At 38.0% G+C, this 209517-nt stretch carries 174 protein-coding genes, 1 rRNA gene, 3 riboswitches and 1 other annotated feature; of the genes, 41 read left to right on the top strand and 134 right to left on the bottom strand.

The features are described 5' to 3' along the window. Positions 1 to 434: 434 nt before the first annotated feature. On the bottom strand, positions 435 to 1502 hold the full coding sequence (locus tag PI85_RS15485; RefSeq protein ID WP_008178880.1) for a glycosyltransferase family 4 protein: 1068 nt from the start codon (positions 1500 to 1502) through the stop codon (positions 435 to 437). 225 nt (positions 1503 to 1727) lie between these two features. Between PI85_RS15485 and secA2 the strand changes: the two genes are divergently transcribed. Next, positions 1728 to 4091 carry an accessory Sec system translocase SecA2 gene (gene secA2, locus PI85_RS15480; protein WP_036123150.1) on the top strand — a complete coding sequence of 788 codons (2364 nt, stop codon included), beginning with the start codon at positions 1728 to 1730 and terminating at the stop codon, positions 4089 to 4091. Beyond that, entirely contained in the window at positions 4091 to 4987 is an 897-nt protein-coding gene (locus tag PI85_RS15475) for an accessory Sec system S-layer assembly protein (RefSeq protein ID WP_036123147.1), read from the top strand. Before secA2 ends, PI85_RS15475 begins: the two co-directional genes overlap by 1 nt. Positions 4988 to 5071: 84 nt before the next feature. Here the strand turns inward: PI85_RS15475 and PI85_RS15470 are convergent, their stop codons facing one another. After that, on the bottom strand, positions 5072 to 5965 hold the full coding sequence (locus tag PI85_RS15470; protein WP_036123145.1) for a LysM peptidoglycan-binding domain-containing protein: 894 nt from the start codon (positions 5963 to 5965) through the stop codon (positions 5072 to 5074). 250 nt (positions 5966 to 6215) lie between these two features. On the opposite strand from PI85_RS15470, the gene brnQ reads away from it, so the two are divergent. Continuing rightward, positions 6216 to 7547, top strand: a complete 1332-nt coding sequence (gene brnQ / locus PI85_RS15465; protein ID WP_036123143.1) for a branched-chain amino acid transport system II carrier protein — start codon at positions 6216 to 6218, stop codon at positions 7545 to 7547. A gap of 191 nt (positions 7548 to 7738) precedes the next feature. Further along, a complete protein-coding gene (locus PI85_RS15460) occupies positions 7739 to 9112 on the top strand; it encodes a S41 family peptidase (RefSeq protein WP_036123141.1) in 1374 nt (457 codons plus the stop codon). A gap of 24 nt (positions 9113 to 9136) precedes the next feature. On the opposite strand, the gene PI85_RS15455 is transcribed toward PI85_RS15460, so the two are convergent. Continuing rightward, positions 9137 to 9757: a TetR/AcrR family transcriptional regulator gene (locus tag PI85_RS15455; protein WP_036123138.1), complete on the bottom strand. Its 621-nt coding sequence runs from the start codon at positions 9755 to 9757 to the stop codon at positions 9137 to 9139. A gap of 600 nt (positions 9758 to 10357) precedes the next feature. Here PI85_RS15455 and PI85_RS15450 point away from each other — a divergent pair. Further along, on the top strand, positions 10358 to 11332 hold the full coding sequence (locus PI85_RS15450) for a proline dehydrogenase family protein (RefSeq protein WP_036123135.1): 975 nt from the start codon (positions 10358 to 10360) through the stop codon (positions 11330 to 11332). Positions 11333 to 11435: 103 nt separating this feature from the next. Here the strand turns inward: PI85_RS15450 and PI85_RS15445 are convergent, their stop codons facing one another. Next, positions 11436 to 12773 carry a helix-turn-helix domain-containing protein gene (locus PI85_RS15445; protein ID WP_036123133.1) on the bottom strand — a complete coding sequence of 446 codons (1338 nt, stop codon included), beginning with the start codon at positions 12771 to 12773 and terminating at the stop codon, positions 11436 to 11438. Between the two features lie 179 nt (positions 12774 to 12952). Here PI85_RS15445 and pruA point away from each other — a divergent pair, with 179 nt between their 5' ends. Together pruA and PI85_RS15435 are read left to right on the top strand one after the other, a co-directional pair. Beyond that, positions 12953 to 14497 carry an L-glutamate gamma-semialdehyde dehydrogenase gene (gene pruA, locus PI85_RS15440; RefSeq protein WP_036123130.1) on the top strand — a complete coding sequence of 515 codons (1545 nt, stop codon included), beginning with the start codon at positions 12953 to 12955 and terminating at the stop codon, positions 14495 to 14497. A gap of 263 nt (positions 14498 to 14760) precedes the next feature. Beyond that, complete coding sequence (locus tag PI85_RS15435) at positions 14761 to 16737, top strand: S-layer homology domain-containing protein (protein WP_036123127.1); 1977 nt, start codon at positions 14761 to 14763, stop codon at positions 16735 to 16737. Positions 16738 to 16863: 126 nt separating this feature from the next. On the opposite strand, the gene PI85_RS15430 is transcribed toward PI85_RS15435, so the two are convergent. The 4 genes from PI85_RS15430 to PI85_RS15415 all read right to left on the bottom strand — a co-directional run bounded on the left by PI85_RS15430 (position 16864) and on the right by PI85_RS15415 (position 25436). Further along, positions 16864 to 18786: an N-acetylmuramoyl-L-alanine amidase gene (locus tag PI85_RS15430; protein WP_036123125.1), complete on the bottom strand. Its 1923-nt coding sequence runs from the start codon at positions 18784 to 18786 to the stop codon at positions 16864 to 16866. Positions 18787 to 19019: 233 nt separating this feature from the next. After that, on the bottom strand, positions 19020 to 19931 hold the full coding sequence (locus tag PI85_RS15425) for a C40 family peptidase (RefSeq protein WP_036123123.1): 912 nt from the start codon (positions 19929 to 19931) through the stop codon (positions 19020 to 19022). Between the two features lie 221 nt (positions 19932 to 20152). Continuing rightward, positions 20153 to 21220 carry an S-layer homology domain-containing protein gene (locus tag PI85_RS15420; RefSeq protein WP_036123119.1) on the bottom strand — a complete coding sequence of 356 codons (1068 nt, stop codon included), beginning with the start codon at positions 21218 to 21220 and terminating at the stop codon, positions 20153 to 20155. Between the two features lie 214 nt (positions 21221 to 21434). Next, the gene (locus PI85_RS15415) at positions 21435 to 25436 is read right to left on the bottom strand and encodes a cell wall-binding protein (protein WP_235318495.1); all 4002 of its coding nucleotides are present in this window, start codon (positions 25434 to 25436) and stop codon (positions 21435 to 21437) included. A gap of 609 nt (positions 25437 to 26045) precedes the next feature. Between PI85_RS15415 and PI85_RS15410 the strand changes: the two genes are divergently transcribed. After that, complete coding sequence (locus PI85_RS15410; RefSeq protein ID WP_008180873.1) at positions 26046 to 26723, top strand: hypothetical protein; 678 nt, start codon at positions 26046 to 26048, stop codon at positions 26721 to 26723. Beyond that, positions 26723 to 27976 carry an HlyD family secretion protein gene (locus PI85_RS15405; protein ID WP_036123116.1) on the top strand — a complete coding sequence of 418 codons (1254 nt, stop codon included), beginning with the start codon at positions 26723 to 26725 and terminating at the stop codon, positions 27974 to 27976. The genes PI85_RS15410 and PI85_RS15405 overlap by 1 nt, the downstream gene beginning before the upstream one ends. Positions 27977 to 28064: 88 nt before the next feature. On the opposite strand, the gene PI85_RS15400 is transcribed toward PI85_RS15405, so the two are convergent. From PI85_RS15400 to PI85_RS15375, 5 genes are all read right to left on the bottom strand, one after another. Next, positions 28065 to 30566: an S-layer homology domain-containing protein gene (locus tag PI85_RS15400; RefSeq protein WP_235318494.1), complete on the bottom strand. Its 2502-nt coding sequence runs from the start codon at positions 30564 to 30566 to the stop codon at positions 28065 to 28067. A gap of 59 nt (positions 30567 to 30625) precedes the next feature. Next, positions 30626 to 32518: a stalk domain-containing protein gene (locus PI85_RS15395; protein WP_036123110.1), complete on the bottom strand. Its 1893-nt coding sequence runs from the start codon at positions 32516 to 32518 to the stop codon at positions 30626 to 30628. A gap of 574 nt (positions 32519 to 33092) precedes the next feature. Next, complete coding sequence (locus PI85_RS15390) at positions 33093 to 37601, bottom strand: endonuclease (RefSeq protein WP_036123107.1); 4509 nt, start codon at positions 37599 to 37601, stop codon at positions 33093 to 33095. Between the two features lie 95 nt (positions 37602 to 37696). Then, positions 37697 to 39508 carry a 5'-nucleotidase C-terminal domain-containing protein gene (locus PI85_RS15385; RefSeq protein WP_052323529.1) on the bottom strand — a complete coding sequence of 604 codons (1812 nt, stop codon included), beginning with the start codon at positions 39506 to 39508 and terminating at the stop codon, positions 37697 to 37699. Positions 39509 to 41534: 2026 nt separating this feature from the next. Further along, positions 41535 to 44609: an Ig-like domain-containing protein gene (locus PI85_RS15375; protein WP_082011582.1), complete on the bottom strand. Its 3075-nt coding sequence runs from the start codon at positions 44607 to 44609 to the stop codon at positions 41535 to 41537. 631 nt (positions 44610 to 45240) lie between these two features. Here PI85_RS15375 and PI85_RS15370 point away from each other — a divergent pair. The 5 genes from PI85_RS15370 to csaB all read left to right on the top strand — a co-directional run bounded on the left by PI85_RS15370 (position 45241) and on the right by csaB (position 52722). Beyond that, the gene (locus tag PI85_RS15370; protein WP_036123101.1) at positions 45241 to 47091 is read left to right on the top strand and encodes an S-layer homology domain-containing protein; all 1851 of its coding nucleotides are present in this window, start codon (positions 45241 to 45243) and stop codon (positions 47089 to 47091) included. A 324-nt stretch (positions 47092 to 47415) separates the two neighbouring features. Further along, complete coding sequence (locus PI85_RS15365) at positions 47416 to 48156, top strand: WecB/TagA/CpsF family glycosyltransferase (protein WP_036127576.1); 741 nt, start codon at positions 47416 to 47418, stop codon at positions 48154 to 48156. Then, complete coding sequence (locus PI85_RS15360; RefSeq protein ID WP_036123098.1) at positions 48153 to 49709, top strand: polysaccharide biosynthesis protein; 1557 nt, start codon at positions 48153 to 48155, stop codon at positions 49707 to 49709. The genes PI85_RS15365 and PI85_RS15360 overlap by 4 nt, the downstream gene beginning before the upstream one ends. Before the next feature lie 20 nt (positions 49710 to 49729). After that, entirely contained in the window at positions 49730 to 51643 is a 1914-nt protein-coding gene (locus PI85_RS15355; protein WP_036123095.1) for a DUF5693 family protein, read from the top strand. Continuing rightward, complete coding sequence (gene csaB / locus PI85_RS15350; RefSeq protein WP_036123093.1) at positions 51643 to 52722, top strand: polysaccharide pyruvyl transferase CsaB; 1080 nt, start codon at positions 51643 to 51645, stop codon at positions 52720 to 52722. Before PI85_RS15355 ends, csaB begins: the two co-directional genes overlap by 1 nt. Before the next feature lie 39 nt (positions 52723 to 52761). Here the strand turns inward: csaB and PI85_RS15345 are convergent, their stop codons facing one another. Both PI85_RS15345 and PI85_RS15340 read right to left on the bottom strand, forming a co-directional pair. Beyond that, the gene (locus PI85_RS15345; RefSeq protein ID WP_008181370.1) at positions 52762 to 53592 is read right to left on the bottom strand and encodes a flagellin; all 831 of its coding nucleotides are present in this window, start codon (positions 53590 to 53592) and stop codon (positions 52762 to 52764) included. 200 nt (positions 53593 to 53792) lie between these two features. Continuing rightward, a complete protein-coding gene (locus PI85_RS15340; protein ID WP_036123090.1) occupies positions 53793 to 54269 on the bottom strand; it encodes a hypothetical protein in 477 nt (158 codons plus the stop codon). 205 nt (positions 54270 to 54474) lie between these two features. Between PI85_RS15340 and PI85_RS15335 the strand changes: the two genes are divergently transcribed. Both PI85_RS15335 and PI85_RS15330 read left to right on the top strand, forming a co-directional pair. After that, positions 54475 to 56049, top strand: coding sequence for a hypothetical protein (locus tag PI85_RS15335; RefSeq protein WP_036123087.1), 1575 nt, complete (start codon positions 54475 to 54477; stop codon positions 56047 to 56049). After that, positions 56046 to 58820, top strand: coding sequence for a DEAD/DEAH box helicase (locus PI85_RS15330; RefSeq protein ID WP_036123085.1), 2775 nt, complete (start codon positions 56046 to 56048; stop codon positions 58818 to 58820). The genes PI85_RS15335 and PI85_RS15330 overlap by 4 nt, the downstream gene beginning before the upstream one ends. Before the next feature lie 241 nt (positions 58821 to 59061). Here PI85_RS15330 and PI85_RS15325 read toward each other — a convergent pair whose 3' ends face one another. After that, positions 59062 to 59460: a single-stranded DNA-binding protein gene (locus PI85_RS15325; RefSeq protein ID WP_036123082.1), complete on the bottom strand. Its 399-nt coding sequence runs from the start codon at positions 59458 to 59460 to the stop codon at positions 59062 to 59064. Positions 59461 to 59757: 297 nt separating this feature from the next. Here PI85_RS15325 and PI85_RS15320 point away from each other — a divergent pair, with 297 nt between their 5' ends. Continuing rightward, positions 59758 to 60183, top strand: a complete 426-nt coding sequence (locus PI85_RS15320; RefSeq protein WP_025114753.1) for a YwpF family protein — start codon at positions 59758 to 59760, stop codon at positions 60181 to 60183. Positions 60184 to 60377: 194 nt separating this feature from the next. Here PI85_RS15320 and PI85_RS15315 read toward each other — a convergent pair whose 3' ends face one another. From PI85_RS15315 to PI85_RS15080, 48 genes are all read right to left on the bottom strand, one after another. Continuing rightward, complete coding sequence (locus tag PI85_RS15315; protein ID WP_036123080.1) at positions 60378 to 60770, bottom strand: hypothetical protein; 393 nt, start codon at positions 60768 to 60770, stop codon at positions 60378 to 60380. Positions 60771 to 60878: 108 nt separating this feature from the next. Then, positions 60879 to 61262, bottom strand: a complete 384-nt coding sequence (locus PI85_RS15310; protein ID WP_008181355.1) for a hypothetical protein — start codon at positions 61260 to 61262, stop codon at positions 60879 to 60881. 151 nt (positions 61263 to 61413) lie between these two features. After that, the gene (gene fabZ / locus PI85_RS15305) at positions 61414 to 61857 is read right to left on the bottom strand and encodes a 3-hydroxyacyl-ACP dehydratase FabZ (RefSeq protein ID WP_036123078.1); all 444 of its coding nucleotides are present in this window, start codon (positions 61855 to 61857) and stop codon (positions 61414 to 61416) included. 55 nt (positions 61858 to 61912) lie between these two features. Continuing rightward, positions 61913 to 62197, bottom strand: coding sequence for a DNA-directed RNA polymerase subunit beta (locus PI85_RS15300; protein WP_025114757.1), 285 nt, complete (start codon positions 62195 to 62197; stop codon positions 61913 to 61915). A 42-nt stretch (positions 62198 to 62239) separates the two neighbouring features. Then, a complete protein-coding gene (locus PI85_RS15295) occupies positions 62240 to 63079 on the bottom strand; it encodes a flagellar hook-basal body protein (RefSeq protein WP_036123074.1) in 840 nt (279 codons plus the stop codon). A 31-nt stretch (positions 63080 to 63110) separates the two neighbouring features. After that, positions 63111 to 63944 carry a flagellar hook-basal body protein gene (locus PI85_RS15290; RefSeq protein WP_036123071.1) on the bottom strand — a complete coding sequence of 278 codons (834 nt, stop codon included), beginning with the start codon at positions 63942 to 63944 and terminating at the stop codon, positions 63111 to 63113. 21 nt (positions 63945 to 63965) lie between these two features. After that, positions 63966 to 64961 (bottom strand): rod shape-determining protein, encoded by a 996-nt coding sequence (locus PI85_RS15285; protein WP_008180529.1) that lies wholly within the window; start codon positions 64959 to 64961, stop codon positions 63966 to 63968. Between the two features lie 210 nt (positions 64962 to 65171). Beyond that, positions 65172 to 65432, bottom strand: a complete 261-nt coding sequence (locus PI85_RS15280; protein WP_025114760.1) for a sporulation transcriptional regulator SpoIIID — start codon at positions 65430 to 65432, stop codon at positions 65172 to 65174. A gap of 156 nt (positions 65433 to 65588) precedes the next feature. Continuing rightward, a complete protein-coding gene (locus tag PI85_RS15275) occupies positions 65589 to 66266 on the bottom strand; it encodes a M23 family metallopeptidase (RefSeq protein ID WP_036123068.1) in 678 nt (225 codons plus the stop codon). 37 nt (positions 66267 to 66303) lie between these two features. Continuing rightward, a complete protein-coding gene (gene spoIID, locus PI85_RS15270) occupies positions 66304 to 67188 on the bottom strand; it encodes a stage II sporulation protein D (protein ID WP_235318493.1) in 885 nt (294 codons plus the stop codon). 138 nt (positions 67189 to 67326) lie between these two features. Next, positions 67327 to 68640 (bottom strand): UDP-N-acetylglucosamine 1-carboxyvinyltransferase, encoded by a 1314-nt coding sequence (gene murA, locus PI85_RS15265; RefSeq protein ID WP_036123063.1) that lies wholly within the window; start codon positions 68638 to 68640, stop codon positions 67327 to 67329. 366 nt (positions 68641 to 69006) lie between these two features. After that, complete coding sequence (locus PI85_RS15260) at positions 69007 to 69246, bottom strand: DUF1146 family protein (RefSeq protein WP_008180537.1); 240 nt, start codon at positions 69244 to 69246, stop codon at positions 69007 to 69009. 78 nt (positions 69247 to 69324) lie between these two features. Further along, positions 69325 to 69732 (bottom strand): F0F1 ATP synthase subunit epsilon, encoded by a 408-nt coding sequence (locus PI85_RS15255; protein ID WP_025114765.1) that lies wholly within the window; start codon positions 69730 to 69732, stop codon positions 69325 to 69327. 24 nt (positions 69733 to 69756) lie between these two features. Continuing rightward, positions 69757 to 71172: a F0F1 ATP synthase subunit beta gene (gene atpD / locus PI85_RS15250; protein ID WP_025114766.1), complete on the bottom strand. Its 1416-nt coding sequence runs from the start codon at positions 71170 to 71172 to the stop codon at positions 69757 to 69759. A gap of 48 nt (positions 71173 to 71220) precedes the next feature. Beyond that, positions 71221 to 72078 carry an ATP synthase F1 subunit gamma gene (gene atpG, locus PI85_RS15245; protein WP_008180542.1) on the bottom strand — a complete coding sequence of 286 codons (858 nt, stop codon included), beginning with the start codon at positions 72076 to 72078 and terminating at the stop codon, positions 71221 to 71223. 47 nt (positions 72079 to 72125) lie between these two features. Beyond that, positions 72126 to 73634 (bottom strand): F0F1 ATP synthase subunit alpha, encoded by a 1509-nt coding sequence (gene atpA, locus PI85_RS15240; RefSeq protein WP_008180544.1) that lies wholly within the window; start codon positions 73632 to 73634, stop codon positions 72126 to 72128. Positions 73635 to 73662: 28 nt separating this feature from the next. Continuing rightward, on the bottom strand, positions 73663 to 74199 hold the full coding sequence (locus tag PI85_RS15235) for a F0F1 ATP synthase subunit delta (RefSeq protein ID WP_008180546.1): 537 nt from the start codon (positions 74197 to 74199) through the stop codon (positions 73663 to 73665). Next, the gene (gene atpF, locus PI85_RS15230; RefSeq protein WP_008180548.1) at positions 74196 to 74717 is read right to left on the bottom strand and encodes a F0F1 ATP synthase subunit B; all 522 of its coding nucleotides are present in this window, start codon (positions 74715 to 74717) and stop codon (positions 74196 to 74198) included. Before atpF ends, PI85_RS15235 begins: the two co-directional genes overlap by 4 nt. A gap of 173 nt (positions 74718 to 74890) precedes the next feature. Beyond that, complete coding sequence (gene atpE, locus PI85_RS15225) at positions 74891 to 75115, bottom strand: F0F1 ATP synthase subunit C (RefSeq protein ID WP_004269474.1); 225 nt, start codon at positions 75113 to 75115, stop codon at positions 74891 to 74893. A 65-nt stretch (positions 75116 to 75180) separates the two neighbouring features. Next, positions 75181 to 75891 carry a F0F1 ATP synthase subunit A gene (gene atpB / locus PI85_RS15220; protein WP_036123061.1) on the bottom strand — a complete coding sequence of 237 codons (711 nt, stop codon included), beginning with the start codon at positions 75889 to 75891 and terminating at the stop codon, positions 75181 to 75183. A 36-nt stretch (positions 75892 to 75927) separates the two neighbouring features. Continuing rightward, positions 75928 to 76299: an ATP synthase subunit I gene (locus PI85_RS15215; protein ID WP_008180553.1), complete on the bottom strand. Its 372-nt coding sequence runs from the start codon at positions 76297 to 76299 to the stop codon at positions 75928 to 75930. Positions 76300 to 76835: 536 nt separating this feature from the next. Continuing rightward, positions 76836 to 77957 (bottom strand): non-hydrolyzing UDP-N-acetylglucosamine 2-epimerase, encoded by a 1122-nt coding sequence (gene wecB, locus PI85_RS15210; protein ID WP_036123058.1) that lies wholly within the window; start codon positions 77955 to 77957, stop codon positions 76836 to 76838. Between the two features lie 166 nt (positions 77958 to 78123). Next, complete coding sequence (gene upp / locus PI85_RS15205; protein ID WP_008180557.1) at positions 78124 to 78753, bottom strand: uracil phosphoribosyltransferase; 630 nt, start codon at positions 78751 to 78753, stop codon at positions 78124 to 78126. A 124-nt stretch (positions 78754 to 78877) separates the two neighbouring features. Further along, positions 78878 to 81034 (bottom strand): EAL domain-containing protein, encoded by a 2157-nt coding sequence (locus tag PI85_RS15200; RefSeq protein WP_036123054.1) that lies wholly within the window; start codon positions 81032 to 81034, stop codon positions 78878 to 78880. Positions 81035 to 81303: 269 nt separating this feature from the next. Then, positions 81304 to 82545 carry a serine hydroxymethyltransferase gene (gene glyA / locus PI85_RS15195; protein ID WP_036123051.1) on the bottom strand — a complete coding sequence of 414 codons (1242 nt, stop codon included), beginning with the start codon at positions 82543 to 82545 and terminating at the stop codon, positions 81304 to 81306. Positions 82546 to 82573: 28 nt separating this feature from the next. Beyond that, the gene (locus PI85_RS15190; protein ID WP_025114771.1) at positions 82574 to 83116 is read right to left on the bottom strand and encodes a TIGR01440 family protein; all 543 of its coding nucleotides are present in this window, start codon (positions 83114 to 83116) and stop codon (positions 82574 to 82576) included. Positions 83117 to 83201: 85 nt separating this feature from the next. Continuing rightward, complete coding sequence (rpiB, locus tag PI85_RS15185; RefSeq protein WP_036123047.1) at positions 83202 to 83639, bottom strand: ribose 5-phosphate isomerase B; 438 nt, start codon at positions 83637 to 83639, stop codon at positions 83202 to 83204. A 339-nt stretch (positions 83640 to 83978) separates the two neighbouring features. Continuing rightward, the gene (locus tag PI85_RS15180; protein WP_036123044.1) at positions 83979 to 85262 is read right to left on the bottom strand and encodes a methyl-accepting chemotaxis protein; all 1284 of its coding nucleotides are present in this window, start codon (positions 85260 to 85262) and stop codon (positions 83979 to 83981) included. A 14-nt stretch (positions 85263 to 85276) separates the two neighbouring features. After that, positions 85277 to 85711, bottom strand: coding sequence for a low molecular weight protein arginine phosphatase (locus PI85_RS15175; RefSeq protein WP_036123041.1), 435 nt, complete (start codon positions 85709 to 85711; stop codon positions 85277 to 85279). 27 nt (positions 85712 to 85738) lie between these two features. Then, the gene (locus PI85_RS15170) at positions 85739 to 86236 is read right to left on the bottom strand and encodes a manganese efflux pump (RefSeq protein WP_036123039.1); all 498 of its coding nucleotides are present in this window, start codon (positions 86234 to 86236) and stop codon (positions 85739 to 85741) included. 164 nt (positions 86237 to 86400) lie between these two features. Further along, on the bottom strand, positions 86401 to 87435 hold the full coding sequence (locus tag PI85_RS15165; protein ID WP_036123037.1) for an L-threonylcarbamoyladenylate synthase: 1035 nt from the start codon (positions 87433 to 87435) through the stop codon (positions 86401 to 86403). A 101-nt stretch (positions 87436 to 87536) separates the two neighbouring features. Next, positions 87537 to 88127 (bottom strand): stage II sporulation protein R, encoded by a 591-nt coding sequence (locus PI85_RS15160; RefSeq protein ID WP_036123034.1) that lies wholly within the window; start codon positions 88125 to 88127, stop codon positions 87537 to 87539. Positions 88128 to 88171: 44 nt separating this feature from the next. Continuing rightward, complete coding sequence (gene prmC / locus PI85_RS15155; RefSeq protein ID WP_036123032.1) at positions 88172 to 89032, bottom strand: peptide chain release factor N(5)-glutamine methyltransferase; 861 nt, start codon at positions 89030 to 89032, stop codon at positions 88172 to 88174. Continuing rightward, positions 89019 to 90095, bottom strand: a complete 1077-nt coding sequence (gene prfA / locus PI85_RS15150; protein ID WP_008180577.1) for a peptide chain release factor 1 — start codon at positions 90093 to 90095, stop codon at positions 89019 to 89021. Before prfA ends, prmC begins: the two co-directional genes overlap by 14 nt. 169 nt (positions 90096 to 90264) lie before the next feature. After that, positions 90265 to 90837, bottom strand: a complete 573-nt coding sequence (locus PI85_RS15145) for a thymidine kinase (RefSeq protein ID WP_025114779.1) — start codon at positions 90835 to 90837, stop codon at positions 90265 to 90267. 116 nt (positions 90838 to 90953) lie between these two features. Continuing rightward, positions 90954 to 91157, bottom strand: a complete 204-nt coding sequence (rpmE, locus tag PI85_RS15140) for a 50S ribosomal protein L31 (RefSeq protein ID WP_025114780.1) — start codon at positions 91155 to 91157, stop codon at positions 90954 to 90956. 182 nt (positions 91158 to 91339) lie between these two features. Then, complete coding sequence (locus PI85_RS15135; protein WP_036123029.1) at positions 91340 to 92389, bottom strand: NAD(P)/FAD-dependent oxidoreductase; 1050 nt, start codon at positions 92387 to 92389, stop codon at positions 91340 to 91342. Positions 92390 to 92481: 92 nt separating this feature from the next. Then, complete coding sequence (locus PI85_RS15130) at positions 92482 to 93516, bottom strand: iron ABC transporter permease (RefSeq protein ID WP_025114782.1); 1035 nt, start codon at positions 93514 to 93516, stop codon at positions 92482 to 92484. Next, positions 93513 to 94565 carry an iron ABC transporter permease gene (locus PI85_RS15125; protein WP_036123025.1) on the bottom strand — a complete coding sequence of 351 codons (1053 nt, stop codon included), beginning with the start codon at positions 94563 to 94565 and terminating at the stop codon, positions 93513 to 93515. The genes PI85_RS15130 and PI85_RS15125 overlap by 4 nt, the downstream gene beginning before the upstream one ends. 46 nt (positions 94566 to 94611) lie before the next feature. Further along, positions 94612 to 95406: an ABC transporter ATP-binding protein gene (locus PI85_RS15120; protein WP_036123022.1), complete on the bottom strand. Its 795-nt coding sequence runs from the start codon at positions 95404 to 95406 to the stop codon at positions 94612 to 94614. Between the two features lie 41 nt (positions 95407 to 95447). Next, positions 95448 to 97172: an ABC transporter ATP-binding protein gene (locus PI85_RS15115; RefSeq protein WP_036123019.1), complete on the bottom strand. Its 1725-nt coding sequence runs from the start codon at positions 97170 to 97172 to the stop codon at positions 95448 to 95450. A 44-nt stretch (positions 97173 to 97216) separates the two neighbouring features. Further along, on the bottom strand, positions 97217 to 99118 hold the full coding sequence (locus tag PI85_RS15110; RefSeq protein ID WP_036123016.1) for an AraC family transcriptional regulator: 1902 nt from the start codon (positions 99116 to 99118) through the stop codon (positions 97217 to 97219). A 135-nt stretch (positions 99119 to 99253) separates the two neighbouring features. Next, complete coding sequence (gene rho, locus PI85_RS15105) at positions 99254 to 100537, bottom strand: transcription termination factor Rho (protein ID WP_012292741.1); 1284 nt, start codon at positions 100535 to 100537, stop codon at positions 99254 to 99256. A 233-nt stretch (positions 100538 to 100770) separates the two neighbouring features. Next, positions 100771 to 101727 (bottom strand): class II fructose-bisphosphatase, encoded by a 957-nt coding sequence (gene glpX, locus PI85_RS15100; RefSeq protein ID WP_008179010.1) that lies wholly within the window; start codon positions 101725 to 101727, stop codon positions 100771 to 100773. A gap of 94 nt (positions 101728 to 101821) precedes the next feature. After that, positions 101822 to 103108, bottom strand: coding sequence for a UDP-N-acetylglucosamine 1-carboxyvinyltransferase (locus tag PI85_RS15095; protein WP_036123013.1), 1287 nt, complete (start codon positions 103106 to 103108; stop codon positions 101822 to 101824). A gap of 63 nt (positions 103109 to 103171) precedes the next feature. Further along, positions 103172 to 103822: a fructose-6-phosphate aldolase gene (gene fsa, locus PI85_RS15090; RefSeq protein WP_004269447.1), complete on the bottom strand. Its 651-nt coding sequence runs from the start codon at positions 103820 to 103822 to the stop codon at positions 103172 to 103174. A gap of 149 nt (positions 103823 to 103971) precedes the next feature. Further along, positions 103972 to 104826: a class II fructose-bisphosphate aldolase gene (locus PI85_RS15085; RefSeq protein ID WP_036123008.1), complete on the bottom strand. Its 855-nt coding sequence runs from the start codon at positions 104824 to 104826 to the stop codon at positions 103972 to 103974. 228 nt (positions 104827 to 105054) lie between these two features. After that, positions 105055 to 105414, bottom strand: coding sequence for a response regulator (locus PI85_RS15080; protein ID WP_008179021.1), 360 nt, complete (start codon positions 105412 to 105414; stop codon positions 105055 to 105057). 155 nt (positions 105415 to 105569) lie between these two features. On the opposite strand from PI85_RS15080, the gene PI85_RS15075 reads away from it, so the two are divergent. After that, positions 105570 to 106100, top strand: coding sequence for a DUF2529 family protein (locus PI85_RS15075; protein WP_036123005.1), 531 nt, complete (start codon positions 105570 to 105572; stop codon positions 106098 to 106100). Between the two features lie 49 nt (positions 106101 to 106149). On the opposite strand, the gene PI85_RS15070 is transcribed toward PI85_RS15075, so the two are convergent. The 21 genes from PI85_RS15070 to speB form a co-directional block, all read right to left on the bottom strand. Then, on the bottom strand, positions 106150 to 107742 hold the full coding sequence (locus tag PI85_RS15070; protein ID WP_008179025.1) for a CTP synthase: 1593 nt from the start codon (positions 107740 to 107742) through the stop codon (positions 106150 to 106152). Positions 107743 to 108184: 442 nt separating this feature from the next. Further along, entirely contained in the window at positions 108185 to 108736 is a 552-nt protein-coding gene (rpoE, locus tag PI85_RS15065) for a DNA-directed RNA polymerase subunit delta (protein WP_200886575.1), read from the bottom strand. Positions 108737 to 109200: 464 nt separating this feature from the next. After that, the gene (gene icmF, locus PI85_RS15060) at positions 109201 to 112449 is read right to left on the bottom strand and encodes a fused isobutyryl-CoA mutase/GTPase IcmF (RefSeq protein ID WP_036122997.1); all 3249 of its coding nucleotides are present in this window, start codon (positions 112447 to 112449) and stop codon (positions 109201 to 109203) included. Between the two features lie 92 nt (positions 112450 to 112541). Beyond that, positions 112542 to 113174 (bottom strand): TetR/AcrR family transcriptional regulator, encoded by a 633-nt coding sequence (locus tag PI85_RS15055; protein WP_025114794.1) that lies wholly within the window; start codon positions 113172 to 113174, stop codon positions 112542 to 112544. Between the two features lie 3 nt (positions 113175 to 113177). Next, positions 113178 to 114314: an acyl-CoA dehydrogenase gene (locus tag PI85_RS15050; RefSeq protein ID WP_036122994.1), complete on the bottom strand. Its 1137-nt coding sequence runs from the start codon at positions 114312 to 114314 to the stop codon at positions 113178 to 113180. A 156-nt stretch (positions 114315 to 114470) separates the two neighbouring features. After that, the gene (locus tag PI85_RS15045; protein ID WP_036122992.1) at positions 114471 to 115607 is read right to left on the bottom strand and encodes an acyl-CoA dehydrogenase; all 1137 of its coding nucleotides are present in this window, start codon (positions 115605 to 115607) and stop codon (positions 114471 to 114473) included. A gap of 59 nt (positions 115608 to 115666) precedes the next feature. Further along, the gene (locus tag PI85_RS15040) at positions 115667 to 116518 is read right to left on the bottom strand and encodes a 3-hydroxybutyryl-CoA dehydrogenase (RefSeq protein ID WP_036122989.1); all 852 of its coding nucleotides are present in this window, start codon (positions 116516 to 116518) and stop codon (positions 115667 to 115669) included. Further along, positions 116518 to 117723, bottom strand: a complete 1206-nt coding sequence (locus PI85_RS15035) for an acetyl-CoA C-acetyltransferase (protein ID WP_036122987.1) — start codon at positions 117721 to 117723, stop codon at positions 116518 to 116520. The genes PI85_RS15040 and PI85_RS15035 overlap by 1 nt, the downstream gene beginning before the upstream one ends. Before the next feature lie 197 nt (positions 117724 to 117920). Next, entirely contained in the window at positions 117921 to 120140 is a 2220-nt protein-coding gene (locus PI85_RS15030; protein WP_036122984.1) for a heterodisulfide reductase-related iron-sulfur binding cluster, read from the bottom strand. Positions 120141 to 120375: 235 nt separating this feature from the next. Further along, positions 120376 to 120939: a cob(I)yrinic acid a,c-diamide adenosyltransferase gene (locus PI85_RS15025; protein WP_036122981.1), complete on the bottom strand. Its 564-nt coding sequence runs from the start codon at positions 120937 to 120939 to the stop codon at positions 120376 to 120378. Positions 120940 to 120951: 12 nt separating this feature from the next. Further along, a complete protein-coding gene (locus PI85_RS15020; RefSeq protein ID WP_036122978.1) occupies positions 120952 to 122412 on the bottom strand; it encodes an adenosylcobinamide amidohydrolase in 1461 nt (486 codons plus the stop codon). Continuing rightward, positions 122409 to 123410, bottom strand: a complete 1002-nt coding sequence (locus tag PI85_RS15015; RefSeq protein WP_036122974.1) for an iron ABC transporter permease — start codon at positions 123408 to 123410, stop codon at positions 122409 to 122411. The genes PI85_RS15020 and PI85_RS15015 overlap by 4 nt, the downstream gene beginning before the upstream one ends. Next, on the bottom strand, positions 123407 to 124378 hold the full coding sequence (locus PI85_RS15010; RefSeq protein WP_036122970.1) for an ABC transporter substrate-binding protein: 972 nt from the start codon (positions 124376 to 124378) through the stop codon (positions 123407 to 123409). Before PI85_RS15010 ends, PI85_RS15015 begins: the two co-directional genes overlap by 4 nt. A 143-nt stretch (positions 124379 to 124521) precedes the next feature. After that, positions 124522 to 124703: riboswitch (cobalamin riboswitch) on the bottom strand. Between the two features lie 59 nt (positions 124704 to 124762). Further along, positions 124763 to 126430 (bottom strand): acyl-CoA dehydrogenase family protein, encoded by a 1668-nt coding sequence (locus PI85_RS15005; RefSeq protein ID WP_036122968.1) that lies wholly within the window; start codon positions 126428 to 126430, stop codon positions 124763 to 124765. A 1-nt stretch (position 126431) separates the two neighbouring features. Continuing rightward, positions 126432 to 127934, bottom strand: coding sequence for a class I adenylate-forming enzyme family protein (locus PI85_RS15000; protein WP_036122965.1), 1503 nt, complete (start codon positions 127932 to 127934; stop codon positions 126432 to 126434). Beyond that, a complete protein-coding gene (locus PI85_RS14995) occupies positions 127927 to 128316 on the bottom strand; it encodes a MerR family transcriptional regulator (protein ID WP_036122962.1) in 390 nt (129 codons plus the stop codon). Before PI85_RS14995 ends, PI85_RS15000 begins: the two co-directional genes overlap by 8 nt. A gap of 221 nt (positions 128317 to 128537) precedes the next feature. Then, on the bottom strand, positions 128538 to 130205 hold the full coding sequence (gene argS / locus PI85_RS14990; RefSeq protein ID WP_036122959.1) for an arginine--tRNA ligase: 1668 nt from the start codon (positions 130203 to 130205) through the stop codon (positions 128538 to 128540). After that, positions 130205 to 130636, bottom strand: coding sequence for a DUF1934 domain-containing protein (locus tag PI85_RS14985; RefSeq protein WP_036122956.1), 432 nt, complete (start codon positions 130634 to 130636; stop codon positions 130205 to 130207). Before PI85_RS14985 ends, argS begins: the two co-directional genes overlap by 1 nt. A gap of 156 nt (positions 130637 to 130792) precedes the next feature. Continuing rightward, entirely contained in the window at positions 130793 to 131425 is a 633-nt protein-coding gene (gene yidC, locus PI85_RS14980) for a membrane protein insertase YidC (RefSeq protein WP_036122952.1), read from the bottom strand. 24 nt (positions 131426 to 131449) lie between these two features. Next, positions 131450 to 131725, bottom strand: coding sequence for a hypothetical protein (locus PI85_RS14975; RefSeq protein ID WP_036122950.1), 276 nt, complete (start codon positions 131723 to 131725; stop codon positions 131450 to 131452). 141 nt (positions 131726 to 131866) lie between these two features. Further along, a complete protein-coding gene (speB, locus tag PI85_RS14970; protein ID WP_036122947.1) occupies positions 131867 to 132739 on the bottom strand; it encodes an agmatinase in 873 nt (290 codons plus the stop codon). Positions 132740 to 133059: 320 nt separating this feature from the next. On the opposite strand from speB, the gene PI85_RS14965 reads away from it, so the two are divergent. Then, positions 133060 to 135114: a transglycosylase domain-containing protein gene (locus PI85_RS14965; protein ID WP_036122944.1), complete on the top strand. Its 2055-nt coding sequence runs from the start codon at positions 133060 to 133062 to the stop codon at positions 135112 to 135114. 356 nt (positions 135115 to 135470) lie between these two features. On the opposite strand, the gene PI85_RS14960 is transcribed toward PI85_RS14965, so the two are convergent. After that, on the bottom strand, positions 135471 to 135989 hold the full coding sequence (locus tag PI85_RS14960; RefSeq protein WP_036122942.1) for a YwhD family protein: 519 nt from the start codon (positions 135987 to 135989) through the stop codon (positions 135471 to 135473). A 144-nt stretch (positions 135990 to 136133) separates the two neighbouring features. Here PI85_RS14960 and PI85_RS14955 point away from each other — a divergent pair, with 144 nt between their 5' ends. Continuing rightward, on the top strand, positions 136134 to 136319 hold the full coding sequence (locus PI85_RS14955; protein WP_012292709.1) for a 2-hydroxymuconate tautomerase: 186 nt from the start codon (positions 136134 to 136136) through the stop codon (positions 136317 to 136319). 143 nt (positions 136320 to 136462) lie between these two features. Further along, the gene (locus tag PI85_RS14950) at positions 136463 to 137071 is read left to right on the top strand and encodes a class A sortase (protein ID WP_235318492.1); all 609 of its coding nucleotides are present in this window, start codon (positions 136463 to 136465) and stop codon (positions 137069 to 137071) included. 43 nt (positions 137072 to 137114) lie between these two features. On the opposite strand, the gene PI85_RS14945 is transcribed toward PI85_RS14950, so the two are convergent. The 3 genes from PI85_RS14945 to PI85_RS14935 all read right to left on the bottom strand — a co-directional run bounded on the left by PI85_RS14945 (position 137115) and on the right by PI85_RS14935 (position 144372). Then, positions 137115 to 142283, bottom strand: coding sequence for a collagen binding domain-containing protein (locus PI85_RS14945; RefSeq protein ID WP_036122939.1), 5169 nt, complete (start codon positions 142281 to 142283; stop codon positions 137115 to 137117). Positions 142284 to 142654: 371 nt separating this feature from the next. Further along, positions 142655 to 143962, bottom strand: coding sequence for an HD domain-containing protein (locus PI85_RS14940; RefSeq protein ID WP_036122938.1), 1308 nt, complete (start codon positions 143960 to 143962; stop codon positions 142655 to 142657). 182 nt (positions 143963 to 144144) lie between these two features. Further along, the gene (locus PI85_RS14935) at positions 144145 to 144372 is read right to left on the bottom strand and encodes a DUF1450 domain-containing protein (RefSeq protein ID WP_008179127.1); all 228 of its coding nucleotides are present in this window, start codon (positions 144370 to 144372) and stop codon (positions 144145 to 144147) included. Between the two features lie 236 nt (positions 144373 to 144608). Here PI85_RS14935 and PI85_RS14930 point away from each other — a divergent pair, with 236 nt between their 5' ends. Further along, entirely contained in the window at positions 144609 to 145259 is a 651-nt protein-coding gene (locus PI85_RS14930) for an RsfA family transcriptional regulator (RefSeq protein WP_025115432.1), read from the top strand. A 37-nt stretch (positions 145260 to 145296) separates the two neighbouring features. Here the strand turns inward: PI85_RS14930 and PI85_RS14925 are convergent, their stop codons facing one another. Next, complete coding sequence (locus PI85_RS14925; protein WP_036122935.1) at positions 145297 to 146133, bottom strand: lipoate--protein ligase family protein; 837 nt, start codon at positions 146131 to 146133, stop codon at positions 145297 to 145299. A 155-nt stretch (positions 146134 to 146288) separates the two neighbouring features. On the opposite strand from PI85_RS14925, the gene hemQ reads away from it, so the two are divergent. Further along, entirely contained in the window at positions 146289 to 147038 is a 750-nt protein-coding gene (gene hemQ, locus PI85_RS14920) for a hydrogen peroxide-dependent heme synthase (RefSeq protein ID WP_031418454.1), read from the top strand. A gap of 43 nt (positions 147039 to 147081) precedes the next feature. Here hemQ and PI85_RS14915 read toward each other — a convergent pair whose 3' ends face one another. Beyond that, the gene (locus PI85_RS14915; RefSeq protein ID WP_008176013.1) at positions 147082 to 147264 is read right to left on the bottom strand and encodes a hypothetical protein; all 183 of its coding nucleotides are present in this window, start codon (positions 147262 to 147264) and stop codon (positions 147082 to 147084) included. A 159-nt stretch (positions 147265 to 147423) separates the two neighbouring features. Then, on the bottom strand, positions 147424 to 147594 hold the full coding sequence (locus PI85_RS24685) for a hypothetical protein (protein WP_008176015.1): 171 nt from the start codon (positions 147592 to 147594) through the stop codon (positions 147424 to 147426). 246 nt (positions 147595 to 147840) lie between these two features. On the opposite strand from PI85_RS24685, the gene PI85_RS14905 reads away from it, so the two are divergent. Both PI85_RS14905 and gerQ read left to right on the top strand, forming a co-directional pair. After that, the gene (locus PI85_RS14905; protein ID WP_036122931.1) at positions 147841 to 148266 is read left to right on the top strand and encodes a cell wall hydrolase; all 426 of its coding nucleotides are present in this window, start codon (positions 147841 to 147843) and stop codon (positions 148264 to 148266) included. A gap of 22 nt (positions 148267 to 148288) precedes the next feature. Beyond that, positions 148289 to 148624, top strand: a complete 336-nt coding sequence (gene gerQ / locus PI85_RS14900) for a spore coat protein GerQ (protein ID WP_008176019.1) — start codon at positions 148289 to 148291, stop codon at positions 148622 to 148624. Positions 148625 to 148707: 83 nt separating this feature from the next. Here the strand turns inward: gerQ and PI85_RS14895 are convergent, their stop codons facing one another. From PI85_RS14895 to PI85_RS14875, 5 genes are all read right to left on the bottom strand, one after another. After that, positions 148708 to 149883, bottom strand: coding sequence for an amidohydrolase (locus PI85_RS14895; RefSeq protein WP_036122928.1), 1176 nt, complete (start codon positions 149881 to 149883; stop codon positions 148708 to 148710). 155 nt (positions 149884 to 150038) lie between these two features. Continuing rightward, on the bottom strand, positions 150039 to 150419 hold the full coding sequence (locus PI85_RS14890; protein ID WP_008176022.1) for a DUF423 domain-containing protein: 381 nt from the start codon (positions 150417 to 150419) through the stop codon (positions 150039 to 150041). Between the two features lie 27 nt (positions 150420 to 150446). After that, positions 150447 to 150716, bottom strand: coding sequence for a YwdI family protein (locus tag PI85_RS14885; protein ID WP_008176024.1), 270 nt, complete (start codon positions 150714 to 150716; stop codon positions 150447 to 150449). Next, complete coding sequence (locus tag PI85_RS14880; protein ID WP_036122925.1) at positions 150713 to 150892, bottom strand: hypothetical protein; 180 nt, start codon at positions 150890 to 150892, stop codon at positions 150713 to 150715. Before PI85_RS14880 ends, PI85_RS14885 begins: the two co-directional genes overlap by 4 nt. Before the next feature lie 75 nt (positions 150893 to 150967). Then, positions 150968 to 151645, bottom strand: coding sequence for a uracil-DNA glycosylase (locus PI85_RS14875; RefSeq protein WP_008176027.1), 678 nt, complete (start codon positions 151643 to 151645; stop codon positions 150968 to 150970). A gap of 174 nt (positions 151646 to 151819) precedes the next feature. On the opposite strand from PI85_RS14875, the gene thiD reads away from it, so the two are divergent. The 4 genes from thiD to bshB2 all read left to right on the top strand — a co-directional run bounded on the left by thiD (position 151820) and on the right by bshB2 (position 154976). Then, positions 151820 to 152650 carry a bifunctional hydroxymethylpyrimidine kinase/phosphomethylpyrimidine kinase gene (thiD, locus tag PI85_RS14870; RefSeq protein WP_036122922.1) on the top strand — a complete coding sequence of 277 codons (831 nt, stop codon included), beginning with the start codon at positions 151820 to 151822 and terminating at the stop codon, positions 152648 to 152650. Positions 152651 to 153015: 365 nt separating this feature from the next. Continuing rightward, entirely contained in the window at positions 153016 to 153297 is a 282-nt protein-coding gene (locus tag PI85_RS14865) for a hypothetical protein (RefSeq protein ID WP_036122919.1), read from the top strand. 625 nt (positions 153298 to 153922) lie between these two features. Beyond that, positions 153923 to 154273 carry a YojF family protein gene (locus tag PI85_RS14860; RefSeq protein WP_008176033.1) on the top strand — a complete coding sequence of 117 codons (351 nt, stop codon included), beginning with the start codon at positions 153923 to 153925 and terminating at the stop codon, positions 154271 to 154273. A 13-nt stretch (positions 154274 to 154286) separates the two neighbouring features. Next, positions 154287 to 154976, top strand: a complete 690-nt coding sequence (gene bshB2 / locus PI85_RS14855; protein ID WP_008176035.1) for a bacillithiol biosynthesis deacetylase BshB2 — start codon at positions 154287 to 154289, stop codon at positions 154974 to 154976. A 47-nt stretch (positions 154977 to 155023) separates the two neighbouring features. Here the strand turns inward: bshB2 and PI85_RS14850 are convergent, their stop codons facing one another. Beyond that, positions 155024 to 155767 carry a TerC family protein gene (locus PI85_RS14850; RefSeq protein WP_025115444.1) on the bottom strand — a complete coding sequence of 248 codons (744 nt, stop codon included), beginning with the start codon at positions 155765 to 155767 and terminating at the stop codon, positions 155024 to 155026. 347 nt (positions 155768 to 156114) lie between these two features. On the opposite strand from PI85_RS14850, the gene ilvA reads away from it, so the two are divergent. Further along, positions 156115 to 157377, top strand: coding sequence for a threonine ammonia-lyase IlvA (ilvA, locus tag PI85_RS14845; RefSeq protein WP_036122916.1), 1263 nt, complete (start codon positions 156115 to 156117; stop codon positions 157375 to 157377). A 216-nt stretch (positions 157378 to 157593) separates the two neighbouring features. Here the strand turns inward: ilvA and PI85_RS14840 are convergent, their stop codons facing one another. From PI85_RS14840 to PI85_RS14830, 3 genes are all read right to left on the bottom strand, one after another. Further along, positions 157594 to 158388: an ABC transporter ATP-binding protein gene (locus PI85_RS14840; protein WP_008176041.1), complete on the bottom strand. Its 795-nt coding sequence runs from the start codon at positions 158386 to 158388 to the stop codon at positions 157594 to 157596. Next, positions 158381 to 159409, bottom strand: a complete 1029-nt coding sequence (locus PI85_RS14835) for an ABC transporter permease (RefSeq protein ID WP_036122914.1) — start codon at positions 159407 to 159409, stop codon at positions 158381 to 158383. Before PI85_RS14835 ends, PI85_RS14840 begins: the two co-directional genes overlap by 8 nt. A gap of 81 nt (positions 159410 to 159490) precedes the next feature. Further along, the gene (locus PI85_RS14830) at positions 159491 to 160513 is read right to left on the bottom strand and encodes an ABC transporter substrate-binding protein (protein ID WP_036122912.1); all 1023 of its coding nucleotides are present in this window, start codon (positions 160511 to 160513) and stop codon (positions 159491 to 159493) included. Positions 160514 to 160834: 321 nt separating this feature from the next. Next, a riboswitch (PreQ1 riboswitch) is annotated at positions 160835 to 160879 on the top strand. A gap of 6 nt (positions 160880 to 160885) precedes the next feature. Between PI85_RS14830 and PI85_RS14825 the strand changes: the two genes are divergently transcribed. Together PI85_RS14825 and trpB are read left to right on the top strand one after the other, a co-directional pair. Then, positions 160886 to 161371 (top strand): QueT transporter family protein, encoded by a 486-nt coding sequence (locus PI85_RS14825; RefSeq protein WP_025115449.1) that lies wholly within the window; start codon positions 160886 to 160888, stop codon positions 161369 to 161371. Positions 161372 to 161437: 66 nt separating this feature from the next. Continuing rightward, positions 161438 to 161638: a binding site (T-box leader), on the top strand. A gap of 58 nt (positions 161639 to 161696) precedes the next feature. Next, the gene (gene trpB / locus PI85_RS14820) at positions 161697 to 162860 is read left to right on the top strand and encodes a tryptophan synthase subunit beta (protein WP_036122907.1); all 1164 of its coding nucleotides are present in this window, start codon (positions 161697 to 161699) and stop codon (positions 162858 to 162860) included. 181 nt (positions 162861 to 163041) lie between these two features. Here trpB and PI85_RS14815 read toward each other — a convergent pair whose 3' ends face one another. Together PI85_RS14815 and PI85_RS14810 are read right to left on the bottom strand one after the other, a co-directional pair. Continuing rightward, positions 163042 to 163995, bottom strand: a complete 954-nt coding sequence (locus tag PI85_RS14815) for an L-threonine 3-dehydrogenase (RefSeq protein WP_036122905.1) — start codon at positions 163993 to 163995, stop codon at positions 163042 to 163044. Positions 163996 to 164343: 348 nt separating this feature from the next. Beyond that, the gene (locus PI85_RS14810; RefSeq protein ID WP_036122903.1) at positions 164344 to 166014 is read right to left on the bottom strand and encodes a methyl-accepting chemotaxis protein; all 1671 of its coding nucleotides are present in this window, start codon (positions 166012 to 166014) and stop codon (positions 164344 to 164346) included. A gap of 244 nt (positions 166015 to 166258) precedes the next feature. Between PI85_RS14810 and PI85_RS14805 the strand changes: the two genes are divergently transcribed. Next, on the top strand, positions 166259 to 167425 hold the full coding sequence (locus PI85_RS14805; RefSeq protein WP_036122900.1) for an FtsW/RodA/SpoVE family cell cycle protein: 1167 nt from the start codon (positions 166259 to 166261) through the stop codon (positions 167423 to 167425). 48 nt (positions 167426 to 167473) lie between these two features. Here PI85_RS14805 and PI85_RS14800 read toward each other — a convergent pair whose 3' ends face one another. From PI85_RS14800 to PI85_RS14735, 14 genes are all read right to left on the bottom strand, one after another. Next, entirely contained in the window at positions 167474 to 168451 is a 978-nt protein-coding gene (locus tag PI85_RS14800) for an N-acetylglucosamine kinase (protein WP_036122897.1), read from the bottom strand. A gap of 12 nt (positions 168452 to 168463) precedes the next feature. Beyond that, positions 168464 to 169465: an asparaginase gene (locus PI85_RS14795; RefSeq protein WP_036122894.1), complete on the bottom strand. Its 1002-nt coding sequence runs from the start codon at positions 169463 to 169465 to the stop codon at positions 168464 to 168466. 18 nt (positions 169466 to 169483) lie between these two features. Continuing rightward, on the bottom strand, positions 169484 to 170635 hold the full coding sequence (locus PI85_RS14790) for an ROK family transcriptional regulator (protein ID WP_036122890.1): 1152 nt from the start codon (positions 170633 to 170635) through the stop codon (positions 169484 to 169486). A gap of 14 nt (positions 170636 to 170649) precedes the next feature. After that, complete coding sequence (locus tag PI85_RS14785; RefSeq protein WP_036122887.1) at positions 170650 to 171531, bottom strand: sugar phosphate isomerase/epimerase; 882 nt, start codon at positions 171529 to 171531, stop codon at positions 170650 to 170652. A gap of 1 nt (position 171532) precedes the next feature. Next, positions 171533 to 172591: a Gfo/Idh/MocA family protein gene (locus tag PI85_RS14780; protein WP_036122884.1), complete on the bottom strand. Its 1059-nt coding sequence runs from the start codon at positions 172589 to 172591 to the stop codon at positions 171533 to 171535. Between the two features lie 12 nt (positions 172592 to 172603). Beyond that, positions 172604 to 173482 (bottom strand): sugar phosphate isomerase/epimerase, encoded by an 879-nt coding sequence (locus PI85_RS14775; protein WP_036122882.1) that lies wholly within the window; start codon positions 173480 to 173482, stop codon positions 172604 to 172606. Positions 173483 to 173500: 18 nt separating this feature from the next. Next, positions 173501 to 174466 (bottom strand): ABC transporter ATP-binding protein, encoded by a 966-nt coding sequence (locus tag PI85_RS14770; protein ID WP_036122879.1) that lies wholly within the window; start codon positions 174464 to 174466, stop codon positions 173501 to 173503. Then, positions 174459 to 175451 (bottom strand): ABC transporter ATP-binding protein, encoded by a 993-nt coding sequence (locus PI85_RS14765; protein ID WP_036122876.1) that lies wholly within the window; start codon positions 175449 to 175451, stop codon positions 174459 to 174461. The genes PI85_RS14770 and PI85_RS14765 overlap by 8 nt, the downstream gene beginning before the upstream one ends. Before the next feature lie 11 nt (positions 175452 to 175462). Next, positions 175463 to 176359: an ABC transporter permease gene (locus PI85_RS14760; RefSeq protein WP_008176071.1), complete on the bottom strand. Its 897-nt coding sequence runs from the start codon at positions 176357 to 176359 to the stop codon at positions 175463 to 175465. A 13-nt stretch (positions 176360 to 176372) separates the two neighbouring features. Further along, positions 176373 to 177296: a nickel ABC transporter permease gene (gene nikB / locus PI85_RS14755; RefSeq protein ID WP_036122873.1), complete on the bottom strand. Its 924-nt coding sequence runs from the start codon at positions 177294 to 177296 to the stop codon at positions 176373 to 176375. A gap of 68 nt (positions 177297 to 177364) precedes the next feature. Next, complete coding sequence (locus tag PI85_RS14750; protein WP_036122870.1) at positions 177365 to 178948, bottom strand: glutathione ABC transporter substrate-binding protein; 1584 nt, start codon at positions 178946 to 178948, stop codon at positions 177365 to 177367. A gap of 461 nt (positions 178949 to 179409) precedes the next feature. Next, positions 179410 to 180762, bottom strand: coding sequence for an aspartate aminotransferase family protein (locus PI85_RS14745; RefSeq protein WP_036122867.1), 1353 nt, complete (start codon positions 180760 to 180762; stop codon positions 179410 to 179412). A 33-nt stretch (positions 180763 to 180795) separates the two neighbouring features. Continuing rightward, positions 180796 to 182325: a CoA-acylating methylmalonate-semialdehyde dehydrogenase gene (locus PI85_RS14740; RefSeq protein ID WP_036127574.1), complete on the bottom strand. Its 1530-nt coding sequence runs from the start codon at positions 182323 to 182325 to the stop codon at positions 180796 to 180798. Positions 182326 to 182349: 24 nt separating this feature from the next. Further along, the gene (locus PI85_RS14735; RefSeq protein WP_036122864.1) at positions 182350 to 183762 is read right to left on the bottom strand and encodes an amino acid permease; all 1413 of its coding nucleotides are present in this window, start codon (positions 183760 to 183762) and stop codon (positions 182350 to 182352) included. A gap of 233 nt (positions 183763 to 183995) precedes the next feature. On the opposite strand from PI85_RS14735, the gene PI85_RS14730 reads away from it, so the two are divergent. Then, on the top strand, positions 183996 to 185564 hold the full coding sequence (locus tag PI85_RS14730) for a PucR family transcriptional regulator (RefSeq protein WP_036122862.1): 1569 nt from the start codon (positions 183996 to 183998) through the stop codon (positions 185562 to 185564). Between the two features lie 46 nt (positions 185565 to 185610). On the opposite strand, the gene PI85_RS14725 is transcribed toward PI85_RS14730, so the two are convergent. Further along, complete coding sequence (locus PI85_RS14725; RefSeq protein ID WP_036122859.1) at positions 185611 to 186405, bottom strand: carbon-nitrogen family hydrolase; 795 nt, start codon at positions 186403 to 186405, stop codon at positions 185611 to 185613. Between the two features lie 96 nt (positions 186406 to 186501). On the opposite strand from PI85_RS14725, the gene PI85_RS14715 reads away from it, so the two are divergent. Next, on the top strand, positions 186502 to 187665 hold the full coding sequence (locus PI85_RS14715) for a pyridoxal phosphate-dependent aminotransferase (RefSeq protein WP_036122856.1): 1164 nt from the start codon (positions 186502 to 186504) through the stop codon (positions 187663 to 187665). Between the two features lie 47 nt (positions 187666 to 187712). Here PI85_RS14715 and PI85_RS14710 read toward each other — a convergent pair whose 3' ends face one another. Further along, the gene (locus tag PI85_RS14710) at positions 187713 to 188216 is read right to left on the bottom strand and encodes a PPC domain-containing DNA-binding protein (protein ID WP_036122853.1); all 504 of its coding nucleotides are present in this window, start codon (positions 188214 to 188216) and stop codon (positions 187713 to 187715) included. A gap of 122 nt (positions 188217 to 188338) precedes the next feature. After that, a riboswitch (SAM riboswitch) is annotated at positions 188339 to 188444 on the top strand. A gap of 89 nt (positions 188445 to 188533) precedes the next feature. Here PI85_RS14710 and PI85_RS14705 point away from each other — a divergent pair. The 6 genes from PI85_RS14705 to PI85_RS14680 all read left to right on the top strand — a co-directional run bounded on the left by PI85_RS14705 (position 188534) and on the right by PI85_RS14680 (position 194300). Then, positions 188534 to 189364, top strand: a complete 831-nt coding sequence (locus tag PI85_RS14705) for a MetQ/NlpA family ABC transporter substrate-binding protein (protein ID WP_008176091.1) — start codon at positions 188534 to 188536, stop codon at positions 189362 to 189364. Between the two features lie 94 nt (positions 189365 to 189458). Continuing rightward, positions 189459 to 190484, top strand: a complete 1026-nt coding sequence (locus PI85_RS14700; RefSeq protein ID WP_036122847.1) for a methionine ABC transporter ATP-binding protein — start codon at positions 189459 to 189461, stop codon at positions 190482 to 190484. Then, positions 190477 to 191139, top strand: coding sequence for a methionine ABC transporter permease (locus PI85_RS14695; protein WP_036122845.1), 663 nt, complete (start codon positions 190477 to 190479; stop codon positions 191137 to 191139). Before PI85_RS14700 ends, PI85_RS14695 begins: the two co-directional genes overlap by 8 nt. A gap of 13 nt (positions 191140 to 191152) precedes the next feature. Then, positions 191153 to 191932 (top strand): enoyl-CoA hydratase/isomerase family protein, encoded by a 780-nt coding sequence (locus PI85_RS14690; RefSeq protein WP_036122842.1) that lies wholly within the window; start codon positions 191153 to 191155, stop codon positions 191930 to 191932. Positions 191933 to 191946: 14 nt separating this feature from the next. Next, positions 191947 to 193107, top strand: a complete 1161-nt coding sequence (locus PI85_RS14685; protein WP_036122839.1) for an alpha-hydroxy acid oxidase — start codon at positions 191947 to 191949, stop codon at positions 193105 to 193107. Continuing rightward, on the top strand, positions 193104 to 194300 hold the full coding sequence (locus tag PI85_RS14680; protein WP_036122836.1) for a CaiB/BaiF CoA-transferase family protein: 1197 nt from the start codon (positions 193104 to 193106) through the stop codon (positions 194298 to 194300). Before PI85_RS14685 ends, PI85_RS14680 begins: the two co-directional genes overlap by 4 nt. A gap of 158 nt (positions 194301 to 194458) precedes the next feature. Here the strand turns inward: PI85_RS14680 and PI85_RS14675 are convergent, their stop codons facing one another. From PI85_RS14675 to rrf, 15 genes are all read right to left on the bottom strand, one after another. Continuing rightward, positions 194459 to 195658: a glycine C-acetyltransferase gene (locus PI85_RS14675; RefSeq protein ID WP_191967796.1), complete on the bottom strand. Its 1200-nt coding sequence runs from the start codon at positions 195656 to 195658 to the stop codon at positions 194459 to 194461. A 58-nt stretch (positions 195659 to 195716) separates the two neighbouring features. Beyond that, positions 195717 to 196793, bottom strand: a complete 1077-nt coding sequence (locus tag PI85_RS14670) for a nucleotide kinase (RefSeq protein WP_036122830.1) — start codon at positions 196791 to 196793, stop codon at positions 195717 to 195719. Positions 196794 to 196894: 101 nt separating this feature from the next. Beyond that, a complete protein-coding gene (locus tag PI85_RS14665) occupies positions 196895 to 197530 on the bottom strand; it encodes a YitT family protein (RefSeq protein ID WP_036122828.1) in 636 nt (211 codons plus the stop codon). Between the two features lie 131 nt (positions 197531 to 197661). Next, complete coding sequence (ybaK, locus tag PI85_RS14660) at positions 197662 to 198153, bottom strand: Cys-tRNA(Pro) deacylase (protein WP_036122824.1); 492 nt, start codon at positions 198151 to 198153, stop codon at positions 197662 to 197664. Positions 198154 to 198177: 24 nt separating this feature from the next. Continuing rightward, positions 198178 to 198903, bottom strand: a complete 726-nt coding sequence (locus tag PI85_RS14655) for a hypothetical protein (protein ID WP_036122821.1) — start codon at positions 198901 to 198903, stop codon at positions 198178 to 198180. 325 nt (positions 198904 to 199228) lie between these two features. Beyond that, the gene (locus PI85_RS14650) at positions 199229 to 199795 is read right to left on the bottom strand and encodes a VanZ family protein (RefSeq protein ID WP_036127571.1); all 567 of its coding nucleotides are present in this window, start codon (positions 199793 to 199795) and stop codon (positions 199229 to 199231) included. A gap of 130 nt (positions 199796 to 199925) precedes the next feature. Further along, entirely contained in the window at positions 199926 to 201464 is a 1539-nt protein-coding gene (locus tag PI85_RS14645) for an acyl-CoA carboxylase subunit beta (RefSeq protein WP_036122817.1), read from the bottom strand. Between the two features lie 92 nt (positions 201465 to 201556). Beyond that, on the bottom strand, positions 201557 to 202339 hold the full coding sequence (locus PI85_RS14640; protein ID WP_036122814.1) for an enoyl-CoA hydratase: 783 nt from the start codon (positions 202337 to 202339) through the stop codon (positions 201557 to 201559). Continuing rightward, positions 202336 to 203253: a hydroxymethylglutaryl-CoA lyase gene (locus PI85_RS14635; RefSeq protein WP_036122812.1), complete on the bottom strand. Its 918-nt coding sequence runs from the start codon at positions 203251 to 203253 to the stop codon at positions 202336 to 202338. The genes PI85_RS14640 and PI85_RS14635 overlap by 4 nt, the downstream gene beginning before the upstream one ends. Positions 203254 to 203267: 14 nt before the next feature. Beyond that, positions 203268 to 203480, bottom strand: a complete 213-nt coding sequence (locus tag PI85_RS14630; protein WP_031418413.1) for an acetyl-CoA carboxylase biotin carboxyl carrier protein subunit — start codon at positions 203478 to 203480, stop codon at positions 203268 to 203270. A 71-nt stretch (positions 203481 to 203551) separates the two neighbouring features. Then, entirely contained in the window at positions 203552 to 204910 is a 1359-nt protein-coding gene (locus PI85_RS14625; protein ID WP_036122810.1) for an acetyl/propionyl/methylcrotonyl-CoA carboxylase subunit alpha, read from the bottom strand. A gap of 15 nt (positions 204911 to 204925) precedes the next feature. Continuing rightward, on the bottom strand, positions 204926 to 206560 hold the full coding sequence (locus tag PI85_RS14620; protein ID WP_036122808.1) for an AMP-binding protein: 1635 nt from the start codon (positions 206558 to 206560) through the stop codon (positions 204926 to 204928). A gap of 147 nt (positions 206561 to 206707) precedes the next feature. Further along, entirely contained in the window at positions 206708 to 207850 is a 1143-nt protein-coding gene (locus PI85_RS14615) for an acyl-CoA dehydrogenase (protein ID WP_036122805.1), read from the bottom strand. A gap of 120 nt (positions 207851 to 207970) precedes the next feature. Beyond that, on the bottom strand, positions 207971 to 208588 hold the full coding sequence (locus tag PI85_RS14610) for a TetR/AcrR family transcriptional regulator (RefSeq protein WP_036122802.1): 618 nt from the start codon (positions 208586 to 208588) through the stop codon (positions 207971 to 207973). A gap of 716 nt (positions 208589 to 209304) precedes the next feature. Then, positions 209305 to 209420: ribosomal RNA gene (rrf, locus tag PI85_RS14605) — 5S ribosomal RNA — on the bottom strand. Between the last annotated feature and the right edge of the window lie 97 nt (positions 209421 to 209517).

Below are 209517 nucleotides of genomic sequence, written 5' to 3'. Positions count from 1 at the left end.
ATAGGGAGCATATCAAAATTTTGTCTATGGTCTTTTTTTACTTCTAGCCACGGCCATTTTTAGTATAGCTCTTCTTCTCTTTTCCATACACCATAATGACCATACAAGCAGATTTATTGTTGCAGCTTCTTTTCCCTTTAATGCGCTACTTTAAACAACTCTCAGTTAGTGATAACAACCAGCTTACCTCCATAATAAGCATATGCATTACTAATCAACGATTTAGTTCCCTCGTCTCATTTATATGACTCCCTTATCAACTATCAACTTCAACCACCGTCTCATAGCTTCCTGCCATGCTCAAAGTCGAAATTCTAGGTTGAATGAAATGAGTGCAGTTCGACCTAAATCCGCCGTAGTGAAAATCAAAAAAAGACTAAAGACAAACTCAACTTTTTTGAGTGTGTCTTTAGTCTTTAGTATGTAACAAAGCTCTATTTACTAAAGCTTCGTACAAAATTCAACAATGGTTTGTAGTTTTTACCGGCAAGCCCGATAATTTCTACAAATATTTCAATGGCTGTTAGGATGACTGCGACAAGTAAAATTGCTCCCCATACTTTTGCCATTGAGAAAATTATAGCCGCTAGCCCAAACATCACGGCAATTCCATAAATAAGAAGTACCGTTTGACGATGTGTGAAGCCCATATCCAGTAATCGATGGTGTAAGTGGGATTTATCTGGATCAGACCATTTCTTCTTCATACGGACACGACGAACAATTGCAAAGAAAGTATCAGAAATCGGTACACCAAGAATAATAATTGGGATGATTAAAGAAACGAACGTAACATTTTTAAAACCAAGTAGCGCTAGCACAGAAATCATAAATCCAAGGAATAGTGCTCCTGTATCACCCATAAAGATTTTGGCTGGGTGGAAGTTATAAAATAAAAAGCCTAGTGAAGCTACAGCTAAAATGGCTGCTATCGCTAAAACAAACATATTACTCATAATAAATGCCATGACTGCTAATGTAATCAGCGCTATCGTGGAAACACCCGCCGCTAGACCATCTAAGCCATCAATTAAGTTTACTGCATTAGTTATCCCGACAATCCAAATGATTGTTAATGGAATACTTAATAAACCAAAATCTAATGTTCCTAAAAACGGTAAGTTTACCATATCGATTTGAATGCCACCTACAAAAACAATAATGAGTGCAGCTCCTAGCTGACCGACCATTTTTGCTTTAGCAGAAATCTCACGCATATCATCAACAACGCCTGTTGCAACTATAATACAAGCCCCAATAATAATCGCTATTAAATAATCGCTATTGCCATTTTTAGTATGAATTAAATACGAATATAAAATCGTTACACCAATTATAAATGCAAGGAAAATAGCCAAACCACCAAGTCTTGGCATAATTCGTGCATGTACTTTTCGATAGTTTGGTGCATCCACTGCACCTATTCTAAACGCTAAACGTTTCACTAATGGAGTTAACAAAATGGATGCAACGAATGCTGCTATTAAAGACACGTAAATCATGTCTCTCCTCCTCAAAAAAATAATCTACATTGAAATCCAAATTGATTATAGCACGAACAAGCATTGAAATATACTTTTTCTAAACATTTTCCACGATTTCACAAATATTTTGTACATTTTAGCATTAATAGATTCCTATATAGTCAATTGTAGTCACCATAAGTAAAATTTGATAGAATAATGGTGTGTCTAGCATTTAGACAACATTAAAGGAGCGTATATTTCATGTTCTCAATTTTCAAAAGTAACAAAGAGCAAACGAGTGCTCGTCAATTAAAACGCTACTACAAAATAGTAGATCAAATTAATAATCTTGAAGAAAAGTATGTTGATAAGTCAGATGCTGAATTACGAGAAATGACTTTTATTTTCAAAAATCAATTAGAACAAGGTGAGCCTATTACATCGATCATCCCAGACGCATTTGCTGTTGTACGCGAAGCCTCAAAGCGTGTATTAGGAATGCGTCATTTTGATGTGCAGCTTATCGGTGGTCTAGTGTTAACAGAAGGTAATATTGCTGAAATGCCTACAGGTGAAGGTAAAACATTAGTTGCATCTCTTCCCTCTTATGTACGTGCATTAGAAGGTAAAGGCGTGCATGTCATTACTGTCAATGATTACCTTGCAAAACGTGACTTTGAGCTTGTTGGTCAAATCCATCGTTTCCTTGGCCTAACTGTTGGTTTAAATATTCCGATGATGGAAGCTGCTGAGAAAAAAGAAGCCTATAATGCAGATATTACATATGGTGTTGGTACTGAATTTGGTTTCGACTATTTACGAGATAATATGTCCTATAGCTTAGCAGATAAAGTACAGCGTCCCTATCATTTCGCCATTATTGATGAAGTGGATAGTGTATTAATCGATGAAGCTAAAACACCACTAATTATCGCTGGTAAAATGCCTTCAAATGATGAATTACATCGCATCGCTGCTATGTTAGCTAAACGTTTCAAAAAAGATGAAGATTATGATTTCGATGATGAAACAAAAGCTACTTCCCTAACAGATAAAGGTATTGAAAAGATTGAGGCTGCTTTCAATGTTGAAAATCTGTATGATTTAGAACATCAAACACTTTTCCATTATGTCATCCAAGCGGTACGAGCTCATGTCATGTTTAAACGTGATGTAGATTACATTGTCAAAGATGATAAAATCGAGCTTGTCGATATGTTTACTGGCCGTATTTTAGAAGGTCGTTCACTTTCTGACGGTTTACATCAAGCAATTGAAGCCAAAGAAGGCGTCACGATTACGGATGAAAATAAATCACAAGCACAGATTACAATTCAGAACTATTTCCGTATGTATCCGAAGCTTTCTGGGATGACGGGTACAGCGAAAACACAGGAAAAAGAAATTCGAGAAGTATATGGCATGGAAGTTATACAAATTCCAACAAATCGTCCACGTCAACGTGTCGATCAGCCTGATATTATTTTTAGCACACAAGAGGCAAAATATAAGTATGTGGCAGCTGAAACTAAAAAGCGCCACGATAAAGGTCAGCCTATTTTAATTGGTACAACATCCATCTTACAGTCTGAAACAGTGGCAGACTACCTGAAAAAAGAAAAATTATCATTCCAATTACTGAATGCCAAAACCGTTGAGCAAGAGGTTGAGCTTATTTCACAGGCAGGTCAAAAAGGTCGTATTACTGTAGCGACAAATATGGCTGGCCGAGGTACGGATATCGTGCTAGGCGACGATGTTCACGAACTTGGTGGTTTATATGTCATTGGTACCGAAAAGCATGAAAGTCGCCGTGTAGATAATCAGCTTCGTGGCCGTTCTGGTCGTCAAGGTGACATAGGCGAAAGCTGCTTCATTCTCTCTATTGAAGATGATATGTTCCGACGCTACGCAAAAGAAGAAGTTGAAAAATTCTCTGCCAAAATGGTCGTTGATGAACAAGGCATTATTCAAAATAAAGAGGTTCAAGAGCTAATAGACCGTACACAGCGCATAGTCGAAGGATCTCAATATGGCATGCGTGAGTATAACCTAAAGTTAGACGATGTTATTAATGATCAACGTACTGTACTTTACGGACTACGAGACAAAATTTTAGCTGGTGGAGACTTAATGGGCGAGCTGAAAAAAATGCTCCATGAAACAATTGATTTCGCTGTGCTAGACGCTGCACCGGAGGATGTATCCACAATGGAATGGGATTATGATCGAATGGAGCATGCGCTTAACTCCCTATTTATCACACCTGTTACAATCGATCGCGAGGTAGGTAAAGTAAAACAAATTTTAGCTGATATTCAGCCTTCTGAACAAGAGCTACTCGATCATATGGAGAAATTTGCGGAAAATGAAAGAGTCATAGAGGTTCTGCCACAAATTATGCTTAGCTATATCGATAGTGGCTGGGTAAGACATTTAGAGGCAATGACCCATTTAAAAGAAGGGATCGGCTTACGTCATTATCAGCAAGAAGACCCAATGCGAATTTACCAACGAGAAGGACTTGAGTTATTCGGTAAAAATTTCCAAGAACTACGTCGTTCTATTATAATAGAAATTACAGGCTTCATGAAAACAGTTGAGGCACAACAGGAGGAACAATAATGGGTTTATTTTCATTTTTTAAAAAATCGGACAAGGTAGGTCAAGAAAATACGATTGACTCTAAAGACCTGCTAGGAAATGCTACAGCAAAGAAAGGTGATAACCGTGATGTTGTAACAAAACTGTCCTTTCATCCAGAATGGGATGTGCCACAGGAGCAAAAATATATCTTTAACTTCCTTGCTAATGAGCTAGAACCATTGAAACCGAATCAATTATCACTATCTTCTATTAGTATTGAAGAGGCTCGTGCTGGCAAATGGCTCGTTCGTGCATTTTTCCGCTCTTCCTTACCACAAGCAATTGAGCTAGGTGAAATTGAACTTTTCATTTTAGATAAAGATGAAGAGCTTATAGCATCTAAAAAATTCGATTTTAAAGCATTAGGAACAATTCCAGCAGAAAGTGCTCGTCCATGGGTATTTGAATTCGAAAAATCTACCATTAAAGTAGACGAAGTTCCTGAAGATGGCTGGAAAATTGCCTTTAACCTTGTATCTCTTCGTGGTCACCAATTAGAGCTTGACCCATCATGGGAAAAGCAATTACCAGCAGCTCAAAAAGAAGAGCTTGAGAAAATCGTTAAAACATTACCAGAGCTAGGTGAGACTGAGGTAAACTTTACAGGCTTACAGGCAAAACTAGCTGACAACGGTAATCTAAACGTATCCATCTTTATCCGCAATGGTCACAATAAAGCGATCAATCTAGAGCAATTACCTTTAGAAATTATTGATTCAACAGGTAAGCAAATTGCAAAGGGTTCTTTTAAAATGGATCCAATTTTAACTGTTCAACCGAACTCAACAAAGCCGTGGACATTTATCTTCCCAGCAAATCTTGTTGACGCAGAAGATGCTGATCTTTCTCGTTGGACAGCACGTGTAACACAATAACAAAAAGCCCCTCTCTCTAAAAAGAGGGGCTTTTCAATTATTCACTAAACAAGCGATTTCCGCCTTAGCAGAAATCGCTTGTTTTTATTTCACACTATCAAACCGTTTATAGGCTACTAGTTTAGAAGACCAGTATGGATACGTAACATCTGATATTTCAACGCCATCAGTACCCGCATGGACAAATTTATTATCACCAAGATAAATTCCCATATGAGAAATGCCTTCTTTATACGTGTTCTCAAAGAATACTAGATCGCCAGGCACTGGATTTTGTACAGATGTTGTATTGCCATTAAAATACCCTTCACTACTTGCTCTGCCTATTTTTAAACCGCCCTGATTAAAGGCATAGAAAATAAAGCCACTGCAGTCAAGGCCAACCGGAGTATTTCCTCCATATAAATATGGTGTACCTACCAATGTATGGGCTACTTCTACTGTTTTCTTATAAATAGCTTGTCCATTAGTTGTAGGATCATTTGATGTTACCTTTGATGGTGTACCCGCATCTGATGTCCCATTATTATGTATCGAATCGCCCTCGGGAATGACTGCGCCTGGAGACATTTTTAACACTTGTCCAATGTAAATTGTGTCTTTCTCAAGCTTATTCCAATTCATAATATCCTTAATTGTCACATTATATTGCTTAGCAATTTTCGATAATGTGTCACCTTTCGCTACCGTATGAGAAGTAGTTGTTGGCTTTGAGGATGTTGATGGGATTGAAGGCTTTTTACTATCACTCGTTGATTGCTTTTGAATGTCAAGCTGTTGAGCTACATAAATCGTATCTTTCGATAGATTATTCCATTTCATAATATCAGCAATCGTTACTTGATGATTTTGGGCGATTTTAGATAATGTATCGCCTTTTTGTACAGTATATGTTGCAGCCTCTGCAGTTTGTAGAGTTAAAAATGAAGTGGCTAAAGTGCTTAAAACAAGAATTCTCCATTTTTTTGTTTTTTGCATACCAAAGTGCCTCCGTTCGTGCTAGAATATTTCCTTGTGTGTCTATCATACTAGATAATTATAGTATGAAAAATCGGAAATACTGACTATTTTTCAAACATTTTATCAAACTTATAGAAAACGACGAAATCCGACTATATTACAATAATATATTCATTGCAAGATTTTGGTTCCTATGATAACATACACATCTGTATTTAAAATTTTTAGAAAGTTTTAGCTTTTCAATCTTAAAGGAGTTTTTATACTTATGAAAAACATCATGCATTTCATCAAAGGAAATTTAGCAGTAGGATTACTACTATTTGCCTTATTCTTGGGTGCTGGGAATATTATTTTTCCACCGTTATTAGGTCAGCAGGCAGGTGAAAATATCACAGTAGCTATGATTGGTTTCCTTATAACAGGTGTCGGTTTACCACTATTAGCTATCGTAGCTGTCGCCAAAGCAGGAGGCGATTTACAACTGCTCGCCAATCGTGTTAGTCCCGCTTTTGGTATACTCTTTACCTCTATTGTCTATCTAGCAATTGGACCATTCTTTGCCGTACCACGAACTGGATCAGTGTCCTATGAAATTGGCATTGCCCCTTTCCTTCCAGAAGTTATGAAGGACCATTGGGCACCGCTTTTCATTACATCTATTTTGTTTTTTACCTTAATTCTTTATTTATCCATTAACCCTTCGAAGCTTGTCGATCGTGTAGGAAAAATATTAACCCCTGCCCTGCTTCTTGTCATTTTATTGCTAGCAGTCAAAAGCTTTATTTCTCCAATGGGGGAGCCAGGGGAAGCAGCAGGAAACTATATTAGCTCCCCATTTGCTGAAGGATTTGTACAAGGTTACTTAACAATGGATGTTCTGAGCGCACTTGTTTTCGGTATCGTTATTTTACAAGCATTACGCGATATGGGAATGAAGGATAAAAAAAAGCAAGTGAATACAACTATATTTGCTGGTGTTGTTGCAGCCATTGGTTTATCTTTTGTCTATATCTCACTTGGTCATATCGGTAATACAAGTATTACTGCCATTGGTACTTCTGCTAATGGTGGAGATATTATTGCAAAATCAGCTGAAGTACTTTTTGGAAGTCTAGGAAGTATTATTTTGTCTGCGACTATTTTACTAGCTTGTATTTCAACAGCTGTTGGTTTACTAACTGCCAATGCACAATTTTTCCATAAGTTATTCCCAAAAATATCCTACAAAACATTCTTAATCGTATTTACTATTTTTAGTACTGCTATTACGAATGTGGGACTTTCAACAATTATTAATGCCTCTCTGCCTGTGCTGTTAATCATCTATCCAATAGCAATGGTATTGATGGTACTATCATTAGCGGATCATTTCTTTAAAGGTGGACAAATTGTTTACATTTTAGCGTTAATCCCTACTTTCCTTGTCAGCCTATATGATGGCTTAAAACAAATGAAGGTTGAAATCACTTCCTATGAAAATATTCTTCAAGCATTGCCATTGTATGACCAAAACTTAGGTTGGCTTGTACCTGCCATTGTCGGCGCATTCATCGGTTTTATTATTCACAAGCTTAAGAATAACCAAGCCTCAGCCTAATGGACATGACATCTTCAACGAGAATCTGCTTGCTATACAAGGCTAGCAGATTCTTTTTCTATTATTAAATTCATCCACTATTTCTATCGTTCATGTATAATAAAAACTAGATACTCAACTGTAAAATGTATCCATCCACTATCTAGAAGGACTATGCATTCCTACTTTGAGTGCTAGAAAAGAGGTGTCCAATGAAAAAATTAATATGGTCATTCGTATTTATACTAGGCTTCTTTCTCCTACCGGTAACGTCTTCTCAGGCATCTAGTCAGGATCAATCGTTAGTAAGAGAAATAAAGGAAATAATTCAGAATACGTATGTAGGGACGATCAATGGAAACTTAGAAAAGGCCACATCCATCGCAGAAATTATTGATATGCTAGATCCTTACTCCACCTATTTTACAAAACAAGAATTCGAGGATTATATGAATAGCATCAATCTATCGACCATCGGCATAGGTGTTGTTATTGAAGAACACGAGGATGGTATTCATATTTTACAAGTAATTGAAGGCAGTGGAGCATTTGATGCAGGTTTACAGGCTGGAGATATCATCATTGCTGTAAATGATGAATCTATTATTGGCCGTTCCACACAGGAAACCTCTTCTCTCTTAACGGGGCATGAAGGTAGTCAGGTGAAAGTGACACTTAAACGTAAGAATGAAACGACGACTACGAAAACCATTACACGAAAAAAATTCACATTACCAAATGTACAATCTGAATTATTGTTTGGACATGTTGGCTATATTTCACTTGCTTCATTTTCAGAAGATGGTGCTCAGCTTGTCAAAAAAGCGCTGATTGACTTAAAAAAGCGCGGTGCCAAATCGTTTATCTTAGATTTACAAAATAATGGTGGCGGTTATGTTACAACAGCGGAAGAACTTACAGGGCTATTTCCATCAGCAAAAATTGCTTATCTATTAGAGGAAGCACATGCCTCTTATTCAATACCAGCTGTTAAGCAAAATACTAAATTTCCAGTTAATACACGTATTTTAGTCAATCGTTATAGCGCTAGTGCCTCTGAAATGCTTTCTGCATCACTAAAAGATCAGAAGTCCGCTATTTTATACGGTGAAACAACTTACGGAAAAGGTGCTATGCAAGGGTTTTATATGCTCCATGATGGAAGTTACTTAAAATTAACTGTAGGCAAATTTACAGGACCTGCGCAGCAGACTATTCATGAAGTAGGTGTCAAGCCTAATATTCAAACAACATCAGCTCCTATTTTCCAGGCACATTTTGATGCCATTAAGGAGCAATATCCTAAATATAAAAAGCTTTTAAATGGGAAAGCTGCCATTCAAACAGAAAAATTAACGGTGAAACTACCATCAACACTTATTTCACAAGTTGATAAGGGGCATACTCAGCTTATTGCTTTAGGATCAGACGAAGTAGTAGCAACTACTAAAATCGAAGGGCAAACATTAATTGTTACCCCAACAAGTCCTTTATCGATCAATCAGGAATATATGCTACTCATTCATCCGAATAAGCAAAGCAAAGTACAAAAAGGTTATTATCAGCATATTAAGTTTGAAAATTAAGAAAAATCATCTCATCGATCTACATTACGATTGATGAGATGATTTTTGTTTTATTTCTTCGGTTTTCCAAAAATATAATTGTACAATATCGTTCGCTAGTTCGGCAGGCAATCTTTTTTGCTCTAGTAGATTGGTTAATATCAGTCTCTCCATCGATCCAACTAAAGAATCTATTAAAATTTTAATATCCACACGATAACGTTGTAGGTCCTTGTCACAATCATGAAGATAAATAAGATGGATCAATTGTTGCGTTAACTGAGATTTTACTAAAAAAGCCTGCTTAGATTCTATAAAGCCAATTTTTGATAGCTTTGGATTTTCGATTATATAGAAAAATAAATTTGACAGTTTTTGTTCTAAAATCGAAATAAATGCTTCTAATCCATTCACCACACTATCAGAGGATTTACTATTCATCACTTCAAAAAAACCATTCTGAAATTGTATATTCAAATCATTATAAAGCGCATCCTTGCTTTTAAAGTATAAATAAAATGTAGGCTGTGTTACATTAGCAGCCTTCACAATATCACTAATTTTTGTATGGTGATATCCTTTATCTGAAAATAGCTCTATCGCTTTTTCAAGTAATAGTTGTTTGCTTCGTTCCCCATTCGAATTAAATTTTCTACCCCTTGCCATACTTTCCACCTTATCTTAGTTTATAGTCGCCCTAATTCCTTAGCATCATTAATAGACACACTATTCTTAATCAAAAGTAACTAAATTTCCATAACAAGTAAATATTTTATTCATGTTTATACTCCATTGTATTATAATACACCTTCTAAATATTTACTATAAATGATAGATTTATGATCACACTAAAAAAGTGTATATTTTATAACTAATTACCAAAAAACTACAAATACTCACTCTATAAAGTTATTTCAATATATTTTCAAAGGAGGCATTCCACTTGTTTCTTTTCTCTTTTAGATTGCTCTAAACATACACTCCATCATCCAATAACTTGCTAAAATTATATTAAAAAACTCCTTTTACTTCTGTTTTAAGACAAAAATTTTAACATAAAACAAAACTACTATTTTGAAAAGTCCTTTTTTTTGAAAAAATATTTTTTATGACTATTTCAAAATTTGAAAAGTCAATCGTGCCAATAGTTTCCCCCCTCAGTCTTCCGCGCAAAAAATTTTTTTCTAAAAATCATACCATTTTCCTTTTCGAAAAAAGTGTTATAATCGCCAAGAATTTAAAATTTTCAATTTTGGAGGCATATAAATGGTACTACGTGATTTTTTCATTTACTTATCAGAGAACAAAATATTAAATAGCGCTGCACAAAAATATGGTCTAAAGATGGGTGCTCAAAGTGTTGTGGCAGGCACTAGCTTACCAGAAGTTGTGCAATCTATTAGAGAATTAAACAAAGCTAATATTTCTTGTACAGTCGACAATCTGGGAGAGTTCGTTTATGAGAAATCAGAGGCGACTGCTGCAAAAAATAATATTTTAGCTGTTGTTCAAGCTATTCACGATGAGCAACTAGATGCTCATATTTCACTTAAACCTTCCCAATTAGGTTTAGACATTGATTACGCATTTTGCTATGAAAACTTAAAAGAAATCGTAGAGCTTGCCCATCAATACAATATTTTCGTGAACTTCGATATGGAAAATTACGAGCGTTTACACAGCTCTTTTGAATTACTAGAGGAATTACACAAAGAATTTGATAATGTGGGGACAGTTATTCAAGCTTACTTCTTCGAGTCAGAAGAAAATATTGAAAAGTACAAAAACTTCCGTTTACGTATTGTAAAAGGTGCCTACAAAGAACCAGAAAGTGTAGCCTACCAATCAAAAGGTGATATCGACCGTAACTATCTGAAGCTCATTGAACATCATTTACTACATGGTAAATTTACTTCTATCGCTACACATGATCATAATGTGATTAATCATGTGAAGCAATTCGTAAAACAACATAACGTTCCAAACGAAAAATTTGAATTCCAAATGCTATATGGTTTCCGTAAAGAAATGCAGTTAGATCTTGCACGTGAAGGCTATAATTTCTGCACATACCTACCATTTGGTAACGACTGGTACGGTTACTTTATGCGCCGTTTAGCAGAACGCCCACAAAATGTAGCACTTGTGACAAAGCAAGTGTTTAACAAAAAAACAAACCTAGCAATTGGCTTAGGCGCAGCAGCATTCGCCCTTGGTCGCCTTTCAAAAAAAGGAAAATAATAGTTGAGGCTAGTGAATACCCAGTAATTTGATAGTGCTCTCCATCAGTTTTGGTATTGTATCTGTCACTTTACCCAAGCTATCCAAAAAAGCGAAAACATTGTTAATCAATGTTTTCGCTTTTTTTATTGAGCCTATAGTTTTTTACGCGATATTGTAAACTTTGTCGACGTATTCCTAATGCAGCTGCGGTTTTAGAAATATTACCTTGGTGAAAATCTAGAGCCTTCGAAATATAATATTCCTCCACCTCTTTCATGTAGACATCTAATGGTCGAATATCTTGTTGATTTTTAATGACAAACAAATCACTTGTTGATACTTCATTTTCAGCTTCCTCACAGGTGCTTTGGATTTTCCATTTAAAATGAACTGGTAGCATATGGGATTCAACGATAGTTTCGTTGGTAATTAGCGAGGTGATCTCATCCAGTAGTACTTCTAATTCCTTTAAATTTCCTGGCCAATCATATTTCAAAAACGTCTCTTGCACTTCTTCCGAAAGACCTTGGATTGTTGAGCCAAAGCTCTCCCGATGTCTTTTAAAGTAATCATCAATAAATGGCATCATATCTTCTTTTCTTTCACGTAAAGGTGGTACATAAATCGTGATTCCAGAAAATAAGCGGTAAAGTTTTTTAGACAGCTCCTGCTTTTGAATTAAATCTATAGGGTCTTTGCCAACACTAGCAATTAAAACATGCTGATGATTTGGATGATTGTTGAAAAGCTCGACAATCTTTTCTTGGGCTTCGAGTGATAAATATTCGATGCGTTCAGCAAAAAAAGTAATTCTCTCTTTTTCAACAATGTATTTTTCAAATTGATTCAACACTGTTTGCTCATCTCGGCGGCAAATTAGAGCGATAAACATATCATTTTGCACCTTTAGATCATGATGAATACCCTCAGCAACCATATCGATACCGGTGCCTGATTCCCCAATTAACACAACAGGCATTCTGCTCAATGCAACAATTTTTGCCTTTTCGATGACATCCTTCATGACTGCGGAAACAGCCGTAATAATATCAAATGTTAGCGGTGCACCATATCTCCTTAATGGCTGATACATCATATATTCAAGCTGCGTAATATCTCGCGCGAATTCCACAGCCCCTATTAACACACCCTCATAGTGCAACGGATAAATATTGCTTATGTAGGTCACTTCTTGATTTTTTTTATTCCAATACGTTTTTTTGACGTGTAGAACTGGCGTTTCAGAACTTAGGACTTTAAAGATATCGCTCTTTTCGATTTCGAAATCAATGATTTCTATCGCTCGCCTCTCCTCATATTCGTCCTCATTTACGCCCTCCAGTTCTCGCATTTTTTTATTGTATATGAGCAACTTGCCTTCAGTATCGACAACGCAAATTCCCATATCACCTTTTTCGATGACGTATTTATAAATACTTAGTAGTACATTATTATCCATCTTGTCCTCCTGTATTCCATTAAGCTTATTCTAACACCAATACGAAAAACAGATGCAAAAATTAAAAAAGTTTTAAAATTTGAGTTGATTAATGCCAAATTATATTGCATTATATAATTAACAAAATCTTTAAAGGTGCATAATCATTTGGCACCCTTTATCCAGGGGAGGAAACAGATATGATTCCATACAAACACGAACCATTCACAGATTTTTCACAAGAGGCAAACTACAATGCTTATGTAGAAGCTATAAAAAAAGTTGAAGGTTATTTAGGTCAAGACTACCCACTTATTATCGGTGGTGAGCGTATTACAACTGAAGATAAAATCGTTTCGTATAACCCTGCAAAGAAAACAGAAGTTATTGGCCGTGTGTCAAAAGCGAGCAAAGATTTAGCTGAAAAAGCGATGCAAGCAGCAGATGAAACATTCAAAACTTGGAAAAAAGTTGATCCAGCTATTCGTGCTGATGTTCTTTTCAAAGCAGCCGCTATTATTCGTCGTCGTAAACACGAATTCTCAGCATTATTAACAAAAGAAGCAGGGAAACCATGGGCAGAGGCTGATGCAGACACAGCAGAAGCAATCGATTTCTTAGAATACTATGGTCGCCAAATGCTACGTATTAAAAACGGTCAACCAGTAGAAAGCCGTCCAGGTGAATACAACCGTTATGACTATATTCCACTAGGAATTGGTATCGTCATCTCACCTTGGAACTTCCCATTTGCGATCATGGCTGGTACAACAGTAGCTGCTTTAGTAACAGGTAATACAGTATTACTAAAACCAGCTTCTACAACACCAGTAGTGGCATATAAATTTATCGAAGTATTAGAAGAAGCAGGTCTTCCAGCAGGAGCTGTTAACTTTGTACCAGGTTCTGGTGCTGAAGTGGGCGATTATTTAGTTGATCATCCAAAAACTCGTTTCATCAGCTTCACAGGATCACGTGATGTTGGCTTACGTATTAACCAACGTGCCTCTGTCCTAAATGATGGTCAAATTTGGATCAAACGCGTAATCGCTGAAATGGGCGGTAAAGATACAATCGTTGTCGATAAAGAAGCAGATCTTGAATTAGCTGCACAATCGATCGTGAAATCAGCATTTGGTTTCTCTGGTCAAAAATGTTCAGCATGTTCTCGTGCTGTCATCGTAGAAGATGTGTATGACCAAGTGGTGAACCGTGTAGAAGAGTTAACAAATGCTTTAACAGTTGGAGATCCAACAGATTTCAGCAACTTCATGGCAACGGTTATTGACCAAGCCGCATTCAATAAAATTACGGAATACATCGAAATCGGTAAAGGCGAAGGTCGTCTAGTAGCTGGTGGTACAGCGGACGATTCAGTAGGTTATTTCGTACAACCAACTGTATTCGCTGACGTAGAGCCTTCTGCACGTATTATGAAAGAAGAAATCTTCGGACCAGTAGTGGCGATCGCAAAAGCAAAAGATTTCGATCAAGCGATTGAAATTGCTAACGATACAGAATACGGCTTAACAGGTGCTGTCATTACGACAAACCGCGTAAACTTAGAAAAAGCACGTGAAGAATTCCATGTTGGAAACCTTTACTTCAACCGTGGCTGTACAGGTGCGATTGTTGGCTACCAACCATTCGGTGGTTTCAACATGTCAGGTACAGACTCAAAAGCTGGTGGCCCGGACTACCTACAACTTCACATGCAAGCAAAAACAACTTCAGAAATGCTATAATATTTCCCATCATAAATGCCGTACATAGTTTCTTATGTACGGCATTTTTTTATCGTTTATCTCAAACGTCTATATAATAGAAGAAACTCATGTGAATATTGATTCACCTCCCTCATAGATTCCTCTTTTACTTTCTCTACATGAGCCAAAAGGATACTTTTCTCCTATAATACTCTGGTATATTTTATGGTATTTCTAACATTTGACCCTTAACTTGATTGTGTAACTTTGTTAAAATGATATCAGTTTAGGAGGGTAAAACTATGAAAAAACTATCAATTTTTATGTTACTCATGATGCTTGTTAGCGTAATCATTTCGCAACCTCAAAAGGCCTATGCTGATGAGCTATCAGGACATATGCATGAAAGTGGTATGCGTTATTTGATTTCCAAAGGAGCCTTGCTGAAAGATGCTACTGGCAGCTATCGTCCGAATGATACTGTTACACGCGGTGAATTCGCCACATACATAGCAAAGGCTTTAAACTTAGAGACAAAGGATAATAGTACGTTTACAGATGTCTCTGACACATATTTATTTGCCAATGAAATCAAGCTTGCCGCTACTGCTGGCATAATTACTGGCTACACAGATGGCACATTTAAGCCAGATGCACGTATTTCAAGAGAGCACATGGCCGTTATGTTAATTAGAGCGGTTGATTATTTAAAAATTCCAAAAGGTACTTCCTCTATTACATTCACAGATAATGCTACCATTTTCAAAGATTTCCGTCAGGACATTGCCATAGGTGCTCAATTAGGGCTTATTAAAGGAAGCTCTAACGGTATGTTTTTACCTAGGGACAATGCTACAATTGCTGAAGCATCAACATTTATACTTCGCTTAATTCTCCTTGCTGATACTGTTGAAAATAATAATGGGAATACTGATAACAACAACGGTAATAATGGTAATTCCAATAATAATGGGAACTCTGATAACGACAATAATTCAGGTAATAATAATGCCAATGCATTTATTGTTAAAGAAATCTCAAATGGTAATCTTGTAGACAAGCAATCTTATACTAGTTTTGAAGCTGCAGAAAAAGCGATGACAAACAGTTCTTTAGTGGTTACTCAAAATAATAAGATTATAAAAATGTCTTCCGGTATTATTGTCACAAATAATTATGTCGCGTTAAATTCCGAAACGATAAAGGATCAAATTGCCGTTGCTGCTAATACAGAAATGGAGTATCTGGGTAGTGATGCCACTCAAGTAAGGGTACGCTTAGCTGGACAAGTTGGTTCTTTAAAACAAGCAGACGTTACCTTAATCCCTTCTGCTTTAGTAAAGGGACGCGCTTATTATACAAATGAAAATGGTGAAATTAAACATACCTTATATGATTATAAAGCCAATAAGTACTCATCTAGTTACGTCTACGGCAAGGCTCCTAGCTTTATGAAGCAAGGTGAGAAATACTTTAGCTGGGATGGTATTACTTTTACGAATGGTAACGGCTCTTCAAAGGGAGAAGGCTATAATTACTATCAATTTTTACCTGCTCGTGCTACGACACAATATACAGCTGAAGAAATCGATCAATATATTATGCAAAAACTAGCTGAAGTGGAGAGCTCAGGTGCTTCTATTTACAAAGACGCTACGACAAAAAGTAAACTAATTGGCTTAGGTACCGTGTTAAAAGATGTCGAAGCAAATGCCCATATTAACGCCATGCTGATTTTAGCACTTGCACAACATGAGAGTGCCTACGGGATGAGTGATCATGCTCAAAATTTGAATAACCTATTTGGTTTATATGTATATGATACAAATCCATTAAACAAAAAATTTGATAGTGTTGGCGCAAACATTAATGAGCTTGTTGAAAAGTTCTTACAGCCTAATTACATTATGCCTGGAGGACGGTATACAAATGGTTCAGTCGTTGGCTCTAAAGCAATTGGATTTAACGTAAAATACGCCTCTGACCCTTTCTGGGGTGCCAAAATTGCTGGACACTACTATCGTGCCGAAAAAGCATTAGGCTATAAAGATGCTAGTAACCCGTATAAAATTGCACTAACAACAACAGCTGGTCTAAATGTTCGTGCTGATGCATCCACACAACAAAGTCCACTATTCACCTTTAATAAAAGTAATATGCCTGTTATCGTCACAGATACAGGTGCTAATGGTTGGTATCAAGTGATTTCAGATAGATCTCACTCAGAACCTGCTTATATTAGTAAGGATTATATTAAATTCATCCCTACTGTCAAGTAAAACTAAAAGGCTACCTCTCTAGTAATGGAGGTAGCCTTGTTTGTTTTTTCGGAATCTGGGTATTTATAAGTAAAGAGAAAAAACGACCCCAAAGCTAGTAATACTTTGGCATCGTCTCTTCTACTTTTATTGTTTTTTATAGTATTGCAAAATACCATTATAAATAGATTCTGCAAATAGATTCACGTATTGATCATTTGTCATTTTATTGTGATCCTCAGTATTTGTTAAGAAACCAAGCTCCACTAGAATAGATGGAATGACCATATTGCGAATTACGTAGTATTGTTCTTGTTTAACACCACGATTTTTCATATTTAAATTGTTAACAATTTGGTTATTTACAAATGTGGCTAAATCTATGTCTTCCTGATACATATCTCCTGTAGATATAGCATAATATGTTTCAGTACCTTGTGCTGACGAATTGGCAGCAGAATTGACATGGACACTAACAAAAATCTCACCGTAGTTTGCTTGTGTGAAATCTACTCGATCTTGTAATGATGGGTACGTATCGCCAGTACGCGTCATATACACTTTGGCACCAGCATTCTCTAGTAATTGCTTTACTTGCGTGCTGACCTTTAATGTAATGCTCTTTTCAGAAACAGAACCTTTTACTGTCCCTGGATCTTTACCACCGTGACCTGGGTCAAGGATGATAACGCGATTTTGTAAAGGTTTAGCTGACTGATTTAATAGTTTTAAATAAGATTTATGAACATAACCAGTTTGTCCATTGTAAGTGATTTCCGCCCAGTAACCGCTGATGCTATTAACTTGGACATACTCTCCTTTATTCAGCTTGAAAAGTACTGCTGACGTTGAATTACTTTGACTGCGCACATTTAAGTTAGCAACCGTTACTCTTCCTAGTACATCTCCTGAAGTAACAGGAGGTGTTCCTGGATCTGGATTAGGATTAGGCTTCTCTTCTTCAACCGTATCCGTTGTACTATTGGCTACCACATAACCTGGTAAACCATTCACTTGTGTTAAATAATAGCCGCCTACTGTTTTATAAACTGGTAATTTAACATTTGCTTTAATTGTAGAAATTACTTTTGCAGAAGAAGTTGGCTTCACATATAAGTTAACCGCATTTTTTGTCGTTACTTCTTTTTCGACTGCGCCTAACGCATTGCCATCTGCATCTAAAAATTCAGCATATTGTTTAAAAATATAAGCATAAGCACCTTTATAAGATACTTTTAACCAATTACCTTCAACTGCATATACTGATAATTTACCGCCTGTATTGACTTTACCTACAATGTTCGTAGTAGAAGTGCTATCCGTTGATTTACGAATATTTAGACCATCTGTCGTAACTTTTACTAAGCCAATAACCTGAGATGTATCAGGCACAGTTACTCCTTTTACAGGCAATTCTAAACGATATTTCTCACTTTTTGCACGTGCCACAAATAATGAGAATTGTGAACGTGTCACCGTGCTGTTAGGTAAATACGTTTTACCTGTTCCGTTAGTAATACCATTATAATAGATTGTATTGATGTACTTCACATATTCATGTGTGATCCCTACATCTGTAAATGGTGAATCGATTCCCTCATACTCACTTGTATCTAAATTAAATGCCTTTGTTAAGACATAACTCATTTCTCCACGAGATAGAGCTTTGTTTGGTAGGAATTCACCTTTTATATTTTTGTCAAAGAAACCTAATTGTACAGCACGTTCTATATAACCTGACATTTCAGTGCCTACTGTAACATCTGAAAAGCTAGATTTATTTACGACTAATGGTTTGTTTCCGGAGGCAACGACAACCATTTTGGCTGCTTGTCCTCTCGTTACATTGTTATTTGGGCCAAAAACTCTTTTACCATTCACAAAATAGCCTTGGATAACACCCAAACTTACTAAATAATTAATTTCTTCATAGGCTGGGTGATTTTTAGTGACATCTTCAAATGTAATATTTGAGTTGGTAGCTGCACTGACACTTGCACTATGTATCGTAAACATAGAAGCCGAAATGAATAAGACGCACAAGATAAGACTAATTTTTTTGATGTTCAATGTCTTATTTCCTCCCTTCTTGTTCTCTTAACGTGTCCATTTTAACAAAATTAGCTAAATAATGCATCATACAATAGAACTGTTAAATTATATTTTCCATATCACTTCCTCTCCTAAGTAGTTATCATAAAAATAGAAGAGTCTGCGATTGCAAACCCTTCTTCCATTATACGCTATTCAAAAGATCAATTCTTGCAATCTATGACAAAATTAACATGTAAAATTCAAGAAATTTATTGTTGAATTCTTTCAATGAAAACTTTAAGTTGTTTGATTTTTAATAATTCATCAGTGCCAAAACTTCCATCTCCATCGCCATTTGTAACACCATTAGAAGCAAGGATAGAAACATAATCACTAGCCCAGTTATTTTGAGGAACATCATTGAATGCTACTGTTTCTCCTTGGTTTTCAAGACCGAAAGCTAGTACTAAGACTTTAGCGATTTGTGCACGTGTAATTGGTGACGACGGGTTGAACTTACCGTTCGCATCGCCTTCAAAGATCCCCAATTTTTCAACAGCAGCAATAGCACCTGCATTTGCGTTTGTTGGTTTCACATCTACGAAATTAGTAGTTGTATTAGAAGTATCTAAGTTTAAAGCTTTTGCAATTTGTACAGCAACTTCTGCACGAGAAGCATATACTGAAAAGTCAATTGCAGCTTTTTTTACTTCAGCTTGTTGTTGCGAATCAAATGTTGCCACACGTTTAGCCCCTACATAACGAGAAGCCCAATAATATGGATCATTAACACTTGAGTAGCTAACGCCTTGACCTGTTTGAGAGTGGATCATATTACCATTACCTATGTATATACCCACATGTGAAATGCCACTACCACTTGTATTGAAAAATACTAAATCGCCAACTTGTAAATCACTCTTTGCTACTGCATTACCTTGTTGGTATTGAGAGCCTGATGTACGATTTAATTGAATGCCTAAGTCTGAAAATACTTTAGAAGTGAATCCAGAGCAATCAAAACCACTTGTTGTTGTACCACCGTATTTATATGGAATACCTAAATATTTAGAAGCTGTGTCAGTGACATCATCTTTTGTCGCTGCTTCAGCAGTATTTATATGAGTTGTTGAAAATAACATGAAAGATGCAAAAATTGGTAATAACCATTTCTTATTCATACTTTTGTTATACCCCTCTCAAAACTTTTTTGCCTATAAATAGACTATCATAAAAGAAGCTCTTGTTATTTTTCATTTGTGTAACGGTTTTAGACAGCAAAAAAACGCTGTAATACCAACGTTTGGTGGTATTTCCAGCGTTAAAAGAGGGATTTTTTTATCATTTTTTGAAGCTTTCGTAACATTACTGTAATATTAGAGCACCTTTGTTACACAACAACTTATTGACTAGAAAACATTTGAACCCAATAGTAATTTTCTTTGCTATCCTGCGCTATTGCAACACCTGTATTCGTATAATGTTCTTTCAAAATGTTATCGCGATGACTAGGTGAAGCCATCCAAGCTTTTACAGCAATCTCGGGTGTTTGAATATTTCTGGCGATATTTTCTCCAAAGCTCGTATAATCATAATCAAATAAAGTCGCTAAATCCCATGGGGCACCATAAAACGGTGAAACGTGTTCAAAATAATGGCGGTTCACCATATCCTGCGCTTTAATGATTGCGATTTGTGTCAATTTTGGATCATACACAACAGGTTCTAGCTTTTTCTTTTGTCTTTCAACATTAATTAACTGAATAACCTTTTTCGACCATTCGGTAGAAAGGTTGACTGTTGGAATATAATCCTTTGCCAAATAATCATAAGCCACTTCTAATTTGTTTATTTTTTGCTGAAAATAAATACTTCTTTCAACGAACACAGCAAATTGGGCGCGTGTCACTAACTGATCAGGTGCAAAGTGTTTAGCGTCTACCCCACTAATAATGCCGATATCAGCAAGCGATTCAATATAATTATGTGCCCAATGCGTCTGAGGAATATCTGCGAATTGGGTATTATTTTTGTTATCAACCTTAAATTGATACGCTAATGCTAGCATTTTTGCCACCTGCATTCGCTTTAAAGGCTCCTCAGGATGAAAGTCTTCCCCTTTTTGGATAACCCCCAGTTTAACAAGCTGACAAATCTCTTTGTAATAGGGATGACTAGCAGGGACATCCTTAAATTTTGTCGTATTTGCTATGTCTACATTGGTCTGAATAGATCGAGCAATGGCAGCAGCAGCCTCTGCCCTTGTAATTGCCTGCTCCGGTTTAAATTTGTTATCGCTATATGTAGTCATATATTGCTTTGTTAGCATATGTTGTATCGAAGCGTTTGCCCAATATGCATTCGAAACATCCACAACTTTGGCAGATGCCGCTTCTACCTGACTTAAATTTGTTAAACTTCCTACGGTTGCAGCTATTGAAAGGACGATGATACTCAGAATTTTTTTCAACAGGGCTACCTCCTCAATATGTCAAATATGTAGCAAACGGCGCTTTTTCATCACTGAAGTGGAGAAACGAAAATTCACCATACATACTATATGATACGAAATTCGAATAAGATAGTTTCACTTTTTTTGGAAAATAATACATTGATTCATCTATTTATCATTATAAAAGGAGTTTTCCCTTAATCTTCGTTGGGAAAACTCCTTTTTTCTCATACTATTGAATCATTTTAAGATATTCTTCTAAAATACGATAGTTATACACTAGTCCCTGTTGCTCTATCGACAATGAGCTGTAGTCTTTTTGAGCTGCTAATACTTTTTTCTCGAATGATGAGCTATCTGGATCGATATTGCCAATCGCTTGAACGACCTTGAGAACGGCAGCCACATCTTTTTCAGCCTGTTTGAGTAAGTCTTCATTGATGACTTGCCCCCGTACTTTAGAATCCAATGCCTGATAAGCAGCTACGGCATTGGCCACATCCTCTATATACGTTGGTGAACTTGGAGAAAGTCCTGCAATCATTTCAACGACCTTCTTGACATCGGCCATACTTTTCTCCGCCTCTAATAGAATTGAATAATTGGAGATACGCTGTTTATCTGTCGTATTCAAACTATCGTATTCTTTACGTACAGCTTCAACCATACCAAAGTAGAATTTATCCTTAGGATTTAATTTTGCAATGTTATTATAGACCTTTATCACGTTGTCTAAGGATAGTAACAATTGGTCGTTATACACATAGCGTCTTTGGTCAGCATTTAGCTTGTCGTAAGCTTTTAAAATCTTTTGATATTGACTATCCATATCCTTAGCAGTTAAGAGACGATCAATATCCTCCACAATACTTATAACGGGCTTAATCAGCTTTTCTTGGTCTTGTAATACTCTGTAGTTTTCCACAGCTCGTTGCTGATCCTTTGGTAAAGCATTATAAGCAGCACGAATTTCTTGAATACGTTTTACATACTGCTTCGGATCAACAGATGGTAAAGCATCAATCATTTGCATTACATTGCCAGCCCCTAGAATACTTGACTCAGCAGCCTGCAATAAATAGTAGTTTGTTACATATTGCTGCAAATCGGTAGGTAATGCATCATAAAGCGAACGAGCTCTTGCTGTATCTTGAAGGAATGTATTGCTTGAAGATTTTAGTTTACTAATCAATTCCACTACATTGGATACCGGCTCATATTTTAAGAGTACATCAATATTGTTGATGTATTTCTTTTGATCTTTCGATAGTTTGTCATATGCCTTACGGACAGAGTTAACGTTACTAACAAAGCTTTTCGATTCTGGATCTAGTTCATTAATTTGTACCATCACGCTTAAAATAGGCTTAACCTCTTTTTCACGCGTTGTTAAATCTTTAATATTCGTCACTAGTTTCTTTTGGTTCGATGACAGCTTATCATAGGCTACACGTGCATTCATTAGCTTTGTTAAATAGTCTGCATCCTGCACTTCTGTTAATTTGATTAGCTCAATTACGCCCTCAGCTAACCCCTGTTCATTTTCAGCTGCTACCAGTGCATCATAGTTGATAATGGCTTGCTTCTTCTCCTCAGATAATGCATCGTAAAGCTCACGTGCCGTTTTCATATCTTGGTAGAATGTTTTACTTGTTGGCTTTAACGAAGCAATCAGGCCAATTAATGAAGCCACATCCTCGACAGCTGTAAGATTCGTATAGTTCGTCACATGTTTTTTTGAAACTTCATCAAGGGCATTATAAGCCTTCCGTGCGGCAAGTACCTTTTTTGTATAATCCTTACTCGTTGGGTCCAATGCATTGATCAGTTGAATAACCTTGATAACGGCTTTATTGCTCTTTTCATAATTACTTAAAGTTTTTGCCTGCTCCACAAGCTTCTGCGCATTTTTATCTAATGCTTTATAGGCAGTAGTTAGCTCGGCTACCTTTTGGACAAATGTGTCCGGATTCTCATTCGCTAATGCAAGAACACGTTCATCGAATGCCTTTGCCATATCGATATAGGCTTGTGCTTTTATAAGATCAGGATAATTAATAACCTGGGCTTGATCTGTTAATGCTGTGTATGCATCTGTTGCTGCTTTCACATCATCCTTATACGTTTTTCTAGAAGGATTTAATGCATTAATTTTCACAATTACGTCTATTACAGGTACAACCTCTTTTAAATTCTTATAATTTTTGACATAGGTTTTATTTTTATCATCTAGCTTAGCGTAGGCTGTATAAGCTGATTTGGCTTTTGAAATATAGCTCTTAGAGGATGGATCAAGCTTTTCAAATTGTGAAATAACATTCACAACCGTTTTATATGATTTCTCTAAATCAGTTAAAACTTTAATATTCGTTACACGGCTTTTTGCCGAAGATGGGAGGCTATCATAGGCAGCTCGAGCAGCTAAAATCTCCGTGATTATATCATTTGATTGACTTAGCTTTGATATTTGCTGAATCACACCCGCTATTACTAAATCTTCATTTAAAAGATTGGATAATTTCTCTTCAAGTTTACTTTTCATTTCAGCCAATGGAGCCGCGTCATTACCATTCCCAGCATTTAACGCCGTCACCTTTGATTGCAGTTCCGTAATTTGGGTCTTGTAATCTGGCATTGTCGGTTTAAGGGCATTGACTTGTTTCGATAAAGTCGCATATTGGTATAAAAGATTTAAGCGATCTTTATTTTGCACAAATTCCTTTTCTTCCATAGCCAATTTGTCAAAGGCCGACTGAGCAGCAAATGTTTTGCTCTCAAATGTAGACGCTTTAGGATCAATACCGTCAATTAATTTGTCCACATTTAAAGATGCATTGTAAACCTTCTCCCACTTTGTTAGCTCAGCAAGATTATTGACAATTTTTTTGACATTTGCCGCGTTAATAGTAGTTCCAGTTGTTGCTGGTGGCACATCATAGGCAGTACGAGCAGCTTTGATAGCCTCCACTTTATTTGAGGCACTTGCAATTGCCAAAATAAGTCCTTCGATTTTTTCAGCAGAAGCAATATTTGCTACTGCTACATTTAGATCCGTTGTATTTTTTACAAGTTCTTTATCAATTGTTAATGAATCATACATCCCTTTAATGGAGTTTACTTCTGTACGATATGCCGCCTCATTGGATACACGCAGTGCTGAAATTTGCTTGGAAATATCAGCAGCCTTTTTATATTGTTCAAATGTAGAATAGTTTGCCACTAACTTTTGTGAAGCTTCATCTAAAGCGTTGTAGGATTTTTCAATAGCCGTTACAGCACTAATAAAGCTTGTTGCTGACGTAAAGTCTGCTGGTTTTTTAGCTATTAATTGAGTAATACTTAGTGAAACTTTATCTATGGCTGACAGACCCGTTAAAGCATCCTTATATTTTTTAAAAGGTGTTACTGTATCATTGTTTGGATTATAGGCCTCAGCCACTTTCTTTTGATCTGCCGTTAGTAGGTTATAAGCTGCTGTAACTTTATCTAATGCTGAAGAAATAGCTGGATAATCCGTTGGGCTTTGCTTTAATACATCCACTAAAGCGTCAAGCTCTGTTGCAGTAGTTTTGACTGCTGCTGCATCATCAACTAATTTTCCAAGTTTCGCAATATCTACTCCTTTGCCTTTAAAATAGTTATTGCGATCAGCTTCTTTATAGCCATATTGTAAGACTGTTCCTCGAACGGTATTAGTAATGCTGCTAGCACTATTGGCAAACGCTGCATCGACCGCTTTCTCAAATTGCTTTTGTACGAATAAATATGATTTGTCTGTCGTTTCATTACCTAAAAAACTTTCATATTCTGTTTCTACAGCATTTGCATCGTCTATAAATGTCTTACTAGTATTAGAGATTGCACTAATTTTCTTCCAAATTGCTTGTAGTTCATTTAATAGGCGACGTTGTTCCACTACATAGTCGTACTTTGCTTGAATCAGTGCCTTTTCATTGTTGTCAAATCCAAGGTCATTCGAATTTTGTACAACTTTAATATCACCATCTGCTATCACCATATCATTAGCAGTCGAATTCTCCGATAATTTACCGAATTGGGCAATGAGCTGTTCCTTTGTCGTAGCAGCTGCCACAGCGTTGACATAGGAAACTTGCTCCGTTTGTGCTGTGACACGAGATTGTGCATCATTTTCCTGTGCATTTGCTATAGCTGTAGGTGCTAATAAAAGACTTGTTATAACACCTGCTGTCAATTTTCGATTCAATCGAATCACCCTTTCATTTTTTATGTATAAGAAAATGAATATGTTCATTTTCATTTATCCTGAAATGGCATAGGATACCTCTTTTTAAGAGAGTGCGTAATCAAGATAAAGCATCCGAAGATCATTGAGATTTATTTCGAGCAAAATCGAAAAAATCTGGACATATATACGCAGAGACGTAAATAATTAATCATTACTTTAGTATCGGTGTAAATTACACGTTTTCAAGCCATTCTATTATATTTACAAAATAATGGGCGTCAAAAGTAGTTTTTCAAAATTACTAGCTAGAAAAACAGGAAGTTATTTCAATTATACTATACAATAGATTTATCTTGATTCTTCGGATTTCCAACGCCTATGGAATCATAAGAAGTCCTCTGGCAGATACTACAGATTTTTGAAAATGAGCTTTCGAGTAAATGTAAAAAAATGTGACACAAATCCGCCGAGGTGTAATTGATATTAGGATGTTTTTCATCCATCGACATGTAATGACGAAATACGTTTTTTCAACGAAATTATTGGAAAAAAACAGCTATTTTCATATGTCATAATGTCTTTACAAGGTGTATACTACATCTTTGATATCCTATTTTGGAAGAAAGGACGCTGTTTATGTTTTACCATTATAAGTTTTGGCATAGCTTAAAAAACCCTACCTACTTTACAAACATCGTAGAAAAAGGTGAGATCATCGGATATAAAAAACGTGCATTAACGGTGTTCATCCTTTTCATCCTATTGTTTGCTACTCGCGAATATTGGGGAATGGGGACAGAAAATTTAACGTCCTTATTTGCAATGGATTTACAAAATGAATACTATGTGGCACGCGTACTTTCCATGCTCGGTGCCATTTTATGGGCGATCATTTATTTTTGCTTCCATTATTACGGTGTTACCTATCTATTACATCTATTAACGGACATTCCTTATACTTGGATAAAAAAAGTCCAGCTTTACGTTGTTGCCTTTCTGCTCATTGAAAAAGCAATTCTCTTTGCTGTTTTTTATGGGGTGGGCTATACAACGATGTTTTCATTCTTTTCTTTGGCTCCTGCTGCCTTACAGGTCATTAAAACTGACTTCGTGTTATTTACAATCAATCAATTGACGGTAACGACCGTTTTAATCATTATTGTGCAGTATCTATTCCTGTCGAAATGGGAGGAAGAAGCTAGTAGAAAAATGTTAGTAGTCAAATTGATTGGCTTACAGCTATTTATGGCTTTATTTGTGGGCATGATTAGTGTGCTACCCATTAAAGAATGGATTGCTAGGGGGTTAGGATAATGGCATTTATCAAGGCAAGACCATGGACAAGTATAGGTATTGTGGTGGCGATGCTCATAATCGGTATAAATGCTTATTTTGTTTTCAAAGAAGATAGCACCGTGACACGATCCTACTTTATTGACGAATTTCAGAAAGCTTATATCGGTACGAATACGGAGCGTGTCAATAAGGATACCATTGTGGCACCCGCCGAGACATTTACCATTACAGCTGATGCAACAAAGTTATCCGCTGTCAATGTAAAACGTGGCCAGGAAGTGATGATGAATGATTTACTCGCTACCTTTAAAACAGATGAAGTAGACGAGGAGCTTACAAAGCTTGAATCGGAACGCACTGCCTATGAAACAGAATTAAATGATTTACAAAATGCACTTGATCAAATTGAAGACGAATACGACGATTCGAATCCAAAAAGCTCTATTAATACCGATCAAATCAATGATAGATTATCTGTTACATTGAAATTAGAGCTTGCTCAACAAAATTCGCTATCGACAGCAGTTGCCCTGTTAAATCGACATATTGCTGAAACAAATCGTCAAATTGCACTCATTGAAGCGCAAATTACACAAATAGAGTCTCGTCAAGGCATTGTCAGTCCTATAGATGGTGTAGTGTCAGCAGTGAAAGAAGAGGCTGGTGCTTTAACCTTCGAAATCTATTCGAATGAAAAAGCCATGTATGCTTATTTATCAGAAAAAGAATGGCAAAAAGTACAGGAGGGCCAAACAGTTGATTTTAAAGTGAAACATGTCAAAGATGCATTATCTGGTATCGTTTTAGACAAGCAAATGATTGCTACAGATGATGAAACATTTTGGGCAAATGAATTAGCTAAATCAACAAACCTTCCGCATCCAACAAATTATGAAGTAGTACTGCAACAGGATGCGCCAATAGAGGAAGTACCGTTTTCAACAACTGGTAAAGCCTCCATTATTGTCAATGAAGCGTTCGATTCTTATAAAGTCGATAAATCGTGGTTAGCGACAACAAAAAGAGGAAATAAAAAGCTCCATATCATTAATCAGGATGGAAAAATTCAATTGATAGATATTAATGTCCAATTTAATACGACTCAATCAGCTATTTTCTCAGACTATCTCGATGAAGGAACACCAATGCTCTCTAATGTGAAGCGCAATATGGAAGCCTACACCTTCCGTACTTTACCTATTGAGAAATTGCATTGGAAGCAGTTTAAAGAGTTAACTTGGAAGCAATATGTAAAATACATTGTTTTCTAAATGCAAAATCCGCCTCACTCTCTCTAGAGATGGGCGGATTTTTTTTACGAAAATACCCCTTGTAGCTATAACAGGGGGTATTTCATGTTTATTTTAGTGATAAGCATCTATTTAAGAAGCTTGCAAATTGAGCACGAGTAATTTGTGCATCTGGTCTAAATGTATTATCTGGGAAACCTCCTGTTAAATCATTTGCCACAAGTGCTTGGATATTGCTGTATGCCCAGTGTGTTGATTTAACATCTGTGAAGGAAACTTTACTTGTACCTGTTAATTTGTAGGCTCTTGTTAAAATCGCTGCCATCTCTGCACGTGAAAGCTGTCCGTTTGGATTGAACTTCCCTGCTTCTTGTCCTTTAATAATGCCAGCCTGCTCGACTGCTGCAATGGCACTATATGCATAATGACCGTTACTTACATCTTTAAAGCTAGAATCCTTCGTTGTTGATAGATTCAGTGCTCTGGCAATGATTGTAGCTGCCTCTGCACGTGTAATGGACGCTTCTGGCTTAAAAGTACCATTTGAGTAACCTTTAATTAGCGATTTATTGTATAAGCTTTGGATTTCTGAGAACGCCCAATGTCCTTTGTTCACATCCGTATAAACTAATTCTTCATGATTATCTTTGTAGACAGCCTGTAATTGATCGAAGTACAGCTGACCTTTCTTTTGAAGAGAAGCTGTTGGTTGAGCAACATATAAACGTTCGAATTTCAATGGTGTTGCTAGATTACTTGGAATATCAGCCGTTACGTATTTCCAGCCATTCCAGTCTAGGCCGCCCTGACTTGTGAAATCAATCGTGTGCTTAGTTCCTGATCCATCTACGACAACGCCTCTTAACCAATGCTTACCGGCATCGCCAAATACCCAAACACCGATATTTTTGGGCTGACCTGACATAGCAATAGGTGTTTTAGCAACCATATAGGCAGCCTTTGTTCCTGTGCCCGCTACTGTAAAATCATAGTTTAATTGCATGCTAGCTGTTCCCTGTCTCGCATACTCTTTTGAGTTTGCTAATGAAGCATTCGCCTTTGCTACTTCCGTTGTCCAAGAAGACACATTATCAAAGCTATCTAGCACAATAGGCTTTTCTGCTAAATCTATTACAGAAACAGCTATGGACGTACGAATACCTCCATATTCTCCAATAATTTTTCCTTCACCCTTTTGAGTAGCTGTAAAGGTTGCACCATCCATCTTGCCAATATTTCCTTCAACTGACCATTTCATACTTGTCGGATTGATGGTCATCGGATTTAAGTATTGATCATAAGCAGTCGCTACTTGCATATCTACAGATGAACCTTTCATGACTTGACCAACACTATTTAGCGTAATAGATTTTACATTCCCTGGTGGTGCTGTATTAACGACCTGTAAAATGGCCGAAACACGACGCTCACTGCCCTCAGATGGTTTGTTCACAAGATTGGCGAAATACCCTCCTGGATTGCGCGCAACCATCGCTGTAGAACCGCCACCATCTAGGTTAATAGCCGAAGTAGCCCCCATTGAAATTAAATGTGAAGCTAAATCTGATAAGTTAACACCATTACTATGACCACTTAAGCGACCATCAATTGTAATAAGTGACACCTTTGTACCTGTAGCATCTATCGCTACTGCTGTACGGGGACTGCGTGTCGAAGCAAAGCCAGAATTCGTTGGCATTGAAATATCAACTTGACCATTACGCACAAGCATTGGTCCTGCAGCTAAAATGAATTGAGCATCCATCCATTTTTGATCAATTGATAAGCTGACATCGATATTTGTACCTGCCGAAATATTGCTTAATTCAGCAGCTACTTCTTTATTTTGTACTGAAATAACAAAACCATCCGCTGGTACAGATGAGTTTCCTTCTGCACCATACGTCGTTACATGAGAAACTGTGCCTGAGAATTGATCACCGAAATGCAAAGTACTTGTATCTTGGCTAGCACCTGACACTACTAGTTCTAACCCCCATGCATTTGTACCAGTTGTCTTTTTTTCTGGCGTATATAAAACGTTTTTATTTGTTCCTCGTTCACTATTAATGAGATCAATAGGATATGTTTTTCCATTTACTTGAAAGGAGAGATTCGTTGTATAATAATCTGCTATCGCTTTCCCTGACTTAGATAAGCCAAATGCAACTGGCTTTTGAGTCGGGCTATCATACGTATCTCCCAAAATACCATAATTGACAATTTCATTCTTTTCCGCTAACAAATTCGCGGGCATACCATTTCCTAAAAAGTATGAAGCATTGACAGCTCCAACAACACGATGGCCATCATACGTGTTTTGCTTCGCCATAGCTGATGTCGTTTTTAGGGAATTAATAGGATTGGGCATCCCAATTTCTAGTTTTGTATATGTATTATTTAAATTTACATCTAAAACATTTACAAACTGACGGATAGAGCCTGAAGTATAGGTTTGCTGTAAGTGATTTACTTGTGGGGATATCTCTGTTTTCACTTCACTCACTTTATTGCCAAAACCGGCTGCTTGCCCATTGAGGGGGCTAACAGTTAACATAAGCACGAACATAACTACAACAATTGAGACTAATTTTCTTGCCAATTTCTTCACTCCGAATTAATCAAAGTATGGCACGATGTCATGTCGATTGACCCGTGCCAGTGACTTCTTTATTTTGTTTCTACATAGATAGCTACTGGAAGATTGACACCACCAGCATGCATTAGTTCTAATTCAATCGTGCCTGATGAACCTTTCATTTCGTAATCAGGCAATTCCACATATTCTTCTCCTACTCGTAAAGAAGGCACTAAATGAACCTTACCATTCACCTTAATTGCACCACTGTATAAGCCTCCGCGACCAGCAAGTTTCAGCTTAATCGTTTTTGTAGACCCAGTTGGATTTACAACAGGAATTGACACCTTGTAGTTCATACCGAAATGACCTGGATTTCCGACTGCTCCATTAATTTGTGAAAATGAATTTTCAGCTGTTTGTAGATGGTCAGTACGGCCATTCGAAATGTTATAGCCGACTTCCGGCGAATCTACCGTATAGGCAGGTAGCTCTGCTAGAATTGTAGCGCTTGGCCAAGCACCTCTTGGATGCTTTGCATACTCATCGATGGCAACCTGCTCCGATTGAATCGTTGTTAAATCACTATTATCTTTTGTAAGCACCGTGCGAATCATATACTCTGGTTTTCCACCATTGACCGCTTGAATATCTAAATCATGTAAAAAACCAATAATATAATCATGGTGTAGATCGTATGTTTCAATGACCTTTGTTTCTCCTGGTGCAATGACAATTCCGCTACTTTCTGATTTTTTAAGCTTGTTATTTAAGGTAGCATCAGCAATTGTCAAACCAATATCATGCCCTACCCAGCTATTACCTGTCTTTTGGTTAATACCTCTTGAATCTACAACTTTAATACTTTCTGTCGTAGACTTGTTTTGAACCGTAATCCCAATATTAACATCTGTGCCTAGTGTATTGTAATGCCACCCAAAGACACGGTGCTTATTCGTCACTGCCGTTGAGTTCACGTCATATTGGGCAAGCGTCACATTATTCTTTGGCACAAGCTTACGCGTTAACGTTTCAGGATTATCACTAATAAATAAATCACGATCTCCCTCTAAACGAGCAGAAGGAACAGTTGCTGGCGATGATGTAGAGCCATAAGATTTTTCAAGGAATGAACTTGTGTACATATAACGGTAAACGTAAATATACATTTCTTTTTTATCACTGATATAACGTAGATTACCACCTAGCGCATTTACAAGAAACGTAATAGGCACATACATTTTTCCTTTTTGAATAAACGGTTTTTCTGTTAATGTTACCGTTTCGTTATTCACAAGAACCTCATTACTATTATCTTTGAAAACAAAGCTCATCCCAGCAATTTGTAATTCAAAGGAATTGTCTGGGAGCCATGCACCCGCAGAATCATCTAAATAATCATAAATATAGTTAGCTGGTAAATAAGATCTTGAATCCTTCATAATAATAGGATCTTTCATCACGATACGTTTGTTATTGATATGTAAAATATAAGGATCTTCCTGAGGCGTTTCAGGCAGATCATCTGACATTGTAATATCTACCGATTGTTTTTCTGGGTCCCATTGAACATAGCCATCAAAATTTTCACTAACGAAACGCAATGGCATATAAGTACGATCTTTATACATAAACGGTGCGACATCCATCGCTACTTCTTGTCCATCTACTAAAGCCATCATCGAATCAATCTTTAAATCCACAATCTTCCCGTTACGAGTAGCTGACGCAGTCTGTGTTTCTTTATTCCAATCCACATTTGCACCAATCGCTTCATATAAAGCACGCATTGGTAATAGTAAGAAATCCGATTTATTTAAAATAGGGTCATAGACACTAATCGTCTCTCCATTAATTGTAATCGAAACATTGTTTTTTATCTGAATTCCATTGTTACTAATTGCTGATGCAGATGCTTGTCCAGGCAAAATTGTAGCCAAAGCAACCGCTGATACAATACATGTATTCCTTAGTTTCTTAAACATGCTATTCTCCTTTTTTTACATTCAAAATTGTCTTTATCATCTTAACATGAAAAAACCCCAAAATGTGGGATTCTTATCGAAAAAAGTAGAATTCGGTACTAGAGTTCTAACCTCTCTCCTTCAAAAGCTTCATATCAAGTAAATGTTATTCCAAAATGCCAGTATATTTTCTTGCAAACTGTTTTCTTCCTTACTAGATCCTTATATATACCCTCCCTTGAAGTAAATTTTAAAGCAATGATGTAGCTGCTTTCTATGCGATTCATACCGATATATAGATAGTATTTGATAGGTAACTAGATTGGCCGATATTATTAGAACAACTAGCAAACTATTTTATAAAGTAGACTCTTTTTATTTAAAAAAGTTACATAGCCTGGAGAAAATGGTGGATTATTCTCGTGTTTTGTATTAAAAAAAGCTTCATTCCTAAAATACGGAATAAAGCTTAACTGGGGTGGACGATGGCGATATAAGGAAAGCACCCTCAGCTGAGAGTGCTTATAATAGTTATTGATTTCATTGATTGCATGTTTTGACTTAAAACATAGAAAAATATATAGCATCATATGACTTATTTTGATTTCCATATCATTTCTACCCATTCCGGATGGTCGATAAATGGATTACGATTACCTTGGATTTCATAAATTCGATTGTTTCTTTGTCTTTCATAGTCGTCTACTGGATCATCCTTGTGCCACTGCAATAAGACAGAAAGTTTGCCGTGGTAAGGTGCCGAGCCATTATTTACTTTATCATTTAATTCAAGATCAACCTTATCTCCTGGCTCATAACGTGTAGCCATGTAAAACAGCATTCGAGCAACATCACCTTTTACACGTTTCGGCGGTTCGAACGAATCGGAATCCCTCAGACAACCCGTACAACCAGTAACTGGACTTCCTCCATTATCGAAGTCTAAATTTCCTCTCGAGCTATTAACCTGCACATCCGTTGGGCGTAAATGATGAATATCTGTTCCAGGTCCATTACTAGTTCCGAAATTACCATGGGATTTTGCCCAAGTATGCTCTCTATTCCAGTTCCCTACATTTCCACCGCTATTTGTTTTAGAGCTAGATTTTCCAGAGTAAAATAAGATGACATTACTCGAATTATTTGGGTCTTCATCTGTATATTTTATGGCGTTCCAAACATCATTATAAGAAAGTACTTTTTGCTTCGAAATGATGTCATGAAGCGCACTTTTTAATGCCTGTCCATCTTTATTCATTGCACCTGCATAATAATCATTGGCTGCAGATACTGTCACACTGAAATTTGTAGTCACACTTTTTTTGCCATCTGAAGCCGTCACCCCAACAATATGACTGCCCTCTGTTAAATGAAGCGTGAGTGTCTTTCCGTTTATAGAACCTTTCGTAGCAGTAAACGATAATTCATCACCATCTGGATCAGAGAAATGATCAGTTAATTGAATATTAATGACTTCTCCAACTGCTATCACTTTGTTTGTAATAGGCTTTTTAATAGTAGGTTGCTTATTTTCAGACGGTAAAGAAGGATCCACAATGGGATCCCCTTTTGAATTAGTAAATTTGATTTTCTCAGGAGCCGCACCATTTATATACTTTATTGATTGGATATCAATTTTGTCAGCCCCTCTAATTTCTTTCACATTCGAACCGTCAATCGTTATAGATTTCATAGCATTACCTTTTAGATCAATAATTGCTCCTGCTTTATCAGGAATTATGATTACATCCGTTGTCTTAAATCCTTCACCATGTAATTCAGCATAGTTGCCTTTTAAGAATATACCCTTTGTAATAACAGATTGAGCATCTAAATATACTGCCACACTCGGTTTCGTAATCGTCAATTTATCAGTTTTAAAGTTCTTAAAATTATAGATTGTTTCAGGCTGTATTGGTTCAACACTTGAACCATTTTTCAAATCAATTTGAACCATGACTGGATCATGATCACTTGCACGTCCTGCCATATCTGTAAAGTCTGCATTTATGTGCAAGATATCAATCTCAGTTTTATTAACTAAATTATTGGATACTAAAATATGGTCTAATACTTGTGAATTTCCTTGATATACATATGTGTAACGATCAGAGTCATCTACTTTATTAATCATATTGATCATTAATTGACCTTCATGAATTTTAAGAGCCTCTGCAAATTGATAGTCGTTAAAATCACCTAAAGAGACAATATTTGCATCCTTATTGTTTGTTTTAATGTCTTTGACAAAATCATAAACAATTTGTGCAATTTTTTTGCGTTGTACCTCACTACCATTTTGAGGTGGCTGTATTGCACCAAACAATGGTGTGTCACCTGATTTTGAATTCCAATGGTTTGCGATGACTACTACATCTTCTCCTTGGAATTCAAATTGAGCAGCTAATGGTTTACGGCTACTATTAAACGCTGTATTTGTTGGATCAATACGTCCTGGATTCAATGTTAATTTACCATCTTGATAGCCCACTGCTGTAGTAGCATTACCTGTTGGCATGCCCTCCTTCAGCTTCACACGATCTGGGTTATAAAGGAAGCCCACGCGTATATTTGCGTTAGGTGCGCCACCATCCTGATTGTTAATTGGATCGATATTAACATACTGATAGTCGACGCCACCTGCTGCTTTAATAGCGTCAATTAATCTTTTATAGCTTTGATCTGCCTTCGAATCACCTACAGTTGCCCCGTTATTATCTTGTACCTCTGTTACACCAACAATATCCGGGCTTTCCATATCAATCCCGATAGCTCTTGCTAGTTTTCTCGCCTTATCGTCAGTTGTGGACGATTTATTATTGGAGAAATTTTCTAGATTGTATGAAGCAATCGTTAGTTTATCATCAGCTTTTACAATTTTTGTTTTCTCTGGTGATGTAGATCCTTTTTGATGAGCTGCTTTCATTTCATCTAATGGAACATAAATTTTAAAGTTTTGATAGGAATAACCTACAATACCTGTAATAGGACCCTTAAAGGTATCACCTGTCGCTACTTCAAAGTCACGTGCAGTGCCATTAGGTTCTAGACGAAATTGTATTCTATTTGGATTTGCATTACCTTCTTCAAACCGAACACCACCATGGAGAGTATTTGTCTGCTCATCTTTTAGTACCGTTACTAAATCACCATGCTCTTGTGGTGCAACAGCTTTTACATCCCCTACTTCAACACGCATACCTTCAATACTTTCCCAAAAATCAATGGCGTCGATGGTTGGGTTGAACGTTTGCAACTGGTCGCTGTCAATGTTATTGAAAGACATTTTTAATGGATCGATTTTAATAGGTTCTGGTAAGGCAACACTAGTTTTTATAACGTCTACTTTTCCACCCTGATCGTCCCGAACATTAATTTGTGTTGTTTTTAAATCTGTTTGCTGCCTATCATCGTATCCATCATAAGCATACTCACTTACTTGTCCTTTCACAGAAACTAAGTTACCGACGCTGAGTGGTAATTTCTTGTTTCCGCTATATAGAAGAATTCCCTCCGATGTATTCGGGTCATCATCTATCCATTCATCAGGAGTTTGAATTGTATAATAATTGTTTCCTCCTAACGCAAAGGAGTAGGTTACGATTCCCTCAATTCCTTCAACAGTTTTACCATAGAACGAAGAGGTATGACTAGCACCTTGAATATCATGAATTTGTAATTTATCAGTAAGCGTATATTCATAAGTAGCCACTTCACTTAAAGTACCATCTTTCGCTTTGACCACTGCTTTTAATATAGTAGTTTCAGTAATATCAATCGGTGCCTCATATTTTTGACTTTCAACAGTTGGATCAGAACCATCTACTGTGAAATAAATTTCCGCTTCTGCCGTAGTTGTAGTCAACGTAACGCTAGTTTTTCCAATAAATGTCCCGCTTCCAGGTGATGCGATAGCAGGTTTTAAAGTAGAGCTATCAGCGACGATATCCGCTTTTGATCTTGGAATCACTTGATAAGCTTTATCGAACTCTTGAACAATCCCCGTTATGGATTCATAGATAGTATCTTTAGTCAATCCAAGAGTATTTGTTTCATCACGCACAATAAAATTAGTACCATCACTTGCCGTAAAATTAGCATAGCCTGGTTGTTGATTCACATCTGTTAGCGTTACATTTTTAACTGTTACTAGCTGTGATTCATTCTCTTCACTCACTTGAGCACCTGTTACTAGTTTAGGGATAGGGGCACCAGTATTTTCAACCTTTTCAATAATTGTAGCACTATCTAATTGTAATAACCCTCTATAGTCCGCTAATTTACCTGTAAGCGTTACTTCGTCCCCAACTGTCATAGCTAGACTGGTAGGTCGAACAGCAATACCACCGGTTTCATCTTGAACAGAGATTGTATTTTTCAAGGTCGCTGCTACTTTACCTTTAATCGTTACTGTTTCCCCAATCCCTTTCGCTCTTGCCTCACCAATCGACAGAGTAACCGGTACTTCAGGGTCCGTTGGGTCGACTGGCCCTGGATTTTCGGGGTCAACATTTGTATCCATTGTATGCTGTCCTAAATTTGAAAAATCATTATTGGGGAATGTCGTCCATTCTGAACCTGAATTAAACGTGTCAGAGATATTCGTATCGCCAAAAAGGACTGAGCTTTTTCTTACTAATGTGACGTCCTTTGCAAAATCTGCTGAAGAGCCAGCCTGTCCAATTGAGTCAATTATTTCCGAGGACTTCTTTAAGACGATTGGATCATTGCCATTAAAGTTGATAACAATCGAATTTTCAAGATTCCCTTTTGCTTTTATAGCAGCATCAGCATCTTTATGATAGACAACATACGTTGCTCCATTATCTAAAACACCTGATAGATTCATTGTTTTATCAGCGGCCACTGCACCATTTGTATGAAGCTCTAATGTATAATTACTTAAATCCACTGGTGAGCCCGTACCATTGTATATTTCAATTGCCTTATTAAATGAACTTCCCTCGATATACTCTGAAATAATTAAATCCTTTGCAAATGTTTCAGCTTTAACTGTAAGTGGTGCTACTGGTGCGACAACGCCTGCTACTAGTGTGGTTGCTAAAAAGGCATTTACGGGTTTTTTCCAATTCTTCTTGGACATCAAGTCAATTCTCCTTTCAATTTTAGGAAGGTTTTTTTTTGTAAAAATTAATTGCAAAGCCTCTACTCTCTGAATAGAAGGCTTTGCAATTAAACTTATAGAATTGTTTCTCCATTCACTGTGATTCCATCGAAATCCACTTTATCAACATCTATTTTGGAAAGATCTAGATTTCCTTCTACTTTTACATTTACAAATGATAATTCATTTGTGACAGTACCTGTTATGATTAAATGACCCTTCACTACAGCATTTTCTAAGATTGAAATATTGTTAATATCAACTGTTACATTGCCTTCATATACTTTAGGGGTAGTAACTGTGCCGGAGAATTCAGTTTCAGCAATAGTTTCGTCAGGTACTTGACTGTTGGAAACGTCTACAACTCTTCCCTCAACTTTTGGATTGACTGTGCCAAGAGACGTAATATGCTCAGCAAGGTTTTCCCAATCTGATAAACCTAAATCGGTCACACGGCCCTCTTCGTATGCTTTTTTGAAGACATCATAGCCATCTCCACCTTTAGCTGTAAACGCATTTGTAGCTATTGTATACGTGACATTATCCTGAATCTCTACATATTTCCCTTGTCCATCCATATATGAAACTTTAACAATTCGTTGACCCTTTGCTTTAGATGAATCGAACTCAACCTTTGCACCCGAAACATGTAAGAAACCACCATTTTCAGCTGGGTATTGTCCAACACTTACTTCTAAAGCTTCTTTTAATTCTTTGCCAGTTAGGCTCATCGTCGCTAAAGTATTACCAAAAGGAAGTACCGTTATGACTTCCCCCACTGTAATGGGCCCCTGATTAATACCAGCTCGAATACCCCCACCATTTTGAAGTGCCATAATGACATCATTGTTATACTGTTTAGCCTTCTTTAGCATTCCATCTGTAATTAAATTGCCTAACGGAGTTTCATTTTTTCGAACACTTGGTTTTGTATTATCTCCACCTGTTCGAGGATTATCTAAGGCAATACTTGCGGATGCCCCAGTCTCTGTATTAGAAAGCTCTTCAACTTTATCTTTAAATGGTTTTAATGTTGCAAGCGCCTGCGCATCCTCTGCATAATCAGCTACTTTTAACAAAGCCCCATTATGCGCAACGACAACCCCTTTGTTATTAAAGGTAACATCTAAAGTTCCTAAATAATCATTGTACTGATAGGCTTGAACAATCAATGTAGCAGCCTTTGCTTGTCCAGCAATATTTTTATCTACCACAACTGGTTTATCTAGCTGGGTATGACTATGCCCACCTACAATCACATCAATTCCTTCAACAGATTTTGCTAAAATTTGATCGTTATCATACGCTGGATTATCATCAAAACCAATATGCGTTAAGGCAATAATTTTATTAACACCTTTATCTTCAAAGGCTTTGACTGCTTTTTTGGCTTCTGTAATATAATCTTCAAACGCAATACTGCCTGGAGACGATATATCTTTCGTTTCAGCCGTTGTTAATCCGAAAATACCTACTTTCTCTCCATTCACTTCTTTAATTATTCCATTGTAGATTTTTCCGTTTTGAGGCTCACTAGAGATAAAATCCGTAAATAAACCTGTGAACTTTGTGTCCTTTGAAAAATCAACGTTAGAAGAAACGAATGGGAATTGCGAGCCTTTAATGAAATCAACTAAGGCTTGATGTCCCTCAGGAGTAGCGCCTAAATCAAATTCATGGTTCCCGAAAGTCATGACATCATACTTCATTAAATTCATAAACGCTAAATCAGCTTGTCCTTTAAATTCGTTAAAATATAAAGTTCCCGAGAAAACATCACCTGCATCTAATAATAATGCGTTCGGTTTTTTAGCTCTAACCTCCTTCACAGCGGTTACCTTTCTAGCGATATTCGCTAAATTAGCATGCGTGTCGTTCGAATGCATTAACGACAAAGTAAACTGCTCATTGCCATTCCCACCTTATACCACATCTCTCTATCTGGGCTTTCGGTTTGGGCCTACACCGTACAGGCGACTTTCATCGCATACGGCGTGCCATCAATAGTCTAAATATTCAAAACTTATTTCCCCACTACAATATATATGTAAACATAGTAATGTTAATGCACTATTTTTATAGTATCTATAGTATGTAAATAAATTGTAATATTAGTAATGTAATAGCTATCATAGAAAATTTGATAAATTTTAAAAAATATTATCAATAGATTTACAGTTCCAACATGCTGCCGGCAAAATAGATCAATAAAAAGAAGAACCTCCTAAATGAAAGCAGTTTAGGAGGTTCTTCTTTGGATGGGGAATAAATATAGTTTCTAAATAAACGTAAAAAGAATCACACAGGAAAGTGATAGAAAAAAGAAAAGGACTCACCCGAAGGTAAGTCCTTTCTTATGAATTGCTCTACTGAAAAAGAAAGTAAGCAAAAATAGGTTTATTCTTTTAGTGTGAAAAAGATGTATAAACAATACAAATTAACCCTCAAGAACGCTCTCAAATGAATGTTTGGAAACACACTTAAAAACCACAAAATGAAGTTTAGTTATTCCATTAAAGGGCGCGATTTTGGAGCAACACAGGTAGAAATAATCAAACTTATAAAACCTAACTTAAACTTAAAACTGCTACAGAAGAATCCCTTTTGATCAATCTTTTTTCAAAAAGGATTCTTCTTATTTAACGCAAAATAAAGGATTGCAAGGCATTTTTGTTCAAATTACATTTCAAAGCAACACACTTTCTTTACAGAGCTTCTAATATAAACTTCTCGATTAAATATTGATAAACAGCCTATCAGTCATTTGATAAGCTGTTTATTATAGTCAATCCACTTTTCCATTTCCCTCTCAACAGCTCTATTTTGCCATTCAAACCAAATCCCAGAACATTCACTACAATGACTGTCTACCCCGTTCTTTCTATACGTATCTCTATAAGTAAATATAGTTTTTTTACGACAACTGTAGCAAAAGATTTCTTTTTCTTTATAAAATTCCATATTTAACCTACCTAATGATTTTTACTTATTCATCGCCTTTTTTCATTAAAGTTATTCAAGCATTAAATACTTAGAAGTTAAACTTTTAAGAGTTTGGTATTGCTTTATTAAGAGAAGCTTTGTATTAAAAATCAGATTACATTGGTTAAGAAATATAATAAACATACATGGAATCTCTCTATATTAACTTGAATGAGCATTCTTCTATCCAAAGTTTACTTTCTTTCATTGAGTAAATACAAAATAAAAAAAGAGGCAATCATATAATATGATTGCCTCTGAATTTAACTTTTAAAGAAACAAATTTGGGGAAATAAGTTTCTTATAGATCTACCACTGACTGGGTTTCTTCGCTCCTGCTAGTTTTACCCTTCTCATATGTTACCATACAAGTCCAAACGGCTAGCAATCCACACTACTACAAACCCGCTGCCATCTTATTAGCCTCACTGGTGCTGACACACCTCTTCTAATAAGACTTCAAACGTTCCACTACTTCCATCCCTTATTTTGATTTCCTTAGGTTTCCACTATCCAGGAGTAAGAACGACCGGTTTAACAGTCAATTCATCGATCGCCACTATAGTATTTCGACTATAGGGATGTACAGTGAACTCCTAGCTTTATTTCGCACCGTACATTAGCTTACCCTGCCTACATGGATTCGTCTGCCTAACCATAGAAATCTTTTAAAGAACCCCGCCCCGTGTCACCGGGTACGACTTCACCTGACTTCATCCCTTTTGTGTCATTCAGCACAGCACTGGATGCAGGAGGATTAGGTACTTGTAGACTGACTGTTTTACAAGAACAGGACTTTCACCTGCTAATTGGAAGTAACAGTTAGAAAGAAAACCCTATATTAATTGCATAATGCAAGACATAGGGTTTTCTGTTCCACTCATTTCACTGAATGAATCAGCTTATAGAGTAACGTTTCGTTTAATTTTATTAAAGAGTTGTAAATGTAGCAGTTGAAACTAAAGATTTATTTCCAGCAGCATCAACAACTACTACGTATGCTTTATAAGCAGTTCCTGTTGTTAATGTAGTTAAATTTACTGTATTTGCAGCAGCAGTTGCAGCACCAGTTCCTTTAGCTACAGCAGTACCTTGAGCAATAACTTGATCAGCAGTTGGTGCCGGATCAGCATCAGCAAGTACTAAATAAGAATAAGTACCAGCTTCATTAGAAGTGAATTCTAAAACCCCACCAGTAGCTGTAGGTGTTGGTACACCAACAGCAGTTAAAGTTGGAGCAGTAGTATCTGCTACAATAGGTAATTCAACTGTTTTAGGTTCAATGTTTACAATTGTATTGCCCGCACCATCTTTGATGTAACGAACATCTTTAGCAGTTGAAATTGTTGCTACTGCAACTGGAGTTGCTAAAGTAACAGTTACTTCGTTACCTGTAGAACTAACAGAAGAAACTTCTACAGTTTTATCTTGAGCATCTTTAACGATAAAGTCTGATTTTGCTTCTGGCGTAGCAGTAACAGCTTCGTTAAATGTGAATTTAATTTGAGTACCAGTAGTACCTACTGCAACAGGTTCACCTTTAACAGTAGCTTTAATTTCATCTTCTACATTTTTACCAACTGTGATGTCAGCAATTTTTTCACCTAAAATATCAACTGTTTGAGCATTATTGATAGTAAGTTGTACACGAGCGTTATTTACTTTAACATCTTCGTTTAACTCAGTTTGTAATGTGAAAGTAGCTTTCTTTCCATTAGCAGATAGTTCAGAGTAATCTACTTTATAGTCACCGAATTTAAAGTCGCCTGCATTTAAAGATTGGATCGCAGTATCAAACTCTACTTCGATTTTCTTTTTATCAACTGCAGTTACAGTTGTTACAGCTGTTTTAGCAGCTACAATATCAGTTTTAGTAGCTTTTAAATCTTTTAGATAGTTATCAGCTAAGTCTTTAACTAACTGAATAGTAACTTCATTTTTACCAACTACTTGAGAAAGACCTTCGTTAAATGTAATAATAACACCTTTTGAATCACTAGTTACATTAAATGATGCAGGAGTAAGTGTTTTATTAGTCTCTAAGTTTTTAATAGTGTATTTAGAAGAATCTACTACTGATCCATCACCACTTGTAGACATTGCTTCACTGAACTGAACATAAAGTTGAGTGCTGTTTAAACGCGTAACTTTTTCTACTGTTGGTGGTGTAACATCTTTAACTGATAAAGTTGTTGTGTATGGAAGCATAACATTTTTCAATGTAGTATTATCACTTACACCATTAATAGCTAAAGTGTAATCAGTATTATCTTTTAAAGAATTTAAAAGTTTGATAGTAACTTCTTTATCTTTTACATTAACTGTACTTGAGATAGGTTGAACTTTACCATCTTTATCTTTAATTACATAGTTAGCAGCTTTTCCAGCTGTTTCTGAATCTAAAGTTTTAGTGAACTTGATTAAGATTTCTTTGTTATCTTTGTCTTTAACAAACGTAGAACTGATAACTTCTGGACGTGTTTGATCGATTACAGGAGTTACTTGAACTTTAGTATCTTTATCAATTACGTTACCAGAGTAGTCTTTCACATTAGTAACATATAAATCTGTTGTGTAAACAAGTTTATTGTCAGAATTAAATGTGAATTCAAACGTATCATCAGTAAGTTGTTTTACAGTTGAAGCTGTTTTTTTAGCTCCTCCTTGCATCCAGTAAACGTTAGAAGCAAATACTTGCTCTACAGGCTCAGAGAATTTAAGAACTACTTTCTCAAATGAAGCACTTACAACAGAAGTTACAGTTGGAGCAGTTTTATCTTCAACAACGTTGAATTTAGTATCAGCTTTCACTGTTTTGAAGTTGTTGTAATCTTGAGTACCTTCAGCAGTTAGAGTGTGTTCTCCATCTGTTAGAGTAGAAGATAATTTAATGATAACAGTGTTTAAGTTAGTTTGGATTGAACCAACAACTGTTTTACCATCAATTTGGAATTGTGATGTTTGAGCAGGTTTCACTGGCTCGCTGAATTGTACACGGATAGTTTTGTTACCTAAAGCTTCTACTTTAGCAACAGTTGGTACCGTATTGTCAAGTGGTTTGAATTTTAAATCTTTAACATTTAAAACTTTATCGCCAGCTTTAATGTTGTTAAGAGCTAATTTGTATTCTGATTGATTTTCAAGGTGGTCAACAACATTTAAAGTTACTGATTTACCATCTTCTGCAACAATTACTGAATCAACCACAGGATTTTTAGCACCAGAAAGAGTATAGTTATCTTTTTCAGAAGCTGTAGATGGATCAACTTTACCGTCGAACTCTACTACTACTTGTTTAAGGTTAGTTGCAGATACAGATTTAACTGCAGTAGCTGTAGTTACAACATAAGTAACTTTAGCTTTGTATTCAACATCCTTAATTTTGAAAGTAACTTCTGTTTCTTTATTAGGCTCTAAAGCTTTTTCTAAAGTAACAGTTTCTTTAGTACCATCAGATAAAGTAACGTTTAAAGTTTTAGCGTCAACTACTTCGATTTTGTCAACTTTTGGAGTAGCATCTACGTTTTCAACAGTACGTGAGAATACAACTGCGAAGTCTTGGCGAGTAATTGGAGCATTTGGGTTTAAGTTTGTTTTACCATTTGCTTCAGAACGAGTTAATTGTTTGTTTGGTGCGAATTCAGTAGCACTTACACCTTCAAAAATTCCGTTTTCTACAGTTGCTGCGATAGCATCGTAGTACCAAGCATCTGCTTTAACGTCTTTGAAGTCTACAGCGCCTTCTGCTTCTAATTCTAAAGCATTAGTGAAGATTGTAGCAGCTTCTGCACGTGAGATAGTTTTAAGTGGGTTGAAGTTGCCGTTAGCATCCCCTTGGATTACACCAGCGTCTACTAAAGATTGTACTGCTTCTTTAGCGTAGCCAGAGATTTTGTTGAAGTCGTTTAATTGTGCAGCAGATGCTACAGGTACGATTGCTGATGCAACTAATGCAGCTGTTGCTGATGCCGCGAAGAACTTACGGCCTTTGTTTTGCTTTGCCATTAATTTATTCCTCCCTAATATTCCTAAAAATTGATATTATTCCGATGAAAACTATAGTATCACCATAATTAGTTGCCTAAATTTATGTATTATAGCTTTCTCGAATAATTCAAAACTAAAGCAAATTTTCTTAGTAAAGTTACTAGAAAAAGAGTAGTAGAATACCATTCTAGTAAGCTTATTCACTTTCTACAATAATATAACATTATCTTTTCCGAAATTCAAGCACTGGGACATAAATTTAGATATAGAAGATTTTTTTACCATGGTACTTACTAGATGGCTACTTTCTTCCAACTAATTTTACCCTCAATTGTATTGGTAACATATAGTTCCATTTCCTATTATACCTGACTCTCCATAATAACCAAGCATTTTCTGGAATGGTTACTAAATTGTCAAAAATTAAAGATTCCCGTAATATTTTAGTTATATTTGTAAAGAAACAGAAACATAGGTAGAGTTTTTTAGCGAATTCCACCTCTTTCCTTCTCTTTTTAAGAGTTTCTTCATTATTAAATGCTAGCTAAATCTATCTGTCCCTATGTTGTAATAATAGATTACCTTTTTTTGTGTTACACTTTTGGTAGTTTGATAGAACAATTATCAGCTATTGAAGGGAGCTTGAAACATGAAACGAAAATTTCCTCTTTACGGGGCAGTGCTTGCAGGTATGCTCTATCTTGCGCCTACTACCGCTTCAGCAGAAGATATTTCGAAGCACTGGGCCTATCATGAAATGAACTATCTTATTACGAACGATTTAATGAAGGGTGACGAGTTTGGCAATTATCGTCCAAACGATGCTGTTACTCGAGCTGAATTCGCAGCATTTCTAGTCAGAACGCTTAACTTGCCAGCTGCTTCTAGTCAAGCAACCTTCTCAGATGTAAAGAAAGGCGACTGGTACTACGGAGTAATCGAGCAAGCGAGCTATCATGGTCTGATTAAAGGTGACGAGCAGGGAAAATTCAACCCGAACGCACATATTAATCGTCAGGAAATGGCGGCTATGTTAAAAAGAGCTCTTAATTATCAAAACATCCTTACATCTTCCTCCCCTATTAACTTTAGTGACAATGCTCGTATCGCAAAATGGGCCTATGCTGATGTACAAGCTGTCGTAACATCAGGGCTACTTGTAGGGAAGCCAAGTAATCAATTTGCACCACTTGCACAAACAACTCGTGCTGAAGCAGCGACCGTTCTCTATCGTTTAATTCATTTAGACGCACCAGAAACTGGTGGAAAGGAATATATAACGACGAATTACTCATTTGACTATTCCTCGGTGGTTAATAAACAAACTGCCAATAATCCAAAGGTCGACGGTGCTGGCATTTTTACTGCTAGCGACGCACTAGTGTCATACTATGTACACCCAAAGAGCGTTATGCAGGAAAGCCCATCTTTTTATCAATTTTTAAAATTATCCACTGTGGTCAATAATCTGAATGCCAAGGAACTAAATGACAAGGTACTTGCTAATAAAGGAAGCTTAGCAGGTATGGCTGATGCCTTTATTAAGGCGGGTGTCGATAATAATGTAAATGCTATCTATCTGGTATCACATGCTTTACATGAAACAGCTAATGGTGCCTCTGCGCTTATGAATGGCATTGAGGTAGGCTTAGATACGGGTGGAAAGCCAGTGATGGTCACTCCTGAAAATAGAGACAGTTTAACCGCTATTAAGAAAACGTATAATGCTTATGGTATTGGTGCTATTGATGCAGATGCTAATAAATTTGGTGCTGAGCGTGCTTATACAAATGGTTGGTTTACCGTGCAGGATGCGATTATCGGTGGAGCTCAATTTGTCAAAGATCAGTATATTAGTAAAGGACAAGACACGTTATATAAAATGCGCTGGAACCCTGATAATCCAACCGTCCATCAATATGCTACACATGTAATGTGGGCAGTCATTCAGGCGAAAAAGATTTATGATATTTATGAATTAGTTGGTGCACATACGACAACGAATATAGTGTTTGATGTTCCAGCTTATCAGGGTCAGCCTTCCGCTCCATCTTTACCAAGCCCTACGAAGCAATATGCTTTAGATTCCTATATAGCTGGGGCAATCGGAAAGGCTACTACTAATCTCAATATGAGAACGTATCCTAATACTGCAGATGCTGCATCCATAATGACGAATTTACCTAAAGATACATCCTTCAAAGTACTTGGAGAAAATGGTGGTTGGTTCAAAATAAGTGTCAATGGACAAGAGGGCTGGGTGTTTGATGATTATGTTCAGCTAGAAAATGGTTTACAGATTGTTAACATGAACATCACGCTCAATGTTCGAAGCGAACCGTCAACAACAGCTGCTATACTAGGTACAGTTAGACCAAATGGCTTTATTATCGGTGCAGTAGATGATAAAGGCGAATTCATAAAAAATGGTGCCTGGTATCAGGTTATCTATAATGGCAAAACCGGCTGGGTGCACGGCGATTATATTGTGAAAAAATGATTTTCCACGATCATCTAAAAAAGAGTGCGATATTGTTTCGCACTCTTTTTGTTGTCTTCATGACACGAATATAAAACACTATATAATAGAAGAAACTCAAATCGCCCTTTTAGGATCAATACCTTTCCCTCCTAAAAATTAGTGCATTTTTTAGTTTCATTTTCTTGTATTGTGCAAGGGGATTACCCTTTTTATAACGATGAATCCCCTTTTATGCAGCCTCTATCAATAGGTGAACTATTATCGAAAATTTCCTGTCAATATTGCTTTTATGGTATGATAGATTGCAGTGAAAAAGGAATTACAGAAAGGTTTGAACACTATATGAGGCATGTAACGATTATGGGCGTACCCTTTTTACATATTAGTCAGCAGGGGTTTGTAGATCTACTTGTTAATCGTATTGAACAGCAAGAAAAAACTTTCGTTGTGACAGCCAATCCTGAAGTTGTCATGCAGGCAAATGAAAATCCTACTGTGAAGGGATATTTAAATCAGGCAACCTACATTTGTGCGGATGGCATCGGTGTGGTTAAGGCTGCTCAAATCCTTGGAGATTCACTTCCAGAGCGTGTGACAGGCTATGATACCATGGTGAAACTGTTGGAGGTTGGTCAACAAAAGCGCTTTAAAATTTATTTATTGGGTGCACAAAAAGAAACAATTGAAAAGACCATTGCCAATATTCATAAGAATTATCCAAATGTTGAAGTTGTTGGCTATCATGATGGCTTCTTTGATTGGAATAACAATCACATTGCCGATGATATCGCAGCCTTACAACCTGATTTGGTGTTTGTTGCTTTAGGAGTACCGAGACAGGAAAAATGGATTACTGAAAATCTGGACAAGTTTTCAAAGGGCGTATTTATTGGTGTAGGTGGCTCCTTCGATGTCATCGCTGGCACCGTGAAGCGTGCACCAGTCATCTGGCAAAAGTTAAATCTTGAGTGGCTTTATCGATTACTTCGCCAGCCAAGTCGATTTATAAGAATGCTTGTTCTTCCACGTTTTGCTTTAAAGGTTTTCTCATTAAAGCTTAGAGGGCAGGGCACAGCAAAATGAGTCAATCAACATTTGTCAAAAGTACACTCGTCTTAACCATCGCGACATTACTTTCTAAGGTAATCGGAAGCATTTTCCGTATACCCCTTCAAAATATTGCTGGTGACGAAGTACTGGGTATTTTCAGTCTTGTCTATCCTGTCTATATGGTAGCTTTGTATTTATCTGTTGCGGGTATCCCTATTGCTATTTCTAAATTGATTGCGGAGGCCAACTCAAGTAAGGATACTGCCAAAATAAAGAAAATTTATGTAACCGCAAGAATCCTTGCCCTATCATTTGGCGTCATTAGTTTTACAATCATTTACGGTTTTTCAGCACAGATAGCGAATGCACTTGGTGGACCATCAACAGAAATTGCGTTAATTATTGTGGCACTGACATTACTTGTGGCTCCTTATATGGCCGTCTATCGTGGCTTTTTCCAAGGCTTTGGAGATATGCGACCTACTGCTATCTCTCAAGTAATTGAACAGTTAGTTCGAGTTGCATTAATTCTAATTGTTGCGTATTTCCTAGTTGCGATGGATTATTCAAATGATATTGTAGCTGGTGGAATTATGGCTGGTTCTGTCCTTGGGGCAATCGGTTCACTTGTTTATTTACTCTATAAATATTTCCGTTCTTCGGTAAAAGTAACGAACAAGGAAAAATATTCTAGCAAGGATTTCTCCACATATAGTAAGACTATTTTAAAGATCTCCATTCCAATTGCAATTGGTTCTGTTACAATGGCACTTTTTAACTTTGTAGATTCATTTACAGTCACATATGGCTTGAGAAATGCAGGCGCTGACGCAAGTGAAATTAGCTTCCTTTACGGAATATATGGTCGCGGGCTGACATTAGTTCAAATTACGACTGTATTTGCGTCTTCGATTATTTTACCGCTTGTGCCACTCATTACTACTAAGATTGCCGAACGTAAAATGGATGAAACACGCAGTATTATTGAGCGAACACACCGTATGACTCATCTAATATCATGGCCGGCTGCTATTGGACTGCTAGCCTTAACCTTGCCTTTAAATCTAGCCCTTTTCAAGGACTTAGAGGGAAGCTTAATGTTAGCCATGATTAACCTTAGCTCGGTCTTTACATCTCTGACTCTTCTCGGAACTGGTGTTTTACAGGGAATGAATGCTGCTAAAACAGGCGCTCTTATTATTTTAAGTGGCGTTGTTCTGAAGGTGTTTGCGAACATCTTCTTCATTCAAGCATTTGGTCTAGATGGTGCTGCCTATGCAACTTTATTGGTGTACTTTGTGTTATTTATTGTGAATACTGTCTTTATATATCGTATGATTCGCTTTACTGTTCTTGGAAAAGATACGGTGAAAATGATTGTGTCTTCGATCGTAATGGGAGCAGCCGTTGGTTTACCAACGCTTTGGCTTGATTTTACACATTGGTCTCGTATGTGGGCAATGGGCTATCTGACTATTGCCATCATCGTTGGAGGAGCTATATACTTCCTTTTACTTTGGGTAATGAAAGCTATTCATAAGCAAGATTTAAAGAAAATCCCTGTTATCGGAAAAAGATTTTCATAAATAAGAAAGGTAGGACACTTATGTCGAAACAGAAATGGCTTTGGGGAATTATTGTTCTTTTACTCGTCGTTTCCTCCACAGGTATTATGATGAGGTGGAATGCGGAGCAATCGAATGATTCTTATGAAATTGTGATTCCCTTTGATGAAATACAAACTGCAGATAAAAACAGTGATTTAACAATGGATGAAATCCTTTCTTCCTTAAAGGAAGCTGGACTGACAACTGTTAGTCTAGAGCCTTTAACGTTAAAGGAAATGGAAAAACAAAATTTAATTACTGTTTATAAAGAAAACGACCTAGCAGCACAATTATTATTTACACCTTATAAAGATGCTGTTGATCGTTCAAAGAGTGGTTACTATATTCGAGTACCTGAAAATGCTGACTACCAAAAACTCATCAAAAATAGCGTAGAGCCAGAGGAAGTTCAAATAGGAGAAGAGGCTTTTTATTTCCTCCCTACTTCTAACCATAACTTTGACTTAAAAACACCAATTGGCTACGATCAACCTGCTATGGATGTCATTAGTAAGCATGGATTAGGCTATGTCTTTAAAGTGGAAAATGCCGATAATGAAGTGGCTAACGATAAATTGGTGAATCAATTACTAGCTTTAAAAGATGGTTCATCAGGTCGCTTGCTTGGTCAAGGCGATGAAGCGATTGGCTTTGGACAAGAAGACGGCCATCAATTAGTAGAAAAATTAAGTGATGCTGGCTATTACTTCTATACAATTGAAAGTAATCCATTGAAGGGCGAAAGTAAAATCGCCCAAAAGACCGATTACAAGATGATTCGTTTGCATAGTATTAACATCAACAGACAAACGAAATTAAAGTTAAATGAAAGTATTGACCGTACAACAAGAGCTGTAAAAGAGCGTAATATCCGCTCTATCTTCTACCATATTAAAACAACTGGTAATGCCAAGGAAAATGTGGAGCAAACAATTGACTACTTAAATGGAGTACACGATGCAATGCCAGATCATTTCCAACCTGGCGAGCCAAAGCTGTTTGATAAGGTAGCTGTACCAGCCTGGGTCACAGCGGCTGTATTATTAGCAGGTATTTTATTTACCTTTATCGTTTCAGAATTAGTCAAATGGTTGCCTCTACGCTTTGCGGCAGCTGGATTTATGACAGTACTAGCTATTGCATACTTTATCCTGAAAAGTACTCTATTCTTACAGGCATTTGCATTAATTATTGCAGTCCTTGCACCTACCTATGCCGTAATTAAATCGGCTCAAGGTTCTACGAAAATGTCTAAAATTCTTGTGCAATACTTGAAGGCAGTAGCGATTAGCCTTATCGGGATTGTTATTGTCATTGGCTTATTAAATGGCAATGCCTTTATGACAGGCTTTGCTACGTTCAAAGGCGTGAAGTTAGTTTATCTGATTCCAATTATGGGCGTCCTCCTATTTACATTAATTGAGATCAACCGACTAGCTGATCAAAATATTAAAAAATCTTTATCAAATACGGTAACATTGTTAAACAAAGAATTAAAATATTGGCATGTACTTCTACTAATTGTGGTGGCGGGTATCGGTTTATTCTACATTAGCCGAACTGGTAACTCTGGCTCAGTTAGCGATTTAGAATTAGCGTTTAGACAATGGCTAGAAAATACCTTATATGTACGACCAAGAACGAAGGAATTCTTAATTGGTTTCCCATTCTTTGTTTTAGCATTATACGTAATGGGCATTAATCGCAAATGGGGTAGTATCTTACTCGTACCAGGTGTGATCGGGTTCTTATCAATCGTTAACACCTTTACACATTTACACATTCCAGTAGCTGTTTCTGTATTGCGTACACTATACAGTGTGTCTCTTGGTTTTGTTATAGGACTGGTCTTTATCCTAATTTTCAAAGTAGGTTATCGTTGGGTTTCTAAGGCAATCGCGAGGTGGTCATAATGCACATTGTTTTATCTGGCTATTATGGTTTCGATAATGTCGGAGATGATGCTATTCTGTTGTCCATTATTCAAGGCTTGAAGAAATGGCAACATGATATAGAAATCACTGTATTGTCGAATAACCCTTCTGCTACAGAGCAAACGTATGGCGTGAAAGCCGTGAATCGTTGGAAAATGAAAGAAATCCACCAATTGCTTAAAACAGCTGATGGACTTATTAGTGGCGGCGGCAGTTTAATGCAGGATCAAACTGGCATGAAAACTATTCCTTACTATGCGGGCGTTATTCAAATTGCAAAATGGCTGAAAAAGCCAGTATTTGTTTACGCCCAAGGTATGGGCCCAATCAACCACACTCTTAGTAAATTTATCGTGCGTAAAACCTTTAACAAGGTTGATCAAATTACCATTAGAGATAAAGCTTCCCAAACTCTTTTAACAGAGATTGGTGTACGTAAAGAGGCTAAAATCGTGCCGGATCCTGTTATGGGGCTAAACGGTGGCGACTTTCATTGTGAATGGTTAGAATATGAATCTCTAACAGCCGAAAGCTATATATCAGTTAGTGTTCGTGACTGGCCATCTACAATAGCGTATAAAGAAAAAATAGCACATAGCCTAGACCAATTAGTGCGTCAGGGTGAGCAAATTGTTTTCTTACCCATGCATGGTGAGCATGATTTTAAAACTTCTCAGGAAGTGGCAGCACTCATGCAGGAAAAAAGCTTAATTGCTCCTTCCGATTTATCCATTGAGGAAAAAATCGCGGTTATTGGACAATCTCAATTATTAATTGGGATGCGATTACATTCCCTAATTTTTTCTGCCATTTATGCTACACCGTTTATCGCCATTTCGTATGATCCGAAAATTGATGCATTTGCTGATATTGTTGATCAACCGGTAATTGGGCATGTCGAGAAGGATGATTGGAACGGTGTCACATTGTTCGAACGAGCGATCGCCATTCTAGAATCGTATACGACCGTTCAAGAAAATATGCGTCAGGCTGTGCTGCCATTACAGCACGAAGCTACAGCAACGGCTAAATTAGCGATTGAGACTTTTTCTAAATAAACATTAAAAATGATGAATTTCAATATTAATTGAAATTCATCATTTTTTTCCGACCTCTAATAATTTTAAAACGGACTGTGCCTGCTGCATATGCATCGCCAAAACATATTGACTAGCCTGCATTAAAATCTGGGCTTTTACCATATTCATCATCTCTTTTGCAATATCAGCGTCTCGAATTCGTGACTCTGCTGCTTGTAAATTCTCTGCGGTATTCACATTGGCATTATAGGCATGTTCCAAACGGTTTTGATAGGCACCAAGACGAGAACGTTCATTGGATACTCGTTTTAAAGCGTCTTCCATAGAAGATATAGCCTTATCTGCCTCATCCCTCGTAGCAATCGAAACATCTTTCAAACCTAGTGCTTCTGAACCGACACCATTGATCAACAATTCAATGCTCTGCCCTGCATTGGCACCTGCCTGTATTTTAATCCCATTTGTTTCATAATCGCCGTTCAGTAATGTTTTTGTATTAAATTCAGTATCGGTTGATATACGTTGAATTTCCTTCTTCAGCTCTTGGAACTCCAAATCCAGTTGTTTCCGGTCTTCATCCGTCAATGTATCATTGGCTGCCTCCACTGCCAGTTCTCGCATACGCTGAATCATCGCATGTGTCTCATTTAATGCGCCCTCTGCTGTCTGCACTAATGAGATGCCATCCTGTATATTCTTTGCCCCCATATTCAATCCGCGAATTTGAGCACGCATTTTTTCAGATATGGCAAGACCGGCTGGATCATCTGCTGCACTATTAATTCGGTAACCTGTAGAAATTCGTAGCATTGCTTTACTCATAGCACCGTAATGTCGATTCATATTATTCAAGATCGACATCCCCGTAGCCGACCAATTACCTAACATTTACTCACCACCTTCTGTCACTTATATCGGTCTATCCTCCATTTTTTTAATATTTAGTTCGGGAATAGTTTCCAATATATCGGGATTTATTAACTATTTGCAGAAAAATTATTCTTTCCGCTAAACTTTTGACCTATCCTGGATAATAAAAGCACCCCTTTTTTCTAGTAAGAAAAGTGGGTGCTTAATGGGCATACCATCTATTCAATTTTGAAACCCCCAAGGTGATGGTTCTTTTGCTGTAATAGATTAAAAAAGAGTGATTTATTGTTCTCTAATAATGCTTGATCGATTAAGTTATCTAGATTTTTATTTTCAATCTCTGCAATAAGTTGATCAATTTCGCCTACAGTCACAGTCGATACAAGCGGAAGTTGTTGCTTTGGTGTTGCGCTTTCGAGTATAGGTGCCAGATGATCATGGACGTTCGTAATAAGGAGTAGCTGATAAAGTGGTAATCGAATAAATCGATTGCCCTTTTGGAATACAAACACCTCAGATAAATTTTCAATTTGTTGTGTCTTCATGTTGATAATCATCTCTTTACCTTCTATGGGAATGAAATGGAAAATCTCATTCTCTTTTAAAATAGAGAAATATTGATAAGCAAATACGAGACGTAATTTGTCTCCAGTAATTTTTGTATAAAACGGCTTCATGTATTGAACTTGCATCATCCTTCATCCCTCCCGATTATCTGATTATTCAGATTTTAACACAAATCAAAAGTCTTGTTAACTATCTTTGAATCAATTTCTTTCTTTCTGATCATTCAGCTTATCATTGCCTCATTTTAATCGTATAATGGAAGGACAGTCTTTTTTCCTTTACTACAATTAATCCATATTCAACATAGCCATATATGAAGAAAGGAGTGAGGTGATGGCATTGTCAATATCGCAATTGGCTAAAGAGCATCAAGAATTCGTGTTAACTAAATTAAAAGAAGCTGAACATGATTTACATCCTTCCTCTACGGAAGATGAAGAACTAGTCCGTCGTGCTGTCTTTTCGGTTAGAAATAAGTCAATTATTTTTGACCGTTTTAATGGAGCCAGTTCTATATTATATGCAACTGTCCAGGATGTCAGACCCGCTTCTGTTGAAATTGATTTCACCAAGGAAGAGCTACGCTGTAGCTGTCCTCACCCAAAATGGTGTCGACATCAGGTAGGTACTTTACTTGCTCTCTACCAGTACTTTGATTCAGTTCAAAATTGGTCGAGTGCTTGGCGTGCTCAAAAATCTGTCCAGTTAAAATCATTAGCTGATGAACGTAGCCCACAAAGTTGGTCCATGATGGTTGAGGAAGTAATGAAACGACTATTGCCACCAGGTCGCGTTTTAGAAGGCTATGGCCTTTCTGCTATAAGGACTGATGCCTTGGAGCGTCTTCGTCGACATATGCCTTTTGAGCGTGAATGGCAACCTCTTTATAAACTGTATATGGAGTTAGCTATTTTCAATACGATTTGGCGACATTTAAATGAAACACCTGGTCATTCATTGGATTCACCTTATATGAAATACTTTATTGATCAAAGCAGTCAATCGTTTGAGAGCATACTTACAGAGCTGACTAATCGGTCTCGACTTTTCGCGACTGATCCGTTTTATGATGCTCTTCAAGAGGAAGTACGGACGTTTTTATTAGAACGACATGGACTATTTCCAAATCGACTTCGCCTGTACATGCTACTTTGGGCGGTGCTTTTTTATGAAAAGCCTCGACGTGAGCAGGAATTAGATTATATAAATAATCTTGAAAACCTTTCAGCAGAAATATCATTAGAATCATTAAGGTTATTATTTTATGTACTCTTACAAAAAGAGGACTTACTGCTTGAAAGTTTGACACATATTAAATTGCAACATATACAAGATCTATTTGAACTCGCTACATTTGCTCAACGTGCTGGCGAATCACATGCGATGGCTATTATTTTACGAGCAATACTGCCAATGACAGAAGCCTTTTTACAGGAAGTCGTTCCAGTGGTACAACGCGCTCACTATGTTCGTCAATTTCAGCTTTTATTTGATGAAATACAGCTTACCGAGGAAGAGGAAGCCATTCTATACAGCGCCTTTGGAGTCTACGGCCTTCAACCATTCTCTTCGTTCTTAATTAAAAAAGGACGTTATCGAGATTGGGCAGCTCTTCATCAATTAAATCCTTCTTCACTATCTTATTTAGAGATGTGTGGATTAAAGGATGTGTTACAAGTTGAACCCGCTACGGTTTTACCTTTATATCACGTATATGCCATGGCGGAAATTGCCCAAAAATCACGCATGAATTATAAGCAGGCAGTGCGCATTTGGAAAAGTATGCGTAGTGCCGCAAAACGGGCTGGTAAAATGGCTTATTTTGAAACGTATATACAAACAATTCGTTCAGAATATAAGCGACTCCGTGCGTTACAGGAAGAAATCGAGAAAGGAAACTTAGTATGATGACAATAAATGCCAATGCTCCTTCCCCTTTTTCTAAAACTCAACAGCTTCGTATTGATGTAGCTCGGGAAGGATATTTTACGTTGCGGGGCTTTACTGCAAATGGTACAACAATCGACGTAGAAACATTCAAATCTTCATTGTTCTTTACGTATGAGGCAAATATCTACGGCTTACTAACCAATCAGGCTGATTTAACAATCGAGGTGTCCACTGCTGAGCTTCTTGATATTTTTTCATTAAGCTATCAACATCCCTTTATCAGCTGGGTTGGTGTAAATGAAGATAGTAAAGAATGGCTCGGTAAAGTATTGGCGTTACAAGCTTATTGGCAGGAGCCCTCTCTTTGGTCACATGCTGTCATTGCAAAGGATTTTTCTTCACTATCCTTTCCTATAGAGAATATAGATTCTGCATTATTAGAAATGGCGGTACAGCAAAAACTTTCACAAGTTGGCCTAATACTTTCTGATTTACCAAAGCTATTGCCCTTTTTCTTGCGAGGTGGCTGGCCATTAGATCAAACTCGCCAAGTTGGTGCGATTACAGTGTCTTTACGATTAAGTGAGCCAGAAGAAGATTCAGATGTTTGGCTATTAGAAACGGTCCTTAGTACCCCTACAACAAAAAATTACTGGACACCTGCCATTCGTAAGCAGTCATTACTTATCGAAGATGCTCTACCTACAAAATGGCAAATGTTTGCAACTGAAATTGAGCAGCAACAACAACAAATAGCCGATCTACTATCTAAAGATGCGATCAGTAGCGAAACCTTTATTCGTGTGACACTTGAAGACATGGAGGTACGATCTTTTTTACGTGAGGATCTTGCCAGATTACAGGCACTTGGCTTTGATGTGGTACTTCCTGCATGGCTAAAGGATTTAAAACAATCCAAATTCCGTGTCCGTGTCACAACTAGCAATGCATCCACAAAAAAAGTCGCTGGATTAGATGATATTTTAACGTTCAAGTGGCAATTTTCAATGAATGGACAGACCATTTCGCCTGAGCTATTTAAAAAGTTAGTGGAGGAAAAGCGTGAATTTATTCGAATAGGAACAGAATGGTTCCGTGTTGACGCTAACTGGATGCAAGAAATGCGTGCTCTAATGCAGCAGGCAGAAAATGAGAGCTGGACTGTCCGAGAATTATTATTCAGAGAATTGCCTGAGGATTTATCTGCACCTCTTGAAGAAGAGGATGCTGAAGATGCGCTTCGGGATGATCCTATCTTTGCATTGGAGATACAACAATCGTTAAAGGCTTATATGGAACAGCTCTTAGATAAAAAGGGTTTACCTGCTGTGCCAATTCCAGAGTCATTACAAACAGAATTACGTCCTTATCAAATTGATGGCTTTGAATGGCTAGTCTTTATGCGTCAGCAAGGTTTCGGTGCGTGTCTAGCCGATGATATGGGTCTTGGTAAAACAGTACAGATGATAGCCTATTTACTTCATATATATGAAGCAATAGCTGATTATACAAAACCATCCATTATTATTTGCCCAACCTCAGTGCTTGGTAACTGGCAGAAGGAGCTTGCTCGATTCGCTCCTTCACTAATTGTCCATACTCATTACCAAACTAACCGTGCAAAAGATGATGATTTCAAAAAAATGATATCGATTGATCAGCCACATGTCATTTTATCAACCTATGGCACTGTGTCACAGGATACTGAATTTTTACAGGATATTGACTGGGCAACTGTTGTATTAGATGAAGCTCAAAATATAAAAAACATGCAGACCTTACAATCAAAAGCCATTCGTAAATTACTGGGTGATCATCACATTGCACTGACTGGCACGCCTGTAGAAAATCGTTTATCTGAGCTTTGGGCTATCTTTGATTTTATTCATAAAGGCTATTTAGGTAGCTTTGGTCGCTTTAATGAAGAATTTATATTGCCCATTGAACGAGATGAATCTGAATCCCATAAACAAAAGCTACGCACGAAAATTCAACCATTCTTATTACGTAGGACAAAACGTGATCCGCATTTGCAGCTGAACTTGCCAGATAAGCTAGAATCAAATGAGTATTGTCCATTAACAGCCGAGCAAGCTTCTCTTTATGAAGGCTATATTTTAGAGACGCTTGATCAGCTAGAAGAGTTAACAGGCTTTCAAAAAAAGGGACGCGTCTTAAAAATGCTCAGTAAATTAAAGCAACTATGTAATCATCCTGCCCTATATTTAAAGGAACCTTTCGAGGATGCCGAAACAATGCTTGCACGTTCGGCAAAGCTAGAGCGCATTGTGCAAATGGCGGCTGAAATTGTGGACAATGGCGAGCAATGTCTGATTTTTACACAGTATATCGGAATGGGACAATTGCTACAGCATTGTTTAAGTGAATTATACAATGTAGATGCACCTTTTTTAACCGGTGCCATGCCTAAGCAGCAACGAGACCGCTTAGTAGAGGCGTTTCAGGCAGGAGATTTCCCGATATTTATTCTCTCCTTAAAAGCAGGTGGAACAGGACTTAATTTAACAGCTGCTAATCATGTCTTACATGCAGATCGCTGGTGGAATCCCGCTGTCGAAAATCAAGCAACCGATCGTGCTTATCGCATCGGTCAAACACAATTTGTGCAAGTCCATAAATTTGTAACACTTGGCACAATTGAAGAAAAGATAGATAAAATGCTAGCGCAAAAATCAGCACTATCTGAAGAACTTATTCAATCAAGCCAGTGGTTGACTGAATTAGAGGATCAAGAACTTCGTGACCTCATTTCATTAGATATATATTAATGACAAGCGCCAAGGGCAAAAGTTCTTGGCGCTTTTTCAGTGGAACCATGTTTACTTCTCTTCTCTTCCCTACTTACTTCATAAACATATTCAGTTGTGTTAAAAATTTCATTGCTGTGCGGTCTACAGCAACTTTTCAGTAAAAGTTAGTCCACATCATTCCTTTCTGTTACAACGGTGCAAGAAGATTAAGGAGAATGGCGGATCAGACAATAATTTTTCCTGCGCCGTATGTAGCATGCTATGGCAGTACAAAGTCTTTTAAGTCTTCCTGTTCATTCGGAGGAGGTGGCGTCACAATTGAAGCTTCGCCACTGTCCCTTTGTTTAAGCTGATAAAAATGAACATCTTCGACCACTACTTCTGTCATAAAAATTTTAGTGTTTTCTTCATTTACAAATGACCTAGTTTGAATACGGCCGTTTGCACCAATTAATGAGCCTTTCCCGCAATACTTGACAATATGTTCTGCAAGCCTTCCCCAAACTGTACAGAATATGAAATCTGTGTCTACTTCCCCATGATTATTTTTGAAATTGCGATTAATGGCAAGTGAAAAATGAGTCTGCACACGATTTCCAGATAAGTAGCGTAATACCGGATCTTTCGTAAACCTTCCGACCAGTCCGACTTGATTCATTCATTCACCTCCTTTGCTTTGGATTGCTCTCATCTTACAAAACGATTCCAATATTAGCAAAATCAGAAAGTGATAATTTGCATCAATTCTTCAGCATAAAATAGGTAAATTACCTGTTTTATTTTTCTTTTATTTCTTATTTTTTCACCAGAATGCTTTAGGCAGTAATGGCAAATGCTATTTCATGAAATCAGCAATTTCGCATTTATTGAGATTAACGAGCAGGTGCGTATGACCAACAACCGTAGCCGTATGTGTTATACTAAAAGAATGACAGACTTAGGAGGAATATACATAATGAAAACATTTAAAATGCTTTCCTTTGACCTTGTCACAAAAGATGGCGTGCAACCATTCCCTTTAGTCGATGGCATTATTATTAATCAGGAAAATAGCCATCAGTCTTGGGTACTCGAATTGTTTATGGAAAAACAATATCGCTCAACCTTTGATGAGCTCTTAGCGAATGCTACTATTTTTAATGTACGTGCCGTTATTTCATTTCCCGATAATGAACCCGCTCCTTTCCAGGTAATCGTACATACTGTTCAAGAAATCGGTGACCATGTATCCGTACTTTTAAAAGGTACACTCAAGATAAAACGCTCTAAATATGCTGAACAATTACTTTCTGAACTACTAGCTGAAGGTGTTTCTTTAGAACATTTACTGGAACGCTTTACAAAAGATATGAAACAGCGGCCAAAATTAAAGAATGACTGACGATGCAAAATTTTTGCATCGTTTTTTAACGCTTGTACAATCTTGGAAATTTTTCTGTTAGATGTGGGCTTGTAAGCACAGGTCTTTAGTGAACAAGATCATGAGTAGCGTAAAATATTATATTTATATAGTTACTCCGCTTCCCTGACTCATAAAAAAAGAGTGTTTTCCATATAGGAAACACTCTTTTGATATTATCGATTGTTCATACCATCACGATACTTCTCAGTGTCGTTGGCTTTTTCATCCACCATGTTGTCATTACGCTCAACACCGTTTACGCCATTCGCATTTGGTACGTTGTCATAGCCATTTGTGCTGTTAATATCAGCATTTGACCCAGGCGTTGTTGCTTCAGGTAATGTTGTATTTTCATTTACAGTACCTCGTTCAACACCATTTACATTTCGATCGTATGCATCGTCTCGATTATTCGGATCCAATGCGTCCTCGACACGATCCACACCATTACGAACGTCATTCTCTGCGTCTCTCACAGGATGATCTTCAACTGCATTATTTCCCCAGTTACATCCTCCAAGGAATACAGTAGCCAGAATAATGGTTAAAAATGACATTTTCCACATAGCAAAAAACCTCCTTTCTTGGTACTATGTCATCAAATACATCATGTGTATTTGTGATCTAACATAGATTGCCCGAGAAAGGAGGGAACTATCCGATTTTTGTTCAAACTATTTCTGTTTTTCTTTTAATAACTGTTCAATATATGCTGCTTCTGCTTTACAGTCATAGCTATAGTCTGTGCCTAGCTCTTTTTGCAATGCCTCGATTGTTTCAACTTGCTGTGCTGTTGGTTCTTCATTTAAAATTTTGGCAATGACCTCATCAATTTTTTGTGCCATCTCTTCATGAAACTCTGCACTCATCAATATTTCGGCTGGAATTTTTTCAATCCATGCTGCATTCTCTTGGAAATAAGTCTGCCAGCTTGCAATGAAGTCTTCCATAGAAAAGCGCTCTTCATCCCAACCAATACTTGCTAAGTATGTTTCAAAAGATGTTGAAATAGAACGAGTAATGCTAATTTTAATACCTGAAGACAATTCCTTATACATCTTAATAATCCTCCTACGTTTGTAAAACCTAAAAATTACATCTATTTCAATTCACAATCGCTTAATCGCCATCGCAATTTAAGAACCTACTAGTCTCAATTTTTTTGACTTGACTTTATCTATTTTATATCTTGTGGTCTATAAATGCAAATTATGCTTGCTTTGGCTGCTCAGGTCCAATTGCAAATAGAATATCGGCTTCACATACAAGTTCTCCATCTACAGTTGCTATTCCATGTCCTTTACCCATCGAACCACGAAGTTTTACAAACTCCACTTCCAATTTAAGTTGGTCTCCAGGTACTACTTGACGTTTGAAACGACAGTTATCAACACCCGTTAAAAATGCCAAACGTCCTTTAAATTCTTCTGCATTTAAAAGAGCTACTCCACCTACTTGTGCTAATGCCTCTACAATTAGCACACCTGGCATTACTGGATATCCTGGGAAGTGCCCATTAAAGAAATCCTCATTCATAGAAACATTCTTTAAGCCTACTGCACGTTTTCCTTCTTCTAATTCAATAATGCGATCTACAAATAAAAATGGATAGCGGTGTGGTAAAATTGCTTGAATTTGCTCTGCTGTTAACATGTCATATCCCCCTCAAAATAAAGTATGTATACACAAAGTAAGGTAAAGAATAAAATTATTCTTTACCATGCATAATATCAAATATATGTTGCCATGTTTCTCTTTTGAAAATATCCATAGCATTTCCTTCTCCAATAACACTAAAGCCAACCATTGCGCCTAACGTTGCGGCAGCAACAACTAAGATGAGAACAATTACAATGCGTAACCAAATCGGAATCAGTCGGATTTGCACCCATCGAACCTCGCGTTGCTCTCCATTTGAGCGGCGTTCTTTCTTTTCTGGTTGCGTATCGGTTTCTTGTGTCGGCACAGAACGTCGACGTGAATCGTTTGTCATAAATTGTACTCCTCTTCATTCCTTGCTTTTTAGGATGACTTCCTATCGAATACCATTAATAAGACCAAGCATTTGGTCTGCTAATGTAACCGTTCTTGCATTGAATTGATAGGAACGTTGTGTTTGAATTAGTTCTGTCATTTCCTTCGAAAGGTTAACGTTGGACATTTCTAAAGTACCACCTTGCATGCCAATTTGCTGACGATTAGCACCTACTAGCTCTGTTAGAACCTCAGCTTGTGTAAAGCCAAGTTCAGCAAGGTTGTCTGGTAATCCAACATAAGAACCTGAAACATGTTCCATTAGTTGCGGTTTTTGGAATTCAGTAACCGCTAAATCCGTACGAATGATATCGCCATTTGGATAAGATGCTTCTAGTATACCACCATCTCGTACTGAAAATCCTTGCACATTATCTGGTAATGTAATAGCTTGTCCAGCAGCATTTGCCACTGGGTATCCCTCAGCCGTTACTAGCATAACTGTTCCATTATTTAGCGGCGATAAATAAAAGTCACCTTGTCGAGTATACACTGTTTCGGTTCCATTTTCACCATTTGGCATTAAAATATTGAAATATTGTTTTGCTGTTGTAAAGGCTAAGTCTAAATCTCGATTAGTCGTTTGCAAAGAACCTTGCTTTTGATTGGATTTAATTTGGCCAAGCATTGCGCCTGATCCATAGCGAATACCAACAGGTGTTTGTCGCTCAGCACGATCCAATTTGTCGTTATTAAACTGTTGATAGAGTAACTCATTGAAAGATGCTTCCTTCGCTTTAAAGCCTGTTGTATTGCTATTGGCGATGTTATTACTAATCGTATCAAGTTTATTTTGTAATTGGCCCATTGTATTAGTTGCTGTAATCATTGTACGTAGCATTTATAAAAAGCCTCCTGTTCTGTTTCGTCCATTAAATTTTACCGATTTCATTAACAGCTTTTTCCATGCTGCGATCATAAGCTTGTAATACTTTTTGATTGGCTTCAAATGCTCGGTACGCTGTCATTAAATCTGTCATGGCACGACCAGAATCTACGTTTGATCCCTCTAAGAAGTTTTGTCGTAGTGTAAAGGAAACACCATTCGCTCCATAGGCTGATGGCAGGTTTACGCCATTTTCTGTTCGAATAAGACCGTTATCTTGTTTCTGTAGCATATTCGGATTGGCAGCATATGATACGCCTACTCGCGCTACTTGCTGATTATTAACGTAAATGGCGCCACTTTCATCGAGGCGAAAATCATCATTAGGTAACTGGATTCGTTGTCCAGCATCATTTAACACATAAAGGCCTTGCCCATTTACTAAATAGCCTTGGCCATCCAAAGTAAAATTACCATTACGTGTATAGGCTTCTCCACCATCTGGATGTGCGAGTCTGAAGAATATTGAGCCAGATACACCCTCTTCATTTTGTGGTAAGTTTCCATCAATCAATGCCATATCTGTTGTAAAATCCGTGCTATAGATTTGGCCCTGTATGTAATTTGGTAATGTTTCTTGTAAATATGTCCCCGTATTTAATGCGCCTACTTGATTCATATATTCGGCACCAGCTTGTTGATTGGCAGGCGCATTTGTTTTTCCGATGCTAGACATCAGCATATCTGGAAATGAACGAATCGTTGATTGGTCTGCCTTAAATCCCGGTGTATTCGCATTAGCTAAATTGTTGGATAGTAATTCTGTTCTTCTTTGTTGCGTGATCATACCGGTTGCAACTGTATAAAAACCTTTAAACAAAGAGATCACCTCATTTTAATTTTATAAGGACGCTGGTACACGATCTATATTTTCGAGCATAATGCCTGTACCAATAGCTACACAATCCATTGGTCTTTCAGCAATGAAGACAGGTACCTTTAATTCTTCAATTAATAGTTGGTCCATACCATGTAAAAGTGCTCCGCCACCAGTAATAATAACGCCGCGATCGATGATATCAGCCGATAGCTCCGGTGGTGTTTTTTCTAAAACATTTTTTGCAGATTGAACGATCATTGCTACAGATTCGTGTAATGCACGTTCGATCTCTTCAGAATGAATAGAAATTGTACGTGGTAAACCTGTCACCATATCACGACCTCGGATATCCATTGTATCATTACGACTACCTTTGAAAACTGTTCCGATTGTCATTTTGATGGCTTCTGCTGTGCGTTCACCAATTAGCAATTTATATTCTTTTTTAATATATTGTAAAATATCGTTATCAAACACATCCCCTGCCACTTTAATGGATTCACTTGTGACAATATCACCCATTGAAAGAACGGCAATATCTGTTGTTCCACCGCCGATATCAACTACCATATTTCCGCTTGGTTGGAAGATATCCATGCCTGCACCAATCGCTGCTACTTTTGGCTCTTCCTCTAAATATACTTTTTTACCGCCTGATTTCTCTGCCGCTTCACGAATTGCCTTTTGCTCAACACTTGTAATATTCGTTGGACAACAAATTAGAATACGTGGCTTTGCTAAAAATCCTTTGACATTTAATTTATTGATGAAATGTCTTAACATCGCTTCAGTCACATCAAAATCTGCAATGACTCCATCTCTGAGTGGGCGAATTGCTGTAATATTACCTGGCGTTCTCCCTACCATTTGGCGAGCTTCTTCCCCTACCGCTAATACTTTATTTGTCTTTTTATCAATAGCCACTACAGATGGTTCATTTAGGACAATCCCCTTACCTTTAACATGGATTAATACGTTCGCAGTACCTAAGTCAATGCCGATATCTTTCGAAAACATTTTATAATTTCTCCTTCCCGCCAGTTCCAACTACATAACGTTCATTTTATCTCTTTATCTAGAATATTTTATCATATTCTATTGGTAATTTCACCCTAAATTTAATGATAAAGACTGCTTTCTTTTCACGTTCTGGACGGCAATAATATAGTATTACTTTACCTTATACAAACTTATTTTATGCCTGTTCACACAACAAAAAAGAACGAATCAATCTTGACTCGCTCTTTCTTTCCACTTGTTTTTCGTTGCTTCTCCTCCGCGAATATGACGTACGGCCTTATGGTAGGCGAGTATTTCTTTCACTTGGTCAGCTAATCCTTCATGAATTGTTGGTAATCGCTCTGTTAAATCTTTGTGCACCGTACTTTTTGAATAACCAGTCATTTTCGCGAGGACTCGCACAGTCTCACGCGTCTCAATCAGTAATTCACCGAGGCGTATGCAGCGCTTCCGAATGTGCTCATGCACGTTCTTCGTCCTTTCCACACAATTTCACAAAATGCTTTGGCAATCAGATGCACATTTGCGCATTTCTTCACCTTATGTGAGGACAAAGCTATTCAGAACACGTTTTGCATTTTCCTAATAAAATGCTGATTTTTTATGCGTTACTAGCTTTTAGAATTAAAAAGCTAGTAATTTTTTCGGATTAATATATTTTCCGTCTTCAACTACTTCGAAATGCATGTGGACGCCAGCCGCTTGATTCCACTCGTTATCAGTCGCTTTTCCTAAAGCTTGACCTTGAGTAACCTCATCGCCTTCTTTTACAGCGATATCCTTTACAGAGCTATAATGTGTTTGCATGCCATTTGGATGCTCGATGACAATTTTATTGCCTGTAAATGCGTCTAGTTTTACTTCTAGTACTTTACCAGTCATTGCAGCTAGTACTTCAAATTCTTCTCCATTCATAGCAATAGAGATACCAGAAGACGTTGTAAATGTTTGATTAAATACCATTAGTGCATTTTCACGAGACTCTTCATTCGCTTCTAGCTCATAAAACTCTTGTAAGATTTGTACTTTACTAAGGCTCTCTTCTTTGAATGGATACATCATGTTTTCAGTACGTGCATTTGTTTCTACAACAGGACCTGAATCAACTTCTGCTAAATCTGGTAACGGTGCCTCTTCTACTTTAGATACGAGACTATTGTAACCAAATAACAATCCTGCTAGAACTAGTGCACCACCTGTGTAAACTACCGGCCAAAACCATGGTTTCTTTTGTAACTGACCATTTTCCTTTTGATTTGGATTCTGGTTTTGAGAAGCTTTATTATTTTTATCCTCTCTCATTTTCATCACCTCTAGTTGCAGTGTGAACAACTAGAAGTTATTTTAAACATGCATCTATTTTTTTTATTTCAATATCTTGATAATAATAGTGTAAAATTTCAGCAGCAGTTTTCCCTTCATTTGCCATAGCCTCTGCCCCATATTGACTCATTCCTACTCCATGACCATATCCTTTAGTTTTTACATGAACCTTTCTAGTATTACCATTATAAACAATTAAAAAATCAGTGGATGGTATTCCAAGAAACGTTCGAACCTCTCTCCCTGTCCAAACATTATTCCCTAACTGTAGACGCTCCACACGCCCTGAGTCATTGTAAAATAGCTGTATACGATTAAAATCACTAGCTTGCCATTGTATTGGCCATAATTTATTCCATTGTGCTAGCGACCACTCTTGCTCTGCCTCAAATTTAGGAGATGTTTGATCTGAAACACTTGCAACACTTTGCAAATATGGAATATTATTTCCACTATAGCCGTAGGCACTTTCAGTTTGTCCATTACTTGTTGAATGAAACATAGCTGTAATTAAATCATTATTATAAAGAAGAACTTGTCCTTTCGTTTCATTGATGGCTTCGACAATTTTCTTTTCATTTCCCAGGAAATTGCTAGCCCAATTCGCTTTTCTTTGACTCTCATCATAGAAAACTTGCTTTGCTACAGTCGGTGCGATTGCTTTTTTACCGTAATTTGTCGTTTTTAATGCATAAGTACGTGCTGCAATTGCCTGTGCCTTCAATGCCTCCTTTTTAAAAGAAACAGGCATTTCTGCCGCTACTACCCCGGTTATATACGTCTCTAAAGGGATTTTTTCCTTTTGTCCCTCCACTTCTATAAATAGTTCACAAGCTTTTTCATCCGCTGTTGGAGGTTGCACTTCCTCCCGTCTTTCGCTTACCCCTAAAACAGGAAGCACATATAACGCTCCCAATAAACAAAGGACACCTATACTAATCATCCATTTTTTCATAAGGAATAATATGCTTGATACTATTTAGTTATGAGAAATAAAAAAACCCCTCTGCTACTGTAAGCAAAGGGTTTTAACATCATATTAGTTTGTAGGTAATTCAACAGAAATGTCTTCAGCTGTCACAACTTCTTCATCCGTAATACGTTCAATATTTGCCCCAAGAGAAGCCAATTTACCATGGAAATCAACATATCCACGATCTAAATGGTGAAGCTTTGTAACACGTGTAATTCCTTCTGATACTAAACCTGCTAAAATCAGTGCAGCCGCAGCTCGTAAATCCGTTGCCATTACTTCAGCACCCTGAAGCTGTACTGGCCCCTCAATAAACACAGAGCGTCCTTCTATTTTAGCACCCGCATTCATGCGACGGAACTCCTCAACATGCATAAAACGATTTTCAAATACGGTCTCTGTAATGATACTCGTACCTTCTGCAGTCAACATTAAGGCCATCATTTGTGATTGCATATCTGTCGGGAAGCCTGGATGTGGCATTGTTTTAATATCTACAGCTTTTAATGTCTGAGGAACACGTACACGAATACCTTCATCCAATTCTATAATTTCTACGCCCATTTCGCGCATCTTCGCAATCAAAGCTGTCATATGCTCAGGAACTGCGTTTTCGATGACCACATCACCCTTAGTAATAGCTGCTGCTACCATAAATGTACCAGCCTCAATGCGGTCGGGAATAATATGATGCTCTACTCCATATAATGTATCGACTCCTTCGATACGAATCGTATTTGTACCAGCACCAATTACACGACCACCCATACTATTAATGAAGTTAGCAAGGTCAACGATTTCAGGCTCCTTTGCAGCATTTTCAATCACAGTTGTCCCTTCTGCTAGAGATGCTGCTGTCATAATATTTTCAGTTGCCCCAACACTTGGGAAGTCTAAATATACATTTGCTCCTTTTAAACGACCCTCTGTCTTTGCCTCTACATAGCCATGACCAAATGAAATCTTCGCCCCCATTGCTTCGAAACCTTTTAAGTGTAATTCAATTGGGCGAGAACCGATTGCACATCCTCCTGGTAACGCAACACGAGCATAACCATTACGCGCAAGCAATGATCCCATTACTAAAATAGATGCACGCATTTTACTAACAAACTCAAACTGTGCTTCACTAGAAAGTTCTTTTGTTGCATCTATATATACGGCATTATCTTCAGGTATATATGTAACTGCTGCGTTTAAACTTTTAAGTACTTCGTTTATTGTAAAGACGTCTGCTAAGTTAGGGACTTCTTTAATTACATTTTCTCCCTTTGAAGCAAGTAAAGCTGCTGCCAGGATTGGTAACACTGCATTTTTTGCGCCCTCTACACGTACTTTTCCCTGTAGTTTTTGGCCGCCAGTCACTATTATTTTATCCACCCTATGTCCCTCCGAATTCAATCTATTAACCTACCGAATTTTTATTTTAATAAAGAAGTATAATGTCATAATCAGTAAACAAACAACTCTATAGTACAACTTTTTTAACGCCCATTCAAGCGTCCAAATCACTATTTTAAGGCATTATTAGATATTTTGCTATTTATTTATTGTACGCTATCAAATTTTTTTTGTGAATGACCAATAACCAGTTCGCTTCTAATACATACCCAAAGATGTATGAACAAAAAACAACTTTTAGAAGTTTTTTTATACATAGTTCAAAGGGCCACATAAATGTTATTATAAAGTCCTTTGAAGTATGTAGTGTTGAGGTGTAAGATTCGAATTGATATTGTCGAGGCTTTAAAATAAGTATGGAAGTTTTCCAGACCAGTTAGATATTTGTAGAAAGAAATTGGATACAGCAGAACCAATTGTAATACTCAATAAAATATAAATAAGTTGAATCTGAAATACTCTATTCTTCTTGAATAATTTTTCTGTCATAAAAGCCTGTAATGCGTAAAATGTAATAGCTATAAAAAACAAATGAGATAATATACCCAATAAAGCTTCTTGTCCTATTGCTTCATAAAGCTCCATTTTTCCCCCTCCAACTGTCCTTTAATATCAAGCACTTTAAAAAACGGGCAGATGCTATATCTGCCCGTTAAAAATGAATTAGATATTACCCTCATGAACGTTGATACGATTCAACGCACGTTTTAATGCTAGGTCAGCACGTTTGAAATCAATGTTGTCTTGTTTACCTTGAAGACGTCCTTCAGCACGTTTAACGGCTTCTTTTGCACGTTGAACATCAATATTTACAGCAACTTCAGCAGAAGGCGCTAAAATAGAGATCTTTTCTGGACGAACTTCAATGAAACCACCGCTAACAGCAACAATGTCAGTAGAACCGTCTGCTTTTTTCAGCTTCACTGCACCAATTGCAAGTGGAGCAACCATTGGAATATGGCCTGCAAGAACACCGATTTCTCCTGAAGTTGTTTTAGCGATTACCATTGATACTTCAGAATCGTATACCGGGCCGTCGGGAGTGACAATATTGACTAGAACTGTCTTCATATTTTTTCCTCCTCGTCCCTAGTATTAAACCTCTACGCCCATGCTTTTCGCTTTTTCAACTACTTCATCAATTGAACCAACTAGACGGAAAGCATCTTCTGGTAGGTGATCCCATTTGCCATCAAGGATTTCCTTGAATGAACGAACAGTTTCTTTTACAGGTACATAAGAACCTTTTTGACCAGTGAATTGTTCCGCTACGTGGAAGTTTTGTGATAAGAAGAATTGAATACGACGAGCACGTTCTACTGTTTGTTTATCTTCATCAGATAACTCATCCATACCTAAAATTGCAATGATATCTTGTAATTCACGGTAACGTTGGATTGTACGTTGTACACCAGTAGCAATTGCATAGTGCTCAGCGCCTACGATTTCAGGTGATAACGCACGTGAAGTCGAAGCTAATGGGTCAACCGCAGGGTAGATACCCATTTCTGATAATTTACGCTCAAGGTTAGTAGTTGCATCTAAGTGGGCGAAAGTTGTAGCTGGAGCCGGGTCAGTATAGTCATCGGCTGGTACATAGATCGCTTGGATAGAAGTTACAGATCCTTTGTTCGTAGATGTAATACGCTCTTGTAGTTTACCCATTTCTGTAGCAAGTGTTGGTTGGTAACCTACCGCTGAAGGCATACGACCTAATAGGGCAGAAACCTCAGAACCTGCTTGCGTGAAACGGAAGATATTGTCGATGAATAAAAGTACGTCAGCACCTTGCTCATCACGGAAGTATTCTGCCATTGTAAGACCCGTTAAAGCTACACGCATACGTGCACCTGGTGGCTCATTCATTTGACCGAATACCATCGCTGTTTGCTTGATAACGCCTGAATCGCTCATCTCGAAGAATAAGTCGTTCCCTTCACGAGTACGCTCACCTACACCAGCGAATACAGAGATACCAGAGTGCTCTTGTGCGATGTTATTGATTAATTCTTGGATTAATACTGTTTTACCTACGCCGGCACCACCGAACAGACCGATTTTACCACCTTTGATGTATGGTGCTAATAAGTCTACTACTTTGATACCTGTTTCAAGAATTTCAACTGTAGTTGAAAGTTCTTCGAATGTTGGTGCTTCGCGGTGAATTGAATCACGACGAGCGTCAGCTGGAATCTCTTCACCTAAGTCGATTACTTCACCTAGTACGTTGAATACACGACCTAAAGTAACTTCACCAACTGGTACTGAGATAGCTTTTCCTGAGTCTGTTACTTCTGCTCCACGTTGTAAGCCATCAGTAGATGACATTGCAATTGTACGAACAGAATCATCACCTAAATGAAGCGCAACTTCTAATGCAAGAATTGTTGGTTCTTCATTAGGACGTTCAATCTTAACTGTTAGTGAGTTATAGATTGCTGGTAATTGGCCATTGTCAAATTTTACGTCAACAACTGGACCCATTACTTGAATAACATGTCCTTTATTCATTACTGTGTATCCTCCTATCGTATTCTTATACGACATTGGGAAGCTGGCCTATTCTAAGGCTGCAGCTCCACCAACGATTTCTGTAATTTCTTGTGTAATCGCCGCTTGACGCGCACGGTTATATTGCAATGAAAGGTCTGAAATAAGATCAGATGCGTTATCAGTTGCATTTTTCATAGCCGTCATACGAGAAGCATGTTCACTTGCTTTTCCATCTAATAATGCGCCATAAACTAAGCTTTCCGCGTATTGTGGAAGTAACACTTCAAGAATTGCTTCACCAGATGGCTCAAATTCGTAAGAAGCATTGCTGCTAGCAGGTGCAAGATCTGTTAATGGAAGAAGTTTTTTCTCTGTCACTTCGTTAGCAATAGCGCTGACAAAGTGATTATAGTACATATAAAGTTGATCATACGTACCGTCAATGAACATACCAACAGCATTACGAGCGATTTCTTTAATATCAGCAAATGTAGGTTGGTCCGGAAGACCGACAACATCACTGATGACATTATGATCACGTTTCACAAAGTAGTCACGTACAACACGACCGATTGCTAAAATCACGTATTCGTCTTTAGATTTATGACGCTCGTCAATTGTACGTTGTACTTGACGTAGGATACTTGAGTTGTAAGCACCTGCAAGACCACGGTCAGAACCAATGACTAAGTAAGCTGTTTTCTTAACAGGACGAGCAGTTAACATTGGGTGTCCACTGTCTTTTGTTCCTGAAGCGATCGCGCCTACTACGTCCTGAATTTTTTCCATGTAAGGAACGTACGCTTTAGCGTTTTGCTCTGCACGACGTAACTTAGAAGAAGAAACCATCTGCATCGCTTTCGTAATTTGTTTCGTACTCTTTGTAGAATTAATACGACCTTTTATTTCGCGTAAGTTTACCACTGGTATTTCACCACCTTTTGTTTTTTAATCAAGTGACTAGCTCGAACTTATTCTGATTTAGCGAAAGTTTTTTTGAACTCCGTTAAAGCTGCTACGTAATCAGCATCTGGAGCAAGCTCTTTTGTAGTACGAACGTGATCTAAAACGTTTGTGTGGTTTGAATCTAACCAGCTTAAGAATTCACTTTCAAAGCGAACGATATCTTGTACTGGAATATCATCTAAGTGACCTTTAGTTAATGCATAAAGGATTGCAACTTGCTTTTCAACTTTAAGTGGTTTGTTTAGGTCTTGTTTAAGAACTTCAACCGTACGTTTACCACGCTCAAGTTTAGCTAGTGTAATTTTATCTAAATCTGAACCAAATTGAGCAAATGATTCAAGCTCACGGAATGCAGCTAAGTCAAGACGTAGTGTACCCGCAACTTTTTTCATCGCTTTAATTTGAGCAGATCCACCTACACGTGATACAGAAAGACCGGCGTTAATCGCTGGACGTACACCTGAGTTGAATAAGTCAGATTGTAAGAATATTTGACCATCAGTAATTGAGATAACGTTAGTTGGGATGTATGCAGAGATATCCCCAGCTTGTGTCTCAACGAATGGAAGTGCTGTAATAGAACCATTTTGATATGTTTCATTTAACTTCGCAGCACGTTCAAGTAAGCGGCTGTGTAAGTAGAAAACGTCACCAGGGTAAGCTTCACGACCTGGAGGACGGCGTAGAAGAAGTGAAAGTTCACGGTAAGCTGATGCTTGTTTAGAAAGATCATCATACACGATTAATACGTGCTTACCTTGTAACATGAATTCTTCTGCCATAGAAACACCAGCAAATGGTGCTAAGAATAGTAATGGAGCTGGTTGAGATGCAGCAGCAGTTACTACGATTGTATAATCTAATGCACCGTGCTTACGGAAAGTTTCAACTACACCACGTACAGTTGATTCTTTTTGACCGATTGCAACATAGATACAAATCATATTTTCGCCATCTTGGTTTAAGATTGTATCGATTGCTACAGATGTTTTACCTACTTGACGGTCACCGATGATTAACTCACGTTGACCACGACCAATTGGTACTAAAGCGTCAATTGCTTTGATACCCGTTTGTAATGGTTCATGTACTGATTTACGAGCCATTACACCGAAAGCAGGACTTTCGATTGGACGAGATTTAGTTGTGTTGATTGGACCTTGTCCATCCACTGGTTGACCAAGTGGGTTTACAACACGGCCAATTAGTTCTTCACCAACTGGTACTTCCATGATACGACCTGTACGACGAACTTCATCGCCTTCTTTGATGTCTGTGTATGGACCTAAGATTACGATACCAACGTTACCTTCTTCTAGGTTTTGAGCCATACCCATAACACCATTAGAGAACTCAAGAAGTTCTCCAGCCATGGCGTTGTCGAGGCCATGAGCAAGAGCGATACCGTCACCAATACGGATAACTGTACCAACTTCGCTTACTTTAAGTTCAGATTCATAATTCTCAATCTGTTGTTTAATCAGACTGCTGATTTCTTCAGCCTTGATGCCCATGTATGTCACCTCTCACATTTCTAAATTATTAACCGATTAATTCACGTTTTAGGCGCTCAAGTTTGTTCGCTACTGAGCTATCGTAAATATGATTACCGATTTGAACACGAATACCACCAAGTAGTGATGGATCAATTTCGTTTGTAATGTTTAATGATTGTTTCCCTACAAGCTTCGCAAATGTTGTAGAAATATTAGCGCTTTCTTCAGCAGAAAGTGCACGAGTAGAGAATACTGTTGCATCTGCAGTACCTTGTGCCTTTGCAGCAAGCTCAGCATATGCATTCGCAATAAGCTTCACTTCGTTTACACGTTTTTTCTCAACTAATAGTTGAACTGTACGTAAAACCTCTGGAGTTGCACCTGCAAAGATTTCAGCTACCATTTGTTTCTTACGTCCGATAGAGAACTTTGGAGCATTTAAAAGCGTTAATAAATCCGGAGATTCTTTAACAATCTTTGTTAGCTCGTTTAAGTCTGCTCCAACTTCAGCAAGAATATTTTTTTGTTGCGCTAATTCAAAAAGCGCTTGAGCGTAACGTTTTGCTACAGCTGAATTACTCATCGAGCTTCCCCTGCCTTCGCAATCGTCTCTTCAATTAGAGCACGGTTGTCTGCCTCAGAAATCTCTTTGCTAAGGACTTTAGATGCTGCAAGTACAGATAATGAAACGACTTCATCACGTACAGCTGCAATAGCTTTTTCTTTTTCAGACTCAATTTCACGTAAAGCCGATTCTTTCAAGCGGTTTGCTTCATTACGAGCTGCAGTAAGAATTTCATCTTTTTGTAGTTCGCCTTGCTTCTTAGCGCCTTCAACAATCGATTGTGCTTCCGTACGAGCTTCTTTAAGAAGGCTCTTTTGTTCTTCTAAAAATTGGTGCGAATCTTTACGCGCTTTTTCAGCTGCTTCGATCTCACTCGCTACTAACTCTTCACGTTGTTGCATGATGCCCATAAGTGGACCCCAAGCGACTTTCTTAAGTAAGAACATTAATACTAAAAAGATAACTAATGTTGCGATGATGTCTCCGCTGTTGAACTGACCAGCGCCAGCACCTAGTACAAGATTATCTAAAAACACGATTGTTTCACTCCCTTCAAGAGCTTTAACTTCAACATAATTTATGGACTTAAAAAACTACCTATTTTAAAAAGCTATATTTACACATAGCTTTTATCCGTTCCAAAATGAAGGGCGAAGTTTCATCTGGAGAATCCTGCTTCGCCACTAGTAAAATTCAGTGTTCAACTGAATTATTTGTTCATTACGATGAATGCTACTACTACTGCGATGATCGGTAGGGCTTCAACTAATGCAACCCCGATGAACATTGTAGTTTGAAGAACGCCACGAGCTTCTGGTTGACGAGCAATACCTTCTACTGTTTTTGATACGATAAGACCGTTACCGATACCTGCACCAAGTGCACCTAAACCGATTGCGATTGCTGCTGCTAATAAACCTAATGAACCTGTCATTTGAAAATTTCCTCCTTGGAATTGTTTGTTTTTTTGTTGTTCAAGCATATGATATATGCTTTATATTAATGGTCATCGCTCACTTTATGAGCCATGTAAACCATTGTTAACATTGTGAAGATAAAGGCTTGGATAAAGCCGATGAAAATTGAGAAACCTTGCCATGCCATCATTGGAACGATTGCCCCGATGAATCCCACAGCACCTGATGATGCTAAACCGGCTAATAAGCCAAGTAAAATCTCACCCGCGTAAATGTTACCGTAAAGACGTAAACCTAACGTTAATGTATTTGCAAATTCCTCTACTATTTTAAGTGGGAACATGAAAGACATTGGTTTAAAGAATGTACCAGCATAATGGCCTGTACCCTTCATTTTTACACCATAGAAATGCGATAAAACTAAAATCATCGTTGCCAACGTCATCGTTACAGTTGGGTCAGCTGTTGGTGATTTCCACCAAAGTTCATGACCATAAGCGATTGAGAATGGAAGACCTAATAAGTTAGATACTGCGATAAACATAATTAGCGTAATACCTAGAATGTGGAATCGACCACCAGTTTTCCAGTCCATATTGCTTTTGATGATATTCTTAACGAAGTCCATAATCCATTCCATGAAGTTTTGCATACCAGTTGGTTTTAGTTTTAAGCTTCTAGTTGAAATAAAGGCAATTAAAAATACGATAATTGCAGCAACTAGTAACATCAGAACTGTCGATTTATTAAAAGTTAAAAAACCGACTTCTAGTAACGGAGCTTCATGATTCATTGTTATTTTTCACCTCTCTTTCTAATTTAAAGCACATTAGCGGTTCCTTACATGTGACACAATTCTCTCGACAAAGAGAAAAACGTACGGAATCATTAGCCCTATGACCGTGCTAATTAAGTGAAAATAGTTTGGCAACGAAATGGCTATTGCGACTGCCGCAACACCTGATCCAAAGCGAAGTGCTGTACCAAGTGAGCCTATTTTCTTCCCTTCACTAATGGACCTGTCAAACTTCTCCATACGGCGAACTAGAATCCAAAAATTATACGTACCAAAGAATGCACCGACTGCGATGCCCGCAAATACAGTTTGAAAGGAAGTGAATCCCCAGCCTAATGCGCAGAGTGCAAGCAAAAAAAATAACGCCCTCTTCTGCACAGCAAAAATGTGATGCAAATCTAGCATTGGTTGTAATCTCCTGAATCAAATTTTCGAGTATTGAAAGCGTTTGCTGACCACCATGTGAAATCAGAAAAGAGCAGTGAAAGGCACTACTCACAGCGGAATAGTAATGGGAGAGTCATTTCAATTACAGGTGTAAATACCCAAAAAATAACTTTACACCCCTTACCAACTCGGTAAAAACCGAAACGCACAAAACGTTGCAAATCGACAGTTTTATTTTGAACTGTCAATTTAGTAGAAAGTTGATATAACAAGTGTTTCAACGTCCTAATTATGACTGAAACCCTTATCATTCTTACCCTTTGTAAGCATACAATAGGTGATATTTGAAGTCAATTGGTAATAGAGAAAAACTTCACAACCTATATACTCTTGTCAAATTGTTGACAAATTTGTGTATGAAATTTCATAGTTTCAAATGTTCTTATTTTCTTGGCTCATAGAAAAAGCTAATTTACGACATAATTATGCTCATAAATTAGCTTACCCAATTCAACAGGTACATTAGACTTATTTTTTAATTTAATTATAGTACATTAATTAGTTTTTTGTAAAAAACCTAGCAATGCCTCTACAATTCGTTTAGATGCATGTCCATCACCATATGGATTTGATGCTTGTGCCATCGCCTCATAAGCCTTTTTATCTGTTAACAATTCTTTAGCTAAGGCGTAAATTGTATCTTCTTCAGTTCCTGCTAGCTTTAGTGTTCCAGCTGCAATTCCTTCAGGGCGCTCTGTTGTGTCTCTAAGGACAAGAACTGGCTTCCCTAGTGATGGTGCCTCTTCTTGGACGCCACCTGAGTCCGTTAAAATCATGTAAGAGCTCGCCGCGAAGTTATGGAAGTCAAATACTTCAAGAGGCTCTATTAAATGTACACGTTCATTGTCACCTAAAATTTCATTTGCGATTTCTCTTACAGCAGGATTCATATGGACCGGATATACCACTTGAACATCATCATGCTCAGCTAAAATTCGAGTGATTGCTTTGAACATATGACGCATTGGCTCACCAAGATTTTCACGACGATGTGCCGTTAATAAAATCATGCGATCTTCGCCAATTTTGTCTAATACAGGATGCGTGTAATGCTCGCTAACAGTTGTAGCTAATGCATCAATAGCCGTATTACCTGTTACAAATATTGTATCAGCGTTTTTATTTTCATCTAAAAGATTCTTTTTAGATACTTCAGTTGGGGCGAAATGTAAATCAGCCATTACACCTGTTAACTGGCGGTTCATTTCCTCCGGGTATGGTGAATACTTATTCCAAGTTCGCAGTCCTGCTTCAACATGCCCAATTGCGATTTGGTTATAAAACGCCGCCAAGCTTGCAATGAAAGTCGTTGCTGTATCACCGTGTACCAAAACGATATCCGGCTGTGCTTCCTTCATTACTTGATCTAAACCTTGCAATGCGTTTGTCGTCACATCAATTAATGTTTGACGATCTTTCATTATATTTAAATCATAGTTCGGTGTTATTTCAAATGTCTCTAGTACTTGATCTAGCATTTGGCGATGTTGTGCTGTTACTGTTACAATAGATTCTATTTGCTCAGGATACTTTTGTAACTCCAAAACAAGAGGAGCCATTTTAATTGCTTCTGGTCTTGTACCAAAAATCGTCATTACTTTCCATTTTTTCATCAAAACGATCTGCACCGTCCTTTTTGTTATTGTATGAAAAGGACACCACACCAGTTGAAGTTCAACAAGAGGAGTACTTACCTAGACATACTATGAAACGCCCTTCAAAATTGAAGGACGCTTTCACAAATTATTAGTTTCCTAAATGAGGAAATTCATAACAACATTTTTATTTTGTGCCGAATAGGCGGTCTCCGGCATCACCTAGACCAGGTACAATATAGCCATGATCGTTTAGCTTTTCATCCAAAGCAGCAATGTAAATATCTACGTCTGAATGTTCTTCTTGAATAGCTTTGACACCCTCTGGTGCAGCGATTAAGCACATGAATTTAATGTTTTTAGCTCCACGTTTTTTCAATGAGTTGATAGCTTCCACTGCTGAACCACCAGTTGCTAACATTGGATCTACAATAATGAAATCACGTTCTTCCACATCTGCTGGAAGCTTTGCGTAATATTCAACTGGTTTTAATGTTTCAGGATCGCGATAAAGACCAATATGGCCAACTTTTGCTGCAGGGATAAGCTTTAGTACGCCATCTACCATACCAATTCCTGCACGTAGAATTGGTACAATCGCTAGCTTTTTACCAGAAAGTACTTTTGTTTTCGCAATCGTTACAGGTGTTTCAATTTCAATTTCTTCCACTGGCATATCACGTGTAATTTCAAATGCCATAAGTGTTGCTACTTCGTCTACTAGCTCACGAAATTCTTTTGTACCTGTATTCTTGTCGCGAATATAAGTTAATTTGTGTTGGATTAGTGGATGATCAAATACATAGACTTTGCTCAAAGGGATTCTCTCCTAACCGTTCGGATTTCATTTTTATCTCAACTAGTATAACAGAAAAAAGGAGCCGCCTCAAAAATAAATTTAAGGCAACTCCTTTTATTATATTTTCTTTGGACCAAGAGAGTTATTGATCAAGAATTAAATCTAACTCTTCTATTGCCATTGGTTTAAAATAGAAAAATCCTTGTCCAACTGTACAACCTAATGCACGGAGTATTTCAACCTGTTCTTCTGTTTCAATTCCCTCTGCCACAGAAATCATTCCTAAGTTTAAAGCCAATTGAATAATCGAGCGTACAATAGCAAGCGTTGCAGGATCCTCTAACGCATTAATAAAGCTTCGATCAATCTTTAATTCAGTGAATGGTAATTGTTGCAGATAGCTCAATGAAGAAAATCCTGTCCCGAAATCATCCACGGATGTTTTGAAACCATAGCTTTTTAATTCTTGTATAATTTTATAGGCAGATTGGAAATCTACTAAACCTATATTTTCTGTTACTTCCAATATAATATTACTTGGTTCTATACCATACTTCCGAACGAGCTTTAGCGTATCTTGAACAAAATGCGTATAGTAAAAATGATCAGGTGAAATATTGACTGCTATTTCCACTAATTTCTTTCCTAACTTTTGCCGCTCTGCCAGCCATGAAAGCACAGTTTCTAAAACTAAAACGTCAATTTCTCTAACCTTTCCTGCACTTTCCGCTACTGGAATAAAGATTGCTGGTGACACAAAGCCTAGCTTTGGGGATATCCAGCGTGCAAGAGCCTCTATACTTTGAATCTCTCCATTCCGCAAATCTACTTTTGGCTGTAAATGAACTGTAATTTCTTTATTTTTGATTGCCTGTGACAAATGATTTAAAACAGTCATTTGCTGTACCAGAATGTCATTTTTTTCTGTCGTAAAAATTTCAATATGTGTACCTGGTTTATCGGTAGCAAAGGAGAGCGCATTATCAGCAAATCGAATTGCATCATTAATCTTTATGTCATCATTAAAAGAAGCAATGCCTGTTTTTAACGTGATGTAGATTTGTTTTCCTCCTATTATAAATGGCTGCCTAATTGTCTCTTTAATACGGCTTTCATATTTATTTAAATTTTCCTCGAAAGTCATGGTGGATAAAATTAGACTCGAGCTAGTAAATCTAGCAATATATTCGCGATCCGCTGGTTTGTCTTGCTCTAGTCGTTTGGCGAGCTGCCTTAATAATTCATCGCCAAATTCTCGCCCATACAATTCAACCACTTGATGAAATTCGCTTGGCTTTACAATTTTGATATAACCATTTTGTCCACGTTCAACCTCTTTTTCGAGGAAATTCACAAAGCTATGACGATTAGGTAAACCTGTTGTAATGTCAGTATAGGCTAAATCCCATATTTTTCTTTGTGCTCTTGCATACGTAAACGCTAAGGCAACAAGCGCACCAATTTTACGAAACATACTTTTAAAATATGAGGAGTCATTCTGTGCTTGCTCATAATATATTGAAAATAGCCCTATGGCTTGCCGCTGTTGATTGCGTATAGGTATAAATAATCCATACGGTTTGTGCGATGAGGCAGCAAACTGTTTATGTTCATCTGGAATATGTACCTCATCCAAGTTTTCAATGAAAATAGAGGTTTCTGATTGCATAACCTTCGTAAAAAAATCAATATTTTCACAGCATCTCGGTACATCTTTTGATCGACAATTATCTGTAAAAGCCTGTAATAGATTGCTCTCTGTTTTGATGAGAACCATACTTGAAGTTTTCGGCATAAAAAACTCATCAATTCCATGACAAATAATATGCATCTTTTGCTCAAAAGAGCTATCTCTCTCTATCGCCTTATACATATCATTTTCTAAACGCATTAAGAAATCTTCTGTATGATAATACGTAACATCTTTCATAAGGACCAACACATATTGCGTAATATTTGTATCATTTCGAAATGGTAGTGCTTGTATTTCTGCCCAAAATAGGGGTTTATTGATACCTTTATGATGTAGCTTTGCTTGCACCATGATACCGTTATGTATTTTTTCTTTGATCATTTTAATGGTTGTCATTTTTTCATCTGATAGCCATGCAAAATAATTAGTTTTTAGGATTTGTGACCTCGAAGCATTTGTAAGGTTACAAAAAGATTCATTACACTCTACTATAATATGATGATTTGTTGCATCAAAAATTACATAGCTTTCCTTAGAATTATCCCCTAATTTAAGAATACTATTTAATAAAACATCATTATCTACATCTAACGATTTAGTGACCATCCAACCCCTCCGTCTCTATCACTTCATCCCATTTCCATTGTACATAATATTTAATTAAATTTTCACTTTTATTAAAAAAAACTTCTTTTCTTGGACACTATCTGTCCTCAGTCTACTATAATATATTGCTTTCTACTGATTATATGTAAATTTATTCAAAATAAAGAGGATTATTCTACTTAATTAAAAAAATATGTATTTTATTGTTTTGAAATAAAAAACTGTGTTTAAAGTGAAATTTTCACTCTAAACACAGTCTATAAATGAGATTAAGCGTATAATGGATGTTTATCTGTTAATGCTTTTACGCGATCTTTTGCATCCGCTTGAACCGCTTCATCTTCAGGGTTTTTAAGAACAGCTGCAATAATTGCACCCACTTCTTTCATATCTTCCTCTTTAAAGCCACGAGATGTAACGGCAGGTGTACCGATACGAATACCTGAAGTAACAAATGGAGACTCCGTATCGTAAGGGATTGTATTTTTGTTAGTTGTAATGCCCACTTCGTCTAATGCATGCTCTGCTACTTTACCTGTTAGACTAAGAGATTTAACGTTTAATAGTAATAAGTGGTTATCTGTACCACCAGATACAATTTCAACGCCCTCTTCAATTAGTACTTCAGCTAGAGCTTTTGCATTTAATTTTATTTGTTTTGCATAGTCTTTAAATTCTGGTTGTAATACTTCGCCAAATGCAACAGCTTTAGCAGCAATGACATGCATTAATGGTCCACCCTGAATTCCAGGGAATACAGATTTGTTTAATTTTTGCTCCCATTCTTTTGAAGCAAGGATTAATCCACCACGTGGTCCACGTAATGTTTTATGTGTAGTTGATGTAACAAAGTCTGCATACGGAACTGGAGATTGATGTTCGCCAACAGCTACAAGACCAGCAATATGTGCCATATCCACCATGAAGTATGCACCTACTTCATCTGCGATTTCACGGAATTTAGAGAAGTCGATTTCACGTGGGTATGCAGAAGCACCTGCAACAATAAGTTTTGGCTTATGCTCTAATGCTTTTTGACGCACATCTTCGTAATCGATAACTTGTGTGTCTTTTGTTACACCATATTCCACAAAATTATAAAGAATACCCGAGAAATTTACAGGAGATCCATGCGTTAAGTGACCACCATGTGAAAGGTTCATACCAAGAACCGTGTCACCTGGTTCTAAAATTGTGTGGTATACAGCCATATTCGCTTGCGCACCAGAGTGTGGTTGCACGTTTGCGTATTCTGCTCCAAAAATTTCTTTCACACGATCACGTGCGATATCTTCAACTACGTCTACATGTTCACAGCCACCATAGTAGCGTTTACCTGGATAACCTTCTGCGTATTTATTTGTCAGTACAGAACCTTGAGCTTCCATTACTGCTTCTGAAACAAAGTTTTCAGATGCAATCAATTCGATATTTGCTTGTTGACGTTTTTTTTCTGCAAGAATTCCTTCTAATACTGCTTTGTCTTGTACTGCTAATTTTTCATATGCCATGTTAGAAAAAGCCTCCTAGTATCCTCTATTATTTATATACAGCACGTTCCCCGCCAATTAGCTTTGGACGTGTTGTTGCAATCGTCACCACTGCTTCTCCCACCATTTTCACTGATGTGCGAACTGGGACAGCTACTGCTTTCAAATGCATACCAATTAATGTTTGGCCAATATCAATACCTGCATGTGCCTGAATGGTTTCAACAACCACAGGGTTAGCAAAACGCGTATAGGCGTATGCGGACATAGAGCCACCAGCAGTACGTACTGGAACTACCGCCACTGGATCGTAGCCAAAACGTTCAGCTGTTGATGCCTCCATTGTAATAGCACGATTAATATGCTCACAGCCTTGAAACGCTAAATGTAGCTGGTGTTTCATTGCAAATTCTTGTAACGGCTCGAAAATCGCTTCCCCTATCTCCAATGCGCCTGCTGTGCCAATTTTCTGACCAATCACTTCAGATGTAGAGCATCCTACGACAAAAATAGTATGAGGTCGTAATGTTACCTGCTCTTCAAATTCACTGAGTAACTGAGTCAAATGCGTTCGTATTTGTTTTACAACCATTAAGCTCAGCTCCTTCATCTATATCCATTAAAATCATGCCATATATGACATCCTTGATGAATGCCATATATGGAATAACAATCATTTATTGCTCAAGTTCAGTAATTTTTTCGATGCGTCGTGTATGACGACCACCTTCAAACTCAGTTTCTAGCCACGTTTGGACAATTTCACGTGCAAGACCTGGGCCAATAACACGTTCCCCCATAGCTAAAATATTAGAGTCATTATGGCATCGTGTTGCCTTCGCACTAAATACATCATGTACTAGCGCACAACGAATACCGTTCACCTTATTTGCAGCAATTGACATACCAATTCCCGTGCCACAAATTAAAATGCCTTTATCAAATTCTCCGTTCGCTACACCATCTGAAACTGGCTTTGCGTAATCCGGATAGTCTACTGAATCCGCAGATTGTGGACCAAAATCTTCGTAGCTAATATGAAGCTCGTCTAGTAGCTGCATGATCTCACGACGTAGGTTGTTGCCTCCGTGATCAGAAGAAATTGCTATTCTCACTGGGTTCCCTCTTTTCGAATTATAGTCAACCTTAGTGTACCACTTCTTTCTGAAGAATAACACGATTTTTCTTGTATTTTTATGCTGATTTCTCCTAAAAGACGAACATTTATTGTTAACAAACTAAAAATTATTCACTTTTAAGTTATTTTTTCTGTGGATAGTGTGCATATCATGTTAATAAATTCGGATAACGGTCTTTTGTTGTAATATTCTATCTACTAAAGTTTTTTTCACATTTTATATACAGTGGACAAACTAACTCACTATTTCTTCCAAAAATAAAAAAACTGTCTATAAATCCGATTTTTCATCGCATTTATAAACAGCCTTTCAGGACTAAGCCTGTCGATCAAATTGTTGAATCACTTTATGCAAAGCTTCTGATTGCTTTTTTAAACTTTGTGCTAGGTGCTCTACCTGTTCAATAGCATAGGCTTGCTCTTCAGCCGCACTACGAACTTCTTGTGCACCCGCTGATGTTTCTTCTGCAATTGCAGCCACTTCTTGTGATTGACGAGCAGTTGTCTCAATATTGTGCATTTGCTGTTCAATTAGTGAAGATATCTCTACAATCGCTGTTGCCATTTCATGTACATTAGATGACATACCTTCTACAGCTGTCGTTGTTTCAGATACTCGATCTGCTTCCTTCGTTGCAAAGGCTACCTGTTCATTCATTTGTTTAACTACGACCTCAACATTTTGCTGCATAGACTGGATCAAAGCTGTAATCCCTTGGACAGCTTTTGCACTTTCATCTGCTAAACCGCGAACTTCTTCCGCAACTACAGCGAAGCCTTTTCCATGTTCTCCTGCACGAGCTGCTTCAATTGATGCATTTAAAGCTAGTAAATTTGTTTGTGCCGCAATATCACCAACTAAGCCTATAATACGCTCAACTTGACCCGCATTTTCTTCTAATGCATGAATGCTTTTTAAGGCCTCATTGTTACCCGTAGCTATTTGCTGAATACTATTAACTAATGTTTCGATTGCATTTGTTGTTGTCGATAAATTATGTAATATCTCTGTAGATTGTGATGCAGATGCCTCTGCTCTACTATTTACTTCTGTCGCAAGAGCTCGTACATCCTCAATTGCCTCAGCGGTATCTTGTACAGCTGTCGCAGATGCTTCGGCTCCTGCCGAAATATGCTTAACGGTTGACGCAATACCTTCTGCTTTTCGAGTAGCGACTCCCGCTTCATCTGAGAGCTGAATGATCGATTGATTGGTCTGTTGGAAATTTTGATCGATACTTTCCACCATTTGACGTAAATTTAGCACCATTTGTTGGAATGCCTCTGCAACCGAACGAATCTCATCGTTTGTTTTTGGCATTTGAACATCCTGTCCAATTTTCCCCTCTGCTACGAGAGTTGCGGAATGCTCAAGTTGTTGTAACGGTTTAATTAAAATTACGCTAAAAATGGCAGCCAATATGCCTGACCATGTAATTCCTAATGCATAAGTCACCACTTGAAACACTTTTCCATTAATACTCGGGAAGAAGGTCGGTTGTAAATATTCAATAAATATAAAACTGATACTGTAAGTAATTAATGCTAGCACGCTCACAAATAACACCAATTTAAGTCGTAAACCAAATTGTTTTTTCATAGGGCTCCTCAATTCTATTTTAGTTTTTGTATTAATTGATCAACCAATTCATGTAACTCCACATATGTTGCTTCGTATATTGCTCTATTACCACCGTAAGGATCGACTACATTCTCCAGGCTACCTTCATTCGTATACTCTTTCAATGTAAATACTTTATGATCAGTTCCTGGGAAACTTGAAATGACAGTGTCTTTGTGAGCGGTAGTCATCGTTAGGACTAAATCTGCCCAGTCCATTTCTACCATGGATAATTGTGTTGCAGAATGCTGATGAGACATCCCGGCATCATTTAACATTTGTTGCGCATGTGCTGACATTTGGGCATTAGGCATAGCATAAATACCTGCAGAACGTACTTCTAAATTGTCTATTTGTTTATGTTTTAATATGACTTCTGCCATTGGACTGCGACAAGTATTGCCTGTACAAACAAATAATATTTTCACACTTATCACTCTCCATTTTTATATGAATTATTGCTGAATAGCTAGGATACTCATGATTATAAAAATAATGCCAGCAACGATTTGAATTTTATTCCCAAAAAAGACTTGGCTCCTACGTGCAATGACTAATGACCCATAGGCGCAAATCAAGGCACTCAAGCCTGCACTCATAATAAAAATTGTTTTTTCTAAGTTTAGCATACCAAAAGAAACACTAACTGAAAAGGTATCTAGGCTTGCAGTCACGGCTAAAAGTACGGGGGAAATTGTAACTTTTTCATCCCGGTGAGAGAATAATAGTAAATGCACACCAATGCAAAATAACAAAATACTCGATATCCATTGTCCCCATTCTAATAGAAAACGAACTAAATAGTTTCCTAATTCAAATCCCAATAAAGGAAAAATCATATGCAATGCAGCCGTCCATATTGATAAAAATAAGCGATATCTAACATTCGGCAGCAATACATATAGACCAATAACATCAACAGACGTTAATATACCTGCAAGAATTCCCTGCAAGAATGCACTCCTTCTCTCCCTAATATTTTATCATTTTATGCTCGAAAATACATTATTATCATATTTGTCCACATAAGTTTTTCGTTTTTATAAATATGATCCATGCACATAAAAAAGGACAAAAGACATGTGAATTTTCAATGTCTTTTGTCACTCAACTTTATTTATAATGAATACCATTTGCCCCCAGAGGCCTTTTCAAGTCTATTCATAATAGCTGCTCCTACGCCTTCCGTCGAAGTTGTCGTAGCTAAAATAACGGTAGCTGTTGTCTTATCACATTCTCTAAGTGCATGGTATAACGAAGCACCCATTTCTTCTTTACTTCCCTCTTCACCTACTGAAAAGTAAAAATCAGCTTTACTATGTTGGAAATTTTCAGGTGCAAGAAGTGCTACGGCATGTCCTTGCTGCTGTAATTGTTGAACAGCTTTGCTTACTTCCCCATCATGACAATTGATTAAGTATACCGGTGCATTTGGTGCATAATGTGTATATTTCATGCCCGGAGCCTTTGGAGTCTCTTCTAATTTCTGCTCTATTTTGGTTGGTTGAATAACCGGACCAATTTTAGCTTCAAGCATCTCCTTTGTAATGCCACCTGGACGTAAAATTACTGGAGGCTCATGTGTCACATCTAATACAGTGGACTCTAGCCCAATACCTGTGGAACCTCCATCTAAAATATAAGGTATGTACCCTCCCAAATCATCTAAAACATGGATTGCTTCTGTTGGACTCGGCTTACCACTACGATTAGCACTTGGAGCAGCAAGTGGTTTTTGAAGCTGCTGTAATAAGGCAAGCGCTACTGGATGGTCTGGCATCCGAATACCGACAGTCGATAATCCAGCCGTTACACTTTGAGCCAACACATTTGGTTTAGCAGGCATCACAAGTGTTAACGGTCCTGGCCAAAATAAATCCATGCATTGTTTGGCAATGTCAGAAATATGTTCTATATAGTTCGTTACTTCCTCTTTTGTACCAACATGAACAATTAAAGGGTTATCTGAAGGGCGGCCCTTCGCTTCAAATATCTTCTTCACTGCCACATCATTTGTGGCAACAGCTCCTAGCCCATAAACCGTTTCTGTCGGAAATGCTACTACCTCTCCCGCATTTAAGATATCCACAGCATGTGTATAATTAATTTGACTATTCACATTACTGTCCACAACCTTGCAAACGGTTTCCATGATTAAAACCTACCTTCACTTATTGATTCTTACTGAATTATCCACATATTGTTTATAACTTCTTAAAAAATGTGCATAAGTTATCTGAATTTGTGAACAATTCATGCAAAAAGCCCTTTCACCCATTCCCAAATAAAGAATGTTACTTGCTCTTCCTCTTCTGGCTCTTCTGCTTTTACTTCTTCTTTTTCAGGCTCGCAAATGGATGGGAATATACTGCACCACCAGTTATCGCCACGCGCATCACCAATTTTAACTACAATGGAGTGATACACATTTTGTGGATATAATACCGCTCCCTGTCTTTTAGGCGGAAATAAGTTATCCCCAACCACTACCTGTGTATCAATCTGTGGATAATTTTCGCTTAATTCTGTTTCAATTTGTTGCTTTAATGTTTGGATTTGCTCATTCCCCGCAACTCCTGCAGTTACTACTTGCATAAAATAGGGCTTTAATTCTTCCACAAGCTGCTCTTTCTCATACTGATCTTGTGCTGTATTGCTATTAGCAATTACACGAATTCTAAAATCGTTTTCTTGTTCTTGATTAGTAGCCTCTTTTGCAAAACCTACTAATGATGGAATATATAAAACACATAGCTGTAAGGCAATGGCCACTACTACTAATCTAGCAAACGCTAGAAAGATATTTTGTTTAGGCAATCTAATAAACTTGTATTCATTTAACATGTAAATCCCTCCTTGCTCAACATTGTTGGCAAGATAAAGACACTTTATACATGAATCTCACAAAAAATCATTCGCGGTTTCCCATTAATATCTTTTTCTATCGAAATCGTAGCCTGTGGAAAACTATCTTGAAAGAATTTTGCTACTTTTTCACCTTGTGTATAGCCGATTTCTAATCCAATTAATGCAGGTCTATTCATATACATTGGCAATTGCTCTGCTAATTGTCGATATAAAATAAGACCATCTTCCTCCGCAAATAGTGCGCTATGGGGCTCATGCTTTAGTACAACATCTGACATAGCTTCAGCCTCATCAAATGCGATATATGGAGGATTCGATAAAATAATATCAAATTTTTCACCCGCGAGCGGAGCAGTTAAATCTCCCAACCTACAATCGATATCGGCCTCTAATCTCTGTGCATTTTTTTGTGCTGTCGCTAATGCATCCTCGGATAAATCAGTTGCTACGACCGTTAACGCAGGACATTCCAGCTTCATTGAAATGGCAATAGCCCCACTACCCGTACCTATGTCAGCTACCTTCAATGCTTGATGTTGAAATAGTTTAGTCATACGATTAATAGTGCCAAGAATTAGTTCTTCCGTTTCCGGTCGAGGAATTAAAACTGATTCATCGACGATAAATGAACGACCATAAAACTCCTCACTTCCCACGCAATACTGAACTGGGCGACCATTGACATGTTCTTCTATAAGAGCTCTAAATTTTACTTGCTGTTCTTCTGTTAATTTATCCTGTAAATGTAGCATAACCTCTGAATAACTTGTATCAAGTATATGCTGCATAACAATACGTGCCGCAGTTTGCTCCCGACCATTATCCACTAAAAAAGAAGAAGCCCACTCAAGGGCCTCCATCACATTTTTATAAGTCATCATTTAAACGCTCTAACTTCGATGCTTGTTCTTCTAAAATAAGCGTATCGATAATTTCGTCCAATCTACCTTCGACGATTTGATCTAGCTTTTGAATCGTTAACCCAATACGGTGGTCTGTTACACGGTTTTGTGGATAATTGTATGTGCGAATTCGCTCTGAACGATCACCAGAACCCACAGCTGACTTACGTGTGGCATCGATCTCTTTTTGTGCTTCTTGCATGTACATATCTGCTACACGAGCGCGTAAAATTTTCATAGCCTTTTCACGGTTTTTAATTTGAGAACGCTCATCCTGCATGGAAACTACAACACCCGTTGGTAAATGGGTCATACGAACCGCAGACATCGTTGTATTTACAGATTGACCACCCGCACCAGAAGATGCAAATGTATCTACACGAATGTCTTTTTCATGAATTTCAACGTCTACTTCCTCTACCTCAGGTAAACATGCTACTGTTGCTGTTGATGTATGAATACGTCCTTGTGATTCGGTAGCTGGTACACGTTGTACACGGTGTGCACCATTTTCAAATTTGAACTTTGAATAAGCACCTTGTCCGTTAATCATAAAGATCACTTCTTTATAGCCGCCCATTGGATTTGGAGTGGCTTCCATAATATCAATTTTCCAGCCTTGTGTTTCTGCATAACGAGAATACATGCGGAATAAATCACCAGCAAAAATATTTGCCTCGTCTCCACCAGCCGCTCCACGAATTTCCATAATAACGTTCTTATTATCATTAGGATCTTTGGGAATTAATAAAATACGTAAACGTTCCTCAAGTTCTTCCTGCTGTGCTTTTAATAGGTTAAATTCTTCCTTTACCATTTCATGCATATCAGGATCTTTTTCGCTATCTAACATTTCACGTGTATCTACTAATTGCTCTTTGACATTTTTATATTCACGATACGAATCCACAGTTTCTTGGATATCTGACTGTTCCTTCGAATATTCACGTAATTTCTTACTATCATTAACAATATCCGGGTCGCTTAAAAGCTCTGTCAGCCTTTCATAGCGATCCTCCACTGCCTGTAATCGATCAAACATGGATTTCACCTCTATTTAGTTTCTTAAATTGCTCCTATTTTCCAAGAGCTCTCCATTAAAATTATGCTCAAGCATAATGTTATTTACAATGTGTATGTCCACTACTTAGTATAAAAAACTTTTCGCATATACGCCACTTTTTCTTAGTGCTTCATACTGTGATCTTCCATTATAGCGAAGGATGAGCATGACATTTTCGGCATACTGGATAATAGGAATCATTTCCACCAATTTGAATTTGATCTCCTGTATATACAGGCTGTCCATTTCCATCTACTCGTAAATTCATCGTTGCTTTTTTATGGCAGAACCAACAAATGGTTTTCATTTCTTCAATTTTATCTGCATATGTAAGCATGTATTGGCTGCCTTCAAACAGTTCATTTTGAAAATCATTTTTTAAGCCAAAGCCCATGACTGGAATATCTAATTCATCCACAATGTTAGCAAGTTGTAAAACATGTGCTTTTTTTAAAAATTGAACTTCATCCACAAGTACACAGTATGGTTTAACCGAATTGTTTCTCACAAGTTCAAAAATATTTGTATCTTCATAAACAGGAATGGCTTGCTGTCTTAGACCTACTCGACTGGAAACAAAACCAACCTCATCACGTGTATCTAAACCTGATGTAAACATCATTACAGGTTTCTGTTGTTCTTCATAATTATGGGCAACTTTTAAAATCTCTATTGATTTTCCACTATTCATTGCACCATGTTTAAAATATAGCTGCGCCATACTGTCTTCTCCCTTTCTTTTGGTCGATCTGTATTTTGAAAAGACTTGCATCAACGTGTCATATTTACTGAAAAAAATACCTGCCAAGCACATGCTTGGCAGGTATTAAACTAACATTAGTTTTTAAGACCGTATTTTTTGTTGAAACGATCCACGCGACCATCAGTAGACGCGAATTTTTGACGGCCAGTATAGAATGGGTGACATTCGTTGCAGAACTCGACAACGATGTTTTCTTTTACTGAACCAGTTTTGAAAGTGTTCCCACAAGAGCAAGTTACTGTTGCTTCTTTGTAGTCTGGATGAATTCCTTGTTTCATATTCGTTTTCTCCTCTCGCCCTGAACCATCTGGAACAGAGTATTATCGAACTGTACCTTACATAGCCCGAATATGAGTGAAACCATCAGCTATATATGTACACGTTGCATACTTATGAAGTATAGCATAGGCGTTTTATTATTTTCAAGAAAAAAATATCAAAAGAAATATTTCAATAGTTTTTATCCACGAACCTCACGATAATCATTATCTTGTAACCCTATTTTTTCATTTCGCTCTTTGAAACGGATATTATGGGAAGAAACATAAGCAACTTTTGGTGCATCAGGTTCTATTAATAGTTTTGCACTATTTAACGCTAATACGCCATCTGTAAAGGCACCTGCTATTAACCTAACTTTGCTTGGATGATCAATAAAATCACCCGCCCCATAGATTCCTTCTATATTAGTTTCTCTCTTTTCATTGACGAGTGCTACGCTATCTTCTATATGTAATCCCCATTCTTCTAGTGCACCATAATCACATTTTAAGCCATGGTTCACAATAACGGCATCTACTTCAACTCGCTCTATCTCTTCCGTCTCTTTATTCATAACCGATACAGACTGTATTACATCTCCATCACTATGTAATTGCACTACCTCATACGGAGTTTTTACACATACGGAGGATTCCTTCATCCGTAAAACGTTCTTTTCATGACCACCAAAGTCCTCTCGACGATGAACGATTGTAACACTTGCTGCAATTGGCTCTAACTCATTCGCCCAATCGACAGCTGAATTACCACCGCCTGAAATTAAAACATGTTTATTTCGGAAAATCTCTAATTCCTGTACAGTGTAGTGTAAATTAGTTACTTCATAGCGATCTGCTCCTTCTATTTCTAGCTTTTGCATCGTTAGAACGCCATAACCAACTGCCAAAATCACTGTTTTGGAATAATGCTTTTCACCCGTTGAGGAAGTTAATATAAATGTTCCATCCAGTTGTTTTTCTAATCCTTCCACCTTTTGATTTAAAACAATTGTCGGATCAAAAGTTTGAGCTTGTTCAACAAGCTGATTGATAAGCTGTCCGCCTAAAATAGGTGTCACTCCACCAACGTCCCAAATCATTTTTTCAGGATAAATTAACATACGACCACCGAGCTGAGAGCTATACTCGATAATTTTCGTTTTTAAATCTCGCATGCCACTATAAAAGGCTGTATAGAGACCTGCTGGACCACCGCCAACAATCGTTACATCATATAGTTCTTTCACCATTATTAGATTCCATCCCCTTCATGCTAATTCCGAGAATTATGACAGGCACTCGGCTACCCTACCTTTATTGTTTACAAAAATACTTTCACTATTTATTCCTTTAATCGTGCTAATAAATACAAGAAATAAGGAGCGCCTATAACGGCTACTACGATCCCCGCTGGAATTTCTGAAGGCTCGAGTATAGAACGACCTATCGTATCAGCCATTAAGACGAGAAAACCACCTAATAATGCAGCTGCAGGGAGTAAAAACTGATGCTTTGCCCCAACCAGTTGGCGAGCCAAATGTGGAGCGATGAGCCCTACAAAGCCAATGCCACCACTTACAGAAACACTAGCGCCTGCTAAGCCAACTGCTGCGGCTAATAACCAACGGCGCTCTTTTTCAATCGAAGCCCCTAATCCGACAGCTGTTAATTCGCCTAAATTCAAAATGTTTAATACCCGCGATTTCGCATAAACAAATGGTAACAAGATCACTAACCATGGTAATAATGAAAGAACAAATCTCCAATTTGAACCCCATATACTCCCTGCCAGCCATGTTGCCACAAACTGATAATTTTCAGGTGATAGGCGTAGTGTTAGGACAATCATTGCTGAGCTAATCCCTGCTGCTACAGCTACCCCTGTTAAAATTAAACGCATGGGTGTAATACCTTCATGTCGTTTATAAGAAAGTGAATAAATCAGAACTGCCGTTAAGCCCGCTCCTATAAAGGCAAGTACTGGCAGTAAATAGACAGGTGCCGCCTTCGTTGTTGGAAAAAATGAAATATACAACATAACTGCAAGACCAGCACCCGCATTAATCCCTAAAATACCCGGGTCCGCTAAAGCATTTTTAGAAACACCTTGTAAAATAGCACCTGATATAGCTAAGCCCATTCCCACTAATACAGCTATCACAATTCGCGGAAGCCTAAATTCAAATAGGATTAATTGTTGCTGTGCATCTCCTTGTCCAAAAAGAGTCTTAAAAACCTCCATTGGTGTTAGCTTAATCACTCCAGTATTCATACTAATCACAAAGGTAATGAAGATTAACACAAGCAATGTAGCAATAATGATAAAATTTTTCTTTTTTGTCTTCTGCTGACTTGGCGTTAAATAGCTGTTACTCATAGCTCTTTCCCTCCTTTACGTGCTAAATACAGGAAGAAAGGAACACCAATAAAGGCAATTAAAGCACCAATCGGCGTTTCATAGGGAGGATTGATAACGCGTGCTACTAAATCAGCTAACACCACAAGCAACGCTCCATATACTAACGAACAAACGATAATCCAGCGATAATCATGACCAACTATGTATCTCGTTAAATGGGGAATTATTAAGCCTACAAAACCAACTGCTCCTACAACAGAAACTGCCGCACCCGCTAAAATTAACACAATGATCATTCCCCATATTTTTACAACACCCGTACGTTGTCCGAGCCCAACAGCAATTTCCTCCCCTAAGCTCAGTACAGTGATTGAACGTGATAAAATAAGAGCTCCTATCATCGCAATAAGTATCCAAGGTGATAATATTTGTAGATGGCTCCATTTTGTTCCCGAAACACCGCCCGCATACCAAAAAGCAAGGTCTTGACCAATACGGTAATAAAGGGCAATTCCTTCTCCTAGCGCTCCAAGCAATGCACTAACAGCTGCACCAGCCAAAACAAGTCGCATAGGTGTTAAACCACCTTTAGACAGTGACCCAATACCATAAACAATGGCCACCCCAAGACCTGCTCCAATAAAGGACCATAAAATTAAAAACATATAAGGCATACCAGGGAAAAAGGCAAAGCACACTGCCAACATAAATGCGGCTCCCGAGTTCAAGCCTAATAATCCCGAATCTGCTAATGGGTTGCGTGTCATACCTTGCATAATCGCCCCCGCTACTGCAAAGCTTGCTCCTACTAGAGCTGCCCCGAGTACTCGCGGTAAGCGGATATCATGAATAATTTGATGTGTCGTTAATTCCGGTGAAAAATGGGTAACCGCTGTCCAAACAGTACCCAGTGAAATATCTGCTGCACCAAAAGAGATCGATAAGCCAATAGCTAAAATTAATCCAATTACTCCTACAATTAAAGCTACTACTCCACGGATCGGATGAGATCGTTTCTGTAGCTCCTCTAAATCGTTGAGCTCTCCTACTCCTGTCGACGTAGTCATTTTATTTCCTCCTTATAAACTTCCCAATAAACATACAGACTAGATTTTATTTCTTCATATCGTATAGCTGATAGGATAGGCAGATTGGATTTTTACTATATGGACAAACAGCCATTTCAGCATCAATATTGAACACTCTTTGTAAATTTTCCTTTGTCATCACTTCTTCTGGACTTCCATCCACCATTAAATTCCCGTCTCTCATGGCCATGATAAAGTGGGAGAAACGTGATGCATGATTCAAATCATGTAATACCATGATTATTGTTCGACCTTCTTCTTTATTCAACTTTTGTAAAAGCAATAAAATATCTAGCTGATGGGCTAAATCTAAATATGTGGTTGGTTCATCCAGTACTAGAATATCAGTGCCTTGTGCTAATGCCATGGCAATCCAAACCCTTTGGCGTTGGCCACCTGACAATGCTTCAATTGGTCGATCACTAAATTCCCTTAATCCCGTCACATCAATAGCCCAATGGATATACTCATAGTCTTCCTTACGCAATGTACCAAATCCGACTTGGTGAGGAAAGCGACCATATGATACTAGCTCAAAAACAGTTAAGCCTCCTGGAGCTGTTGCTGTTTGAGGCAAAATAGCCATTCTTTTGGCTACTTCCTTGGTCTTCAATTGGTGAATTGCTTTACCATCTAAATAAACCGCCCCATTTTGAGTTTGAAGTACACGAGCCACTGCCTTTAATAAAGTAGATTTACCACAACCATTTGGACCGATAATTGTGGAAATCTGCCCTTTTGGAATTTTCACACTTAAATCATTGACTATGAGCGTCGAGGAATAACCAATCGCCACACGATCTATTTCTAGTACTGACATAATTAACTTCCTTTCATTTTTGAGAGTGCTTTGAACCAACCTTATATTTGCAGACCAAATTGAGCTGTATACAACCCATAATAAGCATGTTTTCGTTCCATTAATTGCTCATGTGTTCCTTCTTCAATAATGCCTTTTTTCGATACAACAACAATTCTATCTGCATCCTTAATCGTTGCTAATCGATGGGCAATTACCAACGTCGTACGACCAATAGAAAGCTCGTTTAACGCTTGTTGAATAGCTTGTTCCGTTTCAGTGTCCAATGCAGATGTTGCTTCATCAAGTATTAAAATTTTTGGGTTTTTCAGGAAAATCCGTGCAATGGATAGTCTTTGCTTTTGACCTCCTGATAACTTCACACCTCGCTCACCAATTAATGTATCCATTCCCTCTGGGAGTGCTTTAATGACATCGGTTAGCTGTGCTCGCTGAGCTGCGTACCAAATATCTTCTTCACTAGCATTCAGATTGCCGTAAGCGATATTATCGCGAATAGTGCCATCAAATAAAAAGACATCTTGTTGAACAATCCCAATATGACCACGCAATGATTGCAATTTGAAATTGCGTATATCTACACCATCAATTTTAATGGAGCCTTCATTGACATCATAAAAACGTGGCAGCAAACTGCAAATTGTAGATTTCCCTGCTCCTGATGGACCTACTAGTGCAACTGTTTCACCAGGGCGAACCTGTAAATTAATGTGATGTAAAGCACGATTTGCATCTGAGTAGCCAAATGATACATCCGTGAATGTGATTTCACCATCAATTTCATCGATGTCTTTCGCTTCTGGTCGATCCGCTATCTCGGGCTCTGTTTCAAGAAATTCAATATAGCGTCTAAATCCTGCCATACCTTTTGGATAGCTTTCTATAAACATGTTGATTTTATTAATAGGGCCTAGCAGAATCCCTGAAAGTAAAATAAATGCGATAAAGTCTCCATTAGATAGATCGCCATTTAGCACAAAATAAGCTCCAACAAATAATGTAAATAATGACAATACCTTTGTTAGAATACCTGAAATGGCTTCATTCCAAGCCATGACCTTATAAGAGAACAATTTAGTCATTCGGAATCTTTCATTGTTTACCTTAAAGCGTTTAATTTCATGATCCTCATTTGTAAAAGCCTGTACAACACGAATACCGCTGACATTGTTTTCAACGCGAGCATTAAAATCAGCAATATCACCAAACATTTGACGAAATGCTTTGGACATTAATTTTCCGAAAATGATCGTCAGAACTAGGATGATCGGCACAAGTAGGAAAATAAGAATTGTAAAGGTTGGATCTATGTAGAACATCACACCAAATGTCCCTATAATGGTCATTGCTGCAATAAAAATATCTTCAGGACCGTGGTGGGCAAGCTCACCGATATCCATTAAATCGTTTGTTAATCGCGAAACAAGATGTCCCGTTTTATTATTATCAAAATATCTAAAGGAAAGTTTTTGTACATGGCTAAAGGATTCCTTTCTCATATCCGTTTCAATATTAATCCCTAGCATATGTCCCCAGTACGATACGATGAAATGGAGTATGGAATTAAAAATATATAAGGCAAATAACAATAAACTCGCCATAATAATCCACTTTAGTTCGCCATCTGGCAAAATATCATCAATTACTTTATTTAAAACAATTGGAAACGCTAATTCGATTAATGCTACTAAAATGGCGCAGCTAAAATCTAAAATAAATAAGCGTTTATATGGTTTGTAATATGAGAAAAATCGCTGTAATAACATGGTTGTAGCCTCCTATTGCAATATCAATCTTCATATCTACTAATTTATTTTTGTTGAGCCTTCGTAAACTCTACTATTTTGTCAGCCAGCTCTTCAGCTTGATGGAGACCCGAAAGTGGATCAGAGGCAAAATAATATTCAGATGGAAGCTCTATGATTTGATTATTTTTTACGACATCTAAGCTTGTCCAAGTCCCTGGTAACTTCCCATCTTTGTTAAAGAAGTTAATCATGAAGTTATAATCAGCTACAAAATCACCTACTACCTCGTAGGAAATCTCATAACGTCCGCCACTCGCCTCTTTTGCATCATATAACTCCTGCACTTTTTCTTGAGGCTTCAGGCCCAAAATTTGATAGAGTGCTCTACCACCCGATACGCTTGAATCTCCAACAATCGTTGCATTTTTTTCAAACATTTCATAAATAGTAAATGTTGCGCCGTCTGGAACCACATCATTTATTTTTTCCTTAGCTGTAGCTATTCGATCTTCAAACTCATTAACAAATGTTTCAGCTTCTTTTTGTCTTCCTAAATAACTTCCCATCGCCTTAATTTCCTCTATAGCTGATGAATGAGCATCTTCAGCAAAGACAATTGTAGGTGCAATTTTTTCATATTTCCCTACTTCTTCTGGATTCCATGTAATGATTAAATCTGGCTTTAGCTCTAGAATTTTTTCCAATGATACCTTTCCATCAGTCCCAATATTCGTAATTTCTCCATCCTTGTAGTGTTGTTTTAAAAACGCAGCATAATCGAGGTTAGCTGTTACGCCTCCTACTGGTACAACATCTAACGCTAAAATTTGGCCTAGATACCAGTCTGTGATGACTCTTTTTGCTCTCACTGGAATTTCTACTTCACGGCCACTGTCATCTGTCACCATTCTCGTCTCTATAGTATCTGGAGTAGTTTGTTCCTCTACCTTCGATGAGACCGAATCTTCATTACATGCTGCTAATAAAACAAACAGACTCAGAAAAAAAGGCAGTTTTATATGTTGAATCATCTTTTGCATCATGATTTCATTTTCTCCATTCTCAAATCGGTTTGCTTGCGCGAGCTGATTCTCATTGTATTGAAAATGATTCTCATTTGTAATGGCCATTTCAGACATATAGGATGTATATTTCAGCCTAAAATTACTTGGTGCCATATTTGTAGCCTTTTTAAAGGCACGACTAAAATAGTATTCATCTTCATAGCCAAGTGAAATTGCAATTTCCTTTATACCAAATTGGTTTTCCACCAAATATTGTTGTGCCTGCTCAATTCTTAATTGCTGTAAATATATTTGTGGTCCTACCCCATAGCGTGCTTTAAAAATTCGTAATAAATGACGTGTGCTAATATGAAGCGTATCTGCCAATGTTTGTATAGATAATGGTTGGTGAAGATGCTGATGAATATACAGTCGTGCTACTTCTGCCTTATCCATTTCATGCGGGTTCCCCTGCCCATCTGCTAATTCTTGAAACACACGATAAACAAATTCATACAAAGAGGCTTTAACTGAAAAATGATCTTGAATAGAGCCAGACATCCATTTGCTATACATATCTTGAAGTATGTTGTGAATGGCTATTGGATTAGCAGGCACACAAGAGAAATTTATTTGAAAAGGTTGATATTGCATCTGTAGATGTTGCATAAAGGCATCCTTATAGATGACATCTCCTTCATAACGTATGAGGAAGTAGCTAACACTATGCTGTGCATTAATTTGTAAACATTGAGATTTACCAATGTGAAAAATACTGAAACGCTGTACATAATAAGGCTGTTCATCAATGATAATTTGCGCCTCGCCTGCTGTTATGATAAGAAACGAACTATTAGTTACTACCTTTGAAACTTGAACTTTTGATTTATTTATGTAATTAATATGCTTCATTTGAACATAGGCATTTTGCCAAAGCAGCATGTAGGCATCATAATTCATCCGAATCTCCTTCAAAAAGATATTTATTAACTTCATTATATTGATAATGATTATCAATTTCAATAAACATTTATTCATTTAAAAATATACAAAAAAATCACCATTGACAATTATTTGTCAATGGTGATGGCTGTTCTATAATAAACCTTTACCTTTTGTTGCTTTTTTCATATCTTCGTTCAGTTTTTCAAAAAATTCTTCGTTCGATTTTGTTGTACGCAGTTTTTTCAGGAAGCGTTCCGCAAAATCAGGCGCATCTGAAAATGTTTTACGAATCGCCCATAGTTTTTCAAGTTGTTCAGGCTCAAGCAATAACTCTTCCTTACGTGTACCTGAACGGCGAATATCAAGCGCAGGGAAAATTCGGCGCTCTGCCAACTGGCGATCTAAATGAAGCTCTAAATTACCTGTCCCCTTAAATTCTTCGTAAATAACCTCGTCCATACGTGAACCAGTATCTACTAAAGCAGTTGCTAATATCGTTAAGCTACCGCCTTCTTCAATATTTCGAGCCGATCCAAAGAAGCGCTTAGGTCTATGGAAGGCAGCTGGATCGATCCCCCCTGAAAGTGTACGTCCACTTGGAGGAATGACAAGGTTAAATGCACGTGCCAAACGTGTGATGGAATCCATTAATATAATGACATCACGTTTATGTTCCACTAAACGGCGTGCACGTTCTAAAACGATCTCTGCCACTTTAACATGATTCTCTGGAACTTCATCAAACGTTGAGCTAACAACATCTGCATTTACAGATCGTTCAATATCAGTTACTTCCTCAGGACGTTCATCTATCAGTAAGACAATAAGCTCTGCTTCTGGATGATTTGTCGTAATAGCGTTTGCAATTTCTTTTAATAAAGATGTTTTCCCCGCTTTCGGCGGTGCAACGATTAATCCACGCTGACCAAAACCTACAGGCGCCACTAAATCCATAATACGTGTTGATAAATTACGCTGAGTTGTTTCCAGTTTAATTTGTCTGTTTGGATATAACGGTGTTAGTGCAGGGAAATGCACACGTTCCTTTGCAACTTCAGGATCCTCGCCATTGACGGCATCAACTTGTAATAATCCGTAATAACGTTCATTCTCCTTAGGTGGTCGCACCTTCCCAGATACCTTGTCCCCATTACGAAGATCAAAGCGACGAATTTGAGATGCAGAAATATAAATATCCTCTTTACTTGGAGAGTAGTTTATTGGTCGAAGGAAGCCAAAGCCCTCTTGCGAAACAATTTCAAGTACGCCTTCCATAAAGAAATAGCCTTCTTGCTCTGAACGCGTTTTCAAAATAGCAAATATTAATTCTTTTTTCGTTAGCTTGCTATAATATGAAATTTTATATTGGCGTGCAAGAGCGTAAAGCTCTTTTAACGTCATGTTTTCTAATTGAGCGATTGTCAATGCAGACATATGCACAACTCCAGTCTTTTTCAAAATATAATACAATTATTGGGGTTATCATCGAAGATTTTTTACGAACGAATGGCTCTGTTCCCACGATACGGTTACCTCAGTAGGTCAATAATAAATACATAGTCCACCATATGATGAAACATTGCCTTACAAACTACGGGATGGTTTATTTAAAGAAGAAGGTACCTAGCACAATAGATGTACTAGGTATATTTTAGAAGAAAATATCATTAATATCTAGGTTTTTTCTCAAGTGCGTGACGGCCTTCTACAAAGCGAACCGTACCAGACTTAGCACGCATAACTACTGAGTGAGTTAATGCGTAAGCACCTTTATATTGAACACCCTTTAAAAGCTCACAATCTGTCACAGCTGTTGCTGCAAAAATAGCATCGTCACCTTTTACTAGATCATCTAAATAAAGAACTTTATCAACATCTACACCCATTTTATGGCAGCGTTCTAATTGCTCTTCATCTTCTGGTACTAATTTTGCTTGGAAGTCCCCACCTAGACATTTTAAGGCTACAGCCGAAATAACACCCTCTGGTGCACCACCTGTTCCAAACATAATATCAATACCTGTTTCATCAAAGGCGGTATTAATCGCTGCACCAACATCGCCATCTTGAATAAACTTAATACGTGCACCAGCTTCGCGAATTTCATCAACAATTGCTTGGTGACGTGGACGATCTAATAAAGTAGCAACTACATCTGAAATATCTTTATTTTTTGCTTTTGCTACTTGTAATAAGTTATAAGTGACAGAAGCATTGATATCTACTTTACCAGCTGCTTCTGGCCCTACAGCTATTTTCTCCATGTACATATCTGGTGCGTTTAACAGATTACCCTTATCTGCAATTGCAAGGACTGTCATTGCACCATTCGTACCTTTTGCTACAATATTTGTACCTTCTAATGGATCCACAGCAATATCTACTTTTGGACCACCACTTCGTAAGCCAAGTTCTTCACCAATATATAGCATTGGTGCTTCATCCATTTCGCCTTCACCAATTACTACTGTAGCATGCATTGGAATTGTATCGAACATTTTGCGCATCGCTGTTGTTGCTGCATCATCTGCCTCAATTTTTAAACCGCGTCCCATCCATTTCCCGGATGCAATTGCTGCTGCTTCTGTTACTCGTACTACTTCCATCGATAAACTACGTTCCATTGTTGCTTTGCCTCCCGTTATCGGTCATTTTTCATACCGAAACATTCAAATTACCTCTATTGTAACATAATTGAGTGAAAACTTTTAGCTCTCATTATTCCTTTGTCTCAGCTACGCGTGCCAGGATTGTTTCACGTCGAATATCAGCGCCTAAATCACGTAATTTCTCAATAAGTGAGCTATAGCCACGTTCGATATGATAAATATCTTGCACTTCCGTTTCGCCTTCCGCTAGAAGACCAGCTAAAACTAATGCTGCGCCTGCGCGTAGATCTGTAGCCGTTACTGTTGAGCCATGTAATCTGCTAGGCCCTTTAATAATAGCCGTGTTGCCTTCTACTCGAGCATCAGCATTCATACGACGAAGCTCATCAATATGTTTAAATCGAGCTGTATAAATAGTATCTGTTACTTTTGAGGAACCGAATGCCTGTGACATTAACACAGCAAGTGGTTGCTGAATATCGGTTGGGAAACCAGGATACACCAATGTTTTTACATCAACAGCTTGCAAAGTGGATAGGTCTGTTTTTGGTACATAAATACTTTCTTCACCAATTTCAATCTTCACACCCATTTCACGAAGCTTCGCTATAATTGCTTCTAAATGCAGTGGAATTACATTATCAATTGTAATACCATCACCTACTGCTGCAGCCATGATCATAAATGTTGCAGCTTCAATGCGATCCGGTATAATCGTATGCTCTGTACCATGTAGTTCTTCTACCCCTTCAATACGGATGACACTTGTACCTGCCCCTTTAATATTGGCCCCCATATTTGTTAGAAGTGTAGCTACATCAATAATTTCAGGTTCCTTCGCTGCATTTTCTATAACTGTACGGCCCTTCGCGAGGACAGCAGCTAACATAATGTTAATTGTGGCACCAACACTTGCGACATCTAAATAAATTTTTGCCCCAATTAATTCATCTGCACGTAAATAAATCGCGCCATGCTCATTCGTAATTTTAGCGCCTAATGCTTCAAAGCCCTTTATATGCTGATCAATTGGTCGGGGACCCAAGAAACAGCCACCTGGTAAACCAATGACCGCCTTCTTGAAACGTCCTAGCATTGCCCCCATTAAATAATAGGAAGCGCGTAACTTTTTAACATTGCCGTTCGGTAATGGTAAGGCAATCATGTCTGTTGGATCGATTGTCATCTTCCCATCCTCAAACGATACTTCCCCACCAATTTCCTCTAATAAAGCCTTTAACGTCCATGCATCTGAAATTTCTGGTATCCCTCCAATTGTCACTGGAGAGTTCGCCAAAATTGATGCAGGAATTAAGGCGACTGCACTATTTTTTGCACCACTAACTTTAATTGTACCTTGAAGACGATTTTCGCCAGTAATTTTATAAACATCCATTTTGCGTTCTCCCTCATGATTGGAAAGTAGTATTTTTTGCATTTGGCTCACTGTATATTCTTATTATTCGCCTTTTCTCTTATTCCAATCCGCTAAAAATCCTTCAATTCCTTTTTCCGTTAATGGATGGTGGAAAAGTTGTTTTAAAACTTTAAATGGAGTTGTTGAAATATGCGCGCCAGCTAAAGCTGCAGCCGTAACGTGCTGAGGGTGACGAACAGAAGCAGCAATAATTTGTGTATCAATATTATGAATTGTAAAAATGTCGGCAATTGTTTCAATTAGCTCTACACCATTTTGACCAATGTCATCTAAACGGCCGATAAATGGTGATACATATGTAGCACCTGCACGCGCAGCCATTAATGCTTGGTTTGCACTAAAAATTAATGTTACGTTTGTTTTAATTCCTTTGTTTGCAAAGAAACGACAAGCCTCTAATCCCGCTGGTGTCATTGGAAGTTTCACTGTAATGTTAGGAGCAATAGCAGCTAATTCCAAACCTTCTTTAATCATTCCTTCTGCATCCAGTGCAATAACTTCTCCACTTACGGAACCATCGACAAGCTCTGCGATTTCACGAAGACGATCATGGAAAGAAACATTTTCTTCTTTAGCCACTAGTGATGGGTTTGTTGTAACTCCTGATAAAATCCCCCATGCGTGTGCCTCTTTAATCTCTTCAAAATTTGCTGTATCAATAAAAAATTTCATATTATTTCCTCCTGATCATTTTTCTTATATTATTAAATATTTTCCAAAATTTCTTTATTTCAAAAACAAGAGAAGGTCGATTGAAAGCATCAACACTTCTCTTATTATGTGTATTTATCTATGCTTTTGTAACATATTAAATGCAAAAATTAAGCTTTTTGTGCACTACCAAATTCGCGAATCTTACCAACAACTGTTGCTTTAATCGCTTCACGTGCAGGACCAAGGAATTTACGAGGATCGTAAACAACTTTGTCGTTGTCAAGAATCTCACGGATTGCTTTTGTTGCTTCAATTTGATTTTCAGTATTCACGTTAATTTTTGCAGTACCTAATGAAATAGAACGTTGGATATCTTTTGTTGGGATACCTGTACCACCATGTAATACTAGTGGAAGATCTGCCAATTTAGAGATTTCCTCCATTTCTTTGAAGCCTAGGTTTGGTTCTCCTTTATAAGGACCATGTACAGAGCCAAGTGCTGGCGCTAAGCAGTCGATATCTGTTAACTCAACCATTTTACGGCATTCTTCTGGATCAGCGTAAATAATACCACCGATTACACCGTCTTCATCTCCGCCAACTGTTCCTAATTCCGCTTCTACAGAAACGCCTTTAGCATGTGCGTATTCTACTACTTCTGAAGTAATTTTCACATTTTCCTCAAATGGATGGTGTGAAGCATCAATCATCACAGAAGTAAAGCCTGCATCAATTGCCTCTTTACATTTTGCAAAGCTAGAACCATGGTCAAGATGAATGGCTACTGGAACTGTAGTACCATAAGATTCCATTAAACCTTTTACCATGTGAACAACAGAAATAAATCCGCCCATATATTTACCTGCACCTTCAGAAACACCAAGAATCACTGGAGATTTTTCTTCTTCAGCTGCTTGTAAAATTGCTTGTGTCCACTCTAGGTTGTTAATGTTGAATTGACCAACAGCATAACCCTCTGCTTTTGCTTTAATTAACATCTCTTTCATAGATACTAATGCCATACTAAAAATCCTCCTCTTAGGACTATTCTTTCTACATAAATATGCTCCTCAATCATAGCAAAAATAATAGCCTCTGAAAAGCAGGGGCTATTATTTTCTACACGAAAGCGGAGTGCAACGTAGCGGCAGTGTCGCCAAAGTGCAGGGCAACGTAACGGCGGCGCTAAGAAAATATGTACTCCTTTTTTAAGCATAAAGAAAACAGGCCGTGTATTCACTGCCTGTTCTTTAAACTTGTAACGCTTTATTAACTTCGTCACGCACTTCAAAAATATCAAAAGGCTTCGTAAAGTAACGGATCGCTCCCAAATTTAAAGCTTCTTGTACAACATCTAGCTCTCCATACGCTGTCATCATAAATACAGGAAGTTTTGGGAACTTTTCTTTTAAACGTCTTAAAATTTCGATACCATCCATTCCGGGTATCTTCATATCTAGTAATACGCAATCCATGTCTTGTTCATCTGCATACTTTAATGCCTCTAAACCATTGGCTGCTAAATATGTAACATATCCTTCCTTTTTCAGCACTTCGTTTAAAAGCAAACGAATTCCCTGCTGATCATCGACAATTAGTAATCGTTTCACATTCCATTCCGCCCTTTTTATTTTTTATTCTTACACAAAAACATTCTTTATTATGTATAATTCTACTTTTTCAGCTTAATACCTTCTAGTATTATAAATTATCTGCTTTTGCTTTCTATCTTTTTCCCCCCTATAATATGGGTAGAGGTGGGATCATGTCAAAAATTCTAACAACACAATTAAGTGGATTATTACAAAGAATTACACAAAATGAAGAGGATGCGATCGAGGAGACTGCCAGGTTATTGGCACAAGCTGCAATTGGCGAAGGTAATGTCTATTTTGCTTGCTTTGGAGAAATGCAGACAGTGGAATTAAATGCACTGCAAGCAGTAGAACCATTTAGCAAGTTAGCACCTTGGACTTCGGATACAAGCTTAACAGAAGCCGATCGAGTTTGCATTTTTACTCGTAGTGCGCACGATGAAGAAGCACTAGCTTTAGCTCAGAAATTAAATACTCAATTTATTCCCTTCGCTGCTGTTGCAGGTGAACCAGCAAGTACAGAAAATCCTCTTGGAGACTTAGCCTATACGTATATTTCTACTCGTATTAAAGGTGGTTTATTGCCAAATGATTTAGGTCAACGGGTAGTTGTACCACATGCACTTGCAGGGCTTTTTGTTTATGAAGCTGTCAAAATGGCCTATGATGATATGCTTGGTTTTGATGAGGAAGAATTGTAATAATCCAATTAAAAAGAGTTGTCTCATTTTTCGAGACAACTCTTTTTGTTTATTTAAATGTTGCGCCGATAAAGTCACGGAACAGTGGTTGTGGACGATTTGGTCGTGACACTAACTCTGGGTGGAATTGACATGCTACAAAGAAATTATTCTCTGGTAGCTCAATAATTTCAACCAGCTTACCGTCAGGACTTGTACCCGAGAAGACAAGACCAGCTGCTTCCATTGCTTCACGATATTCATTGTTAAATTCATAACGATGACGATGACGCTCATAAACAAGCTCTTTGCCATATGCTTCACTTGCCTTAGAACCGTCTTTTAATTTACATGGGTATAGGCCTAAACGTAATGTCCCGCCAATATCTACGCTATCATTTTGATCTGGTAAGAAGTCGATAATTGGGTACTCTGTGTTAGCATCAAGCTCAGTAGAATGAGCGCCTTTTAATCCTAACACATTACGTGCATATTCAATTGTCGCAAGCTGCATACCTAAGCAGATTCCTAAGAAAGGTACATTATTTTCACGCGCAAATTGCGTAGCTAAAATTTTACCTTCCACACCACGATCACCGAAGCCACCTGGTACTAAAATCGCATCAGCATCTTTTAATAGTGCAGTTACATTATCAGCATTGACATGTTCTGCATTAATCCAGTCAATTTCAATATCAGAATTATAAACATAGCCTGCATGCTTTAATGCTTCTACCACTGAAATATAAGCATCTTGAAGTTCTACATATTTCCCTACTAACGCTACTTTTCTTTTGTTTGGTAAGTTTTTCACTTTGTCTACAAGCTCGCGCCATTCTTCCATATCCGCTTCTGGAGCTTCCATACCAAAGTGGTCAAGAACGATATCATCAATATCTTGTGCATGTAGGTTTAATGGTACTTCATATAAATGCTCCGCATCACGAGATTCAATAATTTCATGTGGTTGAACATCACAGAATAAAGCTAATTTCTCTTTCATATCTTGTGGTACTTCTTGTTCAGTACGCACAACGATAATATTTGGTTGAATACCTAAAGAACGTAACTCTTTTACAGAATGCTGAGTTGGTTTTGTTTTTAATTCACCAGCGGCTTTAATATAAGGAATCAATGTACAGTGGATATACATGACATTATTGTGACCTAAATTAGTTTTCATTTGACGGATAGCTTCAAGGAAAGGTAATGATTCAATATCCCCTACTGTTCCACCTACTTCTGTAATAACAACGTCTGCATTTGTCTCACGACCAGCGCGTTGGATACGATCTTTAATTTCATTTGTAATATGAGGAATAACTTGTACTGTACCACCGTTGTAATCGCCACGACGTTCCTTCTGTAATACCGATTGATACACACGACCTGAAGTTACTGTAGAATGCTTTCCTAGGTTGATATCAATAAAACGCTCATAATGCCCTAAATCTAAGTCAGCCTCAGCACCATCATCTGTTACAAAAACCTCACCATGTTGATAAGGACTCATCGTACCTGGGTCGATATTAATATATGGGTCAAATTTTTGAATCGTAACTTCTAAACCGCGGTTTTTTAATAAACGGCCTAGAGATGCTGCAACAATCCCTTTTCCAAGTGATGATACAACCCCACCTGTTACAAAAATATACTTCGTCATGAAAAAATTCCTCCTTTAGAATTGCTAGATAAGTTGTTTTGTTAGGGATTAAAACATCTGACAGTCAAACACCCTAAAAAAAGAAAAGCCGAGAATGTCTACAAACTTGTAGTCGATTCGAAGCTGTCATCGTTTCTATCTCTTTTCCACTTTCCTTTAAACCTTAAAACTTTAACATTTATTCAGTCACCGTTTACTATACATCATGAATACTTTAAAACATTTATATTCATATCCGCACAAAAAGTATGGGAGAGCTGGTCTGAATAAAGTTAAAAACAAAAAAACGCTCCTCCTGCATAGGTCTGCAGGGGGAGCGTATTATATACACGGTCTTTCTCCTTCTTTTAAGGAGCCCAAGTAAAAGATTAAACGTAACCGTGATAGAAGTCAAGAATTTTTACATCAAGCATAAAAGTAAGAAAATTCTAAGAGCGAGGTTTTAGATTTCTTCCTCTTCTTCTTCGAACTCTTCTTCATCTTCGTCTTCATCAATAAACTCTTCATCGATTTCTTCAATATCTTCTAAATCTTCGTCTTCATCAAAATCAATATCTTCTTTATCTTCATCTTCTTCGTCTATCTCTTCTTCTTCTACGAACTCTTCATAGTCCTCGTCGAAGTCGATATCTTCTTCATCCAAATCGATATCTTCTTCTAGATCATCATCTTCATCCACAGAAGCTTTAGATTTTTTCTTTTGAGTTTTAACAGAAGGTGCTGTTTCTTCCTCAATTTGCTCTACTTTAAACCATTCACGTAAGCCCCAGCCTGTTTCTTGGTTATATAAGAAGCGGCCATCTACATTAATATCTGTGTAAAATTGTAGTAGGCGGGATTTAATTTCTTCATCACTGTAGCCTACAAGCTCTTGAATTATTTTTAACAAATCATTAAACGTTACTGAGGCACGTTTTTCATTTAAAATTGCATACGCTAAGTTAATTAACGACTCTTCAGTTAATTGTTCCTTTGTCATTTCACGAAAATTCAATTCGTGCACTTCCTTTCCCTCATCACAATGGACGTTTTAAAATTACATGGTGCTTTATTTTCCAAGCGCAGCAAAAATGGCCACGCAAAAGGTACTTTCCATACAATAAGCATAATACCCATTATATACAAAGTTTTAGCCCCTTTGCTAGCTTCAATTACTGTTTTTTATATTACGCATTTTTTTTATGCCAAGATAAAACAAATAGACAGATAATAGTAGTAAAGGAATAGCGCCAATTTGCTTATTATACAGGAAAATGGCTCCCAATACTAAAGCTAATACAATTATGTAGTGAATAGCTGATTTCATCCTCTACCGCGCCTCCCCTTTTTTTTACATTTCTATTATAGCGAAAAAAAAAAGAAGTGCCTAATCCTAAGACTAGACACTAAAAACTAGAGAAGCTTATTACATAAATTAGAAAGAAATGTCGGTAAACTAGTGTGATTTTCTATCTCTGTTTACATATTACGACGATATTGTCCACCAACTTCATACAAAGCCTTCGTAATTTGTCCCAAACTAGCTACTTTAACAGTTTCCATTAATTCCGCAAAGATATTTCCGTTATGGACAGCTACCTCTTGTAATCGGTTAATAGCTGCCTCGCTTTTAGCTTCATTGGCCTTCCAGAAATCTTGTAAATTGTGGATTTGAGTTTCCTTCTCTTCCGTCGAAGCACGAGCAATCTCCATATTATCAATATCAGCATCAGAAGCTGGGTTTGGGTTCAGGTAAGTATTAACACCAATAATCGGTAACTCCCCTGAATGTTTTAACATTTCATAATGCATCGATTCCTCTTGAATTTTCCCTCGTTGGTATTGTGTCTCCATTGCTCCTAACACACCACCACGATCATTGATACGATCAAATTCTTCGAGGACAGCTTCTTCCACAAGATCTGTCAGCTCTTCCACAATAAATGCACCTTGAAGTGGATTTTCATTTTTCGCTAAGCCATGCTCTTTTGTAATAATCATTTGAATAGCCATTGCACGACGTACCGATTCCTCAGTAGGCGTTGTAATTGCCTCATCATAGGCATTTGTATGCAAAGAGTTACAGTTATCCTGTAAGGCCATCAAAGCCTGTAATGTTGTACGAATATCATTAAAATCAATCTCCTGCGCATGTAGACTACGACCTGAAGTTTGAATATGATATTTTAACTTTTGGGCACGCTCATTTGCGCCATATTTATCGCGCATCACAATCGCCCAAATACGACGAGCTACACGTCCGATTACTGTATATTCTGGATCAAGTCCATTAGAGAAGAAGAATGATAAGTTAGGCGCGAAGTCATTAATATTCATGCCTCGGCTTAAATAATATTCTACATACGTAAAGCCATTCGCTAATGTGAAGGCTAATTGCGAAATAGGATTTGCTCCCGCCTCCGCTATATGATAGCCAGAAATTGAAACAGAGTAGTAGTTACGTACCTTATGGTCAATAAAGTATTGCTGAATATCACCCATCATACGTAGGGCAAATTCTGTAGAGAAAATACATGTATTTTGACCTTGGTCTTCTTTCAGGATGTCCGCTTGTACTGTTCCACGTACGACCTGAAGTGTTTTCTCACGTGTCTCTGTAAATTCTTCAACTGTCAAAGTACGTCCTAACTCTTGCTCACGTAATTTTATTTGCTGATCAATCGCTGTATTCATGAACATAGCCAAAATGATAGGTGCTGGACCATTAATTGTCATCGATACAGATGTGGAGGGTGCACATAAATCAAAGCCTGCATATAGTTTTTTCATATCCTCTAATGTACAGATAGATACACCTGATTCCCCAACTTTACCATAAATATCTGGTCGGTAATCTGGGTCCTCCCCGTACAATGTTACGGAATCAAATGCCGTAGATAAACGTTTCGCGTCATCATCCTTCGATAAATAGTGGAAGCGTTTATTTGTACGCTCTGGCGTACCCTCACCAGCAAATTGGCGCTTTGGATCTTCTCCCTCTCGTTTGAATTGGAAAACACCCGCTGTATATGGGAATTCACCTGGTACATTTTCTTTATAAACCCAGCGCAAAATTTCACCATAGTCCTCAAACTTTGGTAATACAACCTTTGGAATTTTTGTACCTGAAAGACTTATTGTCTTTAAAATTGTGCGAATTTCTTTATCGCGAATTTTCGTCACAAATTCATCCCCAGCATACGCTTCCTTTAAAGCTTGCCAATTGTCTAATATACGCTTGGATTCAGCCGTTAATTCGTCTCGGACACCTTCTGCTAAAGAATTAAGTGATGTGATAAGTGCATCATCCGGTGCTTTTTCCTTAACTGCAGTGAGAGCCCCTTCTAATTGGAAAAGACGACGAGCAAATGCCACCTGCTGTTCTGTTTTTTTATGATAGCCACGAACTGTATCAGTAAGCTCTCGTAAATAATAACGACGATCATTCGGAATAATTACATCTTGCTTTTGCGTTTTAGCAAATTGCTCATAGCTCGTTTCCCAATCGCTACCAGCTTTTTGGTTAATAATTTGCACTAACGCGGCAAATAAAGCATTTGTTCCTTTATCATTAAATTGGCTAGCGATTGTCCCGTAAACCGGCATATTATCAAGTGATTCATCCCAAAGTTCGCGCGAGCGCTGATATTGTTTTTGCACTTGACGTAGTGCATCCTCAGAACCTTTACGTTCAAACTTATTAATAGCAATAACATCCGCAAAATCAATCATATCAATCTTCTCAAGCTGCGTTGGTGCACCAAACTCACTTGTCATAACATACATTGATAAATCGGTATATTTAGTAATCTCGGCATCACCCTGACCAATACCACTTGTTTCAACGATAATTAAATCATAGCCAGCTACACGTACTACATCTATTACGTCCCCAATGGATGCGGTTAATTCCGTACGAGAGCCTCGTGTAGCTAAGCTACGCATATAGACACGATTATTAAAGATCGCATTCATACGAATTCGATCTCCAAGTAATGCCCCACCTGTTTTTTGCTTTGTTGGATCGACGGACAGAATTGCCACATGCTTTTCTGGGAATTCTTTTAAGAAACGGCGGATTAGTTCATCCGTTAACGAAGATTTACCCGCGCCACCAGTTCCGGTAATTCCCATAACAGGTGTTCCTTTTGAACGCTTCCTTGCTTCCTCCAGCATTTTTTTCGTGTCTTCATCGTCATTTGACTCGGCTGCTGTAATTAAATTAGCTAAAATTTCAGGAGTCTCTGTTGTTAAAGACTCTAATTTTTCTAAGTACCTACCAGTTGCAGTAGGAAAATCTGTTCCTTTAATTTGCTCATTAATCATTCCCTGAAGCCCTAAAACGCGGCCATCCTCTGGTGAGAATATTCCCGCAATGCCATAAGAATGCAGCTCTTTAATTTCACGTGGTAGAATTACTCCACCACCACCGCCATATATTTTTATATGTGGCGCCCCTTTTTCACGCAGTAAATCATACATATATTTAAAGTATTCCATATGCCCGCCTTGATAAGAAGAAATAGCAATACCTTGTGCATCCTCTTGTATCGCAGCATTTACGACTTCTTCCACGGAACGATTATGACCTAAATGGATTACTTCCACACCGCTCGATTGCAAAATGCGTCGCATAATATTGACCGAAGCATCATGTCCATCAAAAAGACTCGATGCTGTCACAAAACGTACGTGATTTTTTGGACGATACACTTCTACCTTTGTCATATGAAATCCCCACTCTCTCCCCTTAATGAATAAAAAAAGCCGGCAATTGCAATGTCGCTCTATGCAATTACCGACAAACCCCTAACGAAATATTAAAACCCCTTTATGCCTGAAATGAACAATGTGATTTGCATGTCAATAAACTCATCAATTGAATGTTGGCGATGTAATGCCCATTTGCGGAATGCCCAACTTTGTCCAGACACTACTAAATTATTAGCTGCTAAATGAATTTGCTTGTCTGTCATTGTTATGTCACCAGATTGTACACAGCGCTTTAGCAATCTTTCAAACGTAGCAACCATTTCAAACTCTTTACTAAAGACATAACGTTGCGCTTCTTTTGACAATGATTTTGTTTCTTGATACATGATTGTAAGCTCATCAACCATGCTATCGATTTGCAGGAAATATTCTCGAATCATTTCCTTTAGCTCTTCGATTGTCCCTGCTTTAATCTCATAACTTGAAAGTCGCTCCATTGCATGATGATAGATACTATCACATACGAGGTAAAGAACATCTTCTTTTGTTCGAATGTACTCATATAAAGTACCGATACTAAAGCCTGCAGCTTTTGCGATTTCTCTCGTTGTGGCCCGATGGTAGCCTTTTTCTTTGAATAACTTAATTGCTCCCTGAATCATTTGCTCACGACGAATGGCGATTAAATTTTCATCTTTTACAGTTGACTGTACTTGGGGCCTTTTATCTTTTTCTGTCATCAATTATTTAGTTAACATACGCGAGATAACTAGACGTTGAATCTCTTGCGTACCTTCATAAATTTGTGTAATTTTCGCATCACGCATAAAGCGTTCTACTGGATAATCTTTTGTATAACCGTAACCACCAAATACTTGAACCGCCTCCGTCGTTACACTCATCGCCGTATCGCCAGCCATTAATTTCGCCATTGCTGATGCCTTACCATATGGTAGGTTATTAGATTCTAACCAAGCCGCTTGATATGTAAGAAGTCGAGATGCCTCAATTTGAGTGGCCATATCCGCTAGCTTAAAGGAAACACCTTGATTTGCTGTAATTGGTTTGCCAAATTGTACACGTTCTTTCGCATAGTCAACTGCTGCATCAAGTGCTCCTTGTGCAATTCCTACAGCTTGCGCCGCAATACCATTTCGTCCACCATCTAGTGTCGTCATCGCAATCTTAAAGCCTTCTCCTTCAGCTCCAAGCAAGTTTTCTTTTGGAACACGACAGTTGTCGAAAGTAATTTCTGTCGTAGGAGATGAACGAATTCCTAATTTCTTCTCCTTTTTACCTACAGAGAAACCTTCATATCCCGCTTCAACGATAAATGCTGATGTACCGTTTTTGGCTTCAGGATCTGTTACGGCAAATACAATATATGTATCTGCTACTCCACCATTTGTAATGAAGATTTTTGAGCCATTTAAAATATAATCATCGCCATCACGTTTTGCGTAAGTTTTCATGCCACCCGCATCAGAACCTGATCCTGGTTCTGTTAAACCGTAAGCCCCAATATGCTTTCCTTCAGCCATTGGACGAAGATATTTTTGTTTCTGTTCTTCTGTACCGAACTTATACAGTGGCCAACCTGCAAGTGATGTATGTGCAGATAATGTTACTCCTGTTGATGCACAAACACGTGATAATTCCTCAACAGCAATGACATATGCAAGATAATCAAATCCAGCTCCACCATATTCCTCTGGCCATGGAATACCTGTTAAACCAAGCTCCGCCATTTTATCGAAAATGGCACGGTCAAATTCTTCATTTTCATCACGTTCTGCCGCTGTTGGAGCCACTTCATTCATAGCGAAATCTCGAATCATTTCACGTAATTGCTCATGCTCTTCTGTTAACTGAAAGTTCATTGTCCATTTCCCCTTTTTATTAGACTCTGTTCTGTGTAATGGTAAGTTGGATTCAGCGTTTCATTAAGTCGTTTTCTTACTATATCGAACGATTCCCATCCTCTTTGCAGCTGTTTGATTCATTTTTATTCGCTACAACCAACACCTTACACCAAATTATTTCAGTAAATGTTTACTAATGACTAGCCTTTGTATTTCACTTGTTCCTTCATATATTTCAGTTACCTTGGCATCGCGGAAATATCGCTCTACTGGGTAATCTTCTGTATAACCATAGCCACCAAATACTTGAACAGCCTCTATTGCTGTTTGGACAGCTGATCGAGATGCAAAAAGTTTCGCCATTGAAGCTTCAGCGCCACACGGTAAACCTTTCGCACGTAAATCTGCAGCACGGTAGACTAGTAGTTTGGATGATTCAACAGCTGTTGCCATGTCAGCAAGTTTAAAGCTAACACCTTGTTGGGCAACAATCGGTTTGCCAAATTGAACACGTTCTTTAGCATAAGCAGTAGCTGCTTCAAGTGCCGCTTCAGCTATTCCTAAAGATTGTGCAGCAATACCAATGCGTCCCACATCTAAATTAGCCATCGCTATTTTGAAGCCTTCTCCCTCTTCCCCTAAAAGGTTGTCGGCTGGTATGCGGCAATTATCGAATGTTAGCTGAACAGTGCGAGAGCCATGCAAGCCCATTTTATGCTCGTCTTTTCCAATAATTAAACCAGGTGTTCCCTTTTCAACGATAAAGGCAGAAATACCTTTTGTTTTTTCAGCAGGATTCGTTGATGCGAATACAATGTATACATCCGCCTCCCCACCATTAGTAATAAATACTTTGGAGCCATTAATGACATATTCATCACCCTCACGGACTGCCTTCGATTGAAGAGAGCCAGCATCTGAACCGGCACCTGGTTCTGTTAAACAAAAGGCACCTAAATATTCACCCGCTGCAAGTTTAGGTACATAACGTTTCTTTTGTTCTTCATTCCCAAAGTAAATGATTGGATTCGTTCCAACCGATGTATGCACCGATAAAATAACTCCCATTACAGCGCTTACCTTTGATAATTCATGAATCGCAATAATGTACGATGTAAAATCCATGCCAGAGCCTCCAAGCTCTTCAGGTGTTGTAATACCCATTAAACCAAGTTCACCCATCTGCTGAAGCAGCTCACGTGGAAACTCCCCTGCTTCCATTCGCTCTACCCATGGTTGGATTTTTTCTTGAGCAAAATTACGAACCATATCGCGCATCATAATTTGCTCATCTGTAAATTGCAAATGCATCTATTATGTCACCCCTCTAAGTTGTCCTGTAGCACTTCTATAACCCCATCCCCATAGGATTATTCGTAAATATAAAAGCCTCTTCCAGATTTCTTTCCTAGCCAACCCGCTGCAACATATTTACGAAGCAGTGGACAAGGACGATATTTACTATCTCCTAGGCCCTCATGTAAAATCTCCATAATGGAGAGACATGTATCTAAACCAATGAAATCCGCCAATGTTAACGGTCCCATTGGATGGTTCATACCAAGTTTCATGACATCGTCAATCGCTTCTTTTGACGCTACCCCTTCATATAAAGCATAAATAGCTTCATTGATCATCGGAAGTAAGATTCGGTTTGAAATAAATCCTGGGAAGTCATTCACTTCAACTGGCGTTTTCGCTAATTTGACAGTCATCTCTTCCACCGCTTTGTACACTTCATCAGTTGTAGCTAAACCACGGATAATTTCTACAAGCTTCATGACAGGTACAGGATTCATAAAGTGCATGCCAATAACTTGCTCTGGTCGATTTGTTACAGCGGCAATTTCTGTAATAGGTAGTGAAGAGGTATTCGTAGCTAAAATAGCATGTGCCTGTGCAATTCCATCAAGTTGTTTAAAAATGGATTGCTTCACTTCCATATTTTCTACAGCTGCCTCAATGATAATATCTACATCACTAGCATCCTGTAAATCTAGTGACATCGTAATGCGACCTAGAATTGCAGCCTTTTCTTCTTCTGTTTTACGACCCTTTTCTACATCGCGTGACAAATTTTTAGTCATAGCCCCTAATCCACGCTCGTAAAACTCTTGTTTTATATCGTTCAATTTCACGTCAAAGCCTGCTTGTGCGCAAACCTGTGCAATGCCAGAGCCCATTTGCCCTGCACCAATGACCATTACCTTTTGAATTCCCATCAGTTCAGTCCCCCTGTTTTCGGTACTTCAATCATGATTGCATCGCCTTGCCCACCACCTGAACAAATGGCGGCAATACCAATGCCACCGCCTCGACGCTTTAATTCATGAGCAAGCGTTAAAATAATTCGTGCTCCAGAAGCTCCTATTGGATGTCCTAAAGCAACTGCGCCACCATTAACATTAACCTTTTCAGCATCTAGATCAGCTAACTGCTTACTCACTAAAGCTACCGCTGCAAAGGCTTCATTAATTTCAAACAAATCAATATCTGCTAATGACTTATTCGTCTTTTTCAACAGCTTATTAATGACTAATCCTGGTGTTTGAGGGAAATTTTCTGGCTCAATCGCTAGCTCTTCATGACCTATAATTATTGCCAATGGTTCTCTACCTTCGCGTGTCGCACGTTCCTCATTCATGATTACAAGCGCACATGCTCCGTCATTTACGCCAGGTGCATTACCTGCAGTAATGGTACCGTCCTTATCAAAGGCTGGTTTAAGCTTTGTCAGTATTTCTAAAGAAGTCCCTGCTCTCGGCGCCTCATCCGTATTCACAACAAGTGGCTCCCCTTTTCGTTGAGGAATCTCAACAGGAACGATTTCTTCTGCAAAATATCCTTTGTCCATTGCTGCTAGTGCACGTTCATGGCTACGAACTGACCAAGCATCCTGTTCCTCACGACTTAGCGAGAATTCTTTAGCTGTCGAGTTACCATAGCTGCCCATATGTGGTCTTGCTGGATCAAAAGCACATGTTAGACCGTCATAAAGCATGCCATCAACCATCGTTGAATCACCCATTCGTAAGCCCGTTCGACCATTTAACAAATAATATGGTGCATTAGACATGGACTCCATTCCACCAGCTACAATTACCTCTTCGTCCCCTAAACGAATCAGTTGATCTGCTAATGTCACTGCACGCATCCCCGACGCACAGACTTTATTAATCGTTTCTGTTTTTACCCCTATTGGCAAATTAGCCTTTATTGCTGCTTGTCGAGAAGGAATTTGTCCCTGTCCCCCTTGTAAAACCGAGCCTAAAATTACCTCATCGACTTCATCAAGTCCCATATTGGCTTTCTCTAATGCACCCTTAATTGCAATGGCACCTAAATCACTTGCATGTATTGCCGATAAAGAACCACCAAATTTACCAAATGCCGTTCTTGCTCCTGCTAAAATTACAGCTCTATTCAAGTAAAACACCCCTTTTGTTTTACGTTCTCGATGAAGTAGTGAAGCATTTTATTGACTGAACGCTCGCTCGACTTCTATCGATGAAAAATGGGAGTTTTCATTTCAACTCCCATTTCCATTTAATCTTATTCTACAAAACAATTTTTTATTGTGCAATTTATATTTTTCAGATAACTAAAATATTTCTACAATAGCAATCATTTTTCTGCGCTTATTTCACTATTCTCGTTTTGATTGGTATTTTCTACTGTCATCACAACTTCTTCCATAGTTTCTTCTACTTCCTCAGGAGAGTTGTCGACAACCTTTACCTTTTCCCCAAATACTGAACGCTCCAATAACTCTGCTACATCGAATGTGCCGATCGAGTCTTCCACTTCTTTAGCCTTTGTACCATCCTCCAGCATTGTTAAGCAGTAAGGACAGCCAGATGAAATAACAGATGCATTAGTTGCTAAAGCCTGTTCTGTACGAGCTACGTTAATACGATTGCCGACATGCTCTTCCATCCACATGAGACCGCCACCGGCACCACAGCACATGGCTGTTTCTCGATTACGTTCCATTTCGACTAACTTCACTCCTGGAATGCCACGCAAAATTTCTCGTGGTGCATCATAGACATCATTGTAACGACCTAAATAACATGAATCATGGAAAACAATTGTTTCATGTACCTCGTAATTTAATGCTAGACGATTTTCTTCAATTAACTGATTTAATAATTCAGTATGATGATAGACTTCGCCTTTCCAACCAAAATCTTGGTACTCATTTTTAAAGATATTGTATGCATGAGGATCAATTGTAACAATTTTTTTCACGTCATTTTTAACGAACTCATCAATATTTGCTGTAGCAAGCTCTTGGAATAAAAATTCATTTCCTAAACGACGTGGCGTATCCCCAGAGTTCTTCTCTTTATTTCCTAAAATTGCAAACTTCACACCGGCTTCGTTTAATAGACGACAGAATGCTAATGCAATTTTTTGAGATCGGTTATCAAATGCTCCCATTGACCCAACCCATAAAAGATATTCCATTTCCTCGCCAGACTTTTTCAATTCTTTTACTGTTGGGATATGGATTGTTGGGTCTAAATCACGCCAATTTTCTTTTTCTTTACGGTTTAATCCCCAAGGATTTCCTTGTCTCTCGATATTCGTCATCGCACGTTGCGCATCAGGATTTACTTTCCCCTCTGTCATTGTTAAATAACGACGTAAATCAATAATTTTATCAACATGCTCGTTCATTACTGGACATTGATCTTCACAGTTACGACAAGTCGTACAAGCCCAAATCTCTTCCTCTGTAATCACATCACCAATTAAAGATGGACTGTAGATATCTTCAATCACTGCACCTTCTGCACCAGCTGCCAGCGCAAGCTGATTACCCTTTGTATTGGCAAAGAATTGATAAGGTACCCAAGGTTTTTGCTTTGTGACAACAGCTCCTGTAAATGTTAAATGATCTCGTAATTTCACGATTAAATCCATAGGAGACAGCATTTTTCCTGTTCCTGTAGCTGGACACATGTTTGTACAACGTCCACATTCCACACAAGAATACAGATCCAACATTTGTTTTTGTGTGAAGTCCTGTATGCGTCCCACCCCAATAGAAGGCATATCTTCTTCACTTTCAGCATTTTCTAATGCCTCAAAATCAATGGGTGTTAAAGTCCCTGTTCGGTCTAAACGATTCATGTAAACATTAAGTGGACTTACAATTAAATGGAAATGTTTTGATTGTGGTACATACACAAGGAATGTTAATAGAATTAATAAATGTGCCCACCACATGACATAAAACACACCAGCAGCTACTGACGCAGGTAGGAAACCAAAAATAGCAGCAATACTAGATGCTACTGGTTCTGTATAGGTTAATCCCTCTCCATGCCAAATTAATCCCATACCATTCGCAAGTAACGTCGATACCATTAAGCCACCAATGAAAATTAATACAAGACCGTTTTTCCATCCACGTTTTAAACGTACTAGCTTTTCAACATAGCGGCGGTAAAATGCCCAGACAACCGCTACCAAAATCATTAAGACAACAAGTTCTTGGAAGAATGTAAAGACACCATAGAAAATACCAAGCGGTAAATGTGAGCCTGGTGCTAATCCTTTCCAAATTAAATCAATCGCCCCTAGCTGTACCATTAAAAATCCATAGAAAAACATTACATGGATTAAACCACTCTTTGGATCTTTTAATAGCTTGTTTTGGCCAAATACATTGACCATAATATAGCGAAGTCGTTCTTTTACACTTTCATCAAACTCAACCTTTTTCCCCAATTGCACATACTTATAGCGTGTTTTCAACAGATAGAAGAACAATCCTACTGCATAAAGTACAACCACGACTGTTAAGACAATGTTAGCAATTAATAATGGACTCATGGTTGGTCCCCCCTTGTTTGTCGTAATTTTTCTCTCTTTGTGATAAATTTGCTACCTCATACGGAAATGTTCATCACTTTGATATTATATTCCTATTCTAATAAATGAGTGAGCATTCAGTCAACATAAAACGGAAATATTTCTGATAATTTTATATTCTTACATTTTACAAGAAAAAAAGCCACCCTGATTTTTTTCAAAGTAGCATTTTTTACTTTCTGTAGAAAACTAAATTTTATTTTTTAAAAACATTTCCACTGCGAATATATTCAACATCCGCAACATTTAATCGAGCATTTACTACACGAGCAGCTGCAAATAAATAATCTGATAATCGATTTAAATATTTTTGTACAACTTTTGGCACATCTTCAACTTCTTTCATAAGTGTCACCATCTCACGCTCTGCTCGCCGAGCAACCGTACGCGCAATGTGTAAAGTTGCAGCTGCTGGTGCTCCTCCTGGCAAAATAAAACGTTGTAATGGTGGCGCCTCATCTGATAGTGCATCAATACGAGTCTCTAGCACCTCAATTGGTTGTTCAGTAAGCTTATAATGTCGTTCTTTCATCACGTTTGCTAGATCACCACCAGCATCGAACAGTTCATGTTGAATAGTTTCTAAATCCGTTAAAATATCCTTGAATAGCGCTTGATCTAATTCACTTACAGCTTTACCAATAAAAGAATTTAATTCATCAATAGCCCCATACGTTTCAACACGTAAACTATCTTTATCAACGCGTCCTCCTATAAGACTTGTTTTACCCGTATCCCCTGTTTTTGTGTACAGCTTCATTTCGCTCATCTCCTAAAATTGATTTTTGTAATTTCTGATAGCCTGAACCGTAGTTTCAAAAACACCCTTTGCAATCATTTTACCAACTTCCGTAATAGGACCACCATATAACATTTCTTTCCCTTTTTGAGTTGCTGCAATTAAAAGGCTATCTGTAGCAGTACCTGTAGCAATCGTTCCACTACGCTCATCACGAATATTTTCTGATTGCATAGCTTTCGTTTTCGCTTCTGTAGCTGTCATCATGGCCTGAAAAAATGCTTCCTCCGATAAACAGCCGTTGATAATTACCCATGTATTAATAGTACCAATATATGGTTTATCCTGCCTTTCGTGCACACGAGATACATCTACTGCATTCCCTACACCAGCAGTAACAGCTACTATCACACTGCCAAATGGTGCAGAAATTTCATTGATCGCCACAAGAGCTGTTGGCACTGCTGTCAGCATGACAACTGTATTCGTAGGCGAAAAATGGCCTCTTTGCAAAAATTCATTAACCTCTCTCTTTACATCACTAATCACATAATCACTAGGAACAGAGCGGTTTAACAAGCAATTATGCCATCCAATTCCAGGGTTATGGACAGCAGAGGATACCGTTTTTATAGGAATCTCTGACTGAAGCTGAATAAAGTGTTCCGTTATTATAAAATGTTCTTTTTTTATTACAGCTCGCTGTTGATAGTCGCTTGCTGCAGGCATCATCGTAATTTGCGGTTTAGGAATTTCTGGATGAGCATAAGTAGCTACTCGTGCTTGATAAATTTCTTCAATCTGAGAAGCAATTAATACTTCATGTGGTGCCCCGAAAGCTCTCATTTGTCCACTTTCCATGAGCAATAATTCATCACAATAGAGAGAGGCTAAATTCATATCATGTAATACCATCACTACCGTTAAACCACACTCCACAGCTTCCTTCCGCACCATATCTAAAATTTGCCGCTGATGGGCAATGTCTAAATGATTTGTCGGCTCATCTAGCAGTAAAATTTCCGCAGTTTGAGCAAGAGCCTGTGCAACAAAAACTCTTTGCTGTTCACCACCCGATAAGAATTCCATCGGTGTATGCTCATAACGTTTTATGCCTGTTTGCAGCATTGCATGTTGAACTGCTTGTTCATCTTGCTCAGACCAACTTGAAAAAAAGCCTGTTTGATGTGGATAACGTCCAAGCGAAATAGCCTCTCTTACACTGTTTGAGAAAGCGTTCGCATGGAGCTGTGGTAAAACAGCCATTTTTTTTGCTAAAGCACGGGCATTGTAGGAAAGAATGCTTTTTCCATCAATAGAAATCGTGCCCTCAACTGCTGGTAGAATACCACTCATTACCTTTAATAATGTTGATTTCCCACTACCATTTGGCCCTAAAATGCCAAGAATCTTTCCTTTTCCAACTGTAAAGCTTATATCATTGACGATCGGTACGTCTTCATAACCACCTGATAGATGTTCAACAACAATCACGCCCGTACCCCCTTGCCTCTTCGTTGCTTATAAAAAATATAGGAAAAAACAGGCGCTCCAATAAATGCAGTAATGACACCAATGGGCAGTTCCCTTGGCAAGATGATGGTTCTTGCAACTAAATCACAAATAATAAGTAATGTTGCCCCATTAAAAAATGATAATGGAAGTAAATGACGGTGATCAGAACCCCAAATCATTCTTGTCATATGTGGTACAACTAACCCTACAAAGCCAATTGTGCCTGAAACAGCAACTGCTGCTCCAGTTAGCATGGAGCCACCTACTAAAATCAAATACTTACTTCGCTTTACATTGACACCTAAATGCTTCGCTCTTTCTTCCCCATATAACAAAACATTAAGCTCACGTCTCTGTGTCCACAGCATAAGGGAACCAACAATGACAAATGGGATAATCATTTGAACATACGGCCAGCCACGCATAGAAACAGAACCGAGTAGCCAGCCGATTACTTGGCGCAGTTCCTCTCCCGATAAAGCAATCATTAACGAGATTAACGATCCTAAAAATGAACTAAAGATAACACCTGTTAAAATCAGTGTTTCCATCTTTAAAGAACGGTCCACTACTCTAGCAAAGCTCATCACTATCACCATTGTAATGATTGCGCCTATCATGCTAAAGGTAGGTAAGGCATACAAGCCTACAACAGGCATAGAAATACTAAAAAAGATTGTCATGACTGCGCCGACAGAAGCACCAGATGAAATACCTAATGTATATGGATCTGCTAATGGATTTTTGAGCAAGCCTTGGAAAGCCGCTCCCGCAATGGCGAGAGAAGCTCCTACTAGCCCCGCTAAAAGCACACGGGGCAGGCGAATTTTCCAAAAGATATTGGCAGCTGTTTCATCAACTGACTGATTCCACAACACTTCTATCGGAATATGAACAGAGCCTATAGCGACGCCACACCAGATGCTAATGATAAGAAGCGTACATGTTAATACATAGGCTGTTGCTACTTTTTTCACTTAAATACCTCAGGGTAGATAGCTTTTGCTAATTCCTCAAGGCCATCCGCTAAACGTGGTCCCTGACGGCTTGTTGTGCTTTCATCTACTTGCACAATAGCATTATTTTTCACTGCATTTATTGTATCGAAACCAGCACGCTTTGGTATTTTTGTTAAAATATCAGGTACATAACTATATGTCACCACGATGACATCTGGATTTTTTGTGATAATTTGTTCTGCACCAATTTCATACCAATTATCACCGTCTGCTGCTACATTTTTTGCATGGATCATCTCCAGCATTGCGTTCATAAATGTGCCTTGTCCAGCTGTATAAATATTAGGTTCATCAGAGGCTTCTACAAAAACGTTCTTAGGTTCAACGTCTTTCACTTTCCCCTGAACCTCTTCCACTTTCGCCTTCATGTCAGCAATGATTTTTTCGGCTTCTGGTAATTTCCCTGTAGCACGCCCAAGCTGTTCAATCGTTGTATAGGTTTCATTAAAATCTTGGGCATTTTTTACAACAAATACTTTCACGTCCGCCGATTCTAGCTGTGCTATAGCTGATTCCGAAAGAGACATGCTAGATTCATGAGCAAAAACGATATCTGGCTTTAAGGCAATAATTTGTTCAATATTGTACTCCATGCCACCAACTTTTTCTTTTTCAGCTACCTCTGGTGGATAATCGTCGTTGTCTGTAACCCCTACTATTTCATCCTTTAAACCTAGGCCAAACAATATTTCTGTATTACTTGGAATAAGTGACACTATTTTCTCAGGAGGAGCCTCTAGTGTAATATCCTTCCCAATAGCATCCGTTATAGTCATAGGGAATGTTGCTTCTTCCGCCTTAGATGTTTCTTGTTGTGTTTGTTCTTTTGTAGGTGTGGAATTGTCTTTTTGTGCCTCTTGTCCACAAGCTGCTAGCAACCCTATCGTTAAAAATGCCGATACCCCTATTTTCCAAAATTTCTTCATGTGAATCCTCCTTCGTTGATTTGTGCGTTCAGGTGTTAGAAATATTGTTCCATCAAAATAAGACCCCTCATCTTCGAATGATGAGGGGTCAAAATCGCACCAAAAAACTGATACAAAATCCACCATCCTATCCTCGTAGGCTGTCATGTCTATGCTATAAAGGCAGGTCTCCTGGCTTGTGCATTACGTTTTTTCAAGCCTTCCCGAAATCTTCAGTGGCATCATTTGAAAAAACTCACACTTACAGTGGCGGGACCGCATCGGAATTACACCGATTTCCCTTTTCACTTTACATAAGTAAAGAACCTTTATACTATTCAGTTGATTTTATTATACATGAAATTAAAAAAAGTCGCCTCTATATCAAGGCGACTCCAAAGGTTATTAGACGATTTCAGCAAAATACTGTACGGTTTTCATCGGAGCACCAATCGTTCGTAATGACCAAGTTTGCTCTAAATAAACATCCGCTAGTTTGTCATATTTCCCACCAAATTTTTGTGCCCACTCAACGGCTACGACACTTTCATATAATTGAGCCATTTTTTTGGCAACATCCTTTGCTTCAAACGTTTTTGTCGCTTCATCGAGAGTACTAAAAATTTGTAAGGTTGCCGATAGTTTAGTTAATTGCTCTTGAACGATTTTCACTAATGAATGGTCTGTTAAAACTTCTAATCGCGCGCCCATCTCTTGAATAAACAATTCATGTGCCCTGTATTTATCCACTAAGCGAATAAGCTCCAAAGCTAGTATATTAGACGTACCCTCCCATACCGTCAACACTTGCGCATCTCTCAGTAAGCGTGGTGTTACAAAGTCCTCAATATAGCCATTCCCTCCATGTAGCTCAATTGCTTCACTTGCATAATGGACCGCTTGCTCTGCCGTTTCCTTTTTCATAATGGCAATATATAAACGGTTCATGATGATGTCTTGTTCTGTTCCCTGACCACTTGTCACTTTATCGTATAATTGAATAAGATCAAAAATCGTGGCTACTTCTACATGCAGCTTAGCGGCATATTTACCTAATGTATCCTGGATCATAGGATACTGTGTTAAAGGTTTACCAAAGGCATATCGATTTGACACATAGTGCTTCGCCTCTAAGAAGCCACGGCGCATAATACCAATGGATGCCACAGCATTACAAATTCTTGATAAATTAAGCGCCTCCAGCATATAATAAATCCCTTTATTTTGATCACCAACTACATACGCGAGTGCTCCATCAAACTCAACCTCACCAGATGGAACGGCTTTCACACCTAATTTATCTTTTAGTCGTCGAATACGAAGATGGTTAGCCGATCCATCTTCATTTCGCCATGGAACTGCAAATAGGGTTAATCCTTTAGAGCCTGCTTGTGCACCCTCTATTCGTGCCAATACCATTGCAACCCCACACATCCCTGCATTGGAGGCAAAATACTTTTCACCATAGAGGCGGTATTCATTCTCCACAAGTTTTGCTTCTACTACATTCGCACCAACATCCGAGCCTCCTTGTCGCTCTGTTAAAAAAGTCGCTCCCTCATATAGCTCCATATCGCCTGTTGCACAAACATGCGGTAAGAAGCGCTGCTTAACTTCTTCCTCTGCATAATGGTCTAATAAATAGGCAGTGGCCATCGTTAACGTCACAGGGCAATAAAAACCGGGCTCTGCATGTGACAGTAAATAACCTTGTGCAAAACTATAGACATAATTCCCTTTGTGACCTAGTTGGGGAATATCTTTATGCACATAGCCAACAATCCCCGTATTATATGTCTCCTCAATTGTTTTTTTGTAGCCGTCATTGACCCATACCTCTGAAACCTCTTCGCCATAGGCATTATACCTTTGAAGGCGAGGCTCTCCTTGTCGATCAGTATGTTTCGCCCTCACGTCTATAGCACCCGCACATAGCTCACCAAAGTCCATCAATTCCCGATGCGCATAAGATAAAAATTCTTTATCCAGCATCATTTCCAACACTTTTTGAAGCGTATCATCATCTGTAAAGAAATTGCTTGTGCCTGCTATTTCCTGTTGTAAAACTTTCATGCTATCTCACCTCTTGTCCTTTCAAAGATTGTTTTAAAATTTTGCCTGACGCATTCCTTGGTAGCGCTTCCACTTTTTCGAAAATACGCGGTATTTTATACTTAGCAAGCTGCCCCTCTAAATGATCTTTTAGAGCCTCTTCATTAATATCCTGTTTAGCGGAATAAACAGCCTTCACTGTCTCTCCCCATTGTGGATGTGGAACACCAACCACTGCCGCTTCAAATATCCCCTCAAAGCTTAAAAGGCAATCTTCAATTTCTTTCGGATAAATATTGACTCCACCCGAAATAATCACATCTTTTTTTCGATCAACAATCCAAATAAAACCGTCTTCATCCTTACGAGCTAGATCTCCTGTTTTTAACCAACCGTCTATAAAGGCCGCACTAGTTGCCGCTTCATCTCTGTAGTAGCCAAGCATATTACCCTCACCAAATAAAACGATTTCCCCTACTTCTCCTGCTGGTACATCTTCGCCACTATCGTTAACAATACGTATCTCTGTACCTAAAGGTGCTCGCTGTCCAATACTCCCAGCCTTTCCTTCATGCTCCTTGCCAAATAGCAATGATCCACTTGGTCCCGCCTCTGTTAATCCATATACGCATGTTAAATTAGTTGTGCGGAATGACTGTTGAATGAAACGAACCTCGTTTTCAGATAAAGGTGCACCTCCATATACCCACCATTTCATGGAGGACAAATCAGCTGATTGCAATCTTGGCATCTGTGCTGTTAATAAATAAGCAACAGGTGCGCCAAAGAAATGGGTTGTTTTTTCCTGTTCAATGGAATCCATTAATAAGTCTGGTGTAAAAGTTGGCGTTAACACATTTGTAGAGCCTACAAATACACCTGCCATTAAAAATAAATGCAATGGAGCCGAATGAGTTAATGGCATCATTAGCAATATACGGCTTTCAGGCTTGACCTCCATTTCAACTGCAATCATTTGCGCAACCGTTAATATATTACGATAGCTAAACAATACGCCCTTTGGTTTCCCAGTCGTACCTGATGTGTACAAAATAGTCGAAGCATCATCCTCGTTCAACTGACATTTAATCGTTTGGGCACTGGCACTTTGAATGATTGTTTCATAATGAAGCCAGCCAGCTACTTGTTGTCCTGTTTTAATTTTTAACGGGATTACGGCAATATGCTGGACTGCCGCAAAAATGGCTTCATGAGCAATAATTGCCTTTGCCTCAGCATGCTGTGCCACATACTCTACTTCTTGTAATGTGAACTTAGCATTGACTGGGACGACAATAGCACCCATTCGCTGAATAGCAAAATAGCTAACGACAAACTCTACAACGTTAGGCATAAAAATCAAAACTTTATCTCCCTGCCTTACACCCTGTTCTAATAAGGCATGACTAAAACGGGTCACTTGCTCATCTAAATCATAATAGGTCACTCTTCTACCATGACAAATAACGGCTTCCTTTGTTGGATACTTACGGGCATTACGTGCTAATAAATCGGAACTATTCATCGTGCATCTCTCCCCTTAAAGTCGTTAATTTTTCATTAAACATGCCATGCATTTGTTGTAATTCATTTCTCATTTGGGTAAGCTCAGCTATTTTCCTATCAATCTCCTGAATCTTTTGCTCTCCGTATTCAACGGTTCGCTCCAATTGCTGAATTCCTGAGCGATCAAAGTCGAAAAGTAATACCATTTCCTTGATCTCCTCCAGTGAAAAGCCGTAACGCTTTCCTCTGAAAATAAGCTTGAGCTTCGCAAATTCTTTTTTCGAAAAGGTTCGTTGATTCGTAGATGAACGTTGAGGACAAAGAAGCCCAAGCTCCTCATAATAACGAATTGTACGCGTGGACACATCGAACTCCTTAGCCACCTCTTGAATTGTCTTCATAATCGTCTCCCCCTTCCTGATTGGCAACAGTATACCATTGACGTTAACGTAAACTTCAACAAAATTTTCGAAATAAACAGAAAAATATAGTCCGAAGCAGAAATTTTAATGACTAGCCAATACTCTCGTATCATTAACTACCATTATTTAATATGTTAACTTGCTTACTATCCATATAAAAAGCCCCTAACACTTTTCCTGTTAGGGGCTAAGTTGGACTATTACATTTTCTCTGGTGCTGACACGCCGATTAAACGAAGCGCATTAGCAATTGTTGTACGAACTGCAGTAATTAATGCTAAGCGAGCTTCTGTTAGCTCTTTGTTTGAAGCATCTAATACTTTTTCTGCATTATAGAAACTATGGAAAGCAGCTGCTGTTTCTTGAATATAATTTGCGATACGGTGTGGTGTACGATGTTTAGCCGCGTCAGCTACCACTTGTGGGAAATCGCCTATTTTTTTCAATAAATCAATTTCTTTTTCAGCTGTTAACAGGTTTAGGTTTTCACTTGTAGCCGCAAAACCTTGTTCATTGGCAGAACGTAAAATTGATGAAATACGTGCATGTGCATATTGTGCATAATACACTGGGTTTTCATTAGATTGCGATACAGCAAGGTCAAGGTCAAAGTCCATATGAGAATCGCCTGCTGTTTTTACGAAGAAGTAGCGAACTGCATCTAAACCAACCTCTTCCACAAGCTCGCGCATTGTTACCGCATTGCCTGTACGTTTAGACATTTTGAATTTTTCACCGTTTTTATAAAGCTGAACCATTTGAATTACTTCTACTTCTAATGTATCACGATCATAGCCTAATGCTTGAATGGCAGCTTTCATACGTGGAATATAGCCGTGATGGTCCGCTCCCCAAATATTGATTAGTTTATCAAAGCCACGGACAATTTTATCCTCATGATAGGCGATATCTGGCGTTAAATATGTGAAAGAACCATCGTTTTTAATTAATACACGGTCTTTATCATCACCAAAAGTTGTTGAGCGGAACCAAGTAGCGCCATCCTCTTCAAACACATGACCATTTGCTTTTAATTTATCTAATACCACTTCAATTTTTCCGTTTTCATATAGAGACGTTTCAGAATACCAAACATCAAAGTTTACACGGAAGTTTGCTAGGTCTGTTTTTAATTTATCTAATTCTAACTCTAAACCATGCTGACGGAAGAATGCAAAACGTTCTTCATCTGATTTAGTTAGGATTGCATCACCATGCTCTTTTGCTAGCTTGCCAGCAATTTCAATAATATCTGGGCCATGGTAGCCGTCTTCTGGCATTTCAGCATCCAATCCTAATGCCTGCTTATAACGTGCTTCTAATGAGTATGCAAGGTTATTAATTTGGTTCCCTGCATCATTAATATAGTACTCACGAGAGACACTGTAGCCAGCCATATCTAATACATTACATAATGAATCTCCAACAGATGCCCCACGCGCATGTCCTAAATGAAGATCTCCTGTAGGGTTAGCCGAAACGAACTCTATTTGAATCTTCTCCCCTGCGCCTGCATTTGAACGACCATAGTCTGCGCCTTGCTCGAGAACCTGTGTAACTACCCCTGTTAGGAAATCTTTACGCACTGTGATATTCATGAAACCAGGACCAGCAATATCAATTTTCTCAATATCTGTTCCTTCAGTATCCAGATTTTCTAAAATAGCTTCCGCAATTGCACGAGGTGGCTTCTTCGCTAACTTTGTTAATTGCATAGCAATGTTTGTTGCATAGTCACCATTTGCTTTATCCTTTGGTGTTTCCAGGTGAATTGTTAATTCTGTGTCAGCCTCCACTAAGCCTGCTTTTTTCACGGCTTGAGCCAACGCTGCTTTTATAGCCTGTTGTACTTGTTCTACTGCGTTCATCATTGTACCTCCGTAAATGTAATATCTAATGTATAATTGCCAACAGATTGCCCACCCATTAGTAAATCGTACTGTACATGGAAATCTCCGCTTACTGCCCTGTTCGTAAACGACATTTTCTTCGTGTCGATCACGAGTGGCATGGAGCCAAACTCACCTTCATAATGCCCCTTTTGCTGTTCAATTATGTTCAGTGGTAAACGCATACTGACAGCTCCAGCACGCATAATAAGCGCCTTCTCATGGCCTAACTTCATAGTCGTGCGGATGGTTTTATCCTCCTGCACCTCATCATATTTCAAATACAAGCTTCCTGCTTTTTCAAGTAGCTGCCCTTTGAGCCGCATTTCATAACTTTCGGATTCTCCATCACTTGGGCGAATCGTAGAAATGAGCTTAATATTTACTTGCGATCTTACTTCGTTCGCCATAACGGACGCTCCCTTTTTAGTCTTTTACTATAACCTTTTTATTATAGGATGAATACCATTGTTTTTTCAAGATAGAAGTCAACTAGAGCGCAACTACTAAGGATAATAGAACAATAAAAAAATCCTCCCTTCTAATGAAGAGTGGATTTTTGCCATTTATCTATACAATTTTTTAACAATTAATTGCTGAACCGTTAATAATAAAGCACTTACTGTCCAATATATTGGAATAATGGCTGGATTAAACAAACTAAAAATAAGGATCATGATGGGATTAATGAACATCATAATCTTCATATTTATCGGTTGATTTTTATCTAACGAAAGCCAGCTTTGCATGAAGTAGATGACACAAGCAATTATTGAAATCCCGATATCCATTGTGCCCAAATTCATCCAAAGGAAATTTTCACTGGCAATCACTGTATCTAGCTTAATCGCATAGTACAGTGAAAATAACACGGGCAATTGAATGATGATTGGTAAACAACCTAATAATGAGCTTTTCAATGAATCTGAAGTTAATTCTTGTATTTTTTGTTGCACCATTATTTTTTCAGATTCGTCATGACTATTCTTCAATTTAGCAGTAAGCACATCTAGTTCAGGTTTAATGGATGTCATTAATTCTTTTGAATGTTTTTGGTGCTTGGCCGATTTAATAAAAAGCGGCATAAGTACTGCTCTCACTGCAATCGTAATACTAATAACACCTATGGCATAGCTTCCTGTAAAAGAATGGATAAAATGAACGAAATAAATAATTGGTTGCGTTAAAAAAGTAAACAATGATTCTCCTCCTAGTTTTAAAGTTTACATCAAACTAGGAGACACACTTTCTTCCTCATTGTTTTCTGACGTTCTTATACATAGAACGAACCACGTTAGCAAAGGTGGAGTCCAAGTATTAGTGATGTCATAATCTACTTCAATTTCTTCATCTTGTATGTCTTGAACCATGAATTTATTGGCGAAATATAGCTGTACATTAACACACAGAACTGTTAGAACGAACGAAGCCAATAGCCAAAAATATTCCATTGTACTCATAAAAATAAATATATCATTCACGAGAAGAGACCAAATCACAATACCCCTCCTTCCCTTTATATATATAAAAAATTATATTCGTATTGTGAATATTGAGTCAAATAATACCTTTACTTTTTTGAAACGACTAAAAAAATGGGGCTAGCCATAGCTACCCCCATCTAATCATGTTTATTTAAATTATTTTACCCAGCCTAAAATCATTTCACGTAATAGTTTAGAAGCTGTGTTAGCTGTCATTTCAGATGTGTCATAAATAGGTGCTACTTCCACCAGATCAAAGCCTACAACATTTACGCCGCTTGCTGCAATGGCATGAATGGAAGCTAGTAATTCTTTCGCAGTAATACCACCGCAATCAACCGTGCCAGTTCCCGGTGCATGAGCTGGATCTAACACGTCGATATCGATCGTTACGTAAACATTACGCCCCTCCAGCGTTGGAAGAACTTCCTTTAACGGCTCTAGTACTTCAAATTTAGAAATATGCATACCGTTTTCCTTCGCCCATTCAAATTCCTCTTTCATTCCTGAACGAATACCAAATGAATATACATTTTTAGGTCCGATATGTTCGGCAATTTTACGAATTGGTGTCGAGTGTGATAGTGGCTCTCCCTCATACTCCACTCGTAAATCTGTGTGAGCATCAAAGTGTATGATAGCTAGGTCATCATATTTAGCAGATACTGCTTTCATGACAGGCCAAGACACTAAATGTTCTCCTCCCATACCAACAGGGATTTTGCCATCAGCTAGTAATTTTTCAATGAATTTTTCAATTTCATCTAATGAACGTTGTGCATTCCCAAATGGTAGTGGAATATCACCTGCATCAAAATACTTTACTTCCTCAAGCTCACGATCTAAATATGGGCTGTACTCTTCAAGACCGATAGATACCTCACGGATACGTTGTGGGCCGAATCGTGAACCTGGACGGTAACTAACTGTCCAATCCATCGGCATACCATAAATAACTGCCTGAGCATCCTCATATGTAGGATGACTTTTTATAAATACATTTCCTGAATACGCTTCATCAAATCTCATTGCTAGACCTCCGTTATAAATAAAATATTATTTTAAAAAACAACTTATCTTAAAGTCCATCTATGATGGCTTACAGGATTGTAATGAAACCTGTATCCTTTTATCCTCGTATACATTATTGGAACGTCTAGCAAATTTCGATTAAAATCTACAAAGTATGTTGTTCTTGTCGAATGCCAGCGTTTCAAGTAGTACAAAAAAAGTATAGATGTTTTTGAATAAAGTGCAATAGTTTTTAGGTAGAATTTCGATTAAAGATGAATGTTCGAACACATACTAACGGTAAGTTCGAAGTTGTGAGAAAACGAGGTGAAAGTCGGATGAAACGAAAAAGCTATCATCGAAAGCAAAAGCGTGTAAAGCGCACACGGAAATCACTTACTTATTTTGTCGCCTTTGCAACTGCAATTGTCGTAGCATTTGTAGCACTACGCATCTATGTTCAAGTGGCTGGTGCACCGCCTTTAACCGTACCGAAAGCCTCAATTTTCTTAGATGAAAATGAGAACCAAATTGGAGACCACTTTACAAATCAAAGACGTTATTGGGTTGGTCTCGATGAGATGTCACCTTTTTTAAAAGAAGCAGTAGTAGCTGTTGAAGATAAAGATTTTTATAAACATGGTGGCTTTGACTATTCTCGTATTGCTGGTGCGATTTTAGTGGATATTAAGGCTGGAGGAAAGGTACAAGGAGCTAGTACAATTACCCAGCAATATGCGCGTAACCTTTATCTTTCTCATGAGAAATCTTGGACACGTAAATTAAATGAAGCTCTGTATGCTTATAGATTAGAAGTTTTTTATGATAAGGATGAAATATTAGAAGGTTATTTAAATACGGTTTATTACGGTCATGGCATGTACGGGGTGGAAGCAGCCAGTCGATTTTACTTTGGCAAGTCTGCCCGTGATTTAACGCTTGCAGAGGCAGCCATGTTAACCGGTGTACCAAAGGGTCCAAGTATCTATTCGCCAATTGCTAATTTGGATAAAGCTACAAATCGCCAACATGTTATTTTAAAGCTTATGGCAGATCAAGGAGCTATTTCACAAGAAGAAAAAACACGTGCGGAAAATGAACAACTTGTATTGAAAAATGACAGTTGGGTAGCAACCAAATCTGTTGCCCCTTATTTCCTAGATGTTGCTTGGCAAGAAGCGAGTGAAATTTTAAAATCAAAAAATCTGGATATTAGTGAGGGTGGCTGGACGATTCAAACAACCTTGAATCTGGAACATCAAAAAGCAGCCGAAGAAGCAGTGGCAAAAAACATGCCTGCTGATGATCTTCAAACAGCCTTTGTTAGTATGGAATCAAAAACTGGTGCTGTAACAGCATTAGTAGGTGGTCGTGACTATGCAGTAAGTTCATTTAACCGTGTGACACAGGCAAAACGTCAGCCAGGGTCTACCATCAAGCCTATTTTATATGCGGCAGCTTTAGAAAATGGGTACACTCCGCTTACTTTTTTAGATGTAGGTGAAACAACTTTTACCTATGATAATGGACGAGGGACGTATGCCCCTAAAAATGTAAATGGGCAGTTTGCTGATCACGATATGACTATGGCGCAAGCTATTGCTATCTCAGATAATATTTATGCTGTAAAGACTTTAGAAGACATTGGCTTCAAGGAATTTCACGATATGGCGAACCGTTTTAATGTAGGCATTGGTGCAAAGGATAATTTATCAATTGCACTTGGCACGATTGAAACTACGTTATATGAAATGACAAATGCTTATAATGTTTTAGCATCACAAGGGCAGCAAACGACTCCGACAGCAATTGTATCTATAAAAAATGCTAATGGAGACGTTATTTATGAAAATAAAGGTGTGACGAAAAAAACGGAGACAGCTATTTCCAAAGAGAATGCATTTATCTTAACAGAAATGATGACAGGTATTTTTGACCCCGTATTCAGCGATTACTCACCTGCCACAGGTATAAGCATTCGCTCACGCATGACCCATACTTATGCAGCAAAATCAGGGTCTACCAATAGTGACCAGTGGCTTATCGGTTTTACACCAAGTCTAACTGCTGGTGTCTGGAACGGCTATGACCAAGGGAAAAACCTAACGACAAAAGAAGATACTGCAGCGACAAAGCAAATATGGATAGACTTTATGGAGACTGTTAATAAAGGGACAAAAAATGAAGATTTCAAAAAGCCAAAAGCTGTTGAAGGCGTTGTTATCGATATCGAAACAGGTAAATTAGCGACTGACGCATGCCCAAAACAACGACTTGTCTATATGGAATCTAAGGATGTACCAACTGAGAAATGTACAAACTTCGACATTCTTGACAGTAATACATGGGGAGAATTTTGGAATATGCTACCGTTCTCCATATTTAAAGACTAAAAAATAAACAAACAATCATCCGGAAACCTTTTTAAACCTAATACGTTTTAAGTTATGAAGGCTCTCGACAAAGTAACAGATAGATATACGAAAAATAAGAAAAGCTTTCTCTTCCCCGGAGACGTGTCCGTGGGAACAGAAAGCTTTTCTTTTTATGGTTTGCGAAGTATGAGCATCATGGGGCATTTGGCTTGGGTTGTTCAAATGCCGCATAGCGCTCATCACTTTCGCGAAACCAAGTGTCCTAGCTTACTAAAATGTAAGCTCTGCCTCAAGTTTACTTTGTTTCAAACTCACTTTCAACCTAATATCGAAAACGATTGCAAAATGTCACAGTTTGTTCAATCATTAAAGGGCTATTCGACAAATAAGTCTTGACGCAATTGCTCGCTACTTCGCTCCCACAAGTCTGGATTAAGTTGTTCTAGGAAAGAAGCTAACACTTTTTTAGACGGTGTATCCATATGCTCTACGATAATATGACGCTTCATGGATTTATCCATTTTATTCACATGATCAGCCAAAATTTTATAGCCACGGCGTTTTTCACGGTTCACTACCATTTCACAAGCTGTTATTCCCGCATAGTAAGGTCCATCCTCTTTATGATCAATTGTCACCCATACTAGCCAATATGGCTTGCCACCGTCTGAATCCGCACGATCCGTTGTAAATTTAATTCCGCGTTCCACATCGCTACGCGCATGCATAGCACCAATCTCAACAGATGCTGTTCCCTCTTCCACATCTATAATGACTGGCGATACATTTTCTAACGAAAGCGAACCAATCCCAAATCCCTTATGACCATCAGTTGGGTCATTTTTTATAATAGTAAAGCCCATTTTTTGTTTTGGTTTTTCTTCATTTGTCATACTTAAATATCCTCCATTCTGCTATTATAAAAGGAAGCATATAGCCACAATTATCATGGCACTATGCCTCAACGCAAGTAAGAAGTTTATACTACTTTCTTATAAACTAACTATACAACATTATTCTATAAAGGAGGCAATATTATGCCATACGTAACAGTTAAAATGCTTGAAGGTCGTACAGAGGAACAAAAACGTGCCCTTGTAAAAGAAGTAACAGAGGCCGTTTCTCGCACAGTGAATGCACCTGCAGAAAATGTAACAGTTTTTATTGAAGAAATGTCTAAAAACCATTACGGCGTTGCTGGCGTTCGTTTGAGTGATAAATAAATTGAACTTGGGTAGAGCCGCCTAACGCTCTACCCATTTTTAAACGTTTCAATATTTCGTTACTATTGCTAGGATGTGATCAAAGATTAATGAAAAGGAAAAAACTTAAACTGGCCTTACTTCTATGTGCGCTTATCATCGGCTTGTTACTAATATTTATCACACCTATTCAAAACGCGCTGATTGCACGTATGAGTGACCAATTCAACGCAGTAGAGTACAGCACTGACGATATAAAAAAGAACAACCAACTAGATGCGAATTTTGAGTTCGAAGCCGTGCAATCACTGTCCATCGCCGAGGTTCTCCAAGCGCAAATAAATGCTAGTAAAATGCCTGTTATCGGCAGTATTGCCGTGCCTAGTGTCCATATGCAGCTTCCTATTTTAAAGGGAGTAGGCAATGCTGTTCTTGCTATTGGAGCGGGTACGATGAAGCCCAATCAGCAGCTCGGTCAAGGAAACTATGCTTTGGCAGGTCATTATTTTGAAGAGAAAGATATTTTATTCAGTCCCCTCTATCAAGCACAAATTGGCGATATTATTTATGTCACAGACATGAGTAATGTGTATGAGTATAAATTAGCGACTAAAAAAATTATTGCAGCAACAGATGTTTACATCGTGGATGATATCCCCAATCAGACGACGTTAACCTTAATTACTTGCGCGGAAAAAGGCTCCAAACGACTGGCTCTACAAGCAGATTTTGTGCAAAGCTATTCTTTAGAAAATGCCAAAGGAACCTTTTAAATCACACAAAAAGCGCCATCACTAAAAGATGGCGCTTTTTTGATTAAATCTCTGTTGTACGGCGACGCATGAACCATATTGACCCAGCTACAAGAAGTAAACCAACAAATACAAGAGCTGTTTGATTGGCTCCATCTGTTTGTGGTAATTTACCATGTGCTCTTAGCTGTGCTTCTAAGCGCTCTGCATCCGCTTTGATTTTATTAATATCAATAGCTTGAGCCACCTCAGTCTGCTCATCTTTTGATAGCTTACTATATTTTTTCAGGAAATCTTTATAAGCATCTAACGTATCTTTAGTTACGTTAGATGGATTATACGGTGGTAATTGTTTCCCTTGATCAATAACATTTTGTGCTGATGTGCCACCATTACCAGGAGTTGTAGGTTTGTTAGTATCTGGCTTTGGGTTATTTGGATCAACTGGCTTCTCTGGATCCGGTTTTGGTTTGTTTGGATCAACCGGCTTCTCTGGATCTGGATTTGGTTTGTTTGGATCAACTGGCTTCTCTGGATCCGGTTTTGGTTTGTTTGGATCAACTGGCTTCTCTGGATCTGGATTTGGTTTGTTTGGATCAACCGGCTGCCCTGACTCTGACGTGGGATTATCAGGATCAGTTGGATTTGTTACAGGTGGTGTTGGCTGAATGTTAGCCTCACACGTATTACCTACTGTTACTGTACCAAGGATTGTAATACCATTCTCTTTGACCATATATTTACCCGGCCTAATTAATGAATTACTTATCGTAATTTGACCTATATTATTTGTTGTAAATTCTGTTGAACCATTCTCTTCTATTACTACACCAGCTTCATCTGTGAATGTTACTTTGACACCTTCACGAGGCTGACCATACATATTGTTAATCGTTAATGTAAAGTTTGGACACGCAGGGGCAACTGATAAGTCTACTTTACAAATTTGTTTGTAAGAAACTACAATTTCTCCCAAATAAACTTTATTGTCATAAACGTCATACTTACCTGCGGGTACATCTTTAGAAACAAATGTCATACTACCATCCACTTCTATCACTGTGGAAATAACGTTACCTTGTTTATCTTTAATAACAACGTCTTTCCCCGCCTTAATTAGGACATTATTAGCATCCTTTAACTCTACTGTAAAGCGCTCGCAGGCTGGTGTTTGTTGAACTTCTGCTTGGCAATTAATATTGCTGGAGAATTCCCCAATTTTATTGCCATCTTTATCAAATACACTATAAACACCTGGCTCTAAATCTTTTAATTCTACTTTACCGTCTTTTGTTTCTTCAGTAGCTACCGTTTTCCCATCTAAATCTTTAATCGTTACTTTCGTTTTATCTGCTATCAATTCTCCATCAACATCTTTGACCGTTAGTTCGAACGTTTCACATTTTGGTGCTTGTATAATTGTAAATTCATAACCACAGCTTTTCTTGTATGTCAGTGTAACTGTACCCAAAAATTGGTTACCCTCGTATATTGTGTATTCACCTGGTTTTACACCAGTAGTAGGGTCATTTGAATGAACAGTAAACTTACCTACTGCGTCAGGAGATACCTTTGTCACTACTGTAGTACCTTGTTTTAATGTTAATTCTAAAATATTTGTACGAATATTACCTTGACCATCTTTCACTACAATTGTGTAGTTTTCACATTTTGGCACTGGTTGAACTACAGCTTTACAACCACCATCATATTTCACTATCACCTTTCCTAATTCACCTTCAACTGAATGAGTGACTGTATACTCACCAGCAGTAAAATGATTAGGTAATGTCACTTTGCCATTTGTTACTTTATATGGTGCTGTTTCTGTACCATTGGTATCCTTTAATGTAACTGTACCTGTAGTAATAGAATGACCATCAATATCCTTAATCTCTATTTCGAATTGTGTACAACTGCCACCAACTATTGGTGTCGTATTGACAAGTTGTGTTAGTAAGTCTGGCTGCTTATTTAGTGTCGTGTTTTCATCTAACTTAAATTTAAAATCAGACATTTTAGTATACCCAGTTGGTGCTGCTACTTCACGGATGAGATAGTCATTGTACGGCACATTTTCAAATGTGAACTCACCATTTGCATCTGTAGTAGCTGTTTGTATGATATATTCATTTGGTTTTGCGGTTTTTTTAATTAGTTGGAATTCAACACCAGCTAAATTTTCTTTAAATTGACCTGTAGCTGAATCGATACCAATTTTTTTGAATTTGGCACTGCCTCGTGTTGACGAAAAATCTGATTCGGAGCTACTAAAGTTAAATTTACCCTTATAGTCACTCTCAGTTTTTTGATTAGCCTTTGTTTGCCCCGTATAATGCAATGTTGCTGTATTTTCTAATGCATCACCGATTTGACCAAAGCCTATTGTTTTATACTGTACTTGATACCCTTTTCGATTTAAATCAGGGAATTCGAGGCTAAAGCCACCTTGAGTATCAAACTTGACAGTTACCCCTAATTGCAAAGGTGTTTGCCAGTTAGATCCATTTTGAATACCTGTTTTAGATACTGTATATGGTGCTAATAGAATACTACTTTCCAATAGCATTAAATTATTACCTGGTAAATCTGTTAAGATGACATTTTGACCTAAATCAGAATGAGATTTATTCACATCTAATGTCCAAGTAATGGTTTCTTTACTCGCGTTTTGTTGTGGTTTATTTTTTGTCACTAAATTGTTCGCTACATTCTCATCAATTTTTACTGGCGTAGATTCCAGCGTAAATTCTTGCGTACCTTTTGTTTTAAATGTGGCATCATTCGTATATACATTCCCTCTATCAGTAGACGTATCAGAACCAATACCTAAAATATGATCGTCATCCTTTGTGTTATAACGAACAACATATGCCTGGTAGTTGATATCTCCTGATAAGGAATCACGGAATGTTAATGTAAAGCCTTTATCTGTTTCCGCTGAAATTGTGTAATTATTCGAGTCAATCGGTGTAGTACCAATAGTTCCGCCTGTATCACTACCACCTAAATTAGTTAAAGGTAACACTTCAATTGTTCCCGGTAGATACTTATGTCCCTCACCAACTGTATCGATTAAAATAGCTCCATTAATATCCTTTTTATTGATATTCACTTTTACATCCCATGTAAATTGCTGCGTGGAGTAGTTAAACGTTCCCGATTTACTGCCATTATTAACAGTAGTTGATTGTGGAATATAGCTCGCAGAAGATGATTTTTCATATAATTTACCGCCACTTGTCCACTCTGTAGCAGCTGTATTTCCATACCCTTGCTTTTGTACAGTACCCTCATCACCAATTGCGAAGCTCGTTTGATAAGTGATAGTTGATGTACTACCTGCTGGTACGTTAATACCTGAAATTGTAAAGCCTTTTTTCTTATCTCCGGCAATTAGAGTATAAGGAATTGCTTTATCATTAAGCTTTACAGTGTGATCTATTAACTCATGTACCCCATCTGCAGCACCGGCTGTAAATGTATCTGTTAGTGTTAGGTTGTTAATTGGTTTAGTTGGATTATCAGATACAATGTTGATCGTCCATGTAATTACTTTTTTATCAAAATCAACTGTATATGATTTTTTTAATAGGTTTTCAGTAAGTACATAGTTTATATTCTTCTCTTTACCTGAACCGCTTGTCACACTATTATTAAACTGCCCTGCTTCATCTTCATAAAAATCCTGTTTACTATAGTTCGCATCATACACAATTGTATAGGCATCTGAAATATCGTTATCAAAGGTTAATGTGAAGCTTTTAGCATTTCCAGTTGTCGGATTAATAGTAAATCCATTTGTTACTCTGTTAGCTTCCGAAACTTTTGTCGCCACATTGCCAGCTGCATCATTCATTTTATAAACCTTAATGCTTGATGCATCGATTTCGTGAGGACCTTTAATTGTATCTATAATATATGCATCAGTTTGATCGATACTTAACAAATTATGATTGTAATCAATATGCCATTTTGTTTCGTAGTTTGTATTTTTATCTAACTTTTTATCTAGCGCTTTTCCATACGTAATGGTGTGCGTTGCCGTATTAGAAGATTCTATTTGTCCATCATTAGTAAATAGTACCTTGTTATTAAAGTTAACTACACCATCACGTTTATCCGCCTCTAATGTTACAGACGTTTTATACGTAATTTTATATGCATACTTACCAGTCAGCGTACTTTGAATATCACTCCAACTACCATTTGTCAGAACAATGTTTTCTGTACTTGTTCTCACTCCATTAAGACCAACCTCATATTGATACACATTTACGGAATTAGCCATAATTTCATGTGATGTTGGCTCGTCTGTTAAAGTTGGATTACTTAATAATTTACCTGCTTCATTAACCCATACCTGCCATTCCATCTCATGGTTACCATTTGCTGCAGGTGTAGGAGTCCCTAGTTTCTCCTTACTTACCTTTTTGTTGCTCGTTGAAGGTAAAAAAGTAAATTTAACTTTAATTATCTCACTACCGCCTGTGGCTGCAGGAATTTCCAGATCCTGCTCAATGTCGTCAGAAAGGTTATTAAAACCAGAATTGAATGTAACGGTTAATTCCTCTGGTTGAGAGCTTCCTGAGCCGGGCTCCATACCACTTAACTCTACACGAACTTTATTATCCGTAGTTACATAATTATATGTGATACCGTTTACTGTTTTGCTACCGGCGAATGCCCCATCAAAATCAATTAACGACTGTGGCAATTGGAATTCAAACCAACTCCCATCTCCCCAAGCTTCTGCTTGACTATCTTGCATTGGCACGGAAAATTTAACCGTGAAGTTAGCTGTTGTATTTGGAGCTAACTCTGTACCAAATTCACCTGCTCCAACTGTTTTTTCACCTATTTTCATTACAAATGATAATAGTGAAGCTGGAATTTCTTGAGGAACCAATGGTGAATTATCCACTGGCAATGTTTTAGCAGGTTCATCCTCCACTTTTTCTTCTTCAGGAGCCTGGCCCTCAGGATCTTGCTCCTTGTTTTCATTTTCTTGCGGTGTTGTAGAAAGCTCTTCTTCACCTATGTTATCTTCTGACAAATCTGTATCATTGCTCACTGGTGTAGAAGGATTTTTTTCCATTTCATCATCCGAACCATTGTCATTCACGACTGGTGGTGTCGAAAGGTCTTCAGATGCAAATACTGACAGTGGGCTGAGTAGTGTTTGGAACACTAACAACATGGTCAGCATAGCAATGTTCAATTTTTTTCTCATGACACTCCTCTTTTCTAATAGATAGAGAGCTTGATTGTTTACTACGACGATAGCTTTCTTTCATTTTCAGTTAAGCCTGCCCCAAACAATGGTTGCTCTCCTTCCTGAAATTAACTTGTCATTCTTGTGAATAAAAGCCAAATTGTATCCTAACATAGGACATAGGAATTAACAAATTATAGACTTTCCTGTATTTCAATTTTGATGCATTACTTTTGCGATACTCAAAACAACAGACATCACCACCTTTTATCATTTTTGATACATTATAACTATAAGTACTGAACAGATTCTAAACAATCATCTAAACATACAAAAAAAGCAGTAAACATCGCTCCTTTGAACGTGTTTACTGCTTTCTATTTCATATTTTATTTTCCGTCTCTTCTCAACAAAGTTAATATTCTCTGTTTAATGGTTGAATGCGTTGAATCATCTTCTAAAAAATCTAAAGGGAAATATATTTTATGGTCACGCTTCATCCGTCCTGAAATGGAATCAACAATAATTGATTCACGCGAAAGCTCACGTAGTTCACCATTTTTCATTTCTAAAAAAATCGGCACGCGCACTTCCTCTTCACCAGGTCTGTAAAAATCATACGGCAGATCTGCTGTTGTATCATGAACAAGATAATAGTCTGGGTTCAAGTCTGCCTCTTTGAAAAGTTCCTGTAGTTTTTGATATTTATCAAGCTCTACTCCAGGATCTAAATCAATGTATTGGAATAGCTTACGATTAACAAAGCGACGACTTAAATCACTTAGAATAGTATCTTCCTCTTGCATCCATAGTTGAAAATATGTAAAAAGAATACTCTCATCTAAGGCAAGATAATCCTCAAGCGTAATTGCGTTACGGAAAAATGCTAGGAAGTGTGTAGGTTCATGCTTAAATGTATAGCCTTCCAAGCTCAATTGTTTTACTCGTTTTAAAATTTTATTCAAAATAACCTCTGCACTTCGTGACACAGGATGGAAGTAAATTTGTAAGTACATTTGATAGCGACTCATAATATAATCTTCTACTGCATGCATACCAGTAGCTTTTATGACCACTTGGTTTTTTCGAGGACGCATTACTCTTAAAATCCGCTCCATATCAAAGTGACCATAACTAACGCCAGTAAAATAAGCATCACGTTGTAGATAATCCATACGGTCCGCATCAATTTGGCTTGAAATTAAGCTAATAACTTGTTTGTTTGGATACGTCTTTTCAATTACTTGTGATACCTTTTCAGGAAAATCACCTGCCACTTTTTTCAACACAGCATTGACTTCCGTATCACCCAGTAAAATTTCTCTCGTATAGTATTCATGATCCAGCTCAAAGACATTTTCAAACGCATGTGAGAATGGCCCATGTCCTAAATCATGTAGGAGTGCCGCACATAGCACTAAAAGTCGTTCACCCTCATCCCAATCCGGACGACCAACAAAGATATCATCCACTATACGGCGTACTATTTCATAAACACCAAGCGAATGGCTAAAGCGGCTGTGTTCCGCCCCATGAAAGACTAAAAATGTGGTACCAAGCTGACGAATTCTACGTAAACGCTGAAATTCTCTTGTACCTACTAAATCCCATATCACTTGGTCTCGAACATGCACATAACGGTGAACAGGGTCTTTAAATACCTTTTCTTCTTGTAATTTAGCGTTTGCATATGTCATTTGTATAGCACCCCCATTTTGTTATAGTTCTATTATATGCGATAAATCTAGGACTAGCATACTTATTCACTTTTTTCTATAGATACTAACAACCTGTTTCGATCATTTTCACAATTATTCTAAATTTCTATTGAATAAATGAACAAAAAGCTTTCTCCAACAAGTAGAGACAGCTTTTCGTTTTACTTATTCTTTAATTTTGTTAAAACCTTTTCCATTAGTTCTTCTTCTGTTAATGCAGCAACAGGGCGGCTATTTACGAAGGTAAATGTTTTTTTGCGTCCTGGACCACAATAAGAATGACAGCCAATTTCGATGGTTGCATCAGGATCGATTTCCTTTAATTTTGGAATTAACGTTTTTAAGTTAACGGCCTGACATTCATCGCAAACTTTAAACTCGTTTGCCATTTTGTCAACAACCCTTTCTATATAGTATTTTTCAAACAAAATCCGCTCGCTCTATGGAACGTATGACCTTCACATATTTAAGTATGCAGCATACGTACAAACCTACAACGGGTATTGTATCGTACTTTTCCCCTTCTATTCAAGCATAATTCCTTTCACATGGATGAATAAAAGGTTAAAAGATTGGTCATGCTAGTCTTAAATAATAAGTTCCAAAAAAGGTGGAGGTTTTTAATATGAGTAAAATCAGACAAGATGCTTGGTTAGAAGAAAATGATGAATTATTAGCAGAGGCGGTCATTCGTCACGTAACGGAGGGAAGCACACAGCTAAACGCTTTTGAAGAAGCTGGTGATGCGTTAAATCGTACGGCTGCAGCCTGTGGTTTCCGTTGGAATGCTGTTGTTCGTAAAGAATATGAAGAACAATTAGCAGAGGCTAAAAAGGAAAGAAAAGAAAGAATGCGAGTGTTAGGAGCTCCTGCAAGACGTCGCACTTCTAGTATGTTTACAGTAAATAGTAGTGCAGCAGAAGGAAAATCAATTCCGCTATCCGCTCTTTCTCTTGATATTGTTATAGCTTATTTACTACGTTTACAGCATTCTGGTGAAGTAGGCAATGAATCTTCAAAATGGAGACAGCTTGTACATGTAACATCAGAGAAAAATAAAAAACTAGAGAAAACAATTACAAAGCTCGAAGAAGAAAACCGAGCAATCCGCAAAGATTACGAACAATTTGTTCAAATTATGAATCGTGCTAGACGACTTGTTACATTAGATGAAGAGGAAGAACGTGTTGCACCTGTTTTTAAAATGGAGAAAAACGGAAATCTCGTAGTAAGTAGTTCTAATTTCCAGCCTGAAAATGGCGATGCGCTTAATTAGCAGCATCGCCTTTTTTTATGTGTGTTAATAGCTGTCTCTATTCATGTCGTTCTAGCATTTTGGCATTACGCTCAAAAACACGCTTTAAATAGAAACCGTATAATGTTAATTCTTCGTCATGAAAAGATTCTGGATGTACTTTTCCACCTAAGTGATGAAGGTATTGCTGTAGACGAATAACGACTGCCTCTACTGTTAAATGTGGATCGACAAGCTCCGATAATGATGCCATGACTTCAGGAACGATTTGTGGATAAGTAAATTTCGTCTCTTCCTGCTGTAAGCTTTTCTCGTAAAAATCTCGAATAAGGGCAGCACGCTGCGAGCCGCTACCTTCTATACATAAATAGATTTGTACAGCTACACCTTGGCGTAAACGTCTTTGTGAAATCCCTGCAAACTTTTTCCCTTCAATACTTAGATCATACGAACCGGGGCAATATGAGCCTACTATTTCATAGGCTTCAATCTTCTCAGCTACCTCTGGAAATAAACCTTTGACGAGGTCGACCATCACATCATAGCCATCATTTATGCTTAATGAATCCATTTGTTCAGATAATACAATGGAAATGTTTAGAACTCCTTCATCAAGGACAACAGCTAATCCACCTGAATTCCGAACGATAGGTTGATAACCTCTCGATTTTAGTAAATCCATTCCCTGCTGTACATATGGTAAACGATGATCTTGGATGCCAAGCACAACCGATGCCTCGTGAACCCATGTCCGAACAGTTGGTGGTGATACTAATTGTCCAACTAGCTGGCACAACGTATCATCAGTTGCAAATGATTCTAACGGAGATCGCTGCTTTGCGCTAATTGATTGATCATAATAACGCCAAATTGGCTGCTGTAAAATACTTTTCATATTGGTACTCCTCTAATTCCATCTCTTCTCTTTAGCATACATCATCTATAGTTGGTGTCAAATTCGTGAAAACCATTCATGAACTTAGGGATTTTGCACAAACTATGATAAACTAATTTTGAATAGTATTCACTTATAAAGGAGTGTTTTCAATAATGAATGAAGCAGCAATTACGTTAGATGGTTGGTACGCTTTACATGATTTTCGCTCAATTGATTGGGCTTCATGGAAGCTCGTTTCTGCTGAAGAACGTCAAGCAGCAGTAGAAGAATTTCTTGCTTATTTGGAGAAATTAAATGAAGCAGATATCGCTAAAACAGGTGCTCATGCCTTCTATGCAATCGTTGGTCAAAAGGCTGACTTTATGATTATGACATTGCGTGAAACAATGGATGAGCTACAAGAGCTTGAAGCAGAATTTAATAAATTAGCCATTGCTGATTTTACAATTCCTACATACTCTTATGTATCTGTTGTTGAGCTTTCAAACTATTTAGCTGGTGAATCAAATGAAGATCCATATCAAAATCCACATGTACGTGCACGTCTATACCCTGAGCTTCCTCGTTCTAAATATGTGTGCTTCTACCCTATGGATAAACGCCGTCAAGGGAATGATAACTGGTACATGCTATCAATGGATGAGCGCAAATCATTAATGCGTTCTCACGGTATGATTGGTCGCGGTTATGCTGGTAAAGTAAAGCAAATTATTACAGGCTCTGTTGGCTTTGATGATCACGAATGGGGCGTAACATTATTTGCTGATGACGTTTTACAATTCAAAAAGTTAGTGTATGAAATGCGCTTTGATGAAGTATCTGCTCGCTATGGTGAGTTTGGTGCATTCTTCGTCGGAAATCTACTTGATAACGATAAATTAGTAACATTCTTAACGGTTTAATACGTACATTAAAAAATGCGGGTCCCTAGTGAGGACTCGCATTTTAAATTTCATTTTCTTCCGCATTCTCAGCTTCAAAAATTAAGATGATTGTATGAATAAAAAATCCGGTAAGAATCATCAGAAAAACCAAATACCAATTATACGGCTGATGATAGTATTCTGCTATCCCGACTGCCATAAAGGCACTAATAATTATTGCTACAAACATACTAAAAATACGCATTGTAACGCTCCTTCATGAAAGCAAAAATAAATTCTACCTTAGTATGTCTCTGAATATCAGTACTATACTGGCAAAGCAAAATTATCTATAAAATAAAAAAGCGCCATCCCACTGCGATGACACTTCCTTAATCATTGAATTTATTTTTTTCGTATTTCCTCAAGAGCTTTCGTCCTTTACTTTTAAAATTAAGATGATCGTTTGAATAAAGAAACCAATCACTATTATTAAAATAAATAGATACCAATGGAGCGGCTGTCCATAATACTCCCCTAGTAAAAAGGCCAGCACTGCACTTAGTAATATCCCAAACCATACCCCTATTTCCATAAGTAATCACCTCACATGTATGGCCTACACATGCAATTTATTGATCTCCTATCCCCCTATTTATATCTTTTTCTATTTACCCAATTTTTTATAAAAGTTATCTAATATGAATGGCTTTTAGATTATTTTTTACGGACTTGTCGTTATTACTACTATATGCGTAGTACCTTTGTTGTGTGAATTTCTTTCTTCACAAAATTGAACATGTCTACAATACCATCATGCATATACTGACAGCGAGGAGGTATGAAAATCGCTGTTATTAAGACGAATGATGCCCAGACAGCCCTGCTAGCAAGGCTTATGCGTGCCGAGGCAGAAGGCGAAGGTGAGTTAGGCATGCTGATGGTTGGGAATGTTGGCGTTAATCGTGTAAGGGGTGATTGTTTAGATTTTGGTGATATTCGAACAATTGAACAGATGGTTTATCAGCGTCCAGGTGGCTTTGAAGCAACTCAAAAAAGTTATTTTTATCAACGAGCACGTGATCAAGATATCCGGTTAGCCAGAAGGGTGATTCAAGGCGAAAGATTTCACCCAGCTAACCGTTCCTTGTGGTTTTTCATGCCGGCGGGCGATTGTCCTGCACAATGGTATGGCCAATGGAATACAGGCAGATACAAATCTCATTGCTTCTTCTCGCCAACTGAAGAAGATTGTCCTCAAATTTAAAAAGAAAGTAGGTTGATTATTGATGATGCCTTATTATTGGACACCAACAACTCAACAACAAATGACTCCTCCTCCAGTCACAATCCCGACCGGACGACCACCAGGCCGCGAAGAGTCCTATATAGAAAATATTTTACGGTTGAATCGCGGAAAACCAGCTACCTTCCATTTTTCTTTTGAGCATGCAGTGGAACAAGGCAAAAACACAAAAACTGTGCGTGGTGTGGTAGAGGCTGCTGGGCGAGATCATGTTATCATTCGTGAACTTAAATCCAATCACCGCTTCTTATTCCCAATGATTTACTTTGATTTTGCTGAATATGATGAAGAAATGGCTTATTTTAATCAAAATCCATAATCGCTATATTGTATCTTAAAAATCCGCAATACTCTCACTGACAATAGTCGATGAGAGTATGCGGATTTTTAACTTGCGCTAGATTAATATTCTTTTAAATATTCAAAGGTAGCTTTTCCTAAAGTTTTAGCAGCTATTAGCATTGCACGTTCATCAAAATTAAAGCGCGCGTGATGATGTGGATAAGCTGTTTCCCATTCTGGACTTTTCGCACCTGTGAAGAAGAATGTACCCGGTACTTTTTCTAAATAGTACGCAAAATCCTCTCCAACCATAAACGGTGGACAAGTTTTCACTTGCTCTACACCTGGGACAGTTGACGCTAACTGTGCCACAAACTCCGTTTCTTTCTGATGGTTATACACAGGTGGATAACCTCTTGTATAACGGTATTCATAGCTTGCTCCAAAGGCTAGACAAGTGGCGTTTAGAACGGCTTCTAGCTCCTGCTCCATCTGTGTGCGCACATCTTCCTCAAAGGTGCGAATTGTGCCTGCCAGTTTAACACGATCAGCAATCACATTAAACGGATTAATCGCCTCGAAATGACCAATTGTTAAAACGGCTGACTTTAATGGATCAATACGTCTTGAAATAAGTTGTTGTGCGCTGATTACAAACTGCGAGGCAAGAGTAACTGCATCAATGGAGTGATGTGGTTCGGCACCATGTCCACCCTTCCCTTGAATAGCAATTTCTACTTTGTCTGCAGCTGCCATAATCGCGCCATCTTTCACTAAAATTTCCCCTATGGGAGTGGGAGCCCAGAGATGTGTACCAAAAATAACATCTACACCATCTAAACACCCATCCTCTATCATCGGCTTAGCCCCACCTGGTGCCACCTCTTCAGCGTGCTGATGAATAAATATAATATTTCCTGTAATTTCAGATTTCATTTTATTGAGTGCCTTAGCTAATCCTAGTAATGTTGCTGTATGACCATCATGCCCACAAGCATGCATTTTACCCGCGACCTTTGATTTATAAGGTAAATCGTTTTCCTCCTGGATCGCCAATGCATCAAAATCAGCCCGTAACGCCACTGTTTTTCCTGGCCTCGCACCACGTAGTACGGCAACTACACCACTTCCTCCTACCCCTTCACGAACCTCATGACCCAATTCTTTATGGTAGGCGGCTATATAGGCTGGTGTCTCCACTTCTTCAAAGGATAATTCAGGATATTCGTGCAAGTGACGACGAATCCCTACCATTTCTTCATAATTCTCATCTATTAATGTAAATAGCTTTTCCATCCTACACAACCTCTCTTTTTGTATTTTCGAAATATTGCAAGTAATAGTAGTAGTGTACTATAAATTCTTACAAAAAGAATAGGATTTAAATCGTAATCTTACAAAATAAAGAAAAGACTCTCCTACAAATCATGTAAGAGAGTCCTAATTTTAAATTAACGAGCATGTTTTAAAGCCGATAAAATAATAAGTATCCATCCAATTAAAAATAGTACACCACCAATTGGTGTAATCGCGCCCAATACTTTAATACCACTAATCGCTAATACGTATAAGCTACCCGAAAAGAAGACAATCCCAAAATTAAAGAAAATTCCTGCCAAATTCAATTGCTTCACTTCACCAAATAATTTAGAACTCATTAATAGTCCAATTACTAACAAACCAGTAGCATGGAACATTTGATATTGAACAGCCGTCTCCCAAATACCTTGACTATAATCATCTAAAATTTCCTTTAAAGCATGTGCACCAAATGCACCAAAGGCTACTGCTAATAGGCCATGGAGAGCCCCTGTCACGATAAATTTTTTCATTGCGCGTTACCCTACCTTTAATATTGATTAAAAATCAAAAATTGAATCACCATTGGCTCCATCTTCTTCAATTTTGGATGTAGATAAACTAGATGGCTTCATCTCTGATACAAGCATTTGTGGTAAATGCTTAGAAGGTGTTGTGATAGATGGTGTATTACTAGGAGAATCTAACACCACATCACATAATGCTCGAATTGCTGTAAGAGCTTCGCGGATCTGCTGATCATTCCCTGCATTTTTTGCACCAGATAATTGTTTTTCAAGTTGTTGTATAACGGCTTGATAAGGAATCATTGCGTTCTCCTACTTTCTACTTTTGGTACAAATTTTAAACATTCCATACCTGAGGATTGTTTCACGACAACGGATGGAATTTGTTTTGTTTTAAAGCCATATGCGACACAGGCACGTGGAGTTTGAGGGTCCCACGTTACTTTAAAAAAATGACATTGAAAACAATTCGCCTTCATCGTTGTCCCTCTCTTTCATCTATCTTAACTGTATCACGATTTATGTAGTGTATAAAGTAAACGATTTGTGCCAATCTATGCTAAACACCAATCAATTGGCTGTTTACCCCATTCTACTAATTGTTGATTAATCTTTGAATAAGGTTTACTCCCAAAGAATCCTCGATAAGCACTTAATGGGCTAGGATGTGGTGCTTCTAATATGACATGTGGCGTGTCATATTTACGTATCAACTGTTTTTTTCGTTGCGCAGGCTTCCCCCACAGTACAAAAATAAGTGGTTCCTCTCTTGCAGCTAGCTTATCGATAACTGCATCAGTGAACTGCTCCCAACCTTGATCTTTATGGGAATTTGCCTGTCCAGCTCGCACAGTAAGAACTGTGTTCAAAAGCATAACACCTTGTTCTGCCCACTTCGTCAAAGTGCCATCTTTAGGAATTGAACAGCCGAGATCATCTTGTAGCTCTTGTAGCATATTTCGTAAGCTAGGTGGATGCGGAATACCTGGCTTGACAGAAAAGCTTAAGCCATGTGCTTGATTAGGGCCATGATATGGGTCTTGTCCTAAAATAATGACCTTCACATGTTGATAGGCTGTTGTATAAAATGCATTCATTACATCCTGCATAGGAGGATAAATAGTGTGCGTTGAATATTCATTAGCAATAAATTGACGTAATGTGTGATAGTATGGTTTTTCTAACTCAGCTGCAAGTATTTCTTGCCAATCATTCGGGAATACTTGTTTCATCGTCCTTTAAGCCCCTTTCTTTTCTTACAACGGTACAAAAAATCATCCATGAATTCAAGTCTCAGCTCAAACTGACCATATAAAAATATCAAATTCTGACTATTTTTATAGAATCAGAATAAGACTATACTAAATGGTAATTTTAACACTCTTAACAATAAAGGAGATCTTTTCATGACTCTAAAAAAAACATTAACAATTGCTGGTTCTGATACATCCGGCGGCGCAGGTATGCAGGCCGATCTTAAAACATTTCAAGAGCACGGTACATACGGTATGGTGGCTTTAACAGTTGTCGTAACAATGGACCCAAATGGTTGGACACATAATGTCACACCATTACCAACTGAACTTCTACAAAAACAAATTGATACTGCCCTTTCAACAGGAATTGATGCTATTAAAACAGGCATGCTTTCTACGGAAGAAATTATTCGTCTTGCTGGAGAGGCTATTGCAAAATCAGGGACGACAAATGTTGTCATTGATCCTGTGATGGTTTGTAAAGGGGACGATGAAGTCCTAAATCCTGGCAACACAGATGCTATGGTACAACATCTTTTACCATTAGCAGCAGTCACAACACCTAATCTTTTTGAAGCTGGCCAATTGGCTGGGACAGGTACGCCCAAAACGATTGATGAGATGAAAACAGCCGCACGAAAAATCCACGAGCTTGGAGCTAAAGCTGTAGTCATTAAAGGTGGAAAAGCATTAGCTACAGAAAAAGCAACAGACCTATTCTTCGATGGAATAGCATTTTACTTATTAGAATCCGAAAAAGTTGCTTCCACTAATAACCACGGTGCAGGCTGTACTTTTGCAGCCTCTATCACTGCAAATCTCGCAAATGGATTATCTATTATGGATTCTGTTATTGAAGCAAAAGAGTTTGTATCCGCAGCCATTGCACATGGTTGGGCTCTTAACGACTATGTTGGTCCCGTCATGCATGGAGCAAAGTCCCGCTTTGGTGCTCCACAAATAACAGTCACTGAAATTTAACATTGAAAGGGATGTCTCTAAGATTATGAAGACATCCCTCTTTTACATATCCTCCAATGGATCAGTCATGAAAATAAGTTTCCCTAGAGCCACTCCCTATTTCTGCACAAGGGGGAATCAATGAAGGTTTCTTGTTTTCATTACATGCTACGAAGGTTACTATCGTAGTCACCTCAATTATGTTCACATTCATGCTCCCTCAAAATGATCCCTACCATCCTGAGTCAAAATGATTCTAATATCTAAATATTACAAACAAATAATGCGTTAAATTCTAGAAATCCCGCTGAATAAAGATAAAAAAATGGACAAGATACGTTAGGACTTCATCACCCATATATTAGCTTTAGATGGGAGGGGAAAAGATGAAAAAACAAAAGGCAGAGGACTTAACAGAGGAATCAGGTTTATTAGCTGGAGAATTAACCGCTTCAAAAGTAGAAGTACTCGCTTCCATTGTCTTAACACTCGGCTACTCATTGTCCACCCTCGCCACAATAATGGCACTCCAGGAGGAAGAGGAACTAGCACAAGAAAAAAAGACCAAAAATGAAGATCAAAATCTTTATATGAGACAAATGTTTAAACAATTGCAAAGTGTCAATAATCGTTTAGAAACAATCGAAAGAAAGCTTAATCGATACTAACAAATACATAGCCTATCCATAATCTCAATAAAAAACCGCGCTTCTCCGTCATAAAGAGAAACGCGGTTTTTTATTATACTATGATAATGAGCTTCATTCTTCTCCCTTTTACACACAGCACGATGTAAGATGCTGGAGGAACGTCATCTATTGTACCAAGATAGAATTCGTTTTCGCCTAGTTTTACCATCCTTCAGCATTTGGTGCTGTCTACACACGATTTTGGAAGAAGCTATGGTTACAATATCTTTTCAGGTGTGAAACCGTATACAAAACGACACATTTTGTACATATATTTTCACACCCCTTATATTGATACATTACAATAATTTTTTCAAGAATATTGCTTGGAAAGTCGTCATAGATTAATAGTTAATGATTCATCCTTCCCCGATTTAGTAGAAGATTTCCTACTCTAGAAGGTAGTGGATGAATCTAGATAAGCCTCTGTCAGAAGACACAGATTTTGAGTAGTCGTGGCGATGAAGCTCTTAAAAATCTTGGTGACATGATGTGAAGGTATAAGTTTTACAAATCATTTATTTATACGTATGAAGCAATGAATTTCCCTTTGCTAATTTTTTTTACTATACTTAAAGGAGAAATGATCGAGAGGAGTGTTAAGATGCAAGAAGTACAAGTAGAGACGTTGCAAGAATTACTAAATTCTTTCGCCAACAAAGACGTTTATATTCATCTTGAGACGACAAACGGATCTTATGCAGCACACTATGATGAAAAGTTCTTTAATGCAGGTGCCTTTATACGCAACGCAAAAATTAATTATGAACTTGCTAAAGTTGTAGACAAGACACCTCATCGTGTTGGGTTAAAATTACCTCATGGCTGGGTTTATGCACAAGGCATTACTCATTATGAATTAGATGATTTAGGCCGTTTATTAATGGCTGGTTTAGATTACTCTGGAAAATTGGCGATTGCGCTTGAAATAAGTGAAACGCCATTTACTTACTAAGGGGGACGACTCTTTGAATTTACAACCACAACGTCATATTTTAATTGTGTACCCTCACCCAGATGATGAGGCTTTTTCAGTTGCTGGCACGACTGCCTATTATACAAAAAAAATGAATACACCTGTTACATATGCCTGCTTAACATTAGGTGAAATGGGCCGTAATTTAGGTAATCCCCCATTTGCTACACGCGAATCATTACCAGAAATACGTCGTAAAGAATTAATTGCAGCCGCAGAAGCAATGGGTATTCAAGATTTACGTATGATGGGTCTTCGTGATAAAACAATCGAATTTGAAGACGATGAGAAGATGGTAAAGCTGGTAGAAGGTTTAATTGAAGAGCTAATGCCTTCATTAATTATTACGTTCCTACCTGGTTTTGCGGTACATCCAGACCATGAAGCAACCGCGCGTGCTGTCGTTGAGGCTGTACGTCGTATGCCTAAGGCTGCACGTCCACAAGTATTTGGCTGTGCCTTCGCAAACGATACTATTGAAAAAAATGGCGAGCCTCATGTGGTCTATGATATTCGCGAAATGCGAATGGATAAATTACAAGCATTACAGGCACACGCATCACAAACTGGTTGGATGATGCAAGAAACAGAAAAACGCATTGATGATGGAGAACCGATGAGCGAAAGCTGGCTAAATGTTGAAAGATTCTACATTGTTGATCCTGATAAATATGTAAAATAAATAAAAGGTTCTGTCCTCTCATGATTGGAGAACAGAGCCTCTTTTAATTAGGTAGATTTTACTTTATTTAGTTTATGCACGATAAACGTGATCGAAAAGGCAATTAATAAAAACAGGAAGAAAAAATAATGAGGTATATGAATATTAACAACACTTACTAACATTTTTAACCCTATAACGCCAATAATGATGAAAGCAGTCGCTTCTAGTTCAGGAATTTTTTCGATCATAATTAAAAATACACCCGCTATTGTTCTCATCATTAGGATTCCTAACATACCCCCAATTAGAAGCACCCATACTTGATCTGAAATAGCAAAGGCGGCAAATATTGAATCAATGGAAAAAGCAATATCCATCAGCTCTACGGAAATAACTGTTGCCCAAAAGGTCCCAAAGAAACGAACCATCAAGCCAGATTTTTTTACCACCTTCACACTATCCTCATTTCCGATTTGAAGGAAATGAGCGATACAGAGCCATCCTAAATACAACGCACCTAACACTTTAATAAACCAAAATTCTACAAGATAAACTCCTATTCCAATAAATAAAAATCTGAAAAAATAGGCTCCTAGCATCCCATACATTAAAGCTCGTTTTCGTTGCTTATCTGGCAAATGTTTGACAAGTACTGCTAATACAAGTGCATTATCTGCTGACAACAATCCTTCTATAATAATTAATGAAAATATTAGTCCCCATGATACAGGATCCACTAATACTTCCTGCCACATTGCCCAATCGAAAAACTGGCTATATGTAGATAGAATTCCTTGAATGATTTCCACTGCTTACCCTCCCACTTGTCCTAAGCTAATCTAGTATATGCTTGACCAATTTTGATATGAAAGTTGTATTTTTTTGATCAATGGTGCCTCCGTATAATCGCGTCTAGACCTCTAAAAAACGATTTCCTTTACACGTAATTCGGTGGAGGAAATGGTCTATAAAAGTGGGACTTACCTATGTTTAACGCTTCATTTTCCATACAAAAAGTAAGGTAAATAAAGATAAAACGCTTACATTATAAAATGGACACGGAAAATTTAGAATTTACTAAAAATTAAGTCCAAAAAGCAAAAAAAGTGTGCTATCATAGATAAATGTTTTAAACGTAAAACGGAGGATGAATACTATGGAAGTTGCTGATACTAGAACCGTGCAAGTGGAGAATGTCCTCATTGCACACCATTTTTTAAAAGACGTAGTTGTGCATACACCTCTACAAAGAAATGACTATTTATCTGAAAAATATGGCGCAAATATTTATTTTAAACGTGAGGATTTACAACATGTACGCTCATTCAAGCTTCGTGGCGCCTATTATAAAATTAAAAAAATCGAGGATGAAGCGCGCAATGTTGGCGTCGTTTGTGCCAGCGCAGGCAACCACGCACAAGGTGTAGCTTATGCCTGTGCCCAATTAAAAATCCAAGCTAGCATTTTTATGCCTCAAACTACACCCAAGCAAAAAATAGACCAAGTGCGTATGTTTGGTCGTGAGTATGTGGAGATTATTTTAGCGGGTGACACGTTCGATGACTCTGCTGAAAGTGCACTAAGTTTCTGTGAAGAACAAGGTAAAATCTTCATTCACCCATTTGATGATTTCGATGTTATTGCTGGGCAAGGAACTGTGGCGGTAGAAATCATGAATGATATGGAAGAGCCAATCGACTACGTATTTGGCAGTATCGGTGGTGGTGGCTTAATGTCTGGTGTTTCTGCCTATATTAAAAACCTTTCCCCATCTAGCAAAATTATAGGTGTAGAGCCTGCCGGTGCTGGCAGTATGAAGGCTGCTTTCGCTGAAGGTGGTACAGTTGCTCTTGATTGGATTGACAAATTCGTCGATGGAGCTGCCGTAAAGTGTGTCGGTCATCATACTTATGATGTTTGTCGCCGTTATTTAGACGACATTATTCTTGTACCTGAGGGAAAAGTATGTACAACCATTTTAGATTTGTACAATAAACATGCGATTATTGCTGAGCCTGCTGGTGCATTGTCAGTCGCAGCTCTTGATTTTTATAAAGAAGAAATCAAAGGAAAGTCTGTTGTCGTTATCATTAGTGGTGGGAATAACGATATTGGACGTATGCAGGAAATTAAAGAAAAGTCTCTTATTCATGAAGGCTTACTTTACTACTTCATCGTCAGCTTCCCTCAACGGGCAGGCGCTCTTCGTCAATTCCTTACTAGCGTGCTTGGACCTAATGATGATATTACAACCTTTGAATATACTAAGAAAAACAATAAGGAAAGCGGTCCTGCTCTAGTCGGCATCGAGCTAGGCGATCGATCAGATTACGAGGGATTACTAGCGAGAATGAACGAGTTTGGCTTCAACTATAAAGAAGTTAACAATGATCTTCAGCTATTTGGCCTACTCGTCTAAATGAAAGAGTCTCACTTTTATCAGGTGAGGCTTTTTCTATGTTTAAATATTTGAGAGTCACCTCAACAGCTTCTTTCTCAACCATTAATATAGATGAACGGAGCGAGGGAGAGCACCACCCTCACATCATTGTAAATGAAAAACTATAGGCAAACCCAAATGTCATTGAGTTTGCCTACAGTCTGATACTCATACGAATGTATGAACGATATACCTTTATCCTAATAAAGCACGGTCCGAATTCATTTTTTCTCCACGAATGCGTTCAAACTCAGCCATTAAATCAGGTATCGTTAATTCATGTTTACGATCTTCCCCAACTTCTAAAATAATTTGACCTTTATCCATCATAATTAGGCGATTTCCTAAATCTAAAGCTTGTTGCATATTATGTGTAACCATCAATGTCGTTAACTGATCTTTTTCTACTAAATACTTTGTAATACGGGTGATCAATTCAGCACGTGATGGATCAAGCGCGGCCGTATGCTCATCTAACAATAATATAGATGGTTTTGTAAAAGTGGCCATTAACAGAGACAAAGCTTGACGTTCCCCTCCGGAAAGTAAGCCAACCTTTGCAGAAAGGCGGTTTTCTAAATTTAATCCAAGCATCTCTAACGATTCAATAAAAAACTCACGACGTTTTTTGTCTACACCTCTTCGCAATCCTCTACTCTTATTACGGGAATAGGCTAGTGCCAAATTTTCCTCAATCGTCATAGCAGGTGCTGTTCCCGCCATTGGATCCTGGAAAACACGACCTATAAATTGCGAGCGTTTATACTCAGGCAAATGAGTAACATTGTTGCCATCAATCGAAACTGTGCCGAAATCTGGTGTTAAGGCGCCAGAAATCATATTCATCATCGTTGATTTACCTGCCCCATTACTCCCAATAATAGTAACAAAATCACCAGGCTTTAAATGTAGGTTAATTTCTGCTAGAGCGATCTTTTCATCCGGTGTCCCTTCATTGAACACCTTATTTATACCGTGTAATTTAAGCAAGGCCTTTTCCTCCTTGCTCTACTGGTTTAATTTGCGTAAGTTCTGCAGCCCGTTTAGCCTTACGCTTACGTTCCTTACGCTTGTTAATAAATTGAGGTAAGATCAACGCCAAAATGACGATGATAGCTGTAATTAATTTCATATCTCCTGAATCCAGGAAGTCTACACGTAAAGCTAACGCTAAAATAATACGATAAATAATAGCTCCAGCGATGACTGCAAAAGTGGTACGAATAATGGTCTTTGTACCAAAAATAGCTTCCCCGATAATGACAGATGCAAGTCCGATTACAATCATACCAATTCCCATACTTACATCAGCGAACTTCGAATATTGTGCGATTAAAGCTCCAGAAAATGCGACAAGTGCGTTGGAAAGTCCTAGCCCTAAAATAATGAGTGTATCTGTATTGGCTGAGAAGCTGCGAATCATTCGTTTATTATCACCAGTAGCACGAATAGCCAGCCCAACCTCTGTTTTTAAGAACCAATCTGCCACTAATTTAATTAAAATTGTAATAATTACAATGACAATTAGTACACTCCAAGTACCTGGTACTTGCTGAATCCCCATACCCTTTAATAGGCTGTTGAGAGCATCATCTATCCCTAAATTACTCCAAAACGCTTGAAACTTTGAAAATATCGTTTCAGAGTTTAGTAATGGAATATTTGGACGACCTATCGTATTTTCTGCAGTTAACCCCATGATCCGTAGGTTAATCGAATATAAGGCAATCATCATTAAAATCCCTGATAATAGTGGGTTTATCTTCCCTTTTGTGTGAAGGATTCCTGTCATACATCCAGCAATAAATCCAGCAACAATTGCCACTAAAGTCGCTAAGATTGGGTGGTAGCCAAGCAAAACCATTGTTGCTGCTGTTGCCGCCCCTGTTACAAAGCTTCCATCAACCGTTAAATCCGGAAAATCTAACACTCGAAATGTTAAATATACACCAAGTGCCATAATTGCATAGATGATTCCTTGCTCCACTGCGCCAAATAATGCTAAAAACATAGTTGAATCATCTCCTAAATCTCTTTATTATGCTACTGCTGGTAAATGAAGATAAAGCGGGGATGGTTCCCCCGCTTCGAGTTATTTTTCTAGAAGTTCTGCACCCCAAGAATCTTTAATTTCAATTCCTAAATCATCTGCTACTTTTTTATTAATTAATAGCTTTAGATTTTGTGGATATTGCGCTGGCGTTTCAGCAGGTGTTGCTTCACCTTTTAAAATTTTCACTGCCATTTGCCCAGCCTCATACCCAATATCGGAATATTCAAAACCATATGCAGCCAAACCGCCTCGCGCCACAGAGTCAAGCTCTCCTACTATTAAAGGCAATTTATTGGCATTTGCTACATCGATGACAGACTCTAAAGCAGAGACTACTGTATTGTCCGTAATAATATAGAATGCATCGACTTTACCGATTAAAGATTCAGTTGCTTGTTTTACCTCTGCAGAAGTTGCAGCTGATGCCTCTTTAACCTCAAGACCTTGCTCAGCCATTACTTTTTTTACTTCTTTCACCTGTGCTACGGAGTTTTGCTCACCAGCGTTGTAGACCATACCAACGTTTTTAGCACCTAGCTCTTTTAAAAATGCTACTGTTTTAGAAATCGTTTCAGGATGTAAATCGATAGTACCTGTAACATTTTTCCCTGGCTTCTCCATTGATTCTATGAGCTGAGCACCTACAGCATCTGTTACAGATGTAAAGATAATTGGAATATCACTTGTTGCTGTTGCCGCGGCCTGTGCAGAAGGTGTAGAGTTAGCAAATATTAAATCTACGTTCGCACTTACTAGGTTGTTAGCAATCGTTGTGTTAAGACTATTATCACCTTGTGCGATTTGTGGATCATACTCAACTTTTAAACCTGCATCTTCAATCGCCTTTTTAAAGCCTTCCGTCGCTGCATTTAACGACGGATGCTCTACAATTTGCGTAATTCCGATTTTATATGTTTTATCATCTGCGTTTCCGCTGTCACTGGCGTTATTCGTTTCGTTCCCCTTTGATTTTGTTGAACTAGTTCCACCACTACCACAAGCAGCAAGTAGTAATACTAATCCAAAGAGTAGGAATGAAAGCTTTTTGACATTGCTCTTCACCATTAATCCCCCCGATTAAGTTCTCGAATATCTATCACACTTTATCCAAACAAAGTGTGAATGTATCGCTATATTATCGTGATTATTGAGCTCCGTCAACAACATTATGAATGTTCTGACTTTTGTATTTCGCAAAAAAATTTAACATTTCATTTAATTTGGCGCTTTAAACCGCTAAACTACGCTATTTACGTTATTGGATTCCTTTTTTAAAAATAGTAAAAAATATTTATGACAATTTTGCGAATTTAGTCATATTGACAAAAAGTCTGACATTTGACTTCTGCTAGATATGTATAATAAAATATTGACTTGTGTGAAAGCACCGTGGTTCGTAACCATCCCACGAAAAAAAACTAAGGAGAAATGAATATGAAGATAAAATTTTTAGCAGCAAGTGGTATTATTGCAGCTCTTTATATTGCTGTGACGATGCTTGTTGCACCATTTGGTTTTACAGAGGTGCAGTTCCGTGTATCTGAAATTTTCAACCATTTAGTGGCCTTTAATCCACGCTTTGCCGTTGGTATCATAATAGGGGTATTTATTTCTAATATCTTTTCACCACTCGGTATCTACGACTTAGTATTTGGTGTTGGACATTCTATGATTACATTGGGTTTGTTCATTTTGATCTGTAAATTTGTTAAAAATATTTGGGCACGTTTAATCATCAATACATTTTTATTTACATGCACTATGTTTATAATCGCCTTTGAATTGAATTTAGCCTTAGAGCTACCATTCTTTTGGACTTGGCTCACGGTGGCGGCAGGTGAATTCGTTGTCTTAGCGGTTGGTGCACCTATTATGTATATACTAAATAAACGCCTTCACTTTAAAGAGATGATTGAATAGACGAGTCTTACGAGACTCGTCTTTTTTTCTTGACAATATTCTGAAAACATTCTACAATTCTTTCTAATAAATGCGGAGAAGAAGAATAGTAGCAAGCATAGTTACTCTAAAGAGAGCTGGTGGTCGGTGTAAACCAGTAGTACGTGCTTGTGAATGGACTTCAGAGCAGCCTTATCCAATGTAAGGCCGATTTACTCCCCGTTATCGGAGTTAGAAAGCGCGCATATATTGCGAATAAAGGTGGCACCACGGTTACTCGTCCTTTTCACGAAGGAATGGAGTGCCTTTTTTTATGAAAAAATGAGCGTAGAGGAGTCGAGGAAAGATGAGTATAGTAGTAGAGAACAAAGGATATTTTGGAGAATTTGGTGGTAGCTTCGTTCCAGAGGAGCTTCAGCATGTATTAACTATTTTGGATGAAAATTTCCAAAAATTCAAAGAGGATGAAGACTTTAATACAGAATTGAATTATTATTTCCATGAGTATGTCGGTCGCAAATCCCCTCTTTATTTTGCAGAAAATTTAACGAAGCAATTGGCTGGTGCAAAGATTTATTTAAAACGTGAGGATCTTAACCATACAGGCTCACATAAAATCAATAATGTATTGGGCCAAATTTTATTGGCAAAACGTATGGGCGCAAATCGCGTTATTGCTGAAACTGGTGCAGGTCAACACGGTGTGGCAACCGCTACTGCATGTGCCATGTTCGGAATGGATTGTACTATTTATATGGGGTTAGAGGATACTAAACGTCAGGCATTGAATGTATTTCGTATGGAGCTTCTTGGAGCAAAGGTTGTAGCTGTTGATAAGGGGCAAGGACGTTTAAAGGATGCCGTTGATGAAGCATTTGCGGATTTGGTGGAAAACTATGAAACGACATTTTATTTATTGGGCTCTGCTGTTGGGCCACACCCATTCCCCTCAATGGTTAAACATTTCCAATCTGTTATTAGCCGCGAAAGCCGTGAACAAGTTTTGGAGAAAGAAGGAAAACTACCAACAGCTGTCTTAGCTTGTGTCGGTGGTGGAAGTAATGCTATAGGGGCATTCGCAGAGTTTATTGCTGATGAAAATGTTCGTCTTATCGGAATAGAGCCAGATCAAGCTGCTACACTTAACGAGGGAACTCCTGGAGAGCTACATGGCTTCAAATGTTTAGTGCTTCAGGATGCAGAGGGAAATCCTCTACCAACATACTCAATTGCCGCAGGTTTAGATTACCCAGGTGCAGGACCTGAACACAGTCACTTAAAAACAATTGGTCGTGCAGAGTATGTTACTGTTACAAATGAAGAAGTATTAGAGGCATTTCAGGTGCTCTCGAAGGTAGAAGGTATTATTCCTGCGCTTGAAAGTTCTCATGCAGTTGCCCATGCACTAAAACTAGCGCCCACTCTTACAGCTGATGAAATTATTATAATAAATATCTCAGGTCGTGGCGATAAGGACGTTGAGCAAGTTTTTCATATGTTAAATAAATAATTCACACATGAAAGAGCGATTTCTTAAATTGGAAATCGCTCTTAAACTTACACTAATGAAGTAATGTTTGCTGATCTTAGAACACAAGTATAAACGAGCCTATTCCAATAAGAATATATATCCCCCATTTATTTCATAAAAAAAACGGATGAAGTCTATTCCTTCATCCGTTCAGTCGCTATTATGAAATTGCCTTTTTATGCAGTTTAATTTTTAGCTTTTCTAACATATCTACCGTCATTTTTGACAAATCGTACTCTGCCTTAAAGCCCCACTCTTTTTGTGCCGCTTCAATATTTATTGAATTTGGCCAGCTATCTGCTATTGCCTGACGAACTGGGTCAACCTGATAGTTCGTGGTAAAGTTTGGTAAATGTTTCTTAATTTCAGCTGCAATTTGCGATGGTTCAAAACTCATTGCTGTTATATTAAAAGCATTACGGTGAACAAGCTTACTACCATCCGCTTCCATTAAATCAACAATTGCCTGTAAAGCATCTGGCATGTACATCATATCCATATACGTACCTTCTTGAATATAAGATGTATACTTGCCTTGTTCAATCGCTTCGTAGAAAATTTCTACCGCATAATCAGTCGTTCCACCACCTGGGGGCGTTACATAAGAAATTAACCCTGGGAAACGGACCCCACGTGTGTCTACTCCAAAACGGCTAAAGTAATAATCACATAATAATTCCCCCGCCACCTTATTAACACCATACATAGTTGTCGGGCGTTGCAATGTATCCTGAGGTGTATCTTCCTTCGGTGTAGATGGCCCAAAAGCCCCTATCGAACTTGGTGTGAAGAATTGCATATTTAACTCACGTGAAACTTCCAAAGCATTCATTAATCCACCCATATTTAAATTCCAAGCCAACAAAGGATTTCTTTCAGCTGTAGCTGATAATAATGCTGCTAAATGCATCATTGTATCAGCACCAAAGTCCTTTGCTAAATCATGCATTCTTTGTCCATCTGTAACGTCCAATATCTCAAACGGGCCCTCAGTATGGTCAAGCTTTCTAATGTCAGTAGCAAGTATGTTGTCCTCCCCATAAATACTACGAAGTTTTTCTACAAGCTCAGAACCAATTTGACCAAGTGCTCCGGTAACCATAATTTTTTTCATTTCTCAAAACCTCCACATGTGAACAATTGTACTTCTAGAAAGCACAATAATATATTAATAAACATTGATTTAATAACACTTTCAATGAAATTCATTATAATGTGTTCGTTTTGAAAATACAACAATTATATTAAAAATATTCATAAAAGAAACATACTATCCCTTACTTCTCAGTATATGAACATTTTAAATTATTGTGCTACAAAAATATATTAAATACATTTGTACATTCAGAAAGAACAGTTTTTAAAACTTCCATCCAACAAGTTATTAGAACAAATAAAAAGAATCCTCTTTGCTAGCTTTGCAAAGAAGATTCTATAGCCCATTAATTTATGAAGGACTAAATTATATTGAAAAACGTTTAACCGCTATTTGTAGCACTTTTGATACCTTTCGTAATTCTTTAATATAATTGTGGAATTGTTGCTGTGCTGTTAATTGATCGGCTGTTAAAGTAGCAACATGCTTCGTTGATTCAGTATTCGTATCAGATAAAGATGTCAGCATAACCGCATCATCACTAACCGTTTTTGTATGATTAGCAATTTCTTGAACTGTAGAAGAGACTTCCATAATATAAGGCTTGATTGTATGTACTTTTTCTAAAATCTGATCAAAACTTAATGCCGTTTGACCAGTTACAGCAACGCCTTTTTCGGTTGCCATTAGCACACCCTCCATCATTTGTACTGCATAGCTTGAATCTAGATGAATGTTTTGTACAATGGACGTAATAGTTTGCGTTGAATGAACGGTTTGCTCTGCAAGCTTGCGTACCTCGTTCGCTACTACCGCAAATCCCTTGCCATGCTCGCCCGCTCTTGCCGCTTCAATAGATGCATTTAACGCTAATAGATTTGTTTGTGCCGTTATTTTTTCAATGACCTCAATCATTTGATCGATTGATGATGCTCGTTCGACTAAATTAAAGATGGCTGTATTGGATTTCTCGACAGCTTGCTTAATTGTCTGCATTTGTGCTAAATTGGCTTGCACAATCTCAGTTCCGCTTTCCGCATCTCGAGCAGTTTTATGAGCGAAATTTTCTACAATGTGAATTTTTTCTAATATGACTTGTACATCGTTTAAAACTTCTTCTAATGATGATGTATTGGAAGCCAATTTATTAGAAGACGCTACCGTTGAATCTGATATAGACTGTACATCTTTTGCTATTTTCAATGTCGTTGTTGAAGATTCCTCTGAGGACTCCTGTAATTTCCCGGTCATTTCCTCCACTTCGTAGGCACTGTCCGTAACTGTATGGAGTAAACTTTTCACTTCCGTGATCATTTGATTGTAAGACAGCACCACCTCACCAAGCTCATCATGGGCCACATAACTTGCATTGGCAGTGAAATCACCCTGTTCAGCCTGTTTTAGTAATGATTTTAATTGCCGTGTAGGGACATTGACCGCCTTTGTTGCTATAAACCCTATAATAATAACTAGCATCACAACTGTTAAACACACACCACCAAGCAACCAATAACCAAATTGTACATCTTCTTGATAGGACTGTTGTTGGTCTTTTGCTCGTTGAACGAGGTAGTTTTGTGTTTCTTCTAATAATGTATGAATTTCCTGACTTATTGGTAGAAACGTCTGAGAATAAAATTTCTCTTGTTCACTTTGGGTCAATTGCTGGTAGCCCTCAATCAATTCTCTCTGCTTCCCTAGCAAGGACTTATACTTATTAATTTGATGACTCATTTTTTTATCAATTTCTTGGCTTTTTAAATGGTCTAACGGCTTATCCACGTCTTTTAAAATGGAAGCCATTCCTGTATAATTGCCATCAGAATCGACGATAAAATCTAATTGACGTTGCGATTCTTCCAGCTCATTTAGCCACCCAATTGGAACAAGCCCCTGTTTGTAACTCTCACTTGCATGCCACGACATTTTCCTTAAATAATCCACACTAAATACACCTAGCAATACATTCGATAATACACAAACAATCATAAGTACAAGTAACTTGTCCTTCACCTTTATGAAACGAAAAAAATGCATGATCTCTGGCTCCTCCTCCAACTCTTACCAATAATGATAGTATGAAGATATAAAGCCAGTGTTATGTTTTTGTAAAGATTAGACGAAGAATTAAGAAATTATGCCCACTCACTATCCCCAAGTAGGTAATTTACCGCACAAATTGATTCATACCATTATCCCTTATCTACATCATGTAAATAGTTGCAACCTTCCACACATTACCAGCGTTTATAGTAGTAACTATAGAAAGAAGGTGTTACATTTGTCGCAGCTTAAGAAATTGGATGGAAGTTTAGTTGTGAGCCTCTTTTTACTTGGAGGTTTTAGCTGCCTTTTTGTCCATTCTAGCAGTGTCAATTTCGGACAATATGCCAGTTCCTTCATTGTTAAGCAATTTATCTTTTATCTTATTGGATTTATCATCATGTTTGGGATTTCTTTACTTGATATTGAACAATTAAAAAAGATTGGATGGCCATTTTATGGATTAGCAGTAGCGTTAACTGCTGGACTCATAGTAGCACCAGAGAGTATTGCACGGACGATAAACGAGGCTAAATCTTGGTATCAAATACCCTTTCTAGGTTCTCTTCAGCCATCGGAGTTTTTAAAATTTGCCTTTTTAATTGTTGTGAGTAAAATCATTATCTCTCATCAAGAGAAAAATGCACGCCCTTCCTATCTAGCTGATTTATGGCTATTTGTGAAAATTGGACTTATTGTCCTTCCTCCTTCGCTCCTTGTTTATAAACAACCCGACACAGGCATGGTTATGTTATACATGGCAATGATTCTACCCATGTTATTTTTTTCAGGTATACATAGGAAATTACTGATTGTATTTACGGCCATACCTCTAGTTTTAATCAGTACAATTGTAGTACTTTATGTTAGATTTAATGATTTTTTTACAGAAAAAATTTTAGGTGCCCTATCAGGACATCAAGTATCTCGTATTTATGGCTGGCTACAGCCTTATGATTACATAGATTCTTCGTTTCAGGTTCGCCAAGGCTTTTTAGCCATCGGGTCGGGGGAATTTTTCGGGAAGGGCTATCTTAATAATAATGTTTATGTGCCAGAGAAGCATACTGATTTTATTTTTTCTGCAATTGCCGAGGAATTAGGGTTTGCTGGCGGGGCATTTGTCATTGCTTTACTGTTTTTTGTCATCTACAGGATTGTTCTTATTTCTGTTGAAGCAAAAGACCCTTTTATGACATTAATGGGCGCAGGGATATCAAGCTTATTAGCCTTCCAAATTACTCAAAATATTGGCATGACCCTTGGACTTTTACCAGTCACTGGAGTTACTTTACCTTTTTTAAGCTATGGGGGTAGTTCACTATTGTCAAATTTCATGCTAATGGGAATTGTCATGATTATTCATAAATCCTATAAGGGATATATGTTTAAAAGAGGAGATTAACTAAATGCAAGTAGAGAAGGATATTCTCTACTTGCTGAGGGATTCATCTTAAATTAAAAACTCATGAATACTTTCATTATATTGATTTATAAATATTTCAGCCTCCTTACTAGGTAATTTTAGTGCGGCTAACGCGGCACCACCTACCGGTAAGCTGGAAGCACCCATAAAGTCATATTGATTGCTATACTTTTTATCCAGCACAGCTAGTTTTTTAATAAATAATGGCAATTCCTTAAAAACTCCACCTGCTAACACGACTTTTACACGTTCAGCGAAGAATGGATTTTTTTTGTAACAAGCATCGATACTTTGATAAAAAATATGGCACACTTCATCAATAATCGTATTTGCTACTATATCTCCACGTTTTGTGCACTCTATCGCTACTTTACTTAAAGGCGCAATTATATCTCGTGGATGCCCTTCACCATATACAATTTCAATAATTTGTGGCACAGATTGCACTTGAAAATAGGCTAATACAGCGCCAGTTAATATCGTTTCTGGACCTCTTTTATCAAATTCTTTAAAAACCGCCCTTAATGTGCGAATACCTATATCATAGCCACTGCCCTCATCATCAAATATATAACCCCATCCTGCTGTCCGCTCAATTCTTCCAGTCGAATCTATACTTAATGTAATCGCACCTGTACCCGATATTTGAACAATGCCAGGTTGACCTAATGTTCCTGCATACAGTGCATTCAATCCATCATTTGATAAAGTTAATTGACAGCCTTCTGGTAAAAGCGACGTTAATAATGTCTTTGTAATGTCCTCATTATTATTTTCTGTCACACCAGAAAGTCCTGCATGGCATTTTGTTAGTTGATGAAAATGGAGCGGTTGTTGATTCTTCAATTGATTAATAAGTTCTGTTATCGTCTGCGTAAATTGCTCAATGTTCATGGATGTAGGGTTACTTTTACCCGTTTTTGCGAGGGCTATTACTTGCCCACTGAATGTAGAGATGGTAGCAATTGTCTTCGTTCCACCACCGTCAATTGCCAAAACATACAAGTGCCTTCACCTCTATACGATTTTAATTGTGGAAACGATTTCTCCTACCTCATGCCCTGCGTCATTTCGCACAAAGGAAGGCGATAATGCTTTTATTCGCTCAATTGTTTCAACATTTGAATACTGAATTTGTTCTAACACAGAAGCAATTACATTTGGCCATGGACTTTCTGAGCCATTCATAATTTTCAGGGCAAAGCTTACCCCTTCGTTTCGTAGAGCAAAACAATATACGCCCTGCGCTCCACCCTTTGCTACAATATTAGGATCTTTTAATAATGCTGTACAAATAAAATTTTGAGCTGCGATAATTTGATTTTCTTGATTCATAACTGTCGTGAGCTTTTTTACTGCCTCACGAACTTGATCATTATCAATCAATTCTGGCCGTGCTAGCTTTAAATAGGCTATAGCCATATTTTTTAGTGGAACCGCAAAAACAGGTGCACCACAACCATCTATTCCCGTGCGAATTTTCCCCTCATCATAGTCACTTAAATAAGCAATGTATTTTTTTATCATTTGCTGTAATGGATGATCTGGATGACAATACTGTTCAAAATTATAGCCATTCGCCAGACAAGCAGTTAAAAACCCTAAATGCTTACCTGCGCAATTATGAAGTAGCTTCCTTTTTTGGAATCCCTGTTGAATATATAGTGTTTTTGGTTCTTCGTTAAGCGGATATGAGGCTGCGCAAATTAAATCATTTTCACAAACAGGAATTTTCTCCAGCAAAGAGGTCAATGCCTCTTGATGGTAAATTTCACCTCTTTGCGATGCCAAAAATAATGCACTTTCCGTTGAAGTTATCTCATACTTTTCTATAAAATCAGTCATGAAAATTGGAATGGCTTGGAATGGTTTTGCTGCAGAACGAAAATACACAGGCTCATAATCTTGACCAACTGAAACGAATTCTTCCTTCGCTAGATTCACAGCACTCATTTGTCCATAATGCACATTTTCCATTAATCCTGAACGGTACTCTTTCAAAAATTCTGAGTAAGCCACGAATCAACCAACCTTTCTTTAAACAGACAGCAGCTGCTTTTGTGCCTGTAATGCTGCTCCTTTGACTACGCCCTCTTTTAATTGGTTTGAAAACTGTAAAACAAAATGAGGTTGTAGTTCTTTCCATATATATTGTTTGCATTTTTCACTAAGAAGTTTTTGAAATGTTACATTGTGCTCGATAATTTCACCGCTAACAATAACGGCTTCCGGTTCATATAAACACACCAAATTATTGATAGCAATGGCTAGATATGTAGCTACATCTTGTTGAATATCCACTGCCCATTGTTCGCCTTGATCCACACACTGTAAAATCTCTTCGATTGATTGAATATTAAGATTTTTAGGTGTTCTATTGAGTAAGGTCATTTCTGAAATATACATCGACAAGCACCCTCGTTTTCCACAGTGACACATTTCACCAAAGGGATTAATCGTTATATGACTTATTTCCCCCGCTTTGTTTTGAATGCCACGATACACTTCTCCGTTTAGTAATATGGATGCTCCGACGCCCGTTCCCATCCCTACTAAAATACAATTTGAATAAAGAGGCGTATAGATATCACCAATTTCTGCAATGATTTGCATTTTCAATTCATTATCTACGATGACTTCACAATCAAAAACACCATTTAGGTCCTCTCCTATACGACAGTTTTCCCACTTTAATTGCTCAGAAGAAACTATAATCCCTTCTTCGTTATTAATGACACCGGGTACCCCTATTCCAATGCCTAATAATTTCTCCTGAGCAATCTGATATTCTGACATAATAGTAGCTATGGAGCGTTTTAATAGATGGATTGCTTCCTCATACCGATGCTTGATGCTGCATTTGATTTCCTGAAAAGCGATCAGTTTTCCTAGAAAATCTAATATACCAAGTCGAATTGTAAAGCAATCTATCTCGATTCCTATAGTATATAAAGCATCTTCACGCATTTGAATTAATGTTGGCCGTCTACCAATGGCGGTTTCCTCTGAAACCCCTTCAAGTATAAAGCCTTCCGCTTCTAGCTCCTGCACAATACGAGTAATAGTCGTAGGACTCATTTTTGTATACTTTGATAATTGAATTCTTGAAATCGGTGCCATCTGCCTAATTGCGTCAAGCACAATATACTTATTTTGTCTTCTCATTTGTACTTGATCTTGCTTTTTCAAATTAGATTCATCCCCTATTTAAACATTTCTATGAATTGTACAGCCTCTCTGATGTCTTTTTCGGGATTTGATCTCACTTCTCGTTCAATAGTTAAATAGCCATTGTATCCGATTTCATGTAAAGCTGAAAAATAAAGCTCGAAATTGACATCTCCCTGACCTAGTGGAAGCTCTCTAAAGAAATCCCCATTTTCCACCATTTCTTCTATCTTATCATGAGATGTTCCAGAATCGTATCCTAAGTACCCATACACGTCTTTTGGATTCGTTTGTTGTAATTGAATGCCATCCTTCACATGTGTATGTACAATATAATTTCTTAAAAGCTTCACTCCCGCCACAGGATCATCCTTGGTTACCATTACCATATTGGCAGGATCAAAATTAACTGATACACCATCTGTTGATAGTTTATCTAAAAATCTCTTTAATGTTTGACTCGTCTCTGGTCCTGTTTCAATTGCAAAATAAGCATCTAATGATGTAGAAAATTGCCCTAATTCTTCACATGCTTCTAGCATGGTTTGATAGATTGGATCATTCTCATCTTCAGGAATGATCCCAATATGGGTTGTAACAATCGATGTACCAAGATCTTTTGCCAATTGCATAATATCCTTCGATTTTTTTATTTTCCATTCATTTTCGTGTTTATCTTGAAAGCCATGTCCTCCCAAATCTCCACATAATGCTGAAATTTCAAGCCCTAAATCTACAATATATTGCTTCAATTCTGCTCTTTGTTCAGCATCTAAATGATCCGGATCTAGCTCACCTGAAACAGCGTACATTTGGACACCTTGTGCACCGACCTCCTTCGCTTTTAGCAATCCTTCACGTATAGGCAATCTAAAGCTATCTACAATCACACCAATTCTATTGTTTAATTTCACCATTTTAATATACGACTTCCTTTCCTTGTCTTGCAGAAATATAAATCCCCTCTAAAATCTTCATAATTTCTACCCCATCCTCAACAGGTGCCACTGAATCATATTGGTGAAGACAGCAATCAACAAACGTATTGATTTCATTCTGAAAGGCTGTTACAAAATCAAAAGATAGATCGTTAATTTGAGGATGAATATTTAAAATGGTGTTATGCTCCTCGCTTACTATTTTCAGCTCAGGCTCTAGTTCTGCACCCCCATTTGTGCCATATAATTTAATGCTCATTTCATCTTTTATGGCATGTAGCGTATAGGAAACATCCACCATTAATGAAGCCCCGTTCTCAAATGTTATAAGGGCGTTCGCTAAGTCCTCAACTGTATTTTTAGTAGCATCATAGTCTGCCGCTTTATAAAAAGATAAATGTTCAATATGATTTCTATTTCCTAATTGATTATAGGTGTGACCTGTTACACGCTTCACTTTCGGTCTCCCCATTAAGTACCAGCATATATCAATAACATGGACACCTAAATCTATTAATGGGCCACCACCAGATTTATCGATTTCTGCAAACCAACCTCCTGGATTACCTAATCTTCTTAAGCAAGAAGCTTTCGCATAATAAATATCGCCTAATTTATTATCATCTATGAACTGTTTCAGCACCTTTGTGTTCGTTGCAAAACGTCTTACATAGCCGACCTGAAATACTTTACGATGTTTTTCGGCAACCTTTTGGATGTTTAATGCCTCCGCATAAGTCATAGATAAGGGTTTTTCAATAAGTACATGTAAATCATTTTCTAAAGCGAGAATGGCTAGGTCTGCATGTGTATTATTCCATGTACAAATACTGACAGCTTCTACATTTTTATCTGCAAATAATGCCTCTTTAGAAGAGAAAACATGAGTGGCTCCAAATTGAGCAGCTTTTGCTTTCCCCCGCTCATTAGAAGTATCATACACACCATATAACTCAACTGATGGATTTTTCATATAAGAGCCTAAATGATAATCCGAAATAGAGCCTGTTCCGATTACACAAACTTTTAATTTGTCCATGTTCTTCCCTCCTTAAAGCTTACATTCATCCCATAAACGACGAACATTATCCATCCCTATTTTTGAACCAACCTGACAATCCTCCATACCTTCAAACTCCACCGTAATATAACCATCGTATCCATAGCCTTTGACAAGCTTAATAATTTCTCGAATATTAATATCACCATGTCCGACAATTGCTCCTCGGATGTAATTGTTATGAACTGTACGGAACCATTCACCATCACCGGGATTTTCAAAATAAGGGCGAATATAAAAATCTTTAAAATGCACGGTAGCGGCATAGGATATATTTTTCATAACACCAATAAGAGGCTCTTCATCTATACATAAAAAATTCCCGATATCTAATGTAGTTTTAAAATTGTCTCTGTTAACGGCTTGAATTAATTGTTGTACACGATCACTTGTTTGAACATTAAAGCCATGATTTTCAATAGTTGTGGTGATATTGAATTGTTTCGCATAATCTGCGATCAATTGACAGCCCCTAACCATTTCATCAAAATGCTCATTATAATAATGGATGGTTGTTTGCTCCTTTGGTAAAGTAAAAAGTGTAACGTCATGGCGCATAATTTTGATACCCATACGATGTACAACATCTACGTGTTTCTTTAAGCGCTCCACTTCTTCAAAAAAGGCTTCCTCAGTCTCATGAATAAAGTTTGCGGGTAATGAGTAGGCAGATAACTCCAACCCTAGCTCCGCAGCTTTCTCTTTTATTTGAGTGGCGAGCTCATCATTATCTACTATTGTGAACTCATAAGGCACTAACTCAACATGCTGACCACCATTGTCCGCTACCCATTGCAAAACATCCAGAACACTCATTTCCCCCTGCTTCATTTTTTTGACCATACTGTATGTGCTTAAGCCTACTTTCATTTAAAACATCTCTCCTTTTCAATTGACAAAGTGACAAGCAACACTTTGCTCTTCGTTAATTTTTTTCATTTCCGGAATCGTATGCTTACATATATCTGCTGCAAAGGGACATCTTGTATGGAAGGTACAACCGGTTGGCGGATTTTTAGGATTTGGAATATCACCTATCAACACTTTCTTTTTCTTTCTTAACATTGGGTCTGCAATCGGTACAGAGGCAATAAGCGCTTGTGTATACGGATGCTTAGGATTATTAAAAATCGCTTCTTTTTTTCCGATTTCTACGATTGTTCCTAAATACATAACACCAATATAATGACTAATATGCTCTACAACACTTAAATCATGTGAAATAAAAAGATAGGATATTTTATATTCTTGCTGCAATTGCTTTAATAGATTCAAAATTTGTGATTGTATAGAAACATCCAATGCTGACACAGGCTCATCAGCAATAATGATTTTAGGTTTTGTAATTAAAGCACGTGCAATCCCTAAACGCTGTCTTTGTCCACCACTAAACTCATGTGCATAACGATCAGCATGATCAGCATTCAAGCCAACTACTTCAAGCATTTCGAGTACTAGCTTTTCACGCTCGGCTTTTGATAGCTTTGTATGAATTTCTAGTGGTTCACCAACTAATTCTTTTACTTTCATTCTTGGATTTAAGGAGGCATAGGGATCTTGAAAAATCATTTGTACAGTTTGTCTTAGATGCTTTAACTCAGATTGCTTGGCAGTAGCCACTTCTTTTCCATCGACAACGATACTTCCACTTGACGGCTCTATTAGTCTAGTGATTAGCCTGCCAGTTGTTGATTTCCCGCAACCACTCTCTCCAACTAAACTAAATGTTGTTCCTTCTTCTATTTCAAATGAAACATCTATTACAGCATTAACATGTTGTCTTTTTTGAAATAACCCACCCGCAATTTGAAAGCTCTTTTTTAAATTCTCCACTTTTAAAATACTGTTAGGCATTGATTTCCACATCCTTTTTCACATATAGCCAGCAGCTACATTGACGAGTAGCTGAAATTTCCACTGTCGGCGGACATTCCTGATGACATATAGACATCACTTGATGACAGCGCGGAGCAAATTTACAACCTATCGGCATATGTTGCGGAGATGGTACATGACCACTGATAGAATCTAATACTTCCTTTTTCTCACCAATTTTTGGCACAGATGCAATTAAGCCTTTCGTATAAGGATGCTTTGGACTTGCAAATAATTCAAAGACATCTGCTTCCTCTACAACCTGCCCTGCGTACATCACGACCACTTTATCGCACATTTCGGCCACAACGCCTAAATCATGTGTGATTAATAAAATAGCTGTTTCATTTTCTTCCTTTAACTTTTTCATTAACTCTAAAATTTGCGCTTGTATCGTAACATCTAGTGCAGTAGTTGGTTCGTCAGCAATAAGTAGATTGGGGTGGCAGGCCATCGCCATAGCAATCATCACTCTCTGCCGCATTCCCCCTGATAGCTGATGTGGATATTCATGAATGATTTCTTCGGCTCTTCCTATTCCTACACTCTTTAACATTTGAATGGCATGATGTTTACTTTCACCTTTTGGCAGCTTCAAATGCATCTCAATTGCTTCCATTAGCTGCTTACCAATTTTTAAAACGGGATTTAAAGAGGTCATAGGCTCTTGAAAGATCATCGCCATTTGTTTTCCACGAATTTTCCGAATATCGGATTCAGACATGTTGGTCAAATCTTCCCCATTAAAATGAATAGAGCCATTGACAATTTTGCCTGTAGTTCCATGAAATAATTGCATAATAGATAAGGACGTTAAGCTTTTCCCACTGCCTGATTCTCCAACTAAGCCCAATATTTCGCCTTTACGAATCGAGAAATTGACACCTCTTAATATCTTGATCTCTGTTTTATCACGCATAAAGGACGTTTCTAAATCTGTTACTCGTAATACATGTTCTGTCATAGGCATTCTCCTTAATTATTTTTAATTTTCGGATCTAATACATCTCGTAATCCATCGCCTATTAAGTTAAATGCTAGTACGGTTAAAAATATAGCTATACCTGGCATGATGACTACATGAGAAGATGTTCCTAAGTAGTCGCGTCCACTACTTAACATTACTCCCCACTCGGGCATTTCAGGACTCGCTCCTAAGCCTAAAAAACTTAAGCCAGAAGCTGCTAAAATAGCTGTTCCTATACGCATTGTGACAAAAATAATTAGTTCACTAATCGTTTCAGGAAAAATATGCTTCCACAGCACTCTTACATGAGAGGCCCCCATTGATTGTGCGGCTTCTACATATACATTTTCTTTCGCATTCAATGTAGCACCACGTACTAAGCGTGCAAAGGATGGCACACTAAAAATCATGACAGCGATGATCACATTGTTAATCCCAGGACCAAGTAATGCGACAATGGCAATGGCTAGCAATAAATCAGGAAATGAAAACAATACATCACAGCTACGCATAATAACTTTGTCTATCCAACCACCAAAGTAACCACTAATTAAGCCTAAAATAGTCCCTAGGATTAAGCCTAAAAATACCGCGCTAAAGCTTACCATTAAGGAGATTTTTGCCCCTACAATTAAACGACTAAAAATATCCCGACCATATTCGTCTGTTCCCGCTAAATGACTGGCACTCGGTCCTTCTAATAAGGCATCATAGTTTGGTTCAAACGGATCATAGGGTGCAATATAAGGACCAATGATAGCAATTACAATTAGCAACCCTATAAAGATGCTTGCTAACAATGCAGCCTTTTGCTTTTTAAAAGACTTCCAAAATTCCTTAAGAGGAGAGTATTTCCTTTGTGTTTTTTGCACTTGGCTATTTTGCACCGTAGTTGGTGAAGTCATCCTGTTCCCTCCCTTAAGAATCTAATTGAATTTTAGGATTTAACACTGTATAGAGCACATCTACGATTAAATTTACTAAAATAAATTCAAACGCAAATAATAATAGAGCTGACTGAATAACAGGATAGTCTCGGAATGCAATCGAGTCGATTAGAAGACGCCCCATCCCCGGAAAGCTAAAAACGGTCTCGACTACCACTGAACCCCCTAGTAGAAAACCAAATTGTAGGCCGGCGACCGTCACTACAGAAATTAAAGAGTTTCGTAAAGCATGGGTCACTATGACAGAGTGTTCCTTCAGACCTTTTGCTCTCCCAGTTCTTATAAAATCCGCCTGTAACGTTTCGAGCATAGAAGATCGAGTAAATCGTGCAATCATTGACATAATACCTGCCCCTAAAGTTAGGGAAGGTAAAATATAACTAGAGAAACCATCTAACCCTCCTGTTGGGAATAGCCCTAGCTGTACTGAAAATAATTGAATTAATAATAGTCCCAACCAAAATCCAGGAATCGAAATGCCAGAAACTGCTGTTACCATTCCGAAATAATCAGGCCATTTATTTTTATTGATGGCAGAAAAAACGCCAATCATTAAACCTATTAATGTAGCCCAAAACATCGAGAGAAAGGTAAGCTGAAGAGAGGGCATAAACCTTGTTTTAAACATATCAATCACGGGTAGACCTGTTGTTAAGGACGTGCCAAGCTCACCCGTCATTAGATTTTTCATATAGTCTACATACTGTTTTAAAATAGGCTTATCAAGACCCAATTCATGACGTACTTTTTTAACATCCTCGATCGTGGCATCCTTACCCGCTACTAATCGCGCAGGATCTCCTGGTATGAAATGAATAAATAAAAACGTTAATATTGAAATAACAATTAAAATCGGTATCATTTCAACAATTCTTCTTGCTGTATATTTCCACATGACGATCTCCTCCTTTCTATTTTGTAGAAAAGGAATTGACCTACATCAATTCCTTTTATTGCGTAGCATTACTCAACTTTTGCATTCTTCACATCGAGCCCACCTGTTGGATTTACTAATACACCGCTGACATTTGAACGTACACCATATACAACCTCATCTACCCCTAAGAAAATCCAAGGTGTATCTTGGTAAACGATTTCCTGTAATTTTTCATAGAGCTCAGCTTGGCGGTCTACATCTGAAATGGAGTTAGCCTCATCCATTATTTGATCTGCCTCAGTGTTATGATAATAGGCTGTGTTCGCACCATTTGGCGGGAATGATACACTATGGAAAAGTGGTTTTGTCGCATTTGTTATATCAGAAGCATAAGCTGACCAGCTCACATACCACATTTGTAATTTTGCATCATCCGGTGTTTGAGCCCCGTAAATCTCATCTGACAAAGTACCTTCTTCCATAGATTTAATCGCAACTTTGACACCGATTTGTCCTAACTGCTGTTGGATAAACTGCATTCCCTTCATCGTATCCGAGTTCGTATTTCCCCAGATTTCAATATCGAAGCCATCAGGATATCCAGCCTCAGCCAACAAGGTCTTTGCTTTTTCTATATTGTGCTCATACATTTTTTGCTGTTTATAATAAACTGTTTTGGAAGGAATAATGGAGTCTAGCGGTAAGCCTAGACCTGCATTAACAACCTTTAAATATGCTTCTTTGTCCACCGCATAATTAAATGCTTGTCGAACCTTACTATCATTCAACGGTTTTTTATACGTATTTAAGGAAACATAATGAGCGATTGTTGAAGGAACTTTATTAACTTCTACATCTTTATGGTTAGAAAGCTCATCGATATTTTGAGCAGGTACAGGATAGATAACCTGTGCATCCCCAGCTTTTAACATCGCCACCCGAGATCCGTTTTCTGGGACTGGTTTATACGTAATTTTAGATACACGGTCACCGCCACCCCAATAGCCATCAAATTTTTCAATGGTTAAATGATCTCCTTGTACCCATTCAACAAATTGATAAGGACCTGTACCTACAGGCTGATTAGGAATATCTACTACACTTTCTTTAATCATTTTGGGACTTATCATTTTAGCCACTCCGAATCGTGTAATCATCGGTCCATATGGTTCTTTTAAAGTCACTTTAATGTCATAGTCTCCTAATATTTCAACATGACTGATTAAGCTAAAACCACGTGAATAAAGGCGTAAGCTTTCATCATTCATAATTCGTTCAATATTGGCTTTTACAGCTTCTGCATTAAACTGCTCCCCGTCATGGAAAGTGACCCCTTCTTGCAGCTTAAATGTATACTCCAGTGCGTCTTCACTGATTGTATAATCTTCTGCTAGCACCTTAATTATTTGTCCATCCGCATCGAAGCCCAGTAACCCCTCTAACATCGTCTCCTGAACTGACCCCGAATTGGTATCTCCTGTGTTATGTGGATCCATAGAAATAAAGTTTTCATTTACAGCGATGACCAATTCATTTTTTGAACTAGCTTTACCTGAATCTGTAGTAGATTTTTCCCCAGTGTTTGATGCGTTAGAATTGTCTTTCTCTGCGCATGCTGCTAAAAGCAACGTACATAGAATTACAAAAACCAATTTTTTAACATAATTCATCTCATCTACTCCCTTTGTAAAAATATATAATAATACCTCCTAATGGCTTCATTAAGAAATATAATTACTAAAATTATTTATTTTCTCCACTGATGAAAATAAATAGGCAAAAAAATAAACTATACTTCATTACGATAAGACAATTCAATTAGAGGAAGACATTGCTTTCTCAACTTCACAATTGCTTTTCATCAGAAACTATAGTTCAAGCGACAAGATTTATTTATTCCACTGCTGAAAATAAGTAATTAAAAAAATATCCCCTTCCAGGATCAAGGACACTTTCAATGTATAATTATCAGAAAATTTATTATTTTTTAACAACTATAAACTACAGTTCACTTTTTTTCCAGCATTATTTTTATAAATTTAATAATTATTTTTACCGAGCATTCATTTCTAGTTGTTTAAAAAGGTTCTAAAAGCCCTTACTTCTAGGCCTTTAGAACCAACATCATTTATTATAGCTTTCTTATACTCTCAACGACCACATCAAGTATACGCTGAAGATCCTCTTGAATAATATTAAGTGGTGGTGATAGTGTCAGAACATTATTAAAGCCCGCTACTGTTGCCCCATTTTTCCCAATGATCACCCCTTGTTCTTTGCATGCAGCAATAACAGCATTTACCTTCTCCACTGGTAAAGGTTCTTTTGAGACTTTATCTACTACTAACTCAATCCCAATTAATAAACCTCTGCCCCGCACATCTCCTACATTCGGATGATCCTGTAAATTTTCTTGCAATGTTTGTAATGTGGCCTTCCCCATCTCCTTGGAGCGGTCGAACAACGCTTCTTGCTCTAGAATTTCAATATTTTTTAATGCAACTGCACATGCCACTGGAGAGCCCCCAAAAGTATTGACATGGCGGAAATAGCCATAGGCATCTGTGCCAGTGAAAGCCTCATAAATTTCACGTTTTACGGCAGTTGCTGATAATGGTAAGTATGCGCTCGTAATCCCTTTAGCCATTGTAATAATATCTGGTTTCACACCATAATTCATAAATCCAAATGGCTTACCTGTTCGACCAAAGCCACAAATAACTTCATCCACTATCATTAAAGCTCCATGCTTTTTGCACACTTCCTCTATGCCTTTTAAATAGTTTTCGGGAGGCATGATGACACCGCCACCTGTAATAATTGGCTCTAAAATCATAGCTGCAATCGTATCGCTCAATTCCCATGTCATCGTTTTATCGACAGCCCTTACGCTCGCTAACTCTGATGGTGCAACAGTATCATCTTCATGTTCACGGTATTGATCAGGCGGTGCGACATGGATAAAGCCTGGAGACAATGGCTCGTATTTATATTTCCGTTCCGCTTGCCCTGTTGCTGCTAATGCCCCAAAGGAATTTCCATGGTAGGCTCGGTAGCGAGAGACAATCTTATAGCGGGAGCTTTGCCCTTTTTGCTGGTGATATTGTCGCGCTATTTTAAAAGCTGTTTCATTCGCTTCTGATCCGCTATTAGAGAAGAAAATAACGTACTCCCCACCAAGCAAGTCATTTAGCTTTTCAGCTAGCTGTACGGCTGGTAAATGTCCCTGCGATAATGGTGCATAGGCATTTTTCATCATTTGCTCATGTGCGGCATCTGCCAGTTCCTTACGTCCATAACCGACATTTACACACCATAGCCCTGCCATGGCATCAATATATTCGATGCCATCCGTATCTATTATTCTTGCACCATCTGATTTTTCCACTACATATGTTGCTTGTGGATTGTAGGGTTTCATTGAATGCCATACATATTGCTCATCCTTTGCTAAAACATCACTTTTAAGATTGGTCTGTGTCATTGCCGAACACCCTCTCACTTATTTTTTAGTCGATTAGCTTTTTGCATCGTTATTACTTGGGAAGGCAAAGGAGCTTGTTGCATCTTCCGTTTCATCCGGCCAACGCTCTGAGATTGTTTTCGCCTTTGTAAAGAATCTCGCTTGATCTGGACCGAACATATGCCCTTCACCAAACTTAGAACGCTTCCACCCGCCGAAATTATGGTAGCCGACAGGAATTGGAATTGGTACGTTAACCCCTACCATGCCCACTTCAATTTCTTCTTGGAATTTACGAGCAGCTGCACCACTGCTTGTAAACATCGTTACTCCATTACCAAGTTCATGGTCATTAATTAAATCAATGGCCTCTTGTAATGTCTCCACGTGCACTACTATACGTGCTGGACCAAAGACCTCCTCTTTAAAGATGGTCATATCAGGCGTAATATTATTGAGAAGTGTTGGCCCAACATAAAAACCATTAGATGTTTCACATACTTTAGGATTTCGTCCGTCAATAACAAGATTTGCCCCTTCAGTAACAGCCCCATCAATATAGCTGATAATCGTTTCTTTCGATTGTTGGGTAATAACTGGGCCGAAATCGACATCTTCTTCTGTATAAGGACCTACCTTTAGCTGTGAAATCTTCTGCTTCAATATGTCTGTAAAACGTTGCTCTGTATCTTGACCAACAACAAGCGCTCCAGAAATCGCCATACAGCGCTGTGATGCTGCCCCGTACGCCGCACCTAAAAAGGCGTTCGCAGTTTGCTCCAAGTTGGCATCTGGCATAACAATCATAAAGTTCTTACCTCCACCAAAAGCAGCCACACGTTTATTATGCTTGGTTCCCGTTTGATAAATATATTCGGCTACTGGCGTAGAGCCTACAAAGGAAATGGCTTGAATCTCTTTGTTTTCTAAAAGCTCATTGACCGCTTCTTTATCGCCATTCACTACTGTCCAAATACCATCCGGAAGTCCCGCCTCTTTCCATAGTTGACTTAAAAATAATGCAGAATGAGGAACGCGTTCAGATGGCTTTAAAATAACAGCATTCCCTACTGCCACAGCCATACTTGTAATAGCTAAAGGGACCATAACAGGGAAATTAAAAGGCGCAATCGTTGCCACTACACCGAGTGGTGATTTAGCAGAAAAAGCATTAATATTGCCACCTACATTGACGGAATACTCCCCTTTTAGCAATTGTGGGGCACTAATCGCCATATCTACCGATTCAATCCCTCGAATAATTTCGCCCTTCGCATCCTCTTTAGTTTTCCCGCTTTCCTGACAAATCACTTCAATAAGTTCTTCCTGTTTTGTTACTAACAATTGACGGAATCGATGTAAAACCTCAACCCTCTTCCCAATGGACACCTTTTTCCATGCAGGAAAGGCTTCCTTAGCATGTTGAATGGCCTGCTGTACTTCGTCTTTTGAAGCAAGTGGGACTCTCGCTATCGTTTCACCTGTTGTTGGATTATACACATCTGAAAACCTTCCACTAGTACCAGCTACCTCTTCCCCTTTGATAAAATGTGTTAGCGTTTTCATTTTTTGTTGTACTGTCATCATTTAACCTCTCCTTACATGGGATTATTGTTCAAAATCAAATTCTTCTTTGTTAAAAATAGAGCTTGATTCATCGACCTGTTTTATCACCTTATTCCTTTGCGTAAGTAAATAAAAAATCATGACCACGGCAACGACAACACATGTAAATAGAATTTGTGACCGCATAGACTCAATAAAGAACATGGCTATTAATAAAGCAGTTGTAGCTACTATTGTGAAATACGTTAGATACGGGAATAGCCACATCTTCACCTTTAATAGCTCAGGATTTTCGCGTTCAATCTTTCTACGCATTCTCAATTGTGAAAAGGCGATAATTAAATAAAGAATTAACGTAATAGCACTACAAGAGCTTAGTAAAAACATAAATACTTTATCTGGTGAAACATAATTCATAATAACGGCAATATAAGAGAAAAATGTTGCGGCTAAAATAGCATTCACAGGTGCACCATTTTTATTTAATTTCAAAAAGGCTTTTGGTGCCTCCCCCTTCTCTGCTAAAGAAAATACCATTCGTGATGTTGCATAAAGTGCAGAATTTAGACACGATAACACAGCTGTTAAAACAACAAAATTCATGATTTGTGCGGCGGCAGGAATACCAATATAATCTAACACTGCTACATAAGGACTTGTTAAAATATCAGAGGAGTGCCAGGGCAATAGCGTCACAACAACAGTTATTGAGCCCACATAGAAAATTAAAATGCGCCAAGTAATCGAATTGGTAGCTTTTGTTACAGCTGCTAACGGTTCGTCTGACTCACCAGCAGCGATAGCGACAATCTCTGTCCCCATAAAGGAAAAAATAACAATGACAACACCCATTAGTACAGCGCCAAAGCCGTTTGGTAAAAATCCACCCTGCTCAACTAGATTTGTCAAACCGACAGCGTTAAAGTTTGGGGCTATACCAAAAATAATGAATGCGCCTAAACCTAAAAAAACTACTATACTTGCAACCTTAATAAGAGAGAACCAATATTCAAATTCGCCAAAGGCTTTTACAGAAAGAACATTTGTTAAAGTAAGTGCTACGGTTAAAAGTAAACTTAAGAGCCATAAAGGAATTCCGTCATACCAATATTGAATAATGGCCGCTGCTGCCGTCGCCTCTAATGCAATAGCTATGACCCAGAAAAACCAATACAGCCAGCCAATCATAAAGCCTGCCCATGGACCAATTGCTTCATGGGCATAATGTGCAAACGACCCACTCGTTGGATTGACAGCCGCCATCTCACCTAACATACGCATCACTAAAATGACAATAATTCCTGCAAATATATACGATAATATTGCTCCTGGACCCGCCAGGTTAATGACTGAGCCACTGCCCATAAATAAGCCAGCCCCAATTACACCCGCTATCGCGATCATCGTCATATGCCGTTTCTTTAATCCTCGTTGTAAATGCGTTTGTTGCTCCATATCTGTCACCTCTTTTATTAGATTGGATTATCGCTTACAAAAATCTTACATGTTTCATATCATTGAAGTAATAGACAAACTGTAAATTTCTATACAATTGTTTTAAACATAATGTAAAATAGACTAAATATTCTTAAAATATTAATTTATCTGAATTTACAGCTGTTTAATAACACGAAAGAGAAATAATAGATATACAAAACGGAGAAGATGTTTCAAAAGGAGGAGCTATATTGAGCCAATTCCAACTTAAAGTACTTCATGTGTTAGAAAATAAATACTTTCAGAATGCAGAGGTAGTTGCAGGTCATGACGGGCTATTAAGAATCGTTAAGTGGGCACATGTTCTTGAAATAGTCCATGTAGATAATTTTTTAGTTGGAGAAGAGTTGGTGTTAACAACGGGGATCAGTCTTCAACATGGCATCGAAGATTTTATGACGTTTATTGAATCTTTAATCGATAAAAATTGTGCTGCTCTTTGTATTGAGTATGGCTCTTCTATTCAAGTCGTTCCAGAAGCAATACTTGCCATTGCAAATCGTCATCAGTTCCCGATTATTGTTTTTCATGAAGCCGTACCTTTTGTTCGCATTACACAGGATTTACATAGTCAAATTATTAATCAGCAATATTTAATGATTTCGACACTAGAATCCTACTCACAAACTTTAAATAAAAATACGGTCTTAGGCCAAAACACGGATGATATTTTACAAAATATGTATAACGAATTGAAAACACAAATTATGTTTTCCATTAAGGGACGGGAACCTATCTTTTTTCCCAACATGACAAAAAGTAACCGTCAGCAATTATTAGCTTTGAATAAATATGCTCAGCAATTTAAACATGAGCCCATCTTTATTTTTGATCAACATTATGCAGATTTAACGATTTTTCGTGAAGATGGACTATTCTCAGAGTTTGAATTATTAATTTTAGACCGTACAGCAACAGCATTAGCGCAATTATTAATGCGAGAGTTCTATATTGAGGAGAAAAAGAATATTGAGGACGCTTCGATTTTAGCTGATTGGATCGACCAAAAGCTGAACAGGGAGGAAATCTATAAATTTATCGTTTCTCACTATACCAACTATTCACAATCTAGTGGGGCTGTCTTTGTTTTGGCCACCCCCAATACAGTAATGAAAGCGCAGGAGGATATTGTCTATAGTAAACTTTATTATCGTAATCTCTTTGAACAGCATGGCTTTATCCCATTTTTATTCGAAAGAAAAAGCTATGTCATTTTTATTTTACTTCATACAAAAGATGGTCGAGCGATTCGTGAAATACTAAATAGCATCTTTACCTCACTGCCCAAAACTGAATTTTATAAAAAACAGCAAACTCAAGGGTTTCAAATAGCGGTTGGTAAAGTTGTAGCTGATGTACAAGAAATCTCCAAAAGCTATCAAACTGCATTAGAAACATTATATATTTGCCGCAAAGTGCAAACTTCCTCGTTCTTTTATGATGATTTGCATTTGTATCATTTAATCTATAAATTACAAATGCAGGTGAATTTAAAGGAAGTTATAAACGACTATTTACAGCCAGTTATTGAGTATGATGAAAAATATAACAGCAAGCTTCTTGAAACATTACAAGTCTATTTACAATCAAATGGCTCCAAGCAGCAAACGGCTAACCAATTGTTTATCGTTCGTCAAACACTGTATCACCGCTTAAAAAAGCTTGAAAGTTTACTCGGGGAAAATTTCATGAAGGGTCATAATCGCATTACACTGGAATTTATGCTCCTTGCAAACTCCTTAATTGATGACAAGAGTTAAAAAATAGGCACGTTCAAGAGCTCTCCCCCTTCAACGTGCCATCTCATTATCCTTTCACCACAACATCTTGATAAAGTCCTGGTCGACGATCATCGTATACAGGAATTCTTCCACGTACTTCATCAACTATGGAGAAATCCACATCAATTACTGCTACTTCCTCGTCTTCAGCACCAACCCAAAGCACCTCACCCCATGGCTGAATAATCATCGATTGCCCATTAAAGTTTTCTACTTTTCTCGAAATACGGTTAACTGCTATAACAAAGCATTGGTTTTCAATCGCTCGCGCTTGCAGCAATGTTTTCCAATGATCAATTCTAGGTGTCGGCCATTGAGCTGGTACAAACAGCACCTTTGCTCCTTGGAGGGCATGTGCACGTAACCACTCAGGGAAACGAATATCATAGCAAATGACACCAGCTGCCTCAATAGGTCCTAGCGCGAATCGATTCATATCATCTCCCGCTTCTAAGTAAAGATGCTCGTCCATTAAACGGAAAAGATGGGCTTTGCTATATTCCCCAACAAGTAATCCATTGTTATCAAATGTATACATCGTATTGTAAAACTTGTCGTCCTTTTTTATTGAAACGGAGCCACCGACAATATGTACACTAAGTTCCTTCGCTAAGTTAGCTAAAAATGCCTTTGTACGCTCACCGTTAACATCTGCCAATTCTGGTAGCTTCTCTAGTGCGTAGCCCGTATTCCACATTTCCGGAAGCACAATAATTTCTGCCCCCAGTTTTGCGGCTTCACGAATCTTGTCCTCTGCCCGTGTAAAATTTTCTTCTACTTTGCCGAAGCCAACGTTTAACTGAATACAACCGATTTTCATATTCATTCCTCCTCTAGACAATTAACAAAAAAAGTACTACTATTTGCTTCATATTCTTCAATAATAATTATTATATTCTGAAAAAGGTGATCATGCATGGAATTCTCTAAAAAACTACAGCAATTACCCACTCAATTTTTTGCGGCGCTTGTCCAAAAAGTAAACAATGCCTTGGAAGAAGGTCGTGATGTGATTAATCTCGGGCAAGGAAATCCCGACCAACCTACGCCCACTCATATCATTCAAGCATTGCAGGAAGCAGCTGAAAATCCTCAAAACCACAAATATTCGCCTTTTCGTGGTATCACCGAATTACGTCAAGCGGCTGCCGACTTTTATAAACGAGAATATGATGTGGAGATTGATCCTGATACTGAAGTAGCGATTCTTGGTGGCACAAAAATTGGTCTTGTTGAGCTACCTTTGGCTGTGTTAAATCCAGGCGATACGATGCTATTACCCGACCCGGGCTATCCAGACTACTTATCTGGTGTTGTATTAGGTGATGTTAATTTTGAAGTGATGCCACTATTTGCTGAGAATAATTTCTTACCTGATTATGAGGCCCTACCTAAAGAAGTTAAAGAAAAAGCCAAGTTACTTTACTTAAATTACCCAAATAATCCTACGGGTGGTACCGCTACACTTGAATTTTTTGAAGAAACCATTCGTTTTGCTAAGGAGCATAATATTATCGTATCACATGATTTTGCTTATGGTGCAATTGGATTTGATGGCAATAAACCTATTAGTTTCTTACAGGCAAATGGTGCAAAAGAAGTTGGAATCGAAATGTACACATTATCAAAGACTTATAATATGGCAGGTTGGCGCATAGGCTTTGCTGTAGGTAATGCTGATTTGATTGCCGCGATTAATCTTATTCAAGATCATTTATTTTGTAGTCAATTCCCTGCTATTCAACACGCAGCAGCTATTGCACTGACCTCTTCGCAGGAATGTGCAGATGAGCTAAGAGCTACCTATGAGCGTCGTCGAAATGTTCTAATCGAAGAAGCTCATAGAATTGGCTGGCAAGTAACGGCACCAAGGGGCTCCTTCTTTGCCTGGCTCCCTGTCCCATTAGGTTTCACTAGCGAACAATTTGCCAATATTTTGCTCGACAAAGCTGATATTGCGGTAGCCGCAGGAAATGGCTTTGGTCAATATGGAGAAGGCTATGTGCGTATTGGCTTACTTGTAAGCGAGGAACGTTTACGAGAAGCCATGCATAGAATTGAGCAATTAAAATTATTTTAACATGGAACAAAATGGAGTCCTGTAGCTTTCACTAGCTACAGGACTTACTATTTTTCAATTTTCCTTGGAAGATCTAACTCCTGTTCTAATGGATAAAATTGTACGTGACCTGTTTCATCATCCAACTGACGGATATGCTGAATGCCTTGAACTTCTGCCAGCACTATATCTGCTGTTATGACGATATTTCCACCCTTTATAAAATGACCGCCTGAAACCACTCCCCATTGATCACTCATGGAACCATGGAAATGCGTTTCATATTGTGCATCACGCTTACAAACAACTCCTGAACCTTGGATAAACTCGAGTGGCCCCTCCTTCTCGACCACATCACTAAATTGAACTTTAATGTGAGAAGTTTCATCAGGTACTAAATAAACAAAGCTACTTTTTTGAAAACTACCAATACAACTAATAATGGTTGCTGAATCAATTTTATTCTCTTCACAAAGTGCCTCAATTCCTTCAATGATGTCTGTCCCCATGAGAAGACGAGCACTAATCACCTTACCAAATGAACCTATGCCATAATTAACTCTTACGGACAATCTTCTCCCTCCTTCGCGACAAAATATTATAACAATATAAAAAATTTTAAAAATATTTATTGACTTACTATACCCTATAAATTATATTAGTTCTATCGGAAATACAAAAATATAATATGAATCTCTTATCAAGAGTAGCTGAGGGACTGGCCCTATGAAGCTCGGCAACCTCCTTTTACGAAGGAAGGTGCTAAATCCTGCAAACGAAATTCGTTTGATAGATAAGAGAGGACTTTTTTTCATGAGCCTCTCTTAATTTGTAAGAGAGTTTTTTTTATTTTCAAAAACCGATAAAACAATTTTTGGAGGTAGTTTTCATGAAGAAGAAAAATAAATTTTTAGTAGGTTTAGCAAGTCTTACATTAGTAGCAGCACTAGCGGGCTGTGGCTCTAAAGAAGATAGCAAAGGAAAAGGCGAAGCTATCGATGAAAATAAAATTGTTGTGGGTGTCACTTCAGGACCTCATGAGCAAATTGCAGAGGTAGCTGCTAAAGTTGCAAAGGAAAAAGGTCTAGAAGTAGAACTAAAATCATTTTCTGATTATGTTTTACCAAACACATCCTTAGCAGAAGGAGATCTTGACGCAAACAGCTATCAGCATAAACCTTTCCTCGATACATTTAATAAAGATCACGATACAGATTTAGTACCGGTTGGCAAAACAATTTTAAATCCAATGGGTATTTACTCTGAAAAATATAAATCATTGGATGACGTTCCTGAAGGCGCAACATTTGGCTTACCGAATGACCCAACAAATGGAGCCCGTGCTCTCTTTGTTTTACAAGAGGCAGGCTATATTAAATTAAAAGATGGAGCGGACTTAACAGCATCTGTTCGTGACGTGGAAGAAAACAAAAAGAATTTAAAATTCATAGAATTAGAAGCTGCACAAATTCCTAAGCAGCTTAGTGAAGTAGATGTAGCTGCTATTAATACTAACTTTGCGCTGGAAGCTGGCATTAATCCGCAAGAGGACTCTATTCTTTTAGAATCTACTGACTCTCCATATGTGAACTACATTGTCGTTCGTGCAGAAAATGAAAACGACCCAACGATTAAAAAGTTCATTGAGGCTTATCAATCTGATGAAGTGCGCCAATTCATTGAAGAGGAATTCAAAGGTTCTGTAATCCCTAGCTGGTAATACGTGTGATAAGCTAAAGAATCTGCCATATTTCCACTATGGAAACCGTGCAGATTCTTGCTTTTTAGAAGTTAAGAAAGGAGCAATCAATCTGATGATTCAATTACAAAATATTTCAAAAGAATATAAGACAAAAAAAGGCAGTATTAAAGCTGTGGATGGAATCAATCTTCATGTAAAAAAAGGGCAAATTCATGGTGTAATTGGGTATAGTGGTGCCGGTAAAAGTACGCTGATTCGTTGTGTTAATTTACTAGAGCGTCCTTCAGCAGGCAAAGTCTTGATAGACAATGTGGATATTACTACCCTTTCACTTCATGACTTACGTCAAACACGACAAAAGATTGGTATGATTTTTCAACATTTTAATCTCTTAAAGACAGCGACAGTTTATAACAATATTGCAGTTCCTTTAAAGCTACTTGGTTATAACGAAACAGAAGTCAAAAATCGTGTGGCTAAATATGCGGAAATTGTAGGTTTAACAGAAAAGCTAGATAGCTACCCTAATCAGCTTTCAGGTGGACAAAAGCAACGTGTCGCTATTGCACGCGCTCTAGCGCAAGAGCCAGAAATTTTACTTAGTGATGAAGCAACAAGTGCGCTTGATCCTGAGACTACAGAGGCTATTCTTGAACTATTGTTAAAAATTAATCGTGAATTAGGAATTACAATCCTACTGATTACACATGAAATGAATGTCATTCAGAAAATTTGTGATGAGGTATCTGTTCTAGAAGCAGGGAAAGTAGTTGAATTTGGTACGGCTATCGAGCTCTTTGCAAAACCACAACACCCTACTACAAGAAAGTTCTTAAGTACCATTTCACAACGTAACTTAACTCCTTCTCTTATTGAGCAGTTAAATGTTTCTGGTAGCGTCATTCGTTTAACATTTCTTGGAGAAAGTACTGGTAAGCCATTATTGGCTGAAGTCACCAAAGTATATGATGTACAACCAAACATTTTAACAGCCAATATTATTGAATTAAAAAACGGCATTGTTGGTAATATTGTGGTGCATTTAAACGGAGAGCCCAACATTGTTCAAAAGGCGCTAACCTATTTTGCAGAGAATGGCGTTACTGTGGAAGAGTTAGGAGGAGAGATCCATGAGTAATTTCTTTAATGATTGGTCAGAGGTTATTGGCAAAGCAATTATCGAAACATTTCAAATGGTCGGAATTTCATTATTCTTTTCCATTCTAATTGGTATACCTTTAGGGCTTTTAATAGTTTTAACACGACCTGGTCAATCCTTCGAAAATAAATTTTTCTATCAATTTTTTAATCTAGTCATTAATATAATCCGCTCAGTGCCATTCATCATCTTACTATTCTTCATTTTACCTTTTACAAAGGTTATCGTCGGTACAACGATTGGCGTTAAAGGCGTTATTGTTCCGCTTGTAGTTTATACGGCTCCTTATATTGCACGACTGATGGAGTCAGCGCTTTTAGAAGTTGATTCGGGCGTTGTCGAAGCCTACACAGCTATGGGTATTAAACGTCGGCATATCATTTGGCATGTATTATTACGCGAAGCACGCCCATCCATTATTTTAGGCTTAACAATCGCTACAATTGGATTGATTGGTGCAACTGCAATGGCGGGAATGGTTGGTGCTGGCGGTTTAGGAGACCTAGCTTACCGTTATGGTCATTTACGCTATGAGGTAGATGTCATGTATGCAACTGTGTTTATTTTAATCATCCTTGTACAAAGCATACAATCCATAGGTAACCGCATTTCAGCCAAATTGAAGAAAGACTAGGAGGAGGATATCCATGTCAACTGAGATTTATGTAGAGAAAAACGGCTATATCGCAACGCTAGTGTTAAACCGTCCTGACAAACGAAATTCTTTATCGAGAGCAATGTTCCAAGCCATCATAGACGAGCTAGAACAGTTACGTACAGAGACGTCTATCAAGCTATTAATTGTGCGTGGTGTCAATGAAGTCGCCTTTTCCTCGGGTGCTGATATTAGTGAGTTTTTAGATATTCGTTATGCTGCGGATAATGCTAAAGCCTATAATGATCTAGCTTTAAAGGCCATTGATGCCCTCTATAAATTCCCGCATCCTACGATTGCCATGATTCAGGGTTTAGCGATTGGGGGCGGCTTAGAGTTAGCCAATGCTTGTGACTTTAGATTGGCGACACCAAAGAGTAAGCTTGGCATTACCGCTGCGAACATTGGGATTGTCTATAATCTTGAAAGCACTAAACGTCTTATTAATATTGTTGGTGTCGCGAAGGCTAAAGAGATTTTATACACAGCAAACATTTTTACAGCAGAGGAAGGCAAAAGCATTGGTTTGATTACTGCCCTTCATGAGCCGCAGGAAATTGAAAATGGTACTATGCAATTTGCTGAGCATCTTTTAAATAAATCATCTATTGCCAATGCAGGTAGTAAAAAAATAATTCAGGCTATTGTGGATGGAGAAAATGAAGAGAGTGATGAACTGGCTCAATTAATTCTCGATTCATTTAGTTCTGATGATTATAACGAAGGTATTCAAGCTTTTTTAAATAAAAGAAAGCCTATTTTCAATAAATAAGTGAGGTAGTAACGATGACTAATACAACTGATGGTGACCTACTCTTAAAAAATATCACTGCCCAAGCCCCCTTCCCCATTTGCTTTGCAGATTTAGAAAAAGCAGTAGCGGAAAAAATTCCAGCTGGGCCATTCGGCTACATTCGCTCAGGTGCTGGCGGTGAACAAACATTACGTAATAATCGTTCAGCTTTTGAAAAATACTCCATAGTTCCCCGCTTCTTAAATGATGTTTCAAACGTTCATACATCCATTAATTTGTTCGGGAAAACATATCCAACGCCATTGCTCTTTTCCCCTGTCGGCATGAACGGAATGGTTCACGAGGAAGGTGAACTTGCCGCTGTACGCGCTGCCCAGCAATTAAATATGCCATATATTCAAAGCACAGTCTCCACCTATGCACTCGAAGATGTTGCCGAAGCTGCCCCTTCAGCAACAAAATGGTTCCAATTGTATTGGTCTACAAATGAGGAAATTGCATTTAGTATGGCCGCACGAGCAGAGTCAGCAGGCTTTGAAGCAATTGTTTTAACAGTCGATACAGTAATGCTTGGATGGCGAGAAGAAGATGTACGCAATCAATTTTCACCATTAAAGCTAGGCTACGCAAAAGGAAATTACATAAATGATCCTGTCTTTATGGCTTCTTTGCCTAATGATTCATTTGAATCGTATGTACAAGGCGTCTTGCAAAATGTCTTCCACCCTACACTCAATTGGGAGCATGTTCGTGAATTAAAACGACGTACAAATCTTCCTATATTATTAAAGGGAATTTTACATCCTGAAGATGCAAAGCTAGCCCTTGAAAATGGGATTGACGGGATTATCGTATCGAACCATGGCGGCCGACAATTAGATGGTGTTATTGGTTCACTTGATGCCCTCCCCGCCATCGTGAGTGCTGTCAATGGACAAATCCCTATAATTTTAGATAGTGGTGTATATCGCGGGATGGATGCCTTAAAAGCACTTGCTTTAGGAGCTGATGCCGTAGCAATTGGGCGTCCCTTCGTCTATGGCTTAGCCCTTGAAGGACAACAAGGTGCCGAAAAAGTGATGACAAATATCTATGATGAATTAAAGGTTTCTATTGCATTAGCAGGCACAACCTCCATCGAAGGGTTACGTACGATTACATTAGTCAAAAATGATGGGACTGAGGTTAAATGAAACAGGCATTAGAGGGATTAAAAGTTGTTGATTTATCACAAGTATTAGCGGGACCTTATTGCACAATGGTCTTAGCTGATATGGGCGCAGAAGTTATTAAAATTGAGAAATATCCAAATGGAGACGACACCCGAGCAATGGGCCCGTTCGTTCATGAAGAAAGTCATATGTATATGATGGTTAATCGCAATAAAAAAGGTGTATGTCTAAATTTAAAAACGCCAGAGGGCTTGGCTTTATTCAAAGAGCTTATCCAATCTGTTGATGTACTTGTGGAAAACTATCGACCAGGTATTACGAAAAAGCTAGGGATTGATTATGATACTTTAAAAGCCCTTAATCCAGGACTCATTTACTGCTCTATTTCTGGCTATGGACAAACGGGTCCTTATAGCCAAAAAGGTGGCTATGATATTATGGCACAAGGTCTAAGTGGCTTAATGCATATGACTGGAGAACCTCAGGGTCGACCTGTAAAAGTTGGCTTTGCTGTCAATGATATTGCCGCTGCCCAAACGGCCTTACAATCTATTTTAATGGCCTATATTTATAAGCTGCGAAGTGGTGAGGGGCAATATATCGATGTTTCTTTAGTAGAGTCTGGGCTTGCTTGGACTGTTTGGGAGGCCGCTGCCTACTTTGGTCAAGGCGAATTACCCGAGCGAACAGGAACTGCCCATCGAGTTTCCGCACCCTATCAAGGCTTTAAAACACAGGATGACTATATTTTAATAGGTGCTGGCAATCAAAAGTTATGGGAAATTTTTGCGACAAAGGTTGTCGAACGACCTGATTGGTTAGACAATCCCCTCTTTATTACTAACTATTCACGTGCTCAGCATGTAAAGGCGTTAGAGGCAGAAATTGAAAGTGAATTAGAGAAACATCCAGCAACCTACTGGCTGGAGCTTTTAGATGAACACGGCGTACCATCCAGCCCTATCTATTCCTATGACCAAACCTTAAATGATCCCCATATTTTAGAGCGTGGTATGGTCTTGTCCTATGACCATCCAACTGCTGGTCCCATGAGAACACTAGGTTTCCCAGCAAAATTCTCAGGAACGCCGGGTCAATTAACAAGTGCAGCGCCAACTTTAGGACAGCATAATGAAGAAATTTTGCAGGCCTTAAACATCACTGATCATGAAGTTCAGCAGCTAAAAAAAGCAAATGTAATACGCTCAAAATAAGAAGCCCTTTATTTTGACAAGCTATCGATTACTTTTTGGCGGGCTGTCCGTCACTTTCCTCAGGCTATCAGTCACTTCATAGAATTTGATTGGAATGAAGCGCCCGTTTTCATTGTAATCGAAAAGGCTACCTCCACAACGAAGGTAGCCTTTTCGTATTATTGAATTACACCTAATTCACGACCAACTTTCTCGTAAATACCTAACGCATCATCAAGCATTTCTTTTGTATGAGCTGCTGTTGGCATATTACGCACGCGACCTGTACCTTTAGGAACGGTTGGGAATACGATTGATTTTGCATAAACGCCTTCTTCAAATAAGCGTTTTGAAAATTCTTGTGTCAGCTTTTCATCTCCAATAATACATGGAGTAATTGGTGTTTCTGATTCACCAATATTAAAGCCAAGCTTCTCTAGTCCCGCTTTTAAATAGTTACCATTATCCCACAGCTTATCGTGAAGCTCTGTAGAATCAATTAGCATTTGTACAGCAGCTGTAATGGCGGCCACATCACCTGGTGGTAGAGCTGTTGAGAACAAGAATGGACGTGAGCGAACTTTTAACCAATCAATTAAGTTCTTCTTCCCAGCTACATAGCCACCCACGACACCAATTGCTTTGGATAGTGTACCAATTTGGAAGTCAATCTCTTTTTCTAGTCCGAAGTGCTTCACAGTTCCTTTACCTTTACCTGTTACACCCGAACCATGTGCATCATCAACATAAGTAATTAAATCAAACTCTTTGGCAATTTCTACAATTTCTGGCAATTTGGCGATATCGCCATCCATTGAGAATACACCATCCGTAATAACCATCACTTTATTGTATAATCCAGATTCTTTTGCCGCTTTTGCCTTAGCACGTAAATCATCCATATCTGAGTGATTAAACGGAATGATTTTCGCCTTTGATAAACGACAACCGTCAATAATAGAGGCATGGTTTAATTGATCCGAAAGAATTGCATCGTTTTTATCCATAACAGCAGAAATAGCTGCCATATTACAATTAAAGCCAGATTGATAAGAAATAGCTGCTTCTGTTCCTTTAAATTCAGCAAGCTTTTCCTCTAATTTAACGTGTAAGTCAAGCGTCCCGTTAATAGTACGAACAGCACCTGCTCCAACACCGTATTTTTCAATCGTTTCTTTGGCAATACGCTTTAATTCTTCATTAGTTGCTAGGCCTAGATAATTGTTAGAAGATAAGTTAACAAGATTTTTGCCACGTACCTGAATAATCGGGCCATTTGCACCCTCTACTGGATCAATTTCATTGTATAAGCCTTGTTCATGTAAGGCTTGTAGGTTTTCGTCTAAAAATGCATTCAATACTTTTGACAAGCGTATCATCCTTTCCTAGGAAAACAGTTCTAGCTCCTAGTTTAGCACAAGCAAGCCTTTAGCTAAATTATTTTGTTAATCTTTCGAATAATGACGCTGTTTTTTCTCGCCATAAAGAGGCGGATAGGCAATGATCCAATAAACGTCGCACTGTATATTCTGCTTCTGCATAACGCTTTGAATAGCCCATCGCATCTTGCATGGCTTCTTTATAGCGCGCTCGTACTTCCGCTATTGCTAATTCCGCCTCTTCCGTAAGCGCACAATGTTGCCCAATATCAAATATCTTATCGCCTAATCGACCATCCTGTGGATCAAAAATATGAGGTTCCGTACTATCAAAAATACAGAAATTTAGTTCTGGGATAATGACCATATCGACAGATCCTGCATCTAAGCCACACCATACAATTTGGGCATCCAATCCTCTTGCATTCGCCTCATCTGCTAAGCCTTTCATCAAGGAGGATTTGCCCGTACCCGGTTTGCCTTTAATCATTAATCTTGTCGATATATTTTTTGTGATGCTTTCAACTGTATTTTCTGCCCCTCTAGGCGTTAACGTTCCAAGTAAACGATGTGTTCGTTCACCTGTTTTATTTAAAACTATAGATTGGAAGACTTCCAATTTTAAATTTTCCACCTGTTCATTTAATGCCTGCCAATTCATGCAGCTTTGCGTCACAACCTCCCAATCATCGTGGAGTTTGATAGCATGATTTAGCTTGGCAATACATTTATCACGCCAAGCTGTACGTTCCTGTACTGCATTTGCCAGTTGCTCTCCAATTTTCTCAAGCTGGGCATCCTCCAAGCAATCATAAAAAGACATAACACGATGTTTCGTCCCAAGCAATGTTGGCTCAATATCCCATTCTGATGCCCAGACATACAGTCTATTACAACCCTTTACATAAACAGCCTCGACTACTTCCTCTAATAATGCGTGCTTAAACCATTCGACAGCAAAGCCTTGTTTAACATAAAAATAACCCAGCTCCTTCAACAGCTCTGATCCTTTAGATGTAGAGGCACCTTGTAAAAAATAAACTAACTCCGCTTCCTCCATCATTTCTTTATATAAATGTTTCACACCTTGCCCAGTCAATGCGTGTCCAAAATAATACGTCACATTTCCGTTCAAATGTCGTTCCTCCTTTTGTTTCTGCCTTGCATTATATGAAGGAACACTAAAAAAGATGAAAAGCTACCCCTATCCTTAACAGATAAAAGTAGCTTTATAGTTTAATAAAAAGGCTTCATGTCTTCTATATGGCCAATACATTTCATTAATACTTTGCGGCAATAAGGTAATGAATATTGCACAATATATCCTGAAGTTAATGCAATTAATACTGTTCCCACTCCAACTGGCCCACCTAGTAGCCACCCTACAATGGTCACTAGAACTTCAATACCCATTCTGGCAGTTTTAATAGATCCGCCAAATTTTTCGACGAGTATCATCATTAATGTATCACGAGGGCCTGCTCCCATATTTGGAGCAATATACATACCACAGCCAAAGCTTAAAACAAATAAACCAATAATAAAATATGTAATTTGTAGACCATATACATCTGTTGAAGGCAATAACCAGTTAAATACATCGATGAATGAACCGATTAGTAGCATGTTCAGCCATGTACCAATTTTGGGCCATGTTTGTAAAACAATCGATGTTGATGCGACAATAAAAAGACCTGTTAATATAGACCATGTACCAATCGTTAATCCGAAGTTTTGAAATAATCCTACATGCAAGACATCCCAAGGACTTGTTCCAACTATTTTCCCTTTAATGGACATCGTAATACCCAGTGACATCACAATCAAGCCACCAATAAAAAATGTCCAGCGCCACCCCATTATTTTGCGCATTCCCTATCCCTCTCTTTATGTTTGATAATGCTCTTACTGTATCATATTTTCTGCAAATAACGTGAAAACGTGCTTATGAATGGAGGGATAAATGACCGTATTCTGTGAAAATAAAAAACTACCCGATTTTACTAATGGGTAGTTGTAATTGGCGCAAGCTGGGCCTTTGTAATATTCTTCAAATCATTAAGTTGAACATGAATTTGCATGCCTATTTTCCCTGCACTTACAATAATACAGCCTTGTTCTTGAGCAGTTTCATCGATGACCGTAGGATATAATTTTTTCATGCCTACCGGCGAGCATCCACCACGGACATATCCTGTATAACTAAGTAAATCTTTTACAGGTAGCATATCAATCTTCTTTTCTCCAACTACCTTTGCGGCAGCCTTTAAATCCAGCTCCCCAGCCACTGGAATAACAAATACAAAGAGCTTTTGGGCACTTGCCTTTGCTACTAATGTTTTAAAAACACGAGCAACCGGCTGACCAATTTTTTCGGCAACAGACACACCATCCACTTGACCGTCGCCAATTTCATACTCAATCACATCGAATTGGATTTTTTGCTGCTCTAATAATCTTATCGCATTTGTTTTGGCATGCTTTGCCTTCGCCATAACCGTAATCTCCTATCTACAACATTAGGCTATCAAAGAGAACATAGAATCATTACCTGGATGATAGCCATTTTTCGTCATTTGAACATGTGCTGCATACTTTTCAGTTGCCTGTTTGAAGGCTCTCAATTTGAAAGCAGCATCATGGCTCTTACCGAAAATTGTATCTGCAAATGGGTCCAATTTCAATTCCTTCGAGAAACGTTCAGGAACCTTTACTGTAGTCACCTCATTGTCAAAAGGTTGGTTCTGCTCATCTATTGCCTCAACGGTAGAGTTGGCTTCATGTAAAATATGCTGAATTTGAGCATCCACGTTTTCTGCTAAACGTATATCTTGAGCAGAAGGCTTTGACGGTGATAATGCTGCATTTCGCACCTGCTCTAAAACCTGTAATGTGTCATTCATATCTGGATTATTTACAACAGGTGATCCGTCATGATGACCACTTGCCCATTTATAAGCTTGCTCATGTGCATGAACATTCTTTGAAGTTTGCTGTAAATCTTCCATAATGGCCTGCTGTTGGGGTGTTACTACTTCCGCATCTTCCTGTTGTTGCTCATATAAATCTTGATCTGTGCGTCCTAATAGTAGATTTTCAAGCTCAAGCAATAAAGGATTTTTCTTTGGTTGAAAATACATTGCATTTTTTCGATATGCATCTCCCGCTTCTTTACGCTGCAAGAACTTTTTTCGATTAAATGGTGATGATAATCTCTCTTGCTCCATTGAATTATATATTTTCATAGTTTTCACCTCATCCTTCTATGTTCATATGCTATTTTGTTACTAGATATGAACATTTTTTATCACTATATCTATTCCTTCGAAACAGCTTCTGTACTCTTATTATCGGAATTTTCATTATTAAATTCAAGCATAAATGACTACTAACCACCTAAAGGGGTAGAGATTAATATCATTTTTAGATATAAATACCTAATCCCAAAGAATATATGCCTCAGTCCTTTAGTACTTTCATTTCGATTTCAATAAAAATTACTACCATTCGCACGAAATAAATAGTGTTAATAAATAAAAAAAACAGCCTCTATATAAACCGGCTGCTTTCTTATTTTTTCGGTGTAATCAATAGGCACTTATAAGCTAAATAACCGAGCCATGCACCAATAGTATTTAAAATTAAATCATCAATATCCGCAGATCCTACTGTAAAAATAAATTGGATCGTTTCCACACTAAGGCTGGCAAAAAAGCCTAAGCAAAGTATAACGCCTGCTTTGCGGAATTTCTTCGATAGTAATGGCAGTAAAAAGCCCATAGGGGTGAAAATTAATAAATTACCAAGTAAGTTAATAATTATCGTATCCCAATTAAAATATTGAGAGTAGTTTATATAACGGAAAATCGTTTCAAAGGGGATAAAATTAGTAGTTAATCGCCAACTACTGTAATCAAACAGCCCTAAGTCACCGACGGAATAATCACCTTCCCATAACACAACGACTACATTAACTAAACGATCGATGACCAATTTATAAAAAGCCAAGCAAGAATAGATGCTAAATAACATCCAACCCACTATTTTTATTGGTAAATAATATGTATCAATAACATCTCGGTATGGTAATGGGAGCTTGGCATTACCTTGAACATCCGTTATGTTGTTTTTTGACATGCTAAACACCCGCTTCCCTTTATTCCTTCCCATATTTTAATATGCTCCTTAAGACCATGCAAGTAGCTGTTAACTATTTATCGACTAAAAAGACTGCCTCCTGACAGAGAGACAGCCTTCCCATAAGTATTTATACTGGATTTACCCCATGCTTACGTTGTGAGAAAAGTAAGTATTTTGACATGTAAAGCTCTAAACGATTTTCAAGCACCTTCCGTAAATCATTTGGCTCAATGACATCATCTATAATTAATTCTGATGCTAATCGATACACATCAATCTCTTCTTGGTACTCTTTTCGTTTTTCAGCTATAAAGCTTGCTTGCTCCTCTTTCGGAAGCTCGGCAATTTTATTTGCATAAACTGCATTGACTGCAGCTTCTGGACCCATTACTGCAATTTGAGCATTTGATAATGCGATACAGCAGTCTGGCTCAAAGGCAGGACCAGCCATAGCATATAAGCCAGCACCATATGCTTTACGAACAATAACCGTTAGCTTTGGAACAGTTGCTTCACTCATAGCAAAGATCATTTTTGCGCCATGACGGATAATACCAGCTTTCTCGACCTGTGTGCCGATCATAAAGCCTGGGACGTCCGCCAAGAATAGAAGCGGTATATTGAAAGCATCACAAAGAGAGATGAACTTGGCCGCTTTATCTGCAGAATCGTGGAATAATACGCCTCCCTTAACGCGCGGTTGATTCGCGATAATCCCTACTGATTGCCCCTTAATACGTGCAAGACCAGTAATTAATTCCGGTGCAAATAATTTCTTCACTTCACAAAACGAATCTTCATCAATAATACGTTCAATTAACTTATACATATCAAAAGGAACGTTTTGGTTTTGTGGTATCAATTCCTCAATCGATTTATCGAATGTAGCTGGTGGTTTAGGTGCCTCTACTTTGCTACGTTCTGCATAGTTATTAGGGAAATAGCCTAAATATTTACGAGCATAGGCAATGGCCTCTTGTTCTGTTTTGGCTAGCACATCTCCACAGCCGGAAACTGAACAGTGCATTTTTGCGCCACCCATTGTTTCTAAATCTACTTTCTCTCCAATAACCATTTCAGCCATACGAGGAGATCCTAAATACATAGATGCGTTCCCTTCAACCATGACAACGATATCACAAAATGCAGGGATGTAGGCACCGCCTGCCGCAGACGGTCCGAATAGTAGACAAATTTGTGGTACTTTACCTGATAACTTGACTTGGTTGTAGAAAATGCGACCTGCACCTCTTCTACCTGGGAACATTTCTAGCTGATCTGTAATACGTGCACCTGCTGAATCAACTAAATATAGTAATGGACAGTTAAGTTTTTCTGCAGTTTCTTGAATACGAATCATCTTTTCAACCGTACGTTTTCCCCATGACCCTGCTTTAATCGTTGAGTCATTCGCTAAAACACAAACGGTACGACCATGAATTTTACCAATCCCTGTGACAACACCATCAGCAGGTAAATCGCCTGCCAAACAGTTTGCATAAAGGCCATCCTCTGATTGAAGACCATCATCTAATAATAATTCAAGACGTTCACGTACAAATAGCTTCCCTTGCTGTGCATTTTTGTCATGATATTTTGGTAAACCACCAGAAAGAATTTTATCTTTCATTGTAGGTGGCGTGTTTTCTGTTGAAATATTGCTCATGTTTTATTCCTCCCTTTGCCAATGCGCCAAAAAATCAATGAGAATGCGCTTAGATTTCCGTCAGTGTGATTAATCTGATTGGATTCTCTTCTTTATTTTCCTGAATAATGTGGTGCTCGCTTCTCTTGGAAGGCTAGTAGTCCCTCTAATCGGTCCTCTGTAGGGATCAGTGCACTATATGCAAGTGATTCAATTTTTAAACCGGTAGCTAAATCTACCTCAACACCCTGATTCATAGCCACTTTAGCCTGTACTAACGATAATGGTGCATTTTTTGCCATTTCTAGAGCAAGCTGCTGTGCCCTTTCCATTACCTCATGTGTCTCATGAACATATTCAACGATGCCATAATTTTTAGCTTCCTCAGCATTTAAGCGACGCGCTGTATAAATTAATTCCTTTGCCTTCCCAAGACCAATTAGTCGCGGAAGTCGTTGCGTTCCTCCTGCCCCTGGAATAATGCCGAGAGAGGTTTCAGTGAGACCTAACTTAACATGTGCTGCTGCGACACGTAAATCGCAAGCTAAAGCTAATTCTAGACCGCCACCAAAGGCTACTCCATTTAGCACAGCAATGACAGGCTGAGCGAGTGTCTCCACTTTTGCCACTGTGGCACCAATCAACTGCACGATTTGCTTCACTTGTCGATCGGACATACCTTTACGTTCTTTTAAATCAGCACCAGCACAGAATGCTTTTTCTCCAGCACCTGTTAGTAAGACTACTCGCACTGTCGGATCTCCGTTGATTTGATCCAGCGTATCAGATAACTCTCGTAGTAACTGTACAGACATCGCGTTCGCAGCCTCTGGTCTTAAAAGGGTAATAAGTCCAATACTTCCCTCTAGTAATTCAAAGCGAACAAGTTGAGTCATAATGGATTCGCACTCCTTTCATTACGGACAATCGCCATTTGTTTTGAAGCTACAGCTTTGCCTAATTTCTGTTCAATAAAGAGTGCAGCCTCTACTATTTTTTGTCGATCTACACCAGTTTGAATGCCCATTTCATCAAATAAATATAATAAATCTTCGGTAGCTACATTACCTGAAGCCCCTTTAGCATATGGACAGCCCCCTAAACCACCAAGCGCACTATCAAATTTGGTTACACCCATCTCTAAAGATTTCATAATGTTAGCCAGCGCCGTGCCACGTGTATCATGAAAATGCATAGCAAAATTATTTGCGGAATATCTTTTTAATAGTTCCTCTAAAAGAAGCTCAACTTGAGTTGGTACACCCACGCCAATCGTGTCACCAAGTGAGATCTCTGTTACACCCATTTCCAATAATTTATCTGTAACACGCAGTACTTTATCAGGATGTATATATCCTTCATAGGGACAACCAAGAACTGTGGAGATATAGCCTCGAACCTTTTTCTTTGACGCCTTAGCTCCTAATACTACTTCCTCTAAAATAGGAAATGTTTCGTCTATGGTTTTGTTAATATTACTTTGGTTATGACTTTCACTAGCAGACATAAATATACTTACTTCATCTACTCCAGCCTGTAACGCCCTTTCTAGGCCACGCATATTAGGTACAAGTGCTGCATAAGTAATATCCTTGTTCCTTTTAATGGCTTGAAGAACCTCGACCGCATCCGCCAACTGTGGAATCCATTTCGGATGTACAAATGAAGTCACCTCGATGTAATTTAATCCAGTTTGGCTTAACAAATTCACTAATTGTATTTTATCTGCTGTTGTAATATGTGTTTTTTCATTTTGTAAACCATCACGGGGACCGACTTCTTTCATTACGACATGCTTAGGTAGCTGCATTAAGAGGCCTCCTCTTATTCAATTTCTAAAATATCATCATCAACGTTAATGAAATCTCCTTCATTGGCGATAATTTTTGTTACCACACCATCTTCTTCTGCTGCAATCGGAATTTCCATTTTCATTGATTCTAAAATAGCTACATCTTGACCTGCCGTTACTTTCTCACCTTCTGCTACGACGATTTTCCATACTGTACCTGCCATGCTTGCTTTTACTGTTGCCATAATCAGTCACTCCTACTTTTAAATTAATTATGCATTCGCCCTCTCTATGAAGCGCGAATGCTCTTCAATACTTACTTTGACTCTGCTAATTGTGGTAAATAAAATTGTTCGACAAATTTTGTAGTCGTATAGCCTTTTAAAAACTGTTCATGTGTAACAGTTTTTAGCAGCATCGGAATATTCGTTTGAATACCCTCCACTTTATATGCTTTCAGTGCTTGGATTAATCTTTCACAGGCAATGTCCCTTGTTTCTCCCCACACTACTAATTTACTGATCATTGGATCATAAAATGGTGTAACTGCTGAACCTGCCTCTACACCACACTCATGTCGAACTCCTTCGCCTGTTGGTAATTCTAGAGCTGTTATCGTACCAGGAGACGGGAAAAATGTAGAAGGGTTTTCAGCGTATATACGCACTTCAATCGCATGACCCTGTTTCGTAATACTTTCTTTTGTAAATGAAAGGGGTTGCTGTGCAGCGATTTTTAATTGCTCCTCTACTAAATCAAGTTTCGTAATTTCCTCTGTCACAGGATGCTCTACTTGTAATCTTGTATTCATTTCTAAGAAATAAAAGTTTTGATCCTCATCTACCAAATACTCGATCGTTCCAGCGTTGATATAGCCAATATGCTTCGCCGCTTTCACTGACGCTTCTAGCATCTTATCTCTTGTCTCCTGTGAAATGAATGGTGATGGTGCTTCTTCTACTACTTTTTGATTTCTTCGTTGGATCGAACATTCACGTTCAAATAACGGAACCACATTGCCTTGATGATCGGCAATAATTTGTACTTCAACATGGTGAGGGCTAGCAATAAATCTCTCCATGTACATCGTGCCATCACCGAAAAATGACTGTGCACGTTTTTGATTTCCCTCAAATGCTTTTGCTAGTTCCTCTGCATTTTCAACAAGTTGCATACCGATACCGCCACCGCCTGCCGATGCCTTTAACATAATTGGATAGCCTAAACGTTCAGCGATTTCAGTAGCTTCTTCTGCATCCTTTACAGGTGTCTCTACACCCTCTACAATGGGAACACCTGCAGCTTTCATTGTTTTACGTGCCTCTAATTTACTTCCCATTGATGCAATAACATCAGCACTTGGTCCAATAAAAATTAAACCTTCCTCTTCACAGCGCTTTGCAAACTCTGCATGTTCTGATAGTAGCCCATAGCCAGGATGAACAGCCTCGACGCCATTTTCTAGTGCAATTTCTAGAATACGTTCTATATTTAAATAGCTTTGTGCTACAGGTGGTTTCCCTACACAATACGCCTCATCTGCATCCTTCACATGTAAGCTTTCAGCATCTGCCTCAGAATAAATAGCAACCGTATGAATATTTAGGCGCCTGCATGTTCTGATAATACGTCTAGCAATCTCCCCACGATTTGCAATTAATACTTTATTGAACATATTTACTGCCCCTCCTTATCTGACGGTCATGACAAAATCTTCTCGTAATTTATATTTTTGAACCTTCCCTGAAGCAGTCATTGGATAATGATCGATAAAGAAAATATGTTTTGGGATTTTATGTCTAGAGATTTTATCCCGACAATATTCTCGAATCTCCTCTTCTGTTGCCTGCTCACCTTCTCTTAATATAATCCAAGCTGCCGCTTCCTCCCCATACACAGGATCAGGAACCCCAGCAACCTGAACATCTGATATCTTCGGATGTGTATAAAGAAACTCTTCCATTTCACGAGGATATAAATTTTCACCACCGCGAATAATCATATCTTTTAAACGACCCGTTACACGCACATAGCCCGCTTCATCCATCGTTGCCAAATCACCCGTATGCAGCCAGCCATCTTGATCAATGGCAAGATCGGTTTCTTCTTGGTTTTTATAGTAGCCTTTCATTACATGGTAGCCTCTTGTACATAGCTCGCCTTGTTCATTTGTAGGTGCTTCCTCGTTTGTCCCAGGAACTACAATTTTCGCCTCTAAGTTTGGTAAGGCACGGCCAACCGTCTCCACCTTTAATGCTAACGGGTCATCAGTTCTCGTTTGCGTAATAACTGGGGATGATTCTGTTTGACCATAGCAAATCGTAATATCTGTCATACCCATTTTCTCAATGACTGCTTTCATTACCTCTATCGGACAATTAGAGCCCGCCATGACTCCTGTCCGTAGAGTTGAAAGATTGAAAGACTCAAAATTCGGTAAATTAAGCTCACTAATGAACATCGTTGGTACGCCATGTAATGCTGTGCACTTTTCTTGCTGAACCGTCCTTAGCACCTCTTCAGGTGAAAATTCTTGTACTGGCACCATCGTTCCACCACTAGTTGTAATTGCTAATGTTCCGATAACACAGCCAAAACAATGGAAAAATGGAACAGGTATGCAGAGGCGATCCTCTGCTGTTAACCGCATACACTCTGCAATGTTGACCGCATTGTTCACTAAGTTAAAATGTGTAAGCATCACACCTTTAGGAAAACCTGTTGTACCAGACGTATATTGAATATTAATCACATCATCATAATGAAGAGATTGCTCTCTTTGTTCTAATTGTTCCTCGGTCACCTGATCAGCCGCTGCTACTACATCGGACCAATTTAATACACCGGGATACTTAGTCTCGCCGATTAAAATAACATTTTTTAATAAAGGTAGTCGCTTTGATTGCAAATTACCTGGTGCACAATGTTCAAGCTCCGGACATAACTCTTGAAGTGTATGGATAAAAGAATGGTCTCGATAATTTTCAATTAAAAATATCGTTTTGGCATCAGACTGCTTTAATAGATACTCCAATTCACTAGCTCGATAATTAGTGTTTACCGTAACGATTGGAGCTCCCATTTTCCCTGTACCAAATTGAAGCTGTACCCACTCAGGAACATTGGTCGTCCATACAGCAATATGGTCTCCTTTTTCAATTCCTAAAGCCATTAAGCCCCTTGCTACCAATCGCGCTTGACAATTTAGTTGCTCATAAGTCATTCGTAAATTTCTATCAGCATAGACCAAAGCCTCGTTCTGCGGGTACTTTTTAGATTGTTCATCTAGCAATTGACCAATTGTTTGATACACAAGTTCTGCCATGAAGATCCCCCTTGTTTATGCTATTAAACTTCTTTCAGCAATGAGATGAATGCGGATTTAAGCTACTTTTCAGCAGGTGTCTCGGTATCAGAAAGAAGTGCTCTATGCAGCACAAAGCTGCTCCCGGACACAATGTGTTGAAAATCATTAACAGCCAATTAAACGAGAAATAACAAGACGCTGAATTTCAGATGTTCCTTCACCAATTTCCATTAATTTAATATCACGTAAATGACGTTCTACATCGTATTCTTTCATATATCCAGAACCTCCATGAATTTGAATGGCTTGATTACATGTACGGAAGCCCATTTCAGAAGCAAATAATTTAGCCATTGCCGCTTCTTTACCAAATGGTTTCTTTTGATCTTTTAGCCATGCCGCTTTATGTACAAGCGTACGAGCAAGCTCTATTTCCATCGCCATATCTGCTAATTTAAATTGGATCGCCTGTAGCTTCGAAATAGGTGCACCAAATTGCTCGCGTTCTTTTGCGAACTTCAGTGCCTTCTCATAAGCGGCCTGTGCAATACCGACAGAAAGAGCTGCAATTGAAATACGACCGCCATCTAAAGTGTTTAAAAACTGGCTAAAGCCTCGCTTTTCATCGCCTAATAGATTGGATCGAGGAACGCGAACATTTTGTAAAACAATCTCACATGTATTAGAACCTCGGACACCCATTTTGTCATAGTTACAATTAATCGTTACACCTGGAGTATTCGTTGGCACAATAATAGAAGAAATAATCTTTTTGCCATCCTCGCGTTTACCCGTTACCGCAGTTACAATAATTTGTCGAGCGTATCCTGCATTGGTAATCCAGCATTTTTCTCCATTAATAACGTAATCATCTCCATCAATGACTGCCGTAGTGCGTGTACCGCCTGCATCTGAACCTGCATTAGGCTCTGTTAAACCGAATGATCCTAATGTCTCACCCTTTGCCAATGGAACAAGAAATTCCTGCTTTTGCTCCTCCGTACCAAAGTTGTAAATTGGCGAAGCTCCTAAGCTAACAGCAGCTGCATAACTTAAGCCTGTGCCCCCACATGCACGGCCAATTTCCTCTACAGCTAAAGCGTAGGACACCGTATCACCACCTGAGCCACCATATTCCTCAGGAAATGGGATACCCAACAAGCCTAGTTCTGCCATCTTTTTAAAGCTCTCTATTCTCATCGTCGATGTCTCATCAACCTCACGAGCATACGGTTTAATCTCTTTTTCAGCAAAATCACGTACCATGTCTCGAATCATCACTTGCTCTTTTGTTAATTCAAAATTCATTTCTAATCCCCCTAATGTCAAATTTGCCATAGTAGATTTAGCTCAAAGATAATTTACTTCAAGTAAATACCGACTAGTCGGTTTGTAAAAGCAAATAATAAAACCAGTGTTTTCTACTGGCTACCCCTTTATCATAAATTGCTTTGCTTCATCCATTGCTTGTTCTGTCACAATCGCACGCAATACCATGTCGGTAAAAACATCTGTAATTTGCTCCATTGTTAATGGCCCAGATTGCTTAAACCATTTATATGTCCAGTTAATCATCCCCACAATCGCCATCGTAACAATGGTACAAGGCAATTCTGTACGAAAAACCTTCGTTTCTTGGCCTTCTGCTATCACTTTTTGTAAGATGTCCCGATAATGATCTCGTTTTTTATGAATGATTTCACTATACTCCTCTGAGAGTGAACGACTTTCTTCATAAAAAATTGTAATATGTGCTTGATACATATCAAATACTTGTGTCAGCGTTTGTAGCATCGCACATAACCGTGGAATGGGCGTGTCGTATTTGTCATATGCATCCTGTGATTGTTGAATAACATACGAAATAAAGACATCATGAATTTCATACAGCAATTCATCTTTTGATTTAAAATTATGATAAAATCCACCCTTTGATGCCCCTATATATTCAACGATACGATCAACAGTTACATTGTGATAACCATCCTGCTGAAACAGCTCAACTGAAGCGTCTACAATTCTTTGCTTTAATGTTTTCTTTACCATAGGCCCTATCATCCTTCATCTAGCTCTATACTCCATCACTCCTTATAATCAGGAAAAACTTCTTTTATAAAAGCATTCTATTTTTTCCTAATTATAAAAATACTATGACAATATAAATATAGCATTCTCAAAATTTGGTGTCTAGCAACAAATAGATTTTTCCTTTTAATACGAGCATAAAAATAACATTAAACAGAATTTAAAGAATCACAAACACATACATACCTTATGTTATGCCACTCGTCTTCATGACATTTTTTAAATTTTGCTCTTCTCTTTACATCATTAAACCATTTTTCACTGCTGTTCAAGAAACCATTTATAATCTCAAATTAAATGGCAATACCCTTAACTTACTGTTTATTCTTAAATTATACGAAAGAAGAGATTTAAATTTGCAAAGATACACTGTAATTAACGAACACATTTTAATTACCCTAACCCTATCGTTTTAAAAAAAGGACAAGAAGTATTGTAAGGAAAAGAATACACTCAATTGGATTTTTTATAAATTCATTGTTACAAATCCAGAAGGATGGATTCAGAAGCAAATTTTAACTACCCGAAATAACCTTTACTAGTCTCCGCCTCCTTAATTGTGCTAAAAAGAATCTGAATGATAGGACCTTTACATAGAAAGAGTTTCCATGTTTGGGTGTTTCCTTACTAATAGTTCAAATAAAAAAACAGCCAGCACACAGCTGACTGTTTTTGTTGCCTAGCGACGTCCTACTCTCACAGGGGGAAGCCCCCAACTACCATCGGCGCTAAAGAGCTTAACTTCCGTGTTCGGTATGGGAACGGGTGTGACCTCTTTGCCATCATCACTAGACTATTTTCGGCTTTCAATACACGGCATAAAACTGTGTCTTGAAGCTCTTTTTATTGAAAGGATTGTTCTTTCAAAACTGGATAAACGGTTCATTGAA

The sequence above is a fragment of the Lysinibacillus sp. A1 genome, assembly GCF_000801965.1.
Taxonomy (GTDB): domain Bacteria; phylum Bacillota; class Bacilli; order Bacillales_A; family Planococcaceae; genus Lysinibacillus; species Lysinibacillus fusiformis.
The sequence above is the reverse complement of the archived record's forward strand: the minus strand, read 5'-3'. Positions and strand labels throughout refer to the sequence as shown.

Excerpts from the sequence above, each read along its gene's own strand:
- thiD (WP_036122922.1), top strand. The coding sequence starts at position 151,820 with ATGACTCTAAAAAAAACATTAACAATTGCTGGTTCTGATACATCCGGC.
- PI85_RS14785 (WP_036122887.1), bottom strand. The coding sequence starts at position 171,531 with ATGGTGAAATTAAACAATAGAATTGGTGTGATTGTAGATAGCTTTAGA.
- pruA (WP_036123130.1), top strand. The coding sequence starts at position 12,953 with ATGATTCCATACAAACACGAACCATTCACAGATTTTTCACAAGAGGCA.
- csaB (WP_036123093.1), top strand. The coding sequence starts at position 51,643 with ATGCACATTGTTTTATCTGGCTATTATGGTTTCGATAATGTCGGAGAT.
- PI85_RS15050 (WP_036122994.1), bottom strand. The coding sequence starts at position 114,314 with ATGAACTTTCAGTTAACAGAAGAGCATGAGCAATTACGTGAAATGATT.
- PI85_RS15395 (WP_036123110.1), bottom strand. The coding sequence starts at position 32,518 with ATGTTTAAGAAACTAAGGAATACATGTATTGTATCAGCGGTTGCTTTG.
- PI85_RS14630 (WP_031418413.1), bottom strand. The coding sequence starts at position 203,480 with ATGGCAACAGTAAAAGCAAGCATGGCAGGTACAGTATGGAAAATCGTC.
- PI85_RS15010 (WP_036122970.1), bottom strand. The coding sequence starts at position 124,378 with ATGAAGAAATTTTGGAAAATAGGGGTATCGGCATTTTTAACGATAGGG.
- gerQ (WP_008176019.1), top strand. The coding sequence starts at position 148,289 with ATGATGCCTTATTATTGGACACCAACAACTCAACAACAAATGACTCCT.
- PI85_RS15445 (WP_036123133.1), bottom strand. The coding sequence starts at position 12,773 with ATGGATAATAATGTACTACTAAGTATTTATAAATACGTCATCGAAAAA.
- PI85_RS14955 (WP_012292709.1), top strand. The coding sequence starts at position 136,134 with ATGCCATACGTAACAGTTAAAATGCTTGAAGGTCGTACAGAGGAACAA.
- PI85_RS14915 (WP_008176013.1), bottom strand. The coding sequence starts at position 147,264 with ATGCGTATTTTTAGTATGTTTGTAGCAATAATTATTAGTGCCTTTATG.
- PI85_RS14680 (WP_036122836.1), top strand. The coding sequence starts at position 193,104 with ATGAAACAGGCATTAGAGGGATTAAAAGTTGTTGATTTATCACAAGTA.
- PI85_RS14640 (WP_036122814.1), bottom strand. The coding sequence starts at position 202,339 with ATGACTCAACTTGTTCGCTTTGAATTACTAGAGGGAAGTATTGGACTT.
- PI85_RS14635 (WP_036122812.1), bottom strand. The coding sequence starts at position 203,253 with ATGCAGCTACCTAAGCATGTCGTAATGAAAGAAGTCGGTCCCCGTGAT.
- PI85_RS14835 (WP_036122914.1), bottom strand. The coding sequence starts at position 159,409 with ATGTTTTTAGCATTATTTGGCGCAGTGGAGCAAGGAATCATCTATGCA.
- PI85_RS15295 (WP_036123074.1), bottom strand. The coding sequence starts at position 63,079 with ATGCTACGTACAATGATTACAGCAACTAATACAATGGGCCAATTACAA.
- hemQ (WP_031418454.1), top strand. The coding sequence starts at position 146,289 with ATGAATGAAGCAGCAATTACGTTAGATGGTTGGTACGCTTTACATGAT.
- PI85_RS15365 (WP_036127576.1), top strand. The coding sequence starts at position 47,416 with ATGAGGCATGTAACGATTATGGGCGTACCCTTTTTACATATTAGTCAG.
- PI85_RS15330 (WP_036123085.1), top strand. The coding sequence starts at position 56,046 with ATGATGACAATAAATGCCAATGCTCCTTCCCCTTTTTCTAAAACTCAA.
- PI85_RS14865 (WP_036122919.1), top strand. The coding sequence starts at position 153,016 with ATGAAAAAACAAAAGGCAGAGGACTTAACAGAGGAATCAGGTTTATTA.
- PI85_RS14615 (WP_036122805.1), bottom strand. The coding sequence starts at position 207,850 with ATGAATTTTGAATTAACAAAAGAGCAAGTGATGATTCGAGACATGGTA.
- PI85_RS15410 (WP_008180873.1), top strand. The coding sequence starts at position 26,046 with ATGTTTTACCATTATAAGTTTTGGCATAGCTTAAAAAACCCTACCTAC.
- PI85_RS14880 (WP_036122925.1), bottom strand. The coding sequence starts at position 150,892 with ATGAAGGCGAATTGTTTTCAATGTCATTTTTTTAAAGTAACGTGGGAC.
- PI85_RS15310 (WP_008181355.1), bottom strand. The coding sequence starts at position 61,262 with ATGTATAAGGAATTGTCTTCAGGTATTAAAATTAGCATTACTCGTTCT.
- PI85_RS14935 (WP_008179127.1), bottom strand. The coding sequence starts at position 144,372 with ATGGCAAACGAGTTTAAAGTTTGCGATGAATGTCAGGCCGTTAACTTA.
- PI85_RS15450 (WP_036123135.1), top strand. The coding sequence starts at position 10,358 with ATGGTACTACGTGATTTTTTCATTTACTTATCAGAGAACAAAATATTA.
- PI85_RS15385 (WP_052323529.1), bottom strand. The coding sequence starts at position 39,508 with ATGCATTCGAACGACACGCATGCTAATTTAGCGAATATCGCTAGAAAG.
- PI85_RS15405 (WP_036123116.1), top strand. The coding sequence starts at position 26,723 with ATGGCATTTATCAAGGCAAGACCATGGACAAGTATAGGTATTGTGGTG.
- prfA (WP_008180577.1), bottom strand. The coding sequence starts at position 90,095 with ATGTTTGATCGATTACAGGCAGTGGAGGATCGCTATGAAAGGCTGACA.
- PI85_RS15255 (WP_025114765.1), bottom strand. The coding sequence starts at position 69,732 with ATGAAGACAGTTCTAGTCAATATTGTCACTCCCGACGGCCCGGTATAC.
- PI85_RS14770 (WP_036122879.1), bottom strand. The coding sequence starts at position 174,466 with ATGCCTAACAGTATTTTAAAAGTGGAGAATTTAAAAAAGAGCTTTCAA.
- PI85_RS15355 (WP_036123095.1), top strand. The coding sequence starts at position 49,730 with ATGTCGAAACAGAAATGGCTTTGGGGAATTATTGTTCTTTTACTCGTC.
- PI85_RS15485 (WP_008178880.1), bottom strand. The coding sequence starts at position 1,502 with ATGATTTACGTGTCTTTAATAGCAGCATTCGTTGCATCCATTTTGTTA.
- PI85_RS15030 (WP_036122984.1), bottom strand. The coding sequence starts at position 120,140 with ATGAGTCCATTATTAATTGCTAACATTGTCTTAACAGTCGTGGTTGTA.
- glyA (WP_036123051.1), bottom strand. The coding sequence starts at position 82,545 with ATGGCATATGAAAAATTAGCAGTACAAGACAAAGCAGTATTAGAAGGA.
- PI85_RS15215 (WP_008180553.1), bottom strand. The coding sequence starts at position 76,299 with ATGCTAGATTTGCATCACATTTTTGCTGTGCAGAAGAGGGCGTTATTT.
- trpB (WP_036122907.1), top strand. The coding sequence starts at position 161,697 with ATGAGTATAGTAGTAGAGAACAAAGGATATTTTGGAGAATTTGGTGGT.
- rpmE (WP_025114780.1), bottom strand. The coding sequence starts at position 91,157 with ATGAAACAAGGAATTCATCCAGACTACAAAGAAGCAACAGTAACTTGC.
- PI85_RS15095 (WP_036123013.1), bottom strand. The coding sequence starts at position 103,108 with ATGGATGTTTATAAAATTACTGGCGAAAATCGTCTTCAAGGTACAATT.
- PI85_RS14995 (WP_036122962.1), bottom strand. The coding sequence starts at position 128,316 with ATGAAGACAATTCAAGAGGTGGCTAAGGAGTTCGATGTGTCCACGCGT.
- PI85_RS15070 (WP_008179025.1), bottom strand. The coding sequence starts at position 107,742 with ATGACGAAGTATATTTTTGTAACAGGTGGGGTTGTATCATCACTTGGA.
- atpE (WP_004269474.1), bottom strand. The coding sequence starts at position 75,115 with ATGACAGGTTCATTAGGTTTATTAGCAGCAGCAATCGCAATCGGTTTA.
- PI85_RS15375 (WP_082011582.1), bottom strand. The coding sequence starts at position 44,609 with ATGGCAAAGCAAAACAAAGGCCGTAAGTTCTTCGCGGCATCAGCAACA.
- PI85_RS14965 (WP_036122944.1), top strand. The coding sequence starts at position 133,060 with ATGAAACGAAAAAGCTATCATCGAAAGCAAAAGCGTGTAAAGCGCACA.
- PI85_RS15260 (WP_008180537.1), bottom strand. The coding sequence starts at position 69,246 with ATGGAGCTTTATGAAGCAATAGGACAAGAAGCTTTATTGGGTATATTA.
- PI85_RS14890 (WP_008176022.1), bottom strand. The coding sequence starts at position 150,419 with ATGAAAAAATTTATCGTGACAGGGGCTCTCCATGGCCTATTAGCAGTA.
- PI85_RS15360 (WP_036123098.1), top strand. The coding sequence starts at position 48,153 with ATGAGTCAATCAACATTTGTCAAAAGTACACTCGTCTTAACCATCGCG.
- PI85_RS15085 (WP_036123008.1), bottom strand. The coding sequence starts at position 104,826 with ATGGCATTAGTATCTATGAAAGAGATGTTAATTAAAGCAAAAGCAGAG.
- PI85_RS14775 (WP_036122882.1), bottom strand. The coding sequence starts at position 173,482 with ATGAAAGTAGGCTTAAGCACATACAGTATGGTCAAAAAAATGAAGCAG.
- PI85_RS15005 (WP_036122968.1), bottom strand. The coding sequence starts at position 126,430 with ATGAAAGTTTTACAACAGGAAATAGCAGGCACAAGCAATTTCTTTACA.
- PI85_RS15325 (WP_036123082.1), bottom strand. The coding sequence starts at position 59,460 with ATGAATCAAGTCGGACTGGTCGGAAGGTTTACGAAAGATCCGGTATTA.
- PI85_RS15055 (WP_025114794.1), bottom strand. The coding sequence starts at position 113,174 with ATGACAGAAAAAGATAAAAGGCCCCAAGTACAGTCAACTGTAAAAGAT.
- PI85_RS15110 (WP_036123016.1), bottom strand. The coding sequence starts at position 99,118 with ATGAATTATGATGCCTACATGCTGCTTTGGCAAAATGCCTATGTTCAA.
- PI85_RS14655 (WP_036122821.1), bottom strand. The coding sequence starts at position 198,903 with ATGAAAATATATAATTCAATGGAGCAAGAGAGATTATCATCACCATTT.
- PI85_RS14815 (WP_036122905.1), bottom strand. The coding sequence starts at position 163,995 with ATGAAAAAAATTATGGTTACCGGAGCACTTGGTCAAATTGGTTCTGAG.
- PI85_RS15335 (WP_036123087.1), top strand. The coding sequence starts at position 54,475 with ATGGCATTGTCAATATCGCAATTGGCTAAAGAGCATCAAGAATTCGTG.
- PI85_RS15135 (WP_036123029.1), bottom strand. The coding sequence starts at position 92,389 with ATGGTGAAAGAACTATATGATGTAACGATTGTTGGCGGTGGTCCAGCA.
- PI85_RS15190 (WP_025114771.1), bottom strand. The coding sequence starts at position 83,116 with ATGGTTGTAAAACAAATACGAACGCATTTGACTCAGTTACTCAGTGAA.
- PI85_RS14765 (WP_036122876.1), bottom strand. The coding sequence starts at position 175,451 with ATGACAGAACATGTATTACGAGTAACAGATTTAGAAACGTCCTTTATG.
- PI85_RS14700 (WP_036122847.1), top strand. The coding sequence starts at position 189,459 with ATGATTCAATTACAAAATATTTCAAAAGAATATAAGACAAAAAAAGGC.
- PI85_RS14695 (WP_036122845.1), top strand. The coding sequence starts at position 190,477 with ATGAGTAATTTCTTTAATGATTGGTCAGAGGTTATTGGCAAAGCAATT.
- PI85_RS15320 (WP_025114753.1), top strand. The coding sequence starts at position 59,758 with ATGAAAACATTTAAAATGCTTTCCTTTGACCTTGTCACAAAAGATGGC.
- PI85_RS14715 (WP_036122856.1), top strand. The coding sequence starts at position 186,502 with ATGGAATTCTCTAAAAAACTACAGCAATTACCCACTCAATTTTTTGCG.
- PI85_RS15470 (WP_036123145.1), bottom strand. The coding sequence starts at position 5,965 with ATGCAAAAAACAAAAAAATGGAGAATTCTTGTTTTAAGCACTTTAGCC.
- PI85_RS14675 (WP_191967796.1), bottom strand. The coding sequence starts at position 195,658 with ATGATACGCTTGTCAAAAGTATTGAATGCATTTTTAGACGAAAACCTA.
- PI85_RS14780 (WP_036122884.1), bottom strand. The coding sequence starts at position 172,591 with ATGGACAAATTAAAAGTTTGTGTAATCGGAACAGGCTCTATTTCGGAT.
- PI85_RS15145 (WP_025114779.1), bottom strand. The coding sequence starts at position 90,837 with ATGGCGCAGCTATATTTTAAACATGGTGCAATGAATAGTGGAAAATCA.
- PI85_RS14905 (WP_036122931.1), top strand. The coding sequence starts at position 147,841 with ATGAAAATCGCTGTTATTAAGACGAATGATGCCCAGACAGCCCTGCTA.
- PI85_RS14735 (WP_036122864.1), bottom strand. The coding sequence starts at position 183,762 with ATGGAGCAACAAACGCATTTACAACGAGGATTAAAGAAACGGCATATG.
- PI85_RS15025 (WP_036122981.1), bottom strand. The coding sequence starts at position 120,939 with ATGAAGCTGTACACAAAAACAGGGGATACGGGTAAAACAAGTCTTATA.
- icmF (WP_036122997.1), bottom strand. The coding sequence starts at position 112,449 with ATGACAAAGGTAGAAGTGTATCGTCCAAAAAATCACGTACGTTTTGTG.
- PI85_RS14645 (WP_036122817.1), bottom strand. The coding sequence starts at position 201,464 with ATGAGCAATATTTCAACAGAAAACACGCCACCTACAATGAAAGATAAA.
- PI85_RS15435 (WP_036123127.1), top strand. The coding sequence starts at position 14,761 with ATGAAAAAACTATCAATTTTTATGTTACTCATGATGCTTGTTAGCGTA.
- rho (WP_012292741.1), bottom strand. The coding sequence starts at position 100,537 with ATGTCTGCATTGACAATCGCTCAATTAGAAAACATGACGTTAAAAGAG.
- PI85_RS14985 (WP_036122956.1), bottom strand. The coding sequence starts at position 130,636 with ATGGCGAACGAAGTAAGATCGCAAGTAAATATTAAGCTCATTTCTACG.
- PI85_RS14960 (WP_036122942.1), bottom strand. The coding sequence starts at position 135,989 with ATGACAAATGAAGAAAAACCAAAACAAAAAATGGGCTTTACTATTATA.
- PI85_RS14930 (WP_025115432.1), top strand. The coding sequence starts at position 144,609 with ATGAGTAAAATCAGACAAGATGCTTGGTTAGAAGAAAATGATGAATTA.
- PI85_RS14810 (WP_036122903.1), bottom strand. The coding sequence starts at position 166,014 with ATGCATTTTTTTCGTTTCATAAAGGTGAAGGACAAGTTACTTGTACTT.
- PI85_RS15000 (WP_036122965.1), bottom strand. The coding sequence starts at position 127,934 with ATGAATAGTTCCGATTTATTAGCACGTAATGCCCGTAAGTATCCAACA.
- PI85_RS15040 (WP_036122989.1), bottom strand. The coding sequence starts at position 116,518 with ATGGGAATTCAAAAGGTAATGGTCATTGGTGCAGGGCAAATGGGCTCT.
- PI85_RS15180 (WP_036123044.1), bottom strand. The coding sequence starts at position 85,262 with ATGAAAAAACAATTTGGTTTACGACTTAAATTGGTGTTATTTGTGAGC.
- PI85_RS15475 (WP_036123147.1), top strand. The coding sequence starts at position 4,091 with ATGGGTTTATTTTCATTTTTTAAAAAATCGGACAAGGTAGGTCAAGAA.
- PI85_RS14625 (WP_036122810.1), bottom strand. The coding sequence starts at position 204,910 with ATGTTCAATAAAGTATTAATTGCAAATCGTGGGGAGATTGCTAGACGT.
- PI85_RS14895 (WP_036122928.1), bottom strand. The coding sequence starts at position 149,883 with ATGGAAAAGCTATTTACATTAATAGATGAGAATTATGAAGAAATGGTA.
- speB (WP_036122947.1), bottom strand. The coding sequence starts at position 132,739 with ATGAGATTTGATGAAGCGTATTCAGGAAATGTATTTATAAAAAGTCAT.
- nikB (WP_036122873.1), bottom strand. The coding sequence starts at position 177,296 with ATGTGGAAATATACAGCAAGAAGAATTGTTGAAATGATACCGATTTTA.
- PI85_RS14945 (WP_036122939.1), bottom strand. The coding sequence starts at position 142,283 with ATGAGAAAAAAATTGAACATTGCTATGCTGACCATGTTGTTAGTGTTC.
- PI85_RS15130 (WP_025114782.1), bottom strand. The coding sequence starts at position 93,516 with ATGAGTAACAGCTATTTAACGCCAAGTCAGCAGAAGACAAAAAAGAAA.
- PI85_RS14650 (WP_036127571.1), bottom strand. The coding sequence starts at position 199,795 with ATGTCAAAAAACAACATAACGGATGTTCAAGGTAATGCCAAGCTCCCA.
- PI85_RS15340 (WP_036123090.1), bottom strand. The coding sequence starts at position 54,269 with ATGATGCAAGTTCAATACATGAAGCCGTTTTATACAAAAATTACTGGA.
- PI85_RS15390 (WP_036123107.1), bottom strand. The coding sequence starts at position 37,601 with ATGTCCAAGAAGAATTGGAAAAAACCCGTAAATGCCTTTTTAGCAACC.
- PI85_RS15165 (WP_036123037.1), bottom strand. The coding sequence starts at position 87,435 with ATGGAAACCGTTTGCAAGGTTGTGGACAGTAATGTGAATAGTCAAATT.
- PI85_RS14940 (WP_036122938.1), bottom strand. The coding sequence starts at position 143,962 with ATGACATATGCAAACGCTAAATTACAAGAAGAAAAGGTATTTAAAGAC.
- PI85_RS14620 (WP_036122808.1), bottom strand. The coding sequence starts at position 206,560 with ATGGCAGAACTTGTGTATCAAACAATTGGTCAATTGCTAGATGAACAA.
- PI85_RS14745 (WP_036122867.1), bottom strand. The coding sequence starts at position 180,762 with ATGACACAGACCAATCTTAAAAGTGATGTTTTAGCAAAGGATGAGCAA.
- prmC (WP_036123032.1), bottom strand. The coding sequence starts at position 89,032 with ATGATGACTTATAAAAATGTGATGGAGGCCCTTGAGTGGGCTTCTTCT.
- PI85_RS15425 (WP_036123123.1), bottom strand. The coding sequence starts at position 19,931 with ATGAATAAGAAATGGTTATTACCAATTTTTGCATCTTTCATGTTATTT.
- PI85_RS15160 (WP_036123034.1), bottom strand. The coding sequence starts at position 88,127 with ATGTTAAATGAATACAAGTTTATTAGATTGCCTAAACAAAATATCTTT.
- ilvA (WP_036122916.1), top strand. The coding sequence starts at position 156,115 with ATGGAAGTTGCTGATACTAGAACCGTGCAAGTGGAGAATGTCCTCATT.
- PI85_RS14690 (WP_036122842.1), top strand. The coding sequence starts at position 191,153 with ATGTCAACTGAGATTTATGTAGAGAAAAACGGCTATATCGCAACGCTA.
- PI85_RS14705 (WP_008176091.1), top strand. The coding sequence starts at position 188,534 with ATGAAGAAGAAAAATAAATTTTTAGTAGGTTTAGCAAGTCTTACATTA.
- PI85_RS15200 (WP_036123054.1), bottom strand. The coding sequence starts at position 81,034 with ATGGTCACTAAATCGTTAGATGTAGATAATGATGTTTTATTAAATAGT.
- PI85_RS15460 (WP_036123141.1), top strand. The coding sequence starts at position 7,739 with ATGAAAAAATTAATATGGTCATTCGTATTTATACTAGGCTTCTTTCTC.
- glpX (WP_008179010.1), bottom strand. The coding sequence starts at position 101,727 with ATGGAACGTAGTTTATCGATGGAAGTAGTACGAGTAACAGAAGCAGCA.
- PI85_RS14825 (WP_025115449.1), top strand. The coding sequence starts at position 160,886 with ATGAAGATAAAATTTTTAGCAGCAAGTGGTATTATTGCAGCTCTTTAT.
- PI85_RS14685 (WP_036122839.1), top strand. The coding sequence starts at position 191,947 with ATGACTAATACAACTGATGGTGACCTACTCTTAAAAAATATCACTGCC.
- PI85_RS15125 (WP_036123025.1), bottom strand. The coding sequence starts at position 94,565 with ATGACTACGTCGACAGGAGTAGGAGAGCTCAACGATTTAGAGGAGCTA.
- ybaK (WP_036122824.1), bottom strand. The coding sequence starts at position 198,153 with ATGGCGAAGGCAAAGCATGCCAAAACAAATGCGATAAGATTATTAGAG.
- PI85_RS14885 (WP_008176024.1), bottom strand. The coding sequence starts at position 150,716 with ATGATTCCTTATCAAGCCGTTATACAACAACTTGAAAAACAATTATCT.
- PI85_RS15370 (WP_036123101.1), top strand. The coding sequence starts at position 45,241 with ATGAAACGAAAATTTCCTCTTTACGGGGCAGTGCTTGCAGGTATGCTC.
- PI85_RS14925 (WP_036122935.1), bottom strand. The coding sequence starts at position 146,133 with ATGAAAAGTATTTTACAGCAGCCAATTTGGCGTTATTATGATCAATCA.
- PI85_RS15115 (WP_036123019.1), bottom strand. The coding sequence starts at position 97,172 with ATGTTATTACAGCGATTTTTCTCATATTACAAACCATATAAACGCTTA.
- PI85_RS15345 (WP_008181370.1), bottom strand. The coding sequence starts at position 53,592 with ATGTTAGGTAATTGGTCGGCTACGGGGATGTCGATCTTGAATAATATG.
- fabZ (WP_036123078.1), bottom strand. The coding sequence starts at position 61,857 with ATGTTAACAGCAGAGCAAATTCAAGCAATTTTACCACACCGCTATCCA.
- brnQ (WP_036123143.1), top strand. The coding sequence starts at position 6,216 with ATGAAAAACATCATGCATTTCATCAAAGGAAATTTAGCAGTAGGATTA.
- PI85_RS15275 (WP_036123068.1), bottom strand. The coding sequence starts at position 66,266 with ATGAGAGAGGATAAAAATAATAAAGCTTCTCAAAACCAGAATCCAAAT.
- PI85_RS14875 (WP_008176027.1), bottom strand. The coding sequence starts at position 151,645 with ATGAAACAAGTATTCCCGAATGATTGGCAAGAAATACTTGCAGCTGAG.
- PI85_RS14750 (WP_036122870.1), bottom strand. The coding sequence starts at position 178,948 with ATGAATTATGTTAAAAAATTGGTTTTTGTAATTCTATGTACGTTGCTT.
- PI85_RS15300 (WP_025114757.1), bottom strand. The coding sequence starts at position 62,197 with ATGACAAACGATTCACGTCGACGTTCTGTGCCGACACAAGAAACCGAT.
- PI85_RS15075 (WP_036123005.1), top strand. The coding sequence starts at position 105,570 with ATGTCAAAAATTCTAACAACACAATTAAGTGGATTATTACAAAGAATT.
- argS (WP_036122959.1), bottom strand. The coding sequence starts at position 130,205 with ATGAACGCAGTAGAACAAGTACAACAGGCTATAAAAGCAGCGTTGGCT.
- PI85_RS15045 (WP_036122992.1), bottom strand. The coding sequence starts at position 115,607 with ATGCATTTGCAATTTACAGATGAGCAAATTATGATGCGCGATATGGTT.
- PI85_RS14610 (WP_036122802.1), bottom strand. The coding sequence starts at position 208,588 with ATGGTAAAGAAAACATTAAAGCAAAGAATTGTAGACGCTTCAGTTGAG.
- PI85_RS14665 (WP_036122828.1), bottom strand. The coding sequence starts at position 197,530 with ATGCGCAAAATAATGGGGTGGCGCTGGACATTTTTTATTGGTGGCTTG.
- PI85_RS15315 (WP_036123080.1), bottom strand. The coding sequence starts at position 60,770 with ATGTGGAAAATGTCATTTTTAACCATTATTCTGGCTACTGTATTCCTT.
- PI85_RS15285 (WP_008180529.1), bottom strand. The coding sequence starts at position 64,961 with ATGTTTTCGAAAGATATCGGCATTGACTTAGGTACTGCGAACGTATTA.
- fsa (WP_004269447.1), bottom strand. The coding sequence starts at position 103,822 with ATGAAATTTTTTATTGATACAGCAAATTTTGAAGAGATTAAAGAGGCA.
- atpB (WP_036123061.1), bottom strand. The coding sequence starts at position 75,891 with ATGAATCATGAAGCTCCGTTACTAGAAGTCGGTTTTTTAACTTTTAAT.
- PI85_RS14725 (WP_036122859.1), bottom strand. The coding sequence starts at position 186,405 with ATGAAAATCGGTTGTATTCAGTTAAACGTTGGCTTCGGCAAAGTAGAA.
- secA2 (WP_036123150.1), top strand. The coding sequence starts at position 1,728 with ATGTTCTCAATTTTCAAAAGTAACAAAGAGCAAACGAGTGCTCGTCAA.
- PI85_RS15120 (WP_036123022.1), bottom strand. The coding sequence starts at position 95,406 with ATGTCAGTACTAGAAATAGATCGTGTGGCGATTGGTTATTCCTCGACG.
- PI85_RS15455 (WP_036123138.1), bottom strand. The coding sequence starts at position 9,757 with ATGGCAAGGGGTAGAAAATTTAATTCGAATGGGGAACGAAGCAAACAA.
- PI85_RS14760 (WP_008176071.1), bottom strand. The coding sequence starts at position 176,359 with ATGACTTCACCAACTACGGTGCAAAATAGCCAAGTGCAAAAAACACAA.
- PI85_RS15235 (WP_008180546.1), bottom strand. The coding sequence starts at position 74,199 with ATGAGTAATTCAGCTGTAGCAAAACGTTACGCTCAAGCGCTTTTTGAA.
- atpD (WP_025114766.1), bottom strand. The coding sequence starts at position 71,172 with ATGAATAAAGGACATGTTATTCAAGTAATGGGTCCAGTTGTTGACGTA.
- PI85_RS14740 (WP_036127574.1), bottom strand. The coding sequence starts at position 182,325 with ATGACAGTACAACAAAAAATGAAAACGCTAACACATTTTATCAAAGGG.
- PI85_RS14860 (WP_008176033.1), top strand. The coding sequence starts at position 153,923 with ATGCAAGAAGTACAAGTAGAGACGTTGCAAGAATTACTAAATTCTTTC.
- atpA (WP_008180544.1), bottom strand. The coding sequence starts at position 73,634 with ATGGGCATCAAGGCTGAAGAAATCAGCAGTCTGATTAAACAACAGATT.
- PI85_RS24685 (WP_008176015.1), bottom strand. The coding sequence starts at position 147,594 with ATGGAAATAGGGGTATGGTTTGGGATATTACTAAGTGCAGTGCTGGCC.